The organism is Neobacillus terrae, from assembly GCF_011393025.1.
GTDB lineage: Bacteria > Bacillota > Bacilli > Bacillales > Cytobacillaceae > Neobacillus_A > Neobacillus_A terrae.
In genome coordinates, this window is record NZ_JAAOEO010000010.1 from 1 (window position 1) to 189,652 (window position 189,652).

The 189,652-nt window shown below is 37.4% G+C and carries 191 protein-coding genes, 11 pseudogenes, 2 riboswitches and 1 other annotated feature; of the genes and pseudogenes, 56 read left to right on the plus strand and 146 right to left on the minus strand.

Going from position 1 to position 189,652, the window contains the following annotated elements; genetic code table 11:
* Window positions 1–602: 602 nt before the first annotated feature.
* Window positions 603–1,808, plus strand: coding sequence for an iron-containing alcohol dehydrogenase (locus G8761_RS15020; RefSeq protein WP_166028080.1), 1,206 nt, complete (start codon window positions 603–605; stop codon window positions 1,806–1,808).
* Between the two features lie 44 nt (window positions 1,809–1,852).
* Here the strand turns inward: G8761_RS15020 and G8761_RS15025 are convergent, their stop codons facing one another.
* From G8761_RS15025 to G8761_RS15065, 9 genes are all read right to left on the minus strand, one after another.
* On the minus strand, window positions 1,853–2,032 hold the full coding sequence (locus G8761_RS15025; protein ID WP_166028082.1) for a DUF8096 family protein: 180 nt from the start codon (window positions 2,030–2,032) through the stop codon (window positions 1,853–1,855).
* Window positions 2,033–2,098: 66 nt separating this feature from the next.
* Window positions 2,099–2,515 (minus strand): hypothetical protein, encoded by a 417-nt coding sequence (locus tag G8761_RS15030; RefSeq protein ID WP_166028084.1) that lies wholly within the window; start codon window positions 2,513–2,515, stop codon window positions 2,099–2,101.
* Between the two features lie 225 nt (window positions 2,516–2,740).
* The gene (locus G8761_RS15035; protein WP_166028086.1) at window positions 2,741–2,917 is read right to left on the minus strand and encodes a hypothetical protein; all 177 of its coding nucleotides are present in this window, start codon (window positions 2,915–2,917) and stop codon (window positions 2,741–2,743) included.
* A gap of 411 nt (window positions 2,918–3,328) precedes the next feature.
* Window positions 3,329–3,985, minus strand: coding sequence for a PspA/IM30 family protein (locus tag G8761_RS15040; RefSeq protein WP_166028088.1), 657 nt, complete (start codon window positions 3,983–3,985; stop codon window positions 3,329–3,331).
* 1 nt (window position 3,986) lies between these two features.
* Window positions 3,987–4,670 carry a hypothetical protein gene (locus G8761_RS15045; protein WP_166028090.1) on the minus strand — a complete coding sequence of 228 codons (684 nt, stop codon included), beginning with the start codon at window positions 4,668–4,670 and terminating at the stop codon, window positions 3,987–3,989.
* A 138-nt stretch (window positions 4,671–4,808) separates the two neighbouring features.
* Window positions 4,809–6,200 carry a sensor histidine kinase gene (locus G8761_RS15050; RefSeq protein ID WP_166028092.1) on the minus strand — a complete coding sequence of 464 codons (1,392 nt, stop codon included), beginning with the start codon at window positions 6,198–6,200 and terminating at the stop codon, window positions 4,809–4,811.
* A complete protein-coding gene (locus G8761_RS15055; RefSeq protein ID WP_166028094.1) occupies window positions 6,190–6,852 on the minus strand; it encodes a response regulator transcription factor in 663 nt (220 codons plus the stop codon). Before G8761_RS15055 ends, G8761_RS15050 begins: the two co-directional genes overlap by 11 nt.
* Window positions 6,849–7,493, minus strand: a complete 645-nt coding sequence (locus tag G8761_RS15060; RefSeq protein WP_207789230.1) for a hypothetical protein — start codon at window positions 7,491–7,493, stop codon at window positions 6,849–6,851. Before G8761_RS15060 ends, G8761_RS15055 begins: the two co-directional genes overlap by 4 nt.
* 276 nt (window positions 7,494–7,769) lie before the next feature.
* Window positions 7,770–7,913 carry a hypothetical protein gene (locus G8761_RS15065; RefSeq protein WP_166028099.1) on the minus strand — a complete coding sequence of 48 codons (144 nt, stop codon included), beginning with the start codon at window positions 7,911–7,913 and terminating at the stop codon, window positions 7,770–7,772.
* Between the two features lie 249 nt (window positions 7,914–8,162).
* On the opposite strand from G8761_RS15065, the gene G8761_RS15070 reads away from it, so the two are divergent.
* Together G8761_RS15070 and G8761_RS15080 are read left to right on the plus strand one after the other, a co-directional pair.
* Window positions 8,163–8,438: a hypothetical protein gene (locus tag G8761_RS15070; protein ID WP_166028078.1), complete on the plus strand. Its 276-nt coding sequence runs from the start codon at window positions 8,163–8,165 to the stop codon at window positions 8,436–8,438.
* A gap of 365 nt (window positions 8,439–8,803) precedes the next feature.
* Window positions 8,804–9,646 (plus strand): annotated as a pseudogene (locus tag G8761_RS15080) (tyrosine-type recombinase/integrase).
* 346 nt (window positions 9,647–9,992) lie between these two features.
* Here the strand turns inward: G8761_RS15080 and G8761_RS15085 are convergent.
* The 10 genes from G8761_RS15085 to G8761_RS15130 form a co-directional block, all read right to left on the minus strand.
* Complete coding sequence (locus tag G8761_RS15085; protein WP_166028101.1) at window positions 9,993–10,442, minus strand: C40 family peptidase; 450 nt, start codon at window positions 10,440–10,442, stop codon at window positions 9,993–9,995.
* Window positions 10,443–10,556: 114 nt separating this feature from the next.
* Window positions 10,557–11,024 carry a GNAT family N-acetyltransferase gene (locus G8761_RS15090; RefSeq protein ID WP_166028103.1) on the minus strand — a complete coding sequence of 156 codons (468 nt, stop codon included), beginning with the start codon at window positions 11,022–11,024 and terminating at the stop codon, window positions 10,557–10,559.
* A 128-nt stretch (window positions 11,025–11,152) separates the two neighbouring features.
* The gene (locus G8761_RS15095) at window positions 11,153–12,751 is read right to left on the minus strand and encodes a M20/M25/M40 family metallo-hydrolase (protein WP_166028400.1); all 1,599 of its coding nucleotides are present in this window, start codon (window positions 12,749–12,751) and stop codon (window positions 11,153–11,155) included.
* 33 nt (window positions 12,752–12,784) lie between these two features.
* Window positions 12,785–13,438, minus strand: coding sequence for an ABC transporter permease subunit (locus tag G8761_RS15100; protein WP_166028403.1), 654 nt, complete (start codon window positions 13,436–13,438; stop codon window positions 12,785–12,787).
* Between the two features lie 56 nt (window positions 13,439–13,494).
* A complete protein-coding gene (locus G8761_RS15105; RefSeq protein ID WP_420800259.1) occupies window positions 13,495–14,286 on the minus strand; it encodes an ABC transporter substrate-binding protein in 792 nt (263 codons plus the stop codon).
* A gap of 18 nt (window positions 14,287–14,304) precedes the next feature.
* On the minus strand, window positions 14,305–15,027 hold the full coding sequence (locus tag G8761_RS15110) for an amino acid ABC transporter ATP-binding protein (protein WP_166028105.1): 723 nt from the start codon (window positions 15,025–15,027) through the stop codon (window positions 14,305–14,307).
* 475 nt (window positions 15,028–15,502) lie between these two features.
* Window positions 15,503–16,423 (minus strand): 2-dehydropantoate 2-reductase, encoded by a 921-nt coding sequence (locus G8761_RS15115; protein WP_166028107.1) that lies wholly within the window; start codon window positions 16,421–16,423, stop codon window positions 15,503–15,505.
* 70 nt (window positions 16,424–16,493) lie between these two features.
* A complete protein-coding gene (locus G8761_RS15120) occupies window positions 16,494–16,916 on the minus strand; it encodes a hypothetical protein (protein ID WP_166028109.1) in 423 nt (140 codons plus the stop codon).
* A 237-nt stretch (window positions 16,917–17,153) separates the two neighbouring features.
* A complete protein-coding gene (locus G8761_RS15125; RefSeq protein WP_166028111.1) occupies window positions 17,154–18,608 on the minus strand; it encodes a zf-HC2 domain-containing protein in 1,455 nt (484 codons plus the stop codon).
* On the minus strand, window positions 18,605–19,093 hold the full coding sequence (locus tag G8761_RS15130) for an RNA polymerase sigma factor (protein WP_166028113.1): 489 nt from the start codon (window positions 19,091–19,093) through the stop codon (window positions 18,605–18,607). Before G8761_RS15130 ends, G8761_RS15125 begins: the two co-directional genes overlap by 4 nt.
* A gap of 220 nt (window positions 19,094–19,313) precedes the next feature.
* Here G8761_RS15130 and G8761_RS15135 point away from each other — a divergent pair, with 220 nt between their 5' ends.
* Window positions 19,314–20,024, plus strand: a complete 711-nt coding sequence (locus tag G8761_RS15135) for an SDR family NAD(P)-dependent oxidoreductase (RefSeq protein WP_166028115.1) — start codon at window positions 19,314–19,316, stop codon at window positions 20,022–20,024.
* Between the two features lie 142 nt (window positions 20,025–20,166).
* Here the strand turns inward: G8761_RS15135 and G8761_RS15140 are convergent, their stop codons facing one another.
* Window positions 20,167–20,730, minus strand: a complete 564-nt coding sequence (locus tag G8761_RS15140) for a YybS family protein (protein WP_166028117.1) — start codon at window positions 20,728–20,730, stop codon at window positions 20,167–20,169.
* 332 nt (window positions 20,731–21,062) lie between these two features.
* On the opposite strand from G8761_RS15140, the gene G8761_RS15145 reads away from it, so the two are divergent.
* From G8761_RS15145 to G8761_RS15170, 6 genes are all read left to right on the plus strand, one after another.
* Window positions 21,063–22,307, plus strand: a complete 1,245-nt coding sequence (locus G8761_RS15145) for an ATP-binding protein (protein ID WP_166028119.1) — start codon at window positions 21,063–21,065, stop codon at window positions 22,305–22,307.
* Window positions 22,308–22,803: 496 nt separating this feature from the next.
* The gene (cysT, locus tag G8761_RS15150) at window positions 22,804–23,610 is read left to right on the plus strand and encodes a sulfate ABC transporter permease subunit CysT (RefSeq protein WP_166028121.1); all 807 of its coding nucleotides are present in this window, start codon (window positions 22,804–22,806) and stop codon (window positions 23,608–23,610) included.
* Window positions 23,607–24,416 (plus strand): sulfate ABC transporter permease subunit, encoded by an 810-nt coding sequence (locus G8761_RS15155; protein WP_166028122.1) that lies wholly within the window; start codon window positions 23,607–23,609, stop codon window positions 24,414–24,416. The genes cysT and G8761_RS15155 overlap by 4 nt, the downstream gene beginning before the upstream one ends.
* On the plus strand, window positions 24,406–25,494 hold the full coding sequence (locus G8761_RS15160) for a sulfate/molybdate ABC transporter ATP-binding protein (protein WP_166028124.1): 1,089 nt from the start codon (window positions 24,406–24,408) through the stop codon (window positions 25,492–25,494). The genes G8761_RS15155 and G8761_RS15160 overlap by 11 nt, the downstream gene beginning before the upstream one ends.
* Window positions 25,495–25,523: 29 nt before the next feature.
* Complete coding sequence (locus G8761_RS15165; RefSeq protein ID WP_166028126.1) at window positions 25,524–26,594, plus strand: sulfate ABC transporter substrate-binding protein; 1,071 nt, start codon at window positions 25,524–25,526, stop codon at window positions 26,592–26,594.
* Between the two features lie 248 nt (window positions 26,595–26,842).
* On the plus strand, window positions 26,843–28,240 hold the full coding sequence (locus G8761_RS15170; RefSeq protein ID WP_166028128.1) for an aldehyde dehydrogenase: 1,398 nt from the start codon (window positions 26,843–26,845) through the stop codon (window positions 28,238–28,240).
* A 283-nt stretch (window positions 28,241–28,523) separates the two neighbouring features.
* On the opposite strand, the gene G8761_RS15175 is transcribed toward G8761_RS15170, so the two are convergent.
* Together G8761_RS15175 and G8761_RS15180 are read right to left on the minus strand one after the other, a co-directional pair.
* Window positions 28,524–28,817, minus strand: a complete 294-nt coding sequence (locus G8761_RS15175; RefSeq protein ID WP_166028129.1) for a hypothetical protein — start codon at window positions 28,815–28,817, stop codon at window positions 28,524–28,526.
* 237 nt (window positions 28,818–29,054) lie between these two features.
* Entirely contained in the window at window positions 29,055–30,086 is a 1,032-nt protein-coding gene (locus tag G8761_RS15180) for a HoxN/HupN/NixA family nickel/cobalt transporter (RefSeq protein ID WP_243450035.1), read from the minus strand.
* 265 nt (window positions 30,087–30,351) lie between these two features.
* On the opposite strand from G8761_RS15180, the gene G8761_RS15185 reads away from it, so the two are divergent.
* The 4 genes from G8761_RS15185 (at window position 30,352) to G8761_RS15200 (ending at window position 33,877) form a co-directional block, all read left to right on the plus strand.
* Window positions 30,352–31,044, plus strand: a complete 693-nt coding sequence (locus G8761_RS15185; protein WP_166028131.1) for an Ig-like domain-containing protein — start codon at window positions 30,352–30,354, stop codon at window positions 31,042–31,044.
* Window positions 31,041–31,682, plus strand: a complete 642-nt coding sequence (locus G8761_RS15190) for an Ig-like domain-containing protein (protein WP_166028133.1) — start codon at window positions 31,041–31,043, stop codon at window positions 31,680–31,682. The genes G8761_RS15185 and G8761_RS15190 overlap by 4 nt, the downstream gene beginning before the upstream one ends.
* A 77-nt stretch (window positions 31,683–31,759) precedes the next feature.
* A complete protein-coding gene (locus G8761_RS15195; protein ID WP_166028135.1) occupies window positions 31,760–33,268 on the plus strand; it encodes a glycosyl hydrolase family 18 protein in 1,509 nt (502 codons plus the stop codon).
* Window positions 33,269–33,463: 195 nt separating this feature from the next.
* Window positions 33,464–33,877: a ribosomal maturation YjgA family protein gene (locus G8761_RS15200; protein WP_166028136.1), complete on the plus strand. Its 414-nt coding sequence runs from the start codon at window positions 33,464–33,466 to the stop codon at window positions 33,875–33,877.
* Here the strand turns inward: G8761_RS15200 and G8761_RS15205 are convergent.
* From G8761_RS15205 to G8761_RS15240, 9 genes are all read right to left on the minus strand, one after another.
* A complete protein-coding gene (locus tag G8761_RS15205; protein ID WP_166028138.1) occupies window positions 33,874–34,278 on the minus strand; it encodes a GNAT family N-acetyltransferase in 405 nt (134 codons plus the stop codon). The two genes, G8761_RS15200 and G8761_RS15205, sit on opposite strands and share 4 nt — an antisense overlap.
* A gap of 16 nt (window positions 34,279–34,294) precedes the next feature.
* Entirely contained in the window at window positions 34,295–34,960 is a 666-nt protein-coding gene (locus G8761_RS15210) for a nitroreductase family protein (protein WP_338000972.1), read from the minus strand.
* A gap of 3 nt (window positions 34,961–34,963) precedes the next feature.
* The gene (locus G8761_RS27235; protein ID WP_243450037.1) at window positions 34,964–35,143 is read right to left on the minus strand and encodes a nitroreductase family protein; all 180 of its coding nucleotides are present in this window, start codon (window positions 35,141–35,143) and stop codon (window positions 34,964–34,966) included.
* A 114-nt stretch (window positions 35,144–35,257) separates the two neighbouring features.
* Window positions 35,258–35,689, minus strand: coding sequence for an RDD family protein (locus G8761_RS15215; RefSeq protein ID WP_166028140.1), 432 nt, complete (start codon window positions 35,687–35,689; stop codon window positions 35,258–35,260).
* A 16-nt stretch (window positions 35,690–35,705) separates the two neighbouring features.
* Window positions 35,706–36,209 (minus strand): LURP-one-related family protein, encoded by a 504-nt coding sequence (locus G8761_RS15220; RefSeq protein ID WP_166028142.1) that lies wholly within the window; start codon window positions 36,207–36,209, stop codon window positions 35,706–35,708.
* Window positions 36,210–36,309: 100 nt separating this feature from the next.
* Window positions 36,310–36,855, minus strand: a complete 546-nt coding sequence (locus G8761_RS15225) for a GNAT family N-acetyltransferase (RefSeq protein ID WP_166028144.1) — start codon at window positions 36,853–36,855, stop codon at window positions 36,310–36,312.
* A gap of 211 nt (window positions 36,856–37,066) precedes the next feature.
* Window positions 37,067–37,228 carry a YdcF family protein gene (locus G8761_RS27240; protein ID WP_243450038.1) on the minus strand — a complete coding sequence of 54 codons (162 nt, stop codon included), beginning with the start codon at window positions 37,226–37,228 and terminating at the stop codon, window positions 37,067–37,069.
* Between the two features lie 348 nt (window positions 37,229–37,576).
* Window positions 37,577–38,011: a DMT family transporter gene (locus G8761_RS15235; RefSeq protein WP_166028146.1), complete on the minus strand. Its 435-nt coding sequence runs from the start codon at window positions 38,009–38,011 to the stop codon at window positions 37,577–37,579.
* 279 nt (window positions 38,012–38,290) lie between these two features.
* Entirely contained in the window at window positions 38,291–39,253 is a 963-nt protein-coding gene (locus G8761_RS15240; RefSeq protein ID WP_166028148.1) for an MBL fold metallo-hydrolase, read from the minus strand.
* A 501-nt stretch (window positions 39,254–39,754) separates the two neighbouring features.
* Between G8761_RS15240 and G8761_RS15245 the strand changes: the two genes are divergently transcribed.
* Window positions 39,755–40,111 carry a hypothetical protein gene (locus G8761_RS15245; RefSeq protein ID WP_166028150.1) on the plus strand — a complete coding sequence of 119 codons (357 nt, stop codon included), beginning with the start codon at window positions 39,755–39,757 and terminating at the stop codon, window positions 40,109–40,111.
* A 126-nt stretch (window positions 40,112–40,237) separates the two neighbouring features.
* Here the strand turns inward: G8761_RS15245 and G8761_RS15250 are convergent, their stop codons facing one another.
* The 6 genes from G8761_RS15250 to G8761_RS15275 all read right to left on the minus strand — a co-directional run bounded on the left by G8761_RS15250 (window position 40,238) and on the right by G8761_RS15275 (window position 44,396).
* Window positions 40,238–40,618: a VOC family protein gene (locus G8761_RS15250; protein WP_166028408.1), complete on the minus strand. Its 381-nt coding sequence runs from the start codon at window positions 40,616–40,618 to the stop codon at window positions 40,238–40,240.
* Window positions 40,619–40,921: 303 nt separating this feature from the next.
* Window positions 40,922–41,647: a DUF4386 domain-containing protein gene (locus tag G8761_RS15255; protein ID WP_166028152.1), complete on the minus strand. Its 726-nt coding sequence runs from the start codon at window positions 41,645–41,647 to the stop codon at window positions 40,922–40,924.
* Window positions 41,648–41,704: 57 nt separating this feature from the next.
* The gene (locus tag G8761_RS15260) at window positions 41,705–41,929 is read right to left on the minus strand and encodes a helix-turn-helix transcriptional regulator (RefSeq protein WP_166028154.1); all 225 of its coding nucleotides are present in this window, start codon (window positions 41,927–41,929) and stop codon (window positions 41,705–41,707) included.
* Window position 41,930: 1 nt separating this feature from the next.
* Window positions 41,931–42,374 (minus strand): hypothetical protein, encoded by a 444-nt coding sequence (locus G8761_RS15265; RefSeq protein WP_166028156.1) that lies wholly within the window; start codon window positions 42,372–42,374, stop codon window positions 41,931–41,933.
* 440 nt (window positions 42,375–42,814) lie between these two features.
* Window positions 42,815–43,849: an alpha/beta fold hydrolase gene (locus G8761_RS15270; protein ID WP_166028158.1), complete on the minus strand. Its 1,035-nt coding sequence runs from the start codon at window positions 43,847–43,849 to the stop codon at window positions 42,815–42,817.
* Window positions 43,842–44,396: a hypothetical protein gene (locus G8761_RS15275; protein ID WP_166028160.1), complete on the minus strand. Its 555-nt coding sequence runs from the start codon at window positions 44,394–44,396 to the stop codon at window positions 43,842–43,844. Before G8761_RS15275 ends, G8761_RS15270 begins: the two co-directional genes overlap by 8 nt.
* A 188-nt stretch (window positions 44,397–44,584) precedes the next feature.
* Here G8761_RS15275 and G8761_RS15280 point away from each other — a divergent pair, with 188 nt between their 5' ends.
* Entirely contained in the window at window positions 44,585–44,827 is a 243-nt protein-coding gene (locus G8761_RS15280; protein ID WP_166028162.1) for a hypothetical protein, read from the plus strand.
* 189 nt (window positions 44,828–45,016) lie between these two features.
* Here the strand turns inward: G8761_RS15280 and G8761_RS26845 are convergent, their stop codons facing one another.
* The 11 genes and pseudogenes from G8761_RS26845 to G8761_RS15330 form a co-directional block, all read right to left on the minus strand.
* Window positions 45,017–45,487, minus strand: a complete 471-nt coding sequence (locus G8761_RS26845; protein ID WP_207789231.1) for a hypothetical protein — start codon at window positions 45,485–45,487, stop codon at window positions 45,017–45,019.
* A 221-nt stretch (window positions 45,488–45,708) separates the two neighbouring features.
* A complete protein-coding gene (locus tag G8761_RS27245) occupies window positions 45,709–45,972 on the minus strand; it encodes a hypothetical protein (RefSeq protein ID WP_243450039.1) in 264 nt (87 codons plus the stop codon).
* Window positions 45,959–46,555, minus strand: coding sequence for a class I SAM-dependent methyltransferase (locus G8761_RS15290; protein WP_243450040.1), 597 nt, complete (start codon window positions 46,553–46,555; stop codon window positions 45,959–45,961). Before G8761_RS15290 ends, G8761_RS27245 begins: the two co-directional genes overlap by 14 nt.
* A gap of 175 nt (window positions 46,556–46,730) precedes the next feature.
* Entirely contained in the window at window positions 46,731–47,924 is a 1,194-nt protein-coding gene (locus tag G8761_RS15295) for an MFS transporter (protein ID WP_166028164.1), read from the minus strand.
* Between the two features lie 215 nt (window positions 47,925–48,139).
* Window positions 48,140–48,634 (minus strand): hypothetical protein, encoded by a 495-nt coding sequence (locus G8761_RS15300; RefSeq protein WP_166028166.1) that lies wholly within the window; start codon window positions 48,632–48,634, stop codon window positions 48,140–48,142.
* A 318-nt stretch (window positions 48,635–48,952) separates the two neighbouring features.
* Window positions 48,953–49,285: pseudogene (locus tag G8761_RS15305) on the minus strand (phosphotransferase); the annotation flags it as partial.
* 188 nt (window positions 49,286–49,473) lie between these two features.
* The gene (locus tag G8761_RS15310) at window positions 49,474–49,902 is read right to left on the minus strand and encodes a hypothetical protein (protein ID WP_166028168.1); all 429 of its coding nucleotides are present in this window, start codon (window positions 49,900–49,902) and stop codon (window positions 49,474–49,476) included.
* Window positions 49,903–49,998: 96 nt separating this feature from the next.
* A complete protein-coding gene (locus G8761_RS15315; RefSeq protein WP_166028170.1) occupies window positions 49,999–50,808 on the minus strand; it encodes a class I SAM-dependent methyltransferase in 810 nt (269 codons plus the stop codon).
* 990 nt (window positions 50,809–51,798) lie between these two features.
* Window positions 51,799–52,239: a YybH family protein gene (locus tag G8761_RS15320; RefSeq protein WP_166028172.1), complete on the minus strand. Its 441-nt coding sequence runs from the start codon at window positions 52,237–52,239 to the stop codon at window positions 51,799–51,801.
* 136 nt (window positions 52,240–52,375) lie between these two features.
* Window positions 52,376–52,940: pseudogene (locus G8761_RS15325) on the minus strand (AAA family ATPase).
* 159 nt (window positions 52,941–53,099) lie between these two features.
* Window positions 53,100–53,555, minus strand: coding sequence for an NUDIX hydrolase (locus G8761_RS15330; RefSeq protein ID WP_166028174.1), 456 nt, complete (start codon window positions 53,553–53,555; stop codon window positions 53,100–53,102).
* Between the two features lie 285 nt (window positions 53,556–53,840).
* Between G8761_RS15330 and G8761_RS15335 the strand changes: the two genes are divergently transcribed.
* The gene (locus tag G8761_RS15335; RefSeq protein ID WP_166028176.1) at window positions 53,841–54,347 is read left to right on the plus strand and encodes a hypothetical protein; all 507 of its coding nucleotides are present in this window, start codon (window positions 53,841–53,843) and stop codon (window positions 54,345–54,347) included.
* Between the two features lie 98 nt (window positions 54,348–54,445).
* On the opposite strand, the gene G8761_RS15340 is transcribed toward G8761_RS15335, so the two are convergent.
* Window positions 54,446–55,633, minus strand: coding sequence for a cytochrome P450 family protein (locus tag G8761_RS15340; protein WP_166028178.1), 1,188 nt, complete (start codon window positions 55,631–55,633; stop codon window positions 54,446–54,448).
* 65 nt (window positions 55,634–55,698) lie between these two features.
* Window positions 55,699–55,974 (minus strand): hypothetical protein, encoded by a 276-nt coding sequence (locus G8761_RS15345; protein ID WP_166028180.1) that lies wholly within the window; start codon window positions 55,972–55,974, stop codon window positions 55,699–55,701.
* A 240-nt stretch (window positions 55,975–56,214) separates the two neighbouring features.
* Between G8761_RS15345 and poxB the strand changes: the two genes are divergently transcribed.
* The gene (poxB, locus tag G8761_RS15350) at window positions 56,215–57,939 is read left to right on the plus strand and encodes a ubiquinone-dependent pyruvate dehydrogenase (RefSeq protein WP_166028182.1); all 1,725 of its coding nucleotides are present in this window, start codon (window positions 56,215–56,217) and stop codon (window positions 57,937–57,939) included.
* 259 nt (window positions 57,940–58,198) lie between these two features.
* Window positions 58,199–59,449, plus strand: coding sequence for an MFS transporter (locus G8761_RS15355; RefSeq protein ID WP_166028184.1), 1,251 nt, complete (start codon window positions 58,199–58,201; stop codon window positions 59,447–59,449).
* A gap of 35 nt (window positions 59,450–59,484) precedes the next feature.
* Here the strand turns inward: G8761_RS15355 and G8761_RS15360 are convergent, their stop codons facing one another.
* Window positions 59,485–60,066: a YdhK family protein gene (locus G8761_RS15360; RefSeq protein ID WP_166028186.1), complete on the minus strand. Its 582-nt coding sequence runs from the start codon at window positions 60,064–60,066 to the stop codon at window positions 59,485–59,487.
* A 321-nt stretch (window positions 60,067–60,387) separates the two neighbouring features.
* Here G8761_RS15360 and G8761_RS15365 point away from each other — a divergent pair, with 321 nt between their 5' ends.
* Window positions 60,388–60,840, plus strand: coding sequence for a cupredoxin domain-containing protein (locus G8761_RS15365; protein WP_166028188.1), 453 nt, complete (start codon window positions 60,388–60,390; stop codon window positions 60,838–60,840).
* Between the two features lie 182 nt (window positions 60,841–61,022).
* On the opposite strand, the gene G8761_RS15370 is transcribed toward G8761_RS15365, so the two are convergent.
* The 4 genes from G8761_RS15370 to G8761_RS27255 all read right to left on the minus strand — a co-directional run bounded on the left by G8761_RS15370 (window position 61,023) and on the right by G8761_RS27255 (window position 63,766).
* Window positions 61,023–61,895 (minus strand): protein kinase family protein, encoded by an 873-nt coding sequence (locus G8761_RS15370; RefSeq protein ID WP_166028190.1) that lies wholly within the window; start codon window positions 61,893–61,895, stop codon window positions 61,023–61,025.
* A 752-nt stretch (window positions 61,896–62,647) separates the two neighbouring features.
* Entirely contained in the window at window positions 62,648–63,103 is a 456-nt protein-coding gene (locus G8761_RS15375; RefSeq protein WP_166028192.1) for a hotdog fold thioesterase, read from the minus strand.
* Between the two features lie 147 nt (window positions 63,104–63,250).
* Window positions 63,251–63,418 (minus strand): Type 1 glutamine amidotransferase-like domain-containing protein, encoded by a 168-nt coding sequence (locus G8761_RS27250; RefSeq protein WP_338000966.1) that lies wholly within the window; start codon window positions 63,416–63,418, stop codon window positions 63,251–63,253.
* A 153-nt stretch (window positions 63,419–63,571) separates the two neighbouring features.
* Window positions 63,572–63,766 carry a hypothetical protein gene (locus G8761_RS27255; RefSeq protein WP_243450042.1) on the minus strand — a complete coding sequence of 65 codons (195 nt, stop codon included), beginning with the start codon at window positions 63,764–63,766 and terminating at the stop codon, window positions 63,572–63,574.
* Window positions 63,767–64,321: 555 nt separating this feature from the next.
* Here G8761_RS27255 and G8761_RS15385 point away from each other — a divergent pair.
* Window positions 64,322–65,572, plus strand: coding sequence for a cation:dicarboxylate symporter family transporter (locus G8761_RS15385; protein ID WP_166028194.1), 1,251 nt, complete (start codon window positions 64,322–64,324; stop codon window positions 65,570–65,572).
* Between the two features lie 82 nt (window positions 65,573–65,654).
* Here G8761_RS15385 and G8761_RS27260 read toward each other — a convergent pair whose 3' ends face one another.
* Together G8761_RS27260 and G8761_RS27265 are read right to left on the minus strand one after the other, a co-directional pair.
* A complete protein-coding gene (locus tag G8761_RS27260; RefSeq protein ID WP_243450043.1) occupies window positions 65,655–66,044 on the minus strand; it encodes a trimeric intracellular cation channel family protein in 390 nt (129 codons plus the stop codon).
* Complete coding sequence (locus G8761_RS27265; RefSeq protein WP_243450044.1) at window positions 66,025–66,273, minus strand: TRIC cation channel family protein; 249 nt, start codon at window positions 66,271–66,273, stop codon at window positions 66,025–66,027. Before G8761_RS27265 ends, G8761_RS27260 begins: the two co-directional genes overlap by 20 nt.
* A 302-nt stretch (window positions 66,274–66,575) precedes the next feature.
* On the opposite strand from G8761_RS27265, the gene G8761_RS15395 reads away from it, so the two are divergent.
* The gene (locus G8761_RS15395; protein WP_166028196.1) at window positions 66,576–66,716 is read left to right on the plus strand and encodes a hypothetical protein; all 141 of its coding nucleotides are present in this window, start codon (window positions 66,576–66,578) and stop codon (window positions 66,714–66,716) included.
* A 105-nt stretch (window positions 66,717–66,821) separates the two neighbouring features.
* Here G8761_RS15395 and G8761_RS15400 read toward each other — a convergent pair whose 3' ends face one another.
* From G8761_RS15400 to G8761_RS15440, 9 genes are all read right to left on the minus strand, one after another.
* The gene (locus G8761_RS15400; protein WP_166028200.1) at window positions 66,822–68,438 is read right to left on the minus strand and encodes a long-chain fatty acid--CoA ligase; all 1,617 of its coding nucleotides are present in this window, start codon (window positions 68,436–68,438) and stop codon (window positions 66,822–66,824) included.
* A 20-nt stretch (window positions 68,439–68,458) separates the two neighbouring features.
* A complete protein-coding gene (locus G8761_RS15405; protein WP_243450045.1) occupies window positions 68,459–69,622 on the minus strand; it encodes a CaiB/BaiF CoA transferase family protein in 1,164 nt (387 codons plus the stop codon).
* 1 nt (window position 69,623) lies between these two features.
* The gene (locus tag G8761_RS15410; RefSeq protein ID WP_166028202.1) at window positions 69,624–71,198 is read right to left on the minus strand and encodes a fatty acid--CoA ligase; all 1,575 of its coding nucleotides are present in this window, start codon (window positions 71,196–71,198) and stop codon (window positions 69,624–69,626) included.
* A 72-nt stretch (window positions 71,199–71,270) separates the two neighbouring features.
* On the minus strand, window positions 71,271–72,410 hold the full coding sequence (locus G8761_RS15415; protein WP_166028204.1) for a thiolase family protein: 1,140 nt from the start codon (window positions 72,408–72,410) through the stop codon (window positions 71,271–71,273).
* A 20-nt stretch (window positions 72,411–72,430) separates the two neighbouring features.
* Window positions 72,431–73,576, minus strand: a complete 1,146-nt coding sequence (locus tag G8761_RS15420) for an acyl-CoA dehydrogenase family protein (protein WP_166028417.1) — start codon at window positions 73,574–73,576, stop codon at window positions 72,431–72,433.
* Between the two features lie 32 nt (window positions 73,577–73,608).
* Entirely contained in the window at window positions 73,609–75,132 is a 1,524-nt protein-coding gene (locus G8761_RS15425) for an acyl-CoA synthetase (RefSeq protein WP_166028206.1), read from the minus strand.
* Between the two features lie 158 nt (window positions 75,133–75,290).
* A complete protein-coding gene (locus tag G8761_RS27655; protein ID WP_166028208.1) occupies window positions 75,291–77,327 on the minus strand; it encodes a sigma-54-dependent Fis family transcriptional regulator in 2,037 nt (678 codons plus the stop codon).
* Between the two features lie 120 nt (window positions 77,328–77,447).
* Window positions 77,448–77,747 carry a hypothetical protein gene (locus tag G8761_RS15435; protein WP_166028210.1) on the minus strand — a complete coding sequence of 100 codons (300 nt, stop codon included), beginning with the start codon at window positions 77,745–77,747 and terminating at the stop codon, window positions 77,448–77,450.
* A 737-nt stretch (window positions 77,748–78,484) separates the two neighbouring features.
* Window positions 78,485–78,703, minus strand: a complete 219-nt coding sequence (locus tag G8761_RS15440; RefSeq protein ID WP_166028212.1) for a hypothetical protein — start codon at window positions 78,701–78,703, stop codon at window positions 78,485–78,487.
* Between the two features lie 143 nt (window positions 78,704–78,846).
* On the opposite strand from G8761_RS15440, the gene G8761_RS15445 reads away from it, so the two are divergent.
* Complete coding sequence (locus tag G8761_RS15445; RefSeq protein ID WP_166028214.1) at window positions 78,847–79,152, plus strand: TIGR04104 family putative zinc finger protein; 306 nt, start codon at window positions 78,847–78,849, stop codon at window positions 79,150–79,152.
* Between the two features lie 613 nt (window positions 79,153–79,765).
* On the opposite strand, the pseudogene G8761_RS15450 reads toward G8761_RS15445, so the two are convergent.
* From G8761_RS15450 to G8761_RS15460, 4 genes and pseudogenes are all read right to left on the minus strand, one after another.
* A pseudogene (locus G8761_RS15450) lies at window positions 79,766–80,472 on the minus strand (class I SAM-dependent methyltransferase).
* 449 nt (window positions 80,473–80,921) lie between these two features.
* Complete coding sequence (locus G8761_RS27280) at window positions 80,922–81,149, minus strand: Type 1 glutamine amidotransferase-like domain-containing protein (RefSeq protein WP_338000967.1); 228 nt, start codon at window positions 81,147–81,149, stop codon at window positions 80,922–80,924.
* A 76-nt stretch (window positions 81,150–81,225) separates the two neighbouring features.
* A complete protein-coding gene (locus G8761_RS27285) occupies window positions 81,226–81,420 on the minus strand; it encodes a hypothetical protein (protein WP_243450046.1) in 195 nt (64 codons plus the stop codon).
* 782 nt (window positions 81,421–82,202) lie between these two features.
* Complete coding sequence (locus G8761_RS15460; RefSeq protein WP_166028216.1) at window positions 82,203–82,745, minus strand: hypothetical protein; 543 nt, start codon at window positions 82,743–82,745, stop codon at window positions 82,203–82,205.
* 158 nt (window positions 82,746–82,903) lie between these two features.
* Here G8761_RS15460 and map point away from each other — a divergent pair, with 158 nt between their 5' ends.
* From map to G8761_RS15480, 4 genes are all read left to right on the plus strand, one after another.
* Window positions 82,904–83,647 (plus strand): type I methionyl aminopeptidase, encoded by a 744-nt coding sequence (gene map / locus G8761_RS15465; RefSeq protein ID WP_166028218.1) that lies wholly within the window; start codon window positions 82,904–82,906, stop codon window positions 83,645–83,647.
* Window positions 83,648–83,810: 163 nt separating this feature from the next.
* Window positions 83,811–84,212 (plus strand): NUDIX domain-containing protein, encoded by a 402-nt coding sequence (locus G8761_RS15470; RefSeq protein ID WP_166028220.1) that lies wholly within the window; start codon window positions 83,811–83,813, stop codon window positions 84,210–84,212.
* A 60-nt stretch (window positions 84,213–84,272) separates the two neighbouring features.
* The gene (locus tag G8761_RS15475; RefSeq protein ID WP_166028222.1) at window positions 84,273–84,620 is read left to right on the plus strand and encodes a hypothetical protein; all 348 of its coding nucleotides are present in this window, start codon (window positions 84,273–84,275) and stop codon (window positions 84,618–84,620) included.
* Window positions 84,621–84,949: 329 nt separating this feature from the next.
* Window positions 84,950–85,507, plus strand: a complete 558-nt coding sequence (locus G8761_RS15480; protein ID WP_166028224.1) for a cysteine hydrolase family protein — start codon at window positions 84,950–84,952, stop codon at window positions 85,505–85,507.
* Between the two features lie 82 nt (window positions 85,508–85,589).
* Here the strand turns inward: G8761_RS15480 and G8761_RS15485 are convergent, their stop codons facing one another.
* The 4 genes from G8761_RS15485 to proB form a co-directional block, all read right to left on the minus strand.
* Window positions 85,590–85,769, minus strand: a complete 180-nt coding sequence (locus G8761_RS15485; RefSeq protein WP_420800261.1) for an ATP-binding protein — start codon at window positions 85,767–85,769, stop codon at window positions 85,590–85,592.
* Window positions 85,770–85,994: 225 nt separating this feature from the next.
* On the minus strand, window positions 85,995–86,762 hold the full coding sequence (locus tag G8761_RS15490; RefSeq protein ID WP_166028226.1) for a 3-hydroxyacyl-CoA dehydrogenase: 768 nt from the start codon (window positions 86,760–86,762) through the stop codon (window positions 85,995–85,997).
* Between the two features lie 250 nt (window positions 86,763–87,012).
* Complete coding sequence (locus G8761_RS15495; protein ID WP_166028228.1) at window positions 87,013–88,254, minus strand: glutamate-5-semialdehyde dehydrogenase; 1,242 nt, start codon at window positions 88,252–88,254, stop codon at window positions 87,013–87,015.
* Window positions 88,251–89,375: a glutamate 5-kinase gene (proB, locus tag G8761_RS15500; RefSeq protein ID WP_166028230.1), complete on the minus strand. Its 1,125-nt coding sequence runs from the start codon at window positions 89,373–89,375 to the stop codon at window positions 88,251–88,253. The genes G8761_RS15495 and proB overlap by 4 nt, the downstream gene beginning before the upstream one ends.
* A 52-nt stretch (window positions 89,376–89,427) precedes the next feature.
* Window positions 89,428–89,633 (minus strand) — a binding site (T-box leader).
* Between the two features lie 924 nt (window positions 89,634–90,557).
* Between proB and G8761_RS15505 the strand changes: the two genes are divergently transcribed.
* Entirely contained in the window at window positions 90,558–91,850 is a 1,293-nt protein-coding gene (locus G8761_RS15505; RefSeq protein ID WP_166028232.1) for a uracil/xanthine transporter, read from the plus strand.
* A gap of 108 nt (window positions 91,851–91,958) precedes the next feature.
* Here the strand turns inward: G8761_RS15505 and G8761_RS15510 are convergent, their stop codons facing one another.
* From G8761_RS15510 to G8761_RS15525, 4 genes are all read right to left on the minus strand, one after another.
* Window positions 91,959–92,240, minus strand: coding sequence for a hypothetical protein (locus G8761_RS15510; protein ID WP_166028234.1), 282 nt, complete (start codon window positions 92,238–92,240; stop codon window positions 91,959–91,961).
* 284 nt (window positions 92,241–92,524) lie between these two features.
* On the minus strand, window positions 92,525–93,046 hold the full coding sequence (gene paiA / locus G8761_RS15515; RefSeq protein ID WP_166028236.1) for a spermidine/spermine N(1)-acetyltransferase: 522 nt from the start codon (window positions 93,044–93,046) through the stop codon (window positions 92,525–92,527).
* Between the two features lie 26 nt (window positions 93,047–93,072).
* Window positions 93,073–93,525 carry a MarR family winged helix-turn-helix transcriptional regulator gene (locus tag G8761_RS15520; RefSeq protein ID WP_166028238.1) on the minus strand — a complete coding sequence of 151 codons (453 nt, stop codon included), beginning with the start codon at window positions 93,523–93,525 and terminating at the stop codon, window positions 93,073–93,075.
* 904 nt (window positions 93,526–94,429) lie between these two features.
* A complete protein-coding gene (locus G8761_RS15525) occupies window positions 94,430–94,816 on the minus strand; it encodes a hypothetical protein (protein ID WP_166028240.1) in 387 nt (128 codons plus the stop codon).
* Between the two features lie 287 nt (window positions 94,817–95,103).
* On the opposite strand from G8761_RS15525, the gene G8761_RS15530 reads away from it, so the two are divergent.
* Complete coding sequence (locus tag G8761_RS15530; protein ID WP_166028242.1) at window positions 95,104–95,589, plus strand: DinB family protein; 486 nt, start codon at window positions 95,104–95,106, stop codon at window positions 95,587–95,589.
* A 362-nt stretch (window positions 95,590–95,951) separates the two neighbouring features.
* Here G8761_RS15530 and G8761_RS28265 read toward each other — a convergent pair whose 3' ends face one another.
* From G8761_RS28265 to pdxR, 4 genes are all read right to left on the minus strand, one after another.
* Window positions 95,952–96,398: a YhfM domain-containing protein gene (locus G8761_RS28265; protein WP_476638935.1), complete on the minus strand. Its 447-nt coding sequence runs from the start codon at window positions 96,396–96,398 to the stop codon at window positions 95,952–95,954.
* A gap of 247 nt (window positions 96,399–96,645) precedes the next feature.
* Window positions 96,646–97,110: a DUF5662 family protein gene (locus tag G8761_RS15535; protein ID WP_166028244.1), complete on the minus strand. Its 465-nt coding sequence runs from the start codon at window positions 97,108–97,110 to the stop codon at window positions 96,646–96,648.
* Window positions 97,111–97,302: 192 nt separating this feature from the next.
* A complete protein-coding gene (locus tag G8761_RS15540) occupies window positions 97,303–97,770 on the minus strand; it encodes a UPF0158 family protein (RefSeq protein WP_166028246.1) in 468 nt (155 codons plus the stop codon).
* 282 nt (window positions 97,771–98,052) lie between these two features.
* Window positions 98,053–99,453, minus strand: a complete 1,401-nt coding sequence (pdxR, locus tag G8761_RS15545; RefSeq protein ID WP_166028248.1) for a MocR-like pyridoxine biosynthesis transcription factor PdxR — start codon at window positions 99,451–99,453, stop codon at window positions 98,053–98,055.
* A 109-nt stretch (window positions 99,454–99,562) separates the two neighbouring features.
* Here pdxR and G8761_RS15550 point away from each other — a divergent pair, with 109 nt between their 5' ends.
* Window positions 99,563–100,003 (plus strand): GNAT family N-acetyltransferase, encoded by a 441-nt coding sequence (locus G8761_RS15550; protein WP_166028251.1) that lies wholly within the window; start codon window positions 99,563–99,565, stop codon window positions 100,001–100,003.
* Between the two features lie 380 nt (window positions 100,004–100,383).
* Window positions 100,384–101,259, plus strand: coding sequence for a DMT family transporter (locus tag G8761_RS15555; RefSeq protein ID WP_166028253.1), 876 nt, complete (start codon window positions 100,384–100,386; stop codon window positions 101,257–101,259).
* Between the two features lie 449 nt (window positions 101,260–101,708).
* Here G8761_RS15555 and G8761_RS15560 read toward each other — a convergent pair whose 3' ends face one another.
* Window positions 101,709–102,548, minus strand: a complete 840-nt coding sequence (locus tag G8761_RS15560) for a DUF2935 domain-containing protein (RefSeq protein WP_166028255.1) — start codon at window positions 102,546–102,548, stop codon at window positions 101,709–101,711.
* A gap of 358 nt (window positions 102,549–102,906) precedes the next feature.
* Here G8761_RS15560 and G8761_RS15565 point away from each other — a divergent pair.
* Together G8761_RS15565 and G8761_RS15570 are read left to right on the plus strand one after the other, a co-directional pair.
* Window positions 102,907–103,379 (plus strand): annotated as a pseudogene (locus tag G8761_RS15565) (DinB family protein).
* 242 nt (window positions 103,380–103,621) lie between these two features.
* Window positions 103,622–104,098 (plus strand): CcdC protein domain-containing protein, encoded by a 477-nt coding sequence (locus G8761_RS15570; RefSeq protein WP_166028257.1) that lies wholly within the window; start codon window positions 103,622–103,624, stop codon window positions 104,096–104,098.
* 653 nt (window positions 104,099–104,751) lie between these two features.
* Here the strand turns inward: G8761_RS15570 and G8761_RS15575 are convergent.
* The gene (locus G8761_RS15575; protein WP_166028258.1) at window positions 104,752–105,333 is read right to left on the minus strand and encodes a DUF4256 domain-containing protein; all 582 of its coding nucleotides are present in this window, start codon (window positions 105,331–105,333) and stop codon (window positions 104,752–104,754) included.
* Between the two features lie 360 nt (window positions 105,334–105,693).
* Here G8761_RS15575 and G8761_RS15580 point away from each other — a divergent pair.
* Window positions 105,694–106,008: pseudogene (locus G8761_RS15580) on the plus strand (DMT family transporter).
* Window positions 106,009–106,215: 207 nt separating this feature from the next.
* Here G8761_RS15580 and G8761_RS15585 read toward each other — a convergent pair.
* Complete coding sequence (locus G8761_RS15585; RefSeq protein ID WP_166028260.1) at window positions 106,216–106,683, minus strand: NUDIX domain-containing protein; 468 nt, start codon at window positions 106,681–106,683, stop codon at window positions 106,216–106,218.
* Between the two features lie 238 nt (window positions 106,684–106,921).
* On the opposite strand from G8761_RS15585, the gene G8761_RS15590 reads away from it, so the two are divergent.
* Complete coding sequence (locus tag G8761_RS15590) at window positions 106,922–107,110, plus strand: hypothetical protein (RefSeq protein ID WP_166028262.1); 189 nt, start codon at window positions 106,922–106,924, stop codon at window positions 107,108–107,110.
* Between the two features lie 278 nt (window positions 107,111–107,388).
* Here the strand turns inward: G8761_RS15590 and G8761_RS15595 are convergent, their stop codons facing one another.
* The 3 genes from G8761_RS15595 to G8761_RS15605 all read right to left on the minus strand — a co-directional run bounded on the left by G8761_RS15595 (window position 107,389) and on the right by G8761_RS15605 (window position 111,017).
* The gene (locus tag G8761_RS15595; protein WP_243450047.1) at window positions 107,389–109,158 is read right to left on the minus strand and encodes a S9 family peptidase; all 1,770 of its coding nucleotides are present in this window, start codon (window positions 109,156–109,158) and stop codon (window positions 107,389–107,391) included.
* A 374-nt stretch (window positions 109,159–109,532) separates the two neighbouring features.
* A complete protein-coding gene (locus tag G8761_RS15600; protein ID WP_207789233.1) occupies window positions 109,533–110,378 on the minus strand; it encodes a DUF4405 domain-containing protein in 846 nt (281 codons plus the stop codon).
* Between the two features lie 231 nt (window positions 110,379–110,609).
* Window positions 110,610–111,017, minus strand: coding sequence for an FtsB family cell division protein (locus tag G8761_RS15605; protein WP_166028266.1), 408 nt, complete (start codon window positions 111,015–111,017; stop codon window positions 110,610–110,612).
* Between the two features lie 459 nt (window positions 111,018–111,476).
* Between G8761_RS15605 and G8761_RS15610 the strand changes: the two genes are divergently transcribed.
* On the plus strand, window positions 111,477–111,635 hold the full coding sequence (locus G8761_RS15610) for a hypothetical protein (protein ID WP_166028268.1): 159 nt from the start codon (window positions 111,477–111,479) through the stop codon (window positions 111,633–111,635).
* A gap of 223 nt (window positions 111,636–111,858) precedes the next feature.
* Here the strand turns inward: G8761_RS15610 and G8761_RS15615 are convergent, their stop codons facing one another.
* Window positions 111,859–113,400 (minus strand): GNAT family N-acetyltransferase, encoded by a 1,542-nt coding sequence (locus G8761_RS15615; protein ID WP_338000968.1) that lies wholly within the window; start codon window positions 113,398–113,400, stop codon window positions 111,859–111,861.
* 507 nt (window positions 113,401–113,907) lie between these two features.
* Between G8761_RS15615 and G8761_RS15620 the strand changes: the two genes are divergently transcribed.
* The 3 genes from G8761_RS15620 to G8761_RS15630 all read left to right on the plus strand — a co-directional run bounded on the left by G8761_RS15620 (window position 113,908) and on the right by G8761_RS15630 (window position 115,874).
* Window positions 113,908–114,768, plus strand: a complete 861-nt coding sequence (locus G8761_RS15620; protein WP_166028270.1) for an SPFH domain-containing protein — start codon at window positions 113,908–113,910, stop codon at window positions 114,766–114,768.
* 13 nt (window positions 114,769–114,781) lie between these two features.
* The gene (locus G8761_RS15625) at window positions 114,782–114,937 is read left to right on the plus strand and encodes a type II toxin-antitoxin system antitoxin (RefSeq protein ID WP_166028273.1); all 156 of its coding nucleotides are present in this window, start codon (window positions 114,782–114,784) and stop codon (window positions 114,935–114,937) included.
* Between the two features lie 301 nt (window positions 114,938–115,238).
* Window positions 115,239–115,874 (plus strand): pentapeptide repeat-containing protein, encoded by a 636-nt coding sequence (locus G8761_RS15630; RefSeq protein ID WP_166028275.1) that lies wholly within the window; start codon window positions 115,239–115,241, stop codon window positions 115,872–115,874.
* Window positions 115,875–115,929: 55 nt separating this feature from the next.
* Here G8761_RS15630 and G8761_RS15635 read toward each other — a convergent pair whose 3' ends face one another.
* The 3 genes from G8761_RS15635 to G8761_RS15645 form a co-directional block, all read right to left on the minus strand.
* The gene (locus tag G8761_RS15635) at window positions 115,930–116,475 is read right to left on the minus strand and encodes a glutathione peroxidase (RefSeq protein ID WP_166028277.1); all 546 of its coding nucleotides are present in this window, start codon (window positions 116,473–116,475) and stop codon (window positions 115,930–115,932) included.
* A gap of 123 nt (window positions 116,476–116,598) precedes the next feature.
* Window positions 116,599–117,414 carry an alpha/beta fold hydrolase gene (locus G8761_RS15640; RefSeq protein WP_166028279.1) on the minus strand — a complete coding sequence of 272 codons (816 nt, stop codon included), beginning with the start codon at window positions 117,412–117,414 and terminating at the stop codon, window positions 116,599–116,601.
* A 12-nt stretch (window positions 117,415–117,426) separates the two neighbouring features.
* Window positions 117,427–117,927, minus strand: coding sequence for an NUDIX domain-containing protein (locus G8761_RS15645; protein ID WP_166028281.1), 501 nt, complete (start codon window positions 117,925–117,927; stop codon window positions 117,427–117,429).
* Window positions 117,928–118,317: 390 nt separating this feature from the next.
* On the opposite strand from G8761_RS15645, the gene G8761_RS15650 reads away from it, so the two are divergent.
* The gene (locus G8761_RS15650; protein ID WP_166028283.1) at window positions 118,318–119,643 is read left to right on the plus strand and encodes an MFS transporter; all 1,326 of its coding nucleotides are present in this window, start codon (window positions 118,318–118,320) and stop codon (window positions 119,641–119,643) included.
* A gap of 48 nt (window positions 119,644–119,691) precedes the next feature.
* On the opposite strand, the gene G8761_RS15655 is transcribed toward G8761_RS15650, so the two are convergent.
* The gene (locus tag G8761_RS15655; protein ID WP_166028285.1) at window positions 119,692–120,132 is read right to left on the minus strand and encodes a GNAT family N-acetyltransferase; all 441 of its coding nucleotides are present in this window, start codon (window positions 120,130–120,132) and stop codon (window positions 119,692–119,694) included.
* 357 nt (window positions 120,133–120,489) lie between these two features.
* Window positions 120,490–120,589, plus strand: a riboswitch (purine riboswitch).
* Between the two features lie 53 nt (window positions 120,590–120,642).
* Here G8761_RS15655 and G8761_RS15660 point away from each other — a divergent pair.
* Window positions 120,643–121,836: an MFS transporter gene (locus G8761_RS15660; protein ID WP_166028287.1), complete on the plus strand. Its 1,194-nt coding sequence runs from the start codon at window positions 120,643–120,645 to the stop codon at window positions 121,834–121,836.
* Between the two features lie 204 nt (window positions 121,837–122,040).
* Here G8761_RS15660 and G8761_RS15665 read toward each other — a convergent pair whose 3' ends face one another.
* The 6 genes from G8761_RS15665 to G8761_RS15690 all read right to left on the minus strand — a co-directional run bounded on the left by G8761_RS15665 (window position 122,041) and on the right by G8761_RS15690 (window position 126,537).
* Window positions 122,041–122,814 (minus strand): putative protein N(5)-glutamine methyltransferase, encoded by a 774-nt coding sequence (locus G8761_RS15665; protein WP_166028289.1) that lies wholly within the window; start codon window positions 122,812–122,814, stop codon window positions 122,041–122,043.
* Window positions 122,815–123,220: 406 nt separating this feature from the next.
* Window positions 123,221–123,481 carry a hypothetical protein gene (locus G8761_RS15670; protein WP_166028291.1) on the minus strand — a complete coding sequence of 87 codons (261 nt, stop codon included), beginning with the start codon at window positions 123,479–123,481 and terminating at the stop codon, window positions 123,221–123,223.
* A 447-nt stretch (window positions 123,482–123,928) separates the two neighbouring features.
* The gene (locus G8761_RS15675) at window positions 123,929–124,657 is read right to left on the minus strand and encodes a hypothetical protein (protein ID WP_166028293.1); all 729 of its coding nucleotides are present in this window, start codon (window positions 124,655–124,657) and stop codon (window positions 123,929–123,931) included.
* Window positions 124,644–125,159 (minus strand): sigma-70 family RNA polymerase sigma factor, encoded by a 516-nt coding sequence (locus G8761_RS15680; protein WP_338000973.1) that lies wholly within the window; start codon window positions 125,157–125,159, stop codon window positions 124,644–124,646. The genes G8761_RS15675 and G8761_RS15680 overlap by 14 nt, the downstream gene beginning before the upstream one ends.
* Before the next feature lie 691 nt (window positions 125,160–125,850).
* Window positions 125,851–126,006 (minus strand): DUF4083 family protein, encoded by a 156-nt coding sequence (locus tag G8761_RS28105; protein WP_166028423.1) that lies wholly within the window; start codon window positions 126,004–126,006, stop codon window positions 125,851–125,853.
* Window positions 126,007–126,348: 342 nt separating this feature from the next.
* On the minus strand, window positions 126,349–126,537 hold the full coding sequence (locus G8761_RS15690) for a hypothetical protein (RefSeq protein WP_166028297.1): 189 nt from the start codon (window positions 126,535–126,537) through the stop codon (window positions 126,349–126,351).
* Between the two features lie 267 nt (window positions 126,538–126,804).
* Between G8761_RS15690 and G8761_RS15695 the strand changes: the two are divergent.
* Together G8761_RS15695 and G8761_RS15700 are read left to right on the plus strand one after the other, a co-directional pair.
* A pseudogene (locus G8761_RS15695) lies at window positions 126,805–127,220 on the plus strand (manganese catalase family protein); the annotation flags it as partial.
* Between the two features lie 133 nt (window positions 127,221–127,353).
* Window positions 127,354–128,253, plus strand: coding sequence for a diacylglycerol/lipid kinase family protein (locus G8761_RS15700; protein ID WP_166028299.1), 900 nt, complete (start codon window positions 127,354–127,356; stop codon window positions 128,251–128,253).
* 98 nt (window positions 128,254–128,351) lie between these two features.
* Here G8761_RS15700 and arsC read toward each other — a convergent pair whose 3' ends face one another.
* The 5 genes from arsC to G8761_RS15725 form a co-directional block, all read right to left on the minus strand.
* On the minus strand, window positions 128,352–128,774 hold the full coding sequence (arsC, locus tag G8761_RS15705) for an arsenate reductase (thioredoxin) (protein ID WP_166028301.1): 423 nt from the start codon (window positions 128,772–128,774) through the stop codon (window positions 128,352–128,354).
* Between the two features lie 26 nt (window positions 128,775–128,800).
* Window positions 128,801–129,856, minus strand: coding sequence for an ACR3 family arsenite efflux transporter (gene arsB, locus G8761_RS15710; RefSeq protein WP_166028303.1), 1,056 nt, complete (start codon window positions 129,854–129,856; stop codon window positions 128,801–128,803).
* Window positions 129,857–129,873: 17 nt separating this feature from the next.
* A complete protein-coding gene (locus tag G8761_RS15715; protein WP_166028305.1) occupies window positions 129,874–130,221 on the minus strand; it encodes an ArsR/SmtB family transcription factor in 348 nt (115 codons plus the stop codon).
* Between the two features lie 75 nt (window positions 130,222–130,296).
* Window positions 130,297–130,506, minus strand: coding sequence for a hypothetical protein (locus tag G8761_RS15720; protein ID WP_166028307.1), 210 nt, complete (start codon window positions 130,504–130,506; stop codon window positions 130,297–130,299).
* A gap of 3 nt (window positions 130,507–130,509) precedes the next feature.
* Window positions 130,510–131,004 (minus strand): arsinothricin resistance N-acetyltransferase ArsN1 family A, encoded by a 495-nt coding sequence (locus tag G8761_RS15725; RefSeq protein ID WP_166028309.1) that lies wholly within the window; start codon window positions 131,002–131,004, stop codon window positions 130,510–130,512.
* 115 nt (window positions 131,005–131,119) lie between these two features.
* Here G8761_RS15725 and G8761_RS15730 point away from each other — a divergent pair, with 115 nt between their 5' ends.
* From G8761_RS15730 to G8761_RS15740, 3 genes are all read left to right on the plus strand, one after another.
* Window positions 131,120–131,446, plus strand: a complete 327-nt coding sequence (locus G8761_RS15730) for an ArsR/SmtB family transcription factor (RefSeq protein WP_166028312.1) — start codon at window positions 131,120–131,122, stop codon at window positions 131,444–131,446.
* Between the two features lie 265 nt (window positions 131,447–131,711).
* A complete protein-coding gene (locus G8761_RS15735; RefSeq protein ID WP_166028314.1) occupies window positions 131,712–132,575 on the plus strand; it encodes a permease in 864 nt (287 codons plus the stop codon).
* A gap of 328 nt (window positions 132,576–132,903) precedes the next feature.
* Window positions 132,904–133,056, plus strand: coding sequence for a hypothetical protein (locus tag G8761_RS15740; protein WP_166028316.1), 153 nt, complete (start codon window positions 132,904–132,906; stop codon window positions 133,054–133,056).
* A 1,071-nt stretch (window positions 133,057–134,127) separates the two neighbouring features.
* Here the strand turns inward: G8761_RS15740 and G8761_RS15745 are convergent.
* The 4 genes from G8761_RS15745 to G8761_RS15755 form a co-directional block, all read right to left on the minus strand.
* Complete coding sequence (locus tag G8761_RS15745) at window positions 134,128–135,354, minus strand: MFS transporter (protein WP_166028318.1); 1,227 nt, start codon at window positions 135,352–135,354, stop codon at window positions 134,128–134,130.
* Between the two features lie 23 nt (window positions 135,355–135,377).
* A complete protein-coding gene (locus G8761_RS15750) occupies window positions 135,378–136,412 on the minus strand; it encodes an ROK family transcriptional regulator (RefSeq protein ID WP_420800262.1) in 1,035 nt (344 codons plus the stop codon).
* 370 nt (window positions 136,413–136,782) lie between these two features.
* Window positions 136,783–136,914 (minus strand): zinc-binding dehydrogenase, encoded by a 132-nt coding sequence (locus G8761_RS27870; RefSeq protein ID WP_338000969.1) that lies wholly within the window; start codon window positions 136,912–136,914, stop codon window positions 136,783–136,785.
* On the minus strand, window positions 136,899–137,711 hold the full coding sequence (locus G8761_RS15755; protein WP_338000970.1) for an NAD(P)-dependent alcohol dehydrogenase: 813 nt from the start codon (window positions 137,709–137,711) through the stop codon (window positions 136,899–136,901). Before G8761_RS15755 ends, G8761_RS27870 begins: the two co-directional genes overlap by 16 nt.
* Before the next feature lie 912 nt (window positions 137,712–138,623).
* Between G8761_RS15755 and G8761_RS15760 the strand changes: the two genes are divergently transcribed.
* On the plus strand, window positions 138,624–138,806 hold the full coding sequence (locus G8761_RS15760) for a hypothetical protein (RefSeq protein ID WP_166028322.1): 183 nt from the start codon (window positions 138,624–138,626) through the stop codon (window positions 138,804–138,806).
* 138 nt (window positions 138,807–138,944) lie between these two features.
* Here G8761_RS15760 and G8761_RS27290 read toward each other — a convergent pair whose 3' ends face one another.
* The 8 genes and pseudogenes from G8761_RS27290 to G8761_RS15800 form a co-directional block, all read right to left on the minus strand.
* Window positions 138,945–139,235, minus strand: a complete 291-nt coding sequence (locus G8761_RS27290) for a DUF3291 domain-containing protein (protein WP_338000974.1) — start codon at window positions 139,233–139,235, stop codon at window positions 138,945–138,947.
* A 597-nt stretch (window positions 139,236–139,832) separates the two neighbouring features.
* The gene (locus tag G8761_RS15770) at window positions 139,833–140,972 is read right to left on the minus strand and encodes a DUF6688 domain-containing protein (RefSeq protein ID WP_166028324.1); all 1,140 of its coding nucleotides are present in this window, start codon (window positions 140,970–140,972) and stop codon (window positions 139,833–139,835) included.
* Between the two features lie 555 nt (window positions 140,973–141,527).
* The gene (locus tag G8761_RS15775) at window positions 141,528–142,346 is read right to left on the minus strand and encodes an RnfABCDGE type electron transport complex subunit D (protein WP_166028326.1); all 819 of its coding nucleotides are present in this window, start codon (window positions 142,344–142,346) and stop codon (window positions 141,528–141,530) included.
* The gene (locus G8761_RS15780; protein WP_166028328.1) at window positions 142,324–143,235 is read right to left on the minus strand and encodes an FAD:protein FMN transferase; all 912 of its coding nucleotides are present in this window, start codon (window positions 143,233–143,235) and stop codon (window positions 142,324–142,326) included. Before G8761_RS15780 ends, G8761_RS15775 begins: the two co-directional genes overlap by 23 nt.
* Before the next feature lie 8 nt (window positions 143,236–143,243).
* A complete protein-coding gene (locus tag G8761_RS15785; RefSeq protein ID WP_166028330.1) occupies window positions 143,244–143,723 on the minus strand; it encodes an FMN-binding protein in 480 nt (159 codons plus the stop codon).
* A 90-nt stretch (window positions 143,724–143,813) separates the two neighbouring features.
* Entirely contained in the window at window positions 143,814–143,951 is a 138-nt protein-coding gene (locus tag G8761_RS15790) for a hypothetical protein (RefSeq protein WP_166028332.1), read from the minus strand.
* 823 nt (window positions 143,952–144,774) lie between these two features.
* Window positions 144,775–145,233 (minus strand): annotated as a pseudogene (locus G8761_RS15795) (DinB family protein); the annotation flags it as partial.
* A gap of 137 nt (window positions 145,234–145,370) precedes the next feature.
* Window positions 145,371–145,742: a hotdog family protein gene (locus tag G8761_RS15800; RefSeq protein WP_166028336.1), complete on the minus strand. Its 372-nt coding sequence runs from the start codon at window positions 145,740–145,742 to the stop codon at window positions 145,371–145,373.
* Between the two features lie 287 nt (window positions 145,743–146,029).
* Here G8761_RS15800 and G8761_RS15805 point away from each other — a divergent pair, with 287 nt between their 5' ends.
* A complete protein-coding gene (locus tag G8761_RS15805) occupies window positions 146,030–146,809 on the plus strand; it encodes a nitroreductase family protein (protein ID WP_166028338.1) in 780 nt (259 codons plus the stop codon).
* 201 nt (window positions 146,810–147,010) lie between these two features.
* Here G8761_RS15805 and G8761_RS15810 read toward each other — a convergent pair whose 3' ends face one another.
* From G8761_RS15810 to G8761_RS15870, 13 genes are all read right to left on the minus strand, one after another.
* Entirely contained in the window at window positions 147,011–147,232 is a 222-nt protein-coding gene (locus tag G8761_RS15810) for a hypothetical protein (RefSeq protein ID WP_166028340.1), read from the minus strand.
* Between the two features lie 155 nt (window positions 147,233–147,387).
* Entirely contained in the window at window positions 147,388–147,714 is a 327-nt protein-coding gene (locus G8761_RS15815) for a hypothetical protein (protein ID WP_166028342.1), read from the minus strand.
* A 384-nt stretch (window positions 147,715–148,098) separates the two neighbouring features.
* Entirely contained in the window at window positions 148,099–148,551 is a 453-nt protein-coding gene (locus G8761_RS15820) for a GNAT family N-acetyltransferase (RefSeq protein ID WP_166028344.1), read from the minus strand.
* A gap of 82 nt (window positions 148,552–148,633) precedes the next feature.
* Complete coding sequence (locus tag G8761_RS15825; RefSeq protein ID WP_166028346.1) at window positions 148,634–149,152, minus strand: DinB family protein; 519 nt, start codon at window positions 149,150–149,152, stop codon at window positions 148,634–148,636.
* A gap of 23 nt (window positions 149,153–149,175) precedes the next feature.
* Window positions 149,176–150,384 (minus strand): MDR family MFS transporter, encoded by a 1,209-nt coding sequence (locus G8761_RS15830; RefSeq protein ID WP_166028348.1) that lies wholly within the window; start codon window positions 150,382–150,384, stop codon window positions 149,176–149,178.
* Window positions 150,385–150,452: 68 nt separating this feature from the next.
* Window positions 150,453–150,848 (minus strand): hypothetical protein, encoded by a 396-nt coding sequence (locus tag G8761_RS15835; RefSeq protein WP_166028350.1) that lies wholly within the window; start codon window positions 150,846–150,848, stop codon window positions 150,453–150,455.
* A 902-nt stretch (window positions 150,849–151,750) separates the two neighbouring features.
* The gene (locus tag G8761_RS15840; RefSeq protein WP_166028352.1) at window positions 151,751–152,959 is read right to left on the minus strand and encodes a sensor histidine kinase; all 1,209 of its coding nucleotides are present in this window, start codon (window positions 152,957–152,959) and stop codon (window positions 151,751–151,753) included.
* A 301-nt stretch (window positions 152,960–153,260) separates the two neighbouring features.
* Complete coding sequence (locus tag G8761_RS15845) at window positions 153,261–153,665, minus strand: globin domain-containing protein (protein ID WP_420800260.1); 405 nt, start codon at window positions 153,663–153,665, stop codon at window positions 153,261–153,263.
* Window positions 153,666–153,945: 280 nt separating this feature from the next.
* Window positions 153,946–155,202, minus strand: a complete 1,257-nt coding sequence (locus tag G8761_RS15850) for a DUF445 domain-containing protein (protein ID WP_166028354.1) — start codon at window positions 155,200–155,202, stop codon at window positions 153,946–153,948.
* Between the two features lie 128 nt (window positions 155,203–155,330).
* A complete protein-coding gene (locus G8761_RS15855) occupies window positions 155,331–157,157 on the minus strand; it encodes an APC family permease (RefSeq protein WP_166028356.1) in 1,827 nt (608 codons plus the stop codon).
* A gap of 153 nt (window positions 157,158–157,310) precedes the next feature.
* Window positions 157,311–157,448: riboswitch (cyclic di-AMP (ydaO/yuaA leader) on the minus strand.
* A gap of 208 nt (window positions 157,449–157,656) precedes the next feature.
* Window positions 157,657–158,805 (minus strand): GerAB/ArcD/ProY family transporter, encoded by a 1,149-nt coding sequence (locus G8761_RS15860; protein WP_166028358.1) that lies wholly within the window; start codon window positions 158,803–158,805, stop codon window positions 157,657–157,659.
* A 22-nt stretch (window positions 158,806–158,827) separates the two neighbouring features.
* The gene (locus tag G8761_RS15865; protein WP_166028360.1) at window positions 158,828–160,036 is read right to left on the minus strand and encodes a Ger(x)C family spore germination protein; all 1,209 of its coding nucleotides are present in this window, start codon (window positions 160,034–160,036) and stop codon (window positions 158,828–158,830) included.
* Window positions 160,033–161,643: a spore germination protein gene (locus G8761_RS15870; RefSeq protein ID WP_166028427.1), complete on the minus strand. Its 1,611-nt coding sequence runs from the start codon at window positions 161,641–161,643 to the stop codon at window positions 160,033–160,035. The genes G8761_RS15865 and G8761_RS15870 overlap by 4 nt, the downstream gene beginning before the upstream one ends.
* A 200-nt stretch (window positions 161,644–161,843) precedes the next feature.
* Between G8761_RS15870 and G8761_RS15875 the strand changes: the two genes are divergently transcribed.
* From G8761_RS15875 to G8761_RS15895, 5 genes are all read left to right on the plus strand, one after another.
* On the plus strand, window positions 161,844–162,083 hold the full coding sequence (locus G8761_RS15875) for a YczF family membrane protein (RefSeq protein ID WP_166028362.1): 240 nt from the start codon (window positions 161,844–161,846) through the stop codon (window positions 162,081–162,083).
* A gap of 615 nt (window positions 162,084–162,698) precedes the next feature.
* The gene (locus G8761_RS15880) at window positions 162,699–163,406 is read left to right on the plus strand and encodes a hypothetical protein (RefSeq protein WP_166028364.1); all 708 of its coding nucleotides are present in this window, start codon (window positions 162,699–162,701) and stop codon (window positions 163,404–163,406) included.
* Between the two features lie 315 nt (window positions 163,407–163,721).
* On the plus strand, window positions 163,722–164,069 hold the full coding sequence (locus G8761_RS15885; protein ID WP_166028366.1) for a hypothetical protein: 348 nt from the start codon (window positions 163,722–163,724) through the stop codon (window positions 164,067–164,069).
* 559 nt (window positions 164,070–164,628) lie between these two features.
* Window positions 164,629–164,916 (plus strand): hypothetical protein, encoded by a 288-nt coding sequence (locus G8761_RS15890; RefSeq protein ID WP_166028368.1) that lies wholly within the window; start codon window positions 164,629–164,631, stop codon window positions 164,914–164,916.
* 342 nt (window positions 164,917–165,258) lie between these two features.
* Window positions 165,259–165,597, plus strand: a complete 339-nt coding sequence (locus G8761_RS15895; protein WP_166028370.1) for a L,D-transpeptidase — start codon at window positions 165,259–165,261, stop codon at window positions 165,595–165,597.
* Window positions 165,598–165,949: 352 nt separating this feature from the next.
* Here G8761_RS15895 and G8761_RS15900 read toward each other — a convergent pair whose 3' ends face one another.
* Together G8761_RS15900 and G8761_RS15905 are read right to left on the minus strand one after the other, a co-directional pair.
* The gene (locus tag G8761_RS15900) at window positions 165,950–166,279 is read right to left on the minus strand and encodes a hypothetical protein (protein ID WP_166028372.1); all 330 of its coding nucleotides are present in this window, start codon (window positions 166,277–166,279) and stop codon (window positions 165,950–165,952) included.
* A gap of 116 nt (window positions 166,280–166,395) precedes the next feature.
* A pseudogene (locus tag G8761_RS15905) lies at window positions 166,396–166,776 on the minus strand (hotdog family protein).
* Between the two features lie 552 nt (window positions 166,777–167,328).
* On the opposite strand from G8761_RS15905, the gene G8761_RS15910 reads away from it, so the two are divergent.
* Window positions 167,329–169,044: an alpha-keto acid decarboxylase family protein gene (locus G8761_RS15910; RefSeq protein WP_166028374.1), complete on the plus strand. Its 1,716-nt coding sequence runs from the start codon at window positions 167,329–167,331 to the stop codon at window positions 169,042–169,044.
* A 1,032-nt stretch (window positions 169,045–170,076) separates the two neighbouring features.
* Here G8761_RS15910 and G8761_RS15915 read toward each other — a convergent pair.
* The 12 genes and pseudogenes from G8761_RS15915 to G8761_RS15970 all read right to left on the minus strand — a co-directional run bounded on the left by G8761_RS15915 (window position 170,077) and on the right by G8761_RS15970 (window position 184,024).
* Entirely contained in the window at window positions 170,077–171,507 is a 1,431-nt protein-coding gene (locus G8761_RS15915) for an aldehyde dehydrogenase family protein (protein WP_207789234.1), read from the minus strand.
* Between the two features lie 12 nt (window positions 171,508–171,519).
* Window positions 171,520–172,260 carry an amino acid ABC transporter ATP-binding protein gene (locus G8761_RS15920; RefSeq protein ID WP_338000976.1) on the minus strand — a complete coding sequence of 247 codons (741 nt, stop codon included), beginning with the start codon at window positions 172,258–172,260 and terminating at the stop codon, window positions 171,520–171,522.
* A 4-nt stretch (window positions 172,261–172,264) separates the two neighbouring features.
* Window positions 172,265–172,972 (minus strand): amino acid ABC transporter permease, encoded by a 708-nt coding sequence (locus tag G8761_RS15925; protein WP_166028378.1) that lies wholly within the window; start codon window positions 172,970–172,972, stop codon window positions 172,265–172,267.
* Between the two features lie 109 nt (window positions 172,973–173,081).
* Window positions 173,082–173,945 (minus strand): ABC transporter substrate-binding protein, encoded by an 864-nt coding sequence (locus G8761_RS15930; protein ID WP_338000971.1) that lies wholly within the window; start codon window positions 173,943–173,945, stop codon window positions 173,082–173,084.
* Window positions 173,946–173,969: 24 nt separating this feature from the next.
* Window positions 173,970–175,241: a histidinol dehydrogenase gene (gene hisD, locus G8761_RS15935; RefSeq protein ID WP_166028380.1), complete on the minus strand. Its 1,272-nt coding sequence runs from the start codon at window positions 175,239–175,241 to the stop codon at window positions 173,970–173,972.
* A 15-nt stretch (window positions 175,242–175,256) separates the two neighbouring features.
* Window positions 175,257–176,606, minus strand: a complete 1,350-nt coding sequence (gene gabT / locus G8761_RS15940; protein ID WP_166028382.1) for a 4-aminobutyrate--2-oxoglutarate transaminase — start codon at window positions 176,604–176,606, stop codon at window positions 175,257–175,259.
* Window positions 176,607–176,661: 55 nt separating this feature from the next.
* Window positions 176,662–177,354, minus strand: a complete 693-nt coding sequence (locus tag G8761_RS15945) for a GntR family transcriptional regulator (protein WP_243450048.1) — start codon at window positions 177,352–177,354, stop codon at window positions 176,662–176,664.
* A 153-nt stretch (window positions 177,355–177,507) separates the two neighbouring features.
* Window positions 177,508–177,689, minus strand: a pseudogene (locus tag G8761_RS28270) (IS110 family transposase); the annotation flags it as partial.
* Window positions 177,690–179,297: 1,608 nt separating this feature from the next.
* Window positions 179,298–179,591, minus strand: coding sequence for a VOC family protein (locus G8761_RS15955; protein WP_166028385.1), 294 nt, complete (start codon window positions 179,589–179,591; stop codon window positions 179,298–179,300).
* A gap of 167 nt (window positions 179,592–179,758) precedes the next feature.
* On the minus strand, window positions 179,759–181,060 hold the full coding sequence (locus tag G8761_RS15960; protein ID WP_166028387.1) for a serine hydrolase domain-containing protein: 1,302 nt from the start codon (window positions 181,058–181,060) through the stop codon (window positions 179,759–179,761).
* 732 nt (window positions 181,061–181,792) lie between these two features.
* Window positions 181,793–182,611 carry a nuclease-related domain-containing protein gene (locus G8761_RS15965; protein ID WP_166028390.1) on the minus strand — a complete coding sequence of 273 codons (819 nt, stop codon included), beginning with the start codon at window positions 182,609–182,611 and terminating at the stop codon, window positions 181,793–181,795.
* 489 nt (window positions 182,612–183,100) lie between these two features.
* Window positions 183,101–184,024 carry a DMT family transporter gene (locus G8761_RS15970; protein ID WP_166028392.1) on the minus strand — a complete coding sequence of 308 codons (924 nt, stop codon included), beginning with the start codon at window positions 184,022–184,024 and terminating at the stop codon, window positions 183,101–183,103.
* Window positions 184,025–184,171: 147 nt separating this feature from the next.
* Here G8761_RS15970 and G8761_RS15975 point away from each other — a divergent pair.
* A pseudogene (locus G8761_RS15975) lies at window positions 184,172–185,545 on the plus strand (aminotransferase-like domain-containing protein).
* Between the two features lie 595 nt (window positions 185,546–186,140).
* Here G8761_RS15975 and G8761_RS15980 read toward each other — a convergent pair.
* From G8761_RS15980 to G8761_RS15990, 3 genes are all read right to left on the minus strand, one after another.
* On the minus strand, window positions 186,141–187,259 hold the full coding sequence (locus tag G8761_RS15980; protein ID WP_166028394.1) for a cysteine desulfurase family protein: 1,119 nt from the start codon (window positions 187,257–187,259) through the stop codon (window positions 186,141–186,143).
* A gap of 369 nt (window positions 187,260–187,628) precedes the next feature.
* Window positions 187,629–187,964, minus strand: coding sequence for a hypothetical protein (locus tag G8761_RS15985; protein ID WP_166028395.1), 336 nt, complete (start codon window positions 187,962–187,964; stop codon window positions 187,629–187,631).
* Window positions 187,965–188,151: 187 nt separating this feature from the next.
* Window positions 188,152–188,529: a nuclear transport factor 2 family protein gene (locus G8761_RS15990; protein WP_166028397.1), complete on the minus strand. Its 378-nt coding sequence runs from the start codon at window positions 188,527–188,529 to the stop codon at window positions 188,152–188,154.
* Window positions 188,530–188,715: 186 nt separating this feature from the next.
* Here G8761_RS15990 and G8761_RS15995 point away from each other — a divergent pair, with 186 nt between their 5' ends.
* Window positions 188,716–189,414: a VIT1/CCC1 transporter family protein gene (locus G8761_RS15995; protein WP_166028399.1), complete on the plus strand. Its 699-nt coding sequence runs from the start codon at window positions 188,716–188,718 to the stop codon at window positions 189,412–189,414.
* Window positions 189,415–189,652: the final 238 nt, after the last annotated feature.

The window sequence follows — 189,652 nt, forward strand, 5'->3', positions numbered from 1 at the left end:
CAAATAATGTCTAATAAGCTATTAATAGAGCCTCTTGAGGATAAACTCTATTCATTTACCAGTTTAAAAGTTCTTAAAAAGCTCTCTTGAGAACAAACGGAATCCATTATTGGGTTGAATGATCTCAATAACACAAAAAATATTAAACTCCTGTGTCACTCTTTTTCCCTCTTCAGCTTTTTCTGTGAATTTGCCTGCTGTGTATTCCCGATTTTTTTCTCCTATGGCCGGGACATTTCAAAGACCCCCAACGTGCCTTTATCTAAACTTAAAATTTCTTTAACCACCAATTTACCCTGCCTTGCGGTATCTTTTCATGATGAAAAACTCATCAATGGTAAAAAGGTTTTCTTTCATCTTCCTCAAGTTTCACTAAAGCAAATCCATCGTTTCATGGACTTTTACCAAACAAGGAAAGTCTTGTCCTGGCGCTTTAATAATTTCCTAGTTGATCTCCCTATTAATACTTCAACAAATATGAATTTCCTCCTTCATTATTTTTCCAGTTACATAATCTTAAGCTGCTCTGCTTTAAGCTTACGGAAAGTTCAGGTAAAATATAAATGAAAGCGCTACAGCAAATCCACTTAGGAGGAAGATAAATGAGTTTTTCAAAATTGGTTTTTCCGCCACTAAGCTATACAGGCTGGGGTTCGCTTGAGCTGCTAGTCCCTGAGGTGGAAAAATATGAACCTAGAAAAATACTTGTTGTAACCGATCCTATGCTTGCAAAAATCGGCCTTGTCGAACGGGTTACTGTTCCTTTAAAAGACCATGGATACCAGGTGACAGTTTATACGGACGTTGTTCCGGAACCACCACTGGAAATTGGCGAAAAACTGGTCTCTTTTACAAGAGAGGGTAGATTTGAAATGGTGATTGGTGTAGGCGGCGGAAGTGCTCTGGATTTAGCTAAGCTAGCCGCAGTATTGGCTGTGCATGAAGGACCTGCTGCAGATTATTTAAACTTAACAGGCACCAAAAAGGTGGAGAAAAAAGGGATTCCTAAAATCCTCATTCCTACCACATCAGGAACCGGTTCGGAAGTAACCAACATTTCTGTTCTTTCACTTGAAACAACCAAAGATGTGGTAACTCATGATAATTTACTTGCGGATGTCGCAATAGTGGATCCAGAGCTGACAGTTTCAGTCCCTCCGCGTGTAACGGCTGCCACAGGTATTGATGCATTGACTCACGCAGTAGAAGCCTATTTGTCAGTCAATGCTAGCCCGATTTCTGACGGTTTAGCTCTTCAGGCGATCAGGCTTATTTCTCGTTCGCTTCGTAAAGCAGTAGAAAACGGCAGCAATAAACAGGCCAGGATTGATATGAGCCATGGAAGCTATATTGCTGGCCTCGCCTTTTTTAATGCAGGAGTTGCAGGTGTCCATGCCCTTGCCTATCCACTCGGAGGCCAATTCCACCTTGCACATGGAGAGTCAAACGCAGTCCTGCTGCCATATGTAATGGGCTACATAAGAAACAGCTGTCCAGCTAGAATGGCAGATGTCCTAAATGCTTTGGGAGGAAACTCAAATTACTTATCTGAAGAAGAAGCATCCTACAAATGTGTGGAAGAATTAGAACGAATTGTAAAAGATGTCGGCATTCCTGCAACATTAGCAGAATTCAATATTCCTGAATCGGCTCTTGAAAGCTTGACCCAGGATGGAGTTAAGCAAAAAAGGCTGCTTGCCAGAAGCCCTTATCCTTTAAAAGAGAATGATATTAGAGAGATTTACAGAGCTGCTTTTGAAGGAAAGTTAACCGAACCAACAATGAAAAGTGAGCAAATAACCATTTAAATTTTTGCAGAAAAAAATGCACCCTCCCTGGGTGCATTTCGTTTTTAGATACTTTTCTTCATACCGCATTGCCTGCATTCTCTCATGAAAATTCCATTTTTAACTGAACTTTTAAAAAGAGTATTACCACATTTATCGCAGCGACCGCTATTTTTATCAGGGAATTCTTTAAAGTCATAGACAATATTTACATCGATTTCTTCAGGCTCTAATAATCTAGCCATGGATAAAACCCCTTTTCTAAAAATCACTCTTTTAATAATACCGTATTTTAAAAGATTTATAAATCACTACTTAACAAACTCCATGCTTCCATTCGTTTTATCAATAATTTCAAGATCTTTTGGAATATGCAGATACAAAACAGTTGATCCTCCGTAAATGGAAGTATTGTGACTGAAAAGATGTTCATTATTAAATTGCGCAACCGGGAATGGATTTTGGAATTGGTAAAAGTCCATTTTCAATTTCTTCGGCTTTTTTATTGTGAGTGTATTTGCTTCCAAAATCATTCTGGGCTTATTTTTAAGACTAGTTATATCAGTATTATTCATCGTAGATTTCGATCGATAATATACCACATCTATGTTATCCTCATTTGAATCTTTTCTTTCTACAATGATCTGGGTATCAAGGGTGTTTTCTGTTTCAACTAGAAGTTTTTGCTCCGTGTAATGAAAGCTCCATTTTTTGCCGATACATCCCAAAATGCACTCTATCTTTATTTAAATAATCACATTGCGGGCATTTCAAAAAACTTTCCCCCCTTAGTGTAGTGCATTTAATTTCATTGAAAAATTGTTATTTAACATCCATATATATACGTTTCCATGACCATTATGAATTTATTCCGTAATCAAATAGCCCCGTTTTTAAAAAGAAATAAAGAATTCCTCGATAAAGGAACACTGCATTAAAGTTAATTTCTCTTTTCACTCTGAATAAAGTAGTGAATCGGACGATTTTCTATATTTCCGAATTGCTTCTTCCGTGTCTAGTGCCTCTATAAGGAACACACTTCCTATCTTCTCGTTATTTTCGACCACAGAGCTGTCCATAATCTTGATTTCCCGCTCAACCTTTGTAAAAATCCACTTCATTTTCGACACCAACATCCCTCCGCACCTTTGATCGCTCTTGTAAAATTCCTTGAGGTGTGTCTGGTGTCCGCGCATGATAGTTTCAATCTCCACCTTGGGACGTTCATCCAATATCACAGGATTAAAGTAACAAAACATAAGAACTGCATCATATATTATCAATTTGGCCGGATTTTTTGGTTTAATGTATTAGAAGACAGTTTTCACTGAATTTTCTTCCGACGAGGCTACCCATACGTGATAGGCTTTTTGTAATTTTGGTTAATCCCTAAATACCTTTAAATTTTATAAGGAATAAATCAAATTAAAAACCCCCAAATAATTTTGGAGGTTTAAATTTTGTAATTATCAAGTTTTTTTTCTTTTACTTCAAAAGCACTTTACCAATATGTGTTACGTTAATTCTGAGTAAATTTCAACCTACTCATTTTGAAAGTGTTTTATGCTTTCAAACTGCTTTTCGACTTCATCATTAAAAACAGCAGATATTGCAGGTGTGGTTGTGAACTCTTGAAAATGCTGGCTTGCCTGGGCTTCCGCTTCAAGCTTGTAAACATATTCCTGGGCTTTAGCCAGGCCTTTTGAAGCCCCTTCAAATTGAAATGCTGATAGCATTTTCTGTCCCTGCTTAATGGCTTTAGCTGCATGAACCTTAGATTCAAGATCCAATTTCCTAAATTGGAAATCCTGATAATTTGCTTTTAATTTTTCAATTTGCTCCACAAGCTTTGCCGTGTTTGCTTTTGTGATTGCAGCCTGGTCGCGAAGCATTTGTACTTTTGCTTCCTCTGAAATTTTTTCCTGAAGGGCGATTTTTTCTATTGTGTCTTCCCCTCTCGATACTGCGAGTTCGGCCTGGTTTGTTCGCTTTGCAGCATTTTCTTCTGCAGCAGCGATTAATATTTCATACTTTTTCTCCAGATAGAATTGATGGGATAAAGCTTTCTTGGCCTCCTCCACCTGTCCATCCAGTTCACGCAAGTGATGCTGTAGCATCGTCATGGGGTTTTCACACTTATCCAAAACTTCGTGAAGATCCGCTGTGATTAAGTTTTTAATTCTTGTAAATAGAGTCATATTATTTTCCCTCCAATTTTAGTTTGCGTTCCCATTCATCCAAAAGCTGTGCGTTCATTGAGTTTTCATAAGAAGTTGGTATAAATTCAGGCACTTTGATTTTTTTGCCAGAACGAATCTTTTTCACTAACCAGTAAGCTAGAAAGACGATAAGAATAACTGGTAGGATTGGCAAAACTCCGACGAAAATAAATAGATTGCCAAGTCCTTTCTTCCCTTTCACTCTGCGCAGATACCAGCCAAACAGCAGGGCAAATAATCCGCCAAATCCCCAAAGGAGAATGCCTCCGTCCTCACCGTGATGTCCATCCCGATGTTCCATCATTTCTCCGCGACTCTGGTCAAATTTTGGCCCCTGCTGACTAAATTTCTCATCACTTTGGCCCAATTTTGTATCCTGCAGGTCTTTATTTCCATTTTGATTTCCGGAAATTGAACCCTGCCGGAATCCACCCAGGGCTGCTCTTCCACGATCCTGAAGTGATTTAATATTAAAATCACCTTCAAAATCCTTGCCTATTTGGAAAGTATCCTGAACAAAACCTTGTGCCTGCTTTGGCACGGAGAGATTATGTAATGACATCCTCCCAATAATGGAGGCAAATAGGACCCCTCCACCGATCAGCACTATTAACCCAATCCCCAGGAAGAACCACTTCCAGCCTTTTTTCTTCTTCTCTTTCACTTCATCATCCCTTTCCTCTTGATATTAGGAGTATAAAATAGAAAAGAGAAAAAAAAGTGAAAAATAGGCAATCAATAAATCTTTTTAAAAGTTTATAAAATACTTTTATACATTAGCCAAACCAAAAAAAACTGCCACTTATATAGTGGCAACTGTCTGCTGGGAAAGAGGAATTCGCACGATAAATTCACTTCCCTGTCCTATTTCACTTTCAACTGATATCGCACCTTCATGAGCGGAAACTATCCAATGGGCAATTGAAAGACCTAGGCCTACACCGCCTAATTGACGGGAACGATGCTTATCTGCGCGATAAAACCGATTAAATATCTTCTCCAGATCTTCAGGTATAATGCCTAAACCAGTATCTATTACGCGCAGCAGCCAATGTTTGTCTTTTACCTCTAATGTTAATGATACCTGGCCATTCAGAGGTGTATACTTAATTGCGTTATCTAATAAAATGTAAAATAATTGCCTGAGCTTTTCAATATCTCCCACTACATGCAGTTCGGGAAGAATATTGGACGTCACGTTAATATTTTTAGTTGCGGCAACTGGCTGTATAGTACGGATGAGCTGCTCTGCTAAAGGAGCGATATCGAATTTCGTTAAGTTCAAATTTAAAGCACCGGAATCAACTCGTGCAAGTGTTAATAAGTCTCCCACTAGTTTTGTCATGCGTTTCACTTCATCTTTCATATCCTTCACCACTTGCTGTGAGTAATCAGAAAAATGATCCTCTTCCTCTAACTCAAGGACTTCAAGGGAGGTATGCATGACGCTTAAAGGTGTTCTAAGTTCATGTGATGCATCTGCGACAAATTCACGCTGGCGTATGAAAGAATGACGTACAGGAATCATAGCTTTATTTGCCATTTGGTGGCTGACCCATAACGCAACAAGAAAGAAGAAGAGAATTAATCCTAACAGAATCCATAAAAAAAGATGTAGCAGCTTTTGATGTGATGTTTGATTAATCCCTACGTAAACAATTTCTTTTACTTGATTTCCTTGATAAACTGGCTGGCCGGCAAACAGGATATCAATGTTGTGATTTTTAAAATGGCTTCCTTTATCATGCTTTTCCCCTCTTTCAGGAGGAGGCGGAACGGAAAATTCCTTTGATTGTATTTCTCCCTCACTAGGGATCCAACCTCTGATTCTATCAGTAATTTCGGATTGAATAGGAGCTATTCGGCTATTTCCTGCCAGCTCTTCGCCTGACGAATTGATAATTGAATAATAAAAGAGTTCCTCATTGCCTGACATTAATGAATCTTCCCGCATATTACCAGTGTCGGTATCAACATCTTTTTGATAGTAAACCGTTTGATTAATCAAATTCTGTAAAGTCTGCTTTTCCTGATATGCCATTACAGTATATAAAAGCAAATAGACAATCCCAGCGAAAAGGCAAAGAAAAACAATCAGCAACCCACTATTATAAAGTGTTAAACGCATTTGCGTCCGGTTTAACAAATCCCCGCCAAACACTCTTTTTACAAATTTGCGTAAATTATCCTTCAAGTTTGTACCCTACCCCTCGAATACTATGAATGATATCCGCATCCAGTTTTTTTCGCAGCAGCTTAACGGTTGCATCCACAATTTTATAGGATACATCTGCATCATAACCCCATATACGATCGAGGATAACCTCCCTTGTCAAAACCATCCCTTTGTTTTGCAGCAGCAAATCCAGCAATTGAAATTCCTTTTGAGAAAGTTGAACCTCATTTTCCCTGACCTCTATGTTCCTATTCGTCCGATTCAGTGTAAAATGGCTAAATGATACGGAATCCTCCTGAATGGGAGCAAAATTACGGCGGGACAGCGCCCTGATACGTGCAAATAATTCATCCATTTCAAACGGTTTTACCAAATAGTCATCCGCTCCCGCATCAAGTCCTTCCACCCTATCCTGAATGGCATCCTTTGCGGTTAACATTAAAATAGGGCCGCCGTATCCTTCAGACCTGAGCTTCCGGCAAACTGAAATCCCGTCCATCACCGGCATCATCCAATCCAGAATCACTACATCATAATGAGAAGCTAGAGTAAAATCATAAGCATCCTCTCCTTGCTCAACCCAATCGACACGGAAGCCTCCCTTTTTTTTCAGCATATGTGATATCAGCTTTCCAAGTCGTGTATCATCTTCGGCTAATAGGATATTCAAATAGCTTCCCCCTCTGCGATTCGCTTTTTCAATATATTTTTCTCAGCAAGCTCGAAAATTCCCCATACTGCCAGCGTGCCAATAGCTGGTCCAATAAAGGATCCCCCTGCATGAATCAGAAGGGCAGTCAGAGAAGCATTGCTTACCCAGAAATGTACCTTTTTCGTGTATTTGTTTTTTAATCGTCTGATTAAAAATCCATAAACTCCAACCGTTAAAATAAGGATAAATGCGGCTATCCCATTTAGAACACCTTTGTTTGTTAGCTTTTCCGTAATAAGATAATACGTGCCGTGAGATATACCGAGAATTAAAATAGCATAACCAATTACATTATGCACACGGAATACTGCTTTTGAAAACTTTTTTATAAAAGGAGAAGGAGATTTTAATTTTTTCTTAAATCTTACTAAAGAATAAGTAATCGCCCCTCCTATAATGGACATGGTACCAAACCAATTGAAAATTTCGCGAAGAGAATTTTTCTGAAAACGTTGACCTTTATGAGCGAGATCGCCTGACTGCTGTGGCCCATGACCTGAACCACCGGTTGGTGATACATAAAATTCATAAGCTATTAATGCACCACAAAACACTAAAATAATTGTTGCAGGAATATATACTTTCCACTTTTTCATCATTATCAACTCCGAATATTTGGTAAGACCATCATAGAGGTGAAAAGTGAAATAAAAGTGAAAATAACAGCGGCATTTGATAAAAAATAACAAAAACAATCTAATGTTTTCCAGTATGTTTTTTGATTCTTCTTTTAAGCCTCTTACGTTTATTTCCTTTAACTTCCCATCAATGAAGATTGTTTTACATCCTTATAATGAGGAACTACTTCACTTAGAATAATCCTTAATAATCCTTATTGGCTTCTCATTTGGTAGTAAATGCTTGTTCATTCAAAATCACATCAAAGGAAGCAAAAAGCTGGCAAACTTCACCCATTTAAAATATGTCACTTCTGGATTCAATCCTTTTGGTCTTAATTCACCATTTTTGGAATTGGCAGATAATCGGGGTTCATCAATTTCAGATAGCCATTCAAACATAATTACTCCTTTGCGTTTGGTTTATTACATATTTGGAGTTTATCTTATTCTACTAAACAGCCACGTTAGTCGAATAAGAAAAATGCTTCCCAAATCCTAGTAGGAAAGCGTTTGTTATGTTTCTAATAAGACTCATACGAAAAATTTTTTAATGATACCTGACCTCCACTCTTGCACTTAGTGGTCCCATTAAGAACAGATAAAACATACTTAAGGCAGTAAAGGGGACACTGAAGCAGGAGATGAAGATTGTGTGTAAAACCATGGCGGTGGGGCAAATTATGTTGTGGGAATGGTGCAAACGCAAGCCAAGATGCCAACAAAGCTACGAACCAAGGCGGCAGTGATGTTAGTGAAGCCGTGGGTACTGTTGGCGGCGGTGCTGCGGGTGATATGGTAGGTTCTATTTTTGGACCACTCGGTACTGTTGCAGGCGGTCTTGCAGGCGGTGCGCTTGGAAACCAAGTTGGTGAAGGTGCCGAAGGGGATAAAAATGCTGCAGCTACTGTTAATATTTGTTTGTAATAATTACAAACAGCTTCATCAATATGAGGATTTAAAAAATTCATTAGCATATCCTGAATCCTAAGCTCTGGCGAGTCTACTTGTTGACTTAACACAGGATATACTTTAGGTTGTGCGAGAACTTCAAATGACCCAAAGGTAAAAAAGGATATGATAAAGAGCAGTAGACCCAATGTTTTCAAAATAAATTCACCTCATTTCTAATTTTCCCAAATAGAAATGAGTTATCAATTTCTCTTTAACTAAACTGCCCGTTTGTTCAAGATCGTTTACGTTCTTAAACATTTTAATGCATTTATTAAGTCTATAATTCTATAACTTTGGCAATAATTCCACTTAGAAGCTATATAATAGGAGGAATTCACTTGTTATTATCTGAAGCTTGGAATACGTACGAAGCAAATAAACGAATTGAGGGTTTCTCTCCTTATACACTAAAAGCCTATGGAATACAGGCTAGGCTGCTAACACGTTATTTCAATGATTCAAACATAATTACTCTAAATACACATAATCTCAAAGATTTTCTCGCGAAAACTGGGAAAAACCTAAAACCCTCGAGTTTGGCACACAGAATCCGATTCATGAAGTCATTGTTTCGGTGGTGCCACGAGGAAGGTCATATATCCTTTAATCCAGATGCGAAAATAAAAGAACCAAAAGCGGAATGAAAATCCCGAAGTTTTTAAACGAAAAGGAGATTGAACTTTTAAGGGAGGCTTGTACTAGACCTATAGAAAAGGCCCTATTCATTCGAATTTATGTTTTCTACAGGATGTAGGATAGGAAAGATTATTTCACTTGATTCTAATTTCATTAATTGGTCTTATCGCTCAGTAATCGTTAGAGGAAAAGGAGATAAGGAAAGGGAGGTCTATTTTAATATACGAGCTGAAATTTGGCTAAAGCTATACATAGACGGACGTCTTGATAAGGACCCAGCCTTATTTGTAACAGAACGGAGTCCTCATAGAATGAGCATTGACCAATTGAGATATGTGATCAAGCGAATATCAGGTCGTGCTCGTATTAACAAGGAAATTCATCCCCATCAACTTAGACATAGTTATGCCACCCACTTACTAAACAATGGAGCACCTGTTGAGGTAATTCAAAGTCTTTTGGGCCACGAAAAAAGTGAAACCACTCGGATTTATGCTCAACTAAGTGGGAGGCAGAGACAGGAATTTTATCAGAAATTTTTCTAACTAAGATGAAAAATCTAGCACTTGTACTTTAATTTATATCCAACAGTTCTTTTTAGTTTTTGTCCTTCAATCTAGCAGGAAACCCATAAAAAGCACAGAATATCCCTGTAATTCGTGTTAATAGAAGTTAGCCTGGTTCATGCAACGAATAAAAAACTCCTAAACAATTTCGCTTCTGTTAAATCGAATCATAGTGTGACTTTCAAAAATTCTTTTGCCTTTTCAGGTATTAAATGAGCGTTAATTCTTAAAATAAGCGTTAATCCTTCTTGGACTAACGCACCTTAGTAAATTAGTAAATTAAAATAAGAAAAGCAGAGATTTCTCTCTGCCAGATTAATTGCGATTATATTCTTTTAGCGCCGATATAGCGAGGTTTCCAGTATGTATTGCTAGTAGATGCGATGGAAACTCCGTGAGAAGTAGCAGCTTGAATCATTTTACCGCTTCCCATGTAGATTGCAACGTGTGTTGGTCTTGAAGCTCTATTAGGAGCAAAGAACATTAAATCACCGACAGCTAGACTGCTAACTCTAGTTCCTTTTGTATACATTTCGGAAGCAGTACGAGGAAGTGTTTTGCCTGCCTTAGCATAAGAGTATTTTACTAGTCCTGAGCAGTCAAAGCCTCTTGGAGTTATACCGCCCCAAACATAATGAACACCCAGATTTGATTTAGCGACAGCAATTGCTTTTGTATGATAATACGCAGCTTCACTTTTATGTGGTAATAGTGTTGATGTTCCAGTGGCAAGGGTTGCAGCAAGAATTCCGATAGATAAAAGTTTCTTTAACATTGTTGTATTCCCCCTGTTGTTTTCTTCTAAACCTAATTTACAAGATTTGTTTAACAGGAAGATTTCACCTGTGTTACAATTACATTTCATGCCCTAGTAAATTTATCCGAAAATTTAACTCGGAAAGAATTCCATAGGCTCCTGGCATTGCACATATCCATTTTTCTTATAGAAGTTTATAGCATAATCGCTTGGCCAAACGATTACAAATTCATATTTTTCGTCTCTCACCCATTCGTTTATGGTTGATAGTAATATACTTCCTATACCCTTATTTCGATAATCTTTTAAAGTGTAAACATTTGTCATAAATGCAAATGGTCTCGTAATTCTTCCAGGCCTGGGTACTTTTTGTATTAATTCTGTGTATATATGAGAAACAATTCTTCCATTATCCTCTGCAACCCAAATAAACCATTCCTCACTATTAAGAGCACTTTCTAAAAAATTACAGCACTCTTCATAAAAAGTTTTATAATTACCTTCATCTATTCTTTTTGCTTTATGATCCTCATAGGTAAAATCCCATCTCATTCGAATTAATTGATCAATATCTTTTGTTTCAGCCAGTCTGTAAATCATAATTCCTCCCTATGTATGTTTGGATGTTTAAAAATATTAAATTCCATAAACAAAGAGGTTTTCCTGCTTTTGCTAAAAATAATAAAAGGCGTGATAATATTATCTCACGCCTTTTTGAAATATTTCGATTAACTTTCAAAAACTTTGGTTACCATCCATTCGAGCATTTCTTTAGTATATTTAAAAGCATAGTGGAGATGCAGCCGTTCTGTCATTTTATGTGCATCCTTGCCGTATGGGCCGATATTGATTACAGGGATATGCATTTCAGCAAGTATATCCATTGGTATATAATAGCCTTTGTTCCATAGTGGCATATTACTTGTTATTTCCTGGATGTCTTGTATCGGAGAAGCTGTCACATAGCTTAAATCACAAAGCCCAGGGAAAAAGTTTTGATGTTTAAGATCTAGATTGTGAGTTTTTCTTGCATATTGGATCAGTTCAGGGATCCACTCTTTTGTATCTTCACTGGAATTCACCGGTGGATAAAATGGCGGTGCAATAAATGGGACGATCATTGGTGCTAGTTCCTTACAGTAAAGTGCTAATGTATCAATCAATGAAATCGTTTGTTCTCTGTCATCACCGCGATTTGGATTGCTTAATACCCAAGCAAAGAGCTCGTTTATTTTTTCTTGTCCGAGTTTTTCCTCTGCATACTCTAGCAAGCTTTCAAAAGATAGGACTTGAATGTCCATCCCCTTAGACTGTTGATAAGAAAAAATTTCCCTTTGTTTCGTAACCTTCTTTTCGATTTTCCTTGCAGCTTTTTCTGCAATCCCCATTAACTCATTTTGAACCTGTGAAAGTGACTTTTTAATAAGATATAAATTAAATAAGGTAACGGACCGATCCGGTATTTGGACAGAGTATTCTTTTTTCAAATCCTTCTGTAATAGATTAGTAGGTGGCGGAGTTCGTTCACCATCTACATTTTCACAAAAATCTGTGTTAAGTTCCATATCACAGGTAATCATTGATGTAAGGTAGTTGGAATTTAACCCTTCAAACGGTTCTCCTACATGCGTTTCCTTGCCCATACAGTAAAAGCCAGGCAGCAGCTTGCCCAAAGAACCAGAATAAATATATTTATTCTCGTCACCTGGATAACTAGAAAACATGGGCTCCGAATTAATGCATAAACGATAGTTTAGCTTGTACTGTTTTGTCAGCTCATTAACGATCGGAATGGCGGTTCTCATTCCAACAGAGTTGGCCTCTTCATCGCATACTGTTAATAGAAGAACATTTCCGTTAAAGTGACCTGCAGCCGCTTTTTCAAGTAGGGACATATGAAGTGCAAGTCCACATTTCATATCCATAGTGCCCCTGCCAAATAGCCACTCCCCGGATTTCAAATCCTTCTGGATTTCCTCAGGAAATTGTCTGCTTTCTGTATAAAAAGAAGCAGTTAATTCATCAGGATTAAAAGCAAGATCTTTCCATGCTCCATAATCCTCTATGGCAACAACATCAAAATGACTTAGTAGGATAACTGTATCGCGGCAGCCTTCCTTTTTTACCAGAGCACTCAAAATGTTCCTGTTATCATTTGTTGCATGGAGTTTTAGTTGCTCTGGAAACTCCCGAAAATAAGGCAGCTCCTGTAACATTCCATACACTTCGTGCCCAAAGCGAACCTCTTGCTCCGATCCTGTAATACTTGGGATTTTTACTAAATCATTTAGGAGATCCTTCATTTGCTGAGGTGTTTCCCATTTCATGGACAAGGTATCGTTCAACTCCCTGAAACAATCTTATGAACGCCTTACGGAAACATTCAGACGCTTTTCTAATAGACTTAATAAATAGGAAAAGATAATGACCATTGCCAAATAGTAGAGTCCTACAACCATATATGTTTCTAGCTGTCGATAATTCGATGCTGCCTCGCTTAAAGCCGAACCCCATAATTCTGTCATTCCTACATATGCAACCAGGGATGAATCCTTTAAACCAATAATGAATTGGTTCCCCAAAGATGGAATTGCTCGTTTGAAGGCCTGAGGTAATATAATTCTCCTCATCGTCATGGAATAGGACATCCCGAGTGAACGTCCAGCCTCCATTTGTCCTTGATCAATAGATTGAATCGAACCTCTGAATATCTCTGCCAGATAGGCACCATTATGAATGGCCAGAGCAAGGGCTCCTGCCCAAAATTGAGAAAATGTGATAATCGAAGCCATCCCAAAATAAAGTATGGCAATTTGTACAATAAGCGGAGTTCCACGTATCAACCCTATATAAATCTTCGCTGCCCCATTCATTAATTTATTCGAAGATATACGAAAAAATGAGAAAACGAGGCCAATCACACTTCCAATAAGAAGAGAGGTTACTGTTAACTTTAAGGTGACCCCTGCTGCTTTCAAAAAGACTTCATAATTGGATAGTAAAATATCTAAAATCGTCCTCACCCTTCCTATTAAATTAACAGGGTGCCTAAATAGACACCCTTATTTTCTTATTTCTGTTCTAGGATATTTCTGCCGAACCACTTGTCGCTGATTTTGTCATAAGTTCCATCTTTGATAATTTCATCAAGAGCTTTATTAATTTTCTCGAGGAGTGCCTTATCCTCTTTACGAACTGCAATAGCCTGATTATCCTGTGACAAAGGCTTTCCAAGATCTTTTATGTGAATAGCCTTCTCTTTTATTACTCTGAAGCCCACCATCTGATCCGTAATTACAGCATCGAGCCTTCCTGTTGGGAGATCCATTAAAGCAGTTAAATCACTATCATACTCAACCACTTTGTCGGAATCGGTAAGAGTTCTGGCAGTATCCCCGTATGGACTTTCCTTTACTACCCCAATCTTTTTTCCTTTTAAATCGGAGACCGAGGTAAGTTTTTTGTTATCGGCCATAATAAATACCTGGGAACCTGAACGGTAATAAGGATTGCTAAAATTAACTGTTTTCAGCCGCTCCTCTGTAACGGTCATACTGCCAATAATGGCATCATATTTCTTTGCCAGCATACCCTGAATCATCGTTTCCCAAGGGTTCGTCACCGGTACAGGCTTCATACCCATTTTTTTGGCTATGGCTTGGCCAATTTCTACATCAAATCCAGTCAGCTTTCCATTTTCTTTAAAATTAAAAGGCTTGAACAAACCGCTCATTCCATACCGGAATTCCTTCTGGTCGGATGTTTTTGCACTATTGCCTTCTTTTTTAGAACCACAGGCTGCCAGGAATATAGATAACATTAGGACAAGTGCAAATAAACTGATTGAATATCTTCTATTCACGTTAACTCCCCCTTTGTTTTAAAGAATGCAGCTTAAAAATTGCTTTGTTTTTTCGTGCTTTGGATTTTTGAAAAACTCAGCCGGATGGCCTTCCTCAAGAATATTTCCATCGCACATGAAGACAACCCGGTCTGCTACCTCCCGTGCAAATCCCATTTCATGCGTAACCACCACCATTGTCATGCCTTCATTTGCCAATTGTTTCATTACCTGAAGAACTTCACCAACTAACTCTGGATCAAGGGCAGAGGTTGGTTCATCAAACAGCATGATCCGCGGTTCCATTGCAAGGGCGCGGGCAATAGCTACCCGCTGTTTTTGGCCGCCTGAAAGCATATCAGGATAGACAGCTGATTTTTCCTTTAACCCTACCTTTTCAAGTAGTGCAAGTGCTTTTTTCTTAGCTTCCGCCTTGTCCAATCCTTTGACATGAATAGGTGCTTCCATTACATTTTCAAGGACCGTTTTATGGGGAAATAAATTAAAATGCTGAAAAACCATTCCTACTTCTTCTCTTATTTTGTTAAGGTTCGTTTTAGCTGGTTCAATATTCTGTCCTTGCAAGTGGATTTCTCCTTGGTCGTATAATTCAAGAAAATTAATGCATCTAAGAAGGGTACTTTTGCCTGAACCACTCGCCCCAATGATGACAACCACTTCTTTTTCCTTAACTGTTAAATCAATAGCTTTAAGGACTTTGTGAGAACCAAATGACTTATTTAGGTTTTTAATTTCAATCAACTCTTCCACCTCCCAGTTCGAAAAATAGTAAGATAACAAAAAGTCTCTTACTTTATTTTATGGATGGATTTTCATATAATGACTTTTTTTATAGAGATATAGAATTGCTCCGGAGTCTATTCCAAGGAACAAAAAGCGCAAGCGCCCTGTTCAGATGATGAAAGGCTAAATACGCCACGTCCTGTGGCAACGCCTTTCTGACCCACGTCCTGTGGGCCTCCAACAGGCATAAGACGAATCACGTAGTCATCCTCGGAAAAGCTAAAGCTTTTCCTTCGTGCGATGCGGATGCTTCCGAAGCTTTTCCTTGTCCTGATTTCTGAAGTGATTTGGCTTATGACCCGGAGTGGCTGGGCGCTGAAGCTAGATTACAATATCCTAGTTCAGTGTGATCCACAAGTTAAAAATCGGTAACTTTCTAAACGATAAAAAAGCACCGAGGGAATTCCCCGGTACTACAAATAGACTCGTCTTATTAAGATTTTAATCCATTTTCATATATTTTCAGATTCGCGTGGATGGCGGTTAATACAGGTAGTTCTATATCTTTGTCTTTCGCCTTTTCTAATAGGTACCCAAAAAAGTGGTCAGCTTCAATTGATATATTCTTTTCCATATCTCTTTGAAGAGATGACTTCATTCCATAACTAAGTTCATTCATCCTGTTAAATTGTGCTGCTTCAATTTCGTCGGCGATGGGTGCACCAACAGCTCGCATAATCGTAGCTGTTTCCTTCAAAACGTTTTTAATAGTTTCAATTCCAAATTCCTGATCCCTGATAGGGCCGATTGGCGAGCGGTATAAGGAAGTGACCCCGCTCATAGTAACTATAAATAAGTACTTATGCCACATATCCTGTTCAATATTGTCCGACAGTCGGAAGTCCGATTTCGTTCCTGAGAAGGCCTCCTGCAGCCTAAGAATCCTGTCTGTTTTTTTGCCGGAAAGTTCTCCAAAAACCAATTCATGAGAAGGACTAGTCTGTATAACTTTGCCCCCCTCATCAAGTGTGGTTTCGATAAAACACAAACCACCGATAACTTGGTCCCTATCAAAAGCAGCCTTGAGCTTAGGCATATGAGCAATACCATTTAATAAAGGGAGAACCATTGTGTCCTCACCAACGTAGGGCCGCACACTTTCTATTGCACCCTCGAGCTGATAAGCCTTTGGTGTTAAAAGAACTACATCAAAATCCCCGGCCTCTTCCCCGCTTAGTAAAGTCTTTGGTTTTAATTTGAAGTCACCCTTAACACTTTCAACAATCAAACCATCACGATCAAGCTGCTGCATTCTTTTTTCCCTCACCAGGAATGTTACATCTTCCCCTTTTTCTACAAGGCGGCCACCGAAATATCCTCCAATAGCTCCTGCACCGACAACTAAGATTTTCACTCAATTTCCTCCTTTTTAAATTAAAAATGACACTGATTTTTCTATGAATAAGATGGTCATTAGAACTCTGTTAACGATTGAGGATCGAAGAAAAGACACTAAAACTGTTTTCAACGTATTCTCTGATTTTTTTCCATTCATCTTTTTCTTTACGGAAACTTTCTACAAAAAGTAATTTTACCTCTGTCATTTTCCCGTCTACTTCAAAGCTTACCCAAAAGACAGCGACCCCTTCTTGCTGGTTATTGATTTCAACTAAAACATCCTCAAAGTGCCACTTTGGGTTTCTTCCTTCATACATTTGAAAGGCCTGTTTCCAGCCTTCCGCTGCTTCTTTATATCCCCAATCGGATGTGAGCGCTTCTGGTCCAGCCCACCTGACTTTTAAATCTTTTGAAGAGTGAAAGGACATACTTGTCGCATTTAAACTATTCCAGGAAGCTCTATATCCTAAAAGAAACTTTTTAAAATCATCCAATAAAGATTGTGTCATTCCTTTACCTCGCTTTTTAAACTTTATTAGATTACTAATTCCTCAAAAAATCCTAATGCCCTTCTTCTTTTTTTATTTGAAACAATTTTTTCGCAAAGAAAAACGCTCTGGTATCCGGTAGAGTTGATGAAGGACACTTTGAGCGTTTTATTAAAAGGTTTGGTCTTTTATAGAGGGGATGAAAGACTTTTTTAGAATTTCATTAAGTGATTTGGTCCGTCATGAAAGAACACTTGGTTAATGGATTGGTACATAAGGTCGTTCTACTACGCCTGTTGCTGCATTAATATAAACCCATTCTTCTTTTCCTTCAAAGATATAGACCAGGACGTAGTCAGCGGAAATCGGGGAGTAAATAATACCCTTCCTTATTGCGTTGGCTTTTTTACCTGTAATTTTTGCAGCCTTTGTAGCTATTGTTGCCTGATTTAATAATTCCTTATAATCTTTATTGAAAAACTCGTTTGATTGCAAGGCAGGCTTTCCAGATAAACGATAAAACTCTCCGCTTCCGGCATCTAGTTCAATAGTAAAGTTACTTCCCATAGGCTCCAGCAGCTTATTTTCTCCCGTAACAGGAATGTAGGTGAATCTAAAAATGTTTGGTTCATCTGGGCTTTCGGTGTTTCTCTCGATTTTAAAATGACTCTTTTCCCCGTAAATTGCTTTAAGCATTTTATCTGCTTTATTCATCAAGACATTCACATTCATAGGCTTCTTATCATTTAAACTATGTGAAATATTATCGGCAGAAATAATAAATCCCGTAAAACCGTCAATTTCACCATCATAATCTTTTCCGCTATGTTTCAGCTCAAAATGATAAACTCCATATCCATCATTTGACGGGATTGTTTTTTCTAATACTACTTTGGCGTCTTTGTCATGAAATACTTTTCTTATTTTCTCTTTTAACCCATTCTCTTTGATTAACTGCATCTCATTAGGCAGCTTATGGTATCGATTATAGAAATAAGTGAGCTCATTTATTTTATCAATAGATGCTGAAACTCCTGCTATATCTAATATTTCAAAATAAGAACTATATCCATGATGAAATTTTCTATATTCCTTCTCTGTCATTTTAAAAAGAGTTCGAGACTGTTTTTGAAAAAGCTCTATTGTTTTACGGTCTGTTTCATCAGTTAATCCCTGGTTATATCGTTCATTTAGTATCCTGGACATTTCATCCAACTCTTGGCTATTTACCAGAATAGTACTTTTATATTGGCTCCTTTCAATCCAGTTTAATTCATTGTCTAAATCACTTATATCTGAGGCCGAATACGATAACATTTCTCTGCTGAATTCATTATCATAAGGATTATGAGAAATATCTTTAAGTGTCTCGCCATATTGATAAATCTGATTCAAATGATCAGCTACTTTCTCACGATTGTCAGCATACTGATTTATAGCAGTAACGATAATAACCAATGCTAACATGGCAGCTATCCATTTCATCCTACTCAGTCTGAAACGAAGTCGAATCCGGTCATCCGCTTCCTTCGGTAGTTTCTCTTCCTCTAATCTAATAGGAAGATCCGTAAAGCCGATGCCTTTTTGGTATAATTCACTGCAGTGGCTGCATGCCTTTAAATGTTCTTCAACTGCAAGGCGATTTTCCGGCTTTAATTCATTCTCTTCATATAAAGGATATATATCCTCAACAAGGCTGCATTTTAGTTTCAATTTTCGTCCTCCTCCCCTTCAAGATAAAATTGCTTGAATTTCTTCTTTGCACGATGAATCCCAACCTTAACATTTCCTTCAGATTGATCAATGATATTGGCAATTTCGTTTAGTGAAAAGCCCTGCTCCCTCAATGTTAAAAGAGACCTTTCTTTTTCAGTCAGTTTTTGGAATGTTTGCCTTATTATCATTTTTGTTTCCAAATCCCTTGATATGGCGCTTGCCCTAAGCTCCGGTTCAGCATAAAAGATCTCATTCTGTTGTGAAAATTTCCTGGCATTATTCAAATAAGTGTTCCTCGCAATTTTAAAAAGCCATGTTTTAAGGGAAGACTCGCCCCGAAACCGTCCAAATCCCTTGAAGGCTTTAATAAACGTATCATGCGTCAATTCCTCCGCAACGGCCTGGCTGCGGCACATATTGCGGAGGTAATGGAATACCGGATCTCTATATGTTTGATACATTTCTTCAAGTGGATCTGACATGTCTCTCTCCTCCCTCTGTTAATGACAAATGAAAATGGAAAAGGTTACAAAGAATTTTAAAACCTTCTTCTTTTATTTCGGAGGCTTTTCCATTTTTGTTGATGGGCACTTTTAACCCTTGATAAAAGAATATTAAACCCAATCCTTAACAGACGAAATATTTGACATTGTATACGATTGAATGTGTATCCTTACAATAGAATAATAGGAGGAATTTACAATGACAAAATATGCATTTGTAACAGGAGCGAATAAAGGGATTGGATATGAAATTGTCCACCATTTAGCTGAAAAAGGTTATCAGGTATTTTTAGGAGCCAGGAATAAAGAACTTGGGGAAAAAGCAGTACAAGCTTTAGGATTTTCAAATGTTTCTTTTATTCAAATTGATCTTACGGACACACAATCTATTCAAAATTCCTTAGAGGAAATACTCAAAGAAACAGACCAGTTAGATTTACTTATAAATAACGCGGGAATCTCCCACAACCATCAGTCTCAACCTAGTGAATTAGATTTGAAAACACTGCGCCAAGTCTTTGAAGTGAACTTTTTTGGCACATTCCAAATCATTCAAACCTTTTTACCTCTAGTTAAGAAAGCACAACGCGGAAAAATAGTTAACGTCACTACCGATATGGCCTCACAAACCATGTTTGATAATGGTCAGACTGCTCCAATCAATGCATTAGGCTACAATTCATCAAAAACAGGTGTTAATTCTTTAACACTGGCCTTTGGTAAGGAATTTGGTAATAAGGGTCCTGAAATTTTTGGTGTTACCCCTGGATTTACAACTACAGATTTAAACGGAAATGCGCCGGGCGGTAAGACAACTGCCGAGGCAGCTCAAATAATCACGGAATATGCATTAAGCGAAACAAATTATAACGGGAAAATACTCGACAAGAACGGGATTATTCCTTGGTAATAAACAATAAATTCATATGAACCTGAATTTAATAAACTTAAAATAAAAGACCAAATGTTGAGCTAAACATTTGGTCTTTTAATCGTCGAATTATAGGGGCGGGAAAAACATACGGGCTGTACCGAATATAGGTAATGGAAAATTACGAAGGTATAATCGCACTAATTTTTTTAAAAAAGAACAATCCAATCTCTACCCATAGCAAGCTATAAAAGAAAGCAAAAATAAAAATGCTGCCTGCTGTATTAATGGAAAATGAATCAGAAGCAACCGGTCCTAAGACAGGAAAGTGGAAAAGGTACAGGAGAATCATAATCCCTAACGTTAAGGCGGTTCCACTTGCTGCAATAATACTCAATCTCTTTTTGAAAAATAAAAAAGCTGCTCCTGCTCCAATTCCTAATAATCCTGTAGTAAAGGGAAACACGAGGAGTTCACTTGGCTGAAGAATGAACAGAAGCGCATTTGTCAGTAAATAAGCCATTGCCCCAATAGGAAAGGAAAACATGGAACAAATAAGAATGGGTGCAGTCGCCAGTGGGCTAATAAGATAACCTATTCCAGGCAGAAAACCGCCAAATGACTGCAGTACAGCCGCCATACAAGAAAAAAAGGATCCTATAACAAGCCTTTTCGTTATTGAATATTTTTGAAATGTACATTGGGCTATCCGAACATCATCAAAAATGGATTTAAAAAAATACAATGTCACACCCTCTTCCAAAAGGTAGTATTGTTATAATTCAATTTATTAAAACACCACGCCTCGGAACTTTTGTTGAAAATTAGCAATGAAAAAATTAAAAAGGTAAGAGCATAATCCTCAGTGGGTTATGCTCTTCTCATCTATTTTTAATAGCATATTCCAAGGTTTCCGGATGATTACAATTCTTACTACAGAGGGAGCAAACTTACAGCAATAAAAGATTTGCAGCCAATAAAACTTTCCTATTTATAATTTTGTGAAAAATCGGCATTGTCGAATAGTTAGTAAAGTAATAAACTAATAGTAATTTCTGATAGCGGATGGTGGAACTTGTGGACCTGATAAAAGATTTGTTTTTCAATCTTTCACTTATATTACTTCTAATGTTTATCATTAATCTTTGGTCTGAGCGTTACAATAAGGAGACCGCACGACGTTTTCTCACGGCTTTCGGTCTTTTTTTGTCCGTCTTGGTCTGTCTCTCTTTTTCCACTGAAGTATCTGGAGTAATGGTAGACTTGAGACAAATCCCTATTATAATAGGTGGACTTTATTATGGTTTTGGTCCGTTTTTGACTATTTCTTCTCTGCTCTTTAGATGGCTTTTTTATGGATTTAACCCCGGTTCTTGGCCCGTTCTTCCTATCTATGGTGCATTAGCTATTTTTTTATGGCTTGCACATCCTTGGTTTCTAAAACAAAATGCTAGAAAACGTCTATACGTGTCTTTAACCAGTGTCACTATAATGTGCGCAATGATTTTTATTAACTTATTGAAATTGGGTCACTCATTGTCTGAGCTAAAAGTGGTTTTAATTACCACCTTCACTCAATATATTGGGATATGCATGATGTCTTATTTAATAGAAGAAATGAAAAAAAATGAGTTTTTTCGCGAGCAGATGGTAAAAGCCCAAAAAATAGAATTAGCCAGTCATATGAGTGCTGCCATTTCACACGAAGTAAGAAATCCATTAACTGCTGTTAAAGGGTTTTTACAACTTGCATCAGAGGATCAAAGCATCCAGGATCCAACTAGGAGATACATTAACACAGCATTAACTGAACTTGACGCTGCTGAGGATGTAATCAAAAGTTACTTAACATTTGCACGCCCCTCTATCAAAACCGTTGAAATATTTGAAGTTCGGGATGAGCTTATCCAGGTTCTCAACTCCCTGAAGCCTCTGGCTAACATGAATTCAGTCGAAATCATTACTGAAATGACTGATTGTGGATATGTAGTTGGAGATAAGAACCGATTTCGCCAATGTTTCCTAAACATAATGAAAAATTGTATTGAGGCTATGCCCCTTGGCGGGAATCTTAGAATTCACACATATTTAATGAAAAATCAAATTAAAATTTGGGTTTGTGATACTGGAACAGGTATGACCTCGGATCAATTAAGTCGTTTAGGCGAGCCATATTATTCAACTAAAGGTAAAAAAGGAACGGGTCTTGGACTCATGGTATCTTTTAGCATCATCAGGCAATTAAAAGGAATGATAAAAATAAATAGTGAAATAGGTAAAGGAACAGAGTTTCTGGTTACTTTCCCCGCTTTTGTGGATTAACAAAATGATTGAAGCAAGCTTCCTTTTTAAATTATTTTTAAAACCCACTTGACTCATAGGAATAGTTTGGTTATTATTGGGTTACTTTCATAATTTTACTTGCTGATTGGAAAACCAAAGGCACCTGACCCCAAAATGGTCTAGGTGTCTTTATTTTTTTCAAGCGTAGGGAGTGATTTTTTAAAATTTTATTCCCCCCTCTGTTGTACAGGAGCAGAAATATTGGGAAAACATATTTTTAGATTATGCTGTTAATGTGTCATTGCGGGTGGAAAATTCACTCTGGATAAAACAAAAATTAATTCCGCTAGGCAGCTTGCTGGAAGTGGAATCCTGATATAAAGCTGGGCTAATCCGAAAAACGGTAGGTTTGGTTTTTTTATCGCGATAGTTTTTGCAATAGTTAAAAAACTCTGCTCTTCTCTTATTTTTTAAGGATCGGCATCGTTTTAATTCCTACTATAAAGGGTGGATTACTTACAATTGGAGTGTTGATATGAAAGAACTTAGTTCTCGACTGGCTTTGAGGTCCATATTAGTCAGCTATCTTTTTATTCTGGTAATAATGCCAATTTCAGCTGTATATTTAAAGGGTTTTTCCCTTGGCTGGGACCCTTTTTGGAAAGAAATTACCGGAATTATTGCCTGGAAGGCTATTATTTTAACGCTGAAGCTTAGTATTTTAACAACTTTCATTCAGGCTTTTCTCGGAACATTTATAGCTTTTGTATTGGTCAGGTATAAATTTTGGGGTCGTAGATGGTTAAATAGTCTTATTGATCTCCCCTTTTCCCTGCCTACAGCCGTTTCGGGATTAATGCTGCTTACCCTGTTGGGACCGACAAGTCCTTTTGGAAAATGGCTTGAATCATTTGGAATTAGCCTCTTATACAATGAATCGGCCATTGTCATCGGCATGATTTTTATTACTTTGCCTTTTGTCATCCGGACGGTACAGCCGATGATTGAGCAATTAGATCCTTTTGAAGAGCAAGCCAGCTTTATATTGGGTGCCGGAAAGGCTTTTACTTTCTTTAAAATTACTCTTCCTGCCGTTTTTCCGGGAATCATAGCTGGCAGCATGCTTACCTTTTCCCGTTCCCTGGCGGAATTCGGTGCCATATCACTTATTTCTGGCAATCTGCCTGGCAAGACACAGGTTGCGTCTGTCTACATTTATGGTGAAATCGAAAACTATAACACCCAGGGGGCAGCTGCTGTTTCTGTCGTACTGATTACTTTTTCGTTAGTTGTGTTGTTGCTGGCTAATTTTCTTCAAAAATGGAAGGGAAGGACAATATGAGAAGACTCTTTATTTCTATGACAATACTAATACTCTTCCTGATACTTTTCCTCCCTTTTCTCAGCATCGTATTAGGTGCATTTGACCAGGGAGCAGACGCGTTTTTGGTAGCTCTGCAGCGCCCTGAGTCGCTTCATGCTCTAAAGGTTAGTTTCATTATTGTCATGATCGTCGTTGTTATTAACACCATAATCGGGATTCTGCTCTCGATAGAAATGATTCGGGGAACCTGGATATCAAGATGGCTTCGTCCGCTCATTAATGTTTTGGTTGATTTACCTTTTGCAGTCTCTCCTATTATTGGCGGTTTAATGATCATTTTACTTTTCGGGCCAAATACGGTTATGGGAATGTTTTTTGAAAATGCAGGAATTAAAATTGTATTTGCTCTTCCGGGAATGGTGCTGGCGACTATATTCGTTACCTTCCCACTTGTCATTCGGGAGATAGTTCCCATTTTGGAGGAGCTGGGAATGACCTATGAAGAGGCATCCGCTTCACTCGGTGCGGGTCCGCTGCGAACCTTTTTTCTCGTCACCTGGCCTTCTATTCGCTGGGCTATTTATAACGGAATCATTCTTACCATTGCAAGATCCGTTGGGGAGTTTGGAGCGGTGCTTGTCGTTTCAGGGAATATTCTTAATCAGACTCAGACCGCCACCACATTAGTCTATCAGGATTCTGTAGACTTTAACATGATTGCTGCTTATAGTGTGGCATTGCTCCTGGGGCTATTTTCCATTACAGTACTTCTGATTTTGGATTGGCTGAAAAAAAGAAAGGAAGATCAATTAAATGCACATTGAGGTTAAAGACTTAGAAAAAAAATTTGGGTCCTTTATAGCTATCCAAAAAGCCAGTTTTAAAATTCAAAAAGGACATCTGGTTGGACTGTTAGGGCCAAGCGGCGGAGGCAAAACATCTTTGCTTCGTATGCTTGCGGGTCTTGAGCAGCCGGATTCCGGTGAAATCTTCTTTAATGGCAATCTAGCTAATTCTTTATCAATTCAAGCAAGAGAAATTGGGTTTGTTTTTCAAAACTATGCTTTGTTCAAGCACATGACCGTTTTTGAAAATATAGCGTATGGTCTCAAGGTGAAAAAACAAAAAGCATCCGTGATTAAGGAACGTGTATTTCATCTTCTTCAGATAATGGGACTTGAAGGAATCGAAAAGAAATATCCGCACCAGCTTTCTGGGGGCCAGCGACAGCGAGTAGCTTTTGCAAGAGCTCTCGCACCTGAACCACAGCTATTATTACTTGATGAACCCTTTGCTGCAATTGACGCTAAAATTCGGAAAGAACTTCGAATTTGGCTAAGAAACCTTATTAATGAATTCGGTGTCACAACCATTTTTGTAACTCATGACCAGGATGAAGCGATAGAAGTCGCGGATGAAATCATCATCGTCCAAAAAGGCAGAATTGAGCAGCAAGGTTCACCCTGGGAAATTTACAACCAGCCTTCCTCTTCATTTGTTGCTTCCTTCATTGGTGAATCAAACAGTTTGGCGTCCCCTATTTCTCTTCAGGGATTTCCCGACCTCCCGCGCTACTTTAGGGGTGAAGATAGGAATTCAGAAGTGAAAGTATATATCAGGCCGGAATGGATTGAAATACGTACTGAAAATAAGTACTATCTTGCCAGTGCCAGTGAGCCGGCAGTCGTATCACATGTTCATTTTAGAGGAGACTCCTGGTTCATTGAATTTCAATTAACGAATGGAACAAAGCTGTTTACCTATCAATCTATTAAAGAACATTTTTTAAAAGTCGGTGATCAAATTAACATTTTAATTCACCAGCTAATCGTTTTCACCCCTTCAGAAACAAGAGTATTGGAAAATCGATCAAAAATCGACCCAATGCCTGTATTTATATAAAAATATTATCAATAAAAGGAGTGTAAAAAATGAAAAAAAAGAAACATGCTTCTCTGCTTGCAAGCTTAACGTTAATTATGTCTGTTTTCATTAGTGGTTGCTCTTCTTCCAGTGAAGCTAAAACAACACCCAAAAATAACAAATCCGCTCCTAAGAAGAATGAAACAGTTACACTTACGATTGGCGGATATTCCACGATAAAAGATGAATTTGAAGCCATCTTCCCTCTTTTCCAAAAGGAATGGAAGGAAAAGACTGGACAAAATGTGGAATTCAAAGAATCTTACCAGGGTTCAGGAGCCCAGGCACGAAACATTACAAATGGCTTTGAAGCTGATATTGCGGCCCTCTCTCTTGAAGGAGACATCGATAAGATTGTCAAAGCGGGTTTAATCAATCATGATTGGAAAAATGCTCCCCATGGCGGAATTATTACAAAATCGATCGCGGCTTTCGGTGTACGTGAAGGCAACCCCAAAGGTATTAAAGACTGGTCAGATTTAACAAAACCAGGCGTTCAAGTCCTATTTCCAAATCCAAAAACCTCCGGCGGTGCAAAATGGGATGTAAATGCCATTTATGGTGCAGGACTGAAAATAGCAGAAGAAAAAACAGGTAAACAGGATCCGGCACAGGCTAAGACACTGCTAACGAAGATTTTTAAAAACGTAAAAACACTGGACAAAAGTGGGGAGGAGTCAATGGCAACGTTTGATAAAGGTGTTGGAGATGTAATCATAACCTATGAAAATGAACTGATTGACCGGATCAAATCTCAAAAGAAATATGAGGAAGTCGTACCGAAATACACAACTGAAATTGAGAATCCAGCTGCGGTTGTTGATAAATATGCCGATAAGCATGGTACAAGAAGAGCGGCAGAAGCTTTTTTGGAGTTTTTATGGACTCCTGAAGCACAAAAGATTTTTGCTGAAAGTGGCTTCCGTTCAGTTGATTCAGAAGTAGCAAAGTCGTTTGCGGACCAATACAAGCAGCCTGGTGGTTTATTTGACACAAGTTATTTAGGAGGATGGGCTAAGGCCGAAAAAGATATATATGGGGAAGGCGGAGTCTGGGACAGCATAATTGCAGGTAATTGAATAAGTATAATTACAGCAAAAGGTCTGCCTGATTTTCAGGCTGGCCTTTTTTGCTTATCAGAATTTTTATCCATAAATTCTGAAAGCATAAGAAAAACTAAGACATACACCAAAAGGACTTAGTGAATGCCAATTTTTCCTAAGAATAAGTCCCTTTCTCCTATGCTTCAATTTTTCATTTCTCCCAAGTTAAGGTATTATTCTCGGTATATAAGGGGATTTTTCAACTCATTCTTAGGAGGATTGCGATGTATAATAAAGAAATAAAACCTGAAGAGGTTGTTACTATACTAAAGGAACATCAGGACTTTTTCAAAACGAAACAAACCTTAGAATTGAATTTTCGTTTAGAGCAATTAGAAAAGCTCAGAGCCGGTATTATCCAATATGAATCAAAAATTAATGAGGCGCTTCATATTGATTTGGGAAAGCATCCATTTGAGACGTATACGTCGGAGGTGGGTTTTGTTCTCAACAGCATTGGCCATACAAAAAAGCGGCTTAGAAAATGGGCAAAGCCTAAAAATGTAAAGACACCTTTAGTGCTCTTCCCTTCCAAAAGCACTATCATGTATGAACCGTACGGGACAGCATTGATAATTGGACCCTTCAATTATCCATTCCAGCTTTTAATTGAACCGTTAATCGGGGCGATTGCTGCAGGAAACTGTGTGGTACTAAAGCCGTCAGAGGTTGTGCCGAATGTCTCGGCTGTCATTTCCGAAATGATAGAAGCGGTGTTTGATAAATCTTATATTCAATCCGTCCAGGGCGGTGTTGAAACGACTACCTCCTTAATAAATGCGCCTTTTGATTATATATTTTTTACAGGCAGCGTACCTGTCGGAAAGATTGTTATGGAGGCTGCTGCTAAAAACCTTGTGCCGGTAACATTGGAATTAGGCGGGAAAAGCCCAGTAATCGTAGATCAAACTGCTAATATAAAGGTTGCTGCGAGCCGGATTATCTGGGGTAAGACCCTTAACTCCGGACAAACCTGTGTCGCTCCTGATTATTTATTGGTGCATGAGGATGTGAAAGAGAAACTTATCGATGAAATGAAGCAAACGATTAAACAATTTTATGGAGAAAACATTGAAAACAGTCGAGATTTTGGACGAATCGTTAGTGAAAGACATTTTAACCGTTTAAAAAGCATCCTCGATAAAGACAAGGACCTAGTTATTTTTGGAGGAACTGTGAATCCGGAGACTCGTTATATCGAACCTGCCTTAATTGAAGCATCCTGGGACTCGGCATCTATGGAGGACGAGATATTTGGACCAATCCTACCTGTAATTACATATAGTAATTTGGATGAGGCTATTAGGTCAATTAACAAGCTCTCCAAACCGCTGGCACTTTACCTTTTTACCTCTGATAAACGTGTGGAAGAAAAGATCTTATCGGAAATTTCCTCCGGTGGTGTGAGCATTAATGATACGGTAACTCATTTAGCAAATCCTGAATTACCGTTTGGAGGCGTTGGCTACTCAGGAATGGGCGCATATCATGGCCATTACAGCTTTAAGACTTTTTCACATGAAAAAAGTATTCTCAAAAAAAGCAGCAGAATCAATTTGACTACATTGTTCCCGCCTTACAGTGTTAAGAAATTAAATTTGATACGAAGATTGCTGAAATAAAACGATCAGATTTACAGACAGCATCAAAAAGGGCTAATACCTAGATGGTTCTGTTACCTTTCACAAATTTAAAAAATGTAAGGCAAATAGAAATCCTTCACAACAAAATCTCTTTCAATACTAGATAATGTATTGACTTTACTGATCACCCTTTTAAAAGTTGTGAGTGTCCTTTTCGCATCTGTGTAAAAACCCCCTGAAAGACTAATTTTCTTAACCATTGCCATTCATCCCCCCAAAAAGAAGAATTAGAATAACACTTAAACTAGGCTGACACGTTAGCTCAATAACAATTTAATTTATCGTTTAAAAAACCTTTAAAACGTTGCCGTACTTCCTTGTCTTTTAGCAATTTTCTAACCATCTTTCTCGATGAAAAATATTCCCTAATTTCTTTATCTTGTTCTATCACTTTAAGTAAAGATGGTTGAGAAATCACTAATTGTTGGAACCAATATTTTTCTTTAACTAAATTTATATTAATTTCAGTCTTTTCTTCTTTTGAAAGGGTGAGGTAATTAACATAAGAAAAAAAATCTTTAATTATTGCCCAAATTGCTTCTTCGTTTGTCTTCATTTACTTCCCTCATTTATATTTTGGTTTTTTACCTAACACTAACCTCCTCGGTTTTAATAAGGAAATTCAAGAAAAAAGGTCACAAATCCTTCAAAGTAAAAATGTTTTATAATGCTTCTAAAAAATAAAGGACCAAATCGTTGCCATAGCAATTTGGTCCACAAAACCATTTACATTTTCAAATCCGAAACAGTTACGGAACACCGCCCCTTTTTTAATAACTGACGACTCTTTTGGTCACTTTATTGCATTCTGACTCCAGCGTTCTTCAATTTTAAATACCTTCCATACTACATAAGACAAGAGCCAGGAAAATAAAAATAAAGCAACTAAAAAATAACCCATCCAACTGATTTCAAGGTTTTGAATCCACTGCCATCCCCCACTGGTAAGATTCATCTTTTCAGAGAAAACCTGGGCAAGTTCTATCATGCCTATTAACAGAGCCGCCATAACAGATAAAGAGGTAACGGTTAAATTATAGTAAACCTTGCGCAATGGTGTAGAAAAAGCCCATTTATAAGCATTGGTCATAAACACACCATCAGCTGTATCCATTAAGCTCATTCCTGCAGCAAAAAGAATAGGCAATGAAAGTATACCAACTAACGGTAAAGCATTTTTGGCTGCACCAGCGGATATTGCCAGTAATGCAACTTCGCTTGCTGTGTCAAACCCAAGACCAAATAAAAAGCCTAGTGGATAAACATGCCAGCTTTTATTGATAAACCGAAATAAAGGTCCGGCAAAGCGGGCAACAAAGCCTCTGTTTAATAAAAGCTCCTCTACCTCTTCTTCATTGTATGTTCCTTTACGCATTCTAAGAAAAACCTTTTGTAAGTCAACTAGAATAACAGCATTCAAGATCCCAATAAATACTAGGAAACAGCCCGAAACAATCGTTCCGATCTCGCCGCCCATTTCCTGCCATTGCGGCATCTCTCTTTGTGCCCAATGCACAGAAAATGCAAGTACTACTGCCATGATAAAAACAACACTTGAATGCCCTAATGAGAAAAAGAATCCTACACCAATTGGGTTTTTCTTTTGCTGAACGAGTTTTCTAACCGTATTATCAATAGCAGCAATATGATCGGCATCAAATGCATGCCTTAATCCGAGGGTGTAAGATAGAAAAGCCATTCCCAGCAGTAAAGAATGATTTTTTGCACCCATTAATAAAAATGAAATTCCAACTATGTGTAAAAACAGAACAACTAAGCCGTACGGGACCCAGTTTATCTTTAAAATCCTTCTAATTTTTTGCAAACTAATTCCTCCTGCTAGCTTTTCACTTTTATAATCATAACAATTTTACCATCCAAATAAAAACCTTTTTTTAAAGTGTAAGAGTACCAAGAATGTTCATGATTAAAAGGAGATGAAACCTTTTTTAAAAATGGCAAATATCGCGTTAGTGTCCCTTTAATCCCACTATCTACCTTATGTGATAACTATATCAATATAGTATAATATTTTTGGTAATACATTATTTTACAAATACAATTTAATAGTTTTTAGAGGGGATAGATGAATGGTCAATAAATTACGAAAGATGGTGTACCCATTCTCGTTTGGATTCCTCTGCGCCGGCCTATATTCTGCCTTGTATTCACCTAGTGCAGAAGCCGCGGATAATCCTCCTTGGGTTAGCCCTATTGCTGTTTCCCCTTTGGCTAGTGATGGATCAACAGTTTCAAAAGATGTACAAATTTCCGTTACAGCTGGAGATGACACAGGTGTTTCAAAAGTTGAATTTTATAGCGCCAATGGCGGATATTTAATTGGAACAAGGACCTCATCACCATTTACAATAAAATGGTCGACCGACCCTTGGGTTCCTGATGGCGAACAGACGATAAGAGTCATTGCCTATGATAAGTCTGGGCAAAGAGCTGGAGCGTCTCGTAAAGTTTATATTCAAAATGACAAAACAGCACCTTCTGCTCCATCTAATTTGCAGACAACGGGGAAAGCTGCAAATAGTATTTCCCTAGAATGGACTGCTGCGAAGGATAATGTTGGTGTTGTGGTTTACGAGATTTATCATGATCAGGTTTTAGTGGGCAGCTCGACAGGTACAAGCTTTACTCTTAAGGATTTAAATCCTGGAACAACCTATCAATTGTCGGTTAAGGCAAAGGACCGGGCCGGGAACCTTTCTGCTGTAAGCAATATCCTTAATGAATCGACTTCACCTACAGTACAAGATTTACCACCAACTTGAGCCCTATTGAGGTTTCTCCACTGGATTATGATGGAGAATCAGTTGGTGGAAATGTAAAACTTTCAGTGAATGCCACTGATGATTCAGGGATTTCAAAGGTCGATTTTTACAGTGCTAATGGTGGATATCTTATTGGAACAAAAACTTCAGAACCATTTACAATCACCTGGTCTACAGATCCATGGGTTCCGGATGGTGAACAAATTGTAAAAGCGATTGCCTATGATAAATTGGGACAAAAAACTGAATCGTCGCGTAAAGTTTACATTCAAAATGATAAAGCAGCACCTTCGACTCCTGCTAATTTACGCATGACAGGAAAAACCGATCAGACTATTTCCCTGGCATGGGATAACGCAAAAGATAATACAGGGGTTATCGAGTATGAAGTTTATAACGGCCTGGTACGTATTGGTACATCAGCAACCGATTCAATAACTTTAAAAGATCTCAATCCTGGAAAGACTTTTAGCTTATCAGTAAAAGCAAGAGATCGCGGTTGGAATTTTTCAGGAGCAAGCAATTCTTTAAAAGTAACTACTGATGCATCCATTGATACCATCGCTCCTTCTTCTCCAGCCAATCTAACTGTATCCGCATTTACAGATACAGCCATGAAACTGAATGGGATGCAGTAAAGGATAATTATGATAACATCAGCCCAAATATTACCTATCAGATTTATAATGGTGACACACTTTTAGCAAACACTTCAATGCTTCGGACTACTATTAATAAATTAAATCCGAACACAAACTATAACTTAAGTGTTAAGGCAAAAGATGCTGCTGGGAACCTTTCCGAAGCTAGTCCAGCAGTAAATGCTACAACAGGAGCTCCGGATACGAAAGCACCTGAGGCACCCTTAATAATCTCTCCGGAAAACTCGGATAAAACCATTACGTTAAAATGGAGTGAGCCTATCGATAATTACGGTGTTACGAGCTATGAAATATACCAAGATGATGTAAAAATTACTGAAACAACAAGCCCTAATTTTGTAGTTGGCGGACTTGAGCCGAATACTGATCATACCTTTTACGTTACCGCTAAGGATGGAAAAGGCAATGTTTCGCCGGCAAGTAATGAACTTAAAGTGTCTACCGGTTCACTCCCATTCACTCCACCGAGTCATGTAGTAGCAGGTTATTATGCAGGCTGGTCAACTTATAGTGGCTCACAAGTTTCGGACATTGACGCGTCAAAGCTAACGCAAATTAACTATGCTTTTGCTAATATCGGCGATGACTTGAAGATGCAGGTTGGAGATCCTTATGCTGATATTCAAAAAGCATTCCCTGGTGATTCATCCTCCGATGCGTTTAAAGGTAATTTCAATCAATTAAAAAAGCTTAAGCAAAAATTCCCTCATCTTAAAACAGTTATTTCAGTTGGAGGCTGGGGATGGTCGGATAAGTTTTCCGACGCGGCTTTGACAGATACTTCACGTTCCGTATTTGCCGATAGTGTCGTAAGGTTCCTTGTAACCTATGGCTTTGACGGAGTTGACTTCGACTGGGAATATCCAGTTGGCGGTGGATTAAAAACAAATGTAAATCGGTCGGTAGATGCTAAGAACTATGCTCTTCTGCTTCAAAAAGTGCGCGAAAAACTGAATGCGCAGCATGCTCTTGATGGTAAACAATATTCCATTTCGATTGCAGCAGGTGCTTCTGCTGATTTTGCTCAAAACGCTCATTTAGATCAAATAAGTAAAAACGTTGATTATGTTCAGCTAATGACGTATGATATGCGAGGCCCTTGGGACAAAACAACCGGTTTCAACGCTCCATTAAACACGAACACGGCTGAACCGGCAAATGCGCCAAACGTTTCACAGTCTGTACAATTATTTTTAGACAATGGAGTCCCTGCTTCAAAGCTCGTTATGGGAGTTCCGTTTTACGGCTATGAATTTAAATCCGTCGAGGATGCCAACAATGGATTACACCAATCTTATACTGGCGCCGTCTTTTCAGACAGCTATGGTGATTTAGAAAGAGACTATATTAATAAAAATGGATATATACGCAGCTGGGATTCCGAATCTCAGGTTCCATATTTATGGAATGGTTCTAGGTTTATCACCTATGATGATGCTGAGTCGATGAAGCTAAAGTCAAATTTTATAAAATCAAAAGGGTTAGCTGGAGCAATGATTTGGGAGATTAGTCAGGATCCTAATGAAACTTTGCTGAACCAGGTAGCAACGGATTTAAAATAAGTAATAGAGGAGCCAAATTGGCTCCTCTTTGTTTATAATGAATATACGAGGATCTCTTAAAAGAGAGAAAAAATCCCTTCCAGTGATGGGCGGGGCCTCTAGGACAAATATTTTGTGCTGCCTTACTAAATGTCCGATAGACCGGTCATATACGATATCCGTTAAATCGAGTCTCAAATAAAAGAGTGATTTAAAATGACATTTATTCATTTTCGTTCTGGAAACTTACGGATTATCTACATATTAGCAGTATTTATAAGCATTTTATTAGGACTTGCCTCCCGTAAATACAGCTATCTCCTCCCTCAATTTCTCGCGGAGAACGCCGGTGATGCCATTTGGGCAATGATGGTCTATTTTGGTTTCCGATTCCTCCTAGTAAAGAAAAGCCTAAACTTGTCTGTCCTGCTCATTTTTCTGTTCAGCTTTGGAATCGAATTCAGTCAGATGTATCAGGGAAACTGGATAAATCAGCTTAGAGGCAACATAATTGGTGGATTGGTCCTGGGGCGAGGATTTCTTACTGCTGATCTCTTTCGATATACCGCCGGGATTATTTTGGCTGCCGTTTTAGACAAGATCCTTCGAACATTTAAAGTATGTAATTAGTATAAAAGTCTTTCCATTCCTGGACCATCAGCAGGTCTCTCCTGAAAGCCATGTTTTTTATAAAATTCTGCTTTTCCTTTTGCACTAGTAAGCTGTACCCACTTTATCCCGCTCGATTTGCATTTTTCAATAAGAAGGTTTAGCACTTTGCTCCCTATTCCTCTTTTTTGATAATCCGGATGAATAATTAAATCTCCAATAAATGTTTGATAGATTCCATCTGATACAATTCGTCCAAAACCAATTAATTTTTTAGAATCATAAACAGAAACCAGGTACCAGCTCTTGTTAATTGATATAAACAAATCATCCTGTGTAAATCCGTAACGGGCATTCCAGCCTGTAGTTTCATATAATTGATAAAACTCCTCTTTGGTTGGGATTACATTTTTATATTCCATTTGTAACTTTCCTCTCTTAACAAACTCGCCAACTAACGATATATTCCATTTGTTCATTTGGAAGAGCTAATTCAGGAATATCCATTATCCAATTACCGCTGATATTTAACTCAGTATATGCCGTATCAAATTGGCACATCGCAATTCCCATATCCAGAAGCTGCATTTCATAACCTAATTTAGAGCTATAGTTAGGTATATGCTCGATGTAAAAATGACATGTTTTCCGGTCCTCTGATAATACAAGTCTCCAAGGCTGCTTATTGGATGCAGAAGGCCCGAGTCTGACCATTTCAATAGGACCTTCCAGTTGACCAGCATTTTCATTTTTTAAGTGTGTTTTAAATTCAGTATTAAAAAATAGCTTATCCCAGGATTTTTTATTATCTGCTTTTACAACGACACGGACAGCTTTATCGAACAACCGCTGTTTTTCTTTTGGGTAGCCTATTGGTGTGATACATGGTATGAATTCTCCGTAGTTTATGGTAATTTCCTTCTCAAACGAATTTCGGTCAAACGTGCCTCCCATCCAACAGGTTCCCATTCCTAAACCCACTGCAAATAAAACTAACTTGTGGAAATTGTAAGCAAACTCCACTAGGGAATACTTATCATTTTCGGTAATGCCAACCAAATACGCTCTTGGATTTTCAATAAATCCATAGGTGTCTAATTTTATTCCTTAAACGGTTACATTATTATTGACCTGCACAAGTTCAACCCGGCCTTTTCTTCCAAAAGGACCAATGAAATTCGCTTCCCTTTCTATGTAATCCTTAATTAATTGCAAATGCGTTTCTGAAATATTTTGAGAATCATATGTTCTTATGGATTGGCGTCTTCTCATAATCTCGATGCTCACAGTAATCTTCCTATTCTATTTAGGTTCTATAAGTACTTGTCTCGCAAAAGTTCTTCAGAATGCCGCCGTGGCTGTGATTGATTTTTACCTTGAAAATAAGATTTCTTCCAATATTTAAGCACCTTTACTTCGCTCATTGCTAACATAGGTTCCACCTAATAGATCATGAATACCTCTTTTATCTGCTCTGAATATAATCATAAAGACACTGACCAAACTTGAAATACCTACTGTTAAACAAACCAACAAAAACTTACCTACAACTTCTCTAAGTAACATATTTTTAAAAGTTAATTCCCCATTATCCAAGCGTTTTACTTTTATTTTCATAATGCGTTTCCCAATAATATAGCCACTCCAAAGGAGCGGTACAAACGTTAAGTACAAGGTATAAATAATTTGCCAGGTCCAGCCCTTAACCCACTCATAAAAGTCTTTTTCCCCGTTTAACAAGAAAAGCACTGCGGATATAGGAATGGTGAGAATAAACCAATCTAAAAGGTCGGCTAAAAACCTGATACCAAAACCTGCTGGCTTTCTATCCATAATATCATCTCCCTTTCTATTGGGCTGCGTTATTCCGGGCTGCTTTTTGGATGGCATTTACTCCCATAACTACCGCTATTAACTCAAATATATTTAAACCTTCGTCCATGCTGGTTAACTGAAAAGCGGGTGATGCAAAAAATCCACTTATTTTCTCGAACCGGCCAATTTCATTTTCGTTTTCATCAAATAGGATGTATAGATTTGAAAAGGCTTCTGACTCGATGTGAAAGTTTCGATTATCTTGGGTTTGATACTCATATTTTTTTGCAAAGAATGCTAACTTTCCTTTCAATCTCCCAATCTCTTCCCCAAATGAATTGGAAATGATCCATTTACGGCTCATGAAAGCAAACTTTCCACTAATAATAATTTTTCCATTAAGATCAAGTACATCCAGCCCAGCCGTGAATGCACTTTTAAGGTCAATCTCTCCGACCTTTTCTTTTGATTTATTATATATAGTTGTTTTGCCAGCTGAAAAAAAGTTATCTGAAACATATAAAGTTTGTGTACCCATTCGTCTCCCCCCTATAATAAACTTATTTCTCTTTTTCCATTAAAATCCCTTTTTTTATTAATCTATTATTAAAAAAGAGCTGAAAAAACAGCTCTCATTCTTAATCCTTAAACCTCCCCATTATAATGGTATTATAGTAGTTACCATCTGAAAGCAGTTTGTCGTTCCTTAAAACGCCTTCTACTTCAAAACCATGTTTTTCATATAGGTTTTTGGCTTTCTCATTGGTTTCAAGTACGTTCAGGGTTATTTTTTTAATATGGTTTGAGTCTGCCCATTGAATCGACTCCTTTAAAAAGTTTTTACCTATACCGTGTCCCCAAAATTCTTTTAAGACACATACACCAAACTCAACTTTATGAGCTGATCTCTTCAATTTGTTCCCTTCACATCTTGAAAACCCTGCAATCCTATCATTTGCCTCAGCAACTAAAAAAAGTTTCCTATCACTTTCAGAATCCTCTTTAATCATTTGTTTAAAACCTGATTCATCTATGTATGCCTCGCCTTTTTCCCTGTCCATATTTTCTGTTTCCCCATCGATTTGTACTCTTATTTCAGACAAGCACTTGGCGTCTTTCTCTTCGGCCGATCTGATCATATAACTGAAATTATTTATATTGAATTCTCTTGGAACAATTCTCATTTAACATGCCCCCTTGTTTAAGCTCTCCTTTTAAACAGCATTCTCTTTTTTAAATAATTTGATATTTCAACATCATCATCTACTATATAACCGGTTTTTACATAATGGATTAATTTGCTTGATTCAAGTTCTACTCTTTTTCTCCCATAAGGATATTGAAACCAATTATCTTTGAAAGATCTTCCACTAAGATATCTTCATTTGGTACTCCTTATTCCATGGCCTTTAATCTTAATAACTGGGCTTCAGATAAGTTATTCTCTCTCCATATTACTCCGCCGGAAAATAATATTTTATTAGCCATTCCCTCGTTATACAGGTCTACTGCCTTTGGCAATCTATATTCAACAGCTTTGCTGCTGCCAGGAATCAAAGATACATTCTCCCTTTTCGTGATCGTCTTGTATATTTTTATAGAGAAGATCTGTCATTTGGTTATCAGTAGTTCCTCAGGATTTAATTGGGATATTTTCATCATTTACTTCTATTCTTTAAGTATATTACTTACAAATTCACATTGTTTTTATTAGACCTTCATAGTAAACAGTAAAAGCTGCCCGTTATAGGCAGCTTATTCACTTACAAAGTTATTAATTACCGGTGAACGAATCTTCATTTTTAAATCATAAGAGTGAAAATTTTGTCCTATTTTTGCCATGAAAATCACCACTTGGTTTCAATGTTGCCCATTGGGTTTTTGAACTAAGTATTGGCAAGTTTTCTATTTATGGTTAAACAAATAGAGAGAACAAAATAACAGGACAATAGCAATGCCTTTTTTTATATCTAGCGGAATAACCTGTCCGCCAAACCAGCCAAAATGATCAATTAATGCACCAAAAATTAATTGCCCTGCGATAACTGATACAAGAGCGGGGGCCACACCTATTTTTGGGACAGCCAAAATCATCACACTCACATAAAAAGCACCAAGCAGACCTCCAAACAGCTGCCATTTGGGGACGGAAAAAACTGCGCCAAGATTTCCCTTACCAAAAAACAATACCATAAAGAATAATGCAAGTGTTCCAATGGCAAAGGATATAAATGCCCCTTCTATCGCACCTGCCTTTTTGCCGAGTCCTCCATTGATCTGTGCCTGACAGGCAACCGCCACCCCTCCTATAAAGGCAAGTAACGGGAATAACCATTTCATGTTGATCTCACCCTTTCATCCTTATAACAGAACTTTTTCCTCACAATTCGATAAGTCATTAAAAAATCCCTTTATTTTTTAGAAAATCGCAAACTCCACGCCATGTGCAGCTGATTCAAAATCTAATAAAGGTACAAGAAAAATGAAACAACCAAAAACAATTAATAACAATTTGCAGATATCCAAAGAGTTTAGAATAACAAAATCTACATACTAGCAGGTTTTTGTTTATTGCTCTGTAGTCTAACAAAAACCTACTCTTCCTTTCCAATCTTATTATTAGAGTGGTTTAGTAAATAAATCATAAACCTTTTTCAGGTTTGACCTAAAATAGGTAGTAAAGGACCAGTCTTGATAAGTCTGTGGAATAAAGATATCATCAATGCTTTTCTTTTTTTCAACAGCCTCCGACACTAATTCCATTATATCGTTGATGTATCCCTTTACTTCATGAAGCTCTTTCATTGAACAAACTTTGCCATGCCCTGGTACGATCGTTTCAATATCTAAAAGCTCCACTCGCCCTAAAATGTTTATCCATTCCTGGGGGTTTCCATCTATCATTACTGGATGATGCTTTGAGAGTACTAAATCGCCCATTACAGCTAATTTTTCTTCAGGAAAATACACGAATGTATCACTTTGCGTGTGACCACCGCCATAAGTTATCAGTTGTACTGTCCGGTCACTACCATGTATACTCATCTTTTGTTCAAAGGTAATGGTTGGAAGAGTGTATACCATTTGGGGAAGGAATTGCATGTACTCTCGGTCACTAGCATTTTCCCATTCCATTTCCTTTTTCAACTTTTCATCTTTCTCTTTTTTTATTTTCTCTTTTATTTCTTCCATAGCCTTATAAATCGGCTCAGGGTTTTTGAGTTGCTGTTCTAGTCTGTTTTTTCCAAAATTAGCCATAATATTTCGAGTAGTTGAGGTAGAAAGTATTTCTGCCTTTGGCGTAAAAACTTGATTACCACTCGTATGGTCACTGTGCCAATGTGTATTGATTACATAGGAAACTGGTTTTCCAGTAAGGCGAATGGCAGCTTCATGCAGGTCTTCTGCAGCCTTTATTGTTGTGAAGGTATCCACTACTAGTGTTTTATCACCTAAATCAATGATGGCTGCATTTCCGACAGAGCCTGTACCAGGGACAGAAATGGCGGCATATACACCTTCAGTTACGTTATTTAGCTGGAAATGCTTTGAACCCATATATGTATCTATTGTATTTTTCATGTTTCCCTCTCCCATTTTAATATATTATTTTTCTACTATTATGTATCCGCTTTTCAATTGAACATTGATGTCCTCCTACTTCAACAAAAAAGGGATATTCTCCTTCTTTAAGAATTGCCCTTTTTATGATGTTCCTAATAAATCAAAAGGACCATCGTTACGAGTACATTTTATTTTACCTATTCCTTTAGGAGAAGAAAACCGCGTGATTTAGCGGCTGTATGTAAATAATTTTTTTCAATTAATGGAAATAATATGTGAAGCAGATACACTAATATACAAACATTTCTCATATTAAATATAGAGTTAAATAGGGCATTTTGGTAAAATGCTTCTCTATTTATGGATAATCCTTGGAAAGGGATTTGGCCAAATTGGCAGACTAAATTCGCTAACAATTGTTTTTTTTCATTCGACTCCCCATATATGGCCCCTTGCTTTTATGCATTGGTATTTCCAAGTACTTTTAAAAAAGCTTTTTACCAAAGGAGGACTAACCTTTTGAAGATTTCTTCTATGACGTTCAAAGAACCTCCAGTTTATCATGAAATTCCCCCCATTTATGAAGGTTTAGGCCTGCCGGATTTATCTTCGTTCATTGAACAACGCTTTGAATTCGCTTATGCGATTGGGAAAGAGGAAAGAATAGGATACGGCAGTATTCGCTTTTATAAACAACAGGGGGATTTTAAAGTAAATATTTCTGATAAATTACCAGGAGTGGGACCTAAAAAGCTTCAACAAATAAAAGGTTTATTACTGGAGGATGCCAAAAGGGCTTTAATCCAAAGTATTGATTCAGAACTAGAAAAACGGCAGGTTTACTATGCCGACTTTCGCCAGCGCAGGAAAGATTGAGAGTGAGTGTGTTGTTCCAGAAACTCGTAAAAAAATTTGTATATTAAAAAAGCAATGCGATTATTTACGCATTGCTCTCGATAATTAATTTTTTGTAAAATGAACGAACACGGCTTTCTTTGAGTTTTACAATTTTTCCATAACGGCAAAGTAATTACTTTCATTATCTGCAAAATTAAATATTCTTCCAGCAGGCATATTTACAATTTCCCCAACTGTAACGTTTTTACTTGTTAAGTCGCTATATAATGAATCAAAATTTTTCGAGAAAAACATTAAAGAAGGTGTTCCAAGATTTAATTCAGGTTCCATTTTTGAAATCAGTTCCTTGTCATGTAGAATAATCCTAGTTTCAGCTTCATTTGTAGGAGCAATTTCAATCCATCTCATTCCTTGGCCGTTATCTTGTTCAGAAACTACTGTAAATCCAACTTTATCTCTCCAAAAATTTACTGCTTCATCTTGGTCATTTACATACAGCATAATCTGGCCAACTACATTAATCATTATATCCCTTCCCTCTTCATTAGTATTTTTTCTTAAAACTAATTCATCTTTCGGAAGACTATAAACAAAATTCCTCGTTGAAAAACTGTAACACTTCTTTCTAGACATCTTCATTTTACCAAGGTATCAATATATGCGCTAATGTAGCCTCTGTATTCGTCTGTCAGATCATTTGGTAGCCTTCAAATCTGACCAACATGAAGTTTTTGCTTATGCAGTCTTTATGCATATCTTCCAAGTCCATCTACTAAAGTCATCCTCCGCACTTGACAACAAATCGCTAGATCAAAGAAATCGCCTTATTTAGGTATTTGCTAATTTCGCAGGTTTGATTTTTGCAGACAAGGACGCAAGTGCAGATTCATTGAATCCTTTAACGATCAGCCAGACTGCTAAAATCATTTCATTAGCTGCTACAGGCAGTGCCAAAATACCACCCCACACAGAGGTTTGTTGAATGATTCCGAACATTTCAAGCAAGGCTGCAATAAAAACAAGCGTTGCCCCTGTTATACCCAAGAGTGGTATAAACCTGGGTACGAGCTTGGATTTATAAAATATATAACTGTACATCATTGTATTGATGCCAAGCATGAAATTGGGACCAAGTAAAAATGTCCAGTCATGTATTGCTTTTAATACTGTACCTGAAGCTTGAAAAGAGGCGGTGTCAGTACCTCCTGCTGCTGCAAATTCCCTGCTTAAGGTCAATAGGGAAAGTACACTTATTATACCAACAGTAATGATAACCGCTTCCAGAAACCTGAAGCAAAGATGCCATAGAGCGATAGTTTCATTATATTTCCTCAAAATTGGAAACATGGTAGTTGAAGTACCAATCGCCGATGCGACAAGAATTAACTCCATAAGTGCTCCAAGTACCACCTGGTTGGCGTGTTTGGAACCTGTAATCAGATAATCAGGAACTTTTAGGATAGGATTGTATAAAATAAGCCCAACTACCGCCGTAACGGCTGCAAGAATAAACAGTACACCAACAATTTTTGCTGCTTTTTTGTTTGAATTCATTTTTATCTCCCCTTCTTTAATAAATCCACAAACGATAAAGCAAAAAAATTTTAGTTCTTACAGCTTTGTGTTGTCCCCATAAAAGAATACCTCTTCTAACGGTAAGTTAAAGGCGTGTGCAATACGAAAAGCGAGTTCTAGGGATGGGGAGTAGTTTCCCTTTTCGAGAGCCACAATAGTTTGTCTTGTTACACCCACCTTGTCAGCCAATTGCTGCTGAGTCATTTCATCATGGTTGAATCGTAATTTTCGAATGTGATTGCCGACAAGCTTTTTACTCATATTAGACTCCTTTCCGATAGTGATAAAGTTTCGTAATGGAGCCAGTCACATCGGAAAGGAATCCTGCTGTGATTAAGATAATGAACATTTTCTGTGATGGTTCATAGATGATCAGCGACCCCATTGCCAGAAGAAAGCCGACGATAAACACGAAAAAAGAATTTCGGTTCGCTTTCAAGTCAATTAATTTATCAAGTTCATCTGCAAATTTTGGTTCCTTTTCTCTGGTTGTAATTCGAAAGACAATGTTAAAAATTATGCTGATAAGGATATGAGCGATTATTGAAAACAAAGTCAGGATGAGGACGAAGGAGCCCCAAAAGTGGAAGGTTTCTGACTCAAGCCCCCCTTCTGGAAACCTCGGGTACATGTACAAGCAATAAGATCCGAAAATGAGTATGGCGCTGATCAACGAAACGATACTCTTCTTTTCTTGATAGGTCATAGTTAACACCTCCTGTATGGTCACTTTTACATCAAGTAAAATATTATATGCACAATGTAATATAAAGTATACATTAAGTCAATTTTTTATTACATTAAATTCGTTTAACATCGCTAAGTAGGCAGTGTTCCAGCCCTCTGCAAACGCAACGGGTTGGGGATTTAAGAAACGAACTACCTTATGGCCGTTTTTCTGAGCTGCAAAGCAAAAAAAGACAGCAGACCAAAGCTGAAATAATACAGTCTTTGTCTGCCGTTTAAGATTAACTAAGCTCTTGAAAACTACCTTCTTGCAATTCCCTCACTTTTTCTATCCATTTTCCCCTTTTACTCACTTTATAGAGAGAGGGTGAGCCACTCTTGTAGGAAACCCTTAGGGTTTGATTCATTTCACGTAGGGTATTCTTCCTTAGGTTTTTAGACAACCAATCAATAAAGTATCTATTCCGACCTTTTCGGAAGCCAGTCTGCCAGAAAAGCTGGCAGCACTTTACCTTTAACGGCGAGCGTAGTGTGGCCGCCGGCTACAAGTGAGTAGGTCTTGTCTTTGCTTGAAACCACATTAATAAAGTCTTTGCTTAAATTCTCAGGAACAAGTCGGTCCTCGCTGGCTGCGACTATTAGAAGGTTGGCTTTAATATTGACAGGGTCAGCCTTTTTGCCACGTATCACCAAACTTCGATTCATGAATTTATTTTCCTTCCCCATATCATTCAACAGCTGTTTAACAGCGGCTCCTGAAAATCCAATATGGCCCTCTGTCCAATTGTTGAACCGTCGCCATTTATCAACATAATCTTTGTCATAGCCCTTATTTAATAGAGACAGGTAGTGGCTAAAATAGATTGGTGCACTGACTGCACGCATGCTGTATTTCATGAATTTTCCCGGAATAAATCCATATGCGTCTAAAAGCCTGTCTATTTTCAAATCACCATTTTTAATGGCTTCAATCCATTTATCGAATATCGGAGGATCGGAGAAATTAAGCGGGGCAACACAAAGAATTAAATTCCGGATAGGTTCTGATGAAATTGCTGCATATATAGCGGCCAAAGTTCCTCCCAGGCAGTAGCCGATGACGGTAATTTCCTTTGCCTTGGAATGGTGCAAAGCCATCCGTACGGCACGTTGAATGTAATCGACAAGATAATCATCAATTGTAATATCTTTATCCTCGTAGCCCGGGACACCGAAATCCAGCAAATAGACATCAAAACCATTCTCGACGAAGGCTTCGATCATGCTCGCCCCCGGAGCCATATCAAGGACAAATGCTTTGTTTACAAGGGAATATATAAGAAAGAGAGGGACAGAATATTTCTTTTTTGAAGTTCGATAATGCCAAAGGGTCGCTTTATTCTTTTTCCAGACCGCTATTCTTGGGGTGGGTCCTACTTCAGGTTCAGGCGTTGTCCAAATGCTGAAGAATCCTTTCCACCGTTTTGCTTCCTTCTCAGGATCGAAATCAGGCATGTCGGTCACCTAATTTTCTTACTGCTTGATGTAGCTCGTTTTTACCTAAAGCAAAGGAAGGATCCAAAAGTGAAGCAAAGGAAGGATCCATAATGGATTTAGTTAATTCATAGATTATTCTTTTCTTGTTTGATTTACTGCTATAGGTGGTTTCCTCATCTGACATTAATAGTGGGACACTTTGTTGTTGCGTAGAATCTGAAATCCCATTTTTCGCTAAAAGGGCCTTTAATTCCTCGATTGAGGCAGCCAATTGCATGATTTCATCTCTTAATTTATCTACTTTTTCTTCGGTCTGAATGGTCAGCTTCCCTATATTCGCCACATCCTTCTTTGTTGGAATATTGAGTTGGATTGAAGTAATTTCCTGGTACTGATGGAGCCGCTCAATTAGGTTCGCATGGTGATTGGCCAGAATACCAGCAATACCAGCAACATCTCTCCTGTTAAGATGGTTACGAATCTGTTCATTAAGCTGAGTCTCTAGTTTAAAGCCGGCATTTCTAAGAAATTCATAAATATCACTAATCTTATGCTCTTTTGACATCGATAATCTCCTTTCTTGTTAAAATGTTCATATTAGTATAAACAACCTTCTTTTTCTTTGTGCCAAAATTAGTAATCTTGCCCGTGCCTTTAATTGAATAAAAAATTTTTTTACATGAGGCATGTACCGCTACGTAATTAAGCATAATGCATAACGTATGAAGTACTGATAGGACAAGGAGGGACAATATGAATGAAGAAGAGATGGAAGATGCATTTACCATGAGTGGGCATTACCGCTTATTTAAGAAACTCAAATATCCTTTATACATTTCAGGCGAGATGGATGAGGTAGACAGCAGCGTGCTTGAATCGTTTTTTTCATGGTATAGCTTTGATGAAGACCATCCAGTGTTCTTTGATGATTTTATCTATCACTTCAGGATTTTCAGGATGCTTGAAAAACGAAATATATTACCTGAAGTTTTTTAAATATTCCTGGTTCTTCATGATTTTCAAAAGAATGTTGGAGCTATTCACAAAAAGACAGCGACCCTCGGTTTGCTGCCTTTTTTCATTCTATATTTCTTTTACTACTTATGATAAAAAAACAAAATAGACCCTATTCTTCAACTGTTATACTTGTTCGTGCTACAAGGGAATTTCCATGGATTCCTGAATTTACTTGTTTGTTCCCTTATTAATTAACATATCGATATAGTCTTTAGATTCCTTTAGACCACTGCCAGTAACTATTCTGTATCTTTTAATCGCTTTAATTGTTTTTCCTTCTGCAATTAGACTTTTTAATTCTGCTTCTATGTCTTCTGTTACTGCATTAGATACTCCAATTTGCTTAGCGATTTTATCTAACGTTGTATATAACCGAGCAATGTCACTTCGTAAAAGACTAGTATCTATTGCTTTGCTTACTAACAAGATTCCTCCAATTATCCAAACAATGGTTTCATCCATAAATATCTCCTTCCTTCTTTTTACTTTATTTTTTATAATGCGAAATAGTCGTTTTCCGGTGGCAATCAAGCTTCTGCCTTTAAATAACTTCGTGATTAACCATCTGTGAACAACTACTTGCAGCTTTGCGACGAGCTGAAGATAGGCTTCTTCGAGTTCTCTGTGGCGCAGAAGCACGCCTCCTCGGTCGCTAACGACCTGCGGGCTCTCCGCCTATTTTTGTTCACAGTTTCTACAAATTGCAACAATCTCCTAGATTAGAGCCTTCTTTTAAGAAATAGTAACTAAATCTTCAAACTTTTCAGCTATAGTTACATAAAAAAGTGCTCATTTAGTGGCAGCAAAAACTGAACCTCCTACCCCCTGGTTAAAAAGAAGAGTTCAATGAAAATGTATCGCTAGTATGCTATAAGACTATATGTAGGGAGTGGTTTAATTTCGCTTGTTTCAATAAACGAATCTAACATTGTGACCTCGGATAGAATGAGATCCTTTAATTTTACTGGCATATTGATAATTTCATGCAGTTCGTTGTGTATGTCACTCTTCACTTTATCTACTTCCCATTTACCGTCCTGTAAATCCGGTGAATCGATTGTAATATCCTTTTTAATTTTCCATCCTGCTTGTTGAACAATCGCTCTTAAATCATTGGGAGTCAAAAAGGGTTCTTACATTGGATTCACTCTTTTGTTTAAAAGCTTCGTATTGTGCCTGAATTAGAATGGATAATAAATGTGGATATTGCTCAATGGAATTTATATTTGTGCTCCATTCGGCAAGGCAAAGTTGTTGTCCCCATTTTCTTACCTTTTTCATTATGTTAAGTAGTTCACTTGACGATTTTGTATACCAGGAACAATGGGAAAAAACAATATAATCAAAGGATTTTTCAGGAAAATCCACCTCGTTAGATAAAAGATCTACATTGAAATCTATTTTTACTTGTTTACCTAATTGGGATTTCATTAAGTATCCAGCAGATTCACCGAGTGAAACAGGACTTCCATATGTAGGTGAGCCTATATCAATTCCGTGGACAAAGCCTGTCTCTCCTGCATAATAAGCAAGCACAGCAGTTGTATCACCCTGTCCGCAACCAATTTCCAGTATTCTACTTCCGGTTTTTATATCCCAAAAATTAACCAGTTTCATGCGGTGTTCTGTTTGAACCTTTTGAATATGATAATCTACATTACTACCAGCCATACATTCTAGGATAGCTTTAACTTCACTTTTAGACATTACATCACTCTCTCCTCACTAATTGCATCTTATAGTTTTCGTTCTATACGAAAGGTGAATAATCCTTCTAGGTTAAACATACAAACCTACTATGACAAAAAAGCTGCCTTTATGGGCAGCTTGATTTCTATTTATTCAATTCTCAAATATCATTTTTTCTAAGTAAATATCTGTCTTAACCCAAAGTACCCTTATTTTGTTGGCGGGACCCTTTTAAGAGTGTCATACATAAGCAGCAAAATACTAACATACCAATTGTTACTGTTCCCAACATCATTCTTGATCCATAAGTATCAAAAATCAACCCTAAGATATATGGTCCTAATCCACTCCCAAGGAATAGTGAAAACGCAAAAACTGATACTGCAGTAGCACGTCCACTAGGCAACAGATCCGTAGCAAAAGTTTGTAATGTGGAATGGCAGTAACTAAATCCGAAGCCAAGAATGATAAAACCCGCAGTTAACGAAATCACGATTTGCCATCCCCAGATTATTGCGAAACCAAGTACCATTAAAGATGATCCAAGCACCGGCATCTTCTTAAGTCCGACATGCGTCATCACACTGGTAATGGTCTTGCTTCCGAAAAACGCTCCTACACTATAAGTTGCAGTCAACAGCCCGATCGCTAAATAAGATAAGTGAAGGGTGGAAACACCATATACCCCAAGGAAGGTAAAACCTCCGTAAAACACTAATCCTTCACAGAATACTAACCCATAAATTTGCCAGGAACGCTTGTTCATAAAAAGTAAAACATATCGCTGAAACATCGGTGTTGAATCTTTTTTTATTCCTTTTGAATCATGAGCACGCTCTCGAAAAATTGCAAGAATCGTAGGAATACAGGCTAATCCAAGTAAAAAAAATAGAATTCGATAAGAGAAAAACTGTGCGACTAATCCACCGATAACAATGCCCATTGCTTGGCCTATTGTCGAGAACGACATAAAAAGAGCAATCGCACGCGGTCTTTCCGAAAGTTCAAACCAATCCCCAATTTGAGCAAGTGTCGTCGGTATAATACCTGCCGCAAATACGCCTGTAATAATGCGCAAAACCAGTAACCAAGAGAAAACATGAACAACCCCGCAAAATACAGTTCCGAGTGCAAATAAGCACAAGGAAAATAGAATGGTATTAATTTTTCCAATCTTTTCCGCAATAGGTCCATAAACCAATTGAAACAGCCCATAAGGAATAGAATAAGCTGTTACAAGTAAAGCAGCTGAAGATGGGGTAGTATGCAGACTGGCTGCCATTGCCGGTAACATAGGCGCAATGGCACGATTATCTGCATTAACCATAAAACCGCCCAAACCCAGCGCCCACAACATATATTTATTATTCGAAGTATCCCTCTCCATACAGCCATTCTCCTCCTATTCCATAACAACCAAATTTTAGCCTCTTCCCGTTTTCTTATACAACTAACCTGCTCCTCCTATTGTAGAGCAAAAGACAGGGATTGCATGCTGCAATCCCTGTCCATTACCATTCATTAAGTTTCCAAAACCACCAAAGGTTCCAATTAAAATGAAATAACAGTAATACTTACTAAATGAATACTTTTTTCCTACTGTCAACTGTTCAATTCTTGATGGTCTTGGCTCTCTACAACGTATTTTTTAAAGGAGTAGCAAAATAGTTTTCGTTCCACTCTTCCTTTATCACCAATAAGGTTGAACCACTTCTGGCCAATATAAAAAGCGTTCGTTAACATTTTATCAATGATAAAAGATACACGTTTATTTTCGTCCCCATCTTCAAATTTTGTTTTAGAAGAAAGGGCTAGGATAAAATAATTTTTAAACTTATCTAATTCAAGTAATTTAAGATGATACACCTGGTATTGCTTTTGATTGAAATCCTCAAGAACTGTTTTAATACTTTTTTCTATATCTATTTCAAATTTATTTGCATCCCTTAAGGAGGACAACCGTGAATCAAAAATAGACATTGTCAGTATATAATGTTCAGCATAATTCTTCGGATCGAATTCTTCTTTCCCAACCTGTTTTTCAACCTCCGGTACGACTATATAATTTTTATAGTCAGCAAAAAAATCTTCGTTCATTTTATTTACCTTCTTTCATAACTTGAATGAATGGATAAAATAATTACTCTTATCCTTTAGCATTTGCTACTATCTGTATTAAGGAAGGTCGGACAAGTTGCTTTTTCTATATATTATTTATCTCGTAATCTTTTAAAAGTGTGTTGTATTTGTTTTATAACTATTCCATTATCAAAACTGGATTTTTTAACTATGGTTCCTTATTCTACAAAAAACTTCATTTATCCTTCTTCCAATCCTGTTATTCGATAACAAAAATGCCGCTTTAATTGACAGCACGGTCAGGATCCATTACTTTTGACAGTTAAGAAAATTGAATTAAAAAAACTCATATAACCCCTGTTCAAAATATTGAAATTCCTCGTGTGTAACTTTATAACGTTTATACCCTTCATAAAAGGCCTGTATGTATTCAGGATTATTTACAAAATTTCTAATCGCTAAGGATTCATCATATCGAGGGTCTCCGACAGTCATACCAGATACATCAATGAAAAGTTGAACTTTCCCGTCAATAACAAGGACATTATCTGTCGTACAATCCCCATGTATCATCGTTTGTTGAACTGGAAGAGGTTTTTCGTATTTTAGTTGAGATAACAATTCTAAACTGCGATCTGTTTGTCCATTTTCTATATAACTTTGTGCTTTTGAGGGTCATAAGTAACGGTTAGGAGAGCAACTTGGGACATCTTCCACCTCGTTTGAACAATTTTTATTATTATTAAATTCTATATAAAATTGTCTTCTCCCTTTATTTTTATTGAACTAAACTGCCCAATTGTTGAGGAACAAAAAAAGCCGCCGTATTGGCAGCATTCTTAATTCTTTTTTTTATGTCAGTTCAATAAGGTAGCATTTTTTATAGATCGATTGAGGGTTTTACTTAAATTCTTGTAATTCAGCTCCCAACAGTAGCCATTGCTATTTATTAGTACGATATTTTCCCCGTTCCAAATGCTGCCTCCATAATTAATATTATCTTTTGTTAAAATCAGGAGCTTTTTATATTCAAGGTTAGGTATAGAATTAAAGTTATCAGTTTTTGAATATCTTTTCATTTTGGATGCTTTTTTAGCGATTTTTAAAACAATATCTTTATCTGTAACTTTATATGTATGGTCCCCTCTATAAAAAATTACTTCTTTTATATCTGATTTGGGAAGATTGAATCCCCAAACTGATAAGTGAGTCTGTTTATACCATCCAAAAGATATTAAAATTAATGAAGCAATCGAAAAAATTATCGCTTTTGTTTTATTGCTCACTTTAACACTCCTTGAATTTGAATAATTCAACAAATGTTCTTTCAGACTTTACTAATAGAACTAGTAACAAAGACTGGCCCGTGAGGACTGATGTGTTTATTTTTTTCTGCCTATATAAAGTAAATGAGATGATATCCCAAGTAGGTGAGGGTTTGATGCTTGTTCTTTAATTAGATTTATAATTTTATTCACCTCATCCTCACCTTTATCTCTCCAGTAAGCCCAATTGTCCTTATTCAAAATAGCCCCTACATTTGATCCTATCAATTCCATAGTTTCGAATCCGAGTGACTCCATAAAAGGATTGATCTCTTCAATATTAAAGTAATACGCTTCAGTAAATCGTCCCGTATCTGCGTGATTAAAGCATCCTGTATGAGAAAAATCAATAATAGTATCGACATTATCGTTTGGCTTCCAATGGTCAGGGTACAAAAGGGATGTAAGGATATGCCGAACTCTCGGCATAAAGGCTACAAATACAATCCCGTTCCTTTGGGTCACTCTTTTCAGTTCTTCAATAGCTTTAATTCGGTCATTTTCTTCCTGCAAATGATACATGGGACCAAGCATCAATGATGCAGTAAATTGGTCATCATTAAGCATACTTAGATCCCTTGCATCTGCTGCATAAAAACCATTAAAATTCTTATCCAAGCCCATTTCTATTGCTTTATTTTTTGCCATTTCAACTAATCGGGGAGTTAAATCAGTTAGTGTAACCTGATAACCTTCTTTCGCGAGTTCTAAAGAATATTTTCCCGGTCCGGCCCCATTATCAAGTAGATATCCCATTTCTGGTATGTATTTTTTTATATAATGCCAGTTAACTTGGAACTCTATTGGTTCCCTTTCGAGTCTTCCCCACTCATCAAATTGATTATAGTAGTTTAATATATCACTCATTATGCTCTCCTCGTATATCTGTTTTTACTAATTTTTACAAATTCTATAAAAGATCTTAAAAAGCCTTCTTAGACAAACCTAGCTTTTAGATTAGCAACAAAAATGCTACCCAGTGGCAGTATAATATGTTAAGAATTCAAATTTAGGTTATGTCAAAAAATAAGACGTCCAATGGCTATTAATCTTACTCCTGATTAATTAATTAAAAGGAAGATCTTTTCTTAATTTATAAATCCAAGAGATAAATAATTGAACTAATTAGTATTCCTAATCCCCAAAAAAACTTATACAAAATTCAATTAATCTACGTTCTATTAATACCCATCCCTAAAATATGGTAATTTTACTTTCTATAATTACATTCGTGATATGAAAGAAAAATCCTCTATTATTAAACTGCAACTTTAGTGGAATAAAGGTTACGCTTTTATCATGAATGCTCTATTAAGCTTGATTGTTGATTTTCGCTCCTTGGCACTTGCTTTCTGAGTGCGGTTCGGAAGCCTGACAAACTTCGGCGTCTAGCCCCTCGCGGTCGCTTCAGTCCTGAAGTAAAAGAACGACTTCTTCGTCAGGCCCTCCAGCGCTTGTCGGGGCTGAACGAGGCACTTCCGTTCTTCTTTCTCCTCGTCACCTTCGTTCCTGCGGGGGCTATCCTGACCCACTTTTCCCGCTGGACATTGAATTTACATCATGGAAGCCGCCCACGCACGAAGGAAATGCGCAGCATTTTCGAGGAGTCTCGTGTCCTTCCGCTACAATCAACATAGATAAAAATCAACAATGTTCTTTTAACAAAGCCATTATATAAAGAAAAAAGCCACCTTTTAAGGTAGCCAGCTGTATAATTTCTAATTTTAATTTCCTATTCCTCAAAGTACATGTTTATATTCAAGGTTTTTTGTGATTTCTTCTAAAATTAACCTGTCGAATAGCTAAATATAAAAACCATACTCCTTTATTTTTCAACAAGTATACGGGAGAACAGTCTTATTTTAAGTTAAAGAGACCTTTCCCTGTTTCCATATTTATTGGCAATGATGAATGTTCATGTGTTATGGTCCATGATTCATTTTCTTTTCTTAAACCAATTGTGAATCTATTTGTCATCTGACGGAGTATCTCTCTAGAATTTGGGTGGTGAGCTGCAAATGTAACAGCACAATATACAAATGCGATATTCGAATTCTCTTCAATTACTAAATCATTAAAATCTACTTTTAGCAAAACACCTTCTTCACTCAAACCCTTGAACCACTCTATTACTGTTTCCCTCCATTGGGAAATTCCGCTGCTCTCCCAGCTTCCCCAGCAATCAAAGATATGTATGTCAGAGGCGTATGTGGATAGGAATCTTTCAATATCTTTCTCATAAACAGCAGATTTATAATTTTCCAAAACGTCGTGAACCTTTTTAAAACCAATGGTCATTGATTAGTCTCCTTTAAATTGTCGGAAATTTAAGTTTACTTCTTGCTATTACATTCTCTTCCCGAAACATTTTTTCCTTCTACTATTTCCAGTAAGCATTCAATTTCAGTTGAATGTCAGTTAAAGAATTGAGAATTCATCTACATTGAACAATTTGAAGAATTCTTTGTATAACAGAATCACCTTCTTCACTGTCTTTAATTACAAATAAATGGTCTGCTTCACCTTCTACTGGATCTCTATCACAGCTTCTTTCATAGAATCAGCCTGCTGCTTAATAAGCACTTCCTCAAAATTAGTATAAGCACCCCTAATATTGGTACTACGTTGGATTTGTGCAACACGAACTTGAAGAACATTATCTGGAATATCAAAATGGACAAGGATGCGGGTAACTTATTTTTTGGAAACAATTCTTCAAGTAAATACAATCTACCTTTTCGACTTCGATTTGAGTTACTAATTATTAGGTGTAAATCAGTATGTTGTATGGCATATTCAACAATAAGCTTTGTAATGTCGTGCTAAAGAGTATTAGGTCCTTCTTTTGGTTGTAATTTTTTATAAAAAAGATTTATAAATTCAGCATGGTTATCTTGATCCACTACTATTGAATGGTTTAACTCTTTTTCCAGGGCTCCTGCAAAGGTTGTTTTCCCACTATGTGTTTTACCAACTGTAATAATCAACAGCCTTTTCATTACTCCCACTCCTTTCCTACCGAATGGAATATTTCTTTCAAAAATTGCACTACCTGAGAGAACTTTTTCATTTGTTCCTTCTGCTAACCTCAGATAGTTCAATAAGTTCAACAAAAGAAGCGTATTGATCAACGCTAATGCGAGTTCAATAAGAATTAATTAAAGAAGTTTTTCATTATACATACTAATAGTGTGTAACTCCCCACTTAGTAAGTTATCTATTATTTGTTTTAATACATTTGATTCCCGTAATTCTTCGTTATCAAATTTAACAAGGTCATTTAACTTAATCCACCTGCTGTCTGAAATTTCATCTTCTGCGAGATGTAAAGAACCACCTGTTATCTCACCAGTAAAATGAAACAAAATGACCTGATGGTTTGTATTACTCATAAAATTATAGACACCAGTTGTGCCATTTAGTTTTACTTCAAAGCCTGTTTCCTCTTTTACTTCCCTGCAAGCTGAATAAAGAATGTCTTCTCCATATTCAATCCGTCCACTCGGAAAATTCCACTTATTCAATGCAGATGGCTTACTTTCTCTAATTATTAAGACTTCATCTTTTCTTAATATTGATACACTAACCACTAAAACAATCCCATTTTGAGACATTCATTTCTCCTTATGTATCTTATTTTTTAATGTAATATCTTTACTCTTTCTTTACTTAACGCCTGGTTACCTCCTTTCACTTCCTCTGAACTAAAAATTTACAAATGTCTTTTAAAGTGTTTTAGAGTCTAGACTTCCATTTGGCCTTGTATTTTGGCTACTTTTATTGTTGATTATAAAAGGGTAAAGGCATAAGAAAGTATAGAGAAAAATTTGTTTATTTATTGAAGGAAAGTGAATAGTTAGATTAAGAAAAAAGTTTAGTTTAAAAGGAGGTTTAATAGGATGCTAATTGGATTTATCATCATCATTGTGCTTGTTCATTTTTTAATTATTAGGCCCCTAACGCAACGAAATCGGTCTCAAAGATACGAATCAAGAAGAGATATTTATAATCAGCGGCAAGATTACTATGGGCCAGGTAGCCGAGGGATAAATGGCATGAGCGAAGGCGGTGGAATGGGCCGTTTCGGCACTTTTGCCGGGGGATTGGCAACAGGTGCCCTTCTGACCTATTTATTGGATCAGGGCAGAATTGGTTTTGATCAGTTTCAATATTATCAAAATATGCAGGATCATGAATTAATGCGGGAATTACAAGACCAAAATATTCTGCAGCAGGATGAAATTGATCAATTGCGGGAGGGTATTGGCCAACAGGATGAGGATGGAGGCCAAAATGAGGATAATGAGCAAAACAATTATGAGGGCACTGATAATACTCCTGATGACCAACAAGATAACAATGATTTTGGCGGCTGGGATAATAACTCCGATGATAACTGGCTGTAATAACAAAGAAATAGGCAAAAACTAACCATATTGATATTGTCTAGAATAATAGAAGTAACAAAAAGGACCTGCGTAAGGTCCTTTCATTATTTTTTAAATCATTTTTTTAATAAAAGAGGTATTTCCTTAACTCCTCTCACGATCATCCCCGGTCTCCACTCAAGTTCATCTTTGCTTACAGCAAGCTTCATATCTGGAAATCTTTCTAGTAGGCTCTTAATGGCAATCTCCCCTTCAAGCCTTGCAAGCGGGGCTCCAAGACAAAGGTGTATCCCTTTCCCAAAAGCAAGGTGCGGGCTTTTCTCCCTGGTAATGTCAAAGATTTCGGGGTCATTAAATTGATCAGGATCATGGTTTGCCGAATTTAAAGCAATGATCATTAACTCTCCCCTGCGAATGAATTTTCCTTTAAACTCCATATTTTCACTTGCCCAGCGGGAAGTGCTAAACTCAACTGGTCCATTAAATCTCAGTGATTCTTCAATAGCATTAGGAATCAATTCAGGCTGACTTTTTAGAAGATTGAGCTGTTCCGCGTGCTCCAATAAAGCAAGAATGCTATTGCCTATTAAATTAACGGTTGTTTCATGTCCTGCAATGATTAATAAAGAAACTACTCCATAAATTTCCCGTTCTGTGAGCTCGTCTCCTCCCTCTTCAGCCATGATTAGCTGACTGATCAGGTCGTTGCCCGGATTATGACGTACCTTTTCAAACCATTCACGAAGATATTGAATGAATTCATTCATGTGCTGAAACATATCCGCAGCATGTTCACCATTCGTTCCTTCAATTAGTGAATTGGACCATATACGGAATTTATCCCGGTCGGCGGAGGGAACCCCAAGAATTTCACAAATAACAATGATAGGAAGCGGAAAGGCAAATTCATCAATCAGGTTCATTTTTGTTTTGTCTGTTGCCTTATCTAACAATTCATTGGTAATTTCCTGAATTCGGTCTCGCATACCACTATTCATTTGTGGGGTAAAAGCCTTTTGAACAAGTCCGCGCAGCCTTTTATGATCAGGCGGATCTGAAAACAGCATATTATTCATGAACACACTTCCATACTCCATGCTGCCTCCATAGAGCTTTGAAAAATCTTTTACCACTCGGGGGTCTTTTAAAACTTCGATGGCATCTTCATATCTGGTTATGAGCCAGCCCTGACCATCAGGAAACATCATTTTATAAACGGGATCATTTTCCCTTAGTTTTGCGTAAGCAAGATATGGATTTTGAGTGAAATTTTTTGTAAACAACTCTGTTTGTGGATCCACCATTTAACTCCTCTCTTTTTTATATTTAAAAAATAACCCATAAGACAAGTGGATAAACCAAGAAACTTTTATTCAGAAGCAACTGCTATTATAAATTGTATGACTTGATAAAGGAGGGTTGAAAGGATAATCAGTAAGGTGATGATAGTAAAAACTCTTAGAGGATTTTTAAACCATTTTGGGATTTGTTCTATTTTTTTGGGAGTTTGAAATCCATTAACAATGTCTTCATGTTTTATAGCATCATTAAACGGTGCTCTATCTTCTGGAGGATCATGATGGGGATAGTTGACGGTCTGATGAATTTTTTTATCTTCAAAAGGGTTATTTGTAGAATTGTTCATTTTAAACCTCCTCGTATGTGTAATCTTTTAAATTCTAGCTTAGTTTAGCTTGAGTATAGATTTTGACTTCAAGATACTTGCTTTCCGCGCGCAGTTCGGGAGCCTGTCATACTTTAGCGACTCACCATTATATTTTACCATAAAAATCCAAATGATTTAAATAAATGCTATTGAATACATCTCTCCAAGATTGTAAAAAATAAACCAAATTCTATGTCTACGTTTTGAAGGAGAGAAACGATGAAGCAAACTGTTGCTGATTTACTTATTGATTCTTTATTACACGCAGGTATTAAACGCATTTATGGAATTGTCGGGGATTCCTTGAATGCCGTTTTAGATTCCATTCGCCGTTCTGGAAAAATCGAGTGGATTGGAGTTCGGCATGAGGAAGTCGCAGCGTTTGCGGCAGGTTCCGATGCGCTGCTAAGCAACAGCATCGCTGTTTGTGCTGGAAGCAGTGGTCCGGGAAATCTTCATCTTATCAATGGTCTGTATGATTGCCACCGCAGCCGAATCCCAGTATTGGCAATCGCTGCCCATATTCCTAGTGATGAAATCGGCAGCGAATACTTTCAGCAGACCCATCCTGAGCACCTTTTTAAAGAGTGCAGCCATTTTAGTGAGGTAGTAACAAGAACAGAACAAATGCCCCGTATGGTTACGATGGCCCTGCAGCATGCCATCTCTAAGAAGGGTGTCGCCGTTATTGTTCTCCCTGGAGATGTGGCAGCATTAAATGACTCAGAAACCGTTCCGGAACAGGTTTATCATGTCACCAATCCTATTGTCCGTCCATCTGATGAAGAACTTAAAAACCTTGCTGAATATCTTAACAAAGGAAAAAAAATCACTTTATTATGCGGAGCTGGCTGTGAGGGTGCCCATCAACAATTAATGGGGTTATGTGATAAGCTGAAGTCTCCTATGGTCATTGCCCTTAGAGGCAAGGAACATCTGGAATACGACAACCCATATTCTGTTGGTCTAACAGGCCTTATCGGTTATTCTTCCGGCTACCATGCAATGATGGATGCGGATGTACTGCTGATGCTGGGTACAGACTTTCCTTATCGTCAGTTCTTCCCGAAGAAATCCGCAATACTGCAGGTGGACATTCGGCCTGAACATCTGGGACGAAGAGCAAATGTTAATTTAGGTCTTTGCGGAGACATTAAGAACACTATTGAGGCATTAATGCCTTATCTAACAGAAGAACATGACTCTCATCACCTAAATAAACATGTTGAAGATTACAAAGGTGTTCGAAAAGGCCTTGATAAACTTGCTGTTGGTAAACCGGGCAAAATGCCGATTCATCCTCAATATTTAACTAAAATGGTGAGTGATCTTGCCAGTGATGATGCTGTATTTACCTGTGATGTCGGGACACCTACTTTATGGGCGGCACGGTATGTTGAAATGAATGGGAAAAGAAGACTTTTGGGGTCGTTCAACCATGGCACAATGGCAAATGCGATGCCGCAGGCAATAGGCGCTCAATGTACCGATCCAAAAAGACAGGTCATTGCTCTTTCCGGTGATGGAGGTCTCGCTATGCTAATGGGTGACCTTTTAACCATTCAGCAGCACAAGCTGCCAGTAAAAGTGGTTGTTTATAATAACAGTGCGTTAAGCTTTGTTGAATTGGAAATGAAGGCTGCAGGATATTTGGAAACTGGAACCGGTCTTCAAAATCCAAACTTAGCAACCGTTGCCCAGGGAATGGGAATCATGGGCATCCGGGTTGAAGATCCTGGGGATCTGGAAAATGCGGTGAAACAAGCTTTTGAACACGATGGTCCCGTACTGTTGGATGTCCTGGTCAATCGCCAGGAGCTCTCTCTTCCTCCACGAATCAATTTTGAACAGGCCCATGGATTTACTTTATGGATGATGAAGGCAGTCCTAAATGGTGATGGGGACAAATTAATTGAACTTGCAAAAACGAATTTGTTCAGATAATGATAAAAAAGAACATACATTCTTGCTATCTAAATAACTGTATGGTAAAATCAGGTTATTAATAAACGGAAGGGTGACCAAAGGGCGATGATTTATTAATCCTATTTTTGAAAAAATCGTATCACTTTTATTATGATTATTTTCTGGATAGGATTTGTATTGCCTTTTGGAGATTGAACACGATATACCACAGGTATGTCTGTCTTTTCATCACCCAAAAAAGCCTCCTCCTGTCCAGAATTCAACAGGAGGTTTTTTTATGAATGACAGTACAGTCAATGCAAATTCAGGGATGGGAACCCTCTTTAAGAACCGGTTCTTTCAAACAATCATAATGTCTGTTCTTTTTCTGCAGATTGGAATATGGGTAAGAAACTATTCTATTTTGCTCTATGTAATTGAAAAAACACACGAAAATCCCGTGGCCGTGTCCATGATTTCGGTAGCAGAGTTCGTTCCTATTTTTCTGTTTTCATTTATTGGGGGGACGTTTGCCGATAGGTGGCGCCCAAAACGGACAATGGTATGGTGTGATTTATTAAGTGCCATTTCTATTTTTGTAGTGCTTCTCACCCTGATGCTGGGAAGTTGGAAAGTCATTTTCTTTGCAACCCTGGTCTCGTCTATCTTATCGCAGTTTTCACAGCCTTCAGGTATGAAACTGTTTAAGCTCCATGTGCCGGAAGAGTTAACTCAAATGGGGATGTCTGTGTATCAGACGATCTTTGCCCTCTTTATGATTTTAGGACCAATCATTGGTACTTTTGTCTATCAGCGTTTTGGTATTATGACAGCGATTGCGGTTATGGGTGTGGCCTTTCTTTGCTCCGCAGCCAGTCTTCTTCTTCTGCCGCCAGACAGACAATTAGCAGAACAAGAAAAGAAAACGACATTAATGGGAGAAATGAAAGATGGCTTCAGTTATGTGTGGAGCAGTAAAGTATTAACACTTTTAGGTGCTTCCTTTTTGGCTGCTGGTTTGTCCATCGGTCTTACTCAGCCTCTAGGCGTCTTTTTAATTACTGAACGTCTCGGACTGCCAAAGGAATATCTGCAATGGCTGATGGCTGCATTTGGAATTGGTATGATCCTTGGCGGTGGGCTCACAATGGGAGTTGCCAGGAAAGCTCTTCCGCAGGTGCTTCTTGCCGTAGGGATGAGTGCAAGTGCCATTAGCTTTATGGTTTTGGGTTTATCGAATGAACTTTGGCTCACTCTAACAGCGCAATTTTTGGCCGGTTTATTCATGCCGTGTATTCAAATTGGAATCAACACAATGATTTTACAAAATACAGAGGAAGCCTTTATTGGGCGGGTAAACGGCATATTGAATCCCCTCTTTATGGGAGCCATGGTCGTAACCATGTCGATTTCAGGCTGGATGAAGGCTAACTTATCGATTGTTTTTATGTACCAAATATCCGCATTCCTTCTTTTGGTCGGTATTCTTTCTTTAATGCCGATTATGAAGCCAGTTTATGTAAAGAAGGAAACGTCTGAAGAAATATAAAATTGAGGCTATCCAAAAAGGATAGCCTCTCTTCATTATTTTGCAGTTAGCTCACTCTCGGTTACCCACTGATGGTTTGTTACTTTTTTTCCTCCAGAGGCAGGAGTGTAATCCACCATATAAACCGTTGTATGTTCTGCTGAATCGATAACAGCTTTTGCTCCCTTCATACCTTTCATATGGTCAGCAGTTACCTCAACTTCATCTTCTCGTTTATAAGTCTGGTTTTCAGCACCTTTTATCTCTTCCTGCACAATCCATTTGTGATTTGTTACCTTTTCTCCTCCTGTTGTTGGAGTATAGGAAATGGCATAAACAGTTGTATCGTAAGCACCTACAATAGTTGCTTCAGCGCCATTCATACCCTCCATATGAACGGCATGAATTACTGCTTTACTTCCAACAGGAAACGTTGGGTTTTTTGCTTCTTTGATTCCTTTAGGTAGTTCACCTGACGCGGACATATCCATGTTTGAATGATCCATGTTCATTCCTTCATGTCCTGACTTTTTGCTATGGTCCATACTTTCATTCTTTGACTGGCCGCCAGAGCAAGCTGCCAAAATGAATGAAATAATCATTAAAAAAGTGAGTAAGGTAAACTGCTTTTTCTTCATGTACATCCTCCTATTTTTTAATATAAAACCTATATTAAAATAAAAATGTGCAGAAATTGTGCAGAGCGTTTTTCCCCCTCTTTAAAAATCCTGCATTCTTCAAATAAAAGTGGGTTTGAATCTATTTTGTATATACGATTTTGTAGTGCTTCCTCTATTACTTAATCATCTCCTCCTATTACTTGGCAGCCTATTTCAACATAGTGACCATTTTAATCCTTAATAAAATTCTAATGTAATTCTAATATACTATTAAGGGTATCCACTAAGTTGCTGTAGTAAGTTATGAGAGTATTAAAAATTGAGAGGAGAAATAAAACTATGAAAAAGAATTTGTTTTTCTTATTCACGGCTACAGTGATCATGGCAATAATGTTAAGTGCTTGTAGCAGCGCATCTAAAACATCTCAAAACTCATCATCATCCAGCCAAAGTTCAAATGCTTCAACACAAAAATCAAAAACCACAGATACGTCAAAGACAACAGCTACTACTAATGATTCCATAGGAAAAGTTGTGGAGATTAAAGTAATGGCAAAGGATTTCGAATATGATAAAAAAGAAATCCATGTAAAAAAAGGTGATAAGGTAAAGATCACTCTACAAAGTGAAGATGGCGGACACGGTTTCACTATTCCTGCCTATAACGTAAACATCCAGGGTAATAAAAGTGCAGAATTCACTGCAGATAAAACAGGAACGTTTGAATATCACTGTTCAGTAGTATGTGGAACTGGACATGCTAAAATGACCGGAAAATTAATCGTAGAATAGTATTGAAACTAAGAGATAGGTTATTCCTATCTCTTTTAAAAATTGTAAATATCCTTTCTCACCTCTTCCAAAACGAATGTTCCAACTAACTATCTTTAAATAAAAATAAAAAAACCGCTTCACTAAATGCGGTTTTAAAACTTTCTAGTACATTTTTTTTTTTACTAATCTGATGCAATCTATTATAAAGATAGTGAAATATTACAAGCAGATTTCCAGGCTTGAAAAAATTCTTCTACTGATGCATACCTTTCTTTTCTTTCTTTTTTTACTGCCTTTAATGCTACCTCGTAGAGTTTCTGACCTGCATCCCATTTTGTAAAGGATCGGTCAAGTTCTCCACCTAATAATCCAAAAGCGATTGAGCCCATATTAAACACATTTGCTCTTGCATCGATTTCAGAACCTAGTTCAAATTCTTCTGGCGACATAAATCTTGATGAACCCCATAGTCTTCCCATAGTATTGATAAATGGTTTTTTCTTATAAAAATCAATATCACAAATCTTGGTGGTATGGTTTTTGAAATCATATAGAATACTTCCATCATAAAAATCAATTGCTACAAATTGATTCTTCTCAACATGTACATGGAAATCAAAAATACATTTCAATGAATGTAGACGTAAATCAATTGGTAATTGTCTAAAACGGTAAAATGGAGATTCGGGGTTAGTATATTTTTCTGGAGGAGGAAATGACCAAGGAGAATGAAGGCATTCTCCATCAAACCAATCAAATACCAATGCATATCCCTTAGCAACCTGAAAATGATTTAAAAATTTTATTAAATGTGGATGCTGCAGCTCTTTATAAAGAGGTAATGAATTCTTCAATCTTTCAATTGCGTCCACGGGTTTACCTTTATAATTTATAGTTCTTGCCCCTGCATACTTAATAAACTTTTTAACATCATCTTTTTCGACTCCAAAACTTATATTTCCGGAATCTTGTTTATCAAAAACGCAAAACACTCTGCCATGATCTTTTAACCAATCAAAAGCATGTTTTTCTTTTAAACGAAATGAAACATCATCAAACTGTGTATGTAACATATAACCTCCATTTAAAATTGAAAATCCTTCAACTTATCATAGATTTAACGCTTCTTTAATCAAGCTGGCAGCCTCTTCAGGACTTAGATTTGTATTGTTTGTTTTTATATAATTCTCCTTTGGAATTTCTCCCTCAAATGAATTTATCCTATACTTTTCCATGGTTCGTATTAAATCAGCTTATGAGTTTTCAATGTTTTTACAAAGTAAATGGTAACTCTCTGAAAAAATGTTATTTTAGCAATTTACATTTTATAAAGGTCTTGTTCTTCTATCTCAATATATTAAAAGCGTTTTTCTGATAAAATCAAATGGCTCATAGGTGGTTGTAAATACTCTTAATTGACATTCTTTTATATTCTTTTTAAGAAAAAATTCTCCGACTTCTATATTAATTCTTAGCAATAGTCATTTCCTCTATGTTCGGAAACTAAGTAAAAGAAGTGAAAGCTGTGGTCTTAACTGACTTTTATTAATATTGAAAAAATATAATCCAATATTACTTCTACAACTATATTGATTTTCCTTTTTCGGACAACTAAAAAAATGCCAATAAAGGCAGCGCGGATTTCAAGCACTCACTCTCACGATTTTCACTGTGCTAACGAACAAATAAGCATTAGGATCACTCGGAAATATATATAAATTTAATTTTTATTAAAGAAAATTACTTCATTAAGATTTTTTCATATAATAAAGTCCCCCGTCTCACAATATTCGATGCCACCTGCAGTATTCTAGAGTTTCTCCACTTAATCTTGATCATCGAGTTCAATAAAATAATGGTCCTTACGGTAAGAAACAGCCTCCATGGTTGCAATTAGATTATGATCATGAAAAATCTCGATCCGATAAAAACCAGTACGAAAGTTTCGTCTTACTTCAGATGCACGGGCAACTATTTTGTCACCTGGTTTGGCTGCTTCAATAAACTGGATGGTTGTAGAGAGTCCTACTGATGATTTTCCATAAGCATTACAGGCAACCGAAAATGCGTGGTCTGCTAAAGCATATATAACTGCTCCATGAACAGTTCCATACGCATTGACCATATGATCCTGCACCTCCAAACTGGCTTCTGCAAACCCAGCCTCAAATTTTATTAACTTAATGCCTAATGACTGAGCATACGGATCATTCTTAACTTGTTTATAAATTTGATCATAATGTTTCTCATAGATTTGATACTCATCTATTTTCTCCTTCACAATTACCTGCCCCCTTGATTTTCGAATATTTATTTCCATTTGAATTTGTAAAAAAGGCATTTTATAAGTATGAATCCATCATCCCTTAAGCTAGTTACAGGAAGATTACTCCATCTTTCAAACTCTCTTAATCTTCAATTGTTCTTCCTATGGGTCTTGAAACATATCTTCTCTGTCATAATGAGGGAAAATTGTTATATTGGTTATCCCTAATGCTATTAAATCCTGTATATCTAAGTTGTTCATCTGTGGTGTGAAAAAATCAACAGTTTTTATGTTTGTCCCAAATATTAAAGCTCCAGCACTTATACCCACAATTACTACATCCATGTTTGATAATTTTTTAAAACTTTATCAGCCCTACTTTTCTTTAAGTGATATAACAAATAAAAAGGATTTCCACATTTTATGTAAATAACATTTTAATTTAAAAGGGTTTCAGGGTTATCAAACTCTATATCTGTAAAATCAACTTCGAGTAATCCCATACTTTGCAAATCTTCTCTTGCCCTTAAGGGCAAACTTGTTGTGCTCCTTTTGTATTGATACGGTAGTTATAATAGCAGCCTTTTGATTTGCAATTGGTTTATTTAAAAGTTGAATAAAATGCTGTTTAATTTCATCTGTAAAGAACCCTTGGGATGTTAATAAAATCTTAGACATTTAAAAACCACTTCTTCCATTAAAAAGAGCATCCTTCTTTCTTGTATCCTGCAATAAAAGTTCCTATTCTTCCCTTGCGTCCATTGGAGATTCTAAAATCCTAAGAAATGATTTACCGCTATTATATTACGGACACACCCATTAAAATCATTAGTAAGGAATTATAAAACTTATTCTTTGGTTTCTTTTAAAAATTGCTATAACCATTTTGAATAAGCCTGCAAGAACGCAAATAATACCGAAAAACAACTTTTTTGTCACCTCAATTTAAGACTATCAACCTATAGTTAGATATGGTATTCAACAAAAATACGCATTAATCCTTCTTGACTTAAAGCTTCCAGAGGGTTGAATTCCTGATGTTATAGTAGCTTTTCCACTTTTTTCCATTATATTCCTTATCGTTTTACCCATTCATATCGATTTGATATCGATTACATTGAAATAATATATTGTTTAGATACATCGTTATCTACTAAAATAATCTTAAGATAATATTTTAAAAAAGGAATTAAAAATTTGTTTTCATTATTTTTAAACCATAGGAGGGTAAACATGAAGAAAATTAGCTTAGCTTGGCAAATTTTTATTGGACTGGCCTTAGGGATTGTTATTGGGGCAATTTTTTACGGAAATCCCCATGTTGAACAATATCTGCAGCCCATAGGCACTATTTTTATCCGTTTAATTAAAATGATTGTTATTCCAATCATTATTTCCAGTTTAATTGTAGGAGTAGCTGGTGCAGGAGATATGAAGTCACTAGGTAAACTCGGAGGGAAAACACTGCTTTATTTTGAAATCATTACTACAATCGCTATCTTTGTAGGATTAATCTTTGCTAATGTATTTCAACCAGGGACAGGCGTTGATCGTTCCCATCTCTCAAAAACTGATATCGGTGCATATGTAACGACAGCAAAAACGACCGAAACCCATTCAATGGCCGATACTTTTGTAAATATCGTTCCTGCTAATATTGTTCAGTCATTGGCAAACGGAGATATGCTTGCAATTATTTTCTTCTCAGTCATGTTCGGACTGGGAATCGCAGCTATAGGAGAGAAAGGCGCTCCTGTTCTCAACTTCTTTAGGGGCACCGCTGATGCAATGTTTTATGTAACCAATCAGATTATGAAAGTTGCTCCTCTTGGGGTATTTGCTTTAATTGGTGTAACGGTTTCAAAATTTGGCTTATCCTCTTTAATTCCACTTGGAAAACTTGTTCTCGTGGTATACGGATCAATGATTTTCTTTATTATTGTGATCCTTGGGGTAACTGCAAAATTGGTTGGGTTTAACATCTTTAAACTGATGAAATATTTAAAGGACGAATTATTGCTGGGCTATTCAACAGCGAGCTCTGAAACCGTACTTCCGAAAATAATGGAAAAGATGGAGAAGCTTGGATGTCCCAAAGCCATAACATCTTTTGTTATTCCAACAGGATATTCATTTAATCTTGATGGATCAACTTTATACCAAGCGATTGCCGCGTTATTCATTGCCCAAATGTATGGAATTCACATGAGTATCGGACATCAAATTACACTAGTGTTGGTGTTGATGCTTACATCTAAAGGGATTGCTGGAGTTCCAGGTGTTTCGTTTGTTGTCCTTCTCGCTACTTTGGGAAGTGTTGGTATCCCTGTCGAAGGACTTGCGTTTATTGCTGGAATTGACCGGATTCTAGATATGGCTCGTACCGCAGTAAATATTGTTGGAAACTCCCTTGCTACTATAGTAATTACAAAATGGGAAGGACATAAGCTTACAGAAGAAAGTATCGAAAATAAAGCGGCATAATATGTAAGAGTAAAGCCTGCAAAACGCGCTGAGGAAATTCAGCGCGTTTTTCTATAGCGTGTCCGTTTAATTGAAAACGTAATTATTTATTGGTTAACATCTTTCTCTTTCGATTAAATGGAAGAGGAAATTGCCAATTATAACGAATTGCCAACATGCGAATTGCAACTACTACTACAACAATTAGGGTTAGTTGTAAGGGAGTTGTCCAATCTAACCATATACAAACTGCACAGAGAATCGTTAAAACAGCGTGAATCTCTTCTCTTAGAGCCAATGGTTTCCTTCCAACTAATAAATCCCGAATCATTCCGCCGCCTACTCCAGTAAACATGGATGCCAAAACAGTAATCCCTAAACTATCGTATTCTTTAGTCGCTAATAGTGCACCCTGAATCGCAAACGAAGCAAGTCCAATTGAATCAAAAAATAAACCCCAACGTTTCCGTTGCTTAATCCATTTTATTGGCATAAATACGATAATCGTTAGAGTTATTAAAACCGTTAAAAATCGAAAAGCGATCCCATATGCGAGAAAGTGGGATTCCAATAATTAAATTACGGATAATAGCTCCTCCATATGAAGTAGTTAATCCCAACACATAAACGCCTATAAATGAGTATCTAGCAGCAAGTGCCACAAATGCCCCACTGGCAGCATAAGCTATAATCCCGATGAGATGCAAAACCTGCCAGGTCAAGGTTGAAAACCTCCTACATGTTAAACTGGATAAGGAATTAATATTTTTAACTACTAAGTAGGATTTTCCAAATTCACCTTTGTTATTCCTCTGTTAGGTTCTTCTTTCATCATCTATTTTCTCAGCCTGCACTACAGGCTCCCCTAGTAGAAATTTAATTCATTCTTACAGCTTCATTCTTTTCTTGTACAAAAAAACATCAATATTTCTAATCTTATATTTTCAATTGGACAGAGAATGGGTAAAGTAATTTAATACTTTTAGGATAATAGAGCATACTACAAATAAAAGGAGTGATTAAATTGTCTAAAGAAAACTTTTATATTCCAAAAGAAAATCCTGATAAACTTGATAATGAACCTTCAAATGAAGTAAATCAAGTAGCTCAGAGAGTTGATCTTGTTGATGAAATAATTAAAGCATGGAATGAAAATTCTTTATGAGATCTCTAATAACCCTCAAATTTTCTTACTCTCAACTACTCTCGCATTCCTTTCACTACTGTAATTTTTAAAGAGACCGTCAGTTGAAACGGTCTCCTTTCATTACTAATTATTTACAAGATGGTCCTTCAATTGCTCCCTCAACGCACGTTTGAGAAATTTGCCGACCGATGTTTTAGGGATTTCCTCCATGAATACAATGTCATCCGGGAGCCACCATTTGGCAAATTGGGGTGCAAGGAATTCAAGGAGATCATCCTTGCTGACTTTTCCCTGGAATGCTGGCTTCAGAACCACACATGCAAGTGGCCGCTCCTGCCATTGTGAATGAGGTACAGCAATGACACTCGCTTCGAAAATTCCCTCATGAGCCATTAAAGCATTTTCCAGATCTACAGAAGAAATCCATTCTCCGCCGCTCTTAATCAAATCCTTTGTCCGGTCAACAAGCTTTACGACTCCCTCTTCATCAACGGTTGCAACATCTCCTGTGTACAGCCAGCCGTCCCTGAACGCATCAGATGAACGTTCATCCATATAATATTCATCTGCAATCCACGGACCCCGCAAGAGTAATTCACCCATCTCGCTGCCATCCCAGGCTACCTCACCATTTGCCCCGATAACCTTCATTTCCAACCCAGGAACTAGAAGGCCCTGCTTTGACCTGACATCGAGCATATCCTCGTCATCAAGATCATTCTGATAGCTTTTCAGGCGCGATATAGTGGCAATTGGCGTGGTCTCAGTCATGCCGTATGCATGTAAAAATGGTATGCCGAATTTAGTTTCGAAAGCTTTTATGATTCCGCGCGGAGCCGCAGAGCCACCGCAAAGTATAGCCCTTAGCGAAGAGGTATCGTATGAACCGTTTTCCAGCTCATTCAGCAAACCAAGCCAAATGGTTGGTACGCCTGCCGTCAAAGTAACCTTTTCCGATGAGATTAGTTCAGCTAATAGCTTCGGGGTAAATTGAGGTCCAGGCAATACCTGTGTCGAACCAAACCAGGTTGCGGCAAATGGCAGGCCCCAGGCGTTCGCATGGAACATAGGTACAACCGGCATGCAAACATCATATTCAGAAATGGCTGCTGTATCAGCTAGCCCAAGTGCAAAGCTGTGGAGGACAAGGCCTCGATGCGAATAAACGACACCCTTTGGGTTTCCAGTTGTTGCGGAAGTATAGCACATTCCTGCAGGTTCATTTTCGTCCAGGTCCTTAATAAATTCAAATTTCCCATCGCTTTCGCTAATCAGCTTTTCATAGGAGAACACTGGGTCTAGGGTTGTGGAAGGAAGTACGTCGCTGTCTGTCATAATAATGTAAGCCGACACTGTCTTCAGCTGATCCTGAACCCGTTCGATAAGCGGTACTAAATCTTCATCGATCAACAAGACCTTGTCTTCTGAATGATTAATGATGTAGGCAATATGCTCAGCAGATAGTCTGATATTAATGGTGTGCAGGACCGCCCCCATGCCAGGTGCTGCAAAATAACACTCAAGATGGCGATGGTGATTCCAGGCAACAGTCCCTACTTTGTCTCCCCGTCCGACTCCAAGTCTTTCCAGAGCAGCCGCCAGCTTCCGTGTTCGAGAGCCGATTTCTTTATAGGTAAACCGGTGGACACCTGAAAGCGTTCTTGATATTACCTCTTTCTTTGGGAAAAATTTCTCTGCCCTTTCCAGCATGGAACCGACAGTCAAAGGAACATTCATCATTACACGCAACCCCTTCCAATTTAGATGACGCCTGCATTTCTCCATGCCAATAGTTCGCTATCGGATGCTTTCAGCAAATCCTTAAGCACTTTATCAGTATGCTCTCCCTTTTCAGGAGCTGGTGTCCAAGTTCCTGTATGAATTCCACTATGCATCTTTATATGTCCTCCGCTAAAAACTGAACCTTTTTCTAAAAAATATGGATGCTTAGCAAGCTCCCCTGTTTCCAGGACTGGTGCCAGGCAGCAGTCTGTTTTCATACCAAACTCAATCCATTCTCCTAAATTCCTGCTTTTAAAAAGTTCGGTCATTTCCCTGTAGACGGAATTATCCATTAATTTCGGAGAAAACTGGGCGGGGATCCAATCTTGCCGGCCGACACCCTGGCAAAAATAGTTCCAGAACTTTGGTTCCAAAGCTCCAAGGCTGACAAACCGGCCATCCTTTGTCTCGTATAAAGAGTACGAGACCACAGTTCCGCCTAGTACATCAATGCCATTCCCTGCTCCGGTTTCTTTTTCAACCATTACGTGGTTGACCATAAAAGAGGCCATCACTTCTGTAATGGAAATCGAATGATAGCTGCCCCGGCCAGTCAGGCCCCGGGAAACAAGGCCAGCCAGAATTCGTTCGTTGGCAGCCATTCCTCCGATAAAATCGGCAAACGTATTGGAGGGATGAAGCGGCTTGCCATGTTCGTCCTTTAGCTGGGCGAGCATTCCGCTTAAAGCCATATAATTAATGTCATGGCTTCCAAGTTCGCTTAGCATACCATCCTGTCCGTATCCAGAAATGGAGCAGTAGATCAGTTTGGGATTTACAGTTGCGGTCTCCTCATATCCAAGGCCGAGTTTTTTCATTACACCAGGCCGAAAGCTTTCGATCAAAACATCTGCTTCCTGTATAAGGCTTAGGGCAATTCCCCTTCCTGTTTCATGCTTGAGGTTTAACGTCACGCTCTTTTTTCGCAGGTTATTCGCCTCAAAGACGATTCCACTCCCATTCATTTGCGGACCTGTTGACCGGGCCGGGTCGCCGGAAGGAGGCTCCACCTTGATTACCTCAGCACCCATTTCAGAAAGCCTTAGTGTTGCGAATGGGCCTGGGAGATAGTGGCTGAAATCTAAGACAGTAACTCCTTGAAGTAAGCCACTTTTAAGCCTCTCCATTTTTCCCTCCAGCATCCTACTTTGCCCCCTTGTCTGGAAGAAACAACTCCTCCAGTTCCTTACGAAGAATAAACTTTTGGATTTTGCCGCTTGCATTCCTTGGAAGGGTATCAAGGAAAAAGTATTTACGAGGACGCTTGTAATTGGCGAGCTGATCACTGTTCTTGCAATATTCGTCGAGCTCTTCCTCCGTGACGGAAGCATCCTTTTTTACAACAAACGCCGTTACGGTTTCTCCCCAACGGTCATCCGGCTGCCCGACCACCGCTGCATCCAGGACACCTTTATGGGAATGCAGGATATCTTCGACTTCCCTCGGATAAATATTTTCTCCGCCAGAGATGATCATATCGTCCACCCGGTCCTTAACCCACAAATAGCCTTCTTCATCAAGGTAGCCAATATCTCCGGAATGGTACCAGCCATTGTATAAAGATTTTTCAGTAGCTTCTTCCCTTTGAAAATATCCCGCCATCATACATGGACCCTTTACGATGATTTCTCCCGTTTCTCCCGGAGGCATGATATCGTCAGGATCGGATGGGCTGTCCTCATTTGGGCGAACAATCCGGATTTCATGGTTTAGGCAAGCCTGACCAGCAGATCCTGCCTTTGTTAACTGATCTTTTTCACCAAGGAAAGTAATTGCCGGCCCCATTTCGGTCATTCCATATGCTTGGACAAGAGAGATTCCCAATTTGTCGTGACATGCATGGACAAGCGCAGGAGCCATAGGTGCTGCACCGTACAATCCAAGCTTCAGGCTGCTAATGTTGTACTCCTGTAAATCTTCTTGGAGGAGCATTTTCCACATCGTTGGCGCCGCAAAAAGCTTCGTGATGCCCTCTTCTTCAATTAGGTTGAGGACCTTTTTCGGTTCAAATTGATGAAGGATGACATTACTTGCTCCGACATGGACTCTTGGCAAAAAGGCACAGTGCAGTTCGGCACAGTGGAACATTGGTGCAGTCACAAGACCAACATCATAGGAATCCAGCCGCGTTGCCCCAATGACAACCAAGCTTTGTTCAACCATGTCCCTATGTGAATGGAGGACACCCTTTGGCCTTCCAGTTGTCCCACTCGTGTACATGATGGCATATAAGTCGTTTTCATCGATATCTGCTTCAGGTGTCATTTCCGGTGCATCAGCCACCCTTTCCTGATAGCTCGCAGCGTAATCTGGTACCTCCTTGTCAATGTACCAGAAGGCGATTTCAGGAAATCGTTTTTCAATTGCCGCAACAACCGGCTCAAGCACTTTTTCAAAAAGTACAACCTTTGGAGCTGCATCCTGCAGAATAAACGCAACCTCTTCGGGCGTCAGTCGGAAGTTAATCGGGTTAAAGACGGCCCCCATTTTAGTGCAGGCAAAATAGGACGTCGCAAGCTCTTCCGTATTGAATAAAAAGGTAGAAACGCGGTCTCCCTTTCTGACACCCTCGGCAAGCAAAGCGTTGGCCAGTTTATTAACCTGCACGTTCCATTCTTTGTATGTCCAGCGAACGTTTTTTCGCACATCATAAATGGCCTTTTTATTTGGATATTTCTGTACCGTCAAATCAAAGATCCTGCCAATCGTCGTACCCATTATTATCCCTCCGTTTTAATTGATTTTTTTAACATCAGAATGGTTCAAAAAAGGCTCTAGTATAGCGTTGCTTTAATCCAGTCGTTCGATGATGGTGGCATTGGCCATTCCGTGGCCTTCGCACATTGTTTGCAGTCCATATCGTCCGCCGCTGCGTTCCAGCTCGTGCATCATGGTAACCATCAGGCGGGCGCCGCTTCCGCCAAGCGGGTGGCCCAGCGCAATGGCGCCTCCATTTGGATTCAGTTTCTCTGGATCTGCTCCAGTCTCCTTCAGCCATGCCATAGGAACAGGCGCAAATGCCTCGTTAACTTCAAAAATATCTATCTCATCTATTGAAAGACCTGATTTTTCAAGTGTCTTAAATGTAGCGGGAATCGGTCCAGTCAGCATTAACGTCGGATCTGATCCGACAACCACACGGGTATGGACCTTGAAACGAGGCTTCAGTCCAAGCTCCTCCACCTTTTCACGGCTCATCAATAGCAATACAGCAGCCCCATCACTAATCTGGCTGGAGTTCCCTGCATGTATAACTCCATTTTCGCTAAAGGCAGGCTTTAAGCCTCCCAATACCTCAAGTGATGTTCCTTCACGCGGCCCGGAATCCTTGGAAAACACACTTCCATCTTCAAGCTCCACCGGCACGATCTCCCGATCAAAATATCCTTCTGCCTGTGCACGTAATGCTTTTTGATGGCTTTCCAGAGAGAACTGGTCAAGCTCCGCCCTCGTAAATCCATAGTTTTCCGCAATTCGCTCAGCGGATAATCCCTGATGAATCATTTCATAACGATCTTTCAGCTGCTGACTGAATCCGGCTCCCTGATAATTCGAACCCATCGGTACACGCGACATGCTCTCCACTCCGCCTGCGATAACCACATCCATATCTCCGGCAAGAATGGCCTGTGCTGCAAAATGGACTGCCTGCTGGCTTGACCCGCACTGGCGGTCAATCGTGGTACCCGGCACCTCAATCGGGAAACCAGCAATCAGTGCGGACACCCTGGCAATATCTCCTGCCTGCTCGCCAGCTTGGGTAACACAGCCTAAGATAACATCCTCAACCAACTTGGGATCAATCCCTGCCCGCTTCACCAATTCCTTTAATGCGATAGCTGCCAGGTCATCCGGACGGATATCCTTTAATGCTCCGTTTCTTCTCCCAACTGCAGTTCTTACACCTTCAACAATCACAACTTCTCTCATTGGTTTCTCCTCGCTTTCATTTATAGACCCAGATTTTTAGCAATGATGACTTTCATAATTTCGTTGGTCCCTGCATAAATACTTGCTACCGGAATATCTCTGTACCGCCTGGCAATCTCGTATTCTTCCATATAGCCATAACCACCGTGAAGCTGCATGCACTCTGTGGCTATTTTCCTTGCAGCATCGGTCAGTTTCCACTTCGCCATCGATACTTTGGTCACAATATTTTCTCCAGCCAAGTGCTCCGCTATCAGCGAGTCAAGGAAAGCTCTGCCCATTTCAATATCAGTAGCCATCTCGGCCATTTTAAATTGTGTGTTCTGGAACTGCCCGACAGGACGGCCGAAAGCCTCCCTGCTTTTTACATATTCGAGCGTCATCCTGAACATCTCCTCAGCCGCAGCCTGGGCGGCAATCGCGACAAGAAGTCGTTCCTGCTGAAGCTTTTCCATCAGATAAGTAAAGCCCTTCCCTTCTTCTCCAAGAAGATTTTCTTTCGGAACTCTGCAGTCCTCGAAAATCAGCTCAGCGGTATCCTGGCAATGAAGACCAACTTTGTTCAGTTTCCTTCCCCTAGAAAAACCCGGTGCGTCTCTTTCCACCACAATAAGGCTGACTCCCTTGTGTTTTGGATTAGCGTTTGGATCTGTTTTACATGCTACGACCACCAAATCTGACTGAATTCCATTTGTAATGAAGGTCTTTTGTCCATTGAGAACATAATGATCTCCTTCAAGCCTCGCCGTTGTTTTGATATTCGCAAGATCAGAACCAGTACCTGGCTCTGTCATAGCAATGGCAGTAATGATTTCTCCTGTCACACAGCTTGGCAGCCAGCGTTGTTTTTGCTCCTCGGTTCCATAGGAAACAATATAAGGTACGACAATATCACTATGAAGGCCAACGCCGACTAACCCCGAGCCAACCCGCTCCAGCTCCTCGTTAATTACTGCAGAAAACCCCCAATCCACTCCGCTTCCTCCATACTTTTCATCCGTATCAGGGCAAAGAAAGCCTTGTTCACCCATCTTCCTCCAAAAAGAACGAGGAATCAGCCTGTCTTCTTCCCATTTTTCATAAAAAGGGGCAGCTTCTTTTTCTAAAAATTTTCTTAATGATTTACGAAAAATCTCATGGTCGTCAGTTAAAAATGGATGCTTCACGTATCCGTACCTCTTTTCAATTTTTTTATAAATCACACAGTAAGTCCGCTCATTTTTTTGCGGAGCTGATATTTCAGGATTTTACCTGATGCATTCCTTGGCAGTTCTTTTTCGAAGAAAATATGACGCGGCACCTTATAGCCAGCCAGCCTTTGCCGGCAGAAGCTTCTCAGTTCCTGCTCTTCAACCTCAGCGCCTTCCTTTAAAACAATGACTGCAGATACAGCTTCTCCCCATACCTCATCGGGAACACCAATAATGGCAGCTTCTAAAATCGCAGGGTGTTCATATAGAACCACTTCCACTTCCGCCGAATAGACATTTTCCCCACCTGAGATGATCATGTCTTTTTTTCGGTCGACAAGGGTCATATAACCTTCCTCGTCAATCGTCGCCAGGTCACCGGTGTATAGCCATCCATCCTTGAAGGTGGCCTTTGTCTCTTCAGGCTTTTTATAATATTCCTTCATAATGGTTTCACCTCGGAGGATAAACTCCCCAACAGACCCTGGCTTAATATCTTCGCCGTTTTCATGAACCACACGGGCTTCAGTCAAAAACATCGCCTTGCCACCTTTCCCGAGGTGACGTTTGTGGCTTTCCGGATCCAGTACGATTCCTCCCGGACCGGCCTCTGTCAGGCCGCATAAATTGTAAAAACGGTCAGTCTTGAATGCTGCGATGCTCTTTCTTACAAGTTCAGGAGGCATAGGTGCAGCCCCGTACCCACATCTTCTAACAGAGGAAAGGTTATAATCATCCACATTCGGAACCTGAAGCATAAAATTGTACATGGCCGGCACAGCAAAAAAGTTGGTAACTTTGTGCTCCTGAATGGCCTGCAAAGCCTTCACCGGATGGAAATCCCGGTGAACATAATGCCCTCCGCCAAGAATCACTCCTGAAATCATAAACAAATTCAGCTCGGCTGAGTGGAAGAGTGGTGCAAGGTGCAGGAAAACCTCATCCTGTTTGAGCTCCATATTAACAAGCATCACGAGGCTGACATTAAAAATCCTTTGATGGTCAAATAATGCTCCTTTCGGCCTTCCTGTCGTACCTGATGTATAAAGAATTTCCAAATCATCAGATGCAGAAATTTCTATTTCAGGTTCATTCACATTATCAGAAAGGATATTTTCATATTTCAGTATTCCTTCTCTGACAGCATCTCCGACCGAAATCACAGTTCGGATTTTAGTCCCTTCTTTCGCTTTCATTAAGGTTTCCTCAAACTCGCTGTCACAAATGACGAGAATAGTGTCGGATTGGCTGAAGATATACTGGACTTCGTTCGCTGCCAGCCTAAAATTAACTGGGACGACTACAGCACCAATTTTGGCAGCTGCAAAAAAGGAAATCATGAAATGGTCGGAGTTCTTCATAAAAAGGGCAACCTTTTCTCCTTTTTTAACGCCAAGGCTGATTAAACCATGTGCAAGTCGGTTTACGGACGTGTTGAATTCACCATATGTATAAGTCCGTCCTTCACACTCCACTGCAAATCTTTCAGGAAATTTCCGTGCGTTTTGGGCCAGAAAGCCGCCGATATGCATTTGCCATCCCCTCCTAAATTTTCGTTCTCTTTTATTCAATGCAATTATTGTGCCAATTTTCTAAAAACAACTACTATCCGTTTCCAGCATCTTATATGGTCATTTCCTGTTTTCATGTCTGACAGAAAAAGAAAAAAGTGTCCGATTAATGGACACTGTTATTGAAGCTGGTACTTTTTAATTTTTTCATATAAACCGGAACGGCTGATTCCCAGCATCCTAGCAGCCTTCGCTTTGTTTCCCTTCATCTCGTCCAGCGCATTTCTGATTGCTTCAAGCTCTGCATTTTCAACAAGCGAAATGGCCAGAGCGGGTTTCTTTTCAGACAGTGTTTTCAGCAAATAATCCGGCAAATCCTCCATCTGAATTTTTCCATGCTCTGCGAAGGTCATCCCCCGTTCAAGTATATTCTTTAGCTCCCTGACATTTCCCGGCCAACAATAATGGAAAAGTGAACTCTTCGCCTCGTCCTCTATTCCTGTTATGGCTGTTCCGAGCATTTTGTTTAGCTCTTCTATCAGCTTCTGTATTAAAAATGGGATATCTTCACGTCTTTCCCTAAGAGGAGGAACATTTAGAGAAATAACGTTCAAACGGTAATAAAGGTCTTCCCTAAACGTACCGTCTGCCACCATCTTCTCCAGGTCGCGATTCGTTGCGGCGACAATCCTTACATCCACATGGACTTTCTTCGTTCCTCCAACCCGGTAAAACTCCCGCTCCTGAAGGACTCTCAGCAGCTTTGCCTGAAGCGTCACGGACATGTCGCCAATTTCATCCAAAAACAGCGTTCCCCCGTTTGCGAGATCAAACTTCCCAAGCTTGCCCTTTTGCCTCGCCCCAGTAAAAGCTCCTTCTTCATAGCCGAAAAACTCTGATTCTAACAGTTCCTCCGGTATCGCTGCACAATTGACGATAACAAATTTCCCGCTGGACCTCGCACTGCTATTGTGTAGCGCATGCGCAAACAGTTCCTTGCCAGTTCCGCTTTCACCCCTAATGAGAACAGTCGAGCGGCCCTTTGCAGCCTTGGCGGCACTGCTTTTTAGTTTCTCCATGTAAGGATTAACGCTCCATATTTGATCCCATGTATACTTGGCCGTTTCCGCCTTGCTGTACTGCTGCTGGTAAAAATTTGCTTTACTTTCAGCACGCTGCAGTCTTTTGAACATTTCACTGACTTCATTCAGCTGCCTGAACATAACTTTTCCTAATGCGCCAATAACCTTTCCGCCCTCCAATATCGGAATCCGATGGACAATGTATTTTATTCCATTGATCTCCATGAAATCACTGATCTCTGCACTCTCGCTTTTGTAAACACGGCTAAGCTGAAGCTCCGGAAGCACTTTTTCCACTGGTTTATTTAATACATTTGCTTCCTGAAGGCTGAATAAGTCCATGAGTGGAGGGTTAACCATCCTAATCCGTCCATTTTCATCCGCCATTAAAATGCCGTCATAAGCATTTTCAAGAGCGGTTTCAAGCGATTTTTTTAATCCTTTCACTGTTTGAAGCTCGGATGCCATTCTTTCGATTTCTGATGTATCTCGAAAAAGAATAATATATCCGGCTTCATAGGATGAAAGAGTGGCAACAGTATTAACTCCCTCAACATTGCAGGATATGAAGGACTCTTCACCTGAGAAAATAGCTCCTAACTCAGGGAAGACCATATCGGCTCTTCCGCCAATAAGCTGTTTTCCGCTCATTTCATGCAGCTTCGGATTAATAAAAGAGATGCTTCGATTCTGATCCGTCACAAGGACACCCATATTGGTATGTTCCAAGATCGTCTCCAACTGATTTTTTAAATTGCTTACCGATTCAAGAAGTGACATAACCATATCTGTTTTGGTCAAAATGCCAGATACTGTCCCATCATCATTCAAAACAATCCCGTTGCCGACCTTACTAGACTTTACTATTTCTTCTATCTGTTCAGAAGGTGTAGAGATGCTAATCGTTTCGACCTCACGCTTTATGTATTTTTCAATTGAATCTTTTAAATGACAGCCATCCTTAATCATTCGGTACATGCTGCTTCGTGTAAAAACCCCGGTTGGCTGCTTTTTTGAATTCATTACAGGAAGCAGGTTAACTTTTTTTTCATACATCAGCTCAATGGCTTCATGCAAAGTCATTTCCTCTGTTACTACAAAATCAATCTCCGTCATGATCTCTCTTAGCTCCATGTCACGCCCCCCTATCAATAAATCAATTTTACCATTTTTTGAATTTTTTAAAAATGATGGTTGATATGACGTAAAAATAAAAAAACACTCGCCGTAATAACCAGCGAGTGGACTAAAATTTTAAACTAATACTATATTTTTCTTTTTAATTTCTTTGTTTACATATTTCCTGTTTTTATATAGGAAGTTAACTAATTCTTCCTTTGCAAATTCCGTTTCGCTAAGGTCGCAATAATTAAGTCCTTTGCCGTGAATCGTCCATTGATCTTCTATTTCGTAAAACATCAAAGTCCAATCGCCATTCCGAGTTACATCTTCAAATACGAAATAATACTTTTTACCATCATCATCATAATCAGCAACATTCTTGAAATGGCTTAGAAAGTTCTCGACATCTTTTTTGTTCACAATCGATTTCATCTTCTCTCACCTTTCATATTAACTCTTTCTAGCATTATACCAAATATGAAATCTAATTCCATTTAATATACTTTAAACATCGAGCTGTTAACTTTACTGTTGATTTCCGCTCCTGCGGGGTCTCCATTGACCAACCTTAATAGTTAGGATAATCATTCCTTTTCAAAAACTTTCAATTTTAGGTATAACTTTTAACTTTAATAAATCTCATCTTTAATTTTCAATAACTTCTTATATTTTGGATCATATTTTTCCAGTTTTAATAGATTCTCAAAAATGCATTGAGCTTTTTGTATCTCATTTGCTAAAAGGTAAATTTTTAGAGCAGTGATTAAATTGGAATGATATTTTATTCGTTCGTTAAAATCCAAAAACGCCTGGTCCAGATAATGAATGGCTTTTTCATATTCCTATAAGGAACCATATAGGAGCCCAAGTTCAAGCATTAAGCCTTTCTTTTCAAAGTATGAAAAATGATGATTTGCTTCTAAAGCTTCTTTTAAAATTTTAATAGATTTCTTTTTATTAAAGGGATTTACTTTAGAATCCCCGTATAATTTTAAATAGTCGTTATATGTAACAGGAGGTTTGTTTAGGCTCTTATACTTTACTAGTCGATAACTAATTATAATAAAAAATAAAATAATAAAGAGTATAAAGGCCATGTTGTTTACCCCGTTTTATAAGAAAAATTAAAATCCCATTGCCAACTAATAGCACATTGCAAAAAATATTTTTTATCTTTTTTGATTAATTATCTTCATTATTCTCTTAAACTCTTTAATAATGCTTCCCACCATAACGAAAGAAAAAATAATGAAAAGAGCACCTTTCAATTTATAGGCAAGTTCTGAATAAAAAAACATAGCGCTGCCAACGCTCAAAGAAAAAAGCAGAAGGACTGTATCCCTTAAAAAGTCTGATTCTATTTTCAAGAAAGCTTTTATTTTTTCCATGTATTTTCCCCTTGACTAATTTATCCTATATTAACAAAAAAGAGAAAATAAAAAAACCTGATCCTGCTAAAAATAAACGGTCGTATATCACTTTAAAAAATTAAATTTAATGGTAAAATTAACCTTATAGGAGGTAAAATTCAATGAGTCTCCCAAAATGTTCAAATTGCAATCATCAATTTAAGTGGATTTCAATTTTTAAAAGACTATGGAAATTTAACCAAGTCATAGGGTGTCCAAATTGTAAAACCAAGTTGTATCCCAGTTCAAAATTTCGAAATAAAGTTAGTTACCTTTCTCTCCTTTGCCTCTTCGTATCATTTGGATTACAGATATTTAATATCCCTAATTTCGCATTAATCCCACTGATAGTAATTCTTTGGGTTTGTTTGGTTCTAACGATGCCTTATATTTATTCGTTTGATAGTAAAGAAAGACCGCTTTGGTAAATGGGAACGGAGAAGTGTCGTTCCTTTTAGACATAAAATATCCCTGCCTTAATAGATACCTCGATTTCATGAATCGAAATCCCTTTATATTCCTCCTTAAGAACATACGACTGAACTTTTAGGAACCAAATGTTCTTAATAAGCCTTATTGAGGACAAACTCTTCCTTATCTGGATGCTGAAAGTTCTTAATGAACCTTTTTTATGAAAAAATCCTAGATTTTAATGGCGAAATTACCATTTTACTCCTTGTTGAGAACATTCGAATGCACTTTTAGTTGTCAAATGTTCTTGATAAGCCTTATTGAGGACAAACTCTTCCTTTTCTGAATGCAGAAAGTTCTTAATGAACCTTTTTTTTTGAAAAAATCCTTGATTCTAATGATGAAATTACCATTTTATTCCTTGTTAAGAACAAACGACTGCACTTTTAGTAGTCAAATGTTCTTTATAAGCCTTATTGAGGACAAACTCTTCCTATTAAGGATGCCAAATGTTCTTAATATATACTCCCCCAGAATTTTTAACAACCCGCTTATAGTCCATAAGAATTTCAACAAAAAAGTGCATTAATCCTTCTTGGATCAATGCACCCGGTACTTGAACTAATAAATTTATTCGCTTTTTTGAAATAGAGCAGTCATTAAACCTTTAACCCCAAATACGTCACTTGGTGGGTTTACTTCTTTCATTTTTCTCATTTCGATTACTTTAAAATCTTTAAAAATCGAAATTAACTTTTCCTCTGAATAACCCAATCCACCTTTTAGGCTGAGCAATCTATATACTTCCCAATCTGATATCTCCGCTCCCCCTAACTCTCCATTTGGAATAAAACAAGTTAAGCAAAGAAACCATTTGGTTTTAACGCTTTTTTCACTAAGTTTAAATAACTTATTCTTCGGTGGGGAGCAATATGATGAAAGCAGCCGGAATCATAAACAATATCATAAACTTCTTCATCCATTTCTAGGTCAAATATGTTTGCTTTAATAAAATTTACATTCACATCCCTTTCGATTGCACGCTCCCTAGCCCATTTAATGGTTTCATGAGATAAGTCAACTGCATCAACTGTACATCCTTTTTCTGCTAAGAAAATTGCATTCCGTCCAGGACCACAACCTAATTCAAGAGCTTTTCCTGATTTGAGTAAATTATTTTTAAAGTAACCTACTAAATTTTCATCAGGAGAGTTCACAAAAAAAGGAATACCCTTTTCTCGGTCTAAATAAAATTTATCCCAGAATTGAGTGGGTTCACGCATCAACGAATCTAACATTTTCAATACATCTTCATAATCCAAAATAGTTTCTTTCAGCACTATGAATCCCTACTTTACAATGAAGTTTGTTTCAATAAGTATACTAAAATTTTCCTATTCTTTATTTACATCCGTATTAAAATTACATTAATTCCAGAGATAATGTTATCTAAGACTGACGTTTTTTATATGAAAATAAGACACTTAGAAATACCTTTTTAATCCTAATAATAGGAATAAATAGTAGGTTATTCCTTTTAGTAAAAGTTCTATATTAAGCTATTATATTGGTTAAAAGCGATTCATTAATTGTTGAACGACAGGATTTTGTTACAAATATTGCATTAGTGTTACAGAGATTATATTTTTTTACTTAAAAGCTTCCTTTGATTGGAAGGTGGGTCTTTGGCTTATTCTTTTGTCACTTGAACAATCTTAAATTATAAGTAAGAATTCCTCATCTTTTAACCTCGTAACGGAACATTTTTTCTTCCTTTCGAACTCTTTTAACCTTTCTTCAATGGACCTGATGACGGGTCAGGAAATAAATCTTTCCTTCCGTAATACGGAAAAAGGGGGTTATTTGTAATTCCTATCGATGTTAAATTATGTATTTCCACAGTATTCATCTCTGGTGTGAAAAAATCTACAACTTCTATATTGGGTCCTAGTATAATAGCTCCAGCACTTACTCCCACAATTACAACATTTTGTATTGTTAATTTCTTTAACACTATGTCTGCTCGCTTTTCTTCAAGTGGTATAGCATAGAAAAAGGATTTCCTCCGTTTATGTAGATAACTTCATAATTTAAAAGAATATCGGTTGATCAAATTCTATATCGGTAAAATCACCATGCCTAAACCCCATATTTTTTAAATCTTCGTTTGCTTTAACAGCATATTTATTATGTTGCTTCTCTAAAGATGCAGTAGTAATGATAGTTACCTTTTTATTCTCTAAATGACCATTAAAAAATTTGTATAAACCGCCGTTTAATTTCATCTGTAATGAAGCCCTTTGATATATGTAGAACCTTAGACATAAAATATACCTGCCTTAATAGATTCCTCGATTTCATGAATCGAATTCCCTTTATATTCCTCCTTAAGAACATACGACATCACTTTTAGTAGTCAAATGTTCTTAATAAGTCTTTGAGGACAAACTCTTCCTTATCTGGATGCTGAAAGTTCTTAATGAACCTTTTTTTTGAAAAAATCCTTGATTTTAATGATAAAATTACCATTTTATTCCACATTGAGAACAAACGACTGCACTTTTAGAAACCAAATGTTCTTAATAAGCCTTATAGAGGACAAACTCATCCTTTTCTGAATGCAGAAAGTTCTTAATGAACCTTTTTTTTGAAAAAGCCCTTGATTTTAATGATAAAATTTCCATTTTATTCCTTGTTGAGAACAAACGACTGCACTTTTGGGAGTCAAAAGTTCTTAATAAGCCTTATAGAGGACAAACTCTTCCTTATCTGGATGCTAAAAGTTCTTAATGAACCTTTTTTTTGAAAAAATCCTTGGTTTGAATGATTGAATTACCATTTTATTCCTTGTTGAGAACAAACGACTGCACTTTTAGGAGTCCAATGTTCTTAGGAAGCCTAATTGAGGACAAACTCTTTCTATTAAGGATGCCAAATGTTCTTAATATATACTCCCCCCAGAATTTTTAACAATCCGATTATAGTCTATAAGAATTTGAACAAAAAAATGCATTAATCCTTCTTGGATCAATGCACCAGTTACGTATGGTTAATTGTTTTTAGGTCTTTACTCATCTACTGATATGACGTCTACTATATGCAGAGCGTCTCCTGAAAAAATACAAAACATGTCGGTAACAGAACCATTTAACTTAGTGTTTCGTACTACTAAGCCTTCGTATCCCTGACGGATTAGATATTTGCGGAATTCTGTATTGGCTTCTTCCTTATTTAAAAGAATCGCTTTATCCTTCCAGGTTTTTTTGGCTCCTAAATAATCACAATATTTGTCTCGTTCTTTCATAAACAAATCATATGTATCCTCATAATCAGAATGGTATTCCTTTAGATTTGGTTCATCCATATATACCTTGTATATAAATCCTCTTACTTCCCTGTCAAATTGGACTACTTTTGGTTCCCCATCCTCCCAAAATTCGGTATCCGATTTTTGGATCACCGTTTCGGTTCCGAATGCAAACGGCTTTGCTGATTCGGTATCAGAAGTGAACCAAATCCCAATCGTATCAATATCGTTACTTAATTTTTGAACAAGTATTTCTTTATTAAACTGTTCAATTTTCTTTATAGAACCATGATAAACGATCATACGCATACCCTCCTTTATTATGGTTCCCCATTTCTTTGGCTTCATTAATCGAAGAATGTATTTTAGAAAGTGTAAAAATTGGATTTTCAGTCTAAAAAGGGATAATCTAATAAAATCACAATAAAATAAATTCAAATGATATTGGAAGGGAATTAATCATGATAGCTAAGACAGAAGAAGATTTTAACGGATTAAAAGAAATTGGAAAAATTGTTTCCTTGATTCGCGAGGAATTAAAACAAAAGACAGTTCCGGGTATAACTACAAAGGAACTGGATGAAATAGCGGGCAAGCTTTTTGAACAGCATGGTGCGATTTCTGCCCCAATGGGAGAATACGATTTCCCTGGATATACCTGTATAAGTGTAAATGAAGAAGTGGCACACGGCATTCCAGGCAGCCGTGTGATAAATGAAGGCGATATAGTAAATGTGGATGTTTCAGGCTCCAAAAATGGTTATTTTGCCGACACTGGCATCTCTTTTGTGGTTGGTAAAGGTGATCCACTTTTAACAAAAGTATGCGAAACTGCTGTTGAAGCCTTTGAAGCTGGTTTAAAAAAAGCGAAGCCCGGTTCTAAGAAAAGCGGACTTGGCAAAGCAGTAGTTGCTACTGCAAGGAAAAATGGACTAACTGTTATCATGAATCTTACGGGGCATGGAATAGGACGGACCATACATGAGGCCCCTGACCATATTTATAATTTTAATGAAACGTGGGATGACGAGCTTCTAAAAGAAGGAATGGTTATCGCTTTTGAACCGTTCATCTCAACCCGTGAAGAGGAAGTTTTTCAATACGAAGATGATGAATGGACTTATGTAACAGAAAACAGCTTTGTAGCCCAATGTGAACACACCATCATCCTTACAAAAGATGGTCCGATTGTTATCACCTTATAGTTATTATAATTGACAAAAAAGATGCAGCTTCAGCCGCATCTTTTTAATTTCTTCTTTTTTCAGCCTGCTGCCTTCCATGTCAGTTAGATCCCTTTTTAATATTCCTTAGCTATTGATCCAGTTCTGGATTTTTATGGTAATATACATTTGAGGTGATACAATCATGAATAGATCCAGGGCTTGTGCTGCTCTTATTAAGGATAATTGTATCTTAATGGTGAAAGAAGTATATCCTGATAAAACTTTCTGGACATTGCCGGGAGGTGGATTAGAAGCTGGAGAAACTTTCGAGGAAGCGGTAATTCGAGAGGTAAAAGAAGAGGTAAACTTAAATGTAAAAGTAGATCGACTATTATTCTCCTACTCCTATGATGCGGGAGAAGTAAGATGCTTTTTAGTACATTCTATAGATGGCAAAATAGCGACGCTTGGATTTGACCCCGAGGCTGGCAGCAAACAAACTCTATCAGATGTTAAATGGCATACTTTAGAGGAAATGAAAGATGATTTACAAGTATCAAAAGTGATTGATTCTTTAAAACTGCTCGAGTATAAATTTTTATAAATGGCTCTGTTATTAATCTATTTAAACCGCTAATTTGAGAGAAAAGAAAGATGTGATATTTTGAAGTTTTTTGTGGTGGTATTTGTTTCTATATTGTTCTATTTTGGAATCGCTTATTGGCTGACCAGGAAGTTTGACATTAATCGTAAAAATGAAAAAAGTGGGTTTGAATCAAAATGGGGATTTATTATTTTTCTTAGTTTATTTGTACTGGGAGGAATCTTTGTAGTCAAAGGAATAATCGGAGGTTTTCCTGTTTTAATTTTCATACTTTCTGCCATAGAGGCCATACGGGGAGTGGAAAAGTATCGCATACAACGAAGCAGTAATCTTCACTTGGTGCATGGAGTCACCTCTGCTTATATGGTTTTCATAGGAATATCCTATTATATTTTCTTTACTAATTAGAGAACGTGACCTAAATGATTTTTTGTGAATCTTCATTTTTACCCTCGCTAAAGTTAATAAAATAAACTTAATTTAATAAACTTAATATCCTTTTCCTTCTTATTTTATTAACCTTCCCTTTTATTTAAATGGCTTTGGTAATCTTGCCTGTTGATTTCCACACCGGGGCAATGTACTGCGGGGTCCCCCTTGGACCGATTAGCCTGCAGGAATTTATCATTTAACTGCGAATACCTATTATTAGAACATTAAAGGGGGCGGTTTTTATGAAAATTACTTTAACTCTACGGTGGTCCGGTTTTTCATTTTAAAGTAAAGGAGTTTTTTTATTGAACCAAGCGCTATTAGTTATTGATGCTCAACAAGAATTGATAGAAGGTAATAAGGCTGAGGAAAGTGTATTCAAAAAAGATGAACTTCTCAACAATATTAATACCGTTATAAGTAAAGCTATAGAGTTGGATCACTTGATAGTATTCATACGGGACCTGGATGTTGCGGAGGGCAAAGGCATGGGATTTGAAATTCATCAAGAGATCAAGGTTCCCCCTTCTGCTAAAATATTTGATAAAAAAGCAACGAATTCCTTCTATGGAACACCATTATTAGAGGAACTTAAAAAGAACCAAGTTGAACATCTAGTTATAATGGGATGCAAAACTGAACACTGCATTGATACAGCTGTAAGGGCTGCGACCGTAAGTGGATTTGATGTTACACTTGTGGAAGACGGACATTCAACAACTAGTAACACCATACTATCTGGGGAACAAATTATTGGTCATCATAATAAAGTCCTTCATGGCCATTACAATGTCGACCATTTTTCAATGGTGAGAAAGACCGAAGTGGATTTATTCCAGCCTCTCCATGACAGCAATAGATAACAATTAGATTGGCAATATTGGAATAAAAAGACCAGGGGAATGTAATTTTCTGGTCTTTTTTCTGTATGTATGAATCAGCATCTTAATTCACTAACGGAAAAGTAATCTCAACGAGAGTGCCTTCATTTAGCTTACTTTGATAATAAATGTTCCCTTTGTGTTGTTTTATAATTTTATGGCAGATCATTAATCCCAGACCAGTTCCCTTTTCCTTCAATGTATAAAAAGGTTCGCCTAAGCGAGGCAGTAACTCTTCAGGGATGCCTCAGCCCTCGTCCTGGATACTAAGGACACAATGACATTCTGACTCTTTTCTTAACTGAATTTGAATTTTTCAGCGATCCTCCATTACCTGTAATAAGTTTCCATACTATTTCAGTTTTGGAATATGTCACTCGTAATATATATAAATTTTACCTTTAAAATAATATTTTCTCACTATATAAAAAGAAAATGACGTGCCTTAAACACGTCATTTTTCGTATCATTATTTAGGCTGCATTCTGATGGCTCCATCCAGGCGGATAGTTTCTCCGTTCAGCATCGGATTTTCTACAATGGATTGAACAAGCTGAGCGTACTCCTCTGGAAAACCAAGCCGTGATGGGAATGGAACCATTTTACCGAGTGCCACTCGCGCCTCCTCAGGTAAAGATTCAAACATGGGTGTATCGAAAAGGCCGGGCGCAATCGTCATTACCCGTACTCCATACCTCGCAAATTCCCGTGCAAGCGGCATAGTTAACCCAACAACACCACCTTTTGAGGCACTGTAAGCTGCCTGGCCAATCTGTCCTTCAAACGCAGCGACTGAAGCAGTATTGATAATGACTCCTCTTTCACCTGCAGGATTTTCGATGTTCTGAATCATTTTTTCAGCCGCAAGTCGGCAGACATTAAAGGTACCAATCAGGTTAACGGAAATTATCTTAGTGAAAAGGTTGAGACTGTGTGGTCCTTTTTTACCAAGAACCTTTTCGGCAATACCGAGACCAGCGCAGTTCACAACTGTATTAATCGAACCCAGCCTGCCCACTGCTGCTTCAAGTGCTGCCACAACATCCTCTTCCTTCGTTACGTCTGTCTTAACAAACGAAACAGCAGCGCCAAGTTCCTCGACAAGCGCCCCGCCGAGCTCCTCTGAAAGATCTAATATAACAGCCTGTCCTCCATTTTTCACTATCCTTCTTACGGTTGCTTCCCCTAGACCAGAAGCACCGCCTGTCACAACCGCTTTACATTCTTGAACATTCATCTTTATCCCTCCCACCTATATATCTGCAATTTTTATGCCAAGGAAAATACAGAGTGTTGAGACTATTTGATGTATGCGGGCTGGACAGTTTGTATAAAACGCGGCCAGAAAATGAACATTTTATTGCCAGGTGAGTCTTTATCATTTTTCATTAATTCTAGCACGCTCAGCACAAGAAGGATTATTGGCAGTTTATCATCTAAGGCTCAAATCTCACTGCAAGTTTCTTGCCCAGCAAACATGCTCATTTTTAAGAGCGTATTTGTCCTGTTCCGCGCACAATCGCTTTTGTTGTAGTGATTGCCCGGAGTCCCATTGGTCCACGTGCATGCAGCTTTTGCGTACTGATACCAATTTCTGCCCCATATCCGAATTGCTCACCGTCTGTAAAACGAGTGGAGGCATTATGGTACACCACTGCTGCGTCAACAGCCTGCAAAAATAAATCGACGTTTTGACCAGTTTCACTTATAATTGCCTCTGAATGTTTTGTTCCGTATTTATCAATATGTTCAATCGCTTCTTTCACGCCTTTTACCAGTTTAACAGCTAAAATTGTCGTCAAATATTCCTTATGCCAATCTTCCTCTGAGGCTTGTTTTACAAATGAATAAGTGGAAGACAATGTGTCGTCGCCGCGCAACTCAACCCCTCTTTCAGAAAGAGCATGTAAAAGCTTTGAAGCATAAGGCCAGTTCTTATGTATAAGGAGCGTCTCAGCCGCATTACAAACTGAGGGACGATGTGTTTTGGCGTTGATCACAATATCAATGGCCATATTCTCCATTGCGGTTTCATCAACATATACATGGCAATTACCAACTCCTGTTTCAAGGACCGGCACCGTTGCATTTTGAATAACAGTTTGAATTAAGCCTGCCCCGCCACGTGGAATAAGCACATCAATATATCCATTTAGTTTAAACATTTCTGATGCTGTTTCTCGGCTTGTATCTTCTAACAGTTGAATGGCATCAGGCGGAATGGCTGTTCCCTCTAGTGAGTCGCACATTACCTGGACAAGTGCTTTATTGGAGTTAAGAGCAGAGGCACTTCCTCTTAAAAGAACAGAATTCCCTGCCTTCAAACATAGACTTGCCGCATCTACCGTTACGTTGGGACGTGCTTCATAAACCATTCCAATTACACCGAGAGGGACTCTTACGGTTTGAATGTGCAAACCATTCGGTCTTTCCCACGCTTCAATTTTTTCACCAACCGGATCCTCCAATGTGACTAATTGGTGCAGACCATCCACTATTTGCCCAATTCTTTCTTCTGTTAAAAGTAACCGATCCAAAAAGGCAGGAGACACGCCGTTTTCTTTTCCTAATTGAATGTCTTTTGTATTTTCGCTTAAAATCCAGTCTTTTTTATTTAGAATATGATCAGCCATTTTAGCTAAAGCTTTATTCTTTTCCTCAGTCGTCAGCATTCCTAATCTTTTAGTTGTATGCTTTAATTTCTTTGCTTTTTCTAGTAACTCGTTCATATTAAAGACCGCTCCTTTGACATGGTTACCCAGTTGTCTCGATGGATAACTTCAGCTCTTTGATTAATGGAATAACATTGGGCTTGATCGCTAGGAAGACCTTTTACTTTTTGCAAGTCCTCAGAGGAATAATAAATTTGACCCCTCCCGACAATCTTCCCTTTTTGATTGTGGACGGCTACCACATCCAGGGCATTAAACACTCCAATTACTTTGGTAATTCCAACAGGAAGAAGACTTTTCCCTTTTTGAACAATCGCTTTTTCGGCTCCTTCGTCAATCTCAATGATGCCTGCGACTTGAGAGTGATGAGCAATCCATTGCTTTTTCATTTGCATTTGAGTTTGGAAGGATCCGCCAATGTAAGTTCCATCACCTTGACCCTTTAAAATGTCAACTAGCTTCTCCTTGCCTTCTCCCTTGCCAACAAAAACATTAACACCGAGGGATAGAGCTCTTTTGGCAGCTAACAGCTTTGACTTCATCCCGCCTGTTCCGACTGAAGAACTGCTTTGACCTGCAACATTTAAAAGCTCATCCGTAATTTCAGAAATGAAATGGAATTTTTTAGCTTCTTTCAATACTTTTGGATTGCCATCATAGAGTCCATTTATATCAGTGAGAATAATGAGCACGTTCGCATGTAAAAACCCGCTGACGAGGGCGGAAAGCATATCATTGTCCCCAAAGGTTAACTCCTCGATTGAAACCGAGTCATTTTCATTAATAATCGGCAATACTCCCCTCTCAAGCAGCTCTGTCATGGCAGAATAAAGGTTGCGAAACCGTTCTTCACTGTAAAAGTCTGCACGTGTTAACAGCATTTGGGCAGGTACAATACTAAAGTCTTTAAAAAGTGAAATATAAGCTTGCATTAAAAGGCCTTGACCAACTGCTGCTGCCGCCTGTTTTCCAGCTACTGTTTTGGGGCGGGACGGGTAACCAAGCGAGCCAAATCCGGCTGCTACAGCCCCGGAAGAAATAAGAATCACTTCATGTCCCTGCTGCTTTAAAAAGGCAATAGCTTCAATATGGTCACGCATTTTTTTCTCAGATAAGGTCCCAGAATCAGTGGTAAGGGAACTGCTTCCTATTTTCACAACAATTCGCTGTTTTTTCATCTCGCTCGTACCTTTCTCTATAAAATAAAAAACGACTCTTCTGTCCTTAACTAAAAAGGACGGAAAAATCGTTCCGCGGTACCACCTTCATTGATGCCCAAGCATCCACTTTGCTCCCGTAACGAGGGAAAACGGTTTATGTTTGCATAAACAGCTTCATAGGGTAGGTTCAATCTTCTTCTCATGAGGAACCTTCCAGCCCGTGGATTCCACTCTCTATCATGTTCCCTAGATTTACTAGTCCCTTACCATTTTCTTTTTTATTATTTCTGAAATTATGATTTGAAAAAGGCAACTTGTCAAGATAAAGATTTTACTAAAAAGATATCTTCTTTCCTGAAAAATCTCCATGTTCCCTTTTGCTACATCATTATATGAATAATAGATGCAGGTTTAATACGACATAAAGGAAATTTTTCTAATTGAGAAAACCATCGCCGGTTGCCAAAATAAAAATAACCAATTATCGCAGGCGGAGCTGCAACTTTAGCTCACGATTGTATAAGTACATTTTTTCATACAATGCTTAGTCAGTGTTCATTTCGTTTTATTCTAATACCTATAGCATAGCTGCTCTAGTTATCCAAATAGCAAAGACTAATAGAACACCCAACCAAAAATAATTTGATTTTATTATTTCTTTAAAAGTCATTTTATTTTTGAATCCCTTCATAAAGATCCTCATGATTAGAATAACTGCCAATAACAACAAGAAGATATCGGTTAAAAATGCACTATATGGCATAAAAGTACCTCCGTAAAATAGACACAAGATATATCAGTTATTCAATTTGAAGAAAACATTAAAAATCCTTCTTGGACTCTGACCAACATAACCGACTTTAATAAACGATAAGTAAGTTTAATATTCAATGACAATTTTCCCTTTCTCTTTTCCTTTATTTATCAACTAATAAGAAATTGATTCAGCTGAACTGTCCCGGCAGCTTAAAATGAAGGAATATGCTACTGCCATAGCAACTTCTTGTTCAACTCCTCTACTATGTCTCCCAATAAAAAGCAAGAAACAATGAAACCTGTAATTTAAAATTATATATGGCAATAAACAAGAGTGTTGGATTCCGATTCTCTTGTTTTTCTTATGAATGTATATTTTGTATACTGATAATAATAGGGTGTTTAAGAATACAAGCCTAAGTTTGCAGTTGGAAGAGGGAGTTTATGGTCACGAAACAAAATATTTTCAGTTTATTAGGGGGATTTCAGTGGCTTTTCTTTATGTTTGCTAATACTGTTGTCATCCCTATATCTATAGGAGCCGCCTTCAATTTGGATGGTTCGGAGATTGTTTCCGCACTTCAACAATCCTTCATTTTGACTGGAGTTGCTTGCGTTTTACAAGGCTGGATTGGACATCGGCTTTCCATCATGGAAGGTCAATCGGGATTGTGGTGGGGAGTCATCCTAAATATTGCAGCTATGGCTGACACGTTACATTTAAATGTGGCTGCCATTGGGGGAAGTATAGCGGTTGGTTCCATTCTATCAGGTCTCTTGGTATCACTGTTAGGCGTATTTGGTCTGGCTGGTTTATTGAAAAAGTGGTTCACACCTATTGTTATGTTTGTTTTCTTATTGCTCCTAGCCAATCAGTTAATTTTCACATTCCTAAAAGGGATGCTAGGTTTAAATAGTGGAAATCATATCCGTTTAGATGTTGCTTGTTTTTCCATTCTCCTTGCAGCTATTACGATTATTATCAATATAAAAGGAAAGGGGATCCTAAGTAATTTAGCCCTTTTAATAGGAATGACCATTGGCTGGCTTGGTTCCACATGGTTGTTTCCAACAGAATTGACGGCTACCTTTACACCCCACGCGCATCTTATCTGGTTTCCTTTAGGAGCTCCGACTTTTATAGGGGGAATCGTATTTATGGTGGTTATCACAGGATTATTAAATACATCCAATACTATTGCCACTTTGAAAGGCGTAGAAGACATTTATCAAAAGGAAACTTCAACTAAACAATATAAGTTCTCCCTCATTCTATCTGGAGCATTCACATCTATTTCAGGCTTTTTCGGCCTTGTTCCTTATGCGCCATATGCGTCATCATTAGGTTTCTTACAATCTACGGGGATTCGAGAACGATTACCGTTTTTCCTTGGTTCGGTTATGTTCATTATTTTAGGTATGGTCCCTCAGTTAATCTCTTTTTTTTCAACCATACCACCCCATGTTGGGAACACTATCTTATTCGTTGCCTATTGCCAATTGTTTCTTTCTGCTTTAAGAAATATTGAAGGATTGCGTTTTACACCAAAAACTGGATACCGAATTGCTATTCCGTCTTTGCTTGGCATGTCGATTATGAATATTCCTAAAGAAGCGTTCGCCACCATTCCAGCACTAATCCAGCCACTTTTGTCCAATGGTTTATTGGTAGGTATTTTGGTCGCCCTGCTTATGGAGCTTATCTCTTGGTCAAGTAAAAGATTTTCGAACAACTAATCCTAACTTTTAAACGGATTTACCGTAGGGAATAGAATGTGTGTATCAGTCCAAAGACGAACTAACAAGGATTATTTATACACTAATTTAGTGAGAAAAGTTCCCAGATTATGAATTGATGAACTGCGCTCTCCCCTTTTTTAAAAACATTTCGCTCTCCACCGAATCTTCGATTTGTAGTTGCTTAATAATCCTTTTGTTGTTTCTTCTACCTTCAATCCAATTTAAAAAATCCTTATCATCCAAAATGTTGAGCAAGAAAATATCCACAACTTCGCTCTCACTGTACTCTGTGAATTCAGCATACGTTTTAACAATGGCTCTTACACGCTCGGATATAAGCCAGTCCACATTGGTAGCGTTATTGTTTTTGGGCTTGATAAACTTCATTTGGTTATCCTCTCCATACATATTGGTCATATAATTAGTATAACCATTTGGCAGGTGTTTTAACGCCGATTTCAACAAATGTACATAAATTTATGTACACTTTCTAATTACAATGTTAATCCGTGTGCTAATTTTATTAATAAAACAAAATAAAGTTGATATAACAATAAAAAAGGAGGTACCAATTCTATTGCGAATTGTACCTCCAAATGGCTAACTTTTTATAATTTTCTCCCTCTGAACCGAATCCGTTAAATATACAGTTCCCTCCTTTAATTCTTGCATCAGTGAGTGAGTGTTTTAGTCATTATCAAGTCTATCTGTTCTTCATCCCCCATATAAAAAGAGTGGGCACCTGTTTGAACAAACCCCATTTTATGATAAAAGGCAATTGCATTTTCATTTTTTTCCCATACGCCCAGCCAGACTTTCTTTTTATTCCGTTCCATCGCAATTTCCATCGCTTTTTTTAGCAGATATTTACCAAGCCCAAGTTTTTGAAATTTGTTCTTTATATAAATCCTTTCAATTTCAAGGGATTCATCACTCATTTCTTCAGACTGGGCATCATTGGTATTGACCTTTAAATATCCGGCGACTTCATTATTAAAATAAGCAAAATAAAATTCTGAAGAAATATTGGATAATTCTTTTTCTAATTGTTTTAAGTTAAAGGCTCTATCCAAATAGGCCTTCATATTTTCGGGCGAGTTTTGATTCTTAAATGTTTCATTAAATGTTTCATAACTTATTTCCTGTAGTGTATGTAAATCTTCACTTGTGCACCTTTTTAAATTTATAGTCATTTTTATATCTCGCTCCCTTTATAAAATCAATAATTCCTCTTGTTTCCCTTTTTGACAAATTCCCAGTCTATCTCGATATTTTTTCTAACTCTTTGGAGAAAATAAAAAAGAGTTTCTACTTCTTTTTCCGAGAATCCAGCTAATGCAACTTCGTTGGAATGTTCATTTTCTTGTTTTATAAAAGGATAAATCTTTTTCCCTTTCTCTGTTGGAAAGAGCTTTTTTATTTTTTTATTATGTTGATCGTCTTTCCTTTCAATAAAACCATTCATTTCAAGTTTTTTTATGGCACGAGCTGCCGTTGTTCGGTCTACTTTTATCATTTCAGCTAACTTTTCCTGAATGATTCCCTGGTTTTCACATATTCGCACCAGATACAAATACTGTCCTTTTGTAAGATCAAATTCTTTAAATTCTATATTGCTTATAGAATCTAATGCCCTGGCAATCATTCCAATTTCACGTAGAATTTCGTTCATATATGCAACTCCATCAATTTGTAGGGATATAAAATAATAAATATATATTATAATATTTTTGTTGTATTTGCAACAAAGCAAAGAGAGATGTTTTTCTTTCCAATCCCTTTATTACGGTAATTTCAATCAATCAAAAGCTATAATGCTAACAAAGCCATCCTTTTCATAATAAAACCCCTTAACTAAGGCTATCCATCTGAGCACTTTGCCATCTAAAAGGGCAAATATAGTATGATAAGCAGGACCTGATTAAATATAAGTAATCGTTGTTTCATATTTTCAATGGTGGTTGGTTTTCTAAGATGGTCCATTAGTCCAGTTAATTCATCAATATCATTCATTGTTGCTTCTCAGATTTTTACTCTGTGTCAAATTTTCCCTTTTCACTTTTCCTTTCTAATTCAATTAATACTAAATTTCCATCTTCGACAAAACTGTCCCGGTAGCTCTTGATGAAAAAAGATGCTGCTGTCATAGCAACATCTTGTTCATCTCCTCTACTATGTCTCCCAATAAAAAACAGATTGATGAATCTATCTATAAACCCTTACACAATCCATATAGTATGGCAGATATTCCAAAACAGAAATAGTATATCCTTGTTTTCCTAGATCTTTTATTATAATCCTCTTCTTTCACCCAGGCTTCGTTCCTTTTATGATAATAAAGTGCTAATTTTATAAGTTCGAAAGCTGTCAAGACAGTGAAAATGATAAAGAGTAAAAGGCTTAAGATTTTCAATATTGGTATTAAATTTAAAATTAAATCTTCCATTTTATCTTGATCTCCTAAACAAAAAACTTATAAATAAGTATTTCACTTGTGTTTTATGAAATTCCTTCATCACCTCTTGCCCCCGTTATTTGAACTATTTTACAACGAAAAAATTAAGTCTTTTATCCTTTTATTCTCTATATCCAAATCCAATTAAAAGATGTGATTTTATATCTGCATAAACTCCAACCCCGCCTAATGATGGATTATCGTTTGAAGGAAAATCAACCAGATAAACCTCTTTTCCTATATATGTTTTGTCTTTAATGTTTCCCATTGTCTCCCGAAGTGTTATTTTCCGAAAACTTGCATCCTTCCAAGTTCCTACTATATGTTCTTTTTCCTTTTTTGTAAGTTGTCCCCAAACAGCCTTCCTGACGTCTAATGACTGGGTTTCATTACTATTTACTTTCTTCACGTTTTGCTCTTTTTTAGCGTTTGATTCTTGCTGTTGGCAACCATTTAGCATAATAGATAGAAGAATGGACGATAAAATAATTAGAATAAACTTTTTCACTCGATTTCCGCCTCCAATTTTTGTATTTTTTCTGTCCCGCATTTACGATTGCTCATTATGTATCTCCCATAAGTAATTAAGATTCCATCTTATTCTATATCTATTAATTCGATTCCTCTACCGGACACCTGCCCCATTAGCCAACAACAACTTCTGCAAAAAAGTCGGGTAATCCTTCTTGGATCAACGAAGTGTATTACTTAATATGAAACCTAGAATTTAAAGGATTATTTACAAATAATTAAGAATATAAGTAATAAAAGTCAGAGAAATTGGAGAGTGATAACATGATTCATGATATAAAGGAATATGTAAAATACTTAGATGGTATTCATAAAAGAACGATGCAATATGTGAAATCAATATCTAATGAAGTCTTAGATTGGAAGCCTTCTGAAGATAAATTTTCTACAGGTGATTTATTGAGACATATCGCATCTTCTCGATTGATGTTTCTTGGTGTAATTGAAAATGGAACGTGGACATACACAGGGCACAATACGGATAAGGGTGCTTCTCTTGAGGATATTTCTAATTATTTAGAGGCATGTCAGATTAAACTAACAGAGGGTCTATTAAAAATTGGCAATGATGTATTGACAAAAAAGGTTTTAACCCTTCATGGTCATGAAGTTAGTGTGTGGAGAATACTTATGGCAATTCCAGAACATGAAATCCATCATCGTGGACAAATCTCTACTTATTTACAAATGAATAAGATTAATCCCCCTCAAATTTTTGGATTGAAAATTGAACAAGTTAAAAAATTATAATGTTACGAAAGAGCTTTGGACAGCAGCGGATTTCAAAGCTTTATTTTTTTGTCTTTTTTCACTAAATTACTCTGTTAGCTCCACAACATGGTACTTTATTTATTAATAAATTAACCAAATTACCATTCTCTTTTTTATCTATCATCTGAACCCCTTCATCGGAAATATAGTATTTCCGTTTACCGTGACATTATAATTCTTAAGTAACATTACAAAAAATGACTCTGCTCTTTTTTACTTGAACAGACATCTCAAGTTTTGTTTTATGACCAAATGCCACCTATTTGAATTTGATTGGAGATGATTTGTCCCATTTTTAGGGTGTCATATCAAAACCAAAGAAGGAGCCCTAATTAAGTGAATCATTTTACAATATTATTTTTTAATAAGCGTTTTTTGGGGTTAAAAATAAAATAATAAAGTAAAAAGCAAAATAATAATAAACCTAAACCAACATACATCATTTTTTCATGAAGGTGTCCTTCTGATTTCCCTTCTGTTAAAATTTGAAGTAATATCGCTGATTGTTTTTTTGTTAATTGCGCATATTGGTTCTCACCTCGAACAATCACCAATCTGTTTTTATCAGGAGTAATCCAAACTCTGTGTAATACTGCATCTTCCCGAATTCTTGGGTCTTTAGAGTGGAAACCAAAACGATAGTCAGGCGGTTGAAGGGTATCTCTTTTTGCGTATACCCATTTCGGTTCGTTTAAAATTTCTCTTACTTTAATAACTTCGTTTCTATCTGTAATTTTTCTCCCTTCTTCAAAATTACTTTTCTTACCTACTCGCTTTTGAACTTCAATGTATTGGTCATCGGGATTGAGTCCGTTTGAATATCCTGTTAAGGATTAGTAAGAGAACAGAAAAAAAACCAACTAATAATTTTCGTATCTTCATTCCTATTCCCCTCCTTTGTCCATTTAACATTTGTTTTTTCTGATCTTCTTAATATAAGAATAAAGCCCCTTTATTGGCAGCTCGTTCTGTAGTTCTTGCCAATATTAGCTTTAAAAACTAAAAAGCCAAAATCTTTCTACTAAATAAAGTGTGTCAGATTATTTTTTCTTCTAGTCTTTTATTCTCTATAATAATCTCTAGTTCCTTTTTCGTTTCAGGATGTAAGATAATCTTTTCACTCAGGTTCAGCGTTGAAGTTTTGACCTTCTTTCCCCACTTTCTTGAAAAGGAACGCCAATCACAAACCATTTCAAGTAAATATTTTCTTGGCATTGGTAAGGCTTTCTTATTATTTGGATCAACAACCCAATATTCCCAATGGTGTTTATTTTTATGTTGATGATGAAGCCAGGCATACTTCCATCTTAATTCATCATCTTCACTTAGTTGTTTACCTGAAAAAAATTTCTTAGCATATGGGAAAAATTCTATAGGAGAAAACTTTGATAAATCGTGGGTTATGCCTTGAATGTATAAACCCTCTTGCCAGCATTCAACAAGAACATTCATTTTATGATTAATTATGTAGAGTATATTCCTCCAACAAGCCTTCAACATAAAATCCCACATCCAATTCAATAAATTTTAATTTATAATCTCCTTGGATGCTTAAAATCCCTGTTGTTAATAAAAAAGGACATTTAATCTAATCTTTTTTGACTAAAGGACCCATAGCTAAGTAAAATAGCATTACTTTAATAAGAAAAGAGGGTAATTACCCTTTGGTGCAGTAATCATCCGTTGTCATTTCTACTCAATAAAGTTTATTTTATTTTCTTGACACCATTCAATCGCAATTAGTTTGAAACACTCATCACGGTATGAATACCATTGATCTTCCATTTCAAAATCTATGATTTTGTCCTTAAACCTTCTAAAGGCACCCTTGCCCTTAATTGCCCTCAATAATGATTCCTGCTTACGTTGATCACAGACTGTAAAGCAAAAGTTTTCCATTACTTCATACTCATTCACTTCATATTTAGTAGGTAAATCTATATAATTTTCAAAGTTTTCAACGACATCAATTGCAGTCTTTCTATTTTCTTGTTCCCATTCAGGTAAATGATCAAATGGTTTTTCGTCTTCAGCAGCTCTCAAGTCCTCCGATGTTACTAACACTATTTCACCCGTTTTAATATTTAGTAATGAACGCGACTCTTCAAACTGTATTTCCATTTCCTCAATTATATCTTTTAGTTTAACTTGTATATTCATTATGAGATCACCCTTTAAGATTTTTTTCTTATGCTTCCGTTGGTCATCAGGCAGGCCAAAGATCGCGCTGTACCATAGAGGATGAAAATGGTTAGGAAGTGCAAATCTGATACTGCCTTTGATCTAGTCAATTCTATTCCATAGACTTATTCATTTTACGCTCTCCTCTTTTTTTAACGATTGAGAAGGGTCTTCTTGAGTTTTGCATTTTTATTATCCTGTAGACACTTATTTTCATTGTAGTTGAATAAGGAACCTAATCAATCTTTTGGACAAAATACTTTAAATCATCCAGGCTTCTTTTAACAATCGAATTCCTGCATCAATATCTGTTTCCGATAAACCACCAAAACCTAACAAAACCTGAGAGCCGTTGTAACCTTCTTTATTTTGGTAATATATCGACAAAGGGTATACCTTTACACCTGATTTAAATGCTTTTTCTATTAACTCCTCTTCGCACATATTATTTTTCACTTCTAAAACAATGTGTAGTCCGGAATTTTCACCAATTACATTAACGTTGTTTCCTAAATATTTTTTGATGGATAACATTAAGGTACCGTGTTTCTTACGATAAAGAGTTCTCATTTTATTTAAATGACTTTGCCAATATCCGTCTTTCATAAAACGATAAAGTGTATCCTGGTGAAGACGAGAAACGGTCTGCTTATATATTGTATAGTTTTTGAGATATATATTAATTAACGAGATTGGTAAAACCATATAACTTATTCGAATAGATGGGAACAACGACTTAGAAAAAGTCCCTAAATAAATAACCTTTCCCATTGTATCAAGTCCCTGTAATGAAGGTATCGGCTGTCCTTTATAACGGTATTCACCATCATAATCATCTTCTATTATATAACGGTTTTTATCCTCAGCCCATTTTAACAATTTCATTCGGCGTGATATTGGCATAATCATCCCATTAGGGAATTGATGGGATGGTGTAACATATACAACATTGGCCTTACTATTTTTTAAAAGCTTTATATCCATACCATCTCTATCTAATGGGATGGATATTATTTTTTCTCCTAAATCTTGAAGAACGGTTCTTGTTCGATGGAATCCAGGAACCTCCACACCGTATAATTTGTCTTTACCGATTAACATTGTTAATAAAGCCATAAGCACCTGGGTACCTGCACCAATGATGATTTGGCTAGCTGAGCACCTAGCACCCCTTGATGCATACAAATACGTCGCAATTTGTTCTCTTAGAAGCAGCTCACCTTGTGGATTTCCAAGATTAAATAATTCTCCTTGATCTTGATATAAAGATTCGATGGTTAGTTTTCTCCACAAGGAATATGGAAAGTGTTCTAAATCTACCTTTCCTGAATTAAAATCAAGCTTAATATTTACTTTTTCTTGCTCAGGCAATGGATTCAATTCTTGAGGATAAAGTTGTACCGTGGAAATATCACCTTCGAAGGTCGCCACAAATAAACCTTGTCGAGGTTTACTTTCAATATACCCCTCAGCATTTAATTGTTCGTAAGCGGTCTTAATCGTATTTATGCTTAAGCCGAGGTGAACAGATAACTTCCTTTTCGAAGGTAACTTTTCTCCAGGGTTAATTCTTCCACACAGTATTTCTTGCTTTATGTACTTTGCTAACTGAATATATAACGGAGTATCCTTGCTATCCAAAACTGGTGTTAGTTCGATCATTTTTCTTCTCCTACTTTTAACTGGTACCCTTAAATTTATAAAAACTGATACTTTCGATTATACCAGTTTGTGATTAAATATATATAAATTCTTTAAGGGGTTGAAAGAAATGATTCAAAGAACTGTTTTAATTAGGGAATTGGAAAACATGCAGGAATGGAAGGAAGCGTATCCAGTAGTGAACCAACTGAGAACTCATTTAGACGAAGTTAGTTATCTTCAGTTGGTACAAGAAGCAACGCAAAAGGAAAAATATAAAATGGCCGCATTGTATGAAAATGAAAAAATAGTTGCTGTAACAGGATTTATGCCGATGATTACTTTATACAACGGAAGGTTCATATGGGTATGTGATCTGGTTACAGATTCTGATCATCGCTCAAAAGGATATGGTAAAGCTCTTCTGAGTTATGTTCATAGTTGGTCAAAAGAACATGGCTATGATCTTGTGTCGCTCTCATCTGGATTACAACGATTGGACGCTCACCGTTTTTATGAAAATCAGATGGAATATGATAAGGTTAGCTTTGTTTTTTTAAAGAGGATCTAATCCTCGGGGTATCCCATAAACCAATCAAAAGGCCTCTCTTGAGGTCTTTTATCTCTACTTTTACAAAAAACTCATTTATTACCTTCTTGTAAAACTAACCCAATTGTTCAAAAAGGATTACATAAAAAAATGCTATAATCCTTTTCTGAACTCTAGCGCCCTTTAGCTTAAGTTCAATTTTTCAGATTTCTTTGTTAAAATAAAACAAATAATATATTTAATTAGGTTAAATGGACTAGAGGTGAAGCAAATTGTATTGGACTCCATTATTTGAAAACGATGTACCAGTAGCACACTTCTGCTCTTAATGGAGTAAGGGTGGCTACATCTCTCCGTCAGGGGCAGTTTCGACCTATTTAAACTACGGAGGGAATAAAAAAATGAAAAACACCTTATTAGGTTCTTTATTTTTGATTTTGGCTTCAAGTATTTGGGGCGGAATGTATGTGGTTGTCAAAGTTGTAGTAGCGGTCATACCTCCACTGGAACTTGTGTGGTTAAGATATTTGGTCGCTATTGTAGCACTTCTCATTGTCGGCCTCATAACACGGCAAAATTGGCGTATAGAGAAACGATATTTCTCATTAATTATAGCCATTGGAATTATTGGTAACGCCATCTCAATAGTGACTCAGGAAACTGGAACAATGCTATCATCTGCACAAATGGGAGCGATTATAACTTCGTCTACCCCAGCGTTTATGGTTATTTTTGCTCGCTTAATACTTAAAGAACGTTTGACCTTAAAGAAGATTCTCTCCGTTTGTTTAGCAACAATTGGGGTTTTTCTTATCGTTAGAGTCGGCCATATAGATGTATCCAGTAAACTTGGTGGCATCTGGCTTATGACTGCTGCTTTAACGTGGGCACTCATGTCTGTACTTGTTAAGCGTCTGCCAAGTGACTATTCACAAATTGTGGTAACGACCTATTCGATCTTGGTTGCCCTAATTGTGTTGACTCCTTTTGTTTTGCCACGGTTACACGCAATTAATATACCTCAACTGAGTCACCCAACAATCTGGGGAGGACTTTTGTATTTAGGGGTTATCTCAACAGCAGGTGGATTTTTACTTTGGAACCGTGGATTACAAATGCTAAATGCCTCAAGCGGGGGAATATTTTTCTTCTTTCAACCCGTGGTTGGAACATTGCTTGGGTGGCTTTTTCTAGGAGAGACCATAGGTGTAATGTTTTGGATAGGCTCTATCCTAATCCTCATTGGTGTACTATTCGTAATTAAAACGAAAGATTAATATTCACCCCCCTTCGGTCAAATCTGAAGGGGGTTTTGATTCTGGAACGGAAATAATTGATTGCTTCTTCAGCTAACCTACCCCTTTAGTTTAATAATAACAGCACTAAACCTTAATTTTTTGTATTAACTTATTGATGCCAGGAATTGCAACTAAGGTCCCTAGTATCTTTAATATAGTGTTAACAATCCAGTTGTTATCAACGGTCATACTAAAGAAAAAAATACTCAGTGCTACAGTAAGCACCCATAAAAAACTTTCATAATTTACTTCTATTTTTATTCAATTTGATAAATAATTCGGTATAGGTTAAATTACTCTTTCTTTAATTGAATGCCCATAGTCCACTAAAGCAAAAAGAACTGCAGAACACAACTCGATTTTTAATACAAGCACCCATGCTTTATTAACCTAACATGCACAATCTTTAACTTTTGTCGTTATCTAAATTATCGGGTACCGCCTGTAAGATGCACTTCAAACATATCAATGATTTCTAGGAACCTGTCAGCTTCCCTAAAAACATGGTCTGCTAATAGAGGATGAATAATGCTCTTTATTTTACATTGCTCAATTAAATCACGGGCTGTTTTCTTGAAGTCCCTAAGAGATGCGACCGACACCCGATTTTGATCAAGGAATTGATCTAAAAGAGGAACTGTTTGAGATAGTGGCTTCATAGATTCTATGTCCCTTGCTTGATACAGCAATTGATCAAAATCATTGCTGAAATTCCGTGCTACATCAACTAGTTTCCTTTCTGACGGATCAAGGAGATGACCAATAAATTTTGCATGATCTGCCATAATCCTTAAGAAGAAGACATTTTCTTTAATAATGGCATCTGGAAGCGATTGTAATTTGCCTTCATTTAATTCAATTAATCGTTTTCTAAAATAATTAGCTTCCCTACTTGTATGGTCAACTAATAGTGGGAAATTATTTGCCCCTGGCAATTTGCATGTGAGAATTAGTCCTAATACTTTCCGTTTAAAGACGAAAATATTAGTTGCAGCTTGTTGTACCTCTGAATTAAATCTTCTTATTTGTTCGGGGTCAGTTTGATTATTAAAGGAATGAGCAGTTTGTTCGATGTGTTCAAATAAGCGATAAAATTGATTAGCCTCTTGAATTAGTTGAGAATCTTCTGCTCTAAAACCCAATCGAAGAAATAAAGAATGTTCTTTCATGATCCTAGCCCAAAAACGAATTTCATTTAACGAGCGCTCAACAAACAAACCAGATGTAACACCGGTATCTGCATGTAAAGATGTATCATCCCCGTTCATTCTATAACCTCCCTGAAATACTCCTTTTGCTCTATTCATATTTAATATTTAATTGAATATGCCTTAAAGCAAAAATTCCGTTTTACTTTTGAAAATTATGAAAGAAAGAGGACTTTATCTTTGTTCTAGTTATGGCCATCGTTAAAAATCTTTGTTTCCCCATATTAATCCTATGAAACTAAACTGCCACGTTTGTAAAATATGAACATTAAACGATAAGGTGCTGAATTCCTTTTGGCTCAATCCCCGGTGTTTTCGTATCATGAAAAGAATTATATAAAAATTTATACTTAAAGATATAGACCGGAACATACATTCCTATATAATTAATCTATGACTATATCACAGGAGGGTTTTTTTGAATTCAATTGATTTAATTATTTTAAACTTTAATGAAGTTCGAAGAAGAAGCATTAAGGTGTAGACATCTATCCCTCAAGAAAAACTTAAATGGAAGCCTGATGATGAAGCAATTAGTTGCCTAGAAATGATTAGGCACGTATTGGAAAGCGAGCATTATTATCACCTAGCACTTAAAAATATAGAGGGAGTCTTTACGAGTTTAGTTCTCCTTTCGAAAACTTGCCATTCAGTACTGTAAGGGCAGAATTGGAATTTGCAGATCCATACCGAAATAAGTTTATAGACACAATCAAGTCATTATCTGAAGAAGATTTAACAAGTATAAAGATTGACCGCTCCGATTCAGGATACATAAGAGACTTGGGGGATATCCTCCTCCGTATTGCCTACCACGAATCCGTTAACACTGGTCAGCTATTGAATTATTTAAGAACTGCAGGGGTTCCACGTATCCGAATATGGGATTAAATTATAAGATAGGTGCTTTCACAATCAGAAGCACCTTTTTATAGTTTATTAGTTGTTTAGAGACAATAAATTGCGAAAGTATTCATGAGCTCCTTATTCAACTCCCTCCATAAAGAAAGTAAACTCTCACGAATTCTCCGTTTTTCTTAGAAGAGCGGTTTCCCTACGTTCCTGACAAATGTTACTACCCATAAGTATATGATTCATGTATAGTTAAAATATACCAATAAAAGAGGTGTATAATGAATTCGTTTTCCTTTTACCCTATTGTCATTTTAATTGCCGCCTTAGTTTTATGGCGAAGAACCAGAGCTATGTATCGCCCAATTAAAGGGAATGGAGTCAAGCTTCTGCTACCAATATTATACTTACTGATACCTTGCGTCCCTATAATTTTGAATCCAAAGGTTCAGGCTCATAGCTGGGAATTGATAATGGCATTTGCATTTGGATTGCTACTTTCCGTACCACTTATCTGGACCACTAACTATGAACTCAGATCAGACCAACATATTTACGCTGTTAAAAATATGAGCTTTATCATTGCTTTTCTTGTCATACTTATCATTCGTTTTTTGTTTCGTGATTATTTAAAATGGCTTGGCCCGGAAACAGTAGGTGCATTATTTGTTACAATAGCACTAGGATATATTTCACCCTGGAGAATTGTATCCTTTCTCAAGTTCCGAAAACTGTATAAAAGTCAAGTTAATATATAATAAAAGAAACCCTTCAGAATAAAGTCTGAAGGGCTTTTTTATATGCTGTTAGCGCCCAAAGTTCTTCAACAAACGCACCGGTTAGTGTATGTATAATGAATCATAATGTCTCTTTCAATGTGGTATGAATATTTTAAAGGGTTACCACGAAAATTCCCAACATAACAAATGTTACTACCTCACCAGTGAAAAAAGAAATAACTCCGATAACAACTAAAAATAATGTATATTGCCAATTTCTCATTCTATCTACCTAACTATATTATTCTAGTTAAATTGGATCATTAAACATTTTCATACTAATCTTCCCCGTTTGTTCAAACGGACAATAGTAAAACAGCTCCCCCTCAACAACAAGAATATAAGTGTGAATGTTGTTAAACCTTTTGGCAATTTACCGTAAAGGCAAATGATTATACCAGATAAAAAGATAAACAAATAAAAAGTTAGAATCTGCATTACCCTCATCTCTAACCAAATTATACCATTAACTATTCAACTTTAGATTGTTTTCTTCATTTAACCTGCTCTTTACTTGAATAAGAAAAAAGCCTTGCTCCTTTGTCGAAGCAAAGCGCCCGATAGGTGAAGAATGAAATCAAAACCTTCCCCAGGTGTTCCGTTCTCAAACTTAAATTCCTGTCTGTGAAAATTTAGACCCTTAACGAACCACGGAACCCTCTGGCAGCATAGTAAGAGTCAGCACCGTTGTGATACACGAAAACGTGTCCAAATCGACGATCGCAAAAAAGGGCACCGCCGAGTTCTCTAATATCAGAGGGTGTTTGCACCCAACTCGACGTTTTCATATCGAAATTTTCAAGCTTCTGCAACGATCGATATTGTTCTTTCGTTAATAGTTCAATGCCCATGGCAGTTGCCATATCAATAGCGTTATTTTCTGGTTTATGATTTTTCCTTGACTCAAGCGCTTCAAGGTCGTAACAAACACTTCTGCGACCTTTAGGACTTTCCGCTGAACAATCATAAAAAATGTATACGTCATTCTTTTTATCATAACCCACAACATCCGGTTCACCGCCAGTTCTTTCCATTTCATTGAGCGACCACAGTTTTTCAGGATTAGCTTCCAGCTTTGCTTGGACTTTAGTCCATTCAAGGCTTTTATGGCGGTTCATGTTTTTCTCAAAACGGGCTTTCAATGTTCTCAGTAATTCTTCACGTTGTTCAAGTGACAACTCCTTTTTATGGCTGTCTTTATTACTCTTTGTCATTGATAGTTTCCTCCTTATTGTTTTTAATCATAATGGTTTAAGTATATATAAATATTTGTTTTATAATAAATCATTTTCTGAAACTAGTTGGAAGAATCATGATATTAGTGCTGATTATGATTTTCATCTTTACCTAAACTGCCTGTTTGTTCAATATGAACTATGAAAATAAGGTTTAATCTTCCTGGATCGACATCCGTACTAAGACCCTTTTTATTGGAAAATCATTATTAATAATATGATTGTGATGATAACTAAAGCAACAATAGATGAGATTTTTCTGTAACGAATTGCCCCGTCGCTTACTTCTGGTTCATCTTTGTACATCCATCTTTTGCCCCATAATAAGGCGAATTCCTAATGGCTTGGTTTTCTTTAGTCTTAGCAGGGCTATTTGAAATGCTTGGTGTTACTTTGATAAATAAACTTTATAAGAACCGAAATTAGAAAGCACTTGCTCTATTACTTCTTGGCTTTGGAGCCAGTTTCATATTCCTATCTTATGCAATGGAAACACTCCCTATGGGTACAGCTTATGCGATATGGACAGGAATTGGTGCACCTGGTGTAGCAATACTCGGAATGCTTTTATATGGAGAATCAAGAGATTGGAAAAGGTTGGTCTTTATAATTATGGTTTTAGGTGCAGCGATAGGACTAAAACTTGTTTCATAATAATAGATAATAACATGTTTTTGCTTTGAAATTTAAGTGGGGTTGGATTGAAAAAGCTTAACAAGCAATGAAATTTAGGCTTTTTCTTATTAAATTATACTCCTCGTTTGAAGAATAACAAAATAGCCGCCTAGGTTGGCAGCTTAATCTGATGGACTTGCACTCTTTATCTTAAGTACTTTATATTTAAGATCTCTTAGAAAATCTTTATTTCCTCTGAACAATATGTTCTGTGTTCATTGGCAACTTTTTAATATTTGACCTTAGAAATTCTGGATATAATTCTATTTCACTAAGTTTCTCTATTGGATTCCATTTGTAAATCAATCGGTCTCCTTCAATTCCATAAAACGGAGTGTCGTTAATTTCAAATGTGGTTTTATTGGAAGAAACTGAAAAATACAAACCTATTTCATGAATATCCTTGCCACCATATTCAAAAAAGTTTTCTACAATCCACGTTAATCCATTTACGGTAATGTCTATATCTAATTCTTCACGGAATTCCCTTTTTATACTTACTTGAGCTTCTTCAGCAATTTCAACTCTTCCTCCTGGAAGAGACCAATTACTTTCATTAACGTCCTTGTGTAGTAGAACATGCCCATCCTCTATCCATATACCTGCAACTCGATAATTAAATATTGCTCTTTCGGTTTTATATACTACATCCACCTAGACTTATCCCCCTAAAAAATGATGTTTTTAAGATATTCCCTAATAAAATCAAAAATCCTCTTTTCACTTAATAACTCGGACAGTTGAACAAGAAAAAGCTTTACTCCTTATAACAGTAAAGCATCCTTTTCCTTATTTAGGACATTTCCAATATAGAATTTAAAAGACTGAACATAAAAATCTTCCTTTAGGCGAACGATATATTGAGAATGAATAATGTTTTTGGAGGTCCAGCATGAAAAAAGTCATTTGCAGGAATAATGAAGGAAATGAATTTGAATTCAATGTAGGCGAGGAATACGAGCTCGATAGAGAATTGGATACCACCTACATTGTCATAAATAAACTAGGAAATAAGCATACTGTTTTTAAAACTCATTTTGAGCCTGTTGAGGAAACAGAGAACAATGGTCCAAATAGTTAAACACGAACTTTAGGCCATAAACTTCCAAATGGGCTTGGTTTTTCAGACTAAGGCTTTTTTTGCTTTCTTTTTTAAAAGACATCCTCATTAAAGAAAGCCAATAAATGCTGCCGCTACAACATCTCAGCGTCACCACTGAAAATGAACAACTATTACCTAATAGTGATACTAATGCTATGCTACAAATTATTAACTATGGACACGGAAATAGGACTTCCAAATCTGAAAGTCCCCTTTGTTATCAGTATTATTCCAATTGAAAGGAAATCATAACCCAATCACTTACCAATATACTTTTTGAGAAATAGTACCATTTCTGTATAGGATGTAATCTTATTATTAAGTTTTTCGAAATTATGTCCCTCGTCTTGGAAGCGAATAAATTCAACCGGGTGATTACGTTTCTTTAATTTATTAACCAGTTGCTCCGCTTCTTTTATGGGAACGCGCGGGTCATTTTCCCCATGAAGAATCAATAGTGGCGAGGTGATTCTATCAGTATTATTCAATGGATCAATTCTATCAAAAAATTCTCCGTCTCTTTCTATTGAGCCATACTCAGCTTCCCTGTGTTTCTTTCGCCAGGGACTTGTTGTTGTGAGGAAGGTTCGAATGCTCGAGATTCCAACAATATCAATGGCAGCTGACCAATACTTTGGATAATGTGAAATGGCAGCAAGAACCATAAACCCTCCATAGCTGCCGCCCACAATCGAAACTTTTTCGAAATCGATATTCCGATTCACCTTCAGCCATTCAACTAAATACACTAAATCTTTTACAGCGTCCATTCTTTTCCGCCCATCATCAAGATGGGTATACGTTTTCCCATAACCTGTACTGCCCCGAAAGTTCGGAGTACAAACAGCATAGCCCATGTTTAATAAGTATTGAAGGAATGGGTGATAAATAGCACGGCTTTGGCTCTCAGGCCCACCGTGAATATAAAGGACAACAGGAAGTTTTTTTGTGGTGTTTTTTGGCTGATAGTAAAAAGCCGGAACTGGGAGCTTGTCGAATGAAGGAAAGGTGATTCTTTCCGGCTCAATCAATTTTTCCTTCAGAGCTGGAGTACGTGATACATATGTAAGCCTCTCTGCCTGAATAGTTTTAAGATCAAGTTCCCATATATCCGGTGGATAAGCAGGCCCATTAAATACATAGGCTAATGTTTGACTATCAAGCGAAAATTTTAGATCGGATATGACACCTAATGGTGTTTTCCAGGTATAAAGGTAACTTGTCTTTAAGTCTAAGATTATACCCTTGGAAACTCCTCCCTCATTCACCGTAAAAGCCAGCTTGTTTTTATCCTTATTCATTTCCAAACCTTCAAAATCCCACTCTCCAAGTTCCAGCCAAACGAATTGTTTAGTATTCAAGTTAATAAGAGCAAGCCCAAAAAATTCTCTGTCTTTATTTGATAATAAATAAATATGATCGCCATCCTTATTAAAATGGGCACTTTTAAAACTTGCCTCACCTGCATGTTCTGTCACCCAATCCAGAACCCCAGTTGAAAGATCAAGCATACCTAAATTATTATCAAGAGCTGTATTTGTTTTTTGAATCAACAGGGATTTTCCGTCGGGAGACCATCTAACCACTGAAAACATCCCATTACCTTTGTACACAAGACGAATTTCCTGTGTTTCGAGATTTTGTATATAGATATCCAAATACGCCGGATTTTGGCGGTTACTGGACCAGGCAATCCACTTGCCGTCCGGAGAACTCCCGCCGTAAAGGTGAACATGTTCTGGCGATTTTGTTAAATCGATTAGCGTACTGTCCCCTTTTAGTAAATATAATTGTTGCTTTTCATTTCCGCCCTCATCCATCCCAATAATGAGGTTTGAGGTACCGCTGATATATTTAGCCAGGTTAATTTTTTCCTTTGTAAAAGATAATTGGGCAGGCCACTCATCACCTCGGTCAACCTCCCATACCTGTGGTAAACCTGTATAATCCGCAATAAAGCTTAGCTTGTTATCAATCGGACAATATTCTGGACTTTTTGCAGTACGAACATGTAAATAAGGTTCCAATCTAATTGTAACCACCCCCTTCAGTCAGAAATAACATGGGTTCTCTACAAAATGAGACCAATTGAATGGTCAAATGAAATAAGACGAGATAAAACTCTCACATCCATTTTATTTAACAGCAGGGGAATTATGACAAAGTTAAAAAGGGCGAGTGCTTATTGATAGCATCGCCCCTAAATAGATATTTTTTATGTTCTGTGAAACTATAGTGCTGATAATCTCTAAGTTTCCGCTAACTACTTAGAAGCCACATCGCTGTGAGGTCTTGTCATCCAGTTTTCCCAATGAGTGTCACGGATTTTCAGCTTTCTTTTTTATCATTTGGTTTTGTTTTTTCTTGTACCCGGTTTGTTTCTCCTTGCAAACATTACGGTTTAGTTTAAGTTTTCTGTTACTTTAAGTTTTACCTCTTTAGAATTTCGCTTTTTCTTTAAAAGGCGCTTTTCCAGATAAAAAGCAGGGAGTATGATTGCCGCCCATATGGCAAAATAGTTGATGACTACAAGAAAAGGATTACTGCTCCCGCCATGTCCGTCTTTTCCATGAAATTTCCCATCACGTAAATCTCCATTAGGCGGTCCTTGTTGTGTATTTGATGAATTTCCTGTATTTCCTGTACTTGCAATATTATTAGCCTGCCCGCTCTGCTGCGTTTGCTTAGGCATAAAATCAGCCATGTTAGTAGAAGACGATGAGGCAAACCATTGAATTCCGACCGCCAAAATGGCAAGTGATAGGACAACTGAGGCAATAACACCCTTCCTAAGCTTTCCTTCCTTCGTTTTAAATGCTTTTTTGCAAATACTCATAATCCATTTCCAATGTACACTGATATGAAGACCAACAAACCCGAGTGTGGCATCTGCGGAGAAACCATGGATACCACGAATTGCGTGGCCGCCTTGGATGGCGAGACTTGGTAAAACAACCCTTGAAATTAAAATTCCCGTTATAATGACCGTAGCCATTGAAGCTAATAGCAGTAAATTTAACGAAAAATTAAAGCGGGTTTTTTTAGGAAGGTTAGGATCAAAGATCTTTTTGGCTGTATTGATTACCCAGCGGAAGTTTAATCCTATGTGTGTGAGAATAGCGACTCCTATTACTAGACCAGCAATTTCATGAAACGGCAGACCGTTTAATACCCTTGGTTCCATTAGTAAAACAAATGTAATGGCCATCATCATATCAAGTATGATTTTAGTATAATTCTTTTTCAAATTAATTCCCCCAATTAAATATTAACCTTAACTGTTTCCCAGTTTATTGGAGGAATCTTAAGATAACCTTAACTTTTAAAAATATGTTTGTCCCTTGTTTAAATGGCGTGAAGTTCTTTAAAGACTCTTAAAACTGACTCTTAAAACTAATTAATAATTTCAATATGGATGTTAAAAGGGCAGCTAATCAGCTGCCCTTTTTGTCCTTACTCGTTTGGTTCTGTTCTTTTTTTATTCTGGAATTTCCGTCTTCTTTTTGGTATCAAGATGAAATAGAATTTCGCCTTTTTTGGACAAAAAATAGTCCCTTCTTGCAATTTGAGCTATGTAATTGGGGTTTTTTAATCGGGTAATTTCAAGACGGAGGCCACTCCCATTTTTTTTCATAGATTCTAACCTATGTTCCAGCCTGTCCCTCTCTGCCTTTTTTTTCGCTAGAATGGATTTTACAGAAAATTCTTGATACAGCATCCAACTAAATGTGATGACTGCTATCAAGCCAAATAAAGTCAATCTTCTGCGAAGCAGGCGTTTTCTAATAGGGTTTCCTTTCATCGGAGTCTCTTTTATTAACGAGGGATGTACTGCTTGATTGTTGAATTGTCTTTGATAGGTAAGTCTAGTCCTTTCTGATAGCATGGTGTTCTCCTTTTTAATGTTTGATTAGAAACTCTTTTGCTATCGATAGATACCCTTTCTGCAGACACCTGAATCATTAATTTGATAAAAAGCTAGAAAAAATAAAATTTACTTTCATTGGTCTGCTCCAATCTGTTTGGATGCCTGCTGTCGGGCAGGAAACTATTTTTTTGAAAAAAGCTTCTGCATAAAAAGAGACATCACCCTCGAAAGAACGCTTAAAAGTATGTGTTGTAATTAAAACGTTTGTAAAAGGATTGCGAATTGGATATCCAAATGGATAAACAATGTTTGATAGAGGGTAGAATTGATACGAAGCGAACTTGACTTTTGGGGAAAAATGGAATTTATATGTTATAATAAATTTATAGATTGTAAAATGTTGTTCCTAAGTTAAAGGATATTAGGATAGAAGAAGAAGCAAACCAGGGGGAAAAATAATTATTATTGGGGGTTAAAATGGATAAGAAGGAACTGATTAAACTCATTTTATTCGTTTTAATTATTTTTGCATTATTTTTTATTGGTTTCGAAATAAAAAGGTTGGTTGATGTGTTAGACATCAGACTTGAAAACATTGATGATACAATAGGAAATCTTCCAAATAGATTGAGATAGAGTTCAGCTAAAGGGTAGTTTTATTTCAACTTAGTTTGGAAAAATAAATAGAAAAAAACTCAGAAACACTGAGTTTTTTTACTTGCCATCAATATTGCGAATTTACCGTAGAAATATACATTAGGTAGTTATTTACATTGTTTTCAGCATTTTTCTCCCCATCAACCGAACCAGATACCATTCTGACGGTGTCTCTTTTCTATAGTCCCAGAGGTGAAAGGAATTAACTTAAGTTTTTCCATTCAACTCTGTACAAATCATGCCGCCTATCGCGCAGTTGGCTCATTGAACCAGAATTCCTTGAACGTCTTAGCTGCTCAAGGTCAACGTCCCCGACAACGACTGTATCTATATTCGCATCACATTCACCGACAATTCCATCTCGTGCGAATTCAAAATCAGAAGGTGAGAAAATGCCCGATTGAGCATATTGAATGTCCATATTTTCTACATGTGTTAAGTTGCCAACGGTTCCAGCAATACAGGTATATACTTGGTTTTCAATGGCTCGTGCCTGTGCACAGTAGCGTACCCGAAGATACGCTTGTCGATCCTCCGCACTAAAAGGAACAAAAATGATATTGGCACCCTTATCTGCGGCAATCCTAGCGAGTTCAGGAAACTCGATATCGTAAGAAAGCTGAATGGCTATTTTTCCAGAATCCGTGTTAAACACAAGTATTTCATTTCCTTCAGTAATTCCCCACCACTTTTTCTCGTTAGGTGTCACATGAATTTTAGACTGCTTTTCAATGGTCCCATCCCTGCGGAAGAGGAAACCGACATTATACACATCCCCGTTTTCTTCTACGAAATGAGACCCTCCAACTATATTGATGTTATATCTTACGGCGAGCTGCGTAAATAGTTCAATGTATTGGTCTGTAAAGGTGGCTAAGCGCCTTACTGCCCGATCCGGCCGTTTTTCTTCGAGAAATGACATCAATTGGGTTGTAAATATCTCCGGAAAGACAGCAAAATCCGAACCAAAATCCGCAGCAACGTCTACATAGTACTCAACCTGGCGGCAGAAATCCTCAAAGGACTCAATTTTTTTCATCATGTACTGGACCGCACAAATTCTAACCGGCAGCGCTGTACGATAAATCCGCTTAGACTTGGGACGGTAATCGACGTTATTCCACTCCATCAAGGTCGCCATTGATTCAGAGGCCTTGTCATCTGGGAGGTATTTTGTGTTAAGCCGTTTAATGGCAAATCCTTGCAGGAGCTGGAAGGACAGCACCGGGTCATAAATGCTGTGCTTCTCAACAGCTGCGACATACTCACGAGCCGTCATTTCATCTTTATATTTGTGGTATCTTGGAATCCGTCCGCCAATGAGGATGCTTTTAAGATTTAATCGAACCGCAAGATCCTTGCGTGCCTCGTAAAGACGATGCCCTAATTTCATGCGCCGGTATTCTGGGTCCACCATTACCTCAATCCCGTATAAATTGAATCCATCAGGGTCATGATTCGTGATATACCCATTGGCAGTTATATCGTCCCAGGTGTGCTGGTCATCATATTCGTCAAAATTGACGATTAAGCTTGAACAGGAACCTACAATTTTGTCCTCATATTCCACACAGAACTGACCCTCTGGGAAAGTTCGAATGTGACTGATCAATTGCTCTCGCGTCCATGGATCCATGTTTGGAAAGCAAACTCTGCCTAATGCTATAATGGCATCGATATCTTCGACGCGTATGTTGCGGATAATTATTTTCTTCTCATATTTCGACATATCTGTTTCTGACACAAACCACACATCCTTGCTTTAATTGTACGACTATTCACTTACCTAAAAATGGTAAATACAGAAAGGTCATTTTTCCTATATAATTCCCTCTCTATTTAAAATTAAGCATACTCCTCCCCTAATTTTTATTCAAATTTGCACCTTTAAAAAGGACGTTTTTGTTTACAAAAAATAATTTCTGACCTTTATGTACTGATGAAAAAACTTTAATTTTATCATTCCTGTTGATTTTTGCTTCAGGGGTTTGCTTTCCTCGGGCGGTAAGGAAACCTGCTATACTTCAGCCCCTAGTCCCTCGAGGTGCCTTCGGTCATATTAAGGATTTTGAGATTAACTGAGGATTTTTAAATAATCTCCCTCCCAACAAAGTACAATTTAAGATTTGTTGAAGAGAACCATTCTAGAGGCATTGGAAAATAATATAACTATTTACTACTTTTACCATTAGGTTTATGATATTAGTGTGATATCACTTTCATATCACTTTAAATTTTTGGAGGGGATCAAATGAGGGAGAAATCAATTTTTAAAATGAATGGTTTTGCTGCACTTGTTATTGCCATTTTGTGTGTTGTTTTTGGAATTGTTTTAATTGCAACCGGACCAACTATTCCTGAAAAAGTGGCAGGAATCCTGATTGTACTGATCGGCCTCGTCATCGCGACTAGCTTAACGATTGTTCAGCCAAACGAGGCAAAGGTTTTAACTTTCTTTGGAACTTATATGGGTGTCATAAGAGAACAAGGCTTATGGGCAACGGTTCCGTTTACTTTCAAACGAAGCGTTTCACTACGCGTAACAAACTTTAACAGTGAAAGATTAAAAGTAAATGATTTGGAAGGAAATCCAATTGAAATTGCTGCTGTAGTTGTATATAAAGTACGCGATGCAGCAAGTGCTTTATTTGATGTAGAAAACTATGAAAAATTCATTCAAATTCAGAGTGAAACCGGGATTCGCCATATTGCGAGCAGGTATGCCTATGATACTTTTGAAAACCATGAGAATAACCTAACGCTTCGTCAAAACAGTGACGAAGTAGCAGATGTACTTGTTTATGATTTACAAAGAAGACTTGATGTTGCTGGGGTTGATGTGATTGAGGCGCGTATTATGCATCTTGCCTATTCTTCAGAAATCGCCTCAGCTATGCTTCAAAGACAACAGGCTCAAGCTGTATTGTCAGCCCGTAAGGTTATTGTTGACGGTGCAGTAGGCCTGGTAAAAGCAGCGATTGACCAGCTAACGGAACAAGAGATTGTCGAGTTGGATGAAGAGAAAAAAGCCCAAATGGTCAATAATCTTATGGTCGCCATCGTTTCAGAAAAAGGAACGCAGCCAATCATAAATACAGGAAGCATTTATTAAGGTTGGACCTTAAATGAGTAATAGAAAAGCATTTCCGCTTCGGATTGATCCCAAATTATATGAAGTGCTGGAAAAATGGGCAGAAGACGAACTAAGAAGTGTAAATGCCCAAATCGAAGTCATATTGAAAGACGCAGCAAAAAAAGCTGGAAGACTAAAAAAAGAATAAACAAAAATGGAGCCAATATTTTGGTTCCTTTTTTGCTTTTATGGCTGGTGAACCGTCAACCTTCCCTCCTGGCCATTTTTTACAATAATTCTTTCGTTAATTTAAATTAGATTCAAGTCAATTTCTATACTAATTAAATTTTTTTATCATTTGCACAGTTTCAAACTTTGTCTGCAATTTTCTCTATATACTAAGGTCGATTTTCTTACAGGCATCAATGTAAATATAATTTGCTAATGCCACTCTCCTTTATGGTATATTACTCTTGTTAAAAAAATAGTTTTATAAGTGAGGCATCTGAATGAAAATTGATTTACCTAAAATCTCAAGAGAATTACCAATAAAAAGCTTTCAGGATATTTTTTATGAAGAAGACCCTGAATTAGATATGTGTAAAGTTAGGGACTCCGTTTTTGAAAATGAAGTGGTTGACAGAGCAAGATTATCGAATATGATCGTTGAACGAAGCAGATTTACTAATTCAGATTTAAAGAATATTGATATGACAGATGCAATCTTTGAAAATTGTGATTTATCCAATGCAAACTTGAGCAAGTCGTCGATTCACAGAGTGATTTTTAAAAATTGTAAATTACTCGGTGTAGATTTTACTGAGTCCCGTTTTGGAAATGTTCAGTTTGACAACTGTGTATTAAACCTTACTACTTTTGCAGACTCGAAGTTTGAAAAAGTCAGCTTTCAAGAAGCTTCTTTAAAAAGTACGGACTTTTACAACTGTAAGCTCAAACAAGTTGAATTCCCTCTATGCCATCTGGACGCTGCAAATTTCGATCAGACCTCTCTTAAGGGAATCGATATTAGTTCTTCTGCCTTTGAAACTCTTACAGTTTCGATGGAAAATTTAAAAGGGTGCAAGGTTTCTTCCTATCAAGCCATTCAATTTGCTGCTCTAATGGGATTGATCATTAAAGACTAGTAATTAAAAGCAAAAAGAAGGCGCTGTGATAGGCACCTTCTTTTTATTACGGCCATTATAGTAATGCTTGAATACTAGACTCCATTTCAAATGGCTCTGTGGTGGATTCGAAACGGTTCACAACGTTGCCTTCCCTATCGACAAGAAACTTAGTAAAATTCCATTTAATAGAGTCCCCAAACAAGTAATGAGGATACCTTTCATTCAGGATTGACATGAGCAGATTGGAAACGGGATGGCTCATGTTAAACCCTTCGAATGGTTTTTGGCCAGTTAAATAGGTGAAAAGCGGATGAGCATCGTCATCGCGAACATCGATTTTTTTAAAAATAGGAAAGTGAACTCCATGATTTAAAGCACAGAATTCTGCAATTTCTCCATCCTGTAAAGGCTCCTGTTCCGCAAATTGATTAGAAGGAAATGCCAGAATTTGCAGGCCTTTTTCTCCATAGTGCTCCTGAAGCTTTTGAAGGTCAGTTAATTGTGGAGTAAAACCACACTTCGTAGCAGTATTTACAATTAACAAGACCTTTCCTTTATACTTTTCCAAACTTGTTGTTAAACCACTTGATGTCTTTACTTTAAAATCAAAAATAGACATTTCTTTTCCGCCTTCCTTAACCTCTTATTGTAAAGAATAAGCTAATTATATAGGCAAATAATCCTACTGTAACTTTTGGATGTGCTGTGCTTACTTACCTATTTTTATAACGGAAAGCGAAAGTTACCTTACACCCTTCGAAACGCGGTCAAGCCACTCACCCATTAAGTGGTTAAAAAGAGTATCCTGCTCAATTTGTAAGTTATGTGATGCCTTATCAAGTACCGCAAAGGTAGCCCGAGGATACCGTTCGATTATGTTAAAAGCATCTTTATACCCAGTTACAGCATCCTGCCTTCCTACAAGAAATAGGCTTGGGCGTTCGAAAAAGTCATCCAAGTCAAATGTAAATCCATAATTCTTCTTAATCTTCTCTAAAAATTCTTCATCAGCGATTTGGCTTCCGCTTAAAACTTCATTTTTATATCTCGTACAGACATACTCATCAAGAATAACACTTAATGAACGAAAACCATCCTGATCTTCTTGGCTTAGGGTCTTCATAAACTCTTTATCTTCATATATTACCATATGATGAGGCAAGGACCTCTTTGAAATTTCCGGAATAATCACCGGGCATATGAAAGCAGCACCGTCGACTTTTTCTTTCATTTTTGCGATAACTCCCCGTGCTAGATAGCCGCCATAGGATTCCCCCGCAAGTAAGAATGATTCTCCCGGAATGATCGTTTCAATAAACTGGATAACGACATCCAGCATGTCATCTGTATTATTTATATTTTCGGATCCCTTTGTTTTTCCCATTCCCGGCAGGTCTAGATAAATCCTCCTATACCCCTCTTTGTCTTTAAAAAATGGTTCCATACAGCCGATCATTACTCTTGAATCTGGTACAAAACCATGAATGCATATCACCGGTTTTCCTTCTCCGAATTCTTGATAATAAATCTCTGAATCTCTAATTAGACACTTTGCCATCTTCTCTTAACCTCACTTTGTTATAAAGAGACTCAACGCTTCTTCTAAAATAAACCGATGTAATTCATTATCTTCCAATACAAAAGGAACGAGCTCCGGTTCCACCCATATCCTGCAGCTCGTTTCATTTTCATGCAGGAATAGCACAACCTCTTCAATATCCATCCGGTAAAAGGCCTGATATCCTATGAGAGGATATTTTCCCTTTGGATCAAATAGCGGGTTTTCTTCGTGGCTTACTTCCAAAGCACCTATGTACTGTATTTGCCCTCTCACATAACCTTCTTCAAATGCTTCTCTGTGAAAGGCCTCCTCGAGAGTTTCTCCTTCTTCCACATGGCCGCCTGGCACACTAAAGCCTCTTCCCTTTACATTGACTAAAAGAACTTTCCTCTCACTAAAGCAATATCCATGAACACTTGTGACCATGCTGGTATCGGAAATTATCAATCCCGTACACCAGGTAAGTTTTATATGATGACCGTTCCAAGCTACATAAATCTGGTTTTTCATTTTTCCTCCCCTTTCAAAAAGTAAAATTTTACTATGCAGCCAAGCAGGGAATTGATTATACGTAATATATTCTAAATGTTTTTGTAACCCCCTTTTTTATTTTAAAATTAAATTATCACTTAAGCTGATTAAACTGTTAACCTATCAAAATATTTCAGATTTTTCGACAAAAGGCGTATACTTATTCAGGAAGGCGGAAATTATGCTGGAATAAACTTATCGGCGCTGTGAAGTGATTTTGGATTAGCGGATTTTTCGTACACAGGGATAAAACTACGGACAAAGTATTTACCCTAAAGGCTTCCGCCTGCAATTTTTACATAATTTTCGTCTTTTTTTTTCCTATTAAAGAAAGGGTTTTCATGACAGAAGTTTAGGAGAGGATGGGTTTTGAAACAATCTGATCAACGCGCTATTAGCCGGCGCATCACAAGCAACATCTTCAAGGGGTCACTGGGAAATCTAATTGAATGGTATGACTGGTATGTGTACTCCGCTTTTGCAGTATACTTTTCGGCCGAGTTTTTCCCGGCAGGAAATACGACTCTCCAATTACTTAACACCGCAGGAGTTTTTGCGATTGGATTTTTAATGCGCCCGATTGGAAGTATCATAATGGGACGTTATGCCGACAGACATGGACGCCGAGCGGGACTCACTCTTTCGGTAGCCATCATGGCTTTAGGGTCTCTTGTAATTGCGTTTACACCAGGTTACAGCAGTATTGGGGTTCTTTCACCTATCATTCTGGTAGTTGCACGCTTAATCCAAGGTATTTCGCTTGGCGGTGAATACGGAACTTCTGCTACTTACCTATCAGAAGTTGCCAGCAACGGACGCCGGGGTTATTATTCTAGCTTCCAGTATGTAACGCTTGTTGGCGGACAGCTGGTTGCACTCGGTGTTCAAATCATACTCCAGCAAATCCTGAATGATGACCAAATGGTTTCATGGGGCTGGCGCATTCCATTCGTCATTGGCGCTCTCGGTGCATTACTTGTACTTTGGCTGCGGCGTTCGATGGATGAATCAGAGCAATTTGAAAAAAACAAGAATAGTGTGAATGCCGGTACGTTTAAAGCTTTAATGAAATATCCAAAAGCAGTTATGACAGTTGTCGGCCTTACGCTCGGCGGAACAGTTGCATTCTACACGTATACTACCTATTTGCAAAAATACATGATCAATACCGTTGGCCTTGATAAGCAATCCGTCAGCTGGATAAACTTCATTGCATTACTGATTTTCGTTGTTCTTCAGCCGCTTGCCGGTGCTCTGTCTGATAAAATTGGACGACGTAAACTATTACTGGGCTTTGGTATTTTCGGTACATTGCTCACTGCTCCGCTGTTTTTCTTAATGAGAGATACAAACAGTCCTTTTGTCGCATTCCTGCTCATGATGGTCGGTCTCATCATTGTAACTGGATACACCTCCATCAATGCGATAGTTAAAGCTGAGCTATTTCCTACAGAAATTCGGGCTCTTGGTGTAGGTTTCCCTTATTCCCTCACCGTTGCGATCTTTGGAGGAACAGCCGAATTCATCGCTTTATGGCTTAAAAACATCGGACTCGAGTCTCTTTTCTTCTTCTATGTATCACTATGTATCTTAATTAGCCTTATCGCCTACTGGCGCATGGGAGAGTCCTCTAAGAACTCTCAAATTGAAGCGGAATTTAACAAAAAAACTCCGCCTGACCAAAAAGCTTTATAAGGCAGAAAAACGCTGTTCGGCACTTTGCCAGCAGCGTTTTTCTTTGACTCAAAAATATTTTATATAACTATCATACTCGTTATCTATCTGCATTCCTATTTCTTCGTATAAGGCTTTTGCTGTTTGATTATCAGGGGCAGTTTGCAACGAAACAAATCTCGCCTTTTCTTTTTCACAGAAACAGAAGGCTTCCTTCATCAGTGCTTTCCCTACTCCCTTTTTTCTGAAGTCTGGATGGACAAATAAATCATTTAAAATAAATGCCCTCTTCATACCGACAGAAGTGAAGGTGGGATATAATTGTACAAATCCAGCTGCCTTTTCCGCCTGGTAAGCTATAAAAATTTTCGACTCTTGATTTTCAATCCTTGCCTGGATAAATTCTTTTGCTCCTTCTAAATCACTAGCCTGTCCGTAGAACATGCGATATTGATTGAAAAGCGAGCCTATCTCATTTAAATACTTCATATTGCCTTCAACAATTTTCATCTTTATCTCTAACCCTCCCCTAAAATTTCACTTGATTCTTTGTCCCTAATTATTTCACATTTATAGATATGAATAATAATAACAGATTTAACCATTGCAGCATGTAAAAGTTGAAAAGATTTGAAAGAGTTATTGATTCCTATTAACCAATATATAAACATATGTATCGGTTCATTCACTTTCTTATTGAAAAAGGTAATTTAGAAATTGAAGCTCCCTTCTATTCGCCGGCTTGTCAATACCTCAGCTGCAAAGGAACAGTATTGCGAGTTATTACCAGGGATAAAATTTTATCGTTATACCAAAATTTGATACTTGCAAAATAGGAGGAAAACTACTAAAATATTCAAAGTGCATTCTTAAAAAATAAATATCAACTGTATAACCTCTAGAATATGGCTTGAGGGTCTCTACCAGGAACCATAAAATCCTGATTACAGAAAATGAACCAATCATTTTTTGTAATCAGGGTTTTTTTATTTTTTTCATTAGAAAGGACGTAAATAGATTATGAATTTTAAAATATTTATTCTTGCATTATCATCTGTCGCCGCGGGGCTGGTTGAATTAATCGTAGGTGGAATACTGCCCACAATTGCTAACGACTTTAATATATCATTAAGCACGGCTGGACAGCTAATCACAGTTTTCGCGCTTATTTATGCTGTTGCCGGTCCTGTTTTACTTGTTTTAACCAGCAAAATAGAGCGAAAAAAGTTATATCTTGCTTCCTTGATTGCTTTCTTCATCGGAAATGTTATGACCTATTTCAGTCCAAGTTTTACCTTCATGATGATCGCTAGGATTTTGACTGCAATGAGTACAGCACTTATCGTTGTACTGTCCTTAACCCTATCTGCAAAAATTGTGTCTCCAGCACACCGAGCAAAGGCTTTGGGACTCATCTATATGGGCATAAGTTCATCACTTGTGTTGGGCGTTCCGCTGGGAATTCTAATTTCTAATACATTCGGCTGGCGTGTCATTTTCCTAGGTATCGCTATTTTATCCATAGGCTCCATTGTACTTATTTCAATCTATTTGGAAAGAATTCCTGGGGAAAACTCGATTCCGCTTTCCCAACAATTACGAGCAGTGGGCAGTCTAAAAATAGGGAGTGCCCATCTTGCAACCATGTTTATGCTTGCTGGACATTATACTCTTTATGCGTATTTCACTCCATTTTTAGAAAAGGAACTTCATCTGAATTCTAATTGGATCAGTATTTGTTATTTATTATTTGGTATTGCAGCAGTATGTGGTGGAGCTTTCGGAGGAATTCTTTCGGATTCGATTGGGTCTCATAAAAGCATCATCGTGGTAATCAGTGCATTTGCCGCTGTGCTATTTTTATTACCATTAACGACTTTTTCACTTATTTTATTCGTACCGATCATGATGATTTGGGCGGCATTAAGCTGGAGCCTCGCTCCTCCGCAACAAAGTTACTTGATAGAAACAGACCCTGCTACATCTGACATTCAGCAAAGCTTTAATAATTCAGCCTTACAAATCGGCATTTCACTAGGTTCTGCCTTTGGCGGCATCGTTTTAACTCAAACCGGTACAGTTTCCAAAACAGCCTGGTTTGGAGGAGCCATTGTCATGATTTCTCTCCTTTTTGCGATCATCTCTTTAACAAGAAAAACGATAAAAAGAGAAAATAGGCTTATGGTTTCGTCATCCCAAAAGACAATTTCATAATGCAGCTTACTTCTTTGGAATGTATTAGCAACATTAAAACACTGGGAGTTAATCCTAGTGTTTTTTGATATTCCCGATCTCTTGCCTCAACGTATATGTTGCTAGTTATTTATTATTGGGAGATTATATATTCTTGAGTGAAACCTTGATGGCATTAGAAAAAAGGTAGTAACGACAACTTAGTTGAAGTAACTGATTTTGTATTTACTCTTTGCAAGAAATTGTTCCAATAATTACTGTTGCGTCCAGTTCATGATCTCTGGCAATTTTGGTAGCTAGTCCAGCATTTTCAAAGATTGCTAAGGTTTGAGCCGCCTGCATTTCGCTCGTCTCTACCAATAGATGCCCTCCGGGAGCAAGCCAGTGAATTGCCTGTTCGACAACCTTGCGCTGAAGGTCGAGTCCGTCCTTTCCTCCGTCAAGTGCCAGTTTCGGTTCATATAAACGTGCCTCCTGAGGAAGTAACTTTATTGCATCAGTAGGAACGTAAGGTGCGTTGGCAACTATAATGTTCACACGGCCTCTCAACAAATAGGGCAATGCATCATACAGGTCACCCTTATAAACGTGGCCACCAATGTTAATAATGTTACAGGAAGCACATTGTACAGCTATAGGGTCAATGTCAACGGAATGTAATAAAATATTATTAAAGTTTGTTGCTATTACAGCACCCACAGCTCCAGACCCGCAACATAAATCAACCACAATTTCATTATTGTGGGTCAATGCTTCCGCCTGCTTTACCAGAAACTCCGTACGTTGACGTGGTACAAAAACGCCCTGTTTAACTTCTATGCGCTTCCCACAAAACTTTGTAAATCCAAGTACGTATTCAAGTGGTAAGCCACTTGCTCGTTTTTCTACCATTTCCAGTAGATCTTCTAATCTGCCAGCCTCTGAGATTAGTAACTGTGCTTCTTCTTCTGCAAAAATACAACCAACGTTTCGGAGTCTGTCAATTATACTTTTTTCCATTTTATTATTTACAGAGAAGGTAATCTTCTGTCCTATTTCTCTCACCACTTTAGGAATGATTTAGTTTTTTAACATCTTTATTCTAGTACTGAAAGAAATATCCTTCTTGAACTTAACTACCCTATAGCACAATGAAAAAACAGCAATCATTCTTTATTAGAACGATCGCTTTCCGAGCCTGGACATAATAATTTCAAATAATTCCTACTCTTATTATTAAATTAAGCTGTCCCTTTAGTTCAGCAAAAAAAGGCATAAATCCTTCTTGGATCAATGCCCCTGTTTGCTTTATAAATTTAGCAATTCGAACAGACATAATCGGAGAACTGGACAGATACAACTCTTAATCCAAAAAACAAGAGGAATTCGCCCTTAAAAGCGGATTCCTCTTTTCATTCATTTTAAGTTAACGGGTTATAGAAAAGCCGTTTTTAAAAGTATTTTTATCTGGCTCATAAACTACGTCATTTTTAAAATCCAAAACCTCACCAAAGCCAAGTAAAGTCAATCGTAGGTCTTTTTCCATCATACGAGTGAACTCCCATTTATCCCCTTTTTCAAATGCTTTTACTAATTCTGGCGAAACATTAATCTTACAAAATGTATTTAATTTGTTACCTTTGTTTACTTCATTAGTGAAATCCAAAATCCCACCAAATTCATTCAATTGATTGTTCTAAATTCTTAGGATACCCTGATTGATTCACATATTCAGGTAAAACATTCATTTCACAAGTAATATCAAATGTCATTTTGCCCATAGGTTCTCACTCTTTCAGTAGGTAATAAACAATTTTAAAAAATCTATGTTCCTATTATTGTTGAATTATACTCCATAAGAGTTTATTTGCAACAACCTCTTATATGTCCTGTAAGCAGAATAAGAAAAAAATAATTTATTCACGTATTTATTGTGATAGTAATATTCGCTTCTTTCCCAAATAAAATATCCAAATATAATCCCTCCAATTAAAAAGCACACTAATCCAATAATAAAAGTCAACATCCATTCTCAGATGCAATGTAATAGGTTAATACTGATTCTATAATTAAAGTAGCCAAACTGAATATAACAAACTTTACTTTTATAAACTTTTCCTCCAGACTATTCTATTTACTCTTTTTGTTTGAGTTCCCTTGTAAAATTATCAAGGAAACCTTCAGCCTGATTTATAGAGAAATGGTCATTTAATCTCATATTAAAGTAATAGATACCACCATTATGATCATTAAAGTAAGCTGTATAAAACTCACCTGAATCCTTTACCATATGTTGATACTGTACTTCAAATCCATTTGTTATTTTGTTCTTCATCTCACTATTTCCTGAACTCTTGCCTCTGCGATATTGTAAAGAGATTTCATTAGTACCTTGGAAAGGCCCATACAACAATTTGGAATGTTGTGCTTCTTCCCATCTCTTAATTTTCTCATTAGAATTATATGATGAATCAATTTCCCCTTTTTTAGCTGAATAATATACCGTTAAATCAACAGGACCTTTAAAACCTTTTAGCTTAGTAATAGCTGCAAATGTAATGGGATACTCAGATACCTCTGGAATAATCACATTTTGGCCGAATTCTTCAGTAGCTTTTCTACTGATAATATCGGATGCACTAATTTCATTTATAATAAGGTTACGAGAAAGAATAAAAGCTAAAACTACAGCCACTATTACCGCAACGCTTGGAAGAATAACCGAGAACCTTTTTACGGTTTTCTGGGGTGAGGTATTTTTAATTTTATTTATAAAAAGGTACTTCTCCTTCTCGTTAAGTTCAATTCCCTTAAAGGCAAATTCATCAAGTGAGGTTTTTAGGTCATTATCAAATTTCTCCATTAACCTTAAACCTCCTTTTCATTAAGCTTCTTCCACGATTAAGCCTTGTTTTTACTGTATTTACATTCAAATTTAGGGTATCGCTAATTTCAACTGTATCCATTTCCTGATAATAATAAAGAATAATTACTTCCCTATACTTAATAGGCAAACTCATTACAACAGAGGCAAGTTCCTTATTGTGAATATTTGTCATTATAGTTTGCTCTACGTTATCACTATTGGGTCTATCCTGATATAAATTTGAAAATTGAACTTTACGGTAATGCCAGCTTTTGAGATAGTCTTTTGATTTATTTATTGCAATCCTATAAATCCACGTTTTTAATGCACTTTCTTCTCTGAAATTTTCCAAATGATTATAGACTGATAGGAATACCTCCTGAACAATGTCGTCCATAGTCTCTAAATTTTTTACATAGGAAAATACAACCTTTCGTATGTCGTTGACATATTGGAAAACAATCTTCTCAAAGAAATCTTCCTGGTCTTGACCTATCACTTCCAATGTACCACCCCGTTTCTCTTTACATTTATTTGACGATTTAACCGTAATTGGCGGTTCATTTTTCATTCGAAAAAGTTAAAAGAAAAGCTGCCGTAAAAAACGGCAGCCACCGGAAAGATTCATTTTTATAAACAAACCGAATCTTTTTACTTAATAAGAATTTCAACTAGAAGGCATCAATCCTACCCGCATATTAACGACCCGTTTGTTGAATAAGTACCACGAGTAATTTCTTTATTTTTTCAAAACCTTAAGAAGTTTGAATAATAGGAATCCGAAGCCAACCATTATTGCTAGTAGTAATAAAGGAACCAATATATTTGAAATCATAAGTTCTCCTCCTAAAATTTTTTATTTCTAATTACTACCTTGCTATCTAATTCCGATAAGTGGAAAATATGTATTCTGTTAACATTCCTTATATTTCTACAAGAAAGAGGCTTCCTCCTTCTTGGATCGAATCCTCTTTAGTTTACTTTTCTTTTTTCCCATTCGTTTTAATAGACTGTCTCCACTCATCCCAATTAAGAAAGCTCCAATTATAAGAAACCCATTATGATAATTAGTAGATTGATTTGGAATATAGGATATAAAAATTAAAACGAATCCTCTTAATGCCATTATAATATTCTTAATCAATAACCTCTGTCCTGCAGTCAATGTAATACCTCCAGAAAATATAAATTTACTCCTTTTTATCTTGTTCAAGTATATCTATGATTCTATTCAGTTTCTTTTCAATATCATTATTATTTTTTGATGGCTTCTTTCTAATAAGGAACCAAAATAGAAACGGTAATAGGACTATACCTACAAGAAAAATAAATAATACAATTGGAATAAAGTATCTCCATAATTCAAATTATTCCTTATTTTAAAATTTTTAGATATATTATACCATTTTACAGAAAGAACCTAAAAACACAAAAAATCTACCTCTCATACTTGAGGTAGATAAATATTTGTATGATAGTTAGCGATTTATATACTAAAAATTACTCTTCAATCTGCTATATTAATAGTTCTGCCCCTTCATTGATTAATACTACTTTCCGTCATCAAAAAATTGGAGAAGATAAAATATCTCCCGAAACCTTACATGTATTTACTGCATCATATTTTTAAAATGATTTCCTTTCCTCATCTTGATCTAAAAATACCCAGCAAAATAAGAGTTGTCTCGTTAAAAAATATCTTTAAGGAAAGTAAAATTATTAACAAGTTCTCTTTCATTAATCGTAAGCCTATTTGTTAAGTCTTGCGTTCTTAATATAAACTCTTTTACCCCAATAAATTCAGATTCACTAATCAGGTAAAATTGTGTTCCTTTTTTAAATCCATTAAACTGCCTTTTTAGTTTATAAACCTTCATGCTATAACCTCTAGAGATAAATTTGTGCTATTTTTTCAATTTGAATAGTTCTAACTCTTCATCAACAGCAGGAATAGCTGCGGCTCCTTTGTTTCACAACCTTTCATGCATATTTGAAAATTGTAACACAAGTGATAAAGAGAGCTACAGAAAATTGTAATATCCTTATAATCTTCTTAATCTTTTCCTTGCTAAGTAAATTATCTATTCCTCCGAATAAAAACATAAAAGCCATATGTATACACCATGGAAACTTAATAGCCAACTAATAATGTTGTCCTTGAATCAACAGGAGTCTTACAACTCGTATCTATGAGATGATTAATAACAAAACACTAAGAGAGATACTCGCATTTTTGATAGTGCGTGATAATGCCCATCAAAATGCATTTGCAAAGGCATTGGAAACATTGGGAGTTGATTGGGGGAAACTTTTCCCAGTACCAAATTAAGAGATAAACAAATATCCTGAATGTAAAAAGTAAGTTGATATGGACTTTCATAATGCTCAATTCAACTTCAGGCTAGATGAAACTTTAATAGGACAAATTTTCTCAGGACAATTACCTAGCAGGAACGGACAAGAACTCCAAGTTATTAATCCTCCAACTGGCTACCCTGTTCCGGAAATGCCCAAAATGCCAAATGAAGATGCGCCAGGAATCAGTGATTTACAAAATTAATCTTCTTTTAAACACTTACCATAAAGATGCTAAGTGTTTTTCATTTTTATAATGGTTTAGATAAAAGAATTGATAGGTATGTAGAGAGTAGTGGTCCCAATATGGGAGGCTTAAAAAATAGTTGGAGGACATCATGAAAAAAGCAATGATTATCGCCAATCCCACTTCTGGGAAGGAACAGGCGGAAGATTATTTAAGGAAAACAGAAGAAGTGATCACAAGCCTGTTTGATACAATTGAGGTCCGTAAGACTGAAAAAGCAGGTGATGCTGCCGAGTTTGCATTACAGGCCTGCGAGGAAAAGTTCGACTCGGTCTTTTGCCTCGGTGGAGACGGGACTGTTAATGAGGTAGTAAATGGCCTTGCCGGCCAGGTACACCGCCCAAAGCTTGGCATTGTTCCCTTAGGTACAGTGAACGATTTTGCCAGGGCGCTAGAAATTTCCCTGGATCCATTTAAAGCGATTGATATTTTTGGCACACAGTCAGTTCGGGCTGTTGATATTGGCAAAATCAACAATGATTATTTTGCCAACGTACTCGCGGTCGGAGAAGTCGCCGAGGCTACCTTTCAGGTTTCAATCGAACAAAAGACAAAGCTGGGAAGCCTTGCCTATTTTCTTGAAGGAATGAAAGCATTCCTTCGTAAAGAACCACTCCAATTGATTGTTCAGCATGATGAAGGGTCGTGGAAAGGTGAAGCCTTCCTGCTGATTGCTGCCCTTACCAATTCAGTTGGAGGGTTTGAATCACTTGCCCCGGACGCACACGTGAACGACGGGAAGTTCCATGTGTTTATTGTAAAAGACCTATCAATCACAAAAACAGCTTTCATGATACCGAAATTAATTTCAGGTGATCTGAAGGAAAGCAGTGAGGTTGACTACATCAGGACAAGGACCCTTGCTGTTTCGGCAGAAGGCGAGCATGCCGTTAACATTGACGGAGAAGAAGGAAAAACCCTTCCTTTCGAGGCAAAGGTTCTTCCGAGCCATCTCGAAGTCTATGTTCAAGCTGCAAAGGAAGATTATTAGTGGCTTCGCTGGGGAGCTATTTGTTGAAACTTTTCTTTGCTTCACTTTTTATCTATTAAAAAACACCATTTCTTAAAAAGAAAGGTGTTTTTCCTACTTTATTTACCTGTTTCAGCAAAATGCTTAATTCTATCTCCAATTTCATCTCTTACACGTTGGAAGAATGCCCATTTTTCTTCTTCGGATCCTTCCGCTTTTGCTGGGTCATCGAATCCCCAGTGCTCCCTTTTTACATGAGGAGGAGTGATCGGGCAATGTTCAGCGGCATGACCACAGAGAGTCACAACCAAATCAGCATTGTTTAATATTTTAGGGTCAATGACGTCTGATGTCTGATTTGAGATATCAATGCCAGCTTCCTTCATTGCCTTAACTGCATTAGGATTTAGGCCGTGTGCTTCAAGCCCTGCACTTTCGACTTCCCATTCATCACTGTTAAGATATTTCTTTGCCCAACCTTCAGCCATTTGGCTGCGGCAAGAGTTTCCAGTACATAAAAAGTAGATTGTTTTTTTAGCCATGTTTGTTACCACCTTTATTAGTTTGATTAAACTGCTTCTCTTTTGAAATACTTACGTTTAAACCAATAAGCAACATTTACTAAGGCAATCATCACTGGTACTTCAACTAATGGTCCAATGACAGCAGCAAATGCAATTCCGGAATGAATTCCAAATACGCCCACTGCAACCGCAATAGCTAGTTCAAAGTTATTGGATCCCGCTGTAAATGCCAGGGTTGTCGTTACTGGATAATTTGCGCCAATTTTCCGGCCCATAAAGAAGGAAACAAAAAACATAATGACAAAGTAGAACAGTAGTGGAATAGCAACTCTCACAACATCCAGTGGAAGAGTCAGGATTTTATCCCCTTTAAGTGAGAACATCACAATGATGGTAAAAAGCAAGGCAATCAAGGTAATGGGGCTGATTTTAGGGATAAACACACTCTCATACCATTGACGGCCTTTCACTTTTACTAAAATTAAACGTGTCAGCATCCCTGCGATAAACGGTATTCCAAGATAGATGAAAACCGATTGAGCGACTTCGCTCATTGTAATATCAACGATAGCTCCTTTCATTCCAATCCATTTTGGGAGGACCGTCACGAAGAAGTATGCGTAAAAAGAGAAAAACAATAGCTGAAATACAGAGTTAAACGCAACAAGTGCGGCAGCGTATTCTCTGTCTCCCTTTGCAAGATCATTCCAGACAATAACCATGGCGATGCATCTTGCAAGTCCTATAATGATAAGCCCAATCATGTATTCAGGCTTATCCGGTAAAAAAATAATTGCTAATACAAACATAAGAGCAGGACCAATAATCCAGTTTTGCACGAGTGAAAGAACCAGAACTTTTACATCCTTAAATACTCGGCCCATTTCCTCATAACGCACTTTCGCAAGGGGCGGATACATCATAAGGATTAATCCTACAGCTAACGGAATCGAGGTGGTGCCGACCTGGAGGCTGTTTAAGCCATCGACAAACCCCGGATATACATTTCCAAGCAGGATACCGATTGCCATGGCAAGAAAGATCCATAGCGTTAGGTATCGATCAAGGAAAGACAGTCGTTTTTTCTTTTCATTGCTCATTGCCTAATCTCCCTTTATTAGCATCCACAACGTAATGTTGGGTTGCTTTTAATGATTTGTTCCATTTTTTCTGTTTGTTCAGGAATGTAATGGAGAACACTTTCCAAAAGAGGATAAGCATCACTAGTCTTATTGATGGAATAGTAAACCCATTGACCTTTCCGTTCCTCTTTGACCAGACCTGCATCCTTTAGTTTTCTTAAATGCTGACTGATAGACGGCTGGCTCATATCAAATACTTCAAGAAGTTCGCATACACACAGCTCCCGGATATTTAAAAGAGCCATGATCGTCAGCCTAGTTTTATCACCGAGGAGCTTTAAAACCAAAGAAGCCTGCTCCACTTCCATTTTCACTTGCTGCATGTTTCCACTCCCCTCAACCAATCCGTAATTAGGATATAACTATTTGCTTATATGTTCAATAGGAAAACACAATCTTTACAAATTCTTCACATTGTTCAACTGCTCATACGCAGCCGAAAAGTTCTGAAACGAAGTTTGACCTAACGTGGCCTCAACATTCTGAAAAAGTCGAGAAAAGGTTATATCTTTTGCTTCTTCCAATGATACCTGCCTGCTATTCATGATCAAACGAAAATACGCTTTAAAGTATTCAACACTAAGGTTCCCACCACTATTAATAACCATTCATTACACCTCCAACAGCTTTTCCATGGCCATAACATCCACTCGCTTTCCATCCATTTCCCCCTGTTCCTGAAACACTCCGACTTCCCGGTACCCCATCTTATGATATAGCTTTTGTCCTGCAAGGTTGAAAGGAAAGGTAAATAAAATAATTTTGTGGAAACTTTGTTCCTTTGCTGCTTGTTCGATGCCTTTTAACAGAATTTTTCCTATTCCCTTTCCACGATCCCCTCTTTTTATATAGACGGATAAATCCGCGACAGAGCTATAAGCACATCGATGGGAATAAAGATTAAGAGAAGCCCAACCAACCACTTCATTTTCTTCTTTAGCTACCAGAACGCTGTATCGTTCGCCACGGCCAAGAAACCAACCTTTTATGTAATCAAAGTCTTTTTCATCTGTTTCTAGGGTAGCAATCCGGTCCTGGATTCCCTGATTATAAATGGACAAGATTGCTTCTAGGTGGTCATATTGAGCATTTTCAATTTTTATCAAACTTCATTTCTCCTTTTTATCAAAAAAATTTGATTTTATGTGTTGCAATTTGGATATCCTGGAATTATAATACATTATATCAAATGATTTTGATTTAAGGGAGGCATACAACATCTTGGAAAACTTTATACCATTTACTGACTTGTCTCTTGCCACAACCTTTTCAGATTATGAAAATAAATTTAAGGCATTGGCCGATCAGAAGAGATTGCATATTCTCAACTTACTATGTCAGCAGAAAAAGATTAGTGTAGCAGAACTAACCGAAAAAGTGGGGATGCCACAATCTAAACTTTCGTACCATTTGAAAGTGCTGCTTGATGCTAATTTCATCTTGAAGGAAACACAAGGCACCTGGAGTTACTACACGATTAACGAAAAGGAAATCAATCACATCTTATCACCAGAGCTTTGCTGCCTGTTCAGACCTACATGCTGTTAGGTCTTCGGGCAAAATATACATCAATTTTTTTTGATTAAAACATCAATATTTTTTGATTAAAGGAGGAATTGCACATGTGGCCAATGTATGATGTTTACCTAATGGTTGAGAAAAAGAAAAAGGAAATTGAAAGGAATGCAAGAAATGCTTGGAAGTATTCCATGCCAAAGGAAAAGAGGAGCTTTTGAAACTTTTTAAAGAAAAAACAGGTAACCCAGTCTTGTGAATACAGCTGCCTGTGTGAGGCATAAAGGAGGAATGAACCATGTTAGAATTTATAAAGAGTTTCCTGGGAATAGCTGTTGAATTGACCATTCTCTTTATCGCCATCAGCTTCGCGGTAAGTCTTCTCCAAGGCTATATCCCATACGAAAAAATTGAAAAGAAGCTTACTGGCAGCAACAAATTTATCGCAAGCCTCATAGCTATTGCTTTCGCTTTCATTACACCATTTTGCTCGTGCTCCACGATTCCTGTTGTTGTAAACATGCTTAAGAATAAGATTCCTTTTTCAATTGTTATGGTTTTCCTGTTTGCTTCCCCTGTACTAGACCCAACAATTTTAACCATTATGGGCGTCGTTATGGGCTGGAAAGTAACGGTTCTGTATACCATTATTACATCTATCTTCTCTATAATCATCGCCTTTACCCTTGATAAACTGGGATTTGAGCGACATGTAAAGAATGTGATGATGACAGGCTATGAGCAAACAAACCAAAAATTTAAATGGCGTTATGCAATAAACGAAACGATAGGTCTCATGAAAAGCGTGTATCCTTACCTTTTAATTGGTGCTTTAATTGGTGCTGCCATACATGGATTGGTTCCAACCCATTTTATCGCGGAATGGTTTGGCCGTGATAACTGGTGGTTGATCCCTATCGCAGCTATCATCGGTATTCCACTGTACATCCGCTTGTCGAGTATGATTCCAATTTCACAGATTCTGATTGCGAAAGGAATGGCACTGGGGCCAGTTATGGCATTAATGATATCTTCTGCAGGAGCCAGCCTTCCGGAAGTGATTCTTTTAAAATCCATCTTCCGCAAGCAGCTAGTAATAGCATTCATTCTTTCAATTGTCGGAATGAGTACAGTTTCAGGGTTCATATTTTATCTAATTTAAGTAAATGTGTTTTATTTATTAAAAGAATTTAAACGTTGCTATGAAACTCCTGATCACTGGCTCACTTAAACTGCCAAAGAATATTTGAATCTCTTGCCAACGATATCTAATGGAAAGAATATGGCGGAAAAGACAGCGTCTCGTTCAGGAAAAGCTTTATCCCTGTTCTTGTTTTAGGCCAGAAGCCGCTAACCAGAGTGTAAGCATCCTTAACCCAGCAGTTGACTTTTCTCTATTAGATTTCGAATCGCTGGAAAAATAAATTAAGCTCACTATCAAGCTTATCAATGAACATTTATAAGCCCTACTTGAAAGGAGGTGAAAGAAAATGATGAACTTTTTTAAGAAAATTACTGGTCAAAAGGCTGTCTCAGGATGCTGTGGAGTTGAAATTAAAGAGGTACAGCACACAGAAGGACAAAAGGAAGATTCTTGTTGCGGAAGTTCAAGCGAAGAAAAAAATGAGTATTGCTGTAGCTAATATTAAAATAAGGGGTACCTGTTTCATTAACAGGTACCTTTTAATGTTACTTTTTTTCAAACTAATGATGCTCCGTAAGCTTAAAAATCAAATAAAAACTATCTCAACTTTGCAATTTACTTTTTTCTCCCCAGGCTTTCATTAGATTTTCGTGATATTGTTTTGGGTTTTCTATTTCAAACCAATCCATTGAAAAAGCTAGGCCTGCATGTGTTTATTATGACGCTTTCGAATGGTTTCGTGATATGTATAGTGAGGATAAATCATTGTTGAACTCCCGCTCCTACTTTTTGAAAGTTTTATTTCCTCAATTTCATTCCAAAGCACCTTGTTTCTTTTAAAATCAACTATAACCCCATCATCATCCCTAAAAAATCCATTACCTTTTTGTCTATTCCACCAATAATAAAGAGAAATACAGATTAACCTTAATGAAAATAAGAATCCAAATATGAGAATGGGGAGAGATAATCCTTCAGGAATAGCCATTAGTATAATGAAAAAGAAGATTAGACCGAATCCCATAGTAAAGAGGATAAATCTCCAGAAATAGAATATATTTTAAACTGTTCCAATTGAATGAACTCCTTCTTAGATGTATTTATTGTTTTTTATTGGTTTCTTCTTTCCAATAAAAATATATAACCCTTCATATTTAAAAATCCTTTTAAATTTTAGGCTCTGTTAAACTTCACTGTTGATTTTCGCTCACGTCGCTCGCTTTCCGCGGACGATCCGGGAGCCTCCTCGGCGCCTTGCACCTCCGGGTCTCCCCTGGCCCGCTTTTCCCGCAGGAGTCTCGCGCATTCCGCTCTAATCAACATAGTGCAAAATCAAAAATATTCTTTAATACAGCCAAATTTTAAAATATAATGTCCTAATTCTTCGAAACCTTTAGCAATACCTTCTTCAACTCCGTTTGTTCTATAAGAAAAAAAGAGCTGTTACTGCAACTCCTTTACCTTAGCCCCTAGTTTAAGTACAAATGTTCCTAATTTATTTATGAATCTATTATTCAATTTGATTCATGATCCTGCTGGGTTCCCATCACTATTATTATCTGGTACAAAATCACCAAACTGTTGAACTAGAATTCTTCGTCTTTACTAAATCTTTCTTTTTCAAGAGGCTATTTAATTTTTCTGAACTTAGGAACATTGCTGCAACAAAAACAACAATACAAAATGGAAAAATCCCAATAGTTAAATGGGATGCTGCAAAACCAAGAAGAGGCGGCATAAAGGTACTGCCTGTATAAGCAACCGCCATTTGATACCCCATAATTGTCTGAGAAGGTTTCTTTCCAAACCGTGTTGGCGTTTCATGCAGCATACACGGAAAGATTGGTGCCAACCCTAATCCAACCAAAATAAAACCTACAAGCGAGAAAATGGATGGCAATGGAAGGAAAAGAAGTGCAGCACCAGCAAGTGCTATTATTTGCCCCATCCGAATGAGGATAGGACTATTCATTTTAAAGGTTATAAAGCCTGTAATAAATCTGCCAATTGTGATTCCTGCGTAATAAAAGGAAACCCATTGCGCTGCAGCTGTTGGGGATAATTCTTTGACATTTACCAGAAAACTGCTTCCCCAAAGACCCATTGTTGCTTCAGCCCCACAATAAAACAAAAAGGATGTAAGAGCCAATTTAACCCCTTTAATCTGTAAGGGTTTTACTATTTCCGCTTGCTCTTCATGAAAACCATAATTTTGATCTTCCAGATCTTGATTTAAGGCGGTATTACTGCTTTTCACTCTGTTCCATAACGGCAAAGTGAACAAAAGGATGAGTGCTAATACAAATTGAATACCTGAAATGGTTAGATATCCATTGCTCCAGTTTCGCCCAGAAATATACTGTGCCATAATGACAGGGCCAAGAGTCGCTCCAACTCCCCAAAAACAATGTAACCAACTCATATGATGCGCCTTGTAATGTGCTGCAACATAATCGTTTAATCCCGCATCAATTGCTCCTGCACCCAATCCAAGTGGGATAGCACAGAGAAATAACCAAATAACCGACGGAGCAAAGGAAAATCCAAGTAATGCACCAGCAGTCAATATTGTACTAACAACAGTAACCTTTCCCGTACCGAACCGTTTAAGGATCCTTCCACTAATTAAACTGGAGATGATTGTACCGCCTGCAATTGTCATGAAGAGCAAACCTGCAGTTTCAAGTGGGGCATCAAAGTCTGTTTGCATCACAGGCCACGCTGCTCCTAACAAGGAATCAGGTAACCCTAAGCTGATAAAAGCTAAATAAATAATAACTAAAAGGAACGTTGCCATTGTTTACCCTCACTTTGTTTCTTTTATTTGGTAGCTGTATTCAACATAAGATCAAGCCCCAGCCTTTGTAATCCATATAAATAATCTTGTTTCCAATCACTTATTGTAAGGACTGGAAGGTGTTCTGCAGGGATATATTTAGAGCTTGTGATAGCAATTTTTTCTACTGTCGCTTCTTCCACTTCATCCCTGCAAAAAATGATGGTACGAGGGTTAATGATAGCTGTAAACGAAGCTACTAATCGGCTGATTGCGTCAATTTGATCATCCTCAGAGATTGTGACCTTTTTAGGCCCAATTCCTTTTTCAAAAGCTTGCCGGAAATTTCGATCATTATACTGAGGGACGAATGAAACCTCTCCGGCAAAAAATGTACTACCTCGCACCACATCTCCATTAATCATAAAGCCCGCACCAGGACCATTTTGACCGGAATATAAATATATTAGGGATTGATTATCCTTAACCCCTTTATTATGGTGATATCCGAGAACTGCAGCATTCATATCGTTCTCAACCACGACCGGTACGGAAAAATGACCCTCATAGAACCCTTTTATATCAAAATTTTGAAATTGCTCATAACCAGGTATATAAAATATCCGCCCATTATCAACGGAACCAGGAACTCCAATTGCGATAGAACTGATTTTTGGATATGCATTAATCAATTTTTCAATACACTTAGTTAATAAATGTAAGCCATCCTCGACTAATACACTTGGGACTTTTCCTTGTTCCTTTACTTCTCCCACACAATTAAAAATGGCATAATTCGTCTCTGTGCCCTCTAAGAAAATGGCCAGACCCAGCATATGCTCTGGATTGTATGTATATCTTTTTGCTCTTCTCCCTCCACTGGAATCGTCTAATCCCACTGAAATAATTTCCCCGTCCTTCTCCATATGTGCGAGGAACTTACTTATGGTCGGAAAACTTATGCCTAATTTATCACTAAGTTCCACTTTAGTTGAACTTTCGAGCTCTAAAAGAGCAGTACGAATTCCACGGAGGATTACCTTCCCCATCAATTTTGGAGTAGCATTCATATACGTCACCACCTATAACTAGACTTATTAAAAAGGTTTAATAAGTATCGAAAAAAACTTATTAAAGTTCTTTAATAAGTGATGTTAATAATTTATCATATAAATCTATTGAAAACAATTGCATTCCTTCTTAACAAGGGGACAAAAATTCTTAAAGGGCAAATGAATATAGGACTAAGGTAATTAGAAGCTAGTACTATATTATCGAATTCTTTATATTAAGTTTATTTACTTATGAAAAGGATATTACGTAACTAATCAAGCACTTGGTGCCGCCCCCACTCCTTCCTTCATAGACGGCACCAGGTGCTTATTTTAATTTTCTATTAGTTTAAAGTATTTATTTTCAATAAAACCATTTTTTTGAAGCAGTAATACCTTACCTTAGTTTGTGATGTGCACAGATGACAACCTTTCCCTTGGCGTATCCTTCTCCAAGATACTTTATAGCTTCTCCCACCTGACTTAACGAATATATTCTATCTATTACAGGTTTTACTCTGCCGTCCACAAATAACTCCTGTAGGAAATTTGATCTTGTTTGTTTGGTTTATGTACAAGGATATTGAAATTCTTCCTTTCCTTTTTTGAAATTAACGGACCAAGGAACAATATTTGAGAGATTAGTGACATGGTTCCACCGACCATGACATATGTCCCTTTAGGATTAAGCAGACGCTTATAATCGAAAATTGATCGATTTCCTACTACATCAAGAATCAGATCATACCCTCGACCATCTTGTACGAGGTCTTCTTTAGTGTAATCAATGACTTGGTCCGCTCCCATCTCCTTCAGCATCTCCAGCTTCCCCGTACTGTCCACACAGGTGACTTCAGCCCCATGTAATTTAGCAATCTGCAATGCAAACGTACCGACACCACCTCCGGCCCCATTTATCAAAAGCTTTTGGCCATCCTGAAACTGTCCTTTATCACGTAGTCCCTGCAAGGCAAGAACGGCAGCTTGAGGAATGGCTGCTGCTTGTTCATATGTCATACTGGAGGGTTTTATAGACAATGCATCTTCATGCACACATACATATTCCGCAAATCCGCCCCAGCCACACCAGGAAATATCCCCGAATACCTCATCGCCTGGAAGAAGGTTCTTTACTTCTCTGCCAATCGCTTCAACTCTTCCTGCTATGTCCGCTCCGAGTATTTGGTATTTTGGTTTAAAAATTCCGCCGATACGGGCTAGGAATGGCTTACCTCTGAGTAGATCCCAATCCCAGGAATTTACGGATAATGCATGGACTTTTACGAGAACTTCATTTTCCTTTTGTGTGGGTGTTTTTAATTCCATGAGTGTTAGATCATCTGGTGTTCCGTACTTATGGTAAACTTATCGCCTTCATAAAGATTCTCCTTTAAACATCCGTTATCGCTAAAAATTTTCTTACTTTAAAACCAAATCTTGTTTATGAATACAAGTCTAAAATATATATTTATTTCTGTATTCTAATTAAGTATATTCTGGAAGAAAATACAAATTCCATCTTACGGCTCTACTGCCCTCATAGTCGGCAAAATCTAAAGAAAAACTTCCTCGTTGAATATTAAAACTGTTCGAAAGGGGTAATAAAAATAAATATTCTATTACAAGGCAGAAACTAATCGAGGTGAGAGAAATGTCCCGTTTGGTATGGGATGCAGGTTGGATTATTGGCGGCCTTGCGCTCTTTTTGATCGTGGCAGGATGGACGACGTTAATTATAATGTGGAAGAAAGCCGATAAGGAGTGAGTATTGAGGTCCCGTTAAACGTTAGTGTAGATATATCTTCACAAAAAAAGAATACATTATGAGTTCTAGCGCTCAAATCTACTTCAATGACCGCACCATTTGATTTAACAAATAGATAAAATTTTGTTGCAATGCTACCTAATCAAAGATAAAAAAGTCAACAGAGTCTGTTGACTTTACTTCTCTTATTAGGCCAGAATTGTAATTTACAAATATCTTTTCATCATTCTTTGGAAAAATTTATAATGCTCTACTATGAGTACCATATTTTCCACTTATAGAAGTTGATAAAATGAAATTTAAAACAAATAAACTCAAATAAAACAGTGAGTAAACTCATTATCAGTATGTAACCTGTCTCTGTCCCTACCAGCACTTCTTTCCCATGCATATCCAGGATGTTAAGTATATGTCTAATGGCTCCATGTCAGTATCTTGGGCATAATAAAGTTTATATTAGAGAGGTGGTTTTTATGAGGCTAAAAAATGGTGATTTTTATATAAATATTTTTACAAATAAGTTATATAGGTTAAATGAGGATAAGGATAGCAGCTGGTACTTCAGTTTGCGTACAGACGAAGGTTATCATGAAACAGAAAAGATTTCAGGACGTGATATGATTAGATTGGTATCAGATAGTTATAAAAAAAGCTAATCAACAACATTGAACAATTAAGTATGCATCCGCATAATCGGATGCTTTTATTGGGTTTACACCATTGAGATCTTCAAGTTGTATAGTAATTACTGGAAAAGATAACCTCACCTTCAGTTTAAATGGCTAATTTTCCTCTTAATTAACTGCTACTGAATCAATAACGTCTCCCCCTTTTTCCTCAAATGCTTTCTTAAAATCAAATGCAAAAGGAGTGGGACCATGCTGAATATAATAATTGTATCTCTTGAATGCTTCCTCCCTTGTGACATCCTGCACCTTTTCTGTCCACCAAACTACATAAGAAAGGTGTTTCTCAGGATAAGGTTCGATCCATTTGCTTCTATCTCGTAATGCTTGTTTATGCTGCCCTGAATAGGTAAAGCGATATAAGGATTGAAGGCTCCTCCATACTGTTAATGTAAGAATAGGAAAACCCTTCTCCTTTACGGTTTCTTATGGTAAAGTGACTCTTTCAGGTGAAAATGCCTCTACAAGACCTAGTTTAGTTGCCTGGCGGTACACTTCATTTCCCACTTGAAAAAATTCACGAGAGGCTGGGAGGTCATAGGGGTGGTTCAGCCTTCCAACAGTATAGATTGAAACTAATGCAATAAACAGCCCATTTAGTCTTTTCTAAGGTATATTCAAGTGAAAAAGTGAAAATTCCATTTCAGTTAACCTGCCCTTTAAGCGTTCTAATCGTTCTATAAAGGAATTTGCGCTCCACATGCCCACCAAGTTAAGACTTAGTTAAGCCAGTAGAAACCTAGCAATTGACAACCTTCTGCATGAGTTAATCGCTTCTTTTCTAAAAATAGGCCTGACAAATACACCTCGTTTTGATAATTTTTGCTTATGCAGCTGTTTTCATTTTCCTTCATCGCTCGTATAAAACACCCATAATTTCCTATCAGTATTAAAAGTAATACCTTAAATTGGTTCCAATCAAGAAGTGTTTGCCTTGTTATTTAATACCCTGGAATCCGACCAATGATAATTGAACCAAAAAACAGCCATATTCTTTCACTTCCTCAACTCACTATATTGAATATGGATTCGGTTTTCCGGCTTTTGGTCAACAGTATATAATACGATAAGGAAAAACCACCATTCCAACGGCTTCATCATAAGGTAGACAAGATCTGCAGACCATTTTGATTGGATATGCCGGCTAACAGGATATCCATACTTATCGTAAAATTTTCGGATGGATTTGTGACAGTTAGGCGTGTATTTCTCCAAAATATTTTCAAAGGCATTTGCAATCAGCAGTTGGCGGTTGACGACAATTCTTGAACCTCTTCTTATTCCTGCCCTAATTGGCTTCACTAGTTTTCTATGCCCCGTTGCCGAAACCGTACACAGATAATGGCCGTCCCCCTCAATCACCTCAGGTGGCGGTGCTGGTATTCTGGAATAATGAAAAGAACTTGTATCTAGGAACACTCGGATAAAGCTGTCAGGCCTTTGTCCAAACAGAACCAATAACATTTGTATAAGAATAAGGACTGGAAAAAGAAAGATTACCCATACTTGTGACATCTTTTGATAGTTTGAAGAGGTTCTATAAAGAAAAAGTAGAAAAGGATGGTTGTAATTGATCTCTGTTTCACTCATTTTTTCAACAAAACTATTTAATGACTCTTTTAATCGTGCAATATAGAGGAAAATTAACGATAGGAAGCTGAACTGCAATATAAGGACAGAAAAGTCCTCACCATCATGGGTAAAAGCTGTATGAGTTAGATAGATGATTGCAAATAGGATATTTAAAATCAACACCGTGCTGCCTGCGACAAATAGAATTGGAGAAAGCGCCTCTCGAGAACCTACCATCCAAAAGCTAAACATACCAATGATTAATAATATTATCACTGACAAGACGTGTTCATTGGCAAGTGAAGCATATCCATTTACTTTGGCTCCTCCCAATGCAAAAATGCCGATCGGCTCTCCTCCCGCCACTCCACTCTTATTAATTAAAAATCCAATCATCAATAAAAAGAAGATAGCCATGGAACAACAAGCATCGAAAACTTTAGTCCTTACCGTTCCACCGTTGGCCTCTTGAGATCTCTTTTTCGATGTAAAACTCTGAACCATTCGAATAAAGGCATAGACAGGGACTGACACACATATAAGAACAGCTATAGTGATAACCAACTAAAATACCTCCAATGAAATAACACTTCTTTTTCCATGACACTTGTGTTTTGAGATACCTTACGCAAATTCAAAGTTGATTCATTATAGAAATTCTATGTATAAATAAATAATAATACATAGATAAGCTAGGTACAATGGTTTTATTCTTTTCTTAATAAAATTTTTTTGTAATTAAAAATGTGATTTTTTACGGCAGAGAATTTGTTTTGCATGTAAATAAGACGAAGACATTCAAAATCCTATCTCCTACTTCTAATATTTTTAGATGTTTAATAAACGTTTCTGGTTCTTTAAGGTACAAAATTTTACCATCTTCTTCGTTTCTTTCACGAAAAGACCTGCCGAAGCAACTCCTATACTAAACATAAGTCCCACCTTTGGAAAAGTACATTCCCTTCCCAAGCTTTTATTACCCTTTTCTATTGAGAATTCACATCATTTTTGTTGATGGTGACAATACTTATAGTTCTTCAGTGAGAGTATTTATTTTAAAAAAGTTAAATAGAGGAAAAGGCGTAAAGTTCGATTAGATGATAAAAAGATAAGGTAATCCTACCTGTGGGTACTTATGAAACCTTTACGATTTACCATAGACTTTGATACAGAACGTTTCTTGAGATAGGTATAAAGATTGCCGAGACATAAACCAATAAACAAATAAATTAATCCCCCAAATGCTGCATATACAAGGGTTCCTGCAGCAGCTGTGAGGAAACCAAAAATAACTTGATCTTTATCTTTCGCTGGCGATGTCGGTGGATCGGTCAGCATAAAAAATGCAAAGAAAAGAGTACCATTTATAAATGGCGGTCTAAGTGCATCTACTGCGTCACCAATGTTAAAATACCCCATCAAAGCCAGCATTACAAAAGTTGTGCCCAAAAACGAAAAAACCTGTGGGAATTTATGAATTCGGTTAGCCACCATATATCCGCCGACTAAGAGAAATAGAATTGTCCAAACTGAAAGATCTCCAAATGCCCCCCACCAGCTTTGGCCCGTTTTAAAAAACAGGAATGAAAAAAGCAAACCGAATGCAGCAGGATTAAAAATCGGTTTTTTCTTATAAACGAGAAAATGCTTTGATAAAATTGCAAACACAGCAGTTGCTCCTACGACTAATATAGAGGTTGCAGTGCTTAATATAAGGGCAATGATTAAACCTGTAATAACCGCACCCTCCGGTAATGTCCATTTTCTTCTTTTGATAATATTAAGGATTATATCAACAATAACTCCTGCAAAAACAGCAGTGAATGCATTTTTAATTCCATGTGAATCTTTATAGCCTATTGCAGCAATAATAAGGAAGGCAAACATGGCTATTGCTACATACCCTTTTGGTGTTTTAATCCATTTTTTTAGTGTCATTACTATTTCCTCCAACATGTATAAACTGTAAATCAGATGTAATAAATAGTCCCCTTAAGCCCACCTCTTCCAATAACTTTTTCCCTTTGTCCGCTCCTAGCAAAAAGCCTGCAGTAGAAAAAGTATCCGCGATCATCGCATAAGGTGCAATAACCGTTGAGCTCACCAATTCATTTGGTGACTTCTTTGTTTCAGGATTGATAATGTGGTGCATGCCAGGAACTTTTACATTCCTGCGTTCATAACTTCCTGAAGTGCAAACAGCCAGGTTTGAGATTTCAAAAACATGAACAATTTGTTCTTTCTTCTCAGGATGCTGAATGCCAACCTTCCAAGGAATTCCCTCTTGTTCCATACCACCTGCAAATATGTCTCCCCCTGCATTGATAACAAACCCATCAAACTCTTTCAGTTCATTTGCAGCCAAATCGATCGAAAATCCTTTTGCAACGGCTCCTAAATCAATGACAAGTGGTTTTTTTAAAAGTAAGGTATGGGCAGATGGATCCAAAATTATATCTCGATACGTTACGGCGTCTGCTGCGGCACTATTAATAACAGAGCTCGTTAGGTAGTGGCGATTATATCCCTGTTCCTCCATAACTTTACCGATGGAAGGATCAAATTTCCCATAGGTAAGTTTGGCTACTTCCAAAGCAAACATAAGGGGTCCGAATAAATATCGGCTTATTTGAACAGATTTCCCGATTACCCTGGTAACCTGCATTAATTCACTATCAGGGCTAAACCGGCTGCAAGCCTGCTCTACTCTGCGAAATTGTTCAAACGCCCGATTAATAGCTGCTTCAGCCTCCTCTTTATTGTCGGTGTTCCCCGTAACTACCTGTATATCAATGACTGTGTCCATAAATAATTTCGTTTTTCTCATTTTATCTCCTAAGAATTCTGGGCTTGATTGATAGCATCCTGGACAGCATCTGTAAACGCCTCTGTGCTGTATGTTGCTCCTGAAACAATACCTACATTCGCACTTTGCCGCTGAATGACTTGACCAGGAAGATCAACTACATCACTTTCAGAATAATGCATACCCCAGTTACTAATTTGAACATCCACAATTTTGTCTTTCCTTAAGGTTACGGCTACTTGAATATCCCCGCGTCTATTCATACCACTTCCTGTAAAAGTTCCATCTTTATATTTTTGTTTTGCCTTTTTATTTTGTTGGTTTAAAGCATAATTCGCAATATTTCCAGTTGTACCAGATTGCTGTACTTTGGTATGCAAACTAATTTGGTTATGTTGGGCTGATTCCATTTTGACCGCCTGTGTTTCAGTAGAATAAAATCCACTGGTATAAGCTGCAGCCACTGCTGTGCTACATAGAATTACCCACTTTTTATCCATTTTTACCATAGGAATCCTCCTTTGTATCAATCATCTCTGATACAGCCAATTATATTTAAACACTTTTAAAATTTCTTTAAAAAGCCAAAATAATATCATTTAAAATACTTTAAGAATAAAGCCGAGATATTCTTCGCTTTTGAAAACCACAGATGTTGATCGCTTTCCTGAGCCGTGAAGAAGTCTCTCATGGCCCACTCTTTTGATGGAGTCACGTACTGATACACGAACAGTCAAAAAATACCCACCTTTAGTAGCCGATTTTATCACCTGTCACAAATTTAAAATATGTAAGGCAAATAGACCATCGATATGTAATTAAATTTGATGGTCTATTTATTGATATACCAGCATTGATTTTGCTTTGTTATATAATTTGCTTATCAATTTAAGCGGCAATTTAGCTGAAAAATTAAAAAGGGTATGCAAAAATCGCTTGCACGCCATCGTCAAGCGATCTTTGTTTTGGTAACTATGGGCTTCTTTAATAAAAGCACCGTTACTTCAATAAGAAAAAGCAAACCTATTTGAAGGAATGCCCACGCTGGTTAAAGAAGAAAAAGGGTTTGTTCTGAATTATATGGTATTTATTCAAAACATCCGTTAATAGATCGGGTACCTCTTTATGGATCGGTTTTATTTTGCCGTAATGATTAAGAGTGGGTTCCCTATTTCATATTTCACTTTTATGCCAACAAGTTTCTATTTCTCAACCTGGTAGAGTAGTAGGAAAGTTTTGTATTGAGATTTTAACAAAATTCATCACAGTTTATTTACTAAACTTCTCTTAGCTCCAAAAGAAATGAGCTGCTTTGGCAGCCTTTTTCAAAAAAAAGCCCTCCATTAGTAGAACAAGCCGTCAACTCTTTTTTGTTCTATTTCTAATAATTGATTGTACTCTTCGTTCTCACTTTCAATTTCTTTAAATGCTCTTTCTGCATCGGAATTTTTCAGTAGCCAAGCTAACCCATCACTTAGGAAGATTGTTTTATATCCCCCCGAAATTTCTATAACTACCATATAAATTCATAAACTGTCTTTTTCGATCAATCAACGATCCCGATGGCCACGAACCTTGCATCTTCCGAATTTGAATAATTTGACCGGTATGGTATGCTTCGTGAAGCATTATGTCTAAAAGCTTTTCTTCAAAGGAATTTTGTTTAAGTTCTTCTTTGGTTGTTTTACTGAGCGCTTGTCTTAAACTGCGTTGAACTATTTCTGCACGTTCCACAATAGCTAGCCATTCCTTGTCTTCATATTTGTTCAGTAAGTTGAAGGTTTCATCACCATCGAGGTCAAATGTCCATTCACGGCCTTCTAAATTTGCTACAAGTCTCTCTTTATAGCAGACAAGATGATTAACATTTTCCCAAATGGTTTTGGTTGCCTCTCCTACTGGTCTCCACATTACCTGGTCTGCGGTGATTCCTTCTATTGCAGGTTTGAAAGGCACATACCAACTCTCCTTTTCAAAAGTAGTATCGAGCATTCTTAAGAGCAAGTCAGTTTGATTCATTAACTTTTTGGCTCATTTAAAATTATGTTCCAATTAAATAGTATTTCACCCAAAAATGGATAACTCCTTCTGAAAGTAGTTGCCCGTTTCTATGGCCAGATTTCATTAATCCAACTTGAGTTTAACGAGATAAAATTTTAAAGGATCACTCCCGCAAAGGTTCCTCTTAAAACTAGTTTCTCATTCTGGTTTATGCATATGAAAGAAGCCATAATGGCTGTTCTATTATTCTCCTGCTTTTCAAACTGCTCAATTTCTACTTCACAAATAATTGTATCTCCCGTAAAAACAGGCCTTAAAAACTCAAAATTCATAGTACGGGCAAGTACATTGAAATCTCCGCCAACCTTTGTGGGTAATGTAGCAGTTAACAACCCTTGAACAACAAGTCTACCCTGTTCATCAGGAGTAATATGATGATTCCCTTCATCTAAAGATAGTTTTGTAAACATTTCAACATCTTCTTTGTGGAATGTTCGTTCAAACCTAATTACGTCTCCTACCGACAATCTGTAATCCCCCTTGTATTTAATACTAATATTAGTATAAATGATATTCGAAAATTCTAACAATATTTTAAAAAAGCCCTCCTATTTTTTGAAACCCAAAAATTTTATTAAATTAATAATTATTTTTAAGAGCAGTTTCTAGCAAGTAATTATGTAAAATAAGCTGGCTTTTCGTCATTTGCTTAACTCTAGCTAACTGAATTGAACTTTTAACACGCTTTATTGTTATTTTTACTATCAGAACATTCATTTAAATTGTTATAGTTATTTCAAAGGGAGTGGTTTTTATGGAATTAAACGATGTTATTTGCGGGCACAAATCCATCCGAGAATATGAAGATAGGGAGATAAGTCAAGAACTGCTAGATGAAATTTTAAATGCAGGCATTCGTGCCTCTTCAAGCGGCAATATGCAATCTTATTCAATTATCATCACCAAAGACAAAGAACTTAAGAAAAAATTATATAGTGCACATATGGAACAATCGATGGTTGTGGATGCTCCTATACTATTAACCTTTTGTGCTGATTTTAATAGAATGAGAAAATGGCTAACGCTTAATGATGCACCTATACATTTTGATAATTTTATGAGCTTTATGATAGGTGCCATTGATGCAACTTTGGCAGCACAAAACTGTGCTTTAGCAGCAGAGAATGCGGGGCTGGGAATTTGTTATATGGGCTCAACGCTTGCTAATTGCGATCAAATTGGAAAAATACTAGACTTACCACCAAATGTTGTACCAGTTGTAGGTTATTCATTAGGATATCCCGCAGAAAATCCAGCTCCACGTGATCGGCTTCCACCGCATGGACTTGTTCACTACGACCAGTATCATGATTATTCGGAAGAAGAAATTTTAGAGATCTATAAAGAAAGAAATGAAAAGGGATGGAAACGCTACATGGACATCCCTAGGCTTAAAGAAATGACAGAACGATTAGGATTAAAGAATCTTGCTCAAGTCTATACCATTGCCAAGTATACGAAAGAATCTCACCACGAGTTTTCACAGACAGTACTAAACTACTTGGAGACGCAGAATTTTATGAATAATGAGTGATGATTTTTCAGATTTTTGAAAGAAAAAACGATCCCCAAGAACATCGCTTGTTTTTGGGGTAATTTTGTTTTTATAGGTGTATTAAGTTGCAATAATATTTCCCCTAAACTTTTTCCATTAGGTGCCCACATTAAAAACCGCTACCCTTTTTCCAATAGCATTATGGAAGAACAAAAATAGCCGGAAATAGTTGCCGGCTTATTAATACTTCTTTTTATATTTATTACTTTGTAATGCAAAGAAAAGCCAAATTAAAACAGGGAAAGTTGCATATGATGTGTTATGCTCCAACGGATGCCCCAGAATTATAGCTAATATATCTACACTTACGTTTGTTAAAAATGATAGGATCACTGTAAGTAGAAGAAGATGAATAGACAGCTTTCCAAACCTTATATTTGATTCTTTTACGAATTTAGCCATAAAACCTCCGAACAAAGAAGATATATACAATTTTACTATACTTGTCATACGTACATATAGAAAAATTACCCTACTTTATTTACCTGTCTTCTTCAGCTAACCTTTCTCAATAAAAGAAGAAAAAATTAGCGGCTTAACTGTTATACAGTGTTAAATCACCTTAAGGTATCATTGTCGCCAATGTGTTCAATTTGCTCTAATACACAAGGATTATTTCCGTATATAGAGTAACTTGTAAAATAAGTTTGATTGGCCTCTATTAAATTCCAAACCATTGGTTCTTTAATAATAATTTTTATTTCTTTCTTTACTTTACTGTTTGGGTCAAATGCTATTATCCACGCTTTTTTATAATCTTTAGAATGCCCCTTTTTAACAATGGGTAAATAGGAAGTCATGGATGAAGAAGGACCCACTGCACTATCATAACTGGTAACAATCAGTAAGAAGCTAACAATTAATAATTTTATACTCCTGTGCATTGTTCACCTCTAATATTAATGTTTATGATAAATATATTTAAGCGGTATCTCTTCATTCCTTCTTTCAATAAACTTCCCGTTAATAAAAAAGAACATTTCTTCTTATAGAAGAAATGAATTTATTTTTTTCATTTCGATTTTCCCAATAAACCTATTGCAGCTGCAATGCCAATGCCCACTCCAAACCAAGCAGCTATACTCAAAACATTAACCCCCTTTTAGACTAAAACGTTTCCTCATTGTATATATATCTTTAAGGTTATTTAAGTTCCACTAATCTGCTCCGTTAGCTTAACAGTAGTGGGATAAATGTGTGAATAATTTTCTTTAATTGCTTTAATTCTATTACCTTCTATTTGTTGAAGAATCTGTCCTCTTTTTAACCTATAAATCTTGAGCTAGACGGACCATATCCCTGCAAAGAATACCGTTCTCGTAAATTTCTTCGGGATAATGCTTAACAAAAAAGTCAAGATCAACACCAATGATTCTAAAACCGCATTTTTGATATAGAGCCAATTGCCCTATGCCTGCGTTTCCTGTACCAATTTCAATTGTTTTATAGCCGCTTGTCCTTGCTGCCTTAATGGCATGCGTTACTAACTGTTTTCCTATACCTCTGCCATGAAGATCTTCACTAACAGCAACATTCACAATTTCCACTGTCTTTGGCCTTGTTGGAAGTAATACATAAACACCAATAATCTTATGTTCACTTTCTGCTACAAAGCATTCGCCCCTATTAACATATACCTTAACAATCTCTTCTGAAGGGTCTGCTAGTAACAACAATTCCATAGGAAGTTCTTCACCTTTGTTTAGCTTCCTGATCTCCATTTTAATCACCTTTTTTGATAATCTTTTATCTGAAAATAAAAAGAGGCTTTTACGCCCCTTCTGTTTTTTTACAATAATCAATTTATGAATCAGACTTTAACTCCCGAAGCAATTGGAAAATTTGCCCTCTGTGATGTGCTTCGTGTTCTATCAAATGATAAACCACCCATTCAGGGGATACGTCATAATTCTCAAGTTCACGAGGTTTACGCCAATCATTTAAATCCATTGAACGAAAATAGGAAAGAAAAACTTCACGTACCTTCTTTAGACGGTAAAAATGTTCTTCTAAGCTTTCTCCCTCAACATGAGTCATTTCTCCATCCGTTCGACTTTCTAAAGGAAATAACGACTTGATTTCGGGGTCCCAATCAGTTCGGAGAACTTCTACATAAAGCCAATCTGCCTCAATTAAGGCGATATGATATAAGAGAGAACCAATTGACTGTCTTTCACCAATTTTTCTGTCTAGCAGGTTTTCGCTTATACCGGTTAATTCGATTATAAGCGTACGACGAACATCCTCTAAGCACCATAACCATCGGCCAATTTCTGCTTCATATCCTGCTAATGAAAAAACATTTAAAGATTTCTTACCCAATTATTTAACCTCCCTATACTGCTTTAGCCTCTGTGAAGGCTGATTTTAAGGTAAAATCGATTGCCGATTAGGAAAAATAAAATACTGCCTAAGGTTATGGTCATAATGACTGTAAACATCGCAGCTCCATTGGTATGGCTTAATAGGTACCCGCCAATGATCGGACCAACAAAGTTGCCGATTTTTCGAAACTGGCCCGCCCCAAAATACGTTCCGCGTAAATGGTCGGGTGCCAGCTGATCGATAAGAATGCTGTTGGATGGAAAAATCAGAATTTCTCCGAATGTTATTAATACGACAGAAAAAATGGCTGTAACCCACCCGTTTACGAATCCAAAACCAAATAACCCGGCAGCCATTAAAACAGATCCTGCTATCATGACTTGCATTGGCTTAAACTTCTCGGCAAAATGGCTGATCGGCATTTGCAGAAAGACTACCATCACGGCATTAATCGTCAAAAGGACAGAAAAGATATACACCCCATTGCCCAGTTTTTCCTGAAGGAATTGCGGTATATTGGAATCCAGCTGCACATAGCCCATATTGATTAATATGATTCCGAGAACCAGATATCGCAACGCTTTATCTGTTTTAATAATTTGTAAGGCATCCATGAAAGTAACTGCTTTTTTCTTTTGTTCACTTTTAGGTAATACCAGCTTTCTCAAAAAGAAAAACAATACGACTGCGTATAGAAAATAAGTTGTCCCAGTGATCATAAAAGAGAGATTTGCTGACGTCACCGCCAAATAGGCACCCACTAAAGGACCAACGGAAGCTCCAATATTTATTGCTGTATATCTTAAGGAATAAGCCTTCATTCGATTTTTCTTATCGGTGACATCCGCCATCAATGCCTGAGAGGTTGGTTCAAAAAATGAATTGCACAGTCCGTTTAAGGCATTAAGCAGGATAAACCATCCCTGGCTGTTCGCAATGGTAAATCCGAAATAAACACCTACCATGGCAAACAATGAAATGAGCATAATCGGTTTGCGGCCAAAACGGTCGGATAGATGACCTCCAATAAAACCCCCAACTGTAGCACTTAAAGGTCCCATCCCTACAATTAAACCGATAATAATCGGAGGGAGCTCCAAATGCTTTGATAAGTAAATAGACAAAAATGGCAAAGTCATAAATGCCGATCCTCTGGATAAAACAGTACCAAGTAACAGCACCCACACAATGGTATGAAACTGTGCGATATAATTTTTTATTTTATTCATGATACCCCTTTCAATTATGTAAACCTTCTGGTTGAATTCAATTAGTTTACATAATATTGTTATGTAAACTAATTTAAGATAAGATTAAAAAAATATTTTAATTTGAATTTCCCGAGTGGTGTTACGTTTACTGCTCTGCTTTCCTTCAACGGTTCCACCCATTCCAGCTCATAAAGTTTATGGACAATTGCTTTTCCAAGTGCACCGCCAAGATGATATTTCTTTTCTGTCCCATCCAGGCATTTTCTTGAAAAAGAACGTTTACTCCTTCTTACTTCATCCATATTAATACCAAAATTTTTTAACAAAAGAAGACCGGTTTCTGTTACAAGGAAATCCTGCTCACCTTCTATTAAAATAGACTTGTTAACTAAGGCTTGTGTCAAAGCCACACCGAACTCTCCGGCAAAATGATCATAACAGGTCCTTGCCTTTTTAATCGCCTTTGCTTGTGTCGTATTCATGGTACACCTCCGTGTATTCTAAATAGCCATACGGACTAGATACTATATTCTAAATTTTTATAGTAATAACCTCTTTTTTTTATTAAAATAAAAAAACGCTGTTTGGCTAGTGCTGTACAGCGTTGATTTATACTATTTCTAGACTCCTTAGAATACCAGCCTTAATTCTTTTTCTTTTTCTGTAAATATCTCAGATAAGAAAAGTTCTCCTTGTATCCGACTGCTTTATATTTTTCTGTTACTTTAATGGAAAAAGGAAAAAAGCTAAAGTTCATGATCCTTCTTTTTTGTTGCCAAATATACTGCCCTGTTTCGAGGCGCTGGATTTTGTTCCGTTTAAAAATTCTAATGAATACCTGGATATTTTTTATGCCTGTGTGCTAAAGGTATTCCTCATCTATTCTCCATTCGCCCCTCTTCCAATGAAGGAAACTAGTAAAAGGAAGGATTAATAAAACCAGTATTAAAGATGACCAGCCAAACGAACAAAAAACGCGCAGGAGAAAACAGTTTCCAAAATCGTATTGGGAACAAGATATCCAAAAAGGCTTGCTTTATAGAGTTTTTTGATTTGAGTAAACATGGCATCAGGAAAAATATCCAGATTTTTTTTCCATAATTTCCGTTCAATGGACGGATAGAGCAGTATCCTTGAATCACCAGTTTCCGCCTTTCTATTAGAGCATAAGTAAAATAGGAATTAATATTTCTAACACTACTTTACATCAAAATATCCTCGCGCTTATTAGCGCGAGGATTCCTATTCTCTATCCGGACTTTTTACCATAATACCTTCAACCTGCGTTAGCCCTTCATTAAAAAGGCTAACACAGGTACATTCCATAATTCATTAAAGGATTTTTCATCCAACAGCAAGTAGACTTATTGCTGACTTTACCTTGTTAAGGGTTTGGAAACCTTAATATAACGGTTGTTCCTTCATCCAATATACTTTGAAAGTGAATCGTCCCGTGGTATTTCTCTACTATTTGATAACAAATCATCAAACCCAATCCTGTCCCTTTACTTTTAAGTGTATAAAAGGGGGTACCAAGCGACTTAACTTCTAATTCTGACATTCCTCTTCCAGAATCTATTATTCTGATCTCGACATAATCCTTTATCTTTTCAGCCTGGACAAACACAGTTTCCCCTATTTTAGAAGCCTCGACTGCGTTCTTTACAAGATTTGTGATTAACTGTTTAAACTCAATAATATTTGCCACCACATAGCAATCTTCTAGGACATTTACCTCAATTTTATTGTCATGTAATAGCCCGTAGGAATAGAGTATGTCTGTAACATTTTGGAGAACGTCTTTTACATCTATGGTATTAAGCTTCTTTTCATTATCCGGTTTTGCAAAAGTCAAAAAATGTGAAATAACATGTTCTGCTGTTTTCAACTCTTCCATCATCAAAGAAAAATTTCTTTTTACATCAGGATTAAAGGAAACATCTTCCGTATACAGCTGCAAAAAACCTTGAACTACCGTCAGTGGATTTCTAATTTCGTGTGCAACTGCAGCTGCCAGCTGCCCAGTCGTTTTCAAACGCTCCTGATGCTGTATTTGTTCATAATAAGTTTTCAGTTTTTGTATTCTTATCGATGATAAATAAAAAATAAGATATAAGATGATTTGACTTCCTACAAAATTAGCAATATTACCTAGAAGATCTATTTTTATTTGTGGGAATATTTTTCCTTGGTCAATAAAAATAATATAACTAAATGCTGCTGTTATTGATAGACTGTTGAGGATTAAAGAAAAATAAAATAGCTTGGAATCAAAAAAGAAAATGGAAATAGCCGGAATAAAACATAAAAAAATAAACGTTGACCATGTTTCAGGATATAAAAAGAAAATTAAATAGAAATAAGACGAGGCTACTAATATAATGATCATTCTAAAAATTTGTGTTTCAAATCTCGGATAGAGCACTAAACAGGCAGATAGGACAACAAAAAGGACAATATGCCAAGAGTATCCTACCCCAAGTTCCCCCATTCGTGGATTACCAATGAATAACCCCATTGACATTAGGATAATAATTATAAGTATAGAACTATAATATAATTTCAGATTGATATTAATATAAAATTCTTTCATATATACACCTTTTGATCTTAGTCTTTGTATTAGTTTATTCTTTCTCGTAGCAACCTCTATATGTATTTTTTTAATCCAATAAAAATATTTTAGGATAAGATACCCATATTATCTCTTTATTCTCATATTATTACAAGCTTCCCATAAAATATGTTTCCTATTACTTTAAAACTACTTTTAATTTTCAAGATTATTTAATCTTGCTTTTCATATAGGTGGAACCTACTTCTTTTGTTAGTAGAAACCTTATCCAATAATGCTATCAAAAGAAAAAATCCTCCCACTTATTAGGGGAGGATTCCTATTCTCTATCCGGGCTATTGACCATAATTCCTGCCACTTGGGTAAGCCTTTCATAAAAAGCCTGTCCAGCAGGTTCATCCCATAAACCTATTTCTTTGAAGGCTTCCTTCATGCAGCGCAGCCAGCTCTGTGCTCTTTTCGGTGTAACTTCAAATGGCATATGCCGATGTCTCATCGCTGGCGGGCCAAATTCCTGACTGTAAAGTGCGGGCCCTCCTAAAAATTGTGGCAGAAACAATCTCTGCTTCCTCTTAATTTCTTCCATATCTCCTACAAACAGTGGTGCCAGATTTGGATCCTTATATACTCTTGGATAAAAAGCATCCACAAGCTTTTCGATCGTCTCCTGTCCCCCAATTTCGGTGTAAAGTTCTCTAAATTGATATTCCACTGTAATCACCACACTTAATTTTTCCTTTTATTATATAGCTATATCATGTCACTAATAGTGATTTATATCACACCAATAGAAATATGTATCTGTTATAAAATATAAAGTGAAATTAAAAGGGTTATATTGTTGGAATGGATTTGCAGTATTATTATTGATCGTCTTGTTAGAAGGCTGTAAAAAAGGACCTTTTGCTTTTTGCATTAGAAAAGGATTCATCCACTGCCTGACAGGATTTAACGATAAAGTAGATAAAAAATGACGTGTGAGTTCACACGTCATTTTTATTGTCTTAGACAAAAAACTTAATAACAGTCAGGATTACCCCAATAAAAAATCCGCAAATGGCTCCATTTACACGGATCCATTGGAGATCCTTCCCTACGTTATTTTCCAGCATATCGATAAGTGTTTCATTATCGAGTTTATCAAGATTTTCTTTTACAAGTTGTCCAATCTTAGCATGGTTTGCGTCAATCAAAAGGAAAATTTGATTTTGAATCCATGTTTCAACAGAATCCATTTTTTCTGGTACTTCTCTTATTTCATTAATAAACTTTCTTACAAAGGAAAGAACGTACTGATCTACAAATTCATCTTGTTCTATAATGCTGATCAATTTGTTTTGCAGCTGTGTTAAAATAGCTCCTATTTGCTTTGCTGGGCTCCAATTGTGAAGCAGTGTTTCCTTCCAATTGTTTATATCATTGACAAGCTCTTTTTTCTCTTCAAAGTTTCTAAGCTCTCTGCGAATTCGATTGAGGATTAAATGCCTGTAAGGATTATCCTCCTTTTGCAGGAGAAGAATTCTTTCTAGAAAAAACGGCTGAAGCATGTTGCCTAGTTTTTCCTCGTTCAGCATATTGCTAAAGGTGCTGATCGCCATTTTTAAGAAACCATCAGCTTGCGTGTTATCCAGCAGCTGTTTCGCCATCTTACCGATTTTAAACTTTGTTTCTTCATCACTTATCCACTTTTCAGTCTCAACAAGAACGTAGTCTAATGCTTTTGAATCTAGTTTTCTGTCTAAGGCTTCCTGAATAAGTTTTTGAAGCAGAGTGATTACATCTAAACGGCTTAGATATTCCTTTAACTCTTTTTCAAGAAAAACAGCCATTTTTTCTATATTAACTAAGCCAATTGCCTGGAGTAACAGACGTCTAATCCACTTTTTAATCAAATCAGTTTCTATTTGTTTTTCTGCGATGCTAAATACTTTCTCGGCAATCTTAATCTGCTTGATTTTCCCCTGGATACTTTCTTTTGTCAGCCAGTCATTTTCAAGCATGTTAATGAGTGCGCCAATCATTCGATCACGATTCTTTGGAAGCAATGCCGTGTGTGGTATAGGAATACCAAGTGGATGCCGGAATAGAGCTGTGACGGCGAACCAATCGGCAAGTCCTCCCACTAGGCCGGCTTCAAATCCGCCTTGCAATAAACGGCCAATAAGAGAATCTTGAAATGGTATGGTGGCGAGAAAGCCAACGGCCATAATGGCCAGTGAAATTTTTGCGAAGTACTTTGATTTTTTGTGTTGTTTTGCCATAGAATCCCTCGGATATTCATTAAATTTACTTAACCATAATACCATTGTTATAACACTTTTTTAAAATAACTTGTATCAAAAGTTTTAAAAAGACCAATCAGAAATTCTGATTGGCTAGGGTTCATGCTTTATTTTTTCAAATGATACGGTACGGTTGTTACTATAACATTCCTGCGGTAGAGCAAAAAGCCCCTTATTAACAGACTGGACTGATTATGGAGAAAATTTTGCCAGCCTTTTTTCGGTATAAACTGCGGAATTAAGACGGTAACACGGTGATTATATTCAGCTGCTTTATGTTCCACAGTATCGATAAATTTCGTCAGCGGCTGAACGATACTCCTATAGTGTGAATGTAATGTGACCAATCGTACATCGGGCTGCCACTTTTTCCACTTCTTTTCAAATTCCGCTTCAGTTTCACGGTCAAAGGCTACATATACAGCAATTAATTGAACCGTTCCCAGCGACTTCGCATAAACTAATGAGTTTTCAACCACATGAGTAATACCCGCAACCGGGACAATCATGACATTTCCTTCGATTGGCGGTATTGGCTCATTATTGCTTAAGCTTAGCTGTTCTCCGACTGCATTATAATGTTTTTTGATTGCGTGAAATAGCAGAACGATTAACGGAAGAAAAATCAGGACAGACCATACCTGCCCAAACTTAGTAATAAAAAAGATCATCATGACCAGAAAACTGATCAAGGCCCCAACAAAGTTGATGATTAATTTTACTAACCATCCCTGCGGTTTTTCCCGGACCCATTTTACGAGCATACCTGTCTGAGAAAGAGTAAAAGGAATAAATACCCCTACTGCATAAAGAGGAATCAATTGTTCTGTCCGGCCTTTAAATACAATAATCAAAATGATGGCCATAACAGCGAGGAAGATGATTCCATTAGAATAACCCAGCCGATCCCCTCTTATAGTAAACATCCTGGCTATATACTTATCTTTTGCCAAATTAACAGCCAGCAAAGGAAAAGCAGAATAACCAGTGTTTGCTGCCAGAACCAGGATCATGGCGGTTGTAGCTTGGATAAAGTAATACATATAATTACGGCCAAATGTCTTAGCTGTTATTTGGGAAACCACTGTTTCTTTTTCCTGAGGGACAATTCCGTAGTAATACGCTAAATATACGATACCAGTAAACAGTACTGCAAGAATGAATCCCATTGCCATCAAGGTTTTCGCTGCATTTTTAGGTGCCGGATCTTTAAAGTTAGGAATCGCGTTCGAAATGGCTTCTACACCCGTTAAAGCAGAACAACCCGATGCAAATGCTCTAAGTAGTAAAAATAAAGTGATACCAGCAACAGGCGTTCCAATCGGTGAATGTGCATCTGCTGGTACGGCTCCAGTTACAATGTGATAAATACCAACAATGATTAAAATAACAAGGGCCAGGACAAATAAATAAACCGGATAAGCTAAAACAGACGCCGATTCAGTTATCCCTCTTAGATTTAAGATGGTAATGAATATGACTAATATAATGGCAATCAAGACGTTGTATGGATGCAATGATGGAAAAGCCGAAGTAATAGCATCGGTACCAGCTGACACACTTACAGCCACGGTTAAAATATAATCAACCAACAATGAACCGCCTGCTATTAATCCAGGATTTTCACCAAGGTTCTCCTTAGAAACAACATAGGCTCCTCCGCCATGCGGATAGGCATAGATAATTTGCCGGTATGACAGGATTAACGCTAATAATAGAAATAAAACCCCTATCGCTATAGGAATTGAATACCAAAACGCGATAGCACTTATCGAAACCAGGACAAGAAGAATCTGCTCTGGGCCATAAGCCACTGACGAAAGGGCGTCAGATGAAAGAATAGCCAATGCCTTTACTTTATTTAATTTTTGTTCCCCTAATTCATGTGATTTTAAAGGTCTTCCAATCAAAAACCTTTTTAGCGCATTAAACAATCAATTCCGCCCCCATAAAATTTTTTTCTTTTGTATAATTCCCTGTTTTTTTAAAAACAATCAGAGACAAGTTTTATTATTTTTGAAATAAAAAAGCCCTCCAGGCATAGTAAGTTGCCCAGTGGACTAAGTTTCCTCGTCTCACCAGTTTTCACTTCCTCTCCTGTTACGCTTACGAGGTTAGCTGTCGGGTTCGGGCCATAAGAGTAGCCCTTCCTGTTTAAGGATTCACCCCAGTGGAAACCACAATCACGGGTCCCCCGCTCCATAAGGATTAAGCGAATTAGAAATATGAAACTGATTTTGATAATACTCCTATCATTTCCATTTGTAAATGAATAAGTGGAAAGGAAAAGACTGATTCCATGTTTAGTAAAAAGTACTTACTAAGAAAGAAAAACATTTTAACAAAAATTAAGCTTCTTAGAGTTGGTAAGGTTTAAGGAAACAAATCGACTTAGCTAGATGGAATGTACTTTCTTGCCCTTCCTAACCCGGTTCACTGATTTGCAGGGCTCATTTCTGATTTCGAAGTTTGGTCGCTGTTTGTTTTCTGCTTTTTCTTTCTGTTGCGAAAAAATGCTATAACGAGCAGCATCATTGGAATGATGATTTGAAAGGGCCAATGCAAGTAGATTGGAACGATCTTCAATCCTTCCTTTATATGTTCTGCATAGTTTGAAGCAATTGTAAGAGAGGCAAATAAAACTATGAACCCAACGGGGAAGCTTAGCTTGCCTGGATTCTTAAATTTAAATAATTCAGTTGCTCCTAGCACTGCGGCATAAAAGTAGAGAGTTATTTTGAAAAATCCCCCTATCACCAGGTAGAGCATAAAAAACACATCCAGTCTTTCGATAAAATTCATAAGCTCTATTTTAGAAATCGTACTTAGCAAAGGGAAGGGAGAACGAATTATTAGGTCTGTCCCTAGAGAAGCAATATTGATAATGGTGGTAATAATTATGTTTATTCCGCTTAAAATCATCCCTGAAAGGCACACAAATTTTGCTTTTTTTGGTTCATTTAAATGGGGAAGAATCATGGTAAAGATAATCATTTCACCAAAAGGAAAGGTAATGGTTTCACCCATTGTTTTCTTTATGACCGGCATAATGCCATTTTCCAATATCGGTTTAAGATTTTCTAAATGGATTAGTCCGGAAAATACAACTAATAAGAAACCAGTAAAAGCCATTAAATAAACCATCATAAATAAAAGTTCCCCAACCCGGGCCAAAACTTCAAGGCCTTTATGGATGGCGTAAATGACGGTAAGAATCATCAATGTGTTGATGATAAAAAGTGGTGTATTTGTATAAATCGTTGTCGTCAATAATTCACCGATATCACGCGTTACCCTCGACGCACAATAAATAAAATAGACGATATATAAAAAGCCCAGAATGCTTCCAATAAATTTTCCTGTAATTTTTTGTACATATCCAGTCAGGGGTAAATCCGGGTAATAGCTAAACAGGCGATGATATACAAGAAAAAGCAGAAGCCCTCCTGCCATCCCTAGCAGTACAGCTATCCACGCATCTTGTTTTAAACCAGAAGCTATGCCGACAACAATCGCGCTGCCCATTTCAAACAAAAATACAAGGACAAACAATTGGAACGACGAGATCTTTATGGTGTCCATCTATGCTCCACCTTTTAGGGTATTATTTCAAATCAACTGAAAACGGATTTGTCCGAATCCCACTCCGGCGGAGATAGGAATCTACCTTAACATTGACTTGTAAATCGGCAAACCGATTATCCCAATCTTTACTAAGCTGTTTCCATAATTTAGGGTCGGTACGGTGAATAACATCACCAAAACCAAAAATATCACTGCGTTGTTTTTGAGCAGCTTTAATGGTACCAAGTACTTCCTTCTGAATTGACTTTTCCATTTTCCGTTCAATTTTTCCAATGACGTCCGGATCAGTCAATTTAATAGGCAAGTCTGCCTGGCTGACATTTCCTTCATTTTCAATAGATACAGTAATCACAGGCTTATCGTTTTTGACAATCGCTGTTACCTTGGTCTTGGATCTGAGGGTAATTAAATTAATAGCATTGTTTTTACCATTCCAATCTATATTGACATCTGTTCCTTTGACCTTATCCAGGACCCATACAGCCCCCCGGGCCTCTTTACCATCAATCCACCCTGTCAGTTTACCCTTTTTAAAAATAGCCAGGCCATCTGTTTTAATAATGACCTCAGGGATAGTCGAATCTATATTAGATTTATACTTTCCCTTATTCTTTTTCCCCACTAGGGTAAATCCATTGGCTATGGGATGTTTTCCTTTACTTACAAATCCACTGATAAAGTCATCAATTGTTATCTTAGTATTCTCTCCTAACATATTTTCGGTTACATCAAGAGATTTGGTGATATTATTGACAGGCAATTTATCCAGAATGGTAAGAGTCGACAACATTTCTTCTGCCGTTGTTCCCCGGGCGATAATTATCTGGGTAGTCGTCCTAAATACCGGATCCCGGTCGAGGGCATCCAATATATTAGAAATCCCCTCCTTTTTTGCCAGTTTCTCACTGATCACTACAACATTTGTATGAGCGTAGTAAAGCTGTCTGGAAACCTCCTTTGTCGCATTTCTGGAGGCATCCGTTAAATTAACTCCGGAACTTTTGTATACTGCAATGGGTAGGCCGCCACCACCTCCCATTTGCCCAGTAGTTACATTTCCTGGATTAACTATTTGAAATGTAAGTTTGTAACCATGGCCATTCTCTCCTCTGTCTACTCCTAGTGCCATCACAAAAGCTAAATCCGTTAGTTCCTTTTGGTTCCAGCAGCCCCCAAGAAACGGAACTGCAGATATGATCATTAAGAGAATTTTCCATGTCCGTTTCATTCCTGATCACCTTTTTTTGCCGAATCATTCTCACTTTTCTTTGGCGGCCCTGGTTTTTGGTTTGTTCCCGTTCTTACTATATTTCCTTTGCTTATCAAATGCGGACGCTCTGTAAACGTAAATATAGGAAAGCGGATTAAAGCATCCTGCTGATTATGGATATTAAAAGGCGCTAATGGTGACATATATGGTATCCCAAACGAACGCAGCGAACACAAATGGAGGAACATAAAAATAAGTCCCAGAGAAATACCATAAAAGCCCAAAAAAGTTGCAATTCCCATCAGCACAAAGCGCAGCAATCTTGCAGAAATTGCCATTGCGAAGGAAGGTGTTGAAAAATTGGCTATCGCTGTCATCGAAACAACAATGACCATAACAGGAGACACAAAACCGGCCTGAACGGCTGCCTGCCCGATTACAAGTGCCCCCACTATCGAAACAGCCTGGCCGACCGCCCTTGGCAGCCTTAATCCTGCTTCCCTTAAAATTTCAAAAACAACTTCCATGATCAAAGCTTCTACAAAAGCAGGAAAAGGTACATTTTCCCTTTGTGCAGCAATGGCAATCGCCATTGTCGTCGGAATCATTTCCTGATGGAAAGTGGTTGCCGCAACATATGTAGCAGGTCCGATTAAAGCTAAAAAAAAGGATAAAATTCTTAATAACCGAATTCCGGTTGAAATATCAAAGCGGAAATAATAATCATCCGGTGCCTGGAAAAACTGAATAAACAGAGCTGGGGCGGTAATAACAAACGGCGTCCCATCCACTATAATCGCAATCCTGCCTTCCACCAGCTGCGATGCCACTACATCTGGCCTTTCTGTATGGTAAGTAGTTGGAAAGGTAGTCCATGTTTGATCTTCAATTAATTGCTCAATATAACCTGATCCGCCAATGGCATCCATATCGATACGATTTAGTCTGGTCCTTATTTCCTCAACGATTTTCTCATTTGCTATCCCTTTGATATACATGATACCTATATCTGTTTGGGTTACCCTTCCAATTTTCATGGATTCAAGCCACAAATTGGGACTTTTTATCCGTCTTCTAATTAATGCTGTATTGGTTCGAATCGATTCTGTAAAGGCATCCTTTGGGCCGCGTATAGATAGTTGAGTGGTGGGTTCAGAAATTGCCCGTCTTTCTCCTCCTCTTGTACTGCCACTGATTGCTTTATTAAAACCATCTAAAAAAATAATTGTCTCTCCAGATAAGAGCAATTGATATGTTTTTCCCCAGTCCCTTACCACTTTGATATCTCCAAGGGCAACGGCTTTTTCAAGCAAAAATTTAAAGGGTTCATTTAAAACATCTTCTGTGTGGTTTTCATTAATAGATTCCAGCACAAAATCGCTAATTGCCTTACTATCAGCCAGTCCGTCAAAATATACGATTGCACCCTTATGAGTACCGAGCGTATATTCGCGAATAACAACATCTGTACTGTTGCCCAGCTCTTCTTTTATTCGGTTAATATTATCCTTATGATCCCGGAGGATTGGCAAATCTTCCGGTTTACCTGGATCTTGATCTTGACGGATATTATCATCCTGTCTCTTTTTTTGTTGTTTGGAAAACATTCTAGACAAAAATGACATTACTCCCGCCTCGCTTTTCGAAGATGATACACCTAACCAGTATTGGTTAGAGTAACCAATTCGATTTGTTTTATCCAATTTTTCAAAAATGGACTTAAGGTTGCCGGCATTAAGCGCGTGAAATGGGATAAGACGATGGGGAATAACAAAATGGAGAAATAGGAACAATAAGAGTAATTTCCTTCCTGAAGGTGAAACAGATGAAAATACTTTTAGTCACCTTTTTATTAGCAGGTACATTATTGCTGCTAATCATGTCTTTGGATCTCATTATGGGAGCGAGCTTGTTAGAAGTTTTTGCGAAAGCTGCTAATCCTTTTCGTTTAATGGAGCCTACCGAATATGCTGTGGTATTTTTGTTCATCATTAGTTTAGGTATCTATCTTTTAAAAACATATTTTTTTAAAAAGAAGGATGAGGACAATTCATCCAAGAGTTAGGAATGTGAAAGTGCGTACGAATAAACTTAATTCCCTGCCAAATCTATTACTGTTTTATGGGCACTTCATTTTGTCACCTCTGGCAATGGAGTGGGAGAATTTCTATTCATTTGAAAACCTGACATAGAAAAACCGGGATGATGGTGACTTTTTAATTAAGTCTCCATAATCCCGGTTATAGTTAAAATTTCACCCATCATTTCATTTATTATTTATTAAATTAGCACTCAAAACGGTGCCTTTTAAAGATTACACACGAGTGTTCTTCTAAATTATATCTTATTTTTTCAAATAAATTACTTACCAGTTTCCCTTCCCCTACAGTGGTATTTCATCATTAAATTCCACTTGAAAGACCTATTTAGAACCCATCCAACCACATCTATTCATCAGTGGAACAATGTATTCTATAATTGATCATTATTTCCTAGGCAAGCGCAAAAAAGAACAAATTATATTAAAAAAATTCGATTACTGTCGAAAAACTGCTGGTTTTAATGAATATTTTGAGTCAAAGTTTTCCCTAATCCTTTCCTGTAATTACTTATTTGTGTAACAAGGTTTTTTAACCCAGCGGGCATACTAATTCTGAATCTACTGAAAGGGTGATTTTTTATGTCAATGGAATGGTTTGACCGAGTGGTTGGGGAATTACAGGATCACCTCGAATCCATTTGTGAAAAGTACGATCAAGAAGGCCAAATGGCAGTTGAGAGAGGATCAAAGCATCCAAGAATCGAGTTTTTTGTCGATTTCGAGGATGGTGGAAGAGAATATTTTTATACATTATTTTTTGATCCGCAAAATGAAGAATTCTATACGGAAACCATTGATGATGAACTTGAACAGCCTGCCAGAGTCATTCTTTCAGATATAGATGATATTGTCGATGCAGTGCATGAAGGTTTCCATGATTATGTTGAGGATGAGGATCAATCGGATGTTGTTTATGCAGATGACGACGATGACACGCTTTATTTTGACACCTACGAAGATGGCGAAAGTGATGAATTGTACGATGACGAAGAACTCCTTCTGACTGAAATAGTTGATGAAGATGATATTCTTGAGGAAATTGATGTTGAGTGGGAAACTCCTGAAGTGACAGCATTCCTAAAAGAAGATGAAGTTGAAGTTACCTACCAGTTTGGCCTTGTTCCGGAAACAGGAGATGGTGTTCTCCGCCGAATAAATCGCTTGTGGACAGAGGATAATGAATTAATGAAAGACGAATCAAACTTTATCTTCACAAAAGAAGAAGCACCAACGATCATTGCTATGATAGCTAGCCATATGGACTCAATGCAGGGTTACGAAGAATAAGTCCATGTGAATGAAATCTATTTTGATGGATTTCAGAACCGTATCTACCAACAATTCAACTTCATAATAAGGGTTCCTCCGAAGGTCTAGTAGTGTTTTTCTTACTATATCTTACTGAGGAGCTCTTTTTTTCAACGTTGAAAAATAACCATCTATAGGAATGTTAACCTGCTTTTCCCCTTATTAGGTCACCCAAATCTTTCTGATGGACCGTTTTTTTAATGGTTTTAAAATAAAGCATTTATTGTTTACTTCGTTTGCTGATTGGAAATAAGCATAATAAATCTCAACCATTCTATAGGAGGAGTGATATTTATGGCAGGACAATCCAACAAGGTCAAACATAAAACCAAAACTGCGTTGAATAAAGTAAAGTCTAGTATTAAGGAAAAATTATTTAATATCGCAGACATTCAGTCAACAACAGTTCAAGAATTAGCTGATTTCATCCAACATCACCCAGAAACAAAAGTTACCAAGAAAGAAATGCTTGGAAATACTTATTCTTTCTATAATTTAGAAACACAAGGAAATAAGTATTATTTAGAAACCAATACATCCAAAATTTTGCAGTTAGATGTATCTTCTCAGGATAAAAACATGGTATCTTATCGTTCATATAGGGATTCTTATCAAATGCATACACCAATTAGAATACCATGACTAAAATCCCAGCCTCTTTAATAGAGGCTTACTTCTCTACCCTGCCCCGGTAGTTCCATAACAAAAAGAGTCTTTCTAGGGCTGACAAAAGTCCTGCAGTGAAACTAATGACGCACTATGGTAGGACTGTGATGTATGAGACCAAAAACAAATTCCCATGGTTACACTACCACCTTCTCCAAGTCAATTTGTAATTGCAATCCAAGTGAATCTCCCTATCTGCTAAGTATCTTTTCAATTATGTTATTCAGGAAAAAATTTTATTGGAATAGACTAGTGCACACCGAAATATCTTTTTATATCTTTGGTTCCTCTCTAACTGCTACTTACCATTTCTCTGAGTTGAATAAACGCTGTATTCTTTAAGAGACTGCACTCCACGTTTATGCCTTCAACCATCCTTTTTCATTGGAATCTTCAGGGGTTCCTTTTTTCATGATTAAAATTGTGGAACTTAGACGTCTGTTTCATTGTTGTTAAAAATCCACGCTTGTCCATTTCAAATAATTTATGTTTCTCATACATTGCTATTAACTGATAAGAAGGAGGTGGAATTCTTATGGATGAAAGAGTCAGAGAAAGGCTCAGAGCAATTCAAGAAGTTCTTCAAGAGCAACTTCTAACTCAGTTACAGACTCAACGTGTATTCCAATCGCAGAACCAGCGACAGGCGGAATTACAAGCACAACTGCAAGCACAATTGCAAGCACAGCTTCAAAGGCAAAATCAAGCACAGACACAAAATGACACGGATACTGTTACACTTACAAATGTCGGTAACCCAATTGTTGTTGTAAATTGCAATTGTGATAATGATAAAGACCGAAGAAAAAACAAAAGATATTAATTTTTTTCCGTTGCCAATCACCGAGCTCCTTACAATTTTAGGGAACACCCATCGGGTGTTTCCTCCTTTAATCTATTACTAAGTCGGTATCTACTACCATTTGAGATGAGGATTATTTTCCATAACTTAATAAGCAAAAAAAGAGCAACCAAAGCAACTCTTTTACCAAACGAAGCACCCGATGGTAACTAAGCACCTTCTCTACTATTAGATATATCCCAACCTATTAATATATTCATTAAATTAATTAAATACTCATACAATACTGTTCAATTAATTCCTTTTAATTAACAAAGGCTCGAGTTACTACATACATTATTTAAAAAAATGGAGTTGATCTTCTTGGCGAGATGGATTGACGTATCAACATCAAAACACCATTTAAGATTGTATGACGGAAACAGACTGATTAAATCCTATCCGATAGCTACTGGCAAAATATTAACTGGGACCCCGTATGGCACTTACACAATAATAAATAAGCAGCCAAATCCTCCAGGTCATGTTTTTGGAGTTTTATGGATGGGATTATCAAAACCTCATTATGGAATACATGGTACAAACAATCCATCATCAATAGGTAAAAGCGTTTCTCACGGTTGTATTAGAATGTTTAATCAGGATGTTTTAGAATTATCATCAAGAGTTTCAATTGGTACGAGGGTCATCATTCATAAATAACTCTTTTAATCTCACCTCTAAACTGCACAGTTTTGCGTCCCATGCAACAGCAGCCTTGTTTTTCTAAATGAACTACATGCCCTTAGTGAAAAAATAGAAAAACGCTATACTCCTTAGTGGAATAAGGTACTCACTATTAGTTCAATAACTTAATTTTTATTATTATCCACCTAACAATTACTCCACTTATATTATAAAACAGGAAAGAGTAAACTAATTTCCAATTATTTAGTTCGTAAAAATCTATCCAAATAAACAAAGGTTCCCCAATAAAAGACATGAACAGTGACAGGATAAAATAAAAGAGCAAAAATGACCTCCAACTATGTGTCCACTGATAAATTAGCATCATCTAACATGGAACAACCGTTATATCTGCTGGCACTAAAGGAGGAAACATCTGAAATAACTTAGTGGGATATCCCCACCAAATTAAATCTGTCCCAATATTGTCTAAAAGTATAGCTAAAATAGCAATCAAAGTGCCATAAAGTAATATTTCAGCAACTCTTTTTTTATCTACTAGCCTCCACCAAATTATCCAAGGCACAATGGTAAGCAATAAAAGTAACCACCATCTCCAGGTAAATAAATCGTTATGTAACCAATGTTCGTAAGAAATGTCTCTTAATTTTCCTCGTAATTGCTGTATATCTCGATAAGTTGGCAATAGCTTCGACATACATTCACCCCATAATAGTATGCGTAAACGGGGAAAATTTATTTGTTATTAATTAAACTAGCCTCCCTCAACGAAGAAAGAAAAATCTACCGTTTTCTCCTTTTACCAAGATTTCACTATATTACTCCAGCAAAATTTCCTTTCAATACTTGTTTCCCATTCTGATTTGTACAAAGGAAAGATGGCAATATAGACGATATTCTATTATTATCTTGCTTTTTATATTTCTCGATCGTTACTTTACATATTATTTTATCTCCTGAAAAAACTGGTCTCAAAAACTCAAAATTCATAATAGGAACCAGTTCATAGTTATCTCCATCAACTTTTGTGGGTAATGCAGCTGTCAACAACCCTTGTAGGACAAATCTCCCCTAATCATCAGATGTAGTATGGTGGTGAGTGCATTCATCACCTGAAACCTTAGTAAACAATTCAACATCATCTATTGTGAAAGTCCGTTCAAATGTAATAATAGCGCCTACTTTTAAAGACAACGTGATTTCCCCCTTTATCATTAAATGAAAACTGTACTCAATTTAAAAGTGACGAATATTCCATTGCTATTGTCCATAAGCAGATTCAATACCTTTTCTCCATTCTCCATTTTTTCTCCAACTAGATTACTAAGTCCTTTAAATGGCTCCTTTAAGTGTCTGCACATCAACGATTGCTCTATTCATTTATTGTTAAATCATGAGATCATTTTGTCCTTGCACTTATTGACCCTCATTTTCCTATAAATAATATTTAATTTTATAAATTCCCTCAAAAACCTTGTTCACTTTATTGACCAGTCAGTATTATTAATAAAAAAACCGACACAAAAATGATTTATTACATCTTCTTTTTGCATCTAAAAGAAAAAAAGAGTATGCCATAAGCACCTTCCATAATTAATAATTTAGTACAGCAAAAGGTACCTACTGTTCAAGAGAGTATTAAAGGAATATAACATTTCTTGACTTTCTGAAAACCGATTACTTGTTCAATGAAAGGGTAATATTATACAGAATAGCTTAAGAAACGGCTAAGGAGTGAGTGAGTGAATGGGAAACATAACACAGAATGACAACTCTGGCCAGCAGGCCGGTTCGACCAAAAAAACGGTTGGTCAGTATTTATTTGATTGTCTTAAACAGGATGGCATTACGGAAATTTTTGGCGTCCCAGGGGATTATAATTTTACACTGCTTGATACCCTGAATCAGATTAATGGCATCCAGTTTATCAATGGAAGGAACGAACTAAACTCGGGATATGCTGCGGATGGTTATGCAAGAGTCAAAGGAATATCTGCTCTGATTACTACCTTTGGAGTCGGAGAGCTTAGCGCTTGTAATGCGATAGCTGGTGCCAATAGCGAGCATGTGCCATTGATTCACATTGTGGGTGCCCCTCCCGATCAGGATCAAAAAAAACACAAGCTAATGCACCACACTCTCATGGACGGAAACTTCGATGTCTTCCGCAAAGTATATGAGCCGATTTCGGCTTACTCTGCAGTGCTGACCCCGGAAAACGCCATGATTGAAATCCCGGCAGCGATTCGCACAGCAAAGGAAAAGAGAAAGCCAGTTTACCTTTCAGTAGCCGATGATATCGTGTCCAAGCCCGTCATCTTCCGGGAAGCGCCAACACTGACAAGTCCAGCTTCCAACCAAAAAACGCTTGAGGCTGCAGCGGGTCATGTTCGTCAGCTTCTTCAAAAAGCCAGTAGGCCAGTGATCCTGGTCGATGTCAAGACAATTCGGTTTGGTCTTCAGCCTGCAGTTCATCGGCTAGCTGAAGCAATGAACGTACCTGTTGCAACAACTATGTATGGAAAAGGTTCTTTCGACGAAAACCATCTTAATTATATTGGAATGTACGGAGGCTCATTCGGAAGTTCCGAAGTTCAAAGCACGGTTGAAAATGCAGATTGTGTTATTGCCGTAGGCTTGGTATGGGCAGATACTAACACTGCATCATTTACAGCAAAATTGAACCCGCTAGTCACAATCGAGATTCAGCCGGATATGGTCAAGGTTGCAGAATCGGAATATCCAAATGTACATGCAGGAGACATGCTTCTTGCAGTGGAAAAAATCGGATACAGCGGGAAATCATCAGCTGAAAAAGTGTGCTTCCCTTACGATCAAATCACTGGCATGGCCGATGAACCACTAAAAGCAGCCGACTATTATCCCAGTTTTCAGAACATGTTGAAAGAAAACGATATTGTGATTGCCGAAACGGGGACGTTCTTCTATGGTTTTGCACAGGTTAGACTACCGCAAAATGTAACGTACATTACACAGGGAGGCTGGCAGTCCATCGGTTATGCCACACCATCGGCTTACGGTGCAAGCATCGCCGCACCCAGCCGAAGGGTATTGCTTTTTACAGGTGACGGCTCATTGCAGCTGACCGCCCAAGAGATAAGCTCAATGCTCTATTACGGCTGCAAGCCTATCATCTTCGTCCTGAATAACAATGGTTATACGATCGAGAAGTATTTAAATGTGAAAACCAAAACAGAGGATCAGCAATATAATCAAATCCCACGCTGGTCTTACACCAAGCTGGCCGAAGCCTTTGGGGGCAATGCGTTTACAAGGACAGTCCGAACCAATGGAGAGCTTGATCAGGCAATAACACAGGCTGAAAAGGAATGTGCAGAAAGACTTTGCCTTATTGAAATGATCGTTGAAGATCCAATGGATGCACCTGAATATATGCAAGAGATGCGCAGTTATATGCAGAAGCAGCAAAGTCAAAAATAATCAAGCAATAAAAAGGGGTAAAAATTGGATGAGGTCTTTCTGGGGCTTCCTTAATAGGTAGTTTAAGGAGAGTTGTAATGTCTCCTTTTTTAGAAATCTATTGTAAAACTCGCCCCAATAAGGCGGGTTTTTTTAGGGTTTTAGTTAGCTGCTACAAAAAAACCACCGCTTAGTAGAAGAAGGACAAATTATTTGTCTATTGAATATTTCTTTTAAATATTTAACATTTTCATCGAAAATTACAACCAAGTATGTTTTTAAGTACTATTGTAGTGCGATTGCTTATAACAATCGCACCCGGTAGTTCAACAACACATAAATCTGCTTGTTGAAATTCAATTGATTTTGCTTGATACATTTTGTCTTGATATTCATAAACAATAACAAGTTCCCCAATATAGGCAGCTGGAGTAACTTGTCCAGGGATTATAGCTATAAGTTGAGTTTCTTTTACTTCATAAACAATAATACTTCCAAAACCTATATCATCACCAAATTAAGGCTTGATTGTTTTGAGTGTTATATCAACTATATATACTTTGCCAAAAAATAGGACTTTCACAGGGGCCAAACTTCCGTTTTTCTTTTCCTTGTTACAGCATTCTCCTTTTTGATATTCTTCTTAAAAAACAATTTTCCTTGTTCAACTCCTCCCTCTGTTTATTTCGTTTTTCTCGCAAATACCCGGGAATATGTTCAGATCTTAGCTTCATGGAGGCATAGTGAAACCTAGGAGGTAAAATTTAAAAATAAGGCGTATCTTTCTTAAAATAAATGTATTTTGAAAATTTTAAGACATAAATTGCAACTTGACTGGACATGCTTGTTTACACAAAAAAAGGACGAAGATTAATCACCTTCATCCTACAAATCTATTTCACCACGAGGCTGTCCCCATTCATTCCTTACTAGAAAGCAAATGGACGGTTCTTTCTTTCCAACGAAAACTATTTCAAAGAAGCAAGGGAACCTTCTCCTTGCTTGTCTTCTCAATAAATCGTTCAAACTTCAGGGTGAGGCTGGGCAGGTAAATCAATTTAATTTTATACCCATAAATTTTATTTCCGTCATTTCTGAAATGGCGGAAGCAACCCCTTCCCGACCAATGCCGCTCAACTTGACACCGCCGTAAGGATAATTGTCCTGTCGAACTGTCGAGATTTCATTAATCCATACTCCACCTGTTTCTAATTCTTCAAAGAAACGAAAAGCCCTGTTGATATCCGATGTGAAGACACCTGCCTGCAGTCCGAAATCAGAATTGTTGGCAGCAGCAATAACCTCTTCCTCTGTTTCAAAAGGAATCACCGATACTAAGGGTGCAAAAACCTCCTGGCAAACCACCTTCATTGAAGGCTGAACATCAACCAACACTGTAGGTTCGAGAAGAGCCCCTTGTCGCTGCCCCCCAGCTAATACCTTAGCCCCTTGGCTCACAGCCTCCTGAATCCAGGATTCAGCACGAATAGCTGCATCTTCCGTAATCAGCGGGCCCACATCCGTTGTATCCATTGCCGGGTCTCCCGCTTTCAGGTTTTTCACTAACGGAACCAATTGATCTAAAAATTTGCCAAAGACTGACTCATGTACATAAATTCGTTGAACAGATATACAGGCTTGTCCTGCAAATGAAAATCCGCCTTTTACCATACCCGCAACCGCCGCATCCAAGTCAGCATCCGGAAACACAATATTTGGAGAATTGGACCCTAATTCAAGGGTTACTTTTCGGTTTCCGGCCATTTCTTTAATTTTATAGCCTACAGGGCCGCTTCCGGTAAAGGTGACTTTTTTTACATGACGGTGAGTAACTAATTTAGGTACGAGGTTGGCACCAAAACCGTTCACCACATTTACAGCTCCAGCAGGAAGTCCCGCTTCCTCCATTAATTGAACCAGTTTCATCGCCGACAAGGGCGTTTTTTCTGCTGGTTTCAAAACTACCGAACATCCGGCAGCAATAGCGGTAGCAAGTTTATGAAGCACAAGATTTAGTGGGAAGTTAAATGGGGTAATGGCTGCCACCACGCCCACTGGAATGCGTTTAGCAAAACCAATCCGCCCTTCTCCTCCAACCGCCGAATCCATTTTGATCAGTTCTCCGTCGTTTCGCTTTGCTTCTTCACTGGCAAAACGCAGAACTTGAACAGCTCTGCCTACTTCCCCATGTGCATCACGAATCGGTTTCCCAGCTTCCTGGCATAGGAGCTGGGAAAATTCCACTCCACAGCTTTCGAGTAAGTCTGCCGATTTCCGAAGAATGGTTGATCGCTGATGCGCAGGCATTCTCTTCATCGTTTGCTCAAAAACCTGTTGAGCCGTTTCAATGGCTAAAAATAAATCTTCCTCCGTAGCAAAATCCACGCTTCCTACTAATTCCCCGTTATAAGGATTGTGTACCTCATAAAGGTCCCGCCCGTTTCCCTTATATTCTTTCCCGTTGATTAGAGAACCAATGTTCATAATATTATCCTCCTAATGTTCCACCTTTTGAAGAAATTCTCGGGTTCGGTTATGTTTCGGGTTATGAAAAAATTCCTTCGGCGGTCCTTCCTCGACGATAACTCCCCCGTCCATAAAAATAATCCGATCCCCGACCTCTTCAGCGAAATTCATTTCATGCGTGACTAAAACCATCGTCATACCCTCTTTAGCTAATTCCCGAACGACATTTAGCACCTCTCCGATCAGTTCAGGATCCAGACCGGATGTGGCCTCGTCAAATAGCATAGCTTTCGGTTCCATAGCGAGAGCTCTAGCTATGGCGACGCGCTGCTGCTGCCCGCCCGATAATTGACTTGGATAATGATTCATCCGTTCTGCTAAGCCTACTTTACGCAAATATATTTCTGCTGTTTCACGAGCAGCTTCTTTTGATTTTTTTCTGATTTTGATTTGAGCTGCCATTACATTTTCGATTGCCGTCATAGTTGGGAATAAGTTAAACCTTTGAAACACCATTCCCACTTCCGTACGAAGGGCTGCAACATGTTTCTCATTAAATCTTTCGCCCGGTTTGATAAAATAATCACCATGTACTTTTACGGTTCCGTTGGTTGGGATTTCTAAACAGTTAAGGCAGCGCAGAAAGGTGGATTTTCCCGATCCAGATGGCCCGATGATGACCACCTTTTCTCCTTGTTTGATTTCCAAATCAATTCCTTTTAGGATTTCGTTTGAGCCAAAAGATTTTCGCAATTGGTTTACTTCTATGATTGCATTAGACATGACGGGCTAATCTCCTCTCCATCACACGAACGACTTGAGCCATGGGTAAACTTAAAACTAAATACGCTAAGGCTAAAAGCGTGTAGGATTCAATAGTTAAGAACGTTTGAGAGGCATACGCCTGGGTTCGAAGTAGTAGTTCATAAACTGTAATGAAAGCAAGGAGTGAGGTATCTTTCACCATCATGATAATGTAATTGCCAAAGGTCGGTAAAGCAATACGACCAGCTTGTGGAATAACGATGGACCACATCGCCTGTTGTTTGGTATAACCTAGTGCTAGAGCCGCTTCCATTTGACCGCGGTCTACTGAAATAATAGAGGATCGAATAACTTCAGATAAATAAGCGCCATAATTGATTCCTAAGGCAACGCTACCTGCTGTAAAGGCATCAAAATTTATTTGGTAATCTGGAATCCAAAATTGAACCACTAGAGAGAGGAGCAATGGAACAACATAATACATATACACAAGTTGGACAACCAAAGGGGTTCCCCGAATTATTTCAAGAAATACAACCAATAACCAATCCAGCCATTTGATTTTTGAAATACGCCCCAGGGCAATCAGCGTTCCAATTATTAATGCCAGAGCGAAACCGAACATGGTAGCTCCGAGCACGGTCCCCATCGCTTTTAACAATTCTGGATACAGGTCTTTAAAGGCTGTAGCAAAATCCAAATTTTTTAAGATGTTCATATGTAACCCCCTTAGAGAAGTACGAGCGCTGTTTAAACTGTCCGGACGCTAGAGCTGGACATTTAATAAAGATAGGAGAGCTTAAGATACAAGCTCTCCTTGAAACTATTTACTTTCCAGCAGGCACGAAATTATCTTCGTTTAATCCATACTTTTTCAAAACTTCAAGGACAAATCCTTCTTCCTTCAACTTATCCAATTCCCGATTCACGGCTTCCAAAAGATCATTATCTGACTTACGGACAGCTGCTCCAATGTTCCCAGCTGCTTCGGCTTTATACGGAGAAACCAATTTTAAATTCAAGGATTTATCATTGGTGATACTATACCCTGCCACAGCACTATCAGTGATACAAGCATCAACTTTTTTCGTATTTACAGCTAGAAGAAGCTCGGATTGAGAATTAAACACCTTAACGTCTTTAATTTTTCCTTCTTTTTGAAGCTTTTGTGCAAATTCAAGGAATGCTGTTCCTTTTTGTCCCCCAACAATTTTATCTTTTAAATCATCCAACCCTTTGATAGTAGAAGCTTTTAGGACAACTAATGCTTCTCCTTCTGTGTACCAGATGTTAGTAAAGTTCGCAATTTTTTGACGCTCAGGCTTGATATACATTCCATCTGTTACCATATCAACTCGGTTGTTATTTAATTCGAGCAATAAGTTTTCGAACTTAACTTCTTTCATTTCTACTTTCGAAATACCTAAACGTTTAGCAATTTCTGTAATAATTTCAGCATCAATACCAGCAAACTTCTTTGTATCCTTATCGATGTAGGCAAAAGGAACATCGTTAGATGAAGCGACTACAAGCACCCCTTTATCTTTAATTTTTTCTAATGCACTAACAGAAGATTTGCCGTTCCCTTTTGAGTTCTCAGCATTTCCGTTCGTAGTCTTTCCACTGCTGCACCCAGCTAAAAGAACGAGAGAAAGAACAGTAAGAATGAACATTTTTGTAAATTTTTTCACCTTATTTCCCCCTTGAAAAATTTTTTATTGGATATCCAGATTTCCGCTCCATCTGATATTGGCTGATCGCAGATGACCGATTAGTCCTTCTTGGCTTGATTGCCGGACACAATGGGGAGCGAGCACATCTACGCCTTCTGGTTTGATTAGCTGATAGGTGACCACTTTTAGAAATGTTCCAACCCACACCCCGCCTGTATATTTTGCAGCGGCACTAGTAGGAAGTATATGATTGGTTCCACACACTTTGTCGGCATAGACAACCGAGGAAAGGTCTCCTAAAAATAGTGATCCATAATTGAGAAAACGGTCCTTAATGTCATAGGCATTTATGGTTTGAACATGAAGATGTTCCGGTGCCCACTCATTCACAATCGAAATGGCCTCTTCTAAAGTATCAGCCAGGAATACTTGTCCCTTTCTTTCCCACGAAACGCGGGCCACTTCTGCAGTCGGCAAAGTTTTAAGCTGTTCATCTATTTCACGAAGAACAGCCACTCCTAAATCCCGGTCGGTGGTAACTAAGGCAACCCGGGCATTAACATCATGTTCCGCTTGGGCGAGTAAATCAGAAGCGACATAAACCGGATTAGCAAATTGGTCAGCAACAACCATCACTTCACTAGGACCGGCTAACAAATCAATTCCAACATGACCATGAACTTGGCGCTTGGCTTCTGTTACAAACATGTTCCCTGGTCCTGTAATTTTGTTAACAGGTGTTATCGATTCCGTCCCGTAAGCGAGAGCGGCAATCGCTTGAGCTCCTCCAACACGGTAGATTTCATCCGCTCCAGACAAGTGCGCCGCTACCAAAACCGCTGGGTGGACTTCACCTGTTTTGGTTGGCGGTGTACATACTTTCACGTTTGAAACACCTGCCACTTTGGCGGGAATGATAGCCATCTGTGCAGAAGATAACAACGGATATCGTCCTCCAGGAACATAAGCTCCCACCGTTTCAATAGGAATGACCCGTTGCCCTAAAAAGACCCCTGGAATCATTTCTTGCTCAAATTCTGTTAGTGAACGGCGCTGGGCTTCGGCAAAGGCCTGAATCCGTTCCACCGAAAATTGGAGGTCCTCAATCAGCGTTTGCGGCAATTGGGATTGTGCCTTTCGGATGTCCTCGTCTTGAACACAAAGGTCTTCGATATCCACCCCATCAAACTGCCGCAAATAGGCTTTAAGGGCAGCATCCCCTTCTTGACGGACGCGTTGAATAATGGCAGATACAGCGTTTGCAACAATCACTTTTTCACCATTGTTCTGCTTCTCCTGTTTTAACATTTCCATGGACGAGTCTCCTTTTTACGCGTTTATCGTTTGAATCAACACTTCTTGAATGGCTGATTTCAACACATCCAAACCCTCAGCCAGCTGTTCATCGGTCACCACTAATGGAACTAACACGCGAATACAATTACTGAAAAGTCCAGCGCTTAGAAGGATGAGCCCTTTTTGCTGTGCAACCGAAATAATCTGTGCGACAGATTCCTTATCTGGCTCTTTTGTTAACGGGTCTTTTACCAATTCAATAGCAATCATGGAACCTAAGCCACGAACATCCCCAATTTGAGGAAATTGATCTTTCATACTAGTAAACCGTTCGATTAACACCTCACCGATTTTTTGGGATCTCTCTACTAATTTGTCATTCTCAATAATCTTGATTACTTCGAGAGCAGCCACACATCCAAGCGGGCTTCCACCATACGTACCCCCAATTTCCCCAGAGGCTGGAGCATCTATAATTTCGGAACGTCCGACAACTGCAGAAATCGGAAGACCCGCTCCTAAAGATTTGGATAAGGTCATCAAATCAGGCACAACCCCGAATTGCTCGATTGCGAACATCGTACCGGTACGAGCAAAACCGGTCTGAATTTCATCGGCAATAAAGAGAATTCCGTATTTTTCACATATTTTCTTGAGCCCTTGCATGAAGGTTCTGGAAGGAACGATAAATCCCCCCTCCCCTTGAACAGGTTCGATAATCACGGCAGCAATTTCATCAGATGGTGCTTCCGATAAGAAGAAGGTTTCTAATTGCTGCAATAACTCTTGATCAAGCTGCTCCTCTGTCATTCCTTCAGGTCTACGGAAATAATAGGGATAACCGGCACGGAATGTCTCAGGGGCAAACGGTCCAAATTGATATTTATATGGTTTAACTTTACTAGTTAAGGACATCGCCAAGAGCGTCCGGCCATGGAAGCCGCGTTCAAATGAAATAACCCCTTTTCGTCCTGTATACTTTCTGGCCATTTTAATAGCATTTTCAACCGCCTCAGCTCCACTATTAGCAAAGAACGCCTTCTTCGCATGATCCCCTGGAGTAATTCGAACTAGCTCTTCAGCCAAGGAAATATAAGGTTCATACATCATGACGTTAAAACAAGTATGGATATACTGATCAAGCTGCTTTTTTAATGCCTGGACGACACGTGCTGGACTGTGGCCAACATTTAATGTTCCAATAGCACCAGCAAAGTCAATAAATGTATTCCCATCAACATCTGTTAAAAGAGCTCCTTCACCCTTTTCCGCAAAAGACAAAACCGTATTAGACGGCCCGCGTGCAACCACTTGTCCTTTTCTTTTTAACAGCTCTTGTGCCTTTGGACCTGGCACGACTGTTTTCATGTTAATGGATGGCATATTGTATCCCCCTCTACGTGTACAATCATTGTATACAATCAACCCTAGTAAAAAATTACTTGGGAGTGTACCGAGTAATAATTTGATCAATCGATAATGAGTGATTTAATTTTTTTGTGAAGTCAATGTCTTTTACAATGGATGGGATGTGTTCATTGGCAAGTTGTTTTGCGCGGGTTGCATCTCGTTGATAGATGGCATCATACAAGTCACGATGCTCATGATTGGAATCTGTAGTATTGGATTCTGAAACGTCATAGAAGGTGAGAATGATATGCGTTAAGGAGAGAATCTCCTGCAAATATTGTATGAGGTAGGGATTCTTACAAGCCTCAATCACTGCGAAATGAAATGAATGAATGGCCTGAAGAGCTAGGTGAGGTTGATTTTGCTTATAATATTGTTCCTCTTTATCTAAGAAAAAGTTCATACTTTCTAGATCAGATGAACTTGCATTAAGTGCTGCCAGATAAGTAGCTTCTGGTTCCAACATCTGTCGTACAAAAAAGATTTGCTCCGCTTCTTCAGGGGTTGGGCAATAAACAAAAGCTCCCCGGTTGGGAATAATTCGAACCAAAGATTCATACTTCAGTCGGGAAAGCACCGCCCGAATCGGGGTTCGACTCACACCAAACCCTTCTGCAAGAGATGACTCCACTAATTGTGTTCCCGGCGGAAGCTCTGCATTGAAAATGGCGTTTCGTAAGATTTGATAAATCTGATGTTCCCCCATTTTTGAATGTGACAAACAAGCCCTCCCTTCATTTACTCTATAATGGAAGTGTAAGTGCATTTTTCCGAAACGTCAATATATTTTTAATATTTAAATAATTATGATTATTTTTTCATTCAATAAAAGGCATGGCACTCCTAAGGGAATCCCCTGCCAGATATTAATTACTGTAATCCTATTAAGAAAATGTTCGAATCTCTCTTTTTGCTTCTCAAAATAACAAGGTGATCCAGACTCCATCCCTCTAAAATCCTGGGCACGTGCCACATGCATGAATTTAGCAATATCTACCCTATAATTACGGTTTGAGAAGCAATTTCAGCAATATGCTTATTTTGGTTAAAGTTCATTTTATAGCCTCCTTGTATATATGAGTATTGTCCTTTTCTCTCTAGTATTTCAGTATTATCCAAATCTACCAGGAGGTCATTTTTTTTGTTCAATCTCCTTTTTCATTCACTGCAAATACAGTTACCCCCTCACAATAAAAAGCCGTCCGTTTTTTTGCCACCCGGACCATTCGATATACTATATCAGAATTACTGTAGATAACTAATTCACAACTTTTAAAAAATTAGGCCCCTAAGTAAGATATGAATGCAGAACCACTCTTACTAAAACCCTAAGCCTACAATTGAAAATGATGAAGATGGTTTTGCTAGATTACTACAATCGATTAAACAATTAAAAACCCTAGAAGGATTTACTTTTACTTTAATAGGCATAGAACCTATAGGACTTTACTGGATTAACCTATCAAAATGCTATACGATCAAGATATATATTGAAGCAGTAACTGTTAACAACCCTCCTAAAAAGAATTAGGAAAAACATTGATAAAAGCTTATCGAAATTTGAACAATTATATCTTTTAAGTCTTTTTTTAGGAAGATTAAAACCACAAATTTACAAGGGACTTTGCTTATAATATACGTAGTTATTTAATAGTTTGGTCTGGAAAACTAAACTCGTTACTTAATAGCATCCTTTTTTAAACCCTTTGCTTCTTAAAAATTCTTTTGATGTTCAAAAAAAGGTTCTTTCCTTCAAATATGTTATTAGATAAACTGAACATCTTTACCTTTTCAGTAACTTCTTTTCCGCATACTACAAAGGCAGTGATCTTTTTCTCTTTGTTTCTCTCAGGTTCGCTCTTATTGTTGTTCTTTTTTAATAACGCAATAAGTTTTTCCCTTATATTTGAATCAGTATTATTTATATTTTGTGGCTTTTAAAAAACTGTTGAAGATCATCATTAGAAAAAAATGGTGTCTGGTTTCTGGTTTTGCAGATTGATTTTTTTATTTAGAAATTTCTACATCATAAACGATTAACTCCTACGATTTAATTTTTCTAAGTTCAGGATTGGCAAATGTCAGGAATACTTTCTTTTATTATTTCGAATAAAATATATGACTTTTAAGAAATCTTCTAGTCTTTATCTGCTAGCAGAGTAATAGTTTATTACTATGAATTTGATAGCATTTCACTACTTAATTGGTAGCAATTTGTAAGCTGTTTGATAGAATAGCTATTAGAGGCATTGTAACCATAGAAGATAAGATCAATTTAAAAATGGCATGCTTAATATCCCATCAGACAATAAGAAAAACAGAGAAATGCGGCCATATAGGAACTGCAGGAAAATCTGAATCAATATAAGTGCTTTCCTCACAATCAAACCCTAAAGCAGTGTAAAAACCCTTTGACTGCAACAGTAAAGGGTTCCGTTTTAGGTTGCTTTTTTTAAAAAAACGTGCCGAAATTGCAGTCGTTTGACATCATTATTGGTGTCTAAAAAAGCAAAACACGCCATAGTCATTGACGAGTTTCTTTATTAGGAATCCCTTTCCCTTATTTAACTTAAGCTCCCGGTACCTCAATAGCAAATGAATAACAACTCGTTATTTCTCCCAAAGCTCGACAAGTCGACCATCTGGATCTTCAATCCAAATAAACTATCCAAATTCACTAATCTCTTTTTTCTTTACAATAGGTACACCAATATGTTCAAGATGCTTAATAGTCTCGTTTAGATTATGTACTTGGAAATTTAACATCACTTGTTGTTCTGTTGGAAAATAACTGTCATTCTCGGTAAAGAATGAAAAGATAGTTTCATTTCCTAACTGGGGTTTTATAACAGTTCCATTCCAATTTTCTATTTCAATCTTCAACACTTCACTGTACCATTTTTTTATAACTTCAAGATTCTTAGTTCTCCAAAATATTCCTCCGAATCCTTTTATCATCTTGTCTAACTCCTTTCTGTCATCAAATTTTTAGCTGTTTCCTTTTTCAACCATACTGCTTCGTTCGTTTATTAACTTCAACAAAAAAGTGCGTAATCCTTCTTGGATCAATGCACCCGTTAGCTTCAATATAATTTTTCACAAATTCAAAAAACGAGTTAATTAATTCACTCCTTAAAAGCTATATATTTTTTGTCATTAAAATCTTTATACTCTACATTTTCTATTTCACCTGACAATGAATAATGGAAAATGAGTTGCTCATTAACCATTTCTGTTAAAAATATTGCTTTAGAGGAATTGTGACTCACAGGTATAAGTTTAAATTTATATAATACACCGTACATCTTTGGTACAGTTAAATATAGTTCACCCTGTTTAATGGAGATGTCTAAAACTGTATTTTTGTCATTTTCAATTAAATACTTTCCAGTAATACTTTCTATGTTTGTAAAGCTAATTTGCTCAATAGGAAGTGCTAATGATGCATTTTCCTCAAAAATTAGTTTAGCGATTTCTTTAGTTAAATGCGTAACAGGAGTTACAGCCATATTACTTAGAAAGATAATTGTTACCTGTTCATCAACAAATCTTAGAAAATCGCTAAAGAACCCACTTATATCTCCCCAATGGTGGACACATTTTTTACCCAATATATCATTTACCATCCACCCACAGGCGTATGAACCAAGATTTGGGGCAAGCATTTTCTCCATAAGTTCCTTGTTAAGAAGCTGAGATGATTTTAATGCTATGTCCCATAGGAACAGGTCCTCTGTTGTAGAATATAAACCATACGCACCCAAGGGAAATGATAAGTCTGCATAGGCTGAGTGTATTGGGTTTTCCCAAAAGGAATAACCAGAAGCCAAATTAGAAACTACCTTAATTCCGTCATCACAACCTGTGTTATACATGCCTAAAGGACGGCATATTTTTTCCTGTATGTAATCCCCATAAGACATATCCGAAACTGTTTCGATAATAGCTGTTAGCAAAGTGTATCCTGAACTTGAATATTCAAATCTACTTCCTGGTTCGAAGTTCAATGGAAGATTTTTAAACGAATCGATTACCCGATCCAAAGTTGAAGGAAGTCTCATTGATTTAGACCAAAAGTCTGGAAAACTTGTATAATTAGGAATTCCTGTAGTATTAGTTAAACAATGGTAAATTGTAATTTTTTCACCTTGTGGGTAGTTAGAAAGATATTTACCAATGCAATCATGTATATTCAATTTCTTCTCTTCATGTAATTGAAATATAGCAAGAGAAGTAAAAGCCTTGGTAAGGGAACCAATACGGAATTTAGTATCAGGTTTATTGGGTACCACATGCTCCCAATTAGCCATACCAAACCCTTTGTTTAAAAGAATATTATCTTTATCAGAAACTAATATTGTTCCATTTAAATAATTATTTCCTTCGTATCTTTCTATCCATCTACCTATCCTTTCTTCTGTTACCATGTAAATTCCCCCATAGTTTCCTATAAGAATCTAAATTTTTATGTATACGATAATAAATTTATATTACTTTCTTTAATTAAACGTTAGCAATAGTTTCGGGTGACAGACCTTTGAGCAACGTTCCTTACTTTCCAAGTACCTTATAACCTAGCTATCTATTCTAAACTTAGGTGCTTTCTGTAAGCCTGTGAGCTGGATACCGCCATTGTTCACTCCACATCACTCACCCCATCGTAAGGTGAGACAATAGTTTCCTATTGTTCAAACTATAGACCCATACATTCGGTAGTTCGTCTTTTCTTTTCCACAAGAAAATTCATACCATACTTAGTTTTTCAGCCATCCGGCATATCCATTGGCATACCTTTTCCTAGAAGAATGGCTTCAGCCGTTGTTCTGCCGACTTCACCTGAGCTCCAGACCTCAAAATTTGTCCATTATGACGCATGCAGGAGTATCAATGGGATAGTTTCAAAATACGTGGTTTTATCATTCCTATCCTCGGTTATAAAGTTGGAATTTCAACTGAAATCCCTTGTCTTTTCGCACATACGGCTTATGACAAAACTTGTCGCGCTGCCCCGTTTGTTGAATAAGGATATAATACAATACGGTTCATATAATGAAACATATTCTATCTGTTTCGATCTTCTTATTTCATTGTTATAAAAACTCTTTAAGTTATCCTATTCCAAAAAATACTTTTTCTTAATTCCACGGTATAGGAAATTACTAAATCTCCTTTTGATGCTCAAAGCAATAAATCTTTCCATTAAAGATGATTTTCTGTGACTCACAATATTTCTTTACCTTTTCAGAAACTACTGAATTACATACCACACATCTACTATGGCTTGCAGGTTTCTTTTCTATGACCTCTTTTATGGCCCCTATATGAGCGTCTCTTGATTTAATATCAGTTATATTAGCAGCCTGTATAGCAGAAAAAATGGTTTCCATTTCATTGGTATCCAGTAGTGGCTGTTTATTCTGCAACTTAGTTACAGCCACTTTTCGATTTATGAACTCAGTGAGCTCTACATCATATACTATTAATTCTTGAGAGGAGATCTTTCTTAACTCCGGCTCAACCTTAACCGTACACCTCTTTGTGAACGAAACCATATTTACAAAAAGAGGGTAGTCCTTATTGTCAACATACTTAGATAAAGCCTGAATATGACCAAAGTTCTGTTTCAATGGGTTCAACATCTTGAACTTTCCATTAACTAGCCAATAGCCTGTGTTTTTCCCGCCGTATATAGTCCCTTGATAATTTTTAGTCTCGATTACAAATATACAATATGGAGTTAAGATAATATGGTCAATTTGAGAGTATCCCGTTTTTGATTTTTCATTTTTTAACATCAGGTCACTTAAGTGTAAATATTCTTTAGGAAGTTGGTCTAACTGAATATCAATTTTATATTCTCCTAATTCTCCTTTGCGAACTGCCAAACCTTCCTTCTCCTGAACCTTTTCAATTTTTTCGGATTTTTGTTCTTGACCCATCTTGTCCTTATGTCTGAAAAATCCCCGTAGTATTTTCATTCCTACCCCTCTTCCAACTAACTGTTATTTCTTATATCGACATTCTCAGTAGTGCTTTAAACAGGGATAGAAAATGGCAAATCTACATCGCTATTTTTTCATTTGTTCAACTAAGGCTGCCCTTTAACACGATAAGAAAAGCCGGCTATTTAGTAGACGGCTCTTAAACTCTAGCACCCTATGGTTTAAGTACATATTTTCACAATCAGCTATCAAATATACTTTCCATTTGGTGATTCAATAGGTCCTACAAATAATTCTCCATTTTGAAATTCAAATTGATAAGTATATTTTTTATATATAAAAAGGCAGACGATACAAAGTACTACAAGCAATAGCAACTTATATTTTGATCTAATCACTGCACCCTGGCCATCTCCCATTTAAGCTATAAATACATTGCCTGCTGCTAAACTGCCCTTTACTTCAATATTAAAATAGCCTTGCCCTTTATTAAAGCAAAGCCCCCGTTAGCTTAGGTATATTTCTTCACAAACTATTACCTTTATCATGAAGAGCACTATTATTATAATGTGACTCCTTCTTTATCACAGGTGCACTTTTTCCAATTATTACGCATATCACAACAACAATCGCTAAAACAATCGTAAGCCATGTAACCGATTCTCCTAAGAACAATACAGAAAATCCAATCATTAAAAAGGGCTGTAAATATTGAATCTGTCCAACTCTTGCAATCCCTCCCAAAGACATCCCACCGTACCAAGCAACATATGCTAAAAATTGGCTTACAACAGCTAAATAGAACAAACTTATCCAAGCTTCGATTGGAGCTTGTAACATATCGACTGATATGCTTAAGCCAACAGGAAAAATAAAAAACGGGGCTCCAATTAATATAGCCCAAGCGATGACTTGCCAACTACCAAGCTCTTTTGATAGTTTTCCACCTTCTGCATAGCTTAATCCAAGAATTAAGACAGCTACAATTAGTGCAACATCTCCATTTTGTAATTGACCTAAACCTAAATACACGGCATAAAGAAGCACTGCTATCGAACCAATAATACTCGCAATCCAATAGCGCTTAAAAGGTCGCTCGCCTCCACGCCACAAAGCAAAACCAGCTGTCGCGAGTTGCAGTAAAGCCAATTCAATTGCGCCATGTGTTACAGGCAGTGATTTCATTGCAAATGTTGTTAATAACGGAAAGGCAAGTACAGCACCAACGGTAACAATACCCAAGCTTGTCAATTGTCTTTTATTAGGTAATGATTCTTTTTTTATGATAAAAATGATACTTACGATTATTGCTGCAATAACTGTCCTACCCATCCCAACAATTGTCTCACCGAAATAAGGGACAGCAATACTTGTGGCTGGTAATGTAAGACTAAAACAAACTATGCCAATAAAGCCGATAAGCATTCCTCTTTTTATATTGTTTTCCATTCAAAATCCCCCTCCACAATCATACAAATGTATTTAATCATTGTTAAAAAGAATAAGCTAATTAAACATGATTGTAATTGATATCAACTCTTTTTAATACAGTAAAATTCCACATCTGTCATGGGACAGATACTAAGGAGAATCTATATGACAACAAAATATAGAGGTATTTTAGAATGGGTGAAACAGCAAATAGAGGATGAGCAGTTAAAAACAGGTGATAAATTACCTTCTATTCGGCTGCTCGCTGAACAATTTCAATGTAGTAAAAATACGGTTGTAAAGGCATTAGTTGAATTGGAACAACAACATGTTGTCTATGCTAAACCCAAAAGTGGCTATTACGTCGTTGATTATTACCAAACAGCTAGACCACATGAAAATGATATTGATTTTTTATCTGCTGGTCCGGATAAACGTATCATGCCTTATGAGGACTTTCAGCATTGTATGAACCAGGCAATTGACCATTATAAAGAACAATTATTTACTTATAGTGAGCAACAGGGACTTTTTTCTTTACGAAAGGAGCTTGCGAAGTATTTACAACAATTACAAGTATTCACGAAACCTGAACGACTTGTTATTACTTCTGGCTCACAACAAGCGCTCCACATTCTATCCATCATGCCGTTTCCAAATGGGAAAAAGAATGTATTAATTGAGCAGCCTACTTACTTTGGTATGATAGATACCCTACAGTTAAATCAGATTCCAACATTAGGAATTGAATTAACAATGGAGGGTATTGATTTTTAAAGGCTTGAGAACTTATTTCGAACCAATGATATTAAATTCTTTTACATCATTCCAAGATGTCATAATCCACTTGGGCATCATTATACAAATGAAGAAAAGAAAAAAATCGTTGCTCTTGCAGACAAATACGATGTATACATTGTTGAGGATGATTTCTTAGCAGAATTAGATTCGGATTTAAAAGCAGACCCATTGTTTGCGTATGAACCTAACGGAAGAGTCATTTATGTAAAGAGTTTTTCGAAAGTATTTTTGCCAGGGCTACGTATAGCTACTGTTGTACTCCCTGAAAAATTGATTCCCACTTTCGTAAGTTATAAATTTAGCACTGATTTCACTTCATCGCCACTTTCACAAGGAGCATTAGAAATCTATTTAAAAAATGGTATGTTTCAATATCATTTAGAAAGCGTAAAAAAATTGTACGTAAAAAAAATGAAAACATTATTAGAAGCCTGTTCATTGTATTTACCGAACTATGTACAATTTACAAAGCCAAAAAGTGGTTTTTATCTCACCATCTTTTTGCCTTCCCATATAGATGTCAATAAATTGATTTACCTATTACATGAAAAACATATTTATGTAGACAACGCTTCTAGAATGTATTTAATTGAAAACAAACAGCAAGCAATTCGACTAAGCATTTCACAAGTAAATGAAGATAAGATTAATCTCGGTATTCAACTATTAGCAACTTATATAATCGATATGTGTGAAAAAAAGAAATACAATCCACTCTCGTTTAAATCCTATCATTAAAGTCAATAAGACATCTTTTTTATCAATGTTTCTAATCTATAAACAAGCTTTATTTAACAATACAATTGATTTATAAATGTCCTACCAAAATATTAATATTATTTAACTAACAAGAACCTTTGAACAAGACAATTTAAAAGAGTCGATTCCTTAATCGTAAAGGAGGAATCGACTTTTTAGGTTGAACTCTGTAGCGGACAAAATTCCGAAATATTGGTGGTATGTCTTAAAGAAGTTGTTCAATTAACCTGCCACGTTAGCATAAAAAGGGATTGCCGCTGTTCAGCAATCGCCCTTGTTTTTGTTTAAGAAGTTAAGATCATTAAAAATACTTATCCAACCTCATTTGAATTTTAGGAAGTAGCATAAACTGGTCGTGTTCTCTTTCTTCAATTTCTCTCATACTATACTCAAGTATTTCTTTTGCTTTTTCTTTTTCTCCTGCAAGAAGATAAAAATCACACACTTTATCATAAAAAACGATTCATAAACGGAATTTTTCCGGTTATTTTCGTACAGTAAAAATCCATTCCGTTATAACAGGACCTAAACAAATAGGACAACAATTTATCCGCTGTTGTCCCATCCAGCCACATTAATTGACCGCCTTTATTAACCACTGGAGAACCTGATCAATCTCATCCTTGGTCGTAAATCTGCCCAAACTGAAACGGATCGCGCCCATTCCAACCTCTTCAGGAACTGCCATCTCCTTTAAAACCGGCGATAATTCGATGCTGCCGGCATGACAGGCCGAACCAGTAGAGGCTGCCAACTGGGGAATGGCATCAAGCAAGTCCTGCCCTATTTTTTTGACAAAGCTTACATTCAAAGTGTTGGGCAGCCGCTCCTCTGGATGTCCGTTTAATAGAACTTGCTCCCCAAACTCTTCCTTTAACCGGCTCCAAAAGTAGTTCGTCAGGTCCTTTAGTTCATTTTTTTCAACCTGGTTCTCAGCAATCTCGCATGCCTTCCCCAATCCGACTGCCAATAGAGTATTTTCCGTCCCTGCCCGCAGCCCGAATTCATGGCCCGCGCCATGAATCAATGGTTCAAGTTCGATTCCTTTCCTCTTATACAAAGCACCAATTCCTTTAGGAGCATAAAGTTTATGCCCAGCGATTGTCACCATATCGACTCTTAACTCGTTCATATTGACTGGTACTTTGCCGACTGACTGAGAAGCATCCGTATGGAAGGCAATTCCGTATTTTTCAGCTATTTTCCCAATCTCTTGAATGGGCTGTAAGGATCCAGTTTCATTATTTGAGTGCATAATTGAAATTAGGATGGTTTCTTCTGAGATGGCCTTTTCGACATCTTCCGGGGACACTCTCCCATATTGATCCACGCCTATGTAGGTGACCTTTGCCCCCATATGCTCAAGAAATTTACAGGGGTTCATCACAGCTGGGTGTTCAATTTTCGATGTAATGATATGGTTACCTTTGCTTTTATTTTTAAAATAGAAGCCCTTTAATGCCAGGTTATTGGATTCGCTTCCCCCGCTTGTAAAGATGACTTCCTCAGGAGAACAGCCAAGTAAGCTCGCAACCTGTTCTCTTGCATTCCGTAATAACTCCTTTACAGGTGCCCCTGCCCAATGCAGCGCGGACGGATTCCCATAAAAATCTTGCAGCAGAGGCATCATTGCATCAATTACTTCAGGTGCCAGGGGTGTACTGGCATTGTAGTCTAAATAAATGCGGTCCATTCAGATTCATCCTTCCTCGAGTACATTCACTCTGTTTCTTCTAATTACATACTTGATTAATTTATGAAAATTATCATTTACATATCTTGCCTGGACAAAGAAAATTGACCCAATTGAAGCATCCATAAAAGCCAAAAAAGACAATATACACAATAACATTCCAGCAACCATAGATACTAATATTAGTAGCAAAGATATTCTATACATTTTCGCTTGTTCCAAAAAAATAACAACACCTTTTAAACCATTTTAAATTTATTGTTATTTTAACAGATGTTCTTCTTCAACTAAACTGCCCGTTAGTCTAATAAGAAAAAAGCCGGCCAATTTTAGCCGGAACATATGTTTTTGCACCCGTCAGTAAAGAAATTACTCAAATATCTGATTAAGTTTAAAAGCTGTATTGATATAGTAACTATTCGTAACTACATTGCCAGAGTTGCTAAAAACCTTGAATTCATGAACTTTACTCTTTTCTTCAACGATAATTCTTCCATCTGGTCCCTGTTCAAAATTAATTTTGGAAAGCTCCTCTCTTGGTGAGGAATTGATTTTTTGAATGAATTGCTTGATAACTTTTTTATCAGTGATTACAAATGGACCATCGCTATCCCAATTCTTATAAAGTGTAATTTTAGCGTAGCCCTCGTCCTTGATAATTTTATCACCAAAGACTTTATTTCTACTCACCATTGCAATAATCAAAAGTACCGTGCCTACCAGTAAAAAGAATTAAAGTTTCTTCATTATTCCTCCCCCAAACGGTCACTGATGTTTCTAAAACGCAAAAGAATAGGTAAATTCTTTTTTATTAGACGATTTTTTATTACTAAGTATTACTCTTCAGTTTGCCTCTTATTGAGCTAACCTGTCCCGTTAGTACCATAAGAATTTACCTCTCCAATTCAATATATTCTCTTAGTAATTTCCACTCATTACCCTCTTTTCTCCATACAAACATACATTGAGCAGTGTAAGGGGCTCCATTTATTACATTAGTCTCTCTTCCTAAAACTAAAATTTCATTTCCATTTTTGCGTTCAGTGATTGAAACTCCCTCAAAACTTTTCTCTGCATTATCCATTTGTCTCAACACACTGTTTAAGTCATAGTCATAGTGGTATGTGTCAGGTTTATCAAGATTTGAATGTGCCCAATACCCTACAAAACTCTCTGACATATAATTTCTAATCCCTTCACCATTCTTAGTGACAAAACCGTCATTCCAAGCCTTAAAATAGTTATTTAATACTTCCTTTATAAAGTTCAACCTTAATTCCCCCCTTCATACATTTCAATAAAAAACGATTATTACTCCTGCTACAACTAAAGAGACTGTTGGCAGCCATCTTTCTTAAACTAACGCCCCCTTTAGTTTAAGTGAAACATTTCACTTGTGGTGATTATTCGGTTTTTATTCTATTAGTGATATATTAGTTAAATGGGAGGTGAAAAAATGGATCAACATCTACATCACGTAGAAGAACATTTTTCTGGCTCTGACCTCATTCGTGATGTTGTCATTGGTATGTCAGATGGATTAACCGTACCGTTTGCATTAGCTGCTGGTTTGTCCGGTGCTGTTGATACAACAACATTAATTCTCACTGCCGGAGGCGCTGAAATTGCAGCAGGGTCAATTGCAATGGGACTTGGCGGATATTTGGCAGGAAAAACAGATGCGGAACATTATGAATCTGAACTTGCCCGTGAACGGCGCGAAGTAATAGAACTACCAGAGCGTGAAGAAGAGGAAGTATCTGAAATTTTCAGGGAATATGGGCTTGAAGAAGACCAAATCAAATCGATTACTGAAATCATGAAAAAGAACCCTGAAAAATGGGTAGATTTTATGATGAAATTTGAATTGGGGCTAGAACAGCCGGAGCCGACAAGAGCTAGAAACAGTGCGATTACCATTGCTATTTCTTATATTGTCGGAGGGTCAATTCCTTTGTTTCCATATTTTATCTTTCATAAACCTGCAACAGCATTAATGGTTTCTGTTATTGTCACACTTATTGCCTTATTTATTTTTGGATATGTAAAAGGAAGGTTTACAGGAACTTCTCCGGTGAAGAGCGCTTTTCAAACAATGGTTACTGGAGGACTTGCTGCAGCAGTTGCATTCGGTCTAGCAAGAATTCTCACCTGACAGTTGAATTTTCGTATGTGGTAAACGATAATTACATGCATCCCCTGCCTAATGGTGGGGGTCAATTTGTGTGAGGCAATGGATATTTGCTAGGAAGATGTATTAACCTAGAAAATTACCTATCTTTCACTAAAAATGCAGATTGTGAATCATTACACTTAAACTAAACTCCCTCAATGAAGAAAGGAAAATCTCCCGTTTTCTCCTGTTTTCTTAGATTTTCATAGTAGTTTACCTT

Coding starts and splice junctions, on each gene's coding strand:
- arsC (WP_166028301.1), bottom strand. CDS start 128,774: ATGGCTAAAAAAACAATCTACTTTTTATGTACTGGAAACTCTTGCCGC.
- G8761_RS15810 (WP_166028340.1), bottom strand. CDS start 147,232: ATGGCTAAATTCGTAAAAGAATCAAATATAAGGTTTGGAAAGCTGTCT.
- G8761_RS15510 (WP_166028234.1), bottom strand. CDS start 92,240: ATGAAGTTTATCAAGCCCAAAAACAATAACGCTACCAATGTGGACTGG.
- G8761_RS15655 (WP_166028285.1), bottom strand. CDS start 120,132: ATGAAAATTGTTGAAGGCAATATGAAGTATTTAAATGAGATAGGCTCG.
- G8761_RS15355 (WP_166028184.1), top strand. CDS start 58,199: ATGAATGACAGTACAGTCAATGCAAATTCAGGGATGGGAACCCTCTTT.
- G8761_RS15130 (WP_166028113.1), bottom strand. CDS start 19,093: ATGTCAGATCCACTTGAAGAAATGTATCAAACATATAGAGATCCGGTA.
- G8761_RS15275 (WP_166028160.1), bottom strand. CDS start 44,396: ATGTCAAAAGAGCATAAGATTAGTGATATTTATGAATTTCTTAGAAAT.
- G8761_RS15970 (WP_166028392.1), bottom strand. CDS start 184,024: ATGGAAAACAATATAAAAAGAGGAATGCTTATCGGCTTTATTGGCATA.
- G8761_RS27255 (WP_243450042.1), bottom strand. CDS start 63,766: ATGTCTAAGATTTTATTAACATCCCAAGGGTTCTTTACAGATGAAATT.
- G8761_RS15025 (WP_166028082.1), bottom strand. CDS start 2,032: ATGGCTAGATTATTAGAGCCTGAAGAAATCGATGTAAATATTGTCTAT.
- G8761_RS15550 (WP_166028251.1), top strand. CDS start 99,563: ATGATTCAAAGAACTGTTTTAATTAGGGAATTGGAAAACATGCAGGAA.
- G8761_RS15720 (WP_166028307.1), bottom strand. CDS start 130,506: ATGGTTATTAATAGTGGTGGGAACCTTAGTGTTGAATACTTTAAAGCG.
- G8761_RS15165 (WP_166028126.1), top strand. CDS start 25,524: ATGAAAAAAAAGAAACATGCTTCTCTGCTTGCAAGCTTAACGTTAATT.
- G8761_RS15060 (WP_207789230.1), bottom strand. CDS start 7,493: ATGATGAAAAAGTGGAAAGTATATATTCCTGCAACAATTATTTTAGTG.
- map (WP_166028218.1), top strand. CDS start 82,904: ATGATAGCTAAGACAGAAGAAGATTTTAACGGATTAAAAGAAATTGGA.
- G8761_RS15040 (WP_166028088.1), bottom strand. CDS start 3,985: ATGACTCTATTTACAAGAATTAAAAACTTAATCACAGCGGATCTTCAC.
- G8761_RS15470 (WP_166028220.1), top strand. CDS start 83,811: ATGAATAGATCCAGGGCTTGTGCTGCTCTTATTAAGGATAATTGTATC.
- G8761_RS15205 (WP_166028138.1), bottom strand. CDS start 34,278: ATGGAATATAAAAATGTAATCCCAACCAAAGAGGAGTTTTATCAATTA.
- G8761_RS15265 (WP_166028156.1), bottom strand. CDS start 42,374: ATGACCTATCAAGAAAAGAAGAGTATCGTTTCGTTGATCAGCGCCATA.
- G8761_RS15605 (WP_166028266.1), bottom strand. CDS start 111,017: ATGCTATCAGAAAGGACTAGACTTACCTATCAAAGACAATTCAACAAT.
- G8761_RS15360 (WP_166028186.1), bottom strand. CDS start 60,066: ATGAAGAAAAAGCAGTTTACCTTACTCACTTTTTTAATGATTATTTCA.
- G8761_RS15120 (WP_166028109.1), bottom strand. CDS start 16,916: ATGACACAATCTTTATTGGATGATTTTAAAAAGTTTCTTTTAGGATAT.
- G8761_RS15170 (WP_166028128.1), top strand. CDS start 26,843: ATGTATAATAAAGAAATAAAACCTGAAGAGGTTGTTACTATACTAAAG.
- G8761_RS15555 (WP_166028253.1), top strand. CDS start 100,384: ATGAAAAACACCTTATTAGGTTCTTTATTTTTGATTTTGGCTTCAAGT.
- G8761_RS15445 (WP_166028214.1), top strand. CDS start 78,847: ATGAGTCTCCCAAAATGTTCAAATTGCAATCATCAATTTAAGTGGATT.
- G8761_RS15590 (WP_166028262.1), top strand. CDS start 106,922: ATGAAAAAAGTCATTTGCAGGAATAATGAAGGAAATGAATTTGAATTC.
- G8761_RS15915 (WP_207789234.1), bottom strand. CDS start 171,507: ATGAACATTGGTTCTCTAATCAACGGGAAAGAATATAAGGGAAACGGG.
- G8761_RS15850 (WP_166028354.1), bottom strand. CDS start 155,202: ATGGCAAAACAACACAAAAAATCAAAGTACTTCGCAAAAATTTCACTG.
- G8761_RS27260 (WP_243450043.1), bottom strand. CDS start 66,044: ATGCCAATAAAATGGATTAAGCAACGGAAACGTTGGGGTTTATTTTTT.
- G8761_RS15250 (WP_166028408.1), bottom strand. CDS start 40,618: ATGATTAATGTAGTTGGCCAGATTATGCTGTATGTAAATGACCAAGAT.
- G8761_RS15295 (WP_166028164.1), bottom strand. CDS start 47,924: ATGGAGAGGGATACTTCGAATAATAAATATATGTTGTGGGCGCTGGGT.
- G8761_RS15235 (WP_166028146.1), bottom strand. CDS start 38,011: ATGAAATGGTTATTCCCGTTACTTGCCTTTATAGGAGGGGTGGCGGTT.
- G8761_RS15560 (WP_166028255.1), bottom strand. CDS start 102,548: ATGAACGGGGATGATACATCTTTACATGCAGATACCGGTGTTACATCT.
- G8761_RS15780 (WP_166028328.1), bottom strand. CDS start 143,235: ATGAGAAAAACGAAATTATTTATGGACACAGTCATTGATATACAGGTA.
- G8761_RS15870 (WP_166028427.1), bottom strand. CDS start 161,643: ATGTCATTTTTGTCTAGAATGTTTTCCAAACAACAAAAAAAGAGACAG.
- G8761_RS27285 (WP_243450046.1), bottom strand. CDS start 81,420: ATGAAATTAAACGGCGGTTTATACAAATTTTTTAATGGTCATTTAGAG.
- G8761_RS15760 (WP_166028322.1), top strand. CDS start 138,624: ATGAGGCTAAAAAATGGTGATTTTTATATAAATATTTTTACAAATAAG.
- G8761_RS15335 (WP_166028176.1), top strand. CDS start 53,841: ATGCTAATTGGATTTATCATCATCATTGTGCTTGTTCATTTTTTAATT.
- G8761_RS15860 (WP_166028358.1), bottom strand. CDS start 158,805: ATGGACACCATAAAGATCTCGTCGTTCCAATTGTTTGTCCTTGTATTT.
- cysT (WP_166028121.1), top strand. CDS start 22,804: ATGAAAGAACTTAGTTCTCGACTGGCTTTGAGGTCCATATTAGTCAGC.
- G8761_RS15370 (WP_166028190.1), bottom strand. CDS start 61,895: ATGTTACATACACAGTTTGATGATGTTTCATTTCGTTTAAAAGAAAAA.
- G8761_RS15400 (WP_166028200.1), bottom strand. CDS start 68,438: ATGATGAATGTTCCTTTGACTGTCGGTTCCATGCTGGAAAGGGCAGAG.
- G8761_RS15405 (WP_243450045.1), bottom strand. CDS start 69,622: ATGCTGGAGGGAAAAATGGAGAGGCTTAAAAGTGGCTTACTTCAAGGA.
- G8761_RS15625 (WP_166028273.1), top strand. CDS start 114,782: ATGAGTAATAGAAAAGCATTTCCGCTTCGGATTGATCCCAAATTATAT.
- G8761_RS15345 (WP_166028180.1), bottom strand. CDS start 55,974: ATGAACAATTCTACAAATAACCCTTTTGAAGATAAAAAAATTCATCAG.
- G8761_RS15965 (WP_166028390.1), bottom strand. CDS start 182,611: ATGAAAATACTACGGGGATTTTTCAGACATAAGGACAAGATGGGTCAA.
- G8761_RS15830 (WP_166028348.1), bottom strand. CDS start 150,384: ATGAATAAAATAAAAAATTATATCGCACAGTTTCATACCATTGTGTGG.
- G8761_RS15675 (WP_166028293.1), bottom strand. CDS start 124,657: ATGGAGAAATTTGATAATGACCTAAAAACCTCACTTGATGAATTTGCC.
- G8761_RS15520 (WP_166028238.1), bottom strand. CDS start 93,525: ATGAACGAAATTCTACGTGAAATTGGAATGATTGCCAGGGCATTAGAT.
- G8761_RS15910 (WP_166028374.1), top strand. CDS start 167,329: ATGGGAAACATAACACAGAATGACAACTCTGGCCAGCAGGCCGGTTCG.
- G8761_RS15635 (WP_166028277.1), bottom strand. CDS start 116,475: ATGTCTATTTTTGATTTTAAAGTAAAGACATCAAGTGGTTTAACAACA.
- G8761_RS15435 (WP_166028210.1), bottom strand. CDS start 77,747: ATGAAATCGATTGTGAACAAAAAAGATGTCGAGAACTTTCTAAGCCAT.
- G8761_RS15835 (WP_166028350.1), bottom strand. CDS start 150,848: ATGAATACGACACAAGCAAAGGCGATTAAAAAGGCAAGGACCTGTTAT.
- G8761_RS15065 (WP_166028099.1), bottom strand. CDS start 7,913: ATGTTTGAATGGCTATCTGAAATTGATGAACCCCGATTATCTGCCAAT.
- G8761_RS27655 (WP_166028208.1), bottom strand. CDS start 77,327: ATGGAGCTAAGAGAGATCATGACGGAGATTGATTTTGTAGTAACAGAG.
- G8761_RS15775 (WP_166028326.1), bottom strand. CDS start 142,346: ATGACACTAAAAAAATGGATTAAAACACCAAAAGGGTATGTAGCAATA.
- G8761_RS15840 (WP_166028352.1), bottom strand. CDS start 152,959: ATGAAAGAATTTTATATTAATATCAATCTGAAATTATATTATAGTTCT.
- G8761_RS15220 (WP_166028142.1), bottom strand. CDS start 36,209: ATGGGTACACAAACTTTATATGTTTCAGATAACTTTTTTTCAGCTGGC.
- G8761_RS15240 (WP_166028148.1), bottom strand. CDS start 39,253: ATGAAAAATACAATAGATACATATATGGGTTCAAAGCATTTCCAGCTA.
- G8761_RS15690 (WP_166028297.1), bottom strand. CDS start 126,537: ATGAAGGTTTATAAACTAAAAAGGCAGTTTAATGGATTTAAAAAAGGA.
- G8761_RS15225 (WP_166028144.1), bottom strand. CDS start 36,855: ATGAGAATTGTTCCAAGAGAATTCAATATAAATAATTTCAGTTATATG.
- G8761_RS15875 (WP_166028362.1), top strand. CDS start 161,844: ATGAAAATACTTTTAGTCACCTTTTTATTAGCAGGTACATTATTGCTG.
- G8761_RS15460 (WP_166028216.1), bottom strand. CDS start 82,745: ATGATCGTTTATCATGGTTCTATAAAGAAAATTGAACAGTTTAATAAA.
- G8761_RS15885 (WP_166028366.1), top strand. CDS start 163,722: ATGGCAGGACAATCCAACAAGGTCAAACATAAAACCAAAACTGCGTTG.
- G8761_RS15505 (WP_166028232.1), top strand. CDS start 90,558: ATGGTCACGAAACAAAATATTTTCAGTTTATTAGGGGGATTTCAGTGG.
- G8761_RS15715 (WP_166028305.1), bottom strand. CDS start 130,221: ATGCAGCAAGTGAAAATGGAAGTGGAGCAGGCTTCTTTGGTTTTAAAG.
- G8761_RS15665 (WP_166028289.1), bottom strand. CDS start 122,814: ATGGAAAAAAGTATAATTGACAGACTCCGAAACGTTGGTTGTATTTTT.
- G8761_RS15185 (WP_166028131.1), top strand. CDS start 30,352: ATGGTCAATAAATTACGAAAGATGGTGTACCCATTCTCGTTTGGATTC.
- G8761_RS15700 (WP_166028299.1), top strand. CDS start 127,354: ATGAAAAAAGCAATGATTATCGCCAATCCCACTTCTGGGAAGGAACAG.
- G8761_RS15640 (WP_166028279.1), bottom strand. CDS start 117,414: ATGGCAAAGTGTCTAATTAGAGATTCAGAGATTTATTATCAAGAATTC.
- G8761_RS15820 (WP_166028344.1), bottom strand. CDS start 148,551: ATGGAGATCAGGAAGCTAAACAAAGGTGAAGAACTTCCTATGGAATTG.
- G8761_RS15900 (WP_166028372.1), bottom strand. CDS start 166,279: ATGTCGAAGCTATTGCCAACTTATCGAGATATACAGCAATTACGAGGA.
- G8761_RS15020 (WP_166028080.1), top strand. CDS start 603: ATGAGTTTTTCAAAATTGGTTTTTCCGCCACTAAGCTATACAGGCTGG.
- G8761_RS15415 (WP_166028204.1), bottom strand. CDS start 72,410: ATGAGAGAAGTTGTGATTGTTGAAGGTGTAAGAACTGCAGTTGGGAGA.
- G8761_RS15815 (WP_166028342.1), bottom strand. CDS start 147,714: ATGCACAGGAGTATAAAATTATTAATTGTTAGCTTCTTACTGATTGTT.
- G8761_RS15175 (WP_166028129.1), bottom strand. CDS start 28,817: ATGAAGACAAACGAAGAAGCAATTTGGGCAATAATTAAAGATTTTTTT.
- G8761_RS15440 (WP_166028212.1), bottom strand. CDS start 78,703: ATGGAAAAAATAAAAGCTTTCTTGAAAATAGAATCAGACTTTTTAAGG.
- G8761_RS15530 (WP_166028242.1), top strand. CDS start 95,104: ATGATTCATGATATAAAGGAATATGTAAAATACTTAGATGGTATTCAT.
- G8761_RS15095 (WP_166028400.1), bottom strand. CDS start 12,751: ATGAAATGGGAAACACCTCAGCAAATGAAGGATCTCCTAAATGATTTA.
- G8761_RS15490 (WP_166028226.1), bottom strand. CDS start 86,762: ATGAATGTTCAAGAATGTAAAGCGGTTGTGACAGGCGGTGCTTCTGGT.
- G8761_RS15385 (WP_166028194.1), top strand. CDS start 64,322: ATGAAGAAAATTAGCTTAGCTTGGCAAATTTTTATTGGACTGGCCTTA.
- G8761_RS15340 (WP_166028178.1), bottom strand. CDS start 55,633: ATGGTGGATCCACAAACAGAGTTGTTTACAAAAAATTTCACTCAAAAT.
- G8761_RS15320 (WP_166028172.1), bottom strand. CDS start 52,239: ATGACCATTGGTTTTAAAAAGGTTCACGACGTTTTGGAAAATTATAAA.
- G8761_RS15195 (WP_166028135.1), top strand. CDS start 31,760: ATGCTTCGGACTACTATTAATAAATTAAATCCGAACACAAACTATAAC.
- G8761_RS15200 (WP_166028136.1), top strand. CDS start 33,464: ATGACATTTATTCATTTTCGTTCTGGAAACTTACGGATTATCTACATA.
- G8761_RS15160 (WP_166028124.1), top strand. CDS start 24,406: ATGCACATTGAGGTTAAAGACTTAGAAAAAAAATTTGGGTCCTTTATA.
- G8761_RS15805 (WP_166028338.1), top strand. CDS start 146,030: ATGGAATTAAACGATGTTATTTGCGGGCACAAATCCATCCGAGAATAT.
- G8761_RS15890 (WP_166028368.1), top strand. CDS start 164,629: ATGGATGAAAGAGTCAGAGAAAGGCTCAGAGCAATTCAAGAAGTTCTT.
- G8761_RS15280 (WP_166028162.1), top strand. CDS start 44,585: ATGAATGAAGAAGAGATGGAAGATGCATTTACCATGAGTGGGCATTAC.
- G8761_RS15570 (WP_166028257.1), top strand. CDS start 103,622: ATGAATTCGTTTTCCTTTTACCCTATTGTCATTTTAATTGCCGCCTTA.
- paiA (WP_166028236.1), bottom strand. CDS start 93,046: ATGACTATAAATTTAAAAAGGTGCACAAGTGAAGATTTACATACACTA.
- gabT (WP_166028382.1), bottom strand. CDS start 176,606: ATGCCATCCATTAACATGAAAACAGTCGTGCCAGGTCCAAAGGCACAA.
- pdxR (WP_166028248.1), bottom strand. CDS start 99,453: ATGATCGAACTAACACCAGTTTTGGATAGCAAGGATACTCCGTTATAT.
- proB (WP_166028230.1), bottom strand. CDS start 89,375: ATGAAAAAACAGCGAATTGTTGTGAAAATAGGAAGCAGTTCCCTTACC.
- G8761_RS15740 (WP_166028316.1), top strand. CDS start 132,904: ATGATGAACTTTTTTAAGAAAATTACTGGTCAAAAGGCTGTCTCAGGA.
- G8761_RS15620 (WP_166028270.1), top strand. CDS start 113,908: ATGAGGGAGAAATCAATTTTTAAAATGAATGGTTTTGCTGCACTTGTT.
- G8761_RS15260 (WP_166028154.1), bottom strand. CDS start 41,929: ATGAGTAAAAAGCTTGTCGGCAATCACATTCGAAAATTACGATTCAAC.
- G8761_RS15630 (WP_166028275.1), top strand. CDS start 115,239: ATGAAAATTGATTTACCTAAAATCTCAAGAGAATTACCAATAAAAAGC.
- poxB (WP_166028182.1), top strand. CDS start 56,215: ATGAAGCAAACTGTTGCTGATTTACTTATTGATTCTTTATTACACGCA.
- G8761_RS15090 (WP_166028103.1), bottom strand. CDS start 11,024: ATGATTTACAGACTGGCTGAAACAAAAGATATTGATCAATTAATTCGA.
- G8761_RS15735 (WP_166028314.1), top strand. CDS start 131,712: ATGTTAGAATTTATAAAGAGTTTCCTGGGAATAGCTGTTGAATTGACC.
- G8761_RS15495 (WP_166028228.1), bottom strand. CDS start 88,254: ATGAACGAGTTACTAGAAAAAGCAAAGAAATTAAAGCATACAACTAAA.
- G8761_RS15785 (WP_166028330.1), bottom strand. CDS start 143,723: ATGGTAAAAATGGATAAAAAGTGGGTAATTCTATGTAGCACAGCAGTG.
- G8761_RS15535 (WP_166028244.1), bottom strand. CDS start 97,110: ATGTTGAAGGCTTGTTGGAGGAATATACTCTACATAATTAATCATAAA.
- G8761_RS15575 (WP_166028258.1), bottom strand. CDS start 105,333: ATGACAAAGAGTAATAAAGACAGCCATAAAAAGGAGTTGTCACTTGAA.
- G8761_RS15135 (WP_166028115.1), top strand. CDS start 19,314: ATGACAAAATATGCATTTGTAACAGGAGCGAATAAAGGGATTGGATAT.
- G8761_RS15645 (WP_166028281.1), bottom strand. CDS start 117,927: ATGAAAAACCAGATTTATGTAGCTTGGAACGGTCATCATATAAAACTT.
- G8761_RS15290 (WP_243450040.1), bottom strand. CDS start 46,555: ATGTCTAAAAGTGAAGTTAAAGCTATCCTAGAATGTATGGCTGGTAGT.
- G8761_RS15315 (WP_166028170.1), bottom strand. CDS start 50,808: ATGAGTGATATATTAAACTACTATAATCAATTTGATGAGTGGGGAAGA.
- G8761_RS15660 (WP_166028287.1), top strand. CDS start 120,643: ATGAATTTTAAAATATTTATTCTTGCATTATCATCTGTCGCCGCGGGG.
- G8761_RS15880 (WP_166028364.1), top strand. CDS start 162,699: ATGTCAATGGAATGGTTTGACCGAGTGGTTGGGGAATTACAGGATCAC.
- G8761_RS15955 (WP_166028385.1), bottom strand. CDS start 179,591: ATGATAAAAGGATTCGGAGGAATATTTTGGAGAACTAAGAATCTTGAA.
- arsB (WP_166028303.1), bottom strand. CDS start 129,856: ATGAGCAATGAAAAGAAAAAACGACTGTCTTTCCTTGATCGATACCTA.
- G8761_RS15610 (WP_166028268.1), top strand. CDS start 111,477: ATGGATAAGAAGGAACTGATTAAACTCATTTTATTCGTTTTAATTATT.
- G8761_RS15925 (WP_166028378.1), bottom strand. CDS start 172,972: ATGAACATCTTAAAAAATTTGGATTTTGCTACAGCCTTTAAAGACCTG.
- G8761_RS15300 (WP_166028166.1), bottom strand. CDS start 48,634: ATGAACGAAGATTTTTTTGCTGACTATAAAAATTATATAGTCGTACCG.
- G8761_RS15410 (WP_166028202.1), bottom strand. CDS start 71,198: ATGGGTACGACGATTGGCAGGATCTTTGATTTGACGGTACAGAAATAT.
- G8761_RS15960 (WP_166028387.1), bottom strand. CDS start 181,060: ATGGTAACAGAAGAAAGGATAGGTAGATGGATAGAAAGATACGAAGGA.
- G8761_RS15755 (WP_338000970.1), bottom strand. CDS start 137,711: ATGGAATTAAAAACACCCACACAAAAGGAAAATGAAGTTCTCGTAAAA.
- G8761_RS15365 (WP_166028188.1), top strand. CDS start 60,388: ATGAAAAAGAATTTGTTTTTCTTATTCACGGCTACAGTGATCATGGCA.
- G8761_RS15980 (WP_166028394.1), bottom strand. CDS start 187,259: ATGGACCGCATTTATTTAGACTACAATGCCAGTACACCCCTGGCACCT.
- G8761_RS15255 (WP_166028152.1), bottom strand. CDS start 41,647: ATGAATTCAAACAAAAAAGCAGCAAAAATTGTTGGTGTACTGTTTATT.
- G8761_RS15155 (WP_166028122.1), top strand. CDS start 23,607: ATGAGAAGACTCTTTATTTCTATGACAATACTAATACTCTTCCTGATA.
- hisD (WP_166028380.1), bottom strand. CDS start 175,241: ATGGAAATGTTAAAACAGGAGAAGCAGAACAATGGTGAAAAAGTGATT.
- G8761_RS15745 (WP_166028318.1), bottom strand. CDS start 135,354: ATGGCAACGTTCCTTTTAGTTATTATTTATTTAGCTTTTATCAGCTTA.
- G8761_RS15215 (WP_166028140.1), bottom strand. CDS start 35,689: ATGGATAGAAAGCCAGCAGGTTTTGGTATCAGGTTTTTAGCCGACCTT.
- G8761_RS15085 (WP_166028101.1), bottom strand. CDS start 10,442: ATGTTAAAGAAACTTTTATCTATCGGAATTCTTGCTGCAACCCTTGCC.
- G8761_RS15540 (WP_166028246.1), bottom strand. CDS start 97,770: ATGAATATACAAGTTAAACTAAAAGATATAATTGAGGAAATGGAAATA.
- G8761_RS15330 (WP_166028174.1), bottom strand. CDS start 53,555: ATGTCTCAAAATGGGATTGTTTTAGTGGTTAGTGTATCAATATTAAGA.
- G8761_RS15270 (WP_166028158.1), bottom strand. CDS start 43,849: ATGCCTGATTTCGATCCTGAGAAGGAAGCAAAACGGTGGAAAGGATTC.
- G8761_RS15865 (WP_166028360.1), bottom strand. CDS start 160,036: ATGAAACGGACATGGAAAATTCTCTTAATGATCATATCTGCAGTTCCG.
- G8761_RS15425 (WP_166028206.1), bottom strand. CDS start 75,132: ATGCATATCGGCGGCTTTCTGGCCCAAAACGCACGGAAATTTCCTGAA.
- G8761_RS15995 (WP_166028399.1), top strand. CDS start 188,716: ATGGATCAACATCTACATCACGTAGAAGAACATTTTTCTGGCTCTGAC.